The sequence below is a fragment of the Kribbella sp. NPDC048837 genome, assembly GCF_055586945.1.
In genome coordinates, this window is sequence record NZ_JBVJHF010000001.1 from 108,310 (window position 1) to 331,101 (window position 222,792).

The following is a 222,792-nucleotide window of genomic DNA, read 5'->3' on the forward strand; positions in this document are numbered from 1 at the left end:
GTACGGCGAATCGACCGGCAGCACCTTCACCGGCGTCACATCGTCCATGACCAGCCGCCCGCCGATCCGCAGCAGATCCACGAGTACGCCGGGATCGACCTTCCCGCCGTCCGCGAAGAGCAGATCGTACGGCGCTCGCCCCGACAACACCGGGTACGCATCACCGCACACCACCTCGACCCGCGGATCGCCCGCCAGGACCTCACGAGCCGCCGCGGCCCGCCGTTCATCGAGTTCGACCGTGATCAGCCGGCAGTCGGCCGGCATCGCCCCGGCCATCCACGCCGCCCCGACGCCGACGCCAGTACCCAATTCACCGATCGTCCCGCCCACACACCCCGCAGCCAGCACGGCCAGGAACCGCCCGACGCCCGGCAGGCAGGCCGACGGACCATTGCCCTGCCGGCTGAGCGGCATCCCGACCTCAGCCGCCGCCTCCTGCGCGCGCACCACCAACGCCGGCAACTCCACGATCGCCCCCAGGTCTAGTCGATTCTCCGCTCGGCAAGATCCAACCACCTCGTGACGTCGGCGGCCGTGTGGTGGCGGATCGCCCAGTCCACCTGGCGAAGGCTCATGTGTGCCCAGAAGGGACGCAGTACGTCGGCCGGGATCTCGTCGAGTACGGCGTCCAGCCGCTCGACCACCCGCCGGTCGGGCTGGCCCGGGTGTACGCCGAAGCGCAAGGTGACGAGGTCGAACCGGCGGTCGCCCCGGCCGGCACCGTCCCAGTCGATGACGCCGGTGATGATGCCGTCGACCGCGAGGAGGTTGCCGGGGTGGAAGTCGGTGTGGACCGCGTCAAGGCCACGGAGTGGGCCGGGGTTGGCGGCCGCGACGGCGGCGACCCAGGCTGCGAGCCGGGCGGTCCGGCGGTTGTGCGCGCGGAGCGGACCGTGCAGACAGAAGCCCGGACCGTCGGTGTCGAGGTACAGGTCGAGCTCGGGGATGTCCGGACGGTCGGCCAACAGACCTTCCTGCAGCTGATTGAACGTCAGCGCCTGCGTCACACCATGGTCGTCGAGCTCCCGGATAGGTGCTCCGGGCAACAGTTCCTGGACGGTGGCGACCGCCGGGCCGAGTTGGACGGCGAGCTCGGTCGCCGGCGCGGGAAGGCCGGCGAGACGAGCGGCTTCGGTGACCGCGAGCGGACCGGCCTCCATCGCGGCCAGCCGGGTGGAGGGCCGCCACTTGAGAACCGACCGCCGCCCCGAAGGCCACCGGACAAAAGCAGCCCCGACCTCACCACCAGGACACGGCCGCTCGAAGATCAGCTGTACGCCGGTCTGCTCCTCGAGCTGACCCAGAACCCGGCCCGCATCGAGCCGCTCAGCCCGCGCCCAACCATCGGAGCCATCGCTGGCGGGATCAGCAGACATGTAGCTAGTCGCGGAGATACTCGGCGCGCCAGCGGAGGATGGTGGGATCTTGAGGGCTGGGGGACTGGGTGAGCTGGATGAGGCGGAGGTCGGGCGTCGTGAACGCGTCGATGGCAGCGCGGGTGAGCGGCCAGGGTGGGCCTTCGGTAGCGGCGTCCGGCTGGTCGTCCGGGCGGGCGGCGGCGATCACGAGCAGGGTGCCGCCGGGGGCGACCAGCTCGCTGACCTGGTGGATCGCGGAGGGCTGCAGCGGGATCGGGAGCGCCTGGACGGTGTAGATCTCGACGACCAGGTCGAATGCGCGGTGCCACTCGCCCGGCGGCGCGAGCAGGTCGGCGGTCAGGTAGTGGGCCTTCGAGTCCGGGTGGTTCCGGCGCGCGGTCTCGACCGCGGTGGGGGAGATGTCGAAGGCGGTCGTGTCGTACCCGCGGTCAGCGATCCGCTCGGCGTCCCAGCCCGTCCCGGCGCCGACGACCAGCGCGGTCTTGTCCGCCCCGTCGGGCTGCGCTTCGTCGATCCACTCGATCAGCAGCGGGTGCGCCGTACCCCGGTCCCACGGCACGACCGCGGCACCTTCCGAAGCGGCGGAGTAGAGGTCCTCGAACCAGCCGGTCGGGTCGTCGCGGTCCAGCGACTCCCGGGCGATCCGCCGCGACACGACATCGGGGTCCTCAGCCATCCGCTTCATCCTCCTGCTCGCCGCCGGGTCCCGAGTGGATCTCCCGCACGGTTTGCACCGTATCAACGTCGTCAGGTGATTTATCGTCGCGATACCGCAGGACCCGGGCGAACCGCAGCGCCATCCCGGCCGGATACCGCGGCGAGGTCTGCACGCCGTCGAACGCGATCTCGACCACCACCTCCGGCTTCAGATAGACGGTCCAGTCGTCCCGTCGTACGGCGAGCTCCTGGAAGCGCTCGGTCTGCCACCGGAGCAACTCGTCCGTCAGCCCCTTGAACGTCTTCCCGAGCATGACGAACTCGCCGGTCTCCTCGTCCCGCGCTCCGAGGTGCAGGTTGGACAGCCACCCGGTCCGGCGCCCGTGCCCCCACTCGGCCGCGAGAACGAGCAGGTCGAGTGTGTGCGTCTGCTTGACCTTCACCCACCCGGAACCACGCCGACCGGCCTCGTACGGCACGGTCAACGACTTCACCATCACGCCTTCGTGGCCCCGCTTCACCGCATCCAGGAAGAATGTGTGACCGGCATCGGCATCGTCGGTCACCAGTCGTGGGATCCGCCGCTCCTCCGGCACCAGCTTCGACAGCCACTCATGCCGCGCGGCCCCGTCGAGCCCGAGGAGGTCCTGGCCGTCCTGATGCAGGATGTCGAAGAAGTACGGCGTCAACGGCACCGACTCCGGACCGGTCGCCGCGCGTGTCGCCGTCCGCGACCCCGTCACCTGGAACGCCTCGGGCCGCCCGTCCGGCCGCAGCGCGATCAGCTCACCGTCGAGCACCACCTGGCGAGCATCCAGCGACAGCACGGCACTCACCACCTCAGGAACCCGCGTGGTGATGTCGTCCAGAGTCCGCGTGTAGACGACCACGTCGGAGCCGTCCCGGTGCACCTGGATCCGGATCCCGTCCAGCTTCCACTCGAGGGCGGCCGGCGTACCCGTCTTGGTCAGCGCCTCGGCCACGCTGGTCGCGGACTGGGCGAGCATCGGCTGCACCCCGCGCCCGACCTCCAGCCCGAACTGCGCGAGCCCCGCCTCACCCTCGGTCAGTACGGCGACCGCCACCGGAGCCGCCGCGCCCCGCAGCATCGTCGCCGCCCGGATCTTGGGCAACGGGATCCCGGTCGCCCGCGCGACCGCGTCGGCCATCACCCCGTCGAGCGCTCCCTGCCGCAGCTCACCACCCACGAGCTGCCGCAGGAAGTGCTGCTCGTCGGCGGTCGCCCGCCCGAACAACGCGTCGACCGCCGTCCGCCGCCGCGCCTGCACGCCCGCGCCGCCCATCTCCGCCAGCTCCGCGAACGCCCGGTCGACCTCTTCGACCGTCAGCGACGGCTCGGACGCGGGCTCCGGCGCGTCCATCAACGTCCGCCAGCCGACCCCGGTCCGGCGCTGCCGCAGCTCACCGGACAGGTACGTCACCACGATCTCGGTCTCGGCCGGCTCGGTGGCCTTCGACAACAAGTCGGCGATGAACTCGGCCTTCTTCAGCCGGGACCGGGTCCCGGCCAGCGCGGCCGACGTCCGGACCACCTCGGTGAGCAACATGACCCCAGTCTCACCCATCCCACCGACACTTTCGGACCCGCAACTTTCCCCGCCGGAGCCGCATCGAGCAAGCAGGAGAGCGCTCACCGAGGAGGGAAACGATGCCCCGACGTACTGCCGCGGCGGCACTTCTGGTCACCGGTCTGCTGGCGCCGCTACCCGCAGCCGCCCAACCCACCGGCTCGGCCGGCGCTGCGGCCGCCTGCGAGCTGAGTCTGGGGTCGCTGAACGCCGGCGGTGACCACCAGTCCCAAGGCATCGTCGCGACGAACCCGCCGACGGCCTCGGCGAAGCGAGTCGAGGCGGCGGACCGGTTCGCGCCCGGAGTGACGCGGTTGCACAGCACCTGGACGATCGAGCCGGAGGTCCCGCAGGACTGGGCGCACTACGGCGAGGTCGTGCTCGGCTCGACGATGTACGAGGCGAGCTACCGAACCGGCGCGACCACCGATCTGGACGTCCACTTCACCCGGATCGGCGGCGGCTGGGACAAGTTCACGTACTTCGAGGAGTCCGACTACGACGAGGGCGCGCACCCCGGTTCGGTGGCGCACACCCACTACTACGGTCTGCGGAACGACGGCACGCTGTTCCGCTGGCGAGACGGCTGGAAGACGGACGGCTCGTACCCGGGCTTCAGCGCGGTCAAAACCATGACGCTGATCAGCCAGACCCGCACGTACGACACCTTCCTGGCGAACACCCGCGGGGGCGCGCTGTACACGATCCGGATCCCGATCGCCTCGCCGATGAAGCCGATCGTCAAGCAGGTCCGCACCAGGACCTGGCAGGGCTTCGAGCAACTCGTTGCCGAACGCTGCGGGCAATACGGCGTACTCCTGCTCGGCATCGACAAGGACACGAAGTCGGGATACCTGTACGCCGTCGGTCACGCGAACGGCACGTCGACGGTCATCAACAGCCTGGGCAAGGTCCCGACGACCTTCGACGACCCGGTCTACTTCCGCTGGACCGCCGTTTCCTGGGCCGGCCCGCCACTGAACGGCGAGTGAGCGTCAGGGGGCCGGCGGGAGGTCGTCGAGGAAGTCGGCCGACGGGGTGAAGAACAGGGTGCCGGTGACCGCGGTGGAGAAGTCGAGCAGGCGGTCGTGGTTGCCCTCGGGCTCGCCGATGAACATCCGGCGCAGCATCAGCTCCGTCACCGACGGCGTCTTGGCGTACCCGATGAAGTAGGTGCCGAACTCCTGCGACCCGATGGTGCCGAACGGCATGTTGTCGCGCAGGATCTTCAGCTCGTTGCCGTCCTCGTCCTCGATCACGTTCAGCGCGATGTGGGCGTTGCCCGGCTTGACGTCGTCGGCCATCTCGATGTCGTCGAGCTTCGTCCGGCCGACCGCCTGCTCCTGCTGCTCGACGGTGAGCTCGTTCCACGCCTTCAGGTCGTGCAGGTACTTCTGCACGATCACATAGCTGCCGCCCGTGAAGTCCGGGTCCTCGTCGCCGATCAGCACGGCGTTCCGGGCCGTGACGCCGGCCGGGTTCTCGGTGCCGTCGACGAAGCCGAGCAGGTCGCGCATCTCGAAGTACTTGAAGCCGTGCACCTCGTCGACGACCGTGGCGGCGCCGTCGAGGACGTTCATGATCTGGCCGGCGAGCTCGAAGCACTGGTCCAGGTGCGCGGCGCGGATGTGGAAGAGCAGGTCGCCGGGAGTGGACACCGCCCGGTGGGTCGCGCCCTGGAGCTCGACGAACGGGTGCAGCTCGGCCGGGCGCGGTCCGCTGAACAGCCGGTCCCACGCGTCCGACCCGATGCTGGTGACGCAGGACAGGTTCCCGGCCGGGACGCGGAAACCGACCGATCTGATCAGACCGCTGATCCGGTCGAGCAGATCGCGGGCCGCCTCCTCGCCGCCCGGCTCGATCCGGACGATCAGAAAGATCGCCGAACCCGTCAACGGCATCAGCACCGACTGCGGCAGCGCCCGCGTCGCCGCGGCCGGCCCTGGTGTCGGATCAGTTACCACCGTGGTCTCCCTCCACTGAAGCTTGGCCCGATCTTCTAGAGTCCAGTCATGGACCCGCAACAACCCGGGCCGCCCTCGCAACCGGGCCCATACTCGCAGCCGGGGCAGTACCCACCGCCCCCGGCCCACCCCCAAGGCCCGCCACCCGGCGGCTACCCGCCGCCGACCGCCTACCCGCAACCACCCGCGTACCCACCGCCGGGCCCCTACCCGCCACCGGGGACCTACCCTCCGCCCGGCACCTACCCGCCGCCGGGTCCGTATCCGCAGCAGTGGGGCGCGCCGCAGTACCCCGGGCAGTTCGCCTACCGCGAGCCCCGGACCATCCCGGCCCCACCGGGTACGCCGTACCACCGCCTCGCCCGCACCGCGAAGCACGCGTGGTGGCGCCCGATCGCCGGCACCCTGTTCCTCGGCGCCGGCATCCTGTTCATCACCGCGGGGGTCGCGGTCGTGTGGGAGATCGTCCACGGCCTGATCACCGGCGAGTTCACCCAACCGCAGGGCAACGACCTCTTCCCGAGCGCCACCGAGAACCTCGCGGTCACGCTGGTGATGCTCGGTGTGCTGACGCCGTTCGTGGCGTTCACGGCCTGGCTGGTCCAGCGCCGGCCGTTCTGGAGCGTCGCGTCCGTCCTGAACCGGATCCGCTGGCGCTGGTTGCTGATGTGCTGCCTGCCCGGCCTCGGGTACATCGCGCTGTCCTACGGCCTCAGTGTGCTGGTCGACGCGATCTTCCCCACCGCGGACACGGGGGCGACCGACGACGGCGGATCGTGGGTCGGCTTCGGGGCGTTCGTCGTACCTGCGCTGGTGATCATCTTGCTGGTGCCGTTCCAGTCCGCGGCGGAGGAGTTCATGTTCCGCGGCTGGCTGCTCCAGGCGGTCGGTGCCTACGGGCCGGACCAGAAGGACGGTCCCCGGCAGTGGATCCGGACGGTGTTCCGGTCGCCGTGGCCCGGGATCGTGATCGGCGCCGTGGCGTTCGTGTCCGCGCACGGGTACACCGGCTGGGCGATGGCCGACATCTTCCTGTTCGCGGTCATGCTCGGTTGGCTGACGGTACGGACCGGGGGACTGGAGGCGGGGATCGCGCTGCACGCGATGAACAACCTGTTCGCGTTCTTGTTGCCAGCGGCAACCGGGCGGCTGGACGGCTGGGACGAGCAGGGCGGCGCGCCGTGGACGCTGCTGGTCTCGGACATCCCGTGCCTGGTGTTCTACGCGGCGGCCGTGGTCTGGCTGGCCCGGCGTCAGCAGGTCGCGCAGGTCAGCTGAAATCTGTCGGGGGCGACTGGCAGGGTGTTCGCCGTGACGAACGCGAAGATCGAAGCCGTCCTGTTCGACTGGGGCGGCACGCTGGCAACCTGGCACGACATCGACCTGTACGCCGCTTGGCGACCGGTGGCGGCGTTGATCGACGAGACCCGCGCGGACGAGTTGGCGACCCGGCTCGTCACCGCGGAGGGCTCGGTCTGGGCTCGCTGCCGCGACGAGCACCTGAGCAGCACCTTCGAGGAGGTGTGCCTGCTGGCGGACGCGGTGATGACCCAGGCTGCCCTCGCGGAGTACGAGCGGCAGTGGGACCCGCACACCGTGCTCGAGCCGGACGCACTCGACACCCTGCACGCCCTCCGGGCCCAGGGCTTGAAGATCGGCGTCCTGTCGAACACGATCTGGCCGCGCCGGCGGCACGAGGACATCTTCGCGCGCGACGGCGTACTCGACCTACTCGACGGCGCCGTCTACACCAGCGAGATCCCGTACACGAAGCCCCACCCGGAGGCGTTCCTCGCGGCGATGCGAGCGGTCGGGGTCTCGGAGCCGTCGCAGTGCCTGTTCGTCGGCGACCGGCTCTTCGACGACGTGTGGGGCGCCCAGAACGTCGGCATGCGTACGGCGCACGTCCCGCACAGCGCGATTCCCGGGGAGCAGATCGGCCACTCCGAGGGCACGCCGGACGTCACGGTCCAGCGCCTCTCCGACCTCCCGCCCCTGATCGACACCTGGAACGAGGCGGCAGCCTGACGTGCCTCAGAGACGGAAGAACCCCCGGCGTGGTGGCCGGGGGTTCCTCGAGGGGTTTCGGGTGGTGGGTCAGGCTGCCAGGGTCGGGTCTGCCAGCAGTCGGAGCCGGCCGAGCGCCTCGCGTTCGATCTGGCGGACCCGCTCGGCGGAGATGCCGTGGACCGCGCCGATGTCGGCGAGCTTCGCCTGGCGGCCGTCGTGCAGGCCGTAGCGGCGCCGGATCACGTCCGCCGACCGCGGGTCGAGCTGGTCGACCAGGCTGAACAGGCCCGAGCGGTCCGACGCGTCGGCGACCAGCTGGTCCGGGCCCGGCGCGGTCTCGGCCGCGATCAGGTCGCCCAGCGAGGTCTCACCCTCGTCGTCGATCGGGTTGTCCAGGCTGATGTGGTCCCGGCCGATCCGGATCAGTTCGGTGACCCGCTCCACGTCCAGGTCCAGCTCCGCCGCGATCTCGTCGATCTCCGGCTCCCGCCCGAGCTTGCGCTCCAGCGTCCGCCGCGCCGACCCGATCTGGTTCAGCTGCTCCACCACGTGCACCGGCAGCCGGACCACCCGGGCCTGCTGCGCGATACCGCGGGTGATGGCCTGCCGCACCCACCAGGTCGCGTACGTCGAGAACTTGAATCCCTTGCGGTAGTCGAACTTCTCCACCGCCCGGATCAGCCCCGTGTTGCCCTCCTGGACCAGGTCCAGCAGCGGCATCTGGGATCGTCCGTAGCGGCGTGCGATCGACACCACCAACCGGAGGTTCGCGGTCACGAACCGCTGCTGTGCGCGCTGGCCCTCTTCGACCAGCCACTCCAGCTCGTCCTCCGTCGCATATTTGGGCGCGCCACCCTTCTTCCGTCCAACCCGCCCCTCGGCCAGCAGTTGCTCCGCGAGGAGACCTGCCTCGACCGTCTCAGCGAGCTCGACTTCTTCCTCAGCGGTGAGCAGGGGCGTACGCGCGATCTCTTCGAGGTAGAGACCGACGCTGTCCTTGCCGTCGATACCGTCGTCCGCGGTGCGGACCCGAGTCATGCGAGCCACCGAAACTCCCTTCGTCGTTACATGGAGAGCAACGCTCGAGTACGGTTCAAGATTCCAGGACGAGTGTGTAAACACCCTGAACGTTCCCTGAGAGTTCCTGGCAGCGATCCGCGCCGGAAACCGGTGTCCGGGAGCCGGCCGGAACCGCTGCCCGGACGCCTTTGACCGGCCGGCACCGTTTTCCCGTGACAATCAAGGGAATTCGGCGCCGTTGTCCAGCGGCACACCGGCGGGGAAACCTGAGAATCTGTCCAGATCCAGCACCCTTCGGGGCGCTGAATGTGTTGCACGACACACCTGATCGGGCACTCGGAATGCGTTCTGTCTCCAGCTGACAGCAACGCCGCCGGTACCCGCCGTGTTCCCGCCCGAAACGAGCGTGAACCGGCAGGCACCGGCGGCGTCGCCGCGACGTCAGGCCAGGCCGAGGGTGTCGAGCTCCCAGGCCAGTGCGAACGCCAGCTCGCGCCACGCGTCGTACCGGCCGCTGCGGCCGCCGTGACCTGCGTCCATTTCCGTTTTCAGCAGCACGTCGACGTCACCGGTGGCGGTCGTCCGGAGTTTCGCCACCCACTTGGCGGGCTCCACGAACAACACCCGGGTGTCGTTCAGGCTGGTGATCGCCAGGATGCGCGGATAGTCCTGCGCGCTGACATTCTCGTACGGCGAGTAGGACTTCATGTACTCGTACACCGCGGGGTCCTCGAGCGGATTGCCCCATTCCTCCCACTCGATCACCGTCAGCGGCAGGGACGGGTCCAGGATCGTCGTCAGCGGGTCGACGAACGGGACCTCCGCGAGGATCCCGCCGAACGCCTTCGGCGCCAGGTTCGCCACCGCGCCCATCAGCAGACCGCCGGCGCTGCCGCCCTGCGCGACGATCCGCTCCGGCCGGGTCCAGCCCGCCGCGACCAGGTGCTCGGCGCCGGCGATGAAGTCGGTGAACGTGTTCCGCTTGGTCAGCGTCTTGCCGTTGTCGTACCAGTGCCGGCCGAGCTCGCCTCCGCCGCGCACATGCGCGATCGCGAACACCACGCCGCGATCGAGCAGCGACAACCGCGGGATCGAGAACCACGGATCCATCGAGCTCTCGTACGAGCCGTACCCGTAGAGCACGACCGGCGCGTTCCCGTCCTTCGCGACATCCTTGCGCGCGACCATCGAGATCGGCACCTTGGTCCCGTCCGGCGCGGTCGCCCACTCCCGGTACTGCCTGTACGCGCCGAGGTCCACCCCGCCGAGCACCGGCTGCTGCTTGAGCAGCCGTCGCTCCCCGGTCGCGACATCCACGTCGTACGTCGAACCCGGGGTGACCAGCGACGTGTAGCCGAAGCGGTACCGGGTGTCGTGCCACTCGTCGTTGCGACCGGGGGAGACGGTGTAGATCGGCTCGTCGAACTCGAGCACCTCGGGGTCGCCGAAGCCATCCGGTGTACGGCGCATGATCGCGAGCTCGGTGAGCGCGTCGCGGCGGCGGTACAGGATGACGTGGTCGGCGAACGCGTCGGTGCCGAGCAGCCGGCTCGACTCGTCGCCCTGGATCAGCGTGGTCCAGTCGCCGGGCGAGTCCAGCGGCGCGGAGGCCAGCGAGAAGTTCTCCGCGTCGGCGTTGTGCGTGATCAGGAGCCGGTCGCCGGCGTGCTCGACGTCGTACTCGACGCCCTCACGGCGTGCGGCGACCACGACCGGCTGTCCCGCCGGGTCGTTGGCGTCGAGCAGCCAGACCTCGCTGGTGAGCTTGCTGCCGAGGGCGATCTGGATCGCCTGCTCGTTGCGGGTCAGGTCGACGCCGACCCAGAACCGCTCGTCCGGCTCCTCCATCACCAGCACGTCGTCGGACGCGCCGAGCACGTGCCGCCAGACCTGGTGCGGGCGCCAGGCGTCGTCGACCTTGGTGTAGAAGATCGTCGAGCCGTCGGCGGACCAGGCCGAGCCGTAGTGCACCTCGGGCAGCTCGTCCGGCAGCAGCTCGCCGGTGCTCAGATCCTTGATCCGCAGGGTGAACCGCTCGTCGCCCTTGAGGTCGACGGAGTAGGCGAGCAGGCGGCCGTCGGGGGAGACGTCGACGGTGCCGAGCGAGAAGAACTCGGAGTCGCCGGCCACCTCGTTCCCGTCCAGCATCACCTCTTCGCCGGCGATCTCGCCGTCGGTCGCGGGCGGCTGGTCGCCGTCCACCTTCACCCGGCAGTGCAGGCCGTACTGCTTCCCCTCGATCGTGCGCGAGTAGTACCAGTACCCGCCGCGCCGGGCCGGCACGCTCAGGTCGGTCTGCAGCGTGCGGTCCGAGATCTCCTTGAAGATTGCCTCACGCAACGATTCCAGCTGCGCGGTGCGGACCTCGGTGTAGGCGTTCTCGGCCCGCAGGTACCCCAGCACCTCGTCGTCGGTCTTGTCCCGCAACCACTCGTACTCGTCGACGAACACGTCACCGTGATGACGACGCTCCACCGGCTTCCGCGCCGCAACCGGCGGCTCACCAAAAGACTTCAACTCGGACATGCCGCGAGACTACCCGCCCGCGCCCGGCCGCGTCGGCCGGTTTCCACAGGCCCCGGATCACACCTCGTACGTCGCGACGACCGGGGCGTGGTCGCTCCAGCGTTCGGCGTAGGTGGGGGCTCGGTGGACGGTGCAGGTGGTGGCTGTGGTGGCGAGGGTGGGGGAGGCGATCTGGTAGTCGATGCGCCAGCCGGCGTCGTTGTCGAAGGCCTTGCCGCGCCAGGACCACCAGGAGTACGGGCCGGGGCCTTCGCCGCCGAGGTGGCGGCCGAGGTCGACCCAGCCGGACTCGAACAAACGATCCATCCAGGCGCGTTCCTCGGGGAGGAAGCCGCTCTTCTTGCGGTTCGCCTTCCAGGCCTTCAGGTCGACCTCGCGGTGGGCGATGTTGAGGTCGCCGCACATCAGCACATGCCGCCCGTCCGCGCGCAGCTCGGTGAGCCGGGCGGTGATCGCGTCGAGGAACGCGTACTTCTCCTCCTGCCGCGGCGGCGTCTCGAACTCGCCCGTGAACACATACGTGCTCACCGCTGTCAGCGTCGTCCCGTCGTCCAGTACGACGTCCGCCTCGACCCACCGTCCGCACCCGGCGAACCGCTCCGGCCCGATCTCGCCGCGCTCGTCCTTGATCGGCCGCCGGCTCGCCACCGCGACACCCGCGCGCCCCTTGTGCCCGTCGATCGACGGCTCGGCGTGCGCGATGTTCCAGTCCCCGCCGAGGTGCTCCCGCAGTACGTCGTCCGTCGCACGGACCTCCTGCATCAGCAACAGGTCCGGATCGGTCTGCTCCAGCCACGGCCCCATCCCGCGCCGGAACGCGGCCCTGATCCCATTCACGTTCACCGTGGCAACCGTCAGCACTCGAGAACCCTACCGTTCAGACTCCCGTGGTCGACCCGGGACGCACGACCATCAGCACCACGACGACGGCCCAGAGGAGGGCGAAGATGCCGGTGGTCATCGAGAGCGCCCTGGCTTGCGGCAACAACGCAGTACGTACGTCGCCCGTCGCGTCGGCCGCTGCCAGGACGCGATGCAGGGCCGTGCTGACCGGTATCGATGCCGAGCTGGAGACCGCCCTCGGCGCGGCGGAGACCGAGCGGCTGACAGCGAGCACCCTGCAGATCCTGGCCGCGCTCAGCCGGCCGTCGTCGCTCAGCCGGCCGTAGCCGCTCACTCAGTCGACGTCGCTCAATCAGTCGTCGAGAGGATCGCGTCGAGGGACTGCTCGCACAGGTGCTCCAGCGCCTCGGCGGAGATCGACGGCTCGTCGATCCACGTCATCAGCGTCTGCTCGACGTACCCCTGCCAGCCGTGACACGCGAGCTCGACGGTCGGCGTGATCTCGATCCCGCGCTCGGCGACCGCGCTGATCACCCACCGGCTGAAGACCTGGCGGATCTCGGAGTGCAACGCGCGTACGGCGGGATCGCCGGCGGCCGACATCAGCAGAGTGGCCCGGTAGAGCTGCGGCGCTTCCAGAACCGCACGGACGAACGCGCGGATGCCGGACCGGAGTCGTTCGTCCGGGGGGAGCGACGGGTCGGGCGCCGTTCGCAGGATGACCTCCGCGGCGGCCTCCTCGATCACGGCGTACTGGAACTTCTTCTTCGAGCCGAAGTAGTGGAAGAGCAGGGCAGGGGAGACGCCGGCCTCGGCGGCGACCAGCTCGACCGTGAGCTCGCGGTGCGGGTCGGCGAGCAGGACCCGCCGTGCCGCGCCGAGGATCTGCGCGCGCCGTTCGTCGGGGCGCAGCCGGGCGGAGGAGGTCTGGGTCATCGGGCCAGTCTATTGAGTATTCGGTCAATAAGCACTTACTGTTGAGTATCCACTCAACAAGTTGGAGGTCCAGATGCGTCCGTTGGCCGGTCAAGTCGTCCTCATCACCGGTGCGTCCCGGGGGATCGGCGCCGCGGTGGCCCGGAAGCTGGCAAGCGAGGGCGCCAAGCTGGCCCTGGTCGGTCTGGAGCCGGACGAGCTGAAGAAGGTCGCGGAGGACTGTGGCCCGGACGCCGGCTGGTGGGAGGCCGATGTCACCGACACCGAGTCGCTGCGGACCGCGGTCGAGGCGGTAGCCGAGCGGTACGGCCGGATCGACGTGGTGATGGCGAACGCCGGGATCGCGGCGCCGGGCTTCAGCCGGAGCATGGACCCGAAGGTCTGGGAGCGCGTCCTCGATGTCGATCTGTACGGCGTCTGGCGCACGGTCCACCTCACCCTGCCGTACCTGCTCGAGAGCAAGGGCTACCTGCTCCTGGTCTCGTCGCTCGCGGCGATCGTGCACATGCCCGGGCTCGCGTCGTACAACGTGGCCAAGGCCGGCGTGGAGGCGATGGGCGACACGCTGCGGCCCGAGCTGAAGCACCTCGGCGTCCGGGTCGGTGTCGCGCACATGACCTTCGTCGACACCGACATGGTGCGCGGAGTGGACGACCACCCGGTGTTCGGCAAGGTACGCACCGGCATTCCGCTGGCGAGCAAGGTGTACCCGCTCGACTTCGCCGTGGACAAGTTCGTTGCCGGCATCCGGAAGCGCTCACGGACCGTCCACGTGCCCGGATGGATCGGGGCGATGAAGGTGTTCCGCTGGGTGCTGCCGCATGTGATCGAGCTGGGCTCTCGCTTCAGCGTCCCGAAGGCGGATCGGGCCGCGCTCGCTGACATCCAGGCCCGGGGCGCGGCCGAGTCGTCCCGCGCCTCGGGGGCCGGTGGCCGGGCCGACACGGCGAAGGCTGCGAACAAGTGAGCCGCGAGTACGACGTCGTCCTGCTCGGCGCGAGCGGGTTCACCGGAGCCCTGACCGCGGAGTATCTCGCGAAGCACGCCCCGGCCGACCTGAAGTGGGCCGTTGCCGGACGTAACCAACAGAAGCTGGAGGTCTTCGGCAAGGACGTCCTGATCGCGGACGTCACCGACCCGAAGTCGCTCCAGGCGCTGGCCGAGTCGACGAAGGTCGTGGCGACCACGGTCGGGCCCTACATCCAGTACGGCGAACCGCTCGTGGCGGCGTGTGCCGACGCGGGGACGGACTACCTCGACCTCACCGGCGAGTCCGAGTTCGTCGACCGGATGTACGTCCGCTACCACGAGCGCGCTGTCGAGACCGGCGCCCGGATCGTGCACGCGTGCGGCTTCGACTCGATCCCGTACGACCTCGGCGTCCAGTACACGGTCGAGCAGTTGCCGGAGCGGGTCCCGATCCGCGTCGACGGTCTGCTCCGTGCCGGCGGCCGGCCCTCGGGCGGCACGTTCCACACCGCGATCACCGCGTTCTCCCGGCCGAAGCAGAACCTCGACGCCCACCGCGCCCGCCGCCGCGCCGAGCCGCGTCCCGAGGACCGCAAGGCCGGGGCGGTGCCGGGCAGGCTGCACCGCCAGCAGGGCTTCTGGGCGGTCCCGTTGCCGACGATCGACCCGCAGATCGTCGGCTACTCGAGCCGGCTGCTCGACGCCTACGGTCCCGACTTCCGCTACTCGCACTACGCGGCGGTCAGACGTCTCCCAATGGTCGCCGGAGGCATCGGAGCCGTCGGGCTCCTGGTCGCCGCCGCTCAGGTGCCGCCGCTGCGGAACGCCTTGCTCAGCAGGCTGAAGCCGGGCGACGGTCCGAGCCCGGAGCGCCGCGCGCGGTCCTGGTTCAACGTCCGCTTCGTCGGCCGCGGTGGCGGCAAGCAGGTGATCACCGAGGTCGCCGGCGGCGATCCCGGGTACGACGAGACCGCGAAGATGCTCGCGGAGAGTGCGCTCTGCCTCTCGCGCGACGATCTCCCGGTCACGGCCGGCCAGACCACCACGGCCGCGGCCATGGGCCCGGCGCTGCGCGAGCGTCTCGTGAAGGCAGGGATGACCTTTGCGACCCTCAGCACGGACGACTACTAGTCCCGACGGAGTCCGGATCGCGTTCCACAAGTACGGCGATCCAGACGCGCCTGTCCGGTGAAAGTGGTCAGGGGTGGCCACTGGATGCCCCGGAACGATCCCGGACTTGTCGTCCGGCTGGTGCTGGATCACACCCGCCAGGTGGCAGGCTGGGAGATATGAGGACATTGCTCAACCTGATCTGGCTGGTGCTGGCCGGGTTCTGGCTGGCGATCGGGTACGCGGTCGCCGGCATCATCTGCTGCGTGCTGATCGTGACGATCCCGTTCGGCATCGCGGCGTTCCGGATCGCCGGGTTCACGCTGTGGCCGTTCGGCCGGACCATGGTCGACAAGCCGAGCTCCGGCGCGGGAGCGCTGCTCGGCAACATCATCTGGATCATCTTCGCCGGCTGGTGGCTGGCGCTCGGTCACCTCGCGACCGGGATCGCGCTGTGCCTGACGATCATCGGCATCCCGCTCGGCGTGGCGAACTTCAAGCTGATCCCGATCTCGCTGGTCCCGCTCGGCAAGGAGATCGTGCCCAGCGACCGCCCGTTCGCGGCGCGGTGAGAGCGCTCACCGTCCTCGGCTCCTGCGGCGCCTGGCCCGAGGCCGGGCGGGCGTGTGCCGGCTTCCTGCTCGAGTACGACGGCTTCCGAGTGGTGCTCGATCTCGGGTACGCCGCCCTCCCGCGACTGCTCGAACACTGTCCGCGGGGTGAGGTGGACGCGGTCGTGGTGACGCACCAGCACCCGGACCACTGTGTCGACGTGAGCGCTCTCGCCCGCGTGAGGTACTACGAGGCGCCGGACGCGCCGCCCATCCCGCTGCAGTGCGCTCCCGGCGTCCTCGACGTACTGCGTGCGCTCGAGCCGGAGCCGGATCCGGCCACCGTCTTCGCGGTCCACGAGCTGGCGTCGACGACGCAGCTCGGTCCGTTCGCGGTCGAGACGGTCGAGTTGCCGCACTACAAGACCAATCTCGGGGTGCGGCTGACGGCGCCCGGGGTGTCCGTCGCCTACACCGGCGACAGTGGGCCGTCGCCCGAGCTGCGGAAGCTGGCTGATGGGACGGATCTGTTCATCTCCGACGCGACCCTGCAGGGTCCGTCGCCGCAGACGACGCCGCGCTTCATCATGACGGCGACCGAGGCCGCACAGGGTGCGCGTGGGGCGAGACGTCTGCTGCTGACCCACTTCTGGCCCGGGTCGGATCGGGCCGTGTCGGTGGCGGAGGCACAGCAGGTGTTCGACGGCGAGGTCATCGCGGCCGAGGAAGGCCTCGTTCTCAGGCTCTGACCTCAGCGAGCCGGGCGTGGCGGAAGGCAGAGCGGTGCAGGAGGACGGCCTGGACGACCATCCCGCCGACTCCGACCCAGAGCGCCGTACGGGTCCCGAACTGGTCGGCGAGAAGGCCTCCGACGGGGGCGCCGACGACGATCGCGGCGCGGTTGAGCGACCGCATGGTCGCGTTCATCCGGCCGAGCAGCCCGGCCGGCGTGATCGACTGGCGGTAGCCCATCTCGATCGGGCTGTCGATCCCGACCGAGACCCCGAAGACGAACTGACTCGCGCACAGCAGGACCAGCCCGAGCACGTGGTCCGGCGCCAGCGGAGCCAGCAGGAACGCGACCGGCGTGAGCCACCGACCGAGGATGATCGCCGGCCCGACCCCCAGCCGCCGGCCGACCCACCCCGACGCGGTTGCGCCCACGATCGAACCGACCCCGCCGAACGCGTACGTCACCCCGAGCCAGAACACGTTCAGCCCGAGCGTGTTGAGCACGAAGAGCACGTAGACCGTCGTGAACACGCCCTGGAACACGAACCAGAGGTGCGAGGTCAGCGCCAGCGGCCCGAGCGTGCTGTTGCGATAGACCCACCGCAGCCCTTCCCGGATCTCACGTCCCAGGTGCCGGGGCTGATCGGTGCCCTCGGCAACTTCCGGCGTCCGGGTCCGGACGGTGGCGAGCAGGAGACCGGAGATCAGGTAGGACACCGCGTCCACGAGGATCGCTGCCGGGGCGGTGAGCAGCTTGATCAACGCACCGGCGAACACCGGCCCGCCGGTCTGCACGACCGCACTCGTCTGCTCGAGCCGTGCGTACGCCGGGGTCAGCAACTCGGCCGGCACGAGCGACGGCGGGAACGACTGGTGTGCGGCGTCGTACGCCAAGGACAGCGTCCCGAAGACGAGCACGACCGCGATCAGCAGGGGCAGGCTGAGTACGTCGAGCGCCGCGGCGAGCGGGATCACCCCGAGAACGACGGCGCGCGCGAAGTCGGCGCCGACCAGGAGCGGCTGCCGGCGGTAGCGATCGACGATGACACCGGCGATCAGCCCGAACAGCAGGTACGGCAACCATTGCGCCGCCTTGAGGATCCCGAGCTCGGTGCCGCTCGCCCGCAAGGTGACAACGGCAACCACTTGCAAGGCCAGGCCGGTGACCGACGAGCCGACCATCGACACCGCATCGGCGACCCAGAACCGCACATATCCGCGATGGTCGAGCAGGCCTGCCACACCGGAACCCTATGTGGCAGGCCTACGCTCAGTGCGCCTGGGCCACGATCTTGCGGACGTTGGTGATGTCGCCGCAGGCGGAGTCGATCAGCCGGGCGCGTTCCTCGGCGAATGCGTCGCCCAGCTTCCGGCGGACCTCTTCGGACGCGTCGGTCCGCGCCGGATTCAGGACGTCCCGCTCCTCCTCGTCGAGGTGGTGCGAGAGTGCCTCGGCCAGCTCGTGCAGCTTGTCGCCGAACGTCTCGCTGCTGGTGTCCTCGACCTCCATCAGCTCGAGCAGCGCCTCGTTCCCCTCGTCGTGCTCGTGCTCGGAGTGCTCGACCTCCTCGGCGTCGATCGCATCCTTCTTCCGCAGTGCGGGATAGACCTTCGACTCCTCGAACCATCGGTGGTCCGCCAGGATGATCTCGACCACGTCGCCACCCGCTGCGGGCAGGATCTTCGGCATCCGCTTCCTCCAGTCTCAGGGGCCTCCCGGTACCCCCGCTAACCTGCGGGCATGCCCATCGCCCTGGTTCGCCGTCCCAGCCCGCGTCTCGCCGACGGACTCGTCACCCACATCGAACGGACCCCGGTCGACGCCGATCTCGCCGTACGCCAATGGCAGGCGTACGTCGACGCGCTCGGGGCGACCGGGTGGAGGACGGTCGAGGTGCCGCCGATCGACGAGTGCCCGGACGGCGTCTTCATCGAGGACACGATGGTCGTGTACGGCGACCTCGCGGTGATCGCCCACTCCGGCGCCGAGCAACGCCGGCCGGAAGCCGCGGCCGCGGAGCGCACCGTGGCCGCTCAGGGCTTCCGCGTCACGCGAATCACCGAGCCGGGCACGCTCGACGGCGGCGACGTTCTCAAGATCGGATCGACCGTGTACGTCGGTGAGGGCGGACGCACGAACGAGGAAGGCATCCGGCAACTGCGGGACGCGTTCGCTCCGCTCGGAGCCGACGTACGCGCGGTGGCGGTGCGGAAGGTGCTGCACCTGAAGTCGGCCGTGACCGCCTTGCCGGACGGGACCGTGGTCGGGTACGAGCCACTGGTCGACGACCCGGCCGCGTTCGAGCACTTCCTGCCGGTGCCTGAGGAAGCCGGGTCGCACGTGGTCCTGGTCGGGGAGGACCGGCTGCTGATGGCCGCGTCCGCGCCGAAGTCGGCCGAGCTGTTCGAGCAGCTCGGCTACACGCCGGTCGTCGTCGACATCAGTGAGTTCGAGAAGCTCGAGGGCTGTGTCACGTGCTTGTCGGTGCGTCTTCGCCGCTGAGCAACCGCCGCGCGGCCTCGGCCGCCACCAGGTCCCGCTTCTTGCCCCGGGCCTCGGCCACCTCGCACGCCTCCACCAGTGCCGCGCGATAGACCCGGGTGTCGGGGTGGTCGGCGCCGAGGGCAACCGTCGCGGCTCCGACCGCCCGCGCGAGCGTCTCGATCGACACCCCGATCTCGCCGCCCGCGAGGAGCGCACGCCCGAGGGCGGCCCGGTCGCGGATCAGCTGCGGGTCGTGCTCCGGCAGGTCCTGCTCGTCGGCGTTGACGATGTCCGTCAGCAGCGCCGCCTCCGAGCGCGGCCCGCCGACCATCAGCCGGGCCCCGGTCACGGCCTCGGTGGCCGCCCGGGTCAGGTCGTGGTGTGGCCCGAACACGTCCATCAGTTGAGGTGTGACGAGCTCGAACCACGCGATCGCCCGGCCGTAGTTCCCGGTCGCGAGGAGACCCTGCGCCACCCTCAGCCGGACCCGCAGCGTGGCCGGATCGTCGGCCGCCAGCACCTTCTCCCGGTCGGTCAACGCCGACTGGTAGAAGGGCAGCGCCTGCCCGGGCTCGCTCTCGTCCCAGTACGCCTCGGCCTGCTTGTACGCGGGATCGCCGTCGAGCTCCGGGTGACTCGCGAGCGCCGAGACAGGCCGGCGTACCCGTGTGTCGACCGGCTGGTCGATCACCTGCCGGCCGATGTAGGTGCGGCCGCCGGTCGGGATGATCCGGTACTGCCCGACCTTCGCCACCGGGACCCACAGGATCGTGCTGTACAACGTGCGCACCGACGAGCCGCAGTTCTCGCAGACGTCGCGGTGCCCGTAGAAATGGCCCCCCATCGGCCCGGTCGTGTCGGTCGCCCGCCAGGCGACCGACGACGACGTACACGGACCACAGAACGGGTAGACCCCCCGCCGTTCCTCATTCATCTGACCCATTGTGGTCATTTTCGGGTCCGTCGTCTTCCTCGGCGGCCCCGAGGGCGACTTTTGCCAGCGCGGGATCGTCGACGGCGAACGTGCGGACCGGGCCCGGTGGCGTGTCCGCGGTCTCGAAGCGCACCGTGACCCGGCCCCGGCCGGAGCCCCAGACCCAGCCGTGCCCGTAGTCCGGATGAGTGACGTCCTGGCCCGGGTAGAACCCGATCGGGTCGCGGGCGCGCTCGGGCAACTCGATCACCTCGACCGGCGCCTCGGCGTGCTCGCTCTCGGTGAAGAGGTCGTCCTGGATCCAGTCGGCGAGTGAGGACACCCCTACGCCGAGCAACCGGATGCCGCCGCCGATCTCGCTGTCGTCGAGGAGCCGGCGCGCGACCCGGGCGATCACCCGGGCGTCGTCGGTCGGACCGGCCAGCGTGGACGAGCGGGTGTGCGTGGTGAAGTCGTGCATCCGGGTCTTCACCGTGACGGTCCGGCCGGAGAGCTGTGCCTTCTGCAGGCGTTCGGAGACGCGGTGCGCCATCCGGTCGCCGATCGCGGCCAGCAGCGCGCGGTCGATGATGTCGGTCTCGAAGGTGTCCTCGACGCTGACCGACTTGGTCTCCCGGTCGCTCACCACCGGGCGGTCGTCGGCGGCGACCGCGAGCCGGTGCAGGCTGGTCCCGTGGGCCGATCCGACCTGACGGATCAGCTCCTCCTCGTCGAGCTGCTGCAGGTCGGCGACCGTACGAACGCCGGCCATGCTCAGCCGCTGGGCCGTCGCCGGACCGACGCCGGGGATCACGGTGACCTGCATGGGCGCGAGGAACTCGGCCTCGGTGCCGGCCGGCACGACGACCACACCGTCGGGTTTGTCCAGATCGCTGGCGATCTTCGCGATCAGCTTGGAGGTCCCCGCGCCGACCGACGCGGTCAGACCGCCGCTGACCTTCCGGATCGCCGCCTTCAGGTCCTCCGCGATCGCCTGCACGTCGTCGACCGTCAGCCCGGTCAGCCCGGAAGCTGCCAGGTCGATGAACGCCTCGTCCAGCGACAGCGGCTCGACCAGCGGCGAGAGTGCGCGCATCTCCGCCATCACCGCCTGGCTGGCCCGCCGGTAGACCTCGAACCGCGGACCCAGGTACGCCGCGTGCGGACAACGGGATCGCGCTTCCGCGGTCGACATCGCGGAGCGGACGCCGTACTTGCGCGCCTCGTACGACGCCGTCGACACGACGCCGCGGACGCCGACGCCGCCCACGACGACCGGCTTGCCCCGCAGCGACGGCTTGTCGCGCTGCTCGACGGCCGCGAAGAACGCGTCCAGATCGACATGCAGCACCGACGGATCCCCACGCACGTCCCCAGTGTCCCTGGTATGACCGACAATTCCGGGATGACCTTCCCCACGCACTGGGACGACGGCACCGATCCGGCGAGCCCCGAGCACCAGGTTCACTGGTACGACGACCGCACGGCGATCATCCGTCAGTCGCTCCGGACCAACTTCGAGGGCCCGTTCCTCTATCTGCTCCTAGGCACCGAGCGGGCGTTACTCCTTGACACGGGCACCGGGCACGCCAAGCTGCGCGCGCTCGTGGAGAGCCTGCTGACCGGTCAGGAGCTGATCGTCGCGCACACCCACGGCCACGGGGACCACGTCGGCGGGGACGCGGAGTTCGACAGCGTGGTCGGCCGGACGGCCGAGGAGGTCGCCACCTACTTCGGCCTGGACTGGCCGGAAGGTGCCGTCGAGTTCGACCTGGGGGAGCGGGTCGTCGACATCCTTCCCATCCCGGGGCACCAGGGCGCGGACATCGCCGTCTACGACCGGTCGACGCGCTTGCTGCTGACCGGCGACTCGCTCTACCCGGGCCGGCTGTACGTGAAGGACTGGCAGGCCTTCCGCGCCAGCGTCCGCCGGCTCGCCGACTTCGTTGCCGCAGGCAATCCGGTCGACTGGATCCTCGGCGCGCACATCGAGCTCACCGATCGCCCCGGCGTGGACTACGAGATGGGCGCCGACCAGCACCCCGGGGAACACGAGCTCCCGCTCGCTCCCGCCGTACTGACCGAGCTCGCGGACGTCCTCGACCAGGCGGGACCTGAGCCGACCCGGATCGTCCGCGACCATTTCATCGTCTACCCGGTGTAGGTGTGTTGCCGCAGGCGGCTCATGGATGAGGTCGCCAGGGCGAGCGAGAGCAGGATCCGAGCCTTGGAGGAGGGCAGCGAGCCGGCCATCCGGGCGCCGGTGGCGGCGAGGTCGGCGCCACCACCGGCACCGTAGACCGGCGCGGTGGGACCGGCGGGGCAGCGACTGGTGACCAGGACCGGGAGTCCGGCCGCGATGCAGCGACGGACCTCGGTCAGGATGGCGGGTGTCGGGTTGCCGACGCCGAGGGCCTCGAGGACGAGGCCACGGGCACCGGCCGCGCGACAGGCGGCCAGCTGGTCGTCGTCGGCACCGACGTACGACGTGACGATGTCGACCCGCGCGAGTTCGTCCGGCAGCGGGAACCCCGGCGGCCGCGTCGGGGCCGACCAGATCGAGACCTGGCCGCGGCGAACCTCGCCGATCGGGCCACCGGCGTACGAGGTGTAGGCGTCGAGCGCCTGGGTGTGCGCCTTGACCGCCTGACGGGCCGCGTGGATGCGACCGTCCATCACCACCAGCGGACCAAGGCCGCGAACCTGCGGGGACGAGGCGTGCGTCGGCGATGTTGCGTGGGCCGTCCGCGTCCGGCTCGCCGGCATGGCGCTGGGCTCCGGTGAGGACGACGGGAGCCGGCGGATCGAGCAGGTCCAGCAGGTACGCCGTCTCCTCCATCGTGTCGGTGCCGTGCGTTACGACCACCCCGTCACCTCCGGAGGTCACCGCGAGTACCTCACGAGCGATCGCCAGCAGATCCGCCATGGTGAAGGCGAAGCTGTGCTTGCGCAGGACCTCCCGAACGGGTGCGGTGGCGACGAGCTGAGCTCCGCCGACAGCCACGCTGACGCAGCCGTCGGACGCGGGGCGGGAGGCGATCGTCCCGCCGGTGGTCAGGACGCAAACGCTCACCGGCTCTCCAGGGTGAGCAGCGTCGACCGCACGACGACCTTGCGGCCCGCGAGGTAGTACAGCCCGCCGGCGACGACGGCGCCGGCCAGCCAGGAGAGGTCGGTGCCGTTCATAGCGATCGCGATCGGGCCCTGCATCGCGGGCACCAGGCCGTACTGCCAGCTCCAGCCGGCCACCAGACCGAGGGCGAGACTGACCAGAGCCCGGGCGTTCCACCGCCCGTACGGCGAGTCGTCCGCGTACAGCGCCGCGATGTCGAGACGGCCGCGGCGCAGGATCAGGTAATCGACCACGACGATCGCGCTCCACGGGCTGATCCAGACCAGGATGGAGACCATCCAGCTGTCGAAGGCCTGACCGAAGCTGTCCGCGCGGACGAAGACCACCAGGACCGCGGACGCGACCAGACCGGCGGCCAGCGTCACCTTCCAGCGGGCGGCCGTGACACCGATCGACAACGCGGCCAGTGAGCAGGAGTAGAGGTTCAGGATGTTGGTCGCCACCGGGCCGTGCATGATCAGCAGCAGAACGGGCACCGCCATCACTCCGAAGGCGTTGATCACCAGCCCGGACGGGTCGTTGCCGCTGCCCGCGCTGGCCAGGCAGGCGCCGAGTGTCGCGAGCCAGACGGTCGGCACGTACATGCCGAGGGCAGCGGCCCAGAAGACCGAACGGCTGGAGGCCTCGGGCCGGACGAAGCGGCTGTAGTCGGCCGAGTACGGCAGCCAGCTGATCCCCCAGCCGACTCCGATCGCGGTCATCAGCTGCGTCATCGCGGTGAGCTTGTCCGCCGGAGTACTCGCGGTGGCCGCCGTCCACTGCAGTTCGGCGCGGGTCAGTGCGAGAACCGTCATGACGGCCATCACCGCGACGGTCAGGGGCACGGTGTACTTCTCGAAGGTCCGGATCGCGTAGAAGCCGTACAGCGCCAACGCGAGCTGGACGACCATGATGATCGCGGCGACCAGGTAGTGGAGACCGGCTCCGCCGTGGATGCCGAGCTTCGCCAGGACGGCGAGGACCAGGTCGAGCACGACCCAGGTGTTGACGCCGACCCACGCCATCGTCAGCAGGCACTGGATCAGACCGGGCACGACGGCTCCGCGGTGCCCGAACGGCGCGCGGCCGAGGACCATCTGGTTGACGCCCGTCCGGTGCCCGATCACGTTGAGCAGACCGAACAGCGCGCAGCCCAGGACGTTGCCCACAGCAACAACGAGGACGGTCTCCAGCAGGCTGAGGCCCAGCGTGATCCCGAGGGCGCCGAGGACCCAGTTGATCGGGGCCAGGTTCGCGCCGGCCCAGATCCAGAACTGTTCGCGCGGGCTGGAATCGCGGTCCGCGGGCGGGATCGGCGCCACGCCGTGCGCGTCGAACGGGATTGCCTCGGATGGTGCGGATGTCGTCATGACGGCCTCCCAGGGGAACGAGTTGGCCCAGACAACCAGCGGACACCGCGCGATGGCAGTGGGGAGATCTCTAGTGAAATCCGTCTTCGACTGGATATGTTCACATCATGCTGACCCTGGCGGCCCTGATCGGCAATCCCGCACTCGAACTGCGCCTGCTGGTCCCCGGCCCGGACGGCGCGCTCGACCGGGAAGCGTTGTGGGTGCACAACACCGAGCTGCCCGACCCCTCGCCGTACGTGCGGGCGGGCGAGATCGTCCTGACCAACGGACTGTGGCAGCGGGAGACCTCCGCGGCCGCCTTCGCGGCGAGCGTCCGGCGAGCGGGAGCCGCCGGCATCGTCTTCGGTCTGCGCGACGCGACGCCGGAAACACCGGAGGAACTGATCGACGCGTGCGGGCACGAGCAGCTGCCGCTGGCCGAGATCTCGATCGCGGTGCCGTTCACCGCCGTGACCGAGGCCGCTTCGGCGCTCCGGGCCGACGAGCGCCGCGAGGCACTCGTCGGCATGGTCCGGCGGGGCGACGCGCTGGCGTCGGCGATCTCGCACGGCGCGGGAGCCTCCGGCGTCCTGGCGGTCCTGCGGCGCGAGCACGACGTACCGCTGGCTGTCGTGGACCGGATGGCGCGACCGCTGGCGTCCTCGGGGGTGGACCTGTCGGCGGAGCAACGCCGCCGGGTGGCCGAGGGGCTGACCCGGCACCCGCCGCCGCTCGAGATCGACCTGGGCGGGACCGAAGGCCGCGCGACGGTGTTCCTGGTCGGTGCGGTCGGCGACACGGACGCCGCGCTGCTGTGTCTGCGGCCGGTGAACGGACTGACGACGGCGCAGCAGGACGCGCTCGACCAGGCGGCCCGGTTCCTGAGCCTCGAGGTGGCCAAACAGCAGGCGATCCAGGCGATCGAGCTGCGGTTCGCGAGCGAGCTGCTGGACATGATCCTGTCCGGTGCGCAGCGTGCCGCCGAGGTTCCCGATCGGCTCCGATCGTTCGGCGTGGATCCCTCGGGCCGGCTGGCGGTGCTCACGGTCGCGTTCGCCGAAGGCGCCGACTCGACGGTGCCTGGGCTGTCCGAGACGATCGGCGAGTTCTTCCTGACCCACGGTCTGGCGGTCGTCGTCGCGGGCGGCAGCCAGGACGTGGTCGCCGTCCTGCAGCAGCCCCGGCAGGACCTCAAGGAGCTGGCCGAGGCGCTGTGCGCGGTGGTTCGCAAGCGGTTCCCCGACCGGCGGCCCGTCATCGGGCTCGGTGACATCGCACCCTCGGCGGGGGAGTTGCGGCAACCCCTGGTGCAGTCCCGGGAGGCATGCCAGGTCCTTCGTCGCCGGCGCGGTGGGCACGCCGTCGCATCGTTCCGGGAACTGGGCACGCACCGGTTGCTGCTCGGGCTCCAGGACACGGCGACGTTGCGTGGATTCGCGAGCGGCGTGCTCGGCCCGCTGCGCGAGCACGACAGACTGCGCGACAGCGAGCTCGAATCCACACTGCGCGCGTTCCTGACGTACGACGGCCAGTTCGCCGCGACCGCCGCCGCGCTGTACGTGCACGTGAACACCTTGCGGAACCGGCTCGCGAAGATCACCGAGCTCACCGGCCGCGATGTCGCGCGGACGGACGACCGGGTGGACCTCTACCTGGCCCTCGAGGCGGACGACATGACCCGGGGCGGCTAGCCGTCAGCGCAGGACGTCGATGGCGAGATCGGTCGGCCGGGCACTGTTGATGACGGTCAGGTCCTGCGGGCAGGCGGACACCACGACGACACAGTCGAGCTCGGCCCGGAAGGTGATCGAGTCACCCGGAGCCGTGGCCGCGGGCAACCAGTCCAGGGTGCCGTCGGCCCGGACCGGTACCTGCATGAAGACGTTCACGGGCTGCGGTACGACGCCGACCCGGGCACCGAGCGCGTCGCGCAGGTTCCGCGCGCAGGACGGATGATCCGGTGCGCCGAGGCCGGCGTACCGGGCGTCGTCGCAGGCCGCGATGAGCAGGTCGTGCCGGCCGGGCGAGGTGTCCTCGACCAGGGTGAGGATCGGGCGGCGCAGGTCCGTCGTGAAGGCTTCGCCGATGGCCGGGAAGAGCCGGCTCGTCGCGGTCCTGGTGTGCGAGGCGCTCAGGTGCTCGGCGGTGATCCCCGACGCCGAGGCGACGTACGCGAAGAGGTCGCCGACCTGCCCGCCCGCGATGTCGACGACGCGGACGTGATCACCCCGCCGAACCTGGACGGCCCGTCCGGTCCGGGCGGGCACTGGAGTACGAGCGACTGTCTGCATGGCTCCACCCAAGCAGGCGGGGCCGCCGCGTTCAGTGGACGATCGTCCAGCACGGTCCCGTGCATCTTGTGGCTTGGTCCATCGCTACCCGCCGCGATCGTTGATGAAGTTCGGGTATGGAGCTGACCACGACTGATGTCCACCCGGCCCTGCGACCGGCCGCACTTGGTGCTGTCGAACTGGCGAACCGCTTCGCCGTCGCGCCGATGACCCGGGTCTCCGCGGCGCCCGACGGCGTGCCGACGACCGAGATGGCCGACTACTACGCCGGGTTCGCCGAGGGCGGGTTCGGCCTGGTGATCACCGAGGGGACGTACCCCGACTCGTCGTACAGCCAGGGGTACCTGAACCAGCCGGGGCTCAGTACGCCGGCCCACGTGGAGGGCTGGCGGGAGGTGGTTCGCCGGGTCCATGCGGCCGGCCGACCGATCGTCGCCCAGCTGATGCACGCCGGCGCGATCTCGCAGGGGAATCCGCACCGCTCCGAGTTGGTCGGTCCGTCCGCCGTGCAGCCGCTCGGTCAAATGCTGCCCGAGTACGGCGGCCAGGGTCCGTGGCCGATGCCGAGGGCAGTGACCGCTGATGAGATCGACCAGGTGGTCGCCGACTTCGCCGCGGCGGCCGTCCGAGCTCACGAGGCGGGCTTCGACGGTGTGGAGATCCACGGCGCCAACGGCTATCTCCTCGACCAGTTCCTGACGGTCTACACGAACCAGCGCACGGACCTGTACGGCGGACCGGTCGCGAACCGGATCCGGCTGACGGCCGAGGTCGCCGATGCGATCGTCCGCGCCACGCCGGACGGCTTCATCGTCGGCGTGCGGCTGTCGCAGACCAAGGTGAACGATTTCGAGTACCGCTGGCCCGGTGGTCCCTACGATGCGGGGATCATCTTCGAGCGGCTGGCCGCCCAGGGCATCGACTACCTGCACATCGCCAGCGAGGGCCGGGACTGGCTCGAGACCGCGCGGCTGCAGGGCGGGCAGACGATCACCGGTCTGGCCCGCAAGGTCAGCGGTCTGCCGGTGATCGCGAACGGGGGCATGCACGACCCGAACCAGGCCGGCCGGGTCCTCACCGACGGCCACGCCGACCTGGTCTCGATCGCGCGCGGCGCGCTCGCGAACCCCGACCTGCCGCGGCGGCTCGCGAACGACGATCGGCTCGAGCGGTTCGATCACCGGATGCTCCAGCCGGCGGCGACGCTGGCCAACGCGAAGCAGTGGCAGACTGGCCGGTCATGACGAGCCCGACGTGGCACGGCGGGGCGGAGGCCGTCGTCACGCTGACCTTCGACGTCGATGCGGAGACGCCGATCCTGGCCGCCGGCCGGCGCTACGCGGACCACTTGATGACGATGTCGCACCAGGCGTACGGCCCGGACGTCGGCGTACCCCGGATCCTGGAGCTGCTGGCGGATCTCGGCGTACCCGCGACGTTCTTCGTGCCGGGATGGGTGGCCGAACAGCGGCCGGGCCTGGCGGCGACGATCGTCGAGCACGGCCACGAGGTCGCCCATCACTCGTACAGCCACCGCGCTCCGACCACCCTCAGCGCGGCGGAGGAGCGGGCCGACTTCGAACGTGCGCTGGACGTGTTCGTTGCGCAAGGCATCGAGATCCGCGGGCACCGGGCCGCGCTGTGGGAAGCCACCCGGGTCACGCTCGAGCTGATCGCCGAGCACGGCCTGGCCTACGACTCGTCCTTGATGGGCGACGACCGGCCGTACCGCCTCGAGGTCGCGGACCGGTCGATCGTGGAGCTGCCGGTGCACTGGTCACTCGACGACTGGGAGCAGTACGCGTACCTGCCGTCGCCGCAGATCGGGTCCGTCATCGAGTCGCCGCGGAAGGTGCTGGAGATGTGGACGGCGGAGCTGGACGCGATGCGGCACTATCGCTGCCTGTTCAACCTGTGCCTGCACCCGTTCCTGTCGGGGCGCCCGAGCCGGCTGCTCGCGCTGCGGTCGTTGATCGAGTACGCCCAGGCGTCCGGTGGCATCGGGTTCGCGCGGTGCCGCGACCTGGCCGAGGCCGCTCACTCGGACCCCTCGCTGCTCCCGCGCACGCCGCCGGCCGTCTCGGCGGATCCGGCCGTCTACCCCGACTGATCCGGCGGGTCGGGACCCACCACGCGATTGCGCACCCCATCGATGGGCACCTTCAGGCACACTGAGGCCAGGAGCCAGCAGGGGAGGCGCAATGGGTGAGGAAGTCGACCGGGTCGAGTTCACCCGGGCGGACCGGACCGCGTTCCGCAATCAGGTCCATCGCAATCTGGACGCCTTCGCGCGGATGCTGCGCGAGGCCCGGTTCGCCCCCGACCGGCCGATGACGGGGATCGAGATCGAGCTGAACCTCGTCGACGAGCAGTGCGATCCGGCGTTCAAGAACACCGAGGTGCTGAGCGCGATCGAGGACGACGCGTTCCAGACCGAGCTAGGGCAGTTCAACATCGAGATCAACGTGCCGCCCGGGCAGATCGACGGCATCGGGCTGGACACGATGGAGTCGAACATCCGCGACAGCCTGAACGCCGCCGAGGAGAAGGCGTCGCGGACCGGCTCGTCGATGGTGGTGGTCGGCATCCTGCCGACGCTGCTCATCGACCACATCCACCGCGAGGCGCTCAGCACGAACCCGCGCTACGCCTTGCTCAACGACCAGATCTTCGCGGCCCGCGGCGAGGACGTGCAGATCGCGATCGACGGCATCGAGCGGCTGCAGGTCACCGCGGACAGCATCGTGCCCGAGGCCGCGTGCACGTCGACACAGTTCCATCTCCAGGTCACCCCGGAGGCGTTCCCGCGGTACTGGAACGCCGCGCAGGCGATCTCCGGCGTCCAGCTCGCCGTCGGCGCGAACTCGCCGTTCCTGTTCGGCAAGGAACTGCTGCGGGAGACGCGGATCGCGTTGTTCGAGCAGGCCGCCGACACCCGGACCCACGAGCTGAAGACGCAGGGGGTGCGGCCGCGGGTCTGGTTCGGTGAACGCTGGATCACCTCGATCTTCGACCTCTTCGAGGAGAACTCGCGCTACTACCCGGCCCTGCTGCCGGTCACCTCCGACGAGGATCCGATCGCCGTGCTGGACCGCGGCGACACCCCGGCCCTTTCGGAATTGCGGCTGCACAACGGGACGATCTATCGCTGGAACCGGCCCGTGTACGACGTTGTCCGGGAGAAGCCGCATCTGCGGGTGGAGAACCGCGTGCTGCCGGCCGGGCCGACAGTCGTCGACACGATCGCCAACGGCGCCTTCTACTTCGGTCTGGTCCGGGCGCTGGCCGACGACGAACGGCCGATCTGGTCGCAGATGTCGTTCAGTGCCGCGGAAGAGAACTTCCACGAAGCGGCCAAGAACGGGATCGACGCGGAGGTGTTCTGGCCGGGTGTCGGTACGGCGCGCGCGACCGAACTCGTGCTAAGACGCCTTCTGCCGTTGGCTTCCCGGGGTCTGGACGCGTGGGGCGTCGACGCCGCGGTGCGTGACCGGCTGCTCGGGATCATCGAGCAGCGGTGCCTGACGAACCGCAACGGAGCGTCGTGGCAGGCGGATGAGTTTCATCGACTGTATACAAAGGGATCGCACGGACGGCGGGACGCGTTGCGCGGAATGCTGCGCCGGTATCGCGATCACATGCACGAGAACACGCCCGTCCATGAGTGGCCGGTCGACTGAACCGGTTAGTTCTTTTCAGACAACGAAAGACAGGAAGAGCCCGCCTCGCCTCGCTCGGCAGGGGGAATCACGGTGGAACCGAGGTCCCTCCGGTGGAACCTCTGCGACCTTGCCCAGGGCAACTGGGTGGACGAGTTCGATAACGACCCGGACTACAGGGGTGGCGCGTTGGGTGACAGCCCTGCAAAGGTGTGGCCACCGGAAGGTTAGAGAGTGCCGTCGCGGGTAGTACTCGGGCACCGGCGTGGCTGCCACAACGGCGGCCGCGGCGGTGGTGGAGTACTACCCGCGCGACGATCAGCCGACCGTCACCGCCGCGACACAACAGGTGTAAACGCAGCGGATGCCGACCGCGGTCGGGAGCAGTATCGTTCGGAACGGGTCGACACGACACCCGGAGGTGAGGCAGGGCGATGACGACCATCGTCGTGGGTTACGTGCCGAAGGCGGAGGGCCGCGCGGCCCTCCGGCGGGCGGCGGAAGAAGCAACGCTTCGGGACGCCAAGCTGGTGGTGGTGAACTCGCATCGGGGCGGACGCAGCTTCGACAGTGACGAGGCCGCGGCGAGTGACGCCGCACTGACGGAAGTACGGGAGCAGCTCGACTCGACCGGTGTGCCCTACGAGGTGCGGCAGCTGGTGCGTGGACTCGATCCGGCGGAGGACCTGGTGGCCGTCGCCGAGCAGGTGCACGCCGAGTTCATCGTGATCGGCCTGCGGCGCAGGTCCCCGGTCGGAAAGCTCATCCTCGGCAGCAACGCGCAGCGGGTGCTGCTCGATGCCCCGTGTCCCGTGCTGGCTGTGAAAGCCGAAGAAGGGGAGGACTGAGGTGACTTCGACACGCAGCAAGAAGCTGTGCCTCGCACAGCAGCCCGACGCCGACGAGATGCTGAGCAGAGATCCGTTCGCCCTGCTGGTGGGGATGTTGCTGGACCAGCAGATTCCGATGGAGCGGGCGTTCGCGGGCCCGGTCTCGATCGCGAAACGGATGGACGGTCCGTTCGACCCGGCCACGGTCGCGCACTACGACCCGGACGCGTTCGTGGAGGTGGTGGCCGGTCCGCCGGCCGTGCACCGGTTCCCGACCGCGATGGCCGCGCGCATCCAGACCCTGGCCAAGCACCTCGACGAGGAGTACGGCGGTAACGCCTCGGGGCTCTGGTCCGATGTCAAGTCAGGGGACGACCTGCTGGCCAGGCTGTCGGCCCTGCCGGGCTTCGGCGCGCAGAAGGCGAAGATCTTCGTGGCGTTGCTCGGGAAGCAGCTCAAGGTCCGCCCGCGCGGGTGGCGCGAGGCGTCCGAGCCGTACGGCGAGGACGGCGCGTACAAGTCCGTCGCGGACGTGATCGACGTGGCGTCGCTGGTGCGGGTGAGGCAGTTCAAACAAGAACAACAGCTGGTCCGTCAGCGGGTCGTGGCCCGGCCGCTGCGGCAGACCCGGAACGGGTGAGGACGACCGACGGCGCGGGAACCCGCTGACGTGCTCAGGCCTCTACCGGTGCGGGGACGCTCGTCCGGTGGAGGCCTGAGCATGTCGTTCGGGGGGTCGCGCGACGCTTGGGCTTGGTTCGCGGATTACAATGTAGTGTTGCCGCCGCCTGACCAGCGAGCAGCGCACACACAGTCATACCCAGAACATGGCACCACCCGCACCAACACAACGTCGTACCGCCGTACAAACCCTGCGTCAGACGAGAGGTAATTCGTGTCGTCCAGCTCGTCCGAGAATCTTCCCGCCGAGTCAGCCCGGGCCGTGGCCGCCACCGCTCGCAGCACGGCTCCGAGGACCAGCGCCCGAGTGACCGAGCCCGCTGCCAAGAAGGCGGCCGTGAAGAAGGCCGCGGCCAAGTCTGCCGCCAGCACCAAGGAGGACGGTATCCCCGCCGCGAAGAAGGCCGCCGCCAAGAAGGCGCCGGCGAAGAAGGCCGCTGTTTCCGAGGCTGGTCTCGCGATCGACCCGAAGACCGGCAAGCCCCGCGCGCTGGACGAAGTGGACGAGGCGGACTTCAGCCCCGACGCGGTGAAGCCGCTGGAGAAGGAGCTCACCGAGGACGAGGGCTTCGTCGTCTCCGAGGCCGACGAGACCGACGAGCCCGAGCAGCAGGTGATGGTGGCCGGCGCCACCGCGGACCCGGTCAAGGACTACCTGAAGCAGATCGGCAAGGTCCCGCTGCTGAACGCCGAGCAGGAGGTCGAGCTCGCCAAGCGGATCGAGGCCGGCCTGTTCGCGGAGGAGCAGATCGGCGACGAGGCGAACAAGCTGAAGGACAAGGTCCGCGACGAGTACGACTGGATCTCCGAGGACGGCCGCCGCGCCAAGAACCACCTGCTCGAGGCCAACCTGCGCCTGGTGGTGTCGTTGGCCAAGCGCTACACCGGTCGCGGCATGCTGTTCCTGGACCTGATCCAGGAGGGCAACCTCGGTCTGATCCGCGCGGTGGAGAAGTTCGACTACACCAAGGGCTACAAGTTCTCGACGTACGCCACCTGGTGGATCCGGCAGGCGATCACCCGCGCGATGGCCGACCAGGCCCGGACCATCCGGATCCCGGTGCACATGGTCGAGGTCATCAACAAGCTGGCCCGCGTGCAGCGGCAGATGCTGCAGGACCTCGGTCGCGAACCCACTCCGGAAGAGCTCGCCAAGGAGCTCGACATGACCCCGGAGAAGGTCATCGAGGTGCAGAAGTACGGTCGCGAGCCGATCTCACTGCACACTCCGCTCGGTGAGGACGGCGACTCCGAGTTCGGCGACCTGATCGAGGACTCCGAGGCGATCGTGCCGGCCGAGGCGGTCTCCTTCACGCTGCTCCAGGAGCAGCTGCACGCCGTGCTCGACACGCTGTCCGAGCGCGAGGCCGGTGTGGTCTCGATGCGCTTCGGCCTGACCGACGGCCAGCCGAAGACGCTGGACGAGATCGGCAAGGTGTACGGCGTGACCCGCGAGCGGATCCGGCAGATCGAGTCCAAGACGATGTCGAAGCTGCGTCACCCGTCCCGCTCGCAGGTCCTGCGGGACTACCTGGACTGACGACGATGGGTCAGGCGATCGCCGGCGTCCTCGCGCTGGTGATGCCTGCCCTCGACACAGCCTCAGTGGCCGCCGCCGTGTTCACGGCGGCGGCCCTGCTGTTCCTGCTGGTCCTGGTCGCGCGCTCGTCGGCGCCCGCGGCCGCTCCGCTGCTCGCGCGGGCGACATCCGTTCGTGACCGCGCCGAGCAGACCGTGTTCCTGCGGCTGTGCGATCCCGACGCCGCCGGCAGGCCACGTCCACGAGCACCGGGACGGTAGCGCTCCACCTCGCTACCTGTTCCTTCTCACTCGTGGAGTTTCGCTGTGCCTTCCTTCCTGGAGGCACCGGTCGCCGGTGCCTATCACTTGCTCACGTCCCTCGTCGCCGCCATCCAGCCGCTCGCCGGCAGTTATGCCGCCGTGATCGCGATCGTCCTGTGCACGCTCGCCGTACGGCTGTGTCTCGTTCCGCTCAGCCTGCGGGCCCATCGCGGGTTGCGTGACCGCGCCGAACTGATGCCCGAGCTGAAGAAGCTCAGTGATCGTCACCGTGGCGATCCGGAGCGCCTCCAGCGTGAGGTGGCGAAGCTGCAGGCGAACTCGGGCACGACGCTGTTCGCCGGATTCCTGCCGATGCTCGCGCAGCTGCCGTTCTTCTGGCTGATGTATACGCTGTTCTCCCGCGCGGTTGTGGCGGGGGAGTCGAACCAGCTGATCAGCGGCAGCCTCCTCGGCGCACCGCTCGGCCTGCACTGGCCGATCCTCACGGGCACACCGGCATTCCTCGTACTCGCCGTACTGCTGGCAGTCGTTGCCTGGTTCTCCGCGCGTCTCGCAGTTCGCCAACTCGACGAGACAGCGACCCCGCTGTCCCGGCGCCTCGCCCGCGTCCTGCCCTTCGGCACGCTCCTCAGCGCGTCGTTCCTCCCACTCGCGGCCGGGCTCTACCTCCTCATCACCACCGCCTGGACCGTGGCCGAACGCACGATCCTCCAGCGTTAGTTGCCTAAAGCCACGACCTAGCGCTCGGCGCCCTTCGCACCCGAGCCTGGCCGGCCGGAGGCGGGCCGGCGGGCAGCCTCGGCCTCGTACGCCGCAACCTTGGCGGCGTACTTGGCCGCGGCCTGCACCGCCAGAACCGCCGCACCCGACGCCGGCCCGGCGGCTGCGGCTGCACCGCCGGCGGCGGCACCCGCACCACCGCCTCCGGCTCCGGCTCCGGCTTGAGTGGCCGCAGTCGGCGGCCGACCGGTGCTGGCCGCCTTCAGGGCGCGGCGGGTGTCGGCCTCGGCCGCGGACTCTGCTGTCTGCGCGGGGGAGTTGACGGCCTGCGGGCCGGCGGCTTCGGGCGCTTGGGCTTCGAGGGTGCGGACGTGGCGGTAGCGGGCCTCGAGCGAGACTTCGGCGAGCAGGGCCTGGCGGAGATGTTCGCCGCCGAGGTCGGTGGCGGGGATCTGCCGCCAGATCGCCTGCGCCTCCCGCTCGATCGCGCCCTGGAACTCAGCTCCGACAGTGTTGCCCCGGCGCCCGTCCCGGGTGACGAACTCACCGGTCTCGGCGTCCAGGCCGAACTGACGGCTCTCCCGCTCGAGGATGCCGAGGTGCAGCGCCTCGGGCGACTCCAGTGCACCGAACTCCGCCGCCGCGGACCCCTCCCGGCGTTCGTACAGGTCGTCGACCAGCCGGTCGTAGTCCCGCACCGCCGTCCTGAAGTCCGTCCCGGGGTAGGCGATCATCAGCCGCGCGACGTCGTGCGGCCGCCGCCCGTCGAACTCCCGCGGGTACGGCGGACCCATCGGGTCGCTGTAGTTGAAGTACTCCACGCCCCGACCCTAGGCCCCGCACCGGGTCGATCTGCCGAAGTCCATTGCCTCCGGCCGAATCATTCTGTTACGGTCTTTAATAAAGCCGGTTGCAAAAACAGGTGAGGGTCGATGGACGCTGTGCGCGGGGCCGCTCAGGCGGAGCGGTCGGCCAATCAGGTCGCGTGCCTGCGCTTCCTGGCCGGTACGGACGAAGCCCGGACGGTCGGCGCCATCAGCGCGGAGACCGGACTGTCGCGTCCCACCGTGCACGCCGTACTGGACGATCTCCTCGACGCCGGACTGGTGCTGTCCACGAGCCCGGCGACCGTGGGCCCGGGGCGGCCGGCGCGGGCGTTCCGGTTCGCCAGGGAGGCCGGCCTGGTCGCGGGCGTGGACCTCGGCCCGCGCGGGACGCGAGCGATCATCTGCGATCTCTCCGGCCGCCGGCTGGCGTACCGCGAGCAGCCGCTGGACGGCGTCGCCGACGTCTCGATGATCCCGGACGCGATCCGCGCCGCGGCGGACGAGAGCGCGGTCGACCTCGACCATCTTCGCGCGGTCGGCGTGGCCTTGCCCGGTGTGGTCGAGGCGAACGGCGACCTGCGCGCCTGTCTGTCACTTCCCGAGCTGGTCGGTGTGCCGATCGCGGACACCGTGGCGAATGATCTGGGACTTCCCGTCACCGTCGACAACGACATCAAGCTGGCCGCGCTCGCCGAGCAGCGCGGCGGCGCCGGGCGCGGGTACTCCGATGTCGTCTACCTCCAGATCGGTCATCGACTGTCCGTGTCGATCGTCCTGAACGGCGTGATTCGCCAAGGACGCCACCGCCTGGCCGGCGAGCTCGGTGCCCAGCGCGGCATGCGCTGGACCCGCAACGCGGAACGCGGGCACCTGATCTGGTCGTCGCAGCCGACCGGTGCGGCGGTGCTGCGCGCGGCAGCGGCCGGTGACGCCGGCGCGCAGGCGGAGATCGACGACTTCTGCCGGCAGATCGCCGGCCGCGTCGCGACCGTGTTGCTGGTCGTCGATCCCGAGATCGTGGTCGTGCGGGCCGGTCCCGCGCACGAGAGTGACGTGTTGCTGCGTCCGCTCGAGGCCGCGGTCGAGAAGGAGTTGCTTTTCCCCGAGCGTCCACCGTTCGTCGCCTCGGCCCTGGGCCATGAGGCAGTGGTGCTCGGGGCGGTCGGCAGTGCGTTCGACCAGTTCAGTCCCAGCATCTACGGCGTTCACGACTACCCGAGTCCGTGGCGCCGGATCACTCACGACCTGGAGAGGACCAGCAAGTGAAGCTAGGAGTCAGCTCGTACTGCTTCCGCGGACTCATGAATCGCGGCGAGATGGACCTGATCGGAGTCCTGGATTGGGTCGCCGCATCACCCGCCGGCCATCTGGAGATCGCCGCGATGGACGGGGAGTACTACCTGGAGAACGCCGGCGTCGTCGCGGACACGGCCGCGCACGCCGCGGACGTCGGCGTACCGATCGTGAACTACCTGGTCAGCGGCGACCTGCGGACGGCGGAGGACAAGGAGATCGACCGCCTCCGCCGGCAGTTGGATGTCGCGCACCGGTTCGGCGCCCGGATCTTCCGTCACGACGTCGCGCCGTGGTCGTGGCGTGAGCAGGACCCGGGGGAGTTCGAGACCACGTTCGAGAAGGTCGTCGAAGGCTGCCGGGCGGTCGCGGACCATGCCGCGGAGCTGGGCATCGTGTCGACGATCGAGAACCACGGCTTCTTCATGAACGGGAGCGACCGGCTGGCCCGGCTCGTCCACGCCGTGGACCGCCCGAACTTCCGGGTCACGCTCGACCTCGGCAACGGACTCTGCGTCGGCGAGGTGCCCGGCAAGACCGCCGCCGGACTGATCGACCTCGCGGCCTCCGTGGGCGTGAAGGACTTCCACATCCGCCGGCAGGCGGGGGATGGCTGGCTCAAGACGCTGGCCGGGGACTACCTGCTCGGCACGATCTCGGGGCACGGCGACCTGGACCTGGCCGGCCTGCTGGCGCTGGTCGCCACCAAGCCCGACGTACCGGTGAGCCTCGAGTTCGAGGGCCTGGAGTCGACTCCGGACGCCATCGAGCGCTCGCTCAACAACATCCTCAGACTGGCAGGAGCCGCCTGACATGACGACCCGCATTGCTGTAATCGGGGTGGGCGCGATCGCCACCCAGCACCTGATCTCGTACCAGAACAACCCGCAGGCCGAGCTGGTCGCCGTGTGCGACATCGACCGGACGCGGGCCAAGGCGCAGGCCGACAAGTTCGGCGTACCGCGGGCCTTCGACGTCGTGGACGAGGTCCTGGCCGATCCCGGTGTCGACGCCGTGAGCATCTGCGTGCCGAACCTGCTGCACGCCAAGATCGCGGAGGCCGCGCTGCGGGCCGGCAAGGACGTGCTGGTCGAGAAGCCGATGTCCGTGACGGTCGCCGAGGCCGAGGCGCTGGTCCGGGCGACGCAGGAGACCGGCCAGGCTCTGCAGATCGGCTACGTACGACGGTTCGCCCCGAACGCCCTGGTCACCAAGCGTTTCCTGGACGAGGGCGAGTTCGGCGACATCTACGCCGCGCGGGCCACGATCATCCGGGCCGCCGGCAACCCCGGTGGATGGTTCGGCGACGTCGACATCTCCGGTGGCGGCCCGCTGATCGACCTCGGTGTCCACATCATCGACCTGTGCTGGTACCTGATGGGCATGCCGACCCCGGTCTCGGTGTCGGGAGCGACGTTCGCCCCACTCGGTGCCCGGGACAACATCCAGCACCTGACCCGGTACCGGGCCGCGTCCGAGACGCGGGTCAACAACGTCGAGGACTACGCGACCGCGCAGGTCCGGTTCGAGAACGGGGCGGTTCTCGACGTGGACACGTCGTACTCGCTGCACGCGCGGAACTCGACGAGCGTGAAGATCCACGGTGACAAGGGCGGGGCGGAGATCGAGCCCGAGCTGCTGATGATCACCGAGCGGCACGACACCCTGCTGCACATCCAGCCGCAGATCGACTCGCTCGGATTCGACTTCGCCGTCGGGTTCGCCAACCAGATCGACCACTTCCTGCAGATCTGCCGCCGGGAGATCCCGGCCGACGCCACGGCGGAGCAGGGTCTCGAGATGGCCCGGATCCTGACTGCGATCTACGAGTCCGCCCGGACCCGGTCCGAGGTCGCCATCCAGCGCTGACCCGATTCAGTTGCGGGCCAGCCGGGTCTCGAGTCCGTCGAGGATCCGGCTGAGCCCGTAACTGAAGGCGTCCTCGGCGCCGGCTTCGAGGTCGGCGCCGCCGTATGCGGCGTACAGCGCGCGCATGCGCGGGTGGTGATGTCGTTGCTGTCCGCGGATGACGGCTTCGGCGTGGTGGCGCCCGCGCTGGGTGTCTTCGGGATCGGTGCGTGCCTCGCGCAACCGGCCGCGACGGCCGCGCTGATGGGTTTCGTCCTCCTCCGCGACAAGGAGTCCTCGGACACTCCCGAGGCGACTGCGGAAGAGGCTGTCGTCGTCAGCTGATCAGAGCAGCGGTGAGGGAGTCGGCGTTCTCCTTGAGCCAGACCTGGCGACGCTTGATCTGGTCGCCGACTCCCTCGCTCCACATCCGCTGCCAGCCACCGCCGAGGGTCTCCGCCCGGTACTTCATGACGTGCCAGCCCCGCTCGCCCAGCGCGATCGCGAGTCCCATCAGCCGCTTCCGGTCCGCGACGGACAGTCCGTAGGCGTCGGCGATCAGCCGGCCACGCCGATGCCTGTCCAGGCCGCGCATCCTCGGATCGAGGTCGGCGTCCTCCCCGAACGGCATCCACCACAGCATGAGATTGACGAGCTCGCGCGCCCGGCTGGCCGGGCGGGCGAGGTCGAAGTCGATCAGGGCGTACGCGCGACCGTCGCGGAAGATCACGTTCTCCGGAGTGATGTCCTGGTGCCCCACGAGCTCCGGGGTATCGGCAACGTCCGGAAGACCGGGCGGCTCGATCGGCGCCGGCAGATCCGTCGGGATCCCGAAGCTTTCGACGGCGTCGTGGTACGCGCGGACCAGGCGAGCGACCGAGATCAGCCGCTCCTCGCCGGCGATCCAGTCGGGGCGGGGCCGGCCGGCGACCTCGCCCTCGATGTAGGTGAGCGCGTGCCGCCCGGCGGAGTCGACTCCCAGGAACCGCGGCGCACCCTCGAACCCGACCGACTCCAGGTGCCGCAGCACGTCCAGGACGAGCCCGGCCCGCTCACCGGGCGGGCGTCGTACCGTGTCGCCGACGCGGACCAGACCCTCGGTCACGTCCCCGCCGATCAGCGGAATCTCTTCGCCTTCGTCGATCACCATGCCCCATTCCACTGCGCGAACCGTTGTGCGGACCTGATCCTAGGGCTCGCATTCGTCGTACACTCACTGAATTACCAGGATGAGCCGTTCACCTGGATGTCATCGTCGGAGTCGAGTCTTGGGCTCATGAACACCCCTGATCTGGTGCAAGAGCTGGGCTTCCGCGTCCTCGACGAAGAGGACGACGACCCGGTGCTGCTGCGCGCCGACGGTACGCCGGTCGACACCTGGCGCGAGGGCTATCCGTACGGCGAACGCCTGCCGCGGGAGATCTACGACCGGGACAAGCGGCTGCTGCAGATCGAGCTGCTCAAACTGCAGTACTGGGTGAAGCGATCGCAGCAGAAGCTGGTGATCGTCTTCGAAGGACGCGACGCGGCCGGCAAGGGCGGCACGATCAAGCGGTTCATGGAGCACCTCAACCCACGCGGCGCCCGCATCGTCGCGCTCGAGAAGCCGACCAACCGCGAGCAGACCCAATGGTACTTCCAGCGGTACGTCGAGCACCTGCCGGCCGCGGGGGAGATGGTGCTGTTCGACCGGTCCTGGTACAACCGCGCCTGCGTCGAGCAGGTGATGGGGTTCTGCACGCGGGACCAGTACGAGGAGTTCATGCGGCAGGCGCCGGAGTTCGAGCGGATGCTCGTGCGCTCCGGGATCCTGTTGGTGAAGCTGTGGTTCTCGGTGTCGCAAGCCGAGCAGCAGACCCGCTTCACGATCCGCCAGATCGACCCCGTGCGGCAGTGGAAGCTGTCGCCGACCGACCTCGCGTCCTTGGACAAGTGGGCCGACTACACCGAGGCCAAGGAGGCGATGTTCCACTACACCGACACCGCTCACGCGCCGTGGACCGTAGTCAAGAGCAACGACAAGAAACGCGCCCGCCTCGAGGCCATGCGCCACGTCCTCAGCCTCTACGACTACACCGACAAAGACGTCGAGCTGGTCGGCACCCCCGACCCCAAAATCCTCGGCCCCGCAGCCCAAGTCCTAGAACACGGCGAATCAGCCACCCGCACCTTCCCCGCCCTGTAGTCCCTCGCCACGCGGGCAACCCTCCGGAATAAACGTGGGGTCAGGGCTTGGTGCCGCGTGGGTGGAGGACGCAGAAGTCGTTGCCTTCGGGGTCGGCGAGGACCTTCCAGGCGACGTCGCCCTGGCCGAGGTCGACGTCGGTGGCACCCAAGGCCCTCAGTCGGTCCACCTCCGCCGCCAGGTCGTCTCCGGCGTACGGCATGACGTCGAGGTGGATGCGGTTCCACACGGCCGGCTCGCCGGAGGTGCGAATGAACTCGAGATAAGGCCCGACACCCTTCGCCGAACGCATGCTCGCAAAATCATCGGTGACCTCGTGCACGGTCCAGTCGATCGCCGCGTCCCAGAACCGGGCCATCGCCCTCGGATCCGCGCAGTCGACCACCACCGCGGCGATCGGCCCGGTGTCGCGATAGATCTCCCGCGGCTCCAGCACGCAGAACACGTTGCCCTCCGGGTCGGCGAGAACCGTCCACGGTACGTCGCCCTGCCCGACGTCGGCGGGCGTCGCACCCAGCTCCTGCAGCCGCGCGACCAACTCCGCCTGGTGGGCCGCCGAGGTGGTGGCGAGATCGAGGTGCACCCGGTACTTCACCGTTTCGGGATCCGGGACAGCGACGAGATCAATGCAGACAGCGGCGGGATCCGGCCAGTCGAAGCCCACGGGTTCGAGGTTGGTCACGCTGGGACCCTCGCTGTCAAGACCCCAGCCAAGCGCGTCCGCCCAGAACCGCCCGAGCGCCGAGTCATCCCGAGCCTTGATATTGACCTGCACAAGCCGCATCGCCATGCCGGAGATCCTATGCAGACAGTCGTGCCACGACACACACAAATACCGCCGCCGATGGCGGAGGCAAGCTGGAGCCCGCGACAGGGCAGTCGACGGTGGGCCGAGTTCCTGCCCACCGCAGGCAGCAGCCCCGCACACCGGAGGCGGTAGGCCCGCACACCGGAGGCGGTAGGCCGGCAACCCCGGGAGTGAAGCGCCGGAGGGGGTTGGTGATGAGCCGACTGACCGCCGGGCGGTAGCCCCCACAGACGCCGGCTGCGCGGGCGACGCAGGCGCGCTGAGCGCCGCAGTACGCGGGCGGAAGCCCGCAAGCCGAGGGCGACAAGCCCACAGACCGCGGGCGGTAGCCCGCGAACCCGCGGGGCGGCAGCACCGCAGACCGCCGGGCGGCAGCCCGCGAGGATGCTGCGGGTGGGTGGGCAGCGCGCGGAGCGGGCGCGACGAAGGAGCGACTGCGTAGCACGCGTTGGGGAGGACCTAGCTGGGGAGGGGGAGCTGGATGGTGAAGGTGGCGCCGGTGGGGGTGGTGTCGGCGACCGTGACGCGGCCTCGGTGGGCGGCGACGAGGGCGGCGACGATGGAGAGGCCGAGGCCGGAGCCGCCGGTGGAGCGGGTGCGGGCGGAGTCGGCTCGGTAGAAGCGTTCGAAGACGCGGGCTTTCTGTTCGTCGGTCAGGCCGGGGCCGGTGTCGCTGACTTCGAGGATCGCGTCGCGGCCGCGGGTGCCGACCGAGACGGTGATGGGTGCTTCGAGCGGCGTGTGGTGGAGTGCGTTGCTGACCAGGTTGCCGAGCACCTGGCGCAACCGGGCCTCGTCGCCCTCGACGACCGGCGCTTCCGAGTCCGGCAGGATCTTCAGCGAGATGTTGCGGCCGGGTTGCACCGCCTGCGCGTTGTGGAGCGCGTCGGCGGCGATCGGCAGCAGGTCGACCGACTCCATCTTCAGCGGCCGTTGCTGGTCGAGCCGGGCCAGCAGGAGGAGATCGTCGACGAGCAAGCCCATCCGCTTCGCCTCGTCCTCGATCCGCCGCATGGTGTCCGGATCGTTCGCATCACCACGTTGCCGGGCGAGCTCCGCGAAGCCGCGGATCGACGTCAGCGGCGTGCGCAGCTCGTGCGACGCGTCCGCGACGAAGCGCCGCATCCGGTCCTCGGACTGCCGGGCCGCCTCCTCCGAGCGGAGGGCTGTGTCCTCGGACCGGCGGGCCGCAAGCTCCGACGCGGTCCGTTGCGCGAACGCGGTCTCGATCTGCCCGAGCATCTGGTTCAGCGCGAGCGACAACCGCCCGACCTCGGTCCGCGGATCCCGTTGCGGCACACGCCGGCTCAGATCCCCGCCGGCGATCGCGACCGCGGTGTGCTCGACGTCCTCGAGTCCGCGCAGGCTCCGGCGTACGACGTACGTCCCGATGCCGGCCAGCAGCACCAGGAGGATCACCCCGGCGGCCGCCTGGATGCCGACGAGGCGCTGGATCGTGTGGTCCATGTCCTTCAGGCTCTGCGCGACCATCACCGAGCCGTTGCCCTTGTCCGTCGGCACTGCGACCACCCGCCAGGTCGTACCGCCGGAGACGGCGTGGACGTTGAACGACTTCCCGTTCAGCGCCCGGATCTGGTTGAGGTTGAGCGTCGGCAACTTCGGCAGCGGCTCGGCCTCGGCCAGCCGGGCACTTCTCGGCCCGCCGTCACTGGTGCCCTCGGAGTCGCTGAACTGGACGACGAACTCACTCGGCAGTTGCCGGGGACCCGGCTGCTCGTCGGGTTCCTGGGGCTGTGGGCGTCGGTCGAACGGAATGTGCTGGAGCTGCAACGCGGTCTGGTGCAGCTGGTCGTCGACGCGGTCGATCAGGTAGCCGCGCATGATCGTGGTGGCCAGGATTCCGGAGGCGGCAAGCGCGAGCGCCACCAACGTCAGCAGGACGACGACGATGGTGACGCGGAGGGGGTACCGGTCGGCGAAGCGCCGGTGGGTCAGTTGCATCAGTTGGGGCCTCGCGGGGTGCGCAGGACGTAGCCGACCCCGCGGACGGTGTGGAGCAGCTTCTGGTCGCCGGTGTCGACCTTACGGCGCAGGTAGGACATGTACGACTCGACCACTCCGGCGTCGCCGGCGAAATCGTAGTTCCAGACGGCGGACAGGATCTGACCCTTCGACATCACTCGCTCGGCGTTCTCCAGCAGGCAGCGCAGCAGCTTGAACTCGGTGAGCGAAAGCTGGACCGCTTCGCCGCCCTTGAACACCTCGTAGCTGTCCTCGTTCAGTTCCAGATCGGCGTACCGCAGTACGGCGGCCTCGGTGGTGGTCTGCTCCCGGTGACCGGACCGGCGCAGCAGCGCGCGCACCCGGGCGACCAACTCGTCGAGGCTGAAGGGCTTGGTGACGTAGTCGTCGCCACCGGTGTGCAGGCCGAGGACCTTGTCCTCGACCGCGTCGCGAGCGGTGAGGAACAGCACCGGCACATGCCGGTCCTCACCGCGCAGCCTCCGGACCACCTCGAACCCGTCCAGGCCGGGCATCATCACGTCGAGCACGACCAGGTCGGGCTCCACCTCACGGGCCTTGCGCAGCGCCTCGGCGCCATGGGTCGCCGTGGTCACGTCGTACCCGGCGAAACGCAGGCTCGCGGACAGCAGCTCGACGATGTTCGGCTCGTCGTCGACGACCAGCAGGTGCGGACTCATGTCCTCAGTCTGCCGCCGATATCCGTGTGAACCCTGGAAGGTTCCTGGCAATCAGCTGTGAGTCTTCATCGAGGTCCGTGCTTGAACCCCCATTTCTGGCCGGCCGCGTCGCGGGCGGTGCCGTCGTTGATCGACGTCGCGGTCGCGGTGTTGTCCGCCACCACGGCAGTGACCGTCACGGTGCTGCCGGTCTTGATCGACGCGATGCCGTCCCGGGCCGAGTTCACCAAGGTCTCGGCGGCGACCGTGTAGGTGCGGCTGTAGCCGTCCTCGCTCTTCACCGTGATCGAGTCCTTGCTGACCGCGGTCACCTCACCGCGCTGGGTGGCGACGGTCTGGTAGCCGCCGCCGTCCTTCGGTACGACGAACTCGCCGTGCAGCGCTCCGCCCAAGCCGAACTCGCCGCGGTGCCCGAAGCCCTTGCCAGGACCGGGCTGGCCCTGCTGGTTCGGGGCCGACGGCGACGCCGAGGGGGAGGTGGACGGGGACGGCGTCGGGTCGGCGCTGTTCGCCGCCCAGGCCACCCCGCCGGCGGTGGTCGTCACGGCCACCGCTGCCACGGTGCCGAGAAGCCGCCACCGCTTCTCTGAAAGCTTCATCCTGCCTGCCTTCCGTACTGCGTGCCGGGCCGGAAACCTGGCACTGGTTCTTCCCACGCTGCCCCAGATACCTAAGAAAGGGCTCCGATGCGGCTGGGAAGACCCTGGCAAATCAATCCAGGAACAGTACGGCGGCCAGCCACACGGCCGCGGCGAGTGAGGTGCCGATCAGCTCGATCAGGATCGACAGCCCGGTCGCCCGCAGCGCGTGCTTGGTCGACGTCCACGCGTGCGCGTGGGCTCCCAGCCGCTGCCGCTCGGACAGGTACACGCCGACCGGGAAGCCGACGAACATGCCGACCACCGGGATCACGAAGAACCCGACGATCCCGAGCACCACCCCGACGAACATGGACCGCCGCGGCACCCCGGACTCGCGGAGCTTCCGCTCCGGTACGACGTACTTCACCACCTGGCTGGCCCCGATCAGCACGACGGCCGCAGACAGCACGATCCAGCCGGTCGGACTCTGCTCCTCCAGCGCCCAGACCAGGATCGCGGCCAGGCTCAGCAGCGCGCCCGGCAGGATCGGGATGACGATGCCGAGGATGCCGACGAAGATCGCCACTCCGACGAGGATGGTCGCCACGGTGTTCACACCGACACTCTGCCGCAAACCGGGGCCCTTAGGGTGGAGGTATGTCCCAGCTGCACGAACTGGTCACCGCACTCGCTGCTCCCTGGGTGGTTCTCTCGCCGAGGTCCGGTCAGCTCGCCGGCTCCGGCGCGGAGGGGGTGTACGCCCGCGACCGGCGCATCCTGTCCCGGCTGAGCGTCACCGTCGACGGCCGGGAGCCGGTCCCGGTGCACGTCGTCGAAGCCGGCGCGGCGGCCCATCAGTACGTCGCGATGCTCGAAGGTCTCGGCGACACCCGGCACGACCCGACCGTGATGCTGTACCGGACGCGGGAGGTGGACAGCGACGGGCTGACCGAGCGGATCACCCTGGTGAACCGGTCCCGGGTGGCGGTCGAGTGCCGGCTGGATGTTGCCCTGGGCACCGATCTCGCCGGTACGGCGGCCGTCCGCAGCGGTGCCGCCACCAGCCTGCCGCAGTTGCCACCGTTGCCGGACGGACCCAGCCGGGTGCGCTTCGAGAGCGGTGAGACCCGGGTCAGCGTGAACGCCGATCCCGGCATCTCGGCGACGCCCCGGGTCGAGCCGGGGGAGGAGTTCACCCTCACCCTGCGGGTCACCGCCGACTTCCCGAAGTCGACCACCGGCTTCTCGATCGAGCCGCCGGCGGACCGAGCGCCGTACGCCCTCGGCCTGACCTGCGACGACAAGCGGGTCGAGCGGTGGATGAGCCGATCGCTGGAAGACGTGCGGGCACTGCAACTGGCCGTCGCTGACGACCGCTATCTCGGCGCCGGCCCGCCCTGGTACCTCACCCTCTTCGGCCGCGACTCGCTGATCTCCTCGGGCATGCTGATCCCGGTCGACCCGGCACTGGCCGCCGGGACACTCCGGGCGCTCGCCGCCTGGCAAGGCACGAAGGTCGACCAGGAGTCCGCCGAGCAGCCGGGCAAGATCCCGCACGAGCTCCGTGCCGAGGTCGCCGACCACGGCGGCGGACTGGTCCTTCCCGCGGCCTACTACGGCACGCACGACGCGACCCAGCTCTGGATCATCACGCTCCACAAGGCCTGGCGCTGGGGCATGCCCGCCACCGAGGTCAGCGACCTGCTGCCGAACCTCCGTCGCGCGCTGATGTGGATGAAGGAGTACGCCGACCCCGACGACGACGGCTTCCTCGAGTACGTCGACGAGTCCGGTCACGGACTGGCCAACCAGGGCTGGAAGGACTCCGCCGACGCCGTGCAATGGCCGGACGGCACCCTCGCCACCGCACCGATCGCCCTGTGCGAGGTGCAGGGGTACGCCTACTCGGCCGCGATCAAGGGTGCCGAGCTTCTCGAAGCGCATGGCGAGTCCGGCGACGAATGGCGCGAATGGGCGGCCGCGTTGCAGGAGCGGTTCCGCAGCGCGTTCTGGGTCGACGGCTATCCCGCCATCGCGCTCGACGGCGCCAAGAACCCGGTGGTCGGCCGCGCGTCGAACATGGGCCATCTGCTCGGCACCGGCCTGCTCGACGCGGACGAGGAGCAGACGGTCGCCGACGTTCTGGCGGGCGAGGATCTGAACAGCGGTTTCGGGCTGAGAACGTTGTCCACGGCAATGACCCGGTTCAACCCGCTCGGCTATCACACCGGCAGCGTCTGGCCGCACGACACCGCGATGACGATCCAGGGCCTGTACGCAGCCGGTCACGAGGCGGTGGCGTCGTCGTACGTCGACGGTCTGATCCGTGCCGCGGAAGCTTTCGGCTACCGACTTCCGGAGCTGTACGGCGGTCGCGGTACGGGCGAGGAGAGCACGCCGACGCCGTACCCGCTGTCCTGCCGGCCGCAGGCCTGGGCTGCCGCGTCGGCGGTCGCCGTGGTGATCGCGTCGCTCGGCATCGAGCCGGATGTGCCGGGGGAGACGCTGGTGATGAATCCAGCGGAGTCGCCGTGGCGTGCTCTCGAGGTCACGGGGCTGCGGCTCGGAAGCGACGTACTGTCCCTGCGCGTCGACGACGGCGTGCTCACCGTCCTGGAGGCACCTCAGAACGCGCTGATCAGGGCGAACGCCGACAACCCGAGGTAGATCGCGGCGACGACCAGGTTACGGCCGCGGCTGGTCGTACGGACCGTGCGGAAGCGCCGGCCGACCGCGTCCGCGCCGACGGCGTAGCCGAGGTCCAGCACCAGACCGATCAGCATCGCGCCGGCGCCGAGCAGCAGCATCTCGGTGCGGAGCTGGTCCGGTCCGGCGTCGCGGGTGGTGAACTGCGGGAGGAAGGCCAGGAAGAACAGGGCGGCCTTGGGGTTGAGCAGGTTCACCAGTATGCCGTCGCGGAAGACGCGGCCGAGTGGTGCGGCCTGGACTCCGTCGGACTGCTCAGCGGACCGAGTCATGATGAGCCTCAGACCGAGGTAAGCGAGGTACAGCGCGCCCGCGACGGTGATCGCGGTGAACAGCGCGGGGGAGGCCTTCACGAGGGTCGCGAGGCCGAGGGCGGTGACGAGGATGTAGACGACCGTGCCGGTCTCGACGGCCAGCGCCGAGACAACTCCGGCACGCCGTCCCTGGGTGAGGCTGCGCAGCGAGATGTAGAGGTTGTTCGGGCCGGGCATGCCGACCAGCACCACCGTCGCGCCGGCGAACCCCAGCAGTTGCCCGATCCCCATCATTCCGCCTCTCCCTCGAACTGGACTGGTTGTTGGTACTAGTCTGGCGGCGGCAGAAGCAGTCCACCCGAGCCAATCCGAGGAGAAGTGGACCGTTCTGGGGACCCTGCGGCGCTGGCGGACCTGATCGGCCACCGGCTGTCCGGTCGCACCGGCGGCCTGTACCGGCGGCTGGCCGACGAGATCGCCGCTCTGATCGGCTCGGCCGAGCTCCCGGTGGGCGCCCGCCTCCCGGCCGAACGCCGGCTCGCCGAGTCGCTCGCGATCAGCCGTTCCACCGTGGTCGCGGCGTACGACGAACTCCGGGCCCGCGGACTCGTCGAGAGCCGCCGCGGCAGCGGTACGACGGTCGCCCGGTCGGCGGGACGTGGTCGTTCAGGAGCGGACAAACGGATGCCGACCGGGTACGGCGACTCGTTGTTCCACCGGATCGCGGTCGGCCCGGGCGAGGTCATTTCACTCACGTACGCCGTCGACCCTGGACTGCCCGAACTCGCCGAGGAACTGATCGGGCTGGCCTCCGGTGAGCTCCCGGCCCTGCTCGACGATGTCGGGTATCACCCGCGGGGACTGCTCGTGCTGCGGGAGCGGATCGCCGAGCACTTCACGGAGTCCGGTCTGCCGACCTCACCGGACGAGATCGTGGTCACCACGGGCGCGCATCAGGCGATCGCACTGGTGACGCAGATGTACCTGCGGACGGGTGCCGCGGTGGCGATCGAGCAGCCGAGCTGGCCGGGGTGCTTCGACCTGTTCGGTGCGGCCGGCGGACAGGTGGTCGGCGTACCGCTGGACGATGCCGGGATCCGGCCGGACCTGCTGGCGGCCGCGTTCACCGAGCATCAGCCGGCGATGCTGTTCGTGATGCCGACCTTCCACAACCCGACCGGTCGGCTGATGTCGGCCAACCGGCGCCGGCAGGTCGCCGAGCTCGCCGCCCGGCACGGTGTCGTCGTGGTCGAGGACAACGCGTACTCGGCCTGGGACCCGGCCGGTCCGTCGATCCCGCCGCCGCTGGCCGCGTATGCGCCGGACGGTGCCGAGGTCCTGTCGATCGGATCGGTGTCGAAGGCGGTGTGGGGCGGCCTGCGGATCGGGTGGATCCGCGCATCGCGGCCGCTCGCGGAGCGGCTGGCGCGGCACAAGGCGCTGGCCGATCTGGGGAGTCCGGTGATCGATCAGGCGCTCACCGCGCGATTGCTGCCGCGGCTCACCGAGCTGACGGCTGAGCGGGCCCGGGTTGCGACCGTACGGAAGAAGCTGATGGGACAGTTGCTGACGGAACGACTGCCCGAATGGGAATGGTCCGCGCCCGTCGGGGGATCGGCGTTGTGGATCCGGTTGCCGGACACCGACGCCCGCGTCTTCGCCCAGGTCGCGTTGCGGCACGGTGTCGAGGTGGTCGCGGGTCATGCGATGGATCCGACCGGATCCCATGACGACTACTTACGGGTGCCGTTCGCCTACCCGAAGCAAGTGCTTGATGATGCGGTGACCCGGTTGGCGCGGGCGTGGCACGAACTGCGCCGGCACGGCCCGGCGCCCGGCGTACCTGTCGTGTGAACGAAGGGATGGCGGTCACCCTGTCGGGTGACCGCCATCGAAGCCTGTATGACTTTGGCGCCGCCGTTGGCGCGTTTGGAAGCCTGGTCCTTCTTACCGATCTTCGTCCGTTGCGACGCTCGGGGTGGCTTCGAGCCGACCGGTCTCGTCGTGGATCGTGATCGCGATGTGGCGCAGCTTCTCCGAGTGCTCCCGGCTGTGGTGAGCGCAGAAGAGCAGCTCCCCACCACTGGTCAAGGTGACTCGGACGTAGGCCTGCGCACCGCAGCGGTCACAACGATCCGCGGCCGACAGGGCCGAACTCGGGGCGAGTGCTGTAGTCATTGAGGCCTCATCTCATCTAGTTCCGTACTCACCAGATAGCAACATCCTGACATGCGGATCGCTTCCCGGGTGGGGCAACGTGTCCGTATGTGAGACGAACCACCTGTTCCCGTATGACGCATCTTGACGAGGAATCGTTTCGGAAGCGGGCGAATTCTTGTTTCCGGCCGGTGTCGGGCGTGTCTACTCTCACTGTGCGCCATGTCATCGTCACCGTGTGCTGATGTCCGGAGTGTCGTACACCACTCCGGATCGAGTCCGGATCGATACCCGCCGGAACACCTTTCTGGTCGAGCGATCCACTGACAAGCTCAGTACCCGTCCGGAGGCCCGCACAGCCCTGCCTGCAGGGATTTGGGGGTCCCGCCGCATAGGCTGTCATCATGCGTTCGGGACCCGGCCGGTCCCGGATGTGTGGCCTGAGTGTGTGAACCAGTGAAGGAGCCCAGTGGCCGCCCCGACGCCTCGCAGTACCGAGCTCGACCCGACGTACAACGCCCGCAACCTGCTCGTCCTCGAAGGACTCGAGGCGGTCCGGAAGCGTCCCGGCATGTACATCGGGTCCACCGACAGCCGCGGCCTGATGCACTGCCTGTGGGAGATCATCGACAACGCCGTCGACGAGGCCCTGGCCGGGCACGGCGAGCGGATCGACGTCGTGCTCTACCAGGACGGCTCGGTCGAGGTGCGGGACCGCGCCCGCGGCATCCCGGTGGACATCGAGCCGAAGACCAAGCTCAGCGGTGTCGAGGTGGTGTTCACCAAGCTGCACGCCGGCGGCAAGTTCGGCGGCGGGTCGTACAACGCCTCCGGTGGTCTGCACGGTGTCGGCGCCTCGGTGGTGAACGCGCTGTCCGCGCGGCTGGACGTCGAGGTCGACCGCGGCGGCGTGGTCTGGACCACCTCGTTCCGGCGCGGTGTGGCCGGCGAGTTCGACAGCGAGGGCGCGAACGCGGCGTTCACGCCGGCCAAGGGGCTGCGCAAGGCCGGCCGGGCGAAGAAGGGTGTCACCGGCACCCGGATCCGCTACTGGGCCGACCGGCAGATCTTCACCCGCGACGCGAGCTTCAACTACGACGAGCTGGTCACCCGGGCGCGGCAGACGTCGTTCCTGGTGCCGGGGCTCGAGCTGGTGATCCGCGACGAGCGCGGCGACGAGCCGACCGAGGAGCACTTCAAGCACGACGGCGGGATCAGCGAGTTCTGCGAGTTCCTGGCCACCGACCAGAAGGTGACCGAGGTGGTCCGGTTGACCGGGACCGGGCACTTCACCGAGACCGTGCCGATGCTCGACGACGCCGGCCACATGACGCCGACCGACGTCGAGCGCGACCTGGACGTCGACATCGCGGTCCGCTGGGGCGACGGGTACGAGACCGAGGTCCGCTCGTTCGTGAACATCGTGGCCACGCCCAAGGGCGGGACCCACGTGGCCGGCTTCGAGCGGGCCCTGTCGAAGAGCTTCACCAACGCCCTCGACGGGACGCGCCTGCTGAAGAACGGCGAGGAGATCATCAAGGACGACGTCCTCGAGGGCCTGACCTCGGTGGTGACGGTGCGGCTGGCCGAGCCGCAGTTCGACGGTCAGACCAAGGAGGTGCTCGGCACGCCGGCCGCCTCGCGGATCGTGGCGAAGGTCGTGCAGAGCGAGCTGGAGGCGTTCCTCACCTCGAACAAGGCGGCCCAGAAGGCGCAGGCCCGCGCGGTGCTGGAGAAGGTCGTCGCCGCGTCGCGGACGCGGGTAGCGGCTCGTCAGCACCGGGAGCTGCAGCGGCGCAAGACGGCGCTGGAGTCGTCGGCGCTGCCGGCCAAGCTGGCCGACTGCCGCAGCAACGACGTCGACCGGTCCGAGCTGTTCATCGTCGAGGGTGATTCGGCCCTCGGGACGGCGAAGCTCGCGCGCAGCTCCGAGTTCCAGGCGCTGCTGCCGATCCGGGGCAAGATCCTGAACGTGCAGAAGGCGTCCGTCGGCGACATGCTGAAGAACGCCGAGTGCGCCTCGATCATCCAGGTGGTCGGAGCCGGGTCCGGGCGGACGTTCGACCTCGAGCAGGCCCGCTACGGCAAGATCATCTTCATGGCGGACGCCGACTCCGACGGTGCCCACATCCGCTGCCTGCTGGCGACACTCTTCTTCCGGTACATGCGGCCCCTGGTCGACGCCGGCCGCGTCTACACCGCCGTACCGCCGCTGCACCGGTTCGAGCTGACGAACCCGAAGAAGGGCCAGGACAAGTACCTGTACACCTACAGCGACGCGGAGTACCAGCGGAAGACGGCCGAGCTGATGAAGAAGGGCGTCCGCTGGAAGGAGCCCCCGCAGCGCTACAAGGGTCTCGGTGAGATGGACGCCGACCAGCTGGCCGAAACCACCATGGACCCGCGGCACCGCACGCTGCGCCGGATCACCGTCGACGACGGCGAGGACGCGGCCCGCGTCTTCGACCTCCTGATGGGCAACGAGGTAGCTCCCCGCAAGGAATTCATCGTCCAAGGCGCCTACGACCTGGACGAAAACCGCATCGACGTCTGATGTCCGGGCTGGTCTGCTTCGATCTCGACAACACGCTGATCGATCGGGACGGCGCGTTCCTCGCCTGGGCGCGGTGGTGGGTGGACCGGGCCGGGCTCGGTACGGACGCCGTCGACTGGTTGGTTGCCCATGACAACGGTGGGTTCACGCCGCGGCCGGAGCTGTTCGACCGGTTCCGCGAACGCTTCGGCGTCGCCACCTCGGTCGACGAGTACGACCGGGAACACCCGTCGTTCACGTGGGTCGAGCCGGCGGTGCTCGACGGTCTGGCATCGTTGCGTACGGCGGGATGGCGGGTCGCCGTGGTGACGAACGGCGGTGTGGTCCAGCAGACCCGCAAGCTCGAGCACACCGGGATCGCGGCTGCCGTGGACTACTGCTGCATCTCGGAAGCGGCCGGAGTGCGGAAGCCGGATCCGCGGATCTTCGCGATCGCGGCGTCGGGGGCCCGCGCCTCGCCGGCCGGCGGGTGGATGGTCGGCGATCATCCGTCGTACGACGTCGCGGGTGGGATCAACGCGGGTCTGAAGACGATCCGGATCGGTCATCACCACCGGATCGACGAACCGGTCGCCGACCATCACTTCGCCTCGGTGCTGGACGCGTTCCCGGTCATCCTGGCCGGCTCGTCGTCAGGCGCCGCGGTGGACGAGGCCGGCTTCGTAGGCGTAGATGACGGCGTGGACGCGGTCTCGGAGGCCTAGCTTCATCAGGACGCGGCCGACGTGGGTCTTCACCGTCGTCTCGGAGACGAAGAGCTCGGCAGCGATCTCGGCGTTGGTCAGGCCGCGGGCCAGCAGGCTGAGTGTTTCCCGCTCCCGGGCGGTGAGTGCATCGAGCCGGGCACGCGCGGCTGAGTCCACGGCCCGGGGTCTGTCGAGGAACGACTCGATCATCCGGCGCGTCACGGACGGTGCGAGAAGGGACTCGCCTGAATGCACCGCACGAATTCCCGCGACCAGCAGCTCAGGGCGTACGTCCTTGATCAGAAAGCCGCTCGCTCCCGCTTGCAGGGCTTCGAAGACGTACTCGTCCAGGTCGAACGTCGTCAGCATGACCACCCGCGACTGGGTGGCGCCGTCGGCCAGCAGCCGGCGGGTCGCCTCGATGCCGTCCAGCTGGGGCATCCGGACGTCCATCAGTACGACGTCGGGTCGCAGTTGCCCGGCCATCTCGACCGCTTGCACACCGTCCGCCGCCTCACCGACCACCGACATGTCCGGTTCGATCTCGAGGATCATCCGGAATCCCGCGCGGACCAGCGCCTGGTCGTCGACGAGCAGGATGCTGATCGGGCTCATGCCGGCTCCATCGGCAGGGTGGCCACCAGCTCGAACCCGCCTTCCGGCCGTGCCCGCGCCACCAGCGAGCCACCGTAGATGGCGACTCGCTCCCGCATGCCGAGCAGGCCGTTGCTGGGCTTGGCGTTGTGAGACAGCGCCGTCGCAGGTCCGTCGTCCCGAACCGCGAGCCGGAGGCGGTCCTGGCCGTAGTCGATCACCACTTCGGCCCGGCGCGGACTCCGCGCGTGGCGGAAGGTATTGGTCAGTCCCTCTTGGACGACCCGGTACGCCGTGAGGTCCAGGCCGGGCGCCAGATCGCGGACCGTCCCGATCACCGTGAGTTCGACCGGCAGGCCGGCGGTGCGGAACTTCCCGACCAAGCCGTCGAGCTGGGACAGCCCGGGCGGCGGCTGACGATCCTGGCCCGCCGGGCGGTCTCCCTCCTGACGGAGAACCCCCACCATCCGGCGCATCTCGGCGAGCGCTTCCCGGCCGACCGCCTCAACGGATTCCAGCGCCTGGCGCTCGGCCGCCTGCTCGGCGGTGAGCCGGCGTCGCACCGCCGACGCCTGCACAGTCATGACGCTGACGCTGTGGCCGATGACGTCATGGAGTTCGCGTGCGATCCGGTTGCGTTCCTCGGCTACGGCGCGCGACGCCAGCTGTTCGCGGCTCACCCTTCGCTGCTCCCGGTAGAGCAGTGTCGTCCGCACCAGCGCGCCGACCAGCCATCCGATGACCCACGGCGCGAGCCAGACAATGGTGACCAGACCGTCGGCAGTGCTCTGGTTCAGGGGGTCGAAGGCTGCCCAGCCGGTCCACAGGACCACCCCGAGCGCGAGCCCGAGCCATGCCCGCCGCGGCTCGACGTAGCGCCCGACGCTGTAGATCGCGATCAGCGGCGCGAGGGCGACGCCATACCCCTCCGGCGAGCCGAAGATCGCGAACTCCGCGACGTAAACAGCCACCATCGCGGCCAGGACGGCGAGTGGGCGAACCCGGCGGCCCACGAGAAGCACCGCGGCGACGGCGTACAGCAGTGACTGGGCCCACAGCGGTCCCTGCCGGTGCGTGGCGCCGATCCCTGACCACGCCTCCAGCTGACCGAGAACGCCGACCATCGCCGCGAGGGTGATGTCGAACGCCCAGTTCCGTGGGCTCACGAGTGAAACGGTACGCCGCTGCCCACCGCCTCACGTCCTCCTCGAGGAGGACGTGGCTGTCCTGCTGTGGTCCACCCGATGTCCTGCGCGCGCACGACGACCGCGACAGACTCCGATCCCTACGTTCGTCCCAACGGCCGCAGGAGCGGCCCGCTGAGGGAGGACGACCATGGGATCGATCGACATCACGCCGGCCACGGCACGGCGGATCAGTCTGGCCGCCTGGGTGATGGCGGCCTTCGGAACGATCGCCGGCGAGCTGCACGCGCTGGCCCGGATCAACAGTCACCCAGGGGATCTCGCGTCCGGGCTCACCAGTACCTGGGCGGTCCCCGCGATGTCCGCCGTACGGCCACTGCTGGACTGGGGCGACCCGTACTTCGTCTACTGGACCTACGGCAAGATCTGGTTGCCGATCTGCCTTGCGTTCACCGCGGCGGCCTATCTGGTGTACCGGCGCCGCCGGCCGAGCGGCGCCGAGAGATGGGCCTGGCGCGTGCAGCTGACGGCCTACGCGATGCTCACGCTGTCGGTGACAGGCGACTACTACACGCGGTGGACCGAGCAGTTCTTCGTCGTGGGGCTGGGAGCCTTCGCGCTCATCGGGTTCGGCGGCCCGGTCCTGGGGATCATGCTGCTCCGCAAGGGATTCCGGCCGCGCGTCACGGCCTGGCTACTGATCCTGTTCCTGCCGTTCTTCATGGCGATCACGGAGGTCACGTCGATGGGCAACGCGCTGCTGCCACTCATGTGGGGCTGGGCAGTGGCGGCCGCGTCTGTCGCCCGGAGCTACTCCCGTCGTGGTACGGCGCGGACGGTACCGTCCGGAGCGGGGGCGACCGGAGTGCCGTCGACGGACACCTGGTAGCCGTCGGTGGTGATCGTCAGGTCGATCGTTCGGTCGCGGTAGACGAGGCCACGAAGCTCAATGGTGCCTTCGGCAACGGGTTGTGGATGGATGGTCAGCGAGCCATCAGGGTGCGGGCGGATGCCCGCGAGGCCGGTGAGGATGGCCTCGGCGCCTGTGAGGCCGGCGATGACGTTGATGCGGCGGCCGGTGGCGGGGGCGCCGGGCTTGTCGCAGTAGTGGTCCTGGGGGAAGTACGGGTAGTGGTCGCCCATCCAGAAGAGGCGGCGCAGGACGTCCCAGGCGAGGGCCGGTTCACCACGTTCCCAGAGGGTGAGGGCGAGTTGCGGACCTTCGCCGGTGTAGGCGCCGGCGCCGGACCAGTCGATGTCGGCGGTCTCGTAGTGGACCTCGTCCGCCGGGCTGACACTGCTCACGCCGTACTCGCCGAGGAAGGCGCCGACGTTCTTGATCAACGCGGCCGCGACATCGGGGGGGCAGGCGCCGGAACGCAGTACGTCGAAGGCCTGGATCGAGTACGCGAGCTCGGTGTGGCCGTCTGGGTAGCGGCTGCGGAACCAGCCGGCGTCGGCATCCCAGAGCTGCCGGATCACCTCGCCGCGAATCTGCTCCGCGGACGCCCGGAGATCGTCGGCCGGTAGCGCGGCGCCAGTGAGGTCCGAGAGGACGGCGAGGGTGTCGAGTGCCCACGCGCGCTCGGCGTTCGGACTGGCGACCACGTGCTCCCAGCCGGCGCCACGCATCTCGAGCAAGTTGCTCTGGTCGCCGTAGTCGCGCAGTACGCCGCTCTGGTCGTCGGGCTGGAACCGCTTGTCGAGCGCGATCAGTACGTCGTACAACCGGGCGACCACCGTGGGATCGAGCCGGTGTTCGGCTGCCGCCGCGCGGGTGAGCGCGACGAGCGACCAGCCACTGTAGGCGTAGGCGACGCCGAGCCCGGTGCCGTCGGGGGCGATGGCGTAGCGGTCGGTGAGGTCGGCATCCAGCAGCGACTCGATGATGCCGAGGACGCTGTCGCCCAGCATCAGGCTGAGCAGGTTGGGCGCGTAGCCGCCGGTGTCCCAGGCGTAGGCGCACAGCGCGCCGCCGTCGAGGCCGGACGTCGCGATGAACGGCGTCGTGACGAAGTCGGGGTGGTCCCACCAGCACACGAGGCCGCTGGCGAGCGAACGACGGTAGTACTGCTCGAGTCCGGGGATGTCGGACGTGAGAGTGGGAACTCGGCCCAGGGCCCGCGTGAGGCGCGACTCCCACTCGTGCTTGGTGTCGTTGGCCCCGGCGGATTGAACGCTGATGGTGAAGGTGATCTCGCCGTGCGGCCCGACGGTTGTGGACAGGTCGCCGTGGTCCATCGTGACGGCGTCTCCGGTGCCGGCGGCAGGTGGGACCCAGCCCCAGCCGGAGAGCGGTACGTCGCCGACGCGGGTGTCGGCGAGCTCCGGGCGGATCGTCAGCTGGTGGGTGTTACTCGAGCGGTTGCGGATGGTGAGGGTGAGGTCGTAGCCGGGGGAGCCGTGGTGTGGGGTGAGGGTGGACTCGACGGCGAGCGAGGTCAGTCGGCCGGCGTCGTACTGGTGGTAGGTGCCATGACGGACGAGCCTGTCGGGGCGCCAGGTGCCGCCGGCGGGGAGCAGACCGCGGTTGCCGGCACCCGGGCGCGCGGCGTCGAGGATCCGCCGGCCGTCGACCTCGAACGTGATCGTCAGCCGGCTGCCGGGTGCGGCCAGCGGGGGAGCGAACCAGCCACCGACGCCGCACACAGTGCCGGTCAGCTGGTTGACCGTGCCGGTGCCGCTGCCCACCCAGATGTCGGCGGGAGGTACGGCGCGGCGGAGGTCGAAGGCGAAGTCGTCGAGGGCGTAGGGCGGCATGGCGGCCTTCCTCACGGAGCGGACGTGCCGGACCGGTCCCGGCAGGTGATCCCGGCCTGCGTAGGACCGGTCCAACACGATGGGCCGATGCTGGCACGAAGAGGTCGGGTGGCGCAATGCCCCGGTGGGAAACCGTTTGCGATCCGGGTGTTGACGACGTTCCGGCGCACTGTTACGTTCCGGTGCACCAGCTGTTGGACCAGTCCAACGGATCGAGCAAAGGACCTCCGGATGGCGAAGCTGACGATTCGTGACATCGCCGCGCTGTCCGGCGTGTCCAAATCCACGGTGTCGCTGGTGCTGAACAACAGCCCGAAGGTCGACCCCGCGACCCGGCGGCACGTGCTGGCGGTCATGCGCCGGCACCGGTACGTGCCGAGCTTCGCGGCGACCGCGCTGGCCAAGGGGAGCACCCGGCTGATCGGCATGGTCGTGCCCGGCCTGTCCTGGCACATGGTTGCCTCGATCAACATCGGGGTGGCCGCGGTGACCGAGCGGAGCGGGTTCGACATCATCCTCTACACCGCCACCAACGACCGCGACTACGGCTCGCTGATCGACCGGATCCTCACCTCGAGCATGGTGTCCGGTCTGCTCGTGGTCAGCCACGAGCAGCCGCTCGAACCGCTCGTCCAGCTGCACCAGGAGGGCCTGCCGGTCGTCCTGGTGAACACCATCGACGCCGACGTGGAGCTGCCCTCCGTCACCGCCGACAACTACGACGGCGCGGTGACGGCGATGGACCATCTCCTCCAGTTAGGTCACGAGCGCATCGCCTGTGTGCAAGGCCGGATGGTGTACCGCTGCTGCCAGGACCGCTACCGCGGCTACCTGGACGCGCTACGGGGCGCGGGCATCCAGCCCGATCCGGAGCTCACCAAACCCGGTGACTTCCTGCCCGACCAGATCCGGTCCCGATCCCGCGAACTGTTCACCCTCCCACCCGATCAGCGCCCGACCGCGGTGTTCGCCCACTCCGACGTGACGGCGTACGCCGTGATGACCGCGGCGGCCGAAGCCGGGCTCCGCGTTCCCGAGGACGTGTCGGTGATCGGCTTCGACGACATCGAGTCGGCGGCGCAGATCCGCCCGCCGCTGACCACCATCCAGCAACCGTTCGTCGACATGGGCCGCCGGGCTGCCGAGATGCTGCTCGCCGCGATCGGCCCGAACGACAACGAACCAGACGCGGCACCGGACGGCGAGGACGCCGGCGCGGAGCCGGCCGCCGACCTGCCGCGCCTGGTGATGCCCACGAGTTTGATCGTCCGGGCGAGTTGCGGGCCGGTGCCCGTGACCCGGTCCCCGCGCGGACGCTCGCAGACCGCCAAGGCCTGATCCTCCGGATCGAGGTCCCGCCCGACCACCGACACCACACCCAGCAGTCCCCCCACAGCCCCGGGCCCGACGGCCGGCGGGGACGGGCTGCTGCGCGCCCTCTGGAAGGAATCCGGAGTGATCAGAAAACTGGCCACCGGTGCGACCCTGGCCCTGCTTGCCGCGGTGGCGATCCAGCCCACAGCCCGAGCCGACGCGACCTTCGAGGTGCTGCCGGCCGACCCACTCGCCAACTTCACCGAGTTCAAGAGCCTTCCCACCGACGCGACCACACAGGTCCCGATCACCGGGAATCCCAACTTCACCAAGGCCCTCGAGATCACCGTCCCGAACGCACCGCAGAGCCCCGGCCTGGACGGTGAGTACGAGATCACTCTCGGCGTCCCGACGGCCGCGACGGTGACCGAAGGCGATGCCCTGGTCGCCACCGTCTGGGCGCGTTCGATCGAGCCGACCCCGGGCGCCACGACCGGCAATGCCCACCTGGTCTTCGAGACGGACGGATCGCCGTACAAGAAGTCGCTGAACGCCGCGCTGCTCTACGGCCCGCAGTGGCAGAAGTTCGAGTTCCCGTTCCGCGCGGCCGTCACCTACACCGCCGGGACGACCACCGCCGCGCACCTGAACCTCTGGCTCGGGTACGGCGCCCAGAAGTTCCAGATCGCCGGTGTCTCCGTCCAGGACTGGGGACCGGGCAATCCGGCCGGCTACCCGCAGGTGACGTACGACGGCCGCGACGCGAACGCGGCCTGGCGGACGGCGGCCAACGCCCGGATCGACCAGTACCGCAAGGGAAATCTGAATGTCTCGGTCGTCGACCCGGCCGGCAACCCGGTCAGTGGCGCGACGGTGTCCGCCGTCCAGCAGACCAGCGCCTTCAAGTTCGGTGCCGCGTCGGATGGTGCCCGGCTGATCGGCGATCCGTCCGGCGGGATCAGCGGGACCGACCTGCAGCAGTACCAGACGAAGGCCTCGACGCTCTTCAACCAAGGCGCCCTGGGCAACAACCTGAAGTGGAACCACTGGGAGAACCAGACCGAGCGGGACACGATCACGCTGCCCGCACTGCAGTGGATGAAGGAACACGGTCTCCGGATCCGCGGCCACAACCTGATCTGGCCGTCCTGGGGTCTGATGCAACCCGATGTCGTCAACCTGCGGAACGACCCGGCAGCGCTGCGAGCCCGGATCAACACCCACATCACCGACGAGGCGGGCGCCCTGGCCGGGATCGTCGACGAGTGGGACGTCGTGAACGAGCCGTACTCCGAACACAGCGTCCAGGACATCCTCGGTACCGACGAGATCGCCTCGTGGTTCCAGCTCGCGCACCAGGCCGATCCGAACGCGCAGCTCGCCCTGAACGACTACGGGCTGGTCGAGAACAACGGCTGGGAGAAGCGACACCGCGACCACGTCTACGACACCGTCCAGTCGCTGAAGGCGGCTGGTGCACCGATCGACCTGGTCGGCTTCGAGAGCCACTTCAACGGTCTCCAGCTGACGTCGCCGGACGACCTGATGACGATCGTCGACCAGTTCGCCGGCCTCGGCGTGAAGGTCGCGATCACCGAGTTCGACGTGGACACCGACGACCAGCAGTTGCAGGCGGACTACACCCGCGACTTCATGACGGCGATGTTCTCGAACCCGAACGTCAACCAGATCAGCAACTTCGGCATCTGGGCGAGCAACATCTACAACCCACGCGTCGCGCTCTACAACGCGGACTGGTCGCCCAAGCCGAACGCCCTGGTCTGGGAGGACCTGATCAAGCACCAGTGGCACACCAGCGTGGCCGGTCAGACGACAACAGCCGGGACCTTCGGTACGCGCGGCTTCCTCGGTGACTACCTGGTGACAGTCACCGCGAACGGCGTCTCCAAGCAGGTCAAGGTCCCGATGCCGACCACCGCCGGTGCCTCGGTGAAGGTGATCTTCGACGGCATCGCCACCACGGTCCGGGCCGACCAGCCGAACCCGATCGGCGACGGCGACTTCGAGAGCGGCACCCGCGGCTGGACCCCGCTCGGCACCGGGCCGGCGACCGCGGCGAACGCACATAGCGGCCACACCGCACTGTCCCTCAGCCCTGGCTCCGGCGTGACCCAGAACGTCACCGGCCTCACGCCGGGCACCAGCTACCTCCTGTCCGGCTGGGGCCGCCTGAACGGCGGTGGCACCCAGTGCTACGTCGGTGTGCGCGGCGGCGCCACCGCGGGTACGCCGACCTTCCAGTACGTGCTCACGTATGCCGACGAACGCGCGTACACCCAGAAGCTGGCGGCGTTCACTCCACCGACCGGGACGAAGTGGGTCCAGGTGTTCGCCTGGTCCAACCCGAGTGCGAGCTCACCGGAGTGCACACTCGACGACCTGGCCATCACACCCACGGACGGCACGCCCCCACCCGCACAGGGTCCGCCGGCACAGACGCCGTACCTGCCGACGCCCTCGGTGCTCGGCAACGGGACGCTGGAGAACCAGTCGAACACGACCGGCTGGTACTGCCTGGGGACGTGCACGTTGAAGAACGCGTCCAGCACCCCGCACACGGGCAGCGGTGACCTGTCGGTGACCGGTCGAGCCGCGGCGTGGGCCGGTCCCGCGCAGGGAGTGTCGGTGGTGAACGGCGGTCTCTACGATTCGTCGGCCTGGGTACGACTGGCCAGCGGCTCGGACACCGCGATGGTCAGCCTGAAGCTCACCACCTCGACCGGATCCACAACGATCAGGCTCGGCTCCGCACCGGTCAGCAGCACCGGCTGGACACAGATCTCGGCCGCCAACACGAACGTGTCCTGGACGGGCACGCTGACCAAGGCCGAGTGGTGGATCAGCACCACGACCGGCACCGGTGACCTGCTGGTGGACGATGCGTCGTTCGCTCCGATGGCCAAGACCGTCAGTGGTGGCACCGGCCCGGCGGAGACAGTGTTCAACCCGGTGCAGCCGACCGCGGCGTGCGTCGTCCACAACACGGTCGACAACACCTACACGGCGTACTTCGGCTACAACAACGCGAACAACTACTACATCCCGGTCCCGGTCGGCGCTGACAACGCCTTCAGCCCCGGACCGTCGGACCGCGGCCAGACCGTCTCGTTCCTGCCCTTCCAGCGACCGCGTCGCGTCGCGGTGACCTGGGACGGCAGTCCGCTCACCTGGCGGCTGGGAGCCCTGACCCAGACCGCGTCGTCGGCATCGCCGGCCTGCAGCTAGATCACTGGAGGAACTGTCATGTCATCACCCATCTCCCGACGGACACTGCTCCGGGGTGCGGCCGCGGTGGCCGGGGCCGGCGCACTGGCCGGCTGCTCCTCGGGCAACGACACCGAGGGCTCGAAGGCCAAGACCACCATCACCTACTGGGACTGGTACGCCAGCCAGGCCGGCTGGGTGGACAACGAGATCAAGCTGTTCCAGGAAGCCCACCCTGGCATCGCGGTGAAGAAGACCACGCAGGTCAGCGACAAGTACGCCGACCTGGTCTCGCTCGCGTACCGCAGCAACAACCCGCCGGACATCCTGATGGTGCCCAAGAGCCCTCAGCTCAGCCAGCAGGTGTCGGACAGCTGGCTGTTGCCGGTGGACAAGTGGGCGACGACGTCCTGGCAGTCGCGCTTCCCGGAGAACAGCTTCGTCGAGGGAGTCGACGTCTTCGACGGCAAGGTCTACACCGCGCCGTTCGCCGCACCGGCACCGTCGCTGCAGCTGTACATCCACCACGGCGTCTTCAAGGACGCGGGCCTGACCAACGCCGACGGCAGCGTGAAGCTGCCGAAGACCTGGGACGACGTGAGCCGGGCAGCCGACGCGATCGCCTCGAAGAGCGGCGGCAAGGTCGCGCCGTTCGGCTTCGGCAACTCGACGAACACGACCCTGGCCTGGTGGCTGGATCTGTTCGTCCGCGGCGCCGGCTCGCCCGGCGGTGCCGCGGTCGGCGGGATCGACGGAATGGACTACCGGGTCGGCCGGTGGACGTTCGGCACCGACCGGAACTACCTCGACGTGATCAACCTGCTGCTGGAGTGGAAGAACAAGAACTGGTTCTACCCGAACTCGATGAGCATCTCCGACGAGCAGGCCCGCGCGTTCTTCGAGCGGGGGCGCTTCGGGATGACGGTCGGCGGTGTCTGGAACCAGCCGGAGTGGACCAAGCACAAGTTCACCGACTACAGCCTGGTGACGCTGCCCAGCCCGGGCGGTGAGCCGAAGGCGCTGTTCTACGGACCGCCCGGCGGCAAGTTCGTCGCGGTGTCGTCGAAGACCCAGCACGCCGACGAGGCGTGGGCCTGGTTCGACTGGCTCTACAGCCCGGACGCCGGGAAGCGCTGGGTCGAGCAGGGCCAGGGCCTGTCCGTCTACGCGAAGAACAACGACCCGAAGGGCGTGACCTTCGCACCCTTCGCGCAGTACGTCGCCATGTCGGGGACCGCCGTGGTCGGTCCGCAGCCGACCATCCGCAACCCGCAACTGACGAAGCTCCAGCTGCCGGCGGTCAAGCCCGACATCAACGACCTCCTGTCCGGCGTCTACAGCGGACAGGTGAAGGACGTGCAAGGGGCGCTCACATCGCTGACAGACAAGATGAACCAGGCTCTCGACGACGCGGTGAAGAAGGTCGGTGCCGGGGCGAGCGCCAAGGACTTCGCCTTTGCCGACTGGGACCTGACCAAGCCGTACACGACGAAGCCGGGCGCCTGATGGCGATGACCGCCGTGCGGGAGGAGGTCGCGACCTCCGGGCCGCCTCCCGCGGTGGCCCGCCGGAGGGCGCGCCGACGGACCTACCTGTGGTCGTACGTGTACCTGGCACCGATGATGGTGCTGCTCCTGGTGTTCGTGGTCTACCCGATCATCGCGTCGCTCGGCTACACGTTCTACAAGTGGGACGGCATCGGCGACCCGTCGGACTTCGTCGGCCTCGGCAACTTCCGCCAGATCGTCCACGACAGCATCTTCTGGCGGTCACTCGGCCACACCTTCGTGTACGCCGCCTTCGTCGTACCGATCCAGCTCGTGCTGGCGCTGGCGCTCGCCCTGGTACTGAACAACAAGCGGCTGCGGTTCGCGTCGTTCTACCGGACGCTGTTCTTCCTGCCGGTGGTGACGTCGGCCGCGGTGATCGGCGTCGTGATCCAGCTGCTGGTGTCGAACTTCGGTGACTCGATCAACGACCTGTTGCTGAAGCTGCACCTGATCCACCAGCACATCGACTGGCTGGGGGACCCGCACTTCGCGCTGGCGATCATCATCCTGGTCGGGATCTGGCACACCTTCGGCTACAACCTCGTGTACTTCCTGGCCGGTCTGCAGACGATCCCGGACGAGCTGTACGAGGCGGCCCGGCTGGACGGCGCCGGCCGGATCGCGACCTTCCGGTACATCACCATCCCGATGCTGCGGGCGGTCGGCGTGGTGATCGTGATCCTGGCCGTGATCGGGACGTTCCAGATCTTCGACCTGGTCCAGGTGCTGACCAGCGGCGGCCCGTACTTCGCGACCGAGGTCGTGAACACCTACATCTATCACCTGGCCTTCGGCGGCAGTAACGCGAACGCGGTCCAGCCCGACATCGGTCTGGCGTCGGCCGCGTCGTTCATCTACGGCGTCCTGCTGATCGCGTTCTCCGTCGTCCAGGTCGTCGTACTGCGCTCGCTCGCACGGCGGCGGGGGACCGGAGGGCTTGCATGACTCGTCGACGCATGGTCACCGTGATGACCCATGTCGCCTTGCTGGTCAGCGGCCTGGCGTGGCTGTACCCGCTGTTCTGGGCGCTCGGCAGTTCGCTGAAGAGCGACGACGATTTCTTCACCGACGGGCTCAGTCCGTTGCCGTCGCACTTCCTCTGGTCGAACTACCTCGACGCCTGGCAGGAGGCGTCGTTCGGCCGGTACTTCATGAACACAATTCTGATCACCGTAGGCACGGTAGTGATCACTTTAGTAGTCACTTCCTGCGCAGGATATGTACTTGCCCGCACACGCTTCCCGGGCCGGGGTTTCTGTCTCGGGCTGGTGTCGGCGACGCTCTTCCTGCCCCACGGCTACACGATCATTCCGGTGTTCGACCTGATGCAGCGGCTGCATCTGCTGAACAGCCTGTGGTCGGTGATCATCGTGCAGGCCTCCGGTGGTGTCGTGTTCGGGACGTTCCTGTTCATGGGCTACTTCATGGCCATCGACCGTGAGCTCGAGGACGCGGCCCAGGTCGACGGCGCGAACTTCCACCAGACGTTTGCCCGGATCATGCTGCCGTTGTCCGGGCCGATGCTGGCCACGGTCGGTCTGTTCACCGCGATCACGGCCTGGAACAGCTTCTTCATCCCGCTCGTGTTCACGCTCGGACGGCCCGAGCTGCGCACCCTCGCGATCGGCATGTACGCGTTCATCGGCGAGAACTCGACCGAGTGGACGCTGCTGTGCGCGGGCACCGTCATCACGCTCGCGCCGATCATCCTGCTCTTCGTGCTGCTGCAGCGCTTCTTCGTCAACGGCCTGGCCGGCGCGGTCAAGCAATAGGAGGTCCTGAATGCCAACCCCCGTACGGACCGCGATCGTCGGCACCGGCAACCGCGCCCAGCTCTTCACCGAGGGCCTGGCCAAGCGGGACGGGTACGACGTCGTCGCGTTGTGCGACCCGAACTCGGTCCGGATGGCGTTCCACAACCGCATGCTGCTCGCGGCCGGTCGTCGTACGGCGCATCAGTGGCCGCCGGCGCGGTTCGACGAGATGCTGCGGGTCGAGCGGATCGAGCTGCTCGTGGTGACCAGCGTCGACGCGACTCACCACCGCTATATCGAGGCGGCGCTGCGGGCCGGCGTACGGGTGATCAGCGAGAAGCCGATGACGACCGACGCGACCAAGGCACAGAGCATCCTGGACACCGTCCGGGAGACCGGCGGCGAGCTGGCGGTGGCGTACAACTACCGGTTCAATCCCGTGCACCGGCGCGTGCGAGAGCTGTTGGCCGAGGGTGCGATCGGGGATGTGCACTCGGTGCACTTCGAGTGGATGCTCGACGTGTCGCATGGCGCCGACTACTTCCGTCGGTGGCATCGCGACAAGGCGAACTCGGGCGGCCTGATGGTGCACAAGGCCAGCCATCACTTCGACCTGGTGAACTGGTGGCTGGCCGCGGAGCCACGCATCGTCTACGCCCAGGGCCAGTTGGCCTTCTACGGTCCTGACCAGCGGCACGGGTACGCGCGGGACTACGACAGGGTGTACGCGTCCGCGGCCGCTCTGGACGATCCGTTCGCGCTGCACCTTGCCGACAACGCCACCTTGCGCGAGCTCTACCTGGACGCCGAGGCCGAGGACGGTTACCACCGCGATCGCAACGTCTTCGCGCCAGGCGTCTCGATCGAGGACGACATGGCGGTCCTGGTGTCGTACAGCTCCGGGGCGACCATGACCTATCACCTCACGGCCTACTCACCGGCCGAGGGCTATCGGGTCATGTTCAACGGCTCGCGGGGCCGGCTGGAGCTGAATGTCGAAGAGTCGACATGGACGAAGCCGAACCAGCGGGTCGAGTCGGCCAGAGGAGCGGTCCACGGCGACCTCGCCGCGCCGACGGCAGGACGGACGAGCATCACGCTCCGGCCGCTCTGGTCACCTCCGGTCGATCACACCGTCGCCCATGACCACGCCGGCCATGGCGGCGCCGACGCCCGGGTTCTCGCGGCTCTCCTCGACGACGATCCGACCCAGGATGCCGACGTCGCCGACGCCCGCCAGGCCGCGCTGGCATTGGTGACGGGCCTGGCGGCCAATCGGTCCTTCGTCACCGGGCAGCCCGTCCGGACGTCCGACGTACTGGACCTTTGAGTAGCCATCACCACGCTTGGGATGGTCAGTTTTCTGGTCATCCCAAGCGTGGTGATGATTAGTTTTCTGTACTACCCGAGCGCTGCGCGGAGGACCGCGTGGGCGCCTTGGACGATGGCTTCGCGGTTGGCTTCGTAGGTCGGGTCGGTGATGGCGGTCTTGTTGGCGGGGTCGAAGGACAGCACCGGGACGTGCAGGTGGCCGGCCGGCATCGACGGGTCGAGAAGGTCGCGCTGCAAGGTGTTGCGGTAGGCGACCTCGTTGGAGAGATAGCCGCCGCCGGTGCCTTCCGAGGCGATCGACCCCGGGGTTGGCCCGTTCGGCCGGCGGACCGGTTGGGTCTGGCCGGCCGGGATCTCGAGCACCGACGTGTTGACGCGGGTCCGGAACGGCGTGACGTCGGCCTGGGCCATCCGGGCCAACGGGAGACTCGACGTGATCCACTCGGGTCCGGGCGGCATGCTGGGGGAGACGACCGGCGCGGCGACCGTGCCGCCGCCCCAGAGGTTGTTGTTGTCACCGATCGAGCTGACCGACCGACGCCGGCCGTTGAACACCTCGAGGTCGAAGATCCCCACCCGGCCTTGGCTGGCCGTCATGACCAGATCAGCCCGCTGCGGGCCGGGACGGTAGTGCGGGGCGAGCGCGTTCTCGACCATGTTCTCGTCGAAGTCGGTGTAGCGGACCGGGAACATGACGGTCTGGATCTCGTAGGTCTTGCCGTTGATCGTCCAGCGCTGTCCGTCGAGGGTGAGCGCGTTGGCTCCGGACGGGTTGCCGATCCGGATGTCCGCGTCGAGCGTGAACGGATCGAACCCGGTGACCAGGATCTTCCGGACGCCGGGGGGGAACCGGGTGCTGGTGATGCCGCGCGAGGTGTATTCGAGGGACTTGATCAGGTCGGCGCGTTCCGTCGTACCGAGGCCGAAGCGGGGTTGCCATTGTCTGAGGGCGAGGGCCATCGAGAGGCGGGCCCAGTACAGGCCGCGGTCGTCGGTGGCGGGGAGGGCGTCGGCTCCGGTCGGCGTGTGCTGGGCGCGGTGGGTCGCCGTACGCCAGAGGGCTTCGCCTTGGGCGTGGACGAGAGCCGCGGCGGCGTGGGGGTTGGGGACCGAGCAGAGCAGGCGGTTGAAGAGCGCGACCGGACGATCGAAGCCGGAGCGGCGAAGGATCTCGGCCGGCACCGAAGGCCCGCCGGCGACGCCGTTGTCGAGACGTTGTTCCTCAACGGTCCCGGTGGACTCGTCGAGACAGCCGGTGAGGGGAGCCGCTTGGACCGAAGGAGCGCCGGACAGAACCGCGCTGAGGGCGATCGCGCCGACGAGCAATGACCGTGAGAACGAGCTGGGGCGGAGTCTCATAAGGGGTGTCTATCAGATCAGGGCACGGGTTCCGAGAGATTCCGAACAACCGGCCGTATTGCAGACAGTATGCAATCGGCTACTGTCGAAGGGCGGCGATCGCCCACGCCGCCCGGCCGTGAGGAGTACCCGTGAACACCCCAACCCGTCGGCGGTTCCTGTCTGTCGCCGCCCTCGCAGCCCTCGCTGGGTGCGCCGACAGTACGACATCCGCCTCGCAGCCCGCGGCCGGGACGAAACCACCGGAACCTCCGGCGATGACCCCGGCGGATGTGGTTGTCGATGGCAACCAAGCGTTGGCGCGGCTGATGGCGGGCAACGCGCGGTTCGTGGCGGAGCGGGACGTGGAGCTCGACGAGGGCATCGCCCGGCGGGTTGCTGTGAGCAAGGGGCAGCATCCGTTCGCGACGATCCTCGGGTGTGTCGACTCGCGCGTTCCGATCGAGCTCGTGTTCGACCAGGGTCTCGGCGATCTGGTCGTCGTACGCAGTGCCGGTGAGGCCCTCGACCGGTCGGTGACCGGGAGCCTGGAGTTCGCGGTCGCCGAACTGCACACGCCACTCCTGATGGTGCTCGGCCACCAACGCTGCGGCGCCCTGGACGCCACCATCACAGCGCTCGACGCCACCCACCGCACCGCCGAGGCCGGCGCGATCGGCTACCTCGTCGACACCCTCGCCCCGGCCGTCCGCCAGGTCGCCGGCCAACCAGGCGACCTGCTCACCAACGCCATCCACGCCAACGTCGACCTCGTCCTCACCAGACTCCGCGAGTCGCCGGTGATCGGTCCACTGGAGAAGTCCGGCAAACTCAAACTTATCGCCGCCTACTACGAACTCGACACCGGCAAGGTGATCATCTAGGCGACCCTTCGAAGACCGGCAGCAGGTAGGTCGTCCAGACCCAGTACTGGATGAGCGAGGTGCTGATCCACACGGCGACCGGGGTGAGCGCGCGGACCGGCCAGGGGAGCCGGTTGACGAGGAGCGCCATCGCGATCATCAGGAGGCCGGTCAGCACACCCGGTACGACGTACGCCGCGGCCTCCTCGTGTCACCACCACTCCACCGATGCCCTGGGCAACAGCGCCACGGAACGAACCACGGCCCCGCCACAGGGCGCCGGGCGGCAAGCCGGTGACGGCGAGCATGGTCAGCGACGTGATCAGCGCGACAACGATCCACAGCCGGTGTACGCCGTGCCCGTCGTAGGTGATCCCATGCCCGCGCCTCGATCATTCGCAGAGTTGGGTGACGAGGGTCTGGGTCGCCCAGTCGACCCAGCGGTCGTGGGGCCAGGTGCGGTCGCGGGTGAAGAGCAGGTAGAGCTCGGGGCTGAGGATGCCGTAGAGGAGGTCCGCGGCTTCGGCGGTGGTGAGGCCCTTGCGGGCGCCGGGCTTGCTGACGAGGGCGTCGGCGGCTGCGCACTGGACGACGTACCGGAGGTCTTCGTCCTGGGGCCAGAGAGCGGCGACCTCGGGGTCGTTCGCGACGGCGGATTCGAGGACGCGCATGATCGGTGAGATGCGGGCGAGTACGGCGCTGGACCCCGGGACGTACGCGGTGAGCATCTCCTCGGCCGTGGGTTCGGCCACCGCGGCGGTGAACCACGGGCGGTCCATGGTCGCGATCGGCTCGCTGTCGCCGGCGATCGTGACGTCGACCAGCTCCTTCAAGAGGGCGCGTTTGTTGCCGAAGACGAAGTAGATCGTCTGCACGGCGACACCGGCCCGGTCGGCGACGTCCTGCAGGTTGGTCGCGCCGTACCCGTCCGCGACGAACAGGTCGGCCGCGGCCTCGATGATCCGACGCCGGGTCTCCTGGGCCTTCTCCGCCCGGCGATTGGGTCGCTTGACAACAGTCATGGCTAGAGTCTATCTCTAGATACGTTCACTATAAGCCAACTCTAGAGAAAGAGTTTAGTCATGTCGCTGATCGCCATCACCCGCTTCGAAGCCACCACCGACGACGCCACGGACATCCGGAGCCGGCACAACGCGCTCGTGGACGCGGTCCGGGCCACCATCCCGGGCCTGACGGAGGCCCGGCTGGGTCGCCAGGACGACCAGTGGGTCGGCGTCTGGAGGTGGGAGTCGGCCGACGACCTCAAAGCCGCTCGCGAGCTCGCACCGACGCTGGCCGAGACCAAGGCCGCCTTCGCCCTGGTCCGCGAAGGGACGTCGGCCGTGGACGAGATCGAGGTGGTCGACGAGCGCTAGCCGCTGATCCGCGGGAGCTCGGTGACGCGGAGCTTCGTGCAGCCGTAGGGGATGAGGGTCAGGTTCTCGAGGGGGCCGTCCACCAAGGCCGCCGGAGGTGCAGCCGCGGCGCCGTGTTCCAAGGGCCAGGGGATGCGGCGGCCGCGGACCTGCACACCGAGGGGCGCCGAGCCTGGAGTGAAGGGGTTGGTGCTGACGAGAGCCCGGGTGAGATCAGCCTGGTCCGGGTCGATCGCGTAGTTCCAGGCCGTGGTCGGGTGGACTTCCCACGTCGCGTGCGGCTGCTCGCCGCCGACCTGCCGCCAGTCCTCACCGATCGGCAACGAGAAGACGAGCGGGCCGCGTTCGAGCGTGACCGCCTCGTTGAACCGGGGTACCGCCCGGACCTCGGCCGGCAGGCGCAGGCGGATCACGTGGTCGCCGGACCAATCGCGTCGTACCTGATGGATCGTGCCGGCCTGAGCCTTATGGACAACGCCGTCGACGGTCACGGTCGCGTCGGTGGCCCAGGCCGGGATGCGGAGGTGCAGGGGTACGTCGCCGGACCCGGAGACCGTGATCGTGACGTCGTCCTCGAACGGGTACCCGCCGGTGACGTCGACCGTGAGGCCGTCGTACTCGAAGGAGCAGGGCGCATACGACAGGGCGGTGAGGGCGCCGTCCTCGGAGCGCATCCAGAGGTGAGTGGTGAAGCGGGGCCACCCCTGGTGCCGGTTCGCGGTACAGCAGCCGAAGTGCGGTTCGAGGCCGAAGACGTTCGCATCCGGTCCGTTGGTGGTGTAGATGCGGTCCTCGGTGACGTGGCAGACCACCTGATTGGCTTGCTGGTCGTACTGGTGCGTCCACTCGTCGTACGACGCACTCGCGGGGAGGGCGTTGAACGCCAGCCGTTCGACCCGGTCGGCGATGGGCTCGACCGGACCCCAGGACTCGAGTGCGACCTCCAGCGAGGCGAGGTGCTCGACGACGGCGCAGTTCTCGGTGCCTTGGCTGGGGTGACGGCCGGCCAGGTGCTCGTCGCCGCTGAAGAGACCGCTGGCCTGACCGTGGTGCTCGTCCAGGTCGGCCATCAGCCGCAGCAGGCGCGGCTGCTGATCGGGAGACGCGTCGTGACGCCACCAGACCGGCATGGCCTTCAGACCCATCGCGACGTTGACGCCGTGCGACGACAGGTAGTCGTCGTTCATCCAGCTGCCGTCGTGCTGCTCCTGAGCCGCGAGCAAGGTTGCCTGCGGCACCCTTTCGCGGGGCGCCACGTAGCAGAACCAGTCGAAGCCCTGCTCCTTGCACTTGGCCGCCAGCGGCAGCAGGCAGTCCTCGCCGGTGAGATCGTGCACCTGGTTGATCACCCAGACCACGTCGGTCCAGCGCGACCTGGCCCACTCCTGCAGCGGCCACTCGTCGAGCATGCTGTCGAGCAGCCGCAGGAACTTCAGAGCGGCCGGGATCACCCGCTCGTCTCCGGTCGCGTCGAGGTGCTGCAGCAACGCCTTCAGGACGATGACCCGCGGCCACACGTCGTGATCGGCGTACGTCGCCGCACCCGAGCGCGGCCCGAACCAGCCGTCCGGGTGCTGGTGCTCGAGGATGTGATCCACCCACCGCTGGACCTTGGCCTTCAGCCGCTCGTCGTCGAGCAGGTAGCCGACCCCGGTGATGCCGTCGAGCCAGTACGGCCCACGCTCCCAGCCCTCGGCGTCACCACCGATCCAGCCGCTCCGCGCGACGTCCGGCCAGAACTCGTCGAGGTGTCCGGCCATCCCGTCGGCCTGGAGCCGCAGCCGCTCGAGCAACCAGCCGGCTGGTCGCAGCGTGCCCAACGGCAACGTCCGCAGGGCAGGCGTGACCAGCTGACCAACCGTCATCGGCCGGGCTCCTCAGTCGATCTGGGTCAGATGGCCGTTGTCCACGTCGTACATGAAGCCGCCGACGAGGATGTCCTCGCCGATCAGCGGGTGGTCGCGGACCGCGGCGACGTCACGGCGCAGTGCCTCGAGCTGATCCGGGATGACGTGGATCGGCAGGTAGCCGGCCGGCTTGCCCGCGGCCAGCTCGACCTTGGCGCGCAGGTCGTCCTCGGACATCGCGGCCATCGCGCAGCGGGTGTGCGGGATGATCATGACCCGGCGGACACCGAGCAACTGCACACCGAGCACCAGACCGGTCATCGTCACCTCGGTGACCCGGCCGCCCGCGCTGCGCAGCACCTTGGCGTCACCCGGCTTGAGCCCGAGCATCTCCAGGGGTGGGATCCGGGAGTCCATACAGGTGACCACGCCGACCCCGGCGTGCGCGATCCCGTCGAAACCGCCGTAGTGGAAGTCGGCGGCGTACTCCGCGTTGGCGGCCAGCAGGTCCTCGAACCCGGGGGTCATCGGGCCTCACCTGGCACAGGGGTTCCAGCTTGCAGGATCGACATCGCGAACGGCTCCTTTCCGCAGGACTCCGGACGTGGTGGATCGGCAGGGGCGCTGGTCACCGGCACGGTCCAGGACCGGCCGTCGCGATGCCACACCGTCACGGATTCGAGGTCTTCGCCCGCGACGATGAGGGCATCCAGCGCTAGTTCTCCGGTCAGCCGGCGGACGGCGATCTCCGCCGCCTGACCCCGTTTGGTCCAGGTCGACCGGCCGCGCAACCCGGTCAGCACCGTCTCGCCGCGGCCGGCCGCTTCGAGGGCGGCCACGGCGGTCTCGACAGTGAGATGGCCGTGCATCGTGCCTGCAGGCAGGAAGGTCGCGGTCGGCGCGAACCGATGGCCGCCGAGATGGTTGGCCTCCCAGACCCGTCCCGGCGCGATCTCGGCCAGCTCCGAGACCAGCGGTCGGCCGAGCAGTGCGCAGCACTCGTCCCGCCTGCCGTTGGTGCACACGAGCACCACCGGCCCGTCGATCGGCGCGAGGCCCGGCAACGACGCGAGCACGGCGTCCTGATCGCCGCGGCTCACCGCGTCGAGGTCGAGCTGATCCAGCTCGGTGGGATCACCGACACAGCCGCCGAGCAACCACGTCCGTCCTGGCGCGGTCGAGGCAACGAAGACCTGGCGTGCCTGCTCGATCGCGTCCGAGTGGCGACCGGGGGAGCGGATCAGCCCGAAGCGCACGTCGACCTTCTTGCACGCGTCGTCGAAGTCACCACCGAACTCCGCATCCAGGTGGCTCTGCGTCGGCGCCTTCGCGCCCCACGGACCGGGCTGCTCGACGACCACCCATCCCGCGGCGACAACCGCCGTACCAGCCAGCGGCTCCCGCAGGTCCCGGCAGAACGTCGAGCACAAGCCTGGGCGGCCGGTGGCATCGAGACGTCGGGTCACAGCATCACCGTACGCGAGACGAGACGGGTTCCCACATGATGATCATCAACTGTGCACTTCGCCACGTCGGCCGAGGAGGACGAGGGCGAGGATGGCGGCGAGGAAGGCGCTGAGGGCGGCGCCGGTGAAGATCGCGTGAACTTGTGAAACGGCGGCGTCGCGGAGGGCGTCGACGAACGGGCGGCAGTTGCCGGGGGAGGACGGGCACAGGTCGTTCGGGGACGGGATGTCGTCGGCGAGCGCGAAGTACCGCCGGAGTCCGATGGCGGTGAGCGCGGAGACGCCGACCAGCATCCCGACCATGCGCGCGACCACGACCAGTGCGCTGACCAGTCCGTGGCTGTCGGCCGGGGTGGCGCCGAGCATCGCGGTGTTGACCGGGGACAGCGCGAGGCCGAAGCCGAAGCCGCACAGCAGGAGTACGACGGTCGCCGGCCAGTGGTCGAGCGCCGTACGACTCCAGAACGCCATCAGGACGAACATCGCACCCGACAACGCGAGTCCGGCGCCCGTGATCAGACCGAGGCCGTAGCGCCGGGTCAGCCAGCCACCGACGACCGCACCGACCGGGAGCGCGATCAGGAACCGCAGCAGTACGAGCGCAGCAGCCAACTGCCCGCCACCTTGCGTGGTGCGAGCGAACACGGGTACGTCGACCAGTGCGGCGATCAACGCGCATCCGACCAGGAAGCTGACGACCAGCGAGCCCCAAGCCGGCCGCGCGCCCAGGAGTCCGCGCGGCACGATCGCTCGCGGCGTACGCCGTTGCCACACCGCGAAGGCGATCGCGAACCCAGCGGCGGCAACCAGCAGCCACGGACCGGTCGGCGCCATCAGCTCACGCTCGGGGTCCGCCGTCGCGAACGCGAGAACGACGCCCGCGAGAGCGAGAGCCAGCAGCGCAGCCCCGACGAGATCCACCTGCGCCAGCACAGTCCCCAGGCGACCACGACTCCGCCACAGCACGAGGCCGAGCCAGAGGAGCGCCAGGCCGAGCGTGACGACGCCGATCGGTGTGAGCAGCCGGGACGAGCCGGTGAAGGGTACGAACGGCAGCCCGAGCGTCACGCCGGTCGCTAGTCGCTCGGGTGCGGTGAGAGTAAGTCCCAGCGCGATGCACGCCAGCAACCCGACGACTGCGGACCAGGGTGGCAGCCTCCGGCCGCGGAGCAGCACTGCGAGCACGACGGCCACGACGAGGTTCAGCCAGAAGATGTACCGCCAGTCGGCGACCGCGAGCACCAGAGCGCCGAGCAACGGACCAAGCACGGACCCGAGCTCCTGCACCGCGCCGACGACACCCAGCGGCAGCCCGCGCCGATCAGCCGGCCACAGGTCAGCCACCAGCGCAAGCGTCGCCGGCACCAGCCCACCACCGCCGACACCTTGAAGAAACCGACCGGTTACCACCAGCGAAAGGTCGTATGCCCCGGCGGTGATCAACGAGCCCACGGCAAACAGCACCAGCGCACCGACCAGCACCGGCGTCCGCCCGACCACGTCCGCGATCCGCCCGATCAACGGCAGGACGGCGATGTACCCGAGCAGGAACCCCGAGATGATCGGCGCCGCCCGCTGCAGCTCATCGGCCGACAACCCGACCCCGGCCATCATGTCCGGCAGTGCCAGCACGACGACGTACGTGTCCGCGGCCGCGAACGCGACGGCGATCGAGGCGAGCGTGAGCCGGGTCTTCGGGCTGCTCACCGGCACTGCGCGGCCGACGGGCGAGTCCTCGCTCACGGCTTGGTGATCTCGACCTTCTCGCCGTACTTGTCGAGGGTGATGTCGTAGCTGCTGGTGGCGCCGGCGTAGAACGGGCCGGTGATGGTGGCGGAGACCAGTTGCTTGGTCTCCTTGTCGATCTTGAAGGTGCTCGGGAAGTCCTGGTCGGCGGGCGCCTTCGGGAAGATGCCCTGCAGCGACTTGCCCGGGATCGAGCCGGTGATCTCGGTCAGGACCTTCGCGCCCTCGCGGCTCTCACCCTTGACCTTCGGGTCCTTGACCGTCGGCAGCACCGAGGTCAGGCCCTTCGCCGGGTCGAGCAGGACGGCCGGGTCAGGCGCTCCGAGGCCGGCCAGCTGCGACGGCGGCAGCTCGATGAAGCTCGGCGTGAACGGCAGCTTCGCGTAGACCTTGCCCCCGACCGCCACCACCTCGGCGTCGATCGGCGACCCGCCGCTGCGCACGGTCAGCTTGCCCTTGAACGCCGGCGCGTGCGTCGCGACCCCGTCACCACTGGCGAGGGTCTGCGCGTTGTCCGGCAGATCCCGCCCGGTCAGCACGATATGCACGCTGGCCGCGTCGTCGATGGACTTCTTGGCGTCCGTCAGCAGCGCGACCGCGTCGTCGCCCGACTGGCCGCCGTCAGTGCCACCGGAGTCCTTCTTGTCGCTGCAGCCCGCCAGCGCCACCACGAGCACCGCGCCGAGCGCGAGCAGTCTCTTCACGGGGGTCAGCCTGCCAGATCGGGAGCGCATGCGGCGATGGGCTGAGCCACCGGTACGCCGGAACCGTCGCGCCGCGGGTCGATCGGCGGCAACTCGACCGGAGCACCGCTGCTCGCACTCGCCCGAACCGGCGCCGAACCCGCGAACGCCAGCAGCAGCCCGTCCTCACCCTTCAGCAACCGCTGGCACCGGACACCGCCGGTGCCGCGGCCCTTGCCCGGGTACTCGGAGAAGGGCGTCACCTTCACCGCGCCGACCTCGGTCCCCGGCAGCGCCGACGACGAGCCCGCGATCGTGACGACATGCGCCTCGCGACCGGTGTCGACCGCACCGAAGAACACGACCTTCGCCTTCGCGGCCAGCCGGACACCGGCCATGCCGCCCGCGGTCCGGCCCTGCGGGCGCACCGCCGAGGCCGGGAAGTGCAGCAGCTGCGCGTCGGACGTGATGAAGCACAGCTCCTCCTCGCCCGTGGTCAGCTCGACCGCGCCGATCACCTCGTCGCCGTCGTTCAGCCGGATGATCTCCCACGAGTCACGGTTGCTCAGGTGATCCGGCACGACCCGCTTCACCACACCACCGGTCGTCCCCAGCGCGACACCAACGGAGTCGGGATCCATCGTGGTCAGCGCGAGCGCCTTCTCACCGGGCTCCAGCGACACGAACTCCGCCACCGGCGCGCCACCCTGCAGGTTCGGCGCGTTCGCGGTCGTCGGTACGGCGGGAAGGTCGAGGGACTCGAGCCGGATCAAGCGGCCGGTGCTGGTGATCAGGCCGTACTGACCACGCGCCGTGCTCTTCACCGCGGAGACGATCGCGTCGTGCTTCGCGCGGGTGTCGCCGGTGCCGAACGGCTCCACGCCGTTGGTCCTGGCCAGCAGACCCGTCGAGCTCAGCAGGACCCAGCACGGGTCGTCGCTGACCTCGAGCGGCACGGTCGCGGTCTTGGTCGCGCCGGACGACTCCAGCAGCACAGTCCGCCGCGGCGTGCCGTAGGTCTTGGCGATCTCGGCCAGCTCGTCGGAGACCGTCTTCTTCAGCAGCGCCTCGTCCTCGAGGATCGCGGTCAGCCGCTCGATCTCGCGCTCGAGCTCGCCCTTCTCGGTCTCCAGCTCGAGCTTGGAGAACTTGGTCAGCCGGCGCAGCGGCATGTCCAGGATGTAGTTGGTCTGCACCTCGGTCAGGTCGTAGATGTCCATCAACCGGGTCCGGGCGGCGGCCGCGTCGTCGCTGGACCGGATGATCTGGATGACCTCGTCGATGTCCAGGATCGCGATCAGCAGGCCGTCGACGATGTGCAGCCGGTCCTGGGCCTTCTTCCGGCGGAACTCGCTGCGCCGCCGGACCACGTCGTACCGGTGGCCGAGGTAGACCTCGAGGAGCTCCTTCAGGCCGAGGGTGCGCGGCTGGCCGTCGACCAGGCAGACGTTGTTGACGTGGAACGCGTCCTCGAGCGGGGTCAGCTTGTACAGCTGCTCCAGCAGAGCCTCGGGGACGAAGCCGTTCTTGACCTCGATCACCAGCTGGGTGCCGTGCGTCCGGTCGGTCAGGTCCTTGACGTCGGCGATGCCCTGCAGCTTCTTGGCCTGGACCAGGGTCTTGATCTTCTCGATCACCTTCTCCGGGCCGACCGCGTACGGCAGCTCGGTGACCACGATGCCCTTGCGGCGCGGGGTGACGTTCTCGATCCGGGCGGTGGCGCGCATCTTGAAGCTGCCGCGGCCGGCCGCGTAGGCGTCCTTGATGCCTTCCAGGCCGACGATCTTGCCGCCGGTCGGCAGGTCCGGGCCGGGGATGAACCGCATCAGGTCGTCGAGGTCGGCGCCGGGGGTCTTGATCAGGTGCCGCAGCGCCTGGATCACCTCGACCAGGTTGTGCGGGGCCATGTTGGTGGCCATCCCGACCGCGATGCCGGTGGCGCCGTTGACCACCAGGTTCGGGAAGGCGGCCGGCAGCACCGACGGCTCTTCCTCCTGGCCGTCGTAGTTCGGCCGGAAGTCGACGACGTTCTCATCCAGGCCGGTGGTCATCGCCATCGCGGGCGGCGCCATCCGGCACTCGGTGTACCGCATCGCGGCCGGGCCGTCGTCGAGGGAGCCGAAGTTCCCGTGCCCGTCGATCAACGGGACCCGCATCGACCACGGCTGCGCGGTCCGGACCAGGGCGTCGTAGATCGCGCCGTCGCCGTGCGGGTGGTACTTACCCATGACCTCACCGACGACACGGGCCGACTTCACGTGCCCGCGGTCGGGGCGGATGTTGTTCTCCGCCATCGAGAACAGGATCCGCCGCTGGACCGGTTTCAGCCCGTCCCGCGCGTCCGGCAGCGCCCGGGAGTAGATCACCGAGTAGGCGTACTCCAGGTAGCTGGTGCGCATCTCGTCGGAGACATCGACGTCGAGGATGCGCTCCTCGAAGTCCTCGGGCTCGGCGGTGGTGCTGGTACGGCGTGCCATGCGGGTCTACGTACTCCTCGATCAAGCAGGTACGGCGCCGCGACGGTCCGGCGCCGTGCCCATTGTCCCTGGTGAACGGCATTTTCCCCGGCCACGACCCACCCTTGCGACCGTCGATCCGCCCGATACCGGTCTACTCCACCGCGCCGGACGGCTGCGACCGGCGCAGGATGTACGTCGTCGGGGCCAGAGCGGACCCTACCGCCAGCACCAGACAGATTCCCGCGATCCCCAGCAGGATCGCCCACGGCACGGTCATCGGTACGTCGGTCATGCCCGCCGTCAGCGCGTGCCGGATCAGGATCCCGACCGTCACGGTGATCGCCGTACCGAGTGTGAGCGCGACGGCTCCGACCAGCGAGGACTCCCACAGCACCATCCGGCGGATCTGGGCCGGCGTCGCCCCGAGCAACCGCGAGGTGACGAACTCGTGCCGTCGCTGCAGACTGCCCATCAGCAGCGTGTTCGCGATCGCGATCGCGCTGTAGAGCGCGGCCGGGCCGAGCAGCAGGATCAGCCCGAACTGGTTCCCCTTGCGAACGCCTTCGGCCTGCTCGCCCTCCCAGGCCGTCGCCAGCTGCGCCTGCGGCAGCTGACTGACGAGGCTCGCCGGGTCGACGCCGTCCGCGGGCAGGACGAACTGCCGCTCGGGAACGGCCTTCGGAGCGTGCTCCCGGGCGAGGTCGAGCGGGAGGAGGAACGAGGGGCTGACCCCGAACGCGTCCTTGACGATGGCGACCACCCGGAGCTTCGCCGGTGTCCGGTCCACGAACACCACCGGGATCTCGTCGCCGACCCGGTACTGCTCGAACCCGGACAGTTCCTTGCTGATGGCAACGGTATTGCCGGTCAGCCGGCTGAGATCACCGGACAGGGGAGTGAGGTCGCGGGTCCGGGCGGCGATGGCGGGATCGATGCCTTCGGCGTCCTCGAGCTCGGCGTCGTCGCGGTCGATCCGCACCAGCTGTAGCGGGAGCCCGGCGTCGACAGCCGCGACGCCGGGACCGGAGACCTCGGACGAGCCGGTGACCACGACCGGCGCGCGGACGGCCTCGCGGATGGTCACCTCCGCGCTGTCGGCGGCGAAGCTGAGACTCAGCACCATCGCGCCCGCGATCGCCGAGATGGCGAGAATCGGCGCGGCCAGCGACGCGCTCCGCCGAGGAGCCGCGACCACGTTGCTGCGGGCGAGCCGCCCGGACACCTGCGTCCACGCGACCAGGGGTACGGCCCACAGCCGTCCGATCACCGGAACCACCAGCGGCGCGAGCAGGGTCAGCGCGATCACCATCAGCATCGGTGTGAACATCGCGAGCGGTACGGCGCCGTCGCCGGTCGACGGCCGGATCAGCGTCAGCATGACGATCGAGCCGGCCAGGACGAGTACGCCGAACACAATCCGCACCGGCCCGATCCGGGGTGGTTCGAGTGCCGCCTCCCGGAGCGCGTCGACCGGACCGACGCCGCCGGCCCGGCGGGCGGCGGACCGGGCGCCGAGCATCGCGACGACCAGGCCGATCGCGACCGCGATGGACAGCGGCAGCCACGGTGAGGCCGGCTCGAGCTTGACCGGCGCGAGCTCGGTGTACGACGCCTTGCTGAGCAGCAGCGGTGTGGCCAGCTGGGCCAGCAGTGCCCCGGTCAGGGAGGCCGCGAGCGCGACGGCGAGTGCTTCGCCGAGGATCATCCGGCGGACCTGGCGGGGTGTCGCGCCGATCAGGCGGAGCAGCCCGAGCTCCCGGCGCCGCGAGGCGACGGCGAACGCGAAGGTGCTGGCGATGACGAAGATCGTGATGAACCCGCAGATCGTGCCGACCATGCTCAGGACGACCTGGAGACCCGAGACGTCCGCGTCGGTGATCGGCACGCCGATGTCCCGAGGGGCGGCCCCGTCGCCGCCGAGGCTGGTCACGGTGATGCTCGCCGACGCCGGACCGCGATAGGCGATCGTCGCGGCGGTGGCGGTGGCGGCCAGCCCGAGGAGGAACACACCCACAGCGAGTGCCACGAACGAACCGGCGTACAGGGAACGATGACGGCTGACGGTCTGGCGGCTGAGATAGAACATCAGCGTTCCAGCTCGCTCATCGCGGCCGCGATCTGTCCCGGCGTACCGCGGTCGAGGTGACCCGCGATCAGTCCGTCGGACAGGAACAGCACGCGTTCGGCGTACGCGGCGGCGACCGGGTCGTGCGTCACCATGACGACGGTCTGCCCGGCCCGGTCCGTTGCCTCGCGCAACAACGTGAGGATCTGCCGGCTGGTCCCGCTGTCCAGAGCGCCGGTCGGCTCGTCGGCGAAGAAGACCGACGGCTTGGTGATCAGCGCCCGCGCGATCGCGACCCGCTGCTGCTGACCACCGGACAGCTCGGCGGGCCGCCGCTTGGCCTTGCCTTGCAGACCGACCTGGTCCAGGACCTGATGTACGTCGCTCCGGCTCGGGCGGCGCCCGGTGAGCCGCAGTGGGAGTGCCACGTTGTCGTACACGGTCAGCGAGGGCAGCAGGTTGTACGCCTGGAAGACGAAGCCCATCTCCGAGCGGCGGAGCTTGGTGAGAGCGACCTCGTTGAGCCCGCTCAGGTTCACCCCGCCGAGTACGACGCTGCCGTTCGACGGCTGGTCGAGTCCGGCGGCGCACTGGAGCAGCGTGGACTTGCCGGAGCCGGACGGGCCCATCACGGCGGTGAACGAGGCTCTGCCGAAGTGGTAGGTCACTCCGCGCAGCGCGTCGACCGCTCCGGCCTTGGAGCGGTACGTCTTGGTGATGCCGTCCAGCAGCAGGGCCGGCGGCTCGGTGGGCACGACACTCGGGTACGTCGGCGCGGTAGCGGTCATGGTCCAAGCCAACCGCCGTACGGCGCTTCGCACCCTGGCTCACGCGGGAGACCTGGAGTAGCGCGCACGCTACCGTCCCACGGGCTGCTCTCCACCTAGGGTTGGCACGGTGGAGAGACCTACGACGGCCTGGGCCGCGCTGGCGACGCGGCGCTACCTGGTGTCGTCGTGGCCGTGGCGCAGCTACGCGTACCTGTTCACCTCGGTGCCGGTCGGGGTGCTGACCATCGGCGTCCTCGTCGGTGCCGCGGCGGCCGGCGCAGTGCTGAGCCCGATCCTCATCGGCATCCTGCTGCTGACCGCCTTCCCATTGCTGGGCGTCGTGATCGGCCGGGTCGAGCGGTGGCGCGCCGGGCTGGTGCTGGTGGACGGGATCAGCAGTCCGCACGCGACCATGCCGGGCGGCCGGTCGGTGCGGGAGAGGCTGAAGTTCCGGCGCCGCGAGCAGGCGTCGCTGCGGGCGCTCGGGTACGGCTTCGTCCTGGGCGTCTTCGTCTGGCCGCTCAGCGCCGCGGTGGCCGGGCTCAGTGCGACGGTCCTCGGCGTGACCTTGGCCGCGCCGGTCATCGCTGAAGGCGATCAGCTGGGGATGGGGCCCTGGACGCTGGACACGGCGCGGGAAGGGTTCGTCTTCCTGATCGCCTTCGGTCCGCCGTTCTTCGTCGTCAGCTCGTATCTGGTCGGGGTTCTCGCCGGCGCCGAGGCGTCGCTGGCGAAGGCGATGCTCGGGCCGCGGCAGGAGGAGTTGCAGCGGAATCTCGCCGAGCTGCGGCGGTCCCGGCTGGATCTGGTGGATGCGTTCGAGACCGAGCGGGTGCGGATCGAGCGGCATCTGCACGACGGTGTGCAGCAGCGGCTGGTCGGGCTGACGATGACGCTCGGGCTGGCCGAGCTCGACCTGCCCGAGGGAGACGGGCGCCGGCTGGTCGTGAAGGCGCACGCGGAGGCCGAGGCGGCGCTGGCGGATCTGCGCGAGGCGGTCCGTGGGATCCACCCGCGCGTACTCGTCGACCACGGTCTGGAGGCGGCCGTCCGGGAGGTGGCGGATCGGAGTCCGCTGCCGGTGACGGTCCAGCTGGCATTGCCGTCACGGTTCCCGCCGCCGATCGAGGCAGCGGCGTACTTCGTGGTGAGCGAGGCGCTGGCCAACGTCGCGAAGCATGCCGAGGCGAACAGTTGTGAGGTCGCCGGCTGGGTCGAGCGGGACCAGTTGGTCATCTCGATCACCGACGACGGCCAGGGCGGCGCGACGCTGGGCGCGGGGAGCGGACTCACCGGCTTGGTGACCAGGTTGGACGCCTTGGGAGGCACACTCGTCATCGACAGCCCACCGGGTGGGCCGACGCGACTGAGGATGGAGTGCCCGTGCCGACTCGGCGACTGACCATCGTGCTGGCCGAAGACTCGCTGCTGTTGCGGGAAGGGCTGGCCAGCATCCTGGACCGGGCCGGGCACGAGGTGCGTGACACCGTCGGCGATGCGGACACCCTGCTGGCCGTCGTACGCAAGGAGCCGCCGGACGTCGTCATCACCGACGTACGGATGCCGCCCGGGCACAGTGACGAGGGCCTGCGCGCGGCCGCGGCGATCCGGGCCGAGCTGCCGTCGATCGGGATCCTGGTGCTGTCCCAGTACGTCGCCGACGCGTACCTCTCGTCGTTGCTCGAGACAACGACCGGCGGGATCGGGTACCTGCTGAAGGACCGGGTCGGGCACGTCACCGAGTTCCTCGAGTCACTGGACCGGGTCGCGGACGGTGGCACGGTGGTCGATCCCGAGGTGGTCCGGCAGCTGCTCGCCCGGCGGCGGAACGACGGACCGCTCGCGGCACTCACTCCGCGCGAGCTGGAGGTGCTCGCGCTGATGGCCGAGGGGCGGGTGAACGCGTCGATCGCGGAGCAGCTGGTGGTGAGCGAGGCCGCCGTACGCAAGCACGTCGGGAACATCTTCGCGAAGCTGCAGCTGGACGACGGGCTGGATCGCCGGGTTTCCGCGGTACTCACCTATTTGCGTGGTTGAGACAATCGAGTCATGGACGCTGATATCCGCAAGATCCTGGCGGACTGCCAGACCTGGGCCGTGGTCGGCCTGTCGAACAACACCAGCCGCGCGGCGTACGGCGTGGCCCGGTTCCTGCAGGGGCACGGGAAGCGGATCGTGCCGGTGCACCCGTCGGCGGAGACCGTGCACGGCGAGCAGGGGTACGCGACACTCGCGGAGATCCCGTTCCCGGTCGACTGTGTGGACGTGTTCGTCCGGTCCGAGCTGGCCGGCGACATCGCGGACCAGGCGGTGGGAATCAACGCGAAGGCGGTGTGGTTCCAGCTGGGTGTAGTGGACCAGGACGCCTACACCCGGACGACCGCGGCAGGCCTGACCATGGTGATGAACCACTGCCCGGCGATCGAGTGGGGCCGACTGGGTCCGTCCTGAGACCTGAAGGGGCCCGCATGATCACGATCGACACGTCCACCGGCTTCGGCAAGCGGATCGCACGGCAGCTCGACGACGAGCGGGTGGTGTGGCTGACGACCGTCGGCAAGTCCGGTACGCCGGCGCCGAACCCGGTGTGGTTCCTCTGGCACGACGGCGAGATCCTGATCAGCAGCCAGCCGGCCAAGGCCAAGCTGAACAACATCGCCGACCATCCCCAGGTGGCGGTCAACTTCAACGCCACCCACACCGGCGGGGATGTCGGCGTGATCTCCGGTACGGCGGTCGTCGAGGCGGCACCGATCTCCGGTGACGCCCTGGCCGCCTACAACGCCAAGTACGCCGACGACATCACCCGCCTTGGGATGACCACGGACCAGTTCCACGCCGACTACTCGGTCCTGATCCGGATCACCCCGGAGAAACTGCGCGGTTTCTAGTTCAGGTAGCCCTCGACCGTGTCGGCTGAGCGGGGGGCGGCGGTGTCCGGGTTCTCGCCGAACTCCCGCTTGGCGCGGCGCTGGCGGAGCAGGTCCCAGCACTGGTCGAGCTCGACCTCGAGGGCGCGCAGGCGAGCCTGCTCATCGGTGTCGTTGATCTGGCCGGCAGCGTGCTTGGTGCGGAGCTCGTGCTCCTCGGCGACCAGTTCGTCGATCCGGCTGAAGAGGGGCTTGTCATCGGTCATGAGGAAACCGTACGCCCGTCCGGCAGCGGGGCGCGGGCGAGGAGCTCGGTGATGGCCAGGATCGCGATCGCCTCGGCGGCGATCAGCCCGATCAGCACCACGAGCTGCAGCGCGGCCGCCTCGGTCGGCGAGGCCCCGCCGAGCACCATCCCGACAAACGCTCCAGGCAGCGACACCAGCCCCACGGTCCGGGTCTGATCGAGCGCGGGCAGCAGCGCGTCACCGGCGACCGGACCGACCACCAGCTTGAACGCGTCCGGCTGGAGCAACCCGATCGACAGACCCGCCTCGAACTCGCCGAACCGGGTCCCGTACTCGCTCAGCATCCGCCGCCCGGCCAGCGTGGTCGCGGTCATCGTCCCGCCGATGATGATGCCGCCCATCGGCAGGATCGTCGCCGGGTTGCGCGGCACCACGCCGGGGACGATCAGCAGCAGCAGTACGGCGAGCGCCCCGAGGCCGATCGCGGTCGCGCAGTACATCCACTGCCCCGGGATGACCGCGGTGCCGTGCAGCCGACGGCTGCTGGTGAAGGTCGCGACCACGAACATCACCAGCACGAACGCGATCGCCCCGAGCGTGTGCTGGAGCGCGACGCCGACGACCGCACCGACCGCGGCGAGCTGGACGACCGCGCGCAGGGCGGCGGTGACGATCCCCTTGTCGTGCCGGAGACCGGCGTACCGGGACGCTCCGACGCCGATCGCGATCAGCAACGGCAGGACGACAACGGCGGCGAGGCCCAGCCCGGTGTCCAAGGACATCCAGCTATTTGAGCACGCCCCGCGGCGGTCACCCGTCCTTGAAGTCGGCCTCGTCGTAGGCGTGTTGGGCCGGCGAGGCGCTCTCCACCTTCGCCGCCTCGTCCTCGCGCAGCTCGACCCGCCGGATCTTCCCGGAGATCGTCTTCGGCAGCTCGGCGAACTCGATCCGCCGGATCCGCTTGTACGGCGCCAGGTGTTCGCGGCAGTACCGCAGGATCTCGCCGGCCAGCTCGCGGGACGGCTCGTACCCGGCCGCGAGGACGACGTACGCCTTCGGCACCGCGAGCCGGACCGGGTCCGGCGACGGGACGACGGCCGCCTCGGCGACCGCCGGGTGCTCGATGAGCACCGACTCGAGCTCGAACGGCGAGATGCGGTAGTCGCTGGCCTTGAACACGTCGTCCGAGCGTCCGACGTACGTGATGTACCCGTCCGCGTCCCGGCTCGCGACGTCGCCGGTGTGGTAGTGACCGCCGCGCATGACCTCCTCGGTCAGCTCCCGGGCGTCGCGATAGCCGCGCATCAGCGGGACCGGTGCCGGTGCGAGCTCGATGGAGATCTCGCCGTCGTCACCGACCGTGTCGCTGGCCGGGTCGATCAGCGCGATCGTGTACCCCGGCAGCGGGCGACCCATCGAGCCGAGCTTGACCGGCTGACCCGGCGTGTTGCCGATCTGCGCGGTCGTCTCGGTCTGCCCGTACCCGTCCCGGATGGTGATGTCCCAGGCGTTCCGGACCTGCTCGATCACCTCGGGGTTGAGCGGCTCGCCGGCCGAGATGCACTCCCGGATCTGGACCTTCACCGCGGACAGGTCGGCCTGGATCAGCATCCGCCACACCGTCGGCGGCGCGCAGAAGGTGGTCACGCCGTACGTCTGCAGGACCCGCAGCATCTTCTCGGCGTCGAAGCGCGTGTAGTTGTAGAGGAAGACGGTCGCTCCGGCGTTCCAGGGTGCGAAGACGTTGCTCCAGGAGTGCTTGGCCCAGCCGGGGGAGGAGACGTTCAGGTGGACGTCGCCGGGCTGGAGACCGATCCAGTACATCGTCGACAGGTGGCCGACCGGGTAGCTGACCTGGGTGTGCTCGACCAGCTTGGGCTGGCTCGTCGTTCCCGAGGTGAAGTACAGCAGCAGGGAGTCGCCGGCCGCCGTGTCGACCTCCGGCACGGGTCCGTCGTACGACGCCGAGTCGTCGTAGTCCAGCCAGCCTTCCGCCGGTGAACCGACAGCGACCCGGATGCAGTGGTCAGCGATGCCGGCGTACCTCCCGGCGTCGGCGCCGCTCGTGACCACGGTCCGGACGCCACCGCGCGTGATCCGGTCGGCCAGGTCGGCGTCGGTGAGCAGGGTGGTCGCGGGGATCATCACCGCGCCGGCCCGGATGCAGCCGAGCATGGTCTCCCACAGCTCGACCTGGTTGCCGAGCACGATCAGCACCCGGTCGCCCGGTTGCAGCCCGGCCGTGGTCAGCCAGCCGGCGACCTGACGGGACCGCTCGGCCATCTCGGCGTACGTCCGCGAGGTGACCGCACCGTCCTCCTCGACGATCGTCAGCGCGGCGACCTCGGGCTGCTCGACCGCCAGCGCGTCGAACCAGTCCCGCGCCCAGTTGAACCGGTCGAAGGCCGGCCAGCTGAAGTCCCGGTACGCCGTCTCGTAGTCGTCCCGGTGCGCGACCAGGAAGTCCCGCGCCGTCCGGAACTCCCGTGTGACGTCCGAAGTGCTCTGCTCCGTAGCCATGTCCCGCACATTACCCAGTCAGTGCGAGAACCGATCCCGCCACGACGAGCGGCGTCAGGATCAGGCCGCGCCAGAGGAACGACCACCAGGAGATGTCGACGCGGGCGGCGTCACACCGGGCGCGCCAGAGCAGGGTCGCGAGCGATCCCCAGAGGGTGAGCAGGCAGCCGCAGTTCACCCCGATCAGCAGGGCCATCATCCGGTGCGGGTCGCTCGAGGCGACCGGCTCCATCGCCAGGTACGCCGGGAGATTGTCGACCAGGTTCGCACCGGCTGCCGCGGTCGCGCTCAGCCGCAGTTCGGACGTGGTCCCGGCGACCCGCCTCAACAGATCTTCCAGCCCGTGGGCGGTGAGGAAGCCAACCACGGTGAACAGCACCACCACGGTGATCACGAGCTTCGCCGGGATCAGCGACCACCGCAGCGCACTGCGCCGCCGGACCGCGAACAGCACGACCAGCACGACCGCTCCCACGCTGGCCGGCACAGCGACCTCGATCCCCGACACGAAGGCCGGTCCGAGCAGCAGGCAGACAGCGGTGGATCCCCAGAACAGCACCTTGTCCTCCACCGGCGGCGTCGGCGGCACGACGTACGTCCGGCGCAGGTCACGGTGGAACAGCACGGCCAGCACGGCGACCGTGATCAGGATCGCGGCGATCGCCGGTCGCCAGCTGAACGCGAGGAAGCTCGCGTCGAGCCGGCGGAACTGGTGCAGGGCCAGCAGGTTGGTCAGGTTCGACACGGGGAGCAGCAGTGACGCCGTGCCGGCCAGCCAGACGGTCGTGAACGCGAACAGTTTCGGCGGGATGCCGAGCTGCCGTGCCATCGCGAGGACGACCGGGGTCAGCAGCACGGCGCAGGTATCCAGGGACAGGACGATCGTCAGTACGGTCGCGAGCAGGACGACGAGCAGCCAGAGCCGCCAGACCCGGCCCCGGGCCAGGTGCGCGGCCTCGCGGGCCGCGACGTCGAACACCTTGGCCTGGTCGGCCAGTTCGGCGATGACGGTCACCGCGATCAGGAAGACCAGCACGGGTGCGATCCGCGCGACGATGTTCATCACCTCCCGCCGGGCTGTTTGAGTAGGCTGATCGAGTGACCCCGCCGGATGAGGAGCCGCAGCAACCGGCCCAGTATGACCCCCACCACCCGTCCGGCTACCCGGGCGACCTGGAGGCGGACGTCGTACTGCGGGACGGCGCTACCGCGCACCTCCGGCCGATCGCACCCGCCGATGCGGATCTGCTGGTCGCGTTCTACGCCCGGGTGTCCGAGCAGTCGAAGTACTACCGCTTCTTCGCCCCGTACCCACAACTGTCCGATCGGGACGTGGCGAGGTTCACACAGGTCGACTACCACGACCGGCTGGCGCTCATCGTCACCGTCGGTAGCGAGATGATCGGCGTCGGGCGGTACGAGCGGACCGGCACGCACACCGCGGAGGTCGCGTTCCTGATCGAGGACGCCCACCAGGGCCGCGGCCTCGGACAACTGTTCCTCGAGCACCTGGCCCAGGCGGCCCGGGAGAACGGCATCACCCGGTTCGTCGCCGAGGTGCTGCCGGACAATCGCAAGATGATCACGGTCTTCACCGAGGCCGGGTACAAGGTTGCCCGCGAGTTCGAGGACGGCGTGATCGTGGTCGAGTTCGACATCGCGCCGACCGACACGTCGTTCGGGGTGATGCAGGCCCGCGAGCAGCGCTCCGAGGCGCTGTCGATCGCGCGGCTGCTGACACCGTCGAGCGTCGCGGTGATCGGGGCGAGCCGGCGCGAGGGCACGATCGGCAACGCGCTGCTCCGCAACCTGCGCGACGGCGGGTTCCCCGGCCGGTTGTACGCCGTCAACGCCGACACGACGGCCGACGAGCTCGAGGGCGTCCCGGCGTACCCGACGATCCGTGACGTCGACGACACCGTCGATCTGGCGGTGGTCGCGGTCCGGGCCGACCTGGTCGCCGACGTCGTCCTGGACTGCGCGGCCAAGGGCGTGCGCGGGCTGGTCGTGGTGTCGAGCGGGTTCGCCGAGATCGGGGACGAGGGCCGGAAGCGGCAGCGGTACCTGGTCGGCCTCGCCCGGTCCTACGGGATGCGGGTGATCGGGCCGAACGCGCTCGGGCTGATCAACACCGCGCCGGGTGTCTCGCTGAACGCGACGCTCTCGCCGCTGATGCCGAGCCGGGGCCGGGTCGCGTTCTTCTGCCAGTCGGGTGCGCTCGGGGTGCCGATCCTGGCCGACATGGCCGGCCGTGGCCTCGGGCTGTCGAGTTTCGTGTCCGCCGGCAACCGGGCGGACGTCTCGGGCAACGACCTGATGCAGTTCTGGTACTCCGACGAGGCGACCGAGGTCGTCCTGCTGTATCTGGAGTCGCTGGGCAATCCGCGCAAGTTCAGCCGGGTGTCGCGACGGCTGGCCGGGCGCAAGCCGGTGGTCGCGCTGAAGTCGGGCCGGACCACGCAGGGGGTGCCGGTCGGGCAGATGGTCCGCCGCAGTCAGTTGCCCCCGGCATCGATCGAGTCGATGTTCCGGCAGAGCGGGCTGATCAGGGTGGACACCACCGGCGAACTGTTCGACGTCGCCCAGCTGCTCGCGCACCAGCCGCTGCCGAAGGGACGGCGGGTCGCGATCGTCAGCAACTCCGACGCCTTGACGCTGCTCGCCCTGGACACGATGGCCGGCTGCGGCCTGGACGTGGCGGGGGAGCCGCGCAACCTCAGTGCGGACGCGACCGCGGCCGACTTCGGCGCCGCGTTGTCCGAGGTCTTCGCCGACGACCGCGTGCACTCGATCGTGGTGATCTACACGCCACCGGTGCAGTCGAACGGCGCCGAGGTCGCGCAGGTGCTGGCCGCGGCGGCGGCCGGCTCCGACAAGCCGGTCGTGTCGACCTTCCTCGCGTCTCGCAGTGTCCCCGAGGAGTTGCGGGTGCCGGACGAGGACGGCGGTGCGGCCCGCGGATCGATCCCCTCGTTCCTGAACCCGCAGTACGCCGTCGGCGCGCTGGCGAAGGCGACACAGTACGCGGAGTGGCGGCGGCGGTCGGACAGCCGGATCCCTGACCTGCCGGAGGTCGACACCGCCGGGGGAGAGGACTTCGTCGCGGAGTACCTGCAACGGCACCCGCACGGCTCCGATCTGGACGACTCCGACCGGCAACGGCTGCTGAGTTTCTACGGGATCCCGGTGCTGCCGGCGTTCCCGGTGCTCAGTGCGGACGAGGCGGTCGCGCGGGCCGCGGACCTCGGCTTCGAGGTCATCCTGAAGGCGACTGCCGAGCAGTGGCGGATGCGGCCCGACCTGGCCGACATCTGGCGGCACATCCACGACGCGGACGACATGCGCGCGGCCTGGGCGGAGATGACCCAGACATTCGGCGTCGCGTCGGATCCGGCGCGGGCGCAGTTCGTCGTGCAGAAGATGGCGCCGCCCGGCGTGCCGGTGGTGATCTCGGCGCTGGAGGACGTTTCCTTCGGGCCGGTGGTGACGTTCGGCCTGTCGGGTGTCGCGACCGACCTGCTGGGCGATCGCTCGTACCGGATGCCGCCGTTGACGACGCGCGACGCCGCGGAGATGGTCCGCGAGGTGCGCGCGGCGCCCCTGCTGTACGGCTACCGCGGGTCGGATCCGGTCGACATCCCCGCGATCGAGGACCTGCTGCACCGCGTCTCCCGGCTGACCCTCGACCTCGAGGAAGTCGTGCGGCTGGACCTTCGTTCGGTCCTGGTGTCCGCCGAGGGCGCGACGGTACTCGACACCAGCATCCGGATCGCCCCCAACGAGAAGCCCCGCCAGGACGCTCCGGCCCGCCGCCTGACCTAGCGGCGCGTGTAGATGCTGTTGGTGCGTTCGAGGAGCCGGGCGTCCACCAACTGCCGGCGCAGCGCCGCATGGTCGGGGTGCCAGCGGTTGAGGATCTCGTTCACCTCGGACTCCGGGTAGCTGCGCCCGGGCTCGAAGCTCTGCACCAGATACTCCAGAACGATCCGCAGCTTCTCCGGGAACGTCGGGAAGTGCGTGAGCCGCCCGTCGCGGATGAACGACTTCAGCACGTTGTCCCGGGCCGGGTCCGGGTCGAGTGGCACCCGTTCCGGACGGCTCTCGCGCACCGCGTCCCTGAACGCGCCCTCGTCCGCGCTCAACCCACCGGTGCCGGCGTTGACCAGCCCGCCCTTGGTCAGCCGCTGCAGCGCCTTCACGATCACGGGCGCGGGCAGTCCGGTGCTCCCGGCAACCTGCTCGGGGGTGGTGGCGCCGAGGACGACGGCGGAGTACGTCCGCAGCCTCGACGGTTCGGCCAGCAGTCCACAGAGCTGATCGGCGTTCATGACTTTCACGCTAATCCGCGCCGCAAGCGGATTTCAGCGTGCAAGGATCGGACTCATGCAGCCTGGTCCGCACAACTCGATCACCGATGTCCCCGGCGTCCTGGTCGGTCAGGTCGAGCGCCTCGACGCGCCGTACCTGACGGGTACGACGGTCGTCCACGTGCCGGCCACCGCCGTGGCCGGTGTCGATGTCCGCGGTGGTGCGCCCGGCACCCGGGAGACCGACCTCCTCGATCCGGTGAACTCCAACTCCGGGGTCAACGCGATCGTGCTGACCGGCGGGAGCGCGTACGGACTGGACACGGCCGGCAGCGTGATGCGCTGGCTCGAGGAGCGCGGCGAAGGCGTGCGCGTCGGCCAGGACGACCACGACGTGGTTCCGATCGTCCCGACCGCGGTCATCTTCGACCTCGGCCGCGGCGGCGGGTTCAAGGCCCGGCCGGAGCCGTCCTGGGGCGCCGACGCGATCGCGGCCGCCACCGACGGACCGGTTGCCCTGGGCAACCATGGCGCCGGCGCCGGGGCTCGGGCGCGCTCGCTCAAGGGCGGCGTCGGCTCGGCCAGCGTCCGGCTGGACGACGGTACGACGGTCGGCGCGCTGGTGATCGTGAACGCGGCCGGCTCGACGGTCGACGCCGACGGCAACCTGTACGGCGCCCGCTACGGCCTCGGCGACGAGTTCGCCCACCTGAGCACACCGGTCGAGCCACCCCCGCCCGCCGCGCCCGGACGCAATCTGATCCCCGGGCCCGCGATGAACACCGTGATCGCCGTGCTGGCGACCGACGTACCGCTGGACAAGGCGGCGACGAAGCGGATGGCGATGGTCGCGCACGACGGACTGGCCCGGGCCATCGACCCGATCCACACCCTGGTCGACGGTGACAGCATCTTCGCGCTGTCGACCCGGACCGCCGACGACGACCGGCCGCGGTTGAGCGTCACCGATCCGACCGCCATCGGTCAGCTGGAGACCGTGTTCGCGGCCGGCGCCCGGACGCTGTCCCGCGCGATCGTGCACGCGATGCTCAACGCCGACTCGGTGGAGACCCCGGCCGGCGCCATCCCGAGCTACTGCGACGCCTATCCGTCGGCTTTCCGGACCGACTGACCTACGACCCCAGTCGTACGCGCGGTCGCCGAAAGCCGCCGGAAGACGACGGCAAGACCGGTCCGCGGGCCGACGATCGCGGGTGCCGATCGCGACAGGCTCTGCGGTATGAGCTTCCAGAGTCCCCCACCACAGGTCGTCCTCAGCGGTCACGGCCTGGTCAAGTACTACGGCGAGGTCGTCGGCCTGGCCGGTGTCGATGTCGCGGTCCGGTCCGGTGAGGCGCTCGCCGTCATGGGCCCGAGCGGCAACGGCAAGACCACCCTGCTGCACGTCCTGGCCGGCATCCTCACGCCGGACCAGGGCGAGGTGTGGCTGGGCGGCGAACGCGTCGATCAGCTGAACGACGCCGCCCGCACCGTACTGCGACGCCGTCGACTCGGCTTCGTCTTCCAGGACAACCAGCTGCTCGCCGAGCTTCCCGCCGACGAGAACGTGGCCCTGCCGTTGATGGTCGACGGGCTGAACCGGCGCGACGCGATCGGCCGGGCCCGGATGATGCTCGCCCAGGTCGGGCTTGCCGCCGAAGCCGGGCGCCGCCCCGGCGAGCTCTCCGGTGGTCAGGCGCAGCGCGTCGCCATTGCCCGCGCGTTGGTGGGCGAGCCGCAGGCGGTCTTCGCGGACGAGCCCACCGGTGCTCTCGACGCGGCCACTGGTTCCCAAGTGATCGATCTGCTCGTCGGCGCGGCCACGCATCGCGGTGCCGCGGTGGTTGTCGTCACCCACGACAACGCCGTCGCGGCCCGCTGCCACCGCGTCCTGCGCATCGTCGACGGCCGCGTCAGCGAATCCCTGGGAGCTCCGCGATGAATCCGATGACCGATCTCGGCGTGCGGTTCGTCCGCCGACCAGGTCCCGGCGGCCGCGCTGCCAACCTCGCCGCCCTCGGCGCTACCGCGGTCGTCGCGCTGCTCGTCACCTTCCTGATCGCCGGCTCGCTCGGCCTGGCCCATCGGTCCGACCGGATCGGCTGGCGCAGCGCCGACGGTGCCGACCCGGCGACCGCGATCGGTGCCATCGATCAGACCGACGGCAAGGTGGTCGACGGCCTGCCGATGCTCCAGCTCGATCTCGCGGTCCTGCGCGCCAACCAGTCGCCACCACCGCCCGGACTCGACCACACACCGAAGCCGGGCGAGGTCTTCGTCTCGCCGGAGGCCGCCAAGCACTGGCCCAGCCTGTCGAAGCAGTACGGCGTGGAGCGGCCGACCGGTGTGATCACAGCCAAGGGACTGTCCTCGCCGCAGGAGCTCGTCGTCATCCGCGGGGTCGACTCACTCCGGCCCGACGACCATCCGCAGTACGTGAGCAGCTGGAACGAGGACGTCTGGGACAGCCGGATGCTGGGCCTGCTGTTCGCAGTGGCCTTCGGCATCACGCTCGTACTGTTTCCGATCCTGAGTCTGGTCGGTCAGGCCGCCGGTGTGGCCGCGAAGCGTCGTGAGCACCGACTGGCCGCACTCCGACTCGCTGGAGCCACCAGGACACAAGTGCTCTGGCTGAGTGCGGTCGAGCAGGCAGTGCTCGGTCTGGCCGGTGCAGTCATCGGACTGGTCGGCTACACGGTGCTGAGTCCGCTGATCGCACGCATCCCGCTGGGCGGCGGACGCTGGTACGTGCACGACATCACCGTGAGCTGGTGGAACGTGCTCGTCGTAGTCGCTGCCGTGCCGGTCCTGTCGGTCGTCAGCGCGCTCATCGGGCTCGGACGGGTCAGCATCACCCCGCTGGGCGTCGTACGCGGTCAGACCCGGAAGGCGACCAGTGCGTTCCGGCTGGGGTTGTTGGTGATCGGTCCGCTCGTTCTGGCGTACTACGGGATGCAGGCGGCTCTCATCCCGTTGCTGATCGGTGTGGGCTTCGCCGCGCTCGCCGTACGTGTGATCGGGCCGTGGGCGGTCCAGGTGATCGGCAAGACGATGGCGAACCTGGCCAACGGACCGGTGGCGTTGCTGGCCGGCCGACGGCTGGCGGACGACCCGAAGGGCGCGTTCCGTCCGGTGGCGGCGCTGGTGCTGAGTGGATTCGTCACCGGCTTCATCTCGGTGTTCATGCCGTCGGGAGAGGACGACCCGACGTTCCACGATCTGCGCATCGGTGTGGCGTTGCTGATGGCTCTGGTGTTCCTGACCGTTGCCGCGTCGACCGCCGCGGGTGCTGTCGGTACGGCGCTGGACCAGGCGGTTCCGGCCCGGGCGTTGCGGCGGTCCGGTGTGCCGTTGCGGGTCATCGAGCGGTCCGCTCGGCTGGCGGCCGTCGTACCCGTGATCGGGGTCGGGCTGCCGGTGGTCGGATTCGGTGCGCTGTCGGGGCTGGCGCTGAGTGGCGGGAAGATCATCACGCAGGGCAGTTCCGGCGTCCTGCTGCTGATCGGGCAGGTCGTCGTCGGGCTCGTCCTGGTGGCGGCGGCCGGCACCGCGGGTGCGCCGGTGCTGCGGAGGGCCAGTGCCAACTGACCGTGGTTGTCCACAAGGCGGAATCGTCGCGGGCCCCGTCCGTGCAAGGATGTGAGCATGCGTGACCTCAATGCCCCGGAACTCGCGGACGCGTCCGCAGACCTGCGCGAGGCGATCGACCGGTGTGGCTACTACCCCGATGTCGTGACGGATTCGCTCGCGGTCGCGATCGCCGGCGAACCGATCCGCGCGTTCGTCCTGCAGCACGAACCGACCTTCGACCGTGACGAGGTCCGGCGGCACATCACGATCCTGGCGCTGACCCCGTCCCGGCTGATCGTCGGGCACACCGACGAGCACGCCGCCGACGAACTCATCCGCGCGCCGTACGCGTCGACCTCGACCGAGGCGATCCCGCTGCAGCGGGTGAACGCGGTGGTCGTGAACCGCGTGGTTCCCAACCCGGCGGGCTACGCCTCCGGCAAGTCCGACCCGGCGGTGGCCGGCGGTGGCGAGGTCGTGCTGACCATCGGCTGGGGCATGGTGAACCGGATCGACCTCGAGCCGGCCGTCTGCGCCGACCCGAACTGCGAGGCCGACCACGGCTACACCGGCTCGGTCGCCGCCGACGACATCTCGCTGCGGATCAGCGCCGCCGCGGACGGCCCGGCCGGGATCCAGCAGGTGCTCGAGTTCGCGCAGGCCCTGTCGTTCGCGACCAGCAGGTAGTGCCGTGATCGTCCCGGTCTCCCCGCAGTACGGCGGCGGATCGCTCGCCGACGTCCTCCCATCGGTCGCCGGTGCCCTCTCGGTCCCCGGCGAGCAGAACGCCCTCGGACTCCCGCCGGCCCCGCGGTACGCCGTGCTGCTGCTGGACGGACTCGGGTGGAACCTGCTGCGGCGGCACGCGGACGTGGCGCCGTACCTGTCGTCGCTGATGCCGGCCGGTCGCAGTCTGACCGCCGGCGTGCCGTCGACCACCGCAGTGAGCCTTACCAGCCTCGGGACCGGGCTGCCGCCTGGTGCGCACGGAATCGTCGGCTACACGTCGATCGTCCCGGAGAGCGGCGCACTGCTGAACGCACTGTCCTGGGACGCGCCGGTCGACCCGCGCCGCTGGCAGCCGCACAGCACGGTCTTCGACCGGATCGCTGCCGCTGGTGTTGCCACGCGCAACGTCAGCAAGGCGCGGTTCGACTCGTCCGGTCTGACGGCGGCAGCGTTCCGGGGGAGTAAGCACCGGGGCGCGGACACGGTCGAGGATCGGCTGGACGCGACGCGGTTCGCGAGCCGTGAGGGCAGTTCGTCGCTCGTGTACGTCTACGACTCCCAGCTGGACTACATCGGTCATCAGCAGGGCTGCGAGTCGTGGCAGTGGCAGAAGGAGCTGGCCGCGGCCGACGCCTTCGCGTCGCAGGTCCGGTCCGCCTTGCCGCGGGACGCCGTACTGCTCGTCGTGGCGGACCACGGGATGGTCGACATCGCGCCGGAGTACCGGGTGGACCTCGACGCGGAGCCTGAGCTGACCAACGGATTGCGGCTCATCGGCGGCGAGTCACGGTTCCGGCATCTGTACTGCGTCGATGGCGCGGACGCCGACGTGATTGCGACGTACGAGGAGCGGCTGGGGGACAAGGCACTCGTGCTCAGCCGGGAGGACGCGGTCGCACGGGGATGGTTCGGTGCCGTCGAGGAGCGGGTCTCGCCGCGGCTGGGCGATGTCATCGTCGCCGCGCTCGGTCCGCTCGCGATCGTCGCGAGCCGCCGGTATCCGCAGGAGGCCGGGCTGATCGGGCAGCACGGTTCGCTCACCGACGACGAGATGGCGATCCCGCTCCTCGTCGACGCCGGCCGCTAGAAGCTCCAGACGTCCCAGAAGAAGCTGGTGTGCGCCGTCTTGGCCTCGCCGTCCCGCGCGGTCACGGTCACCTTGTAGCGCCCGGAGCCGGGAGTCACGACGCCCGTGATCCAGCCACGCTCGGGATCGATGGTGAGGCCCGGCGGCAGACCGACCGCGGTGTAGCTGATGTCGCCGGTGCCGCCGGTCCCCTTCATCAGCAACGGAATCGCCGGGATCCCGCCGAACGCGAGCTGCTCGCCCGGTTCCGTGATCGAGATCGCGCCCTGCGGCTGCGCGGCCGCCGCACCGACCGCTTCGGCCGCGTCGACCATGCCTTCGCCGTAGAAGGAGTTGTTCCCGGCGGTGCCGATGCACTCGCCGGACGAACCGGAGGGACAGGCCAGATCGTTGGCCTCCTCGGCGAGCTTGGCGCGAACCTGCGCCGGGCTCAGCTTGGGGTCCACACTGCGCAGCAGGGCCGCGACACCGGCGACGTGCGGCGAGGCCATCGACGTCCCCTCGAGCAGCTTGTACCCGCCACCCGGGACGGTCGAGTAGACGTCCTCGCCGGGTGCGGCCAGGTTGATCTTGTTCTCGCCGTAGTTCGAGAACTGCGACTTGACGCCGGTCGGGTCGACCGAGGCCACCACGACCATGCTGGGCAGCTCGGTCGGCAGGCTGATGCAGTCGTCGGTCACGTTCCGCGGGGTCGCGGTCGAGTCGTTGGGGCTGGAGACGTCGTTGGACTTCTCGGCCAGGTTGTAGTCCTCGTTGCCGGCCGCGGCGACGTTCACGACCCCCTTGGTGTCGGAGTAGTTGACCGCGCGCCGGACCGCCTCGGCGATCGCGTCCTGGTCCTGGTCCGACGGGCACAGGAACAGCCACGGGTCGACGTAGTAACTGTTGTTGGTGACCGAGACACCCTTGTCGGCGGCGAACATGAACGCGCAGACCGTGTTCTCCGGGAAGAACAGCTGGCTGCCGGCCTCGGCGACGCGGATCGACGACACCTTCACGCCGGGCGCGACACCGATCATGCCGACACCGTTGCGGGCCGCGGCGATCGTTCCGGCCACGTGCGTACCGTGCTCGCCGACCGGCCGCCACGCACCGGGCCGGGTGTCGGCCTTGCCGTAGGCGCACGACGCCGACTTGGTGGCGTCGAAGTTCGCCTTCAGGTCCGGGTGCTGGTCGTCCACGCCGGTGTCGAGAACGCCGACGGTGACGCTCTTCGAGCCCTGGTTCTTCACCCAGGCCCGGTCCGCACCGATCTGGGTCATGTCGCCGCGGTCCATCTCCGGCGTGGTGGTGGCGGTCTCGGGAACCGCCGGCGGGATCGCCGGGTTGGCCACGTCGGCCGGCAGGTCCGAGGTGCGGGTCGCGCCGGCCTTCTGGACGCCGTCGACGTCGCGCATCCTGGCGGCGAAGTCGGTGGCCGTCGAGTGGGCCACGATCACGCCGATCGCGTCGTACGTGGCGTACACGGTGCCGCCGTTGGAGGTGATCGCGCCGGTGACCTTGCCGGTCTGGTTCGGCTCGGTGATGACGAAGTACGCACGGAGCCCGGCCTCGGCCCCGGCCGGCGTCGCCGCGGCCGGCAGGGTGGTGACGGCGACCGTGAGACAGGCCGCGAGGAGGAGAACCAGAGCTTTGCGCACGATCCATTCAAACCGCCCGCGGCCCCAGAGCCAAGCCGACCCTCTGCGACACACCCCGAGGTGCGGCGTGGACCGCTGACTTGGCAGGATGTGCGCCCGTGGCTGATCTGCTCTACTTCACCGGGACCATGGATTGCGGCAAGTCCACGCTGGCGCTGCAGATGGATCACAACCACAAGGCGCGCGGGCGTCTGGGGCGGATCTTCACCAGCCACGACCGGGCCGGAGACTCGGTGCTGTCGTCCCGGCTCGGGCTCGCCGCCGAGGCGGTCGAGGTGCGCCCGGAGTTCGACTTCTGGGACTACGTCGTCGGTGAACTGACCCGCGGCGGCCGGATCGACTACGTGGTCTGCGACGAGGCGCAGTTCTACAGCCCGCTGCAGATCGAGCAGCTCGCCCGGCTGGTCGACGAGCTGCAGATCGACGTGTTCTGCTTCGGCATCCTGACCGACTTCCGGGCCACGCTGTTCCCCGGTTCGGCCCGGTTGGTCGAGCTCGCGGACCGGATGGAACTGCTCCAGGTCGAGGCGCTGTGCTGGTGCGGTGAACGGGCCACGCACAACGCCCGTACGATCGGTGGGGAGATGGTGACCGAGGGCGAGCAGCTGGTGGTGGGTGACATGGTGACACGGGACCACGAGGTCGCGTACGAGGTGCTCTGCCGCCGCCACCACCGCCGCCGCCTCACCCAGGCCCGCGCCCGCGCCACCCTGTCACCCGAGGTACTGCCCTTCGGAGGAGCCGCGTCATGAGTCCACTGATCACCGTCGAGGAACTGCGCGCGCTGTCCACACCGCCGGTGCTCTTCGACGTCACCTGGAACCTGGCCGGCCCACCCGGCAAGGAGTCGTACGACGCGGGCCACCTCCCCGGAGCCCGTTTCGTCGACCTCGACACGGAGCTGGCCGCCCCACCCGGCCCCGGCCGCCACCCGTTGCCCACCGCAACCACAGTCACCACCACCCTCCGCCGGGCCGGCGTTTCCGAAGACAGTGTTGTGGTTGTGTACGACGCCGCGACCTCGATGGCGGCGGCGCGCGCCTGGTGGACCTTCCGGTACTTCGGGGTCGCCGACGTACGCGTTCTCGACGGTGGGCTGGCGGCGTGGCAGGCCGCTGGGGGAGAGGTCACTACTGAGGTTCCTGCAGATGCCGCGGGAACGTTCACGGCGACTCCGGGCCACATCGCCATGCTCGACGCCGAGGGTGCGGCTGCTGTTGCCGCGTCCGGTGTGCTGCTGGACGCCCGGGCGCCCGAGCGGTTCGCCGGTGAGGTTGAACCGATGGACCCCGTCGCCGGCCACATCCCCGGCGCCACGAACGCCCCGACCACCGCGAACGTCGCGCCCGACGGCCACTTCCTTCCCGCCGCCGATCTGCGCGAGCGCTTCGAGAAGCTCGGCGTCAACCACTCCACCGAGGTCGGCGTCTACTGCGGCTCCGGCGTCACCGCCGCCCACGAAGCCCTGGCCCTGGAAGTCGCCGACCTCCCCGCCACCGTCTACGTCGGCTCCTGGTCCGAATGGATCACCGACCCCACCCGCCCGGTAGCCACCGGCAAGAACTAAGGGATCAGCACCCACACGCTGCCCGAGTGCGGCCGGGGCACTCCAGATGTGAGTGTCCTGGGACAGCGGCACCGGCAGCGGATTGCCGATCTGACCGGTCGGCCGTGTGGCCCTCAGTGGGTCTGGCAGCATGACGGTATGTACGTGGACGCGGGTGGAGTGAGGACGTACTACGAGATGCTCGGGACCGGTGACCCGGTTCTGCTGCTCCACGGTGGGGTGACGAGCGGCGACAGCTGGCGTGGGCAGAGCGCTGAGCTGGCGAAGCACTACTAGGTGATCATCCCCGATCGGCGGGGACACGGCCGGAGCCCGGACGTCGACGGGCCGGTGACGTTCGAGCTGTACGCCGCCGACCTGGTCGCGTTCATCGAGGCACTGAACCTCGGCCCGGCGCATCTGATCGGCTGGAGTGACGGCGGCAAGGTCGCCGTGCGGGCCGCGCTGAGCCGCCCTGACCTGGTCCGCAAGCTGGTCATGATCGGCACCGAACACACCCGAGCCGGTGGTACGCCGGCCAACGACCACCTGATGCTGACACCCGAAGGCCACGACAGCCTCAAGTCGTGGGGCCGGACCGACTACGGGGCGGTGTCCCCGGACGGTCCTGAGCACTTCGACGTCGTCTTCGCCAAGTGGGTCGACCTGTGGAGCACGCTCCCGGACCTCGAGCTCGCCGAACTGAAGCACCTGCCGATGCCGGTCCTGCTCATGCAGGGGGACGACGACTGCGTCCGGATCGAGCACGCCGCGGAGGTCGCCCGGGCGATCCCGGACGCTCAGGTGGCCGTCGTACCGGGCGCCTCGCACGGGCTGCCGCTGGAGAAGCCCGCGCTGGTCAACGGTCTGCTGCTGGACTTCCTGGCCGATCCGCAGGCGCCGAAGTTCATGCCGATGGGTGACCTCACCCCCTGAGCGAAACCGTTGCCGCAATTGACCCCCTGCTAGGCATTGAATTAGTAACACGCTTGGTTTAACTTACTCGGGACCTGGCCGGTGTGTGGCTCAGAGCACATCGGCGGCATCCGGAAACCTGAGGAGTTCCGATGACGAGAGTGAGCAGGTGGGGCGCCGCCCTGGGCGTTGCCGGGCTGGTACTCGCGGCCGCGGGGTGTGCGAAGGACGCGACGCCGTCGTCGTCCGGCGGCGCCGGCGGCGAGATCGACCAGAGCGCGCCGGTCACCATCACGATCGGGGACCGCCCGACCCCCGACAAGCCGAACGACCTGAAGGCGTTCAACCAGAAGATCGCCGACTTCACCGCGAAGAACCCGAACATCACGGTGAAGTCGACCGAGACCAGCTGGCAGGCCCAGACGTTCCAGGCCCAGGTGGCCGGCGGGACGCTGCCGACGGTGATGAACATCAGCTTCACCGAGCCGGCCAACATGATCCCGAACAAGCAGCTGCCGGACATCACCGACGAGCTGAAGCTGGTCGACCTGACCAAGGACCTGAACCCGAACGTCCTGAAGATCGTCCAGGACGCCAACGGCCGCATCTACGGTGTGCCGATCGACGTCTTCTCGGTCGGCATCGCCTACAACCGGGCGCTGTTCACGCAGGCCGGCCTGGACCCGGACAAGCCGCCGACGACCTGGGACGAGGTCCGCCAGTACGCCAAGCAGATCTCCGAGAAGACCGGTAAGGCGGGGTACGCGCAGCTGACCACGAACAACACCGGTGGCTGGATGCTGACCACGATGACGTACAGCATGGGCGGCACGGTCGAGAGCGCGGACGGCAAGAAGAGCACGTTCAACGACGCGCCGACCAAGAAGGCGCTGCAGCTGCTCAAGGACATGCGCTGGACCGACAACTCGATGGGCAGCCGGTTCCTGTACAACCAGGAGGAGGTCCGCCAGGACTTCGCGGCCGGCAAGATCGGCATGGTCCTGCAGGCGCCGGACGCCTACGACATGAGCGTGAAGCAGTTCGGCATGAAGCCCGCCGACTTCGGTGAGGGCGCGCTGCCGCAGGACGGCGGCCCGTACGGCACGCTGACCGGCGGCTCGCTGAAGATGATCAGCCCGAAGGCGACGAAGAACGAGATCGTCGCGGCGCTGAAGTGGATCAAGTTCGACCAGTTCGACAAGTACACCTCCGAGGCGGTCGCGGTCGCCGACGCGAAGACCACGATCGCGGACAAGGGCTTCGTCGGCCGCCCGGGCATCAGTCCGCTGAGCCAGGAGACGTACGACCAGTACAACAAGTGGCGTGAGCCGTACGTGAACGTCCCGGTCAAGCAGTTCCAGGGCTACATCGACTCGACGACGTCGCTGAAGCTGCTGCCCGAGCCGTCGAACAAGGGCCAGGAGGTCTACTCGCTGCTCGACCCGGTGGTCCAGCAGGTGCTCACGAAGAAGGATGCGGACATCGACAAGCTGCTGAGCGACACCGCCTCGAAGATCGACGCACGCCTGGCCCGGTAGCTCCCATGTCCTTGCTACGTGCCCCCAAGTCCAGCCGGAGCGTTGCCACCTGGTACCGCTCCGGCGGGCTGAGCAGCATCTTCTTCGCCCTGCCCCTGGTGCTGATCTTCCTGTACTTCTCCTGGGGCCCGATCGTCCGCGGCCTGGTGCTCAGCTTCCAGAAGAACAACCTGGTCCTGCCCGCCGAGTGGGTCGGGATGTCGAACTTCAGCTACGTGCTGACCGATCCGCAGCTTCCGCAGGCGGCGCTCAACACGCTGTACTTCGCCTTCCTGGCACTCCTCTTCGGGTTCCCGGTGCCGCTGTTCCTGGCCGTGTTCATCAGTGAGCTGCGCAAGACCGGGTGGCTCTACAACGTGTTCTCCTACCTGCCGGCCGTGGTCCCGCCGGTGGCCGCGATCCTGTTGTGGACGTTCTTCTACGACCCGAGTGGTGCGGGCGTCTTCAACTCGATCCTCGGCTGGTTCGGGATCGGGCCGTTCGCCTGGCTGAACTCGCAGACCCTGGCGATGCCGGCCATCGTGCTGGAGGCGACCTGGGCCGGCGCGGGCGCCACCTCGATCATCTACCTGGCGGCGCTGACCGGCGTACGCACGGAGTTGTACGAAGCGGCCGAGCTGGACGGCGCCGGGATCTGGAGCCGGGTCTGGCACGTCACGCTGCCGCAGATCCGCGGAATCATCCTGATCATGATGCTGCTGCAGCTGATCGGGACGTTCCAGGTGTTCACCGAGCCGTTCCTGTTCACCGGCGGCGGCCCGAACAACGCCACCATGACGGTCCTGCTGCTGATCTACCGGTACGCGTTCGTCAACGGGGACTTCGGCGCCGCGACCGCGCTCAGCGTGCTGCTCGCCGGGGTCCTGTGCGCACTGTCGGTCGTCTACCACTTCGTCACTCGCCGCTGGAGTACGACATGAGCCACGAGCGCGGAATCATCTCGACCGCGGACCGGCAGCGTGGCGCGGTCCGCTACGGCCTGCCGGTGATCCAGGTGCTGATCTTCGTCGGTGTCCTGATCGCCGGCGTCGGCCCACTACTCTGGCTGCTCAAGTCCGGCGTCTCCACCAGCCAGGACATCCTGAGCGGCCCGATGCAGCTGTGGCCGTCGGGGATCCAGCTGAAGAACATCCCCGACGCCTGGAACCGGGTCCAGATCGGCGCCTACCTGGGCAACACCGCGTTCATCGCGATCGGCTCGATGATCTCGACGCTTTTCGTGTGTACGACGGGAGCGTTCGTCCTGAGCGTGCTACGGCCGAAGTGGGGACCGGTCATCACCGGAGCCGTCCTGGCGACGCTGTTCCTGCCCGGTGTCATCTCGCTGGTCCCGCTGTACATGACCGTGCTGAAGATGCCGCTGCTCGGGATCAGCCTGCAGAACACCTTCTGGGCGGTCTGGCTGCCGTCGGCGGCGAGCGCGTTCAACGTGCTGGTGATGAAGCGGTACTTCGACTCGATCCCGCGCGAGCTGATCGAGGCCGCCCGGATCGACGGAGCGAGCAACCTGCGGGTCTTCACGGCGCTGATCCTGCCGCTGTCCAAGCCGATCGTCGGCGTCGTCGCTCTGCTCACGGTCATCGGGTCCTGGAAGGACTACCTCTGGCCGCTGCTCGTCCTGCCCGATCCGCGGCTGCAACCGATCTCGGTCGCCCTGCCGCGGGTGCAGAAGACCACGGAGATCTCCCTGCAGATGAGCGCCCTGTTCCTCGCGGTTCTGATCCCTGTCGTGTTGTTCTTGGTGTTCCAGAAACAATTCCTCCGCGGTGTGGGGATGGCAGGGGGTATCAAAGAGTGAGTCCACTCAACGGCCGGCGCGTGCTGGTGACGGGGGCAGCCGGCCGGATCGGGCTGGCGACGGTCGAGCATCTGAACGAGCTCGGGGCCAGGGTGACGGCGTTGACCAACGTCGAGCACCCGGACCTCAAGGCCGACCGGGTGCTGATCGGCGACACCCGGTCCGAGAACGACGTCGCCCGGGCGCTCGACGGCGCCGAGTACGTCGTCCACCTCGCGGCCCTGGCCCACCCGTCGGCGGGTACGCCGTACGACGTGTACTCGATCAACGTGGTGTCGACGTTCAACGTGCTCGCCCAGGCCGGTGCGCTCGGCATCGAGCGGGCCGTGGTCGCGAGCAGCATCAACGCGACCGGGATCCCGTTCAACCCGCACGAGATCCTGCCGGCCTACTTCCCGTGGGACGAGAAGATCCCGGTCGACGTCGGCGACCCGTACTCGCTGTCCAAGCAGAACGACGAGAACACCGCCCGGATGGCCTGGCGCCGGTGGGGGATCGACGTGGTCGCGTTCCGGTTCCCGCACGTGAACACGACCGAGATCCTGCAGCGTCAGGCCGACCATGCCCGCCGCGATCCACTCGATGGACTGCGGGAGGCCTGGAGTTACCTCGATCTGCGAGACTCGGCCCGCGCGATCGAACTGGGACTGACGGCACCGCTGTCCGGCGCCCACGTGTTCTTCGTCGCGGCCGGCACCACGCGCGCGCCGTACGAGACCGAGGCACTGCTGGACAGGTTCGCGCCGGACGTGCCGCGGTTGCGCCGGTTCATCGGCCGCGAGGTGCCGATCGACCTGACCGCCGCCCGGACCGTGCTCGGTTTCCAGGCGCAGTACGAACTCGACCTTCCCACCCTCTCTTTGGAGCTGTGAATGCCCTCGAACTTCGACCAGCCGTGGCCCGTCCGGGATGAGATCCGGATCCGCGAGGTCAAGGCGATCGTCACCGCGCCGCAAGGCATCCCCCTGGTGGTGGTGAAGATCGACACCACCGAGCCGGGCCTGTACGGGCTCGGGTGCGCGACCTTCACCCAGCGGTGGAAGGCGGTCCAGACGTTCGTCGACGAGCACCTGGCCCGGCTGCTCGTCGGCCGGTACCCGGGTGACATCGGCGACCTGACGAGGCTGGCCGGGTTCTCCGGCTACTGGCGCGGCGGGCCGGTGACGAACAACGCGATCTCCGGCATCGACCAGGCGCTGTGGGACATCGCCGGCAAGCGCGCCGGCATGCCGGTGTACGAGCTGCTCGGCGGCAAGGTCCGTGCGGCCGCCGACACCTACATCCACGCCAGCGGGCAGACGATCGAGGACACCATCGACCACGCGCAGAAGCTGATCGCGCAGGGCTGGCGGCACATCCGGCTGCAGATGTCGACGCCGGGCGGCGGCGGGTACGGCGCTCCCCAGGTGCCGACGCTCTACCCGGACGCGCCGTACCACAACGGCTGGTCCGCGCGGGACTACCTGCGCACGACGCCGGAGCTGTTCGCCGAGGCCCGGCACGCCCTCCCGGACAACATCGAGCTGCTGCACGACGTCCACTCGCGGCTGACCCCGAAAGAGGCCGTGCTGCTGGCCCGGTCCCTCGAGCCGCACCGGCTGTTCTTCCTGGAGGACGTGCTCGCGCCGGAGCTGTGGGACCGGCTGCCCGAGGTCCGGGCCGCGTCGCCGGTGCCGCTGGCCGTCGGCGAGCTCACCACGTCGTTCGGTGACGCCGTCCGCCTGATCCGGGACGGTGGTGTGGACTTCATCCGGTCGCACGTGTCCGACATCGGCGGCCTGACGCCGGCCCGGAAGCTGGCCGACCTGGCCGAGATCTGCGGCGTCCGCACGGCCTGGCACGGGCCCGGCGACACCTCGCCGATCGGCGCGGCCGCGAACGTCGCGCTCGACGTCAGTTCGGTTGCCTTCGGCATCCAAGAGGGTCATCTCTACAACGAGGAGACCTACGAGGTCTTCCCCGGCGCGCTGCGGATCGAGGACGGCTGGCTGCGGCCGAACGAGGCGCCCGGCTGGGGCATCGAGATCGACCTGGAGGCGGCCGCCCGTTATCCGGCGCAACTGTCCGGACACGACGAGTGGGCGGCCGGCGTACGACGCATCGACGGGGCCCTCGAAGCACCGTGATTCCTGGTCACGGGCAGTACGATCGCGGCTAATCGGGAACGGACGGGGAGGTGGCGGTGGACGACTCGGGTGAGGGATCGGGGCAGCGGCGCGCGGGCGCGAACCAGTACGACCTGGGTTCGTTCAACGAGGCCGTCATCATCGAGACGATCCGGCTGGCCGGCATCATCAGCCGGACCGAGATCTCCCGCCGGACCGGCCTGACCCAGCAGTCGGTGTCGCGGATCCTGCGCATCCTCCTGCAGCAGGGGCTGCTCGTGGAGGAGGCGCAGGAACGCGCCGAACGGCTCGGCAAGCCGCGCACCCCGGTCCGGCTGCGCTCGAACGCCGCGCACGCGGTCGGCATCCACATCGACCCCGAGCTGCTCACGGTCGCCGTGGTCGATCTCGACGGCACGATCGTGCGCCGGGAGACGGTCGACCTCGCCGACGACCTGGAAGCGAACAAGCTGGTCGATCTGGCCGCGGCGACGGTGACCGCGGCGCTCAGCATCAGCCAGGTCGACCTCGACTCGATGCTCGGCGTCGGCGTCGCCGTACCGGGACCCATCGACGCGGACGGTTCGCTGCTCGCGCTCCCACTGCAGCCCGCCTGGCGCGGCCTGAAGATCCGCCAGCTCCTGCAGCAGAAGCTCAACCATCCGGTCCTGGTCGAGAAGGACGGTACGGCGGCCGCCCTCGGCGAACGCTGGATCGGCCGCTCGGCGCGGGCCCGCGACTTCGCCTACCTGTACCTGGGCACGGGCGTCGGCAGCGGCCTGATCCTGAACGGATCGATCTACCGCGGCGGTACGGCGAACGCCGGCGAGTTCGGCCAGATCGCGGCGCTGCGGATGGGGGAGTGGTCGCCCGTGGACGGTCCACAGATGATTCCCGAGTGCAACCCGACCGCGTCGATGCCGGTGATCGCGGCCGAGTTCGGGTACGTCGAGACCGACCCGGGCGCGACCGACGAGGCGAAGCGGTACAGGGCGGTCTGCAAGGCGGCAGCCGACGGTGACGAGGCGGCGATCAAGGCGGTCACGCAGGTCGCTCGAGTGGTCGGGCAAGGTGCAGTCGGGCTCGTCGATCTGCTCGACATCGACCTGATCGTGCTCGGCGGGCCGGCGTTCGGGAAGGAGATCTCGGAGATCTTCCTGACCGAGATCGGCCGGGCGGTCAACGCACACCCGGTCGCCCGGGAGACGCGTCCGGTCGCGGTCGAGGAGTCGATGCTGCAGACCGACGCGGCCGCGGTCGGTGCGGCGTCGACGATCTTCCACGACGCGTTCACACCTCGGGTCAGTGGATCCTCACAGGCACGTAGGCTGCCCAAGTGATCGAACCACGCCCGTTGACACCTGACGTTCAGCTCCGCCTCGCCTCGCTCGATGACGCCGCCGCTCTGGCCGACGCGTACGTCCGCAGCTGGGACCACCTCGCACCGTGGGAGCCGGCGCGACCGGAGAGCTGGTTCACCCCGGCCGGCCAGCGCGAGAAGCTGACCACGTTGCTCGAGCGCCACAAGAACGGGCTGGTCGTGCCGTTCCTGCTGATCGAGGGCGACCGGGTCGTCGGCGCGATCACCTTGAACGACCTCGTCCCGGGGCCTTTCCGCAACGCCGACCTCGGCTACTGGCTGGCCTCCGACGCGATCGGGCGTGGACTGATGACTCGAGCCGTCGAGGCCGTCGCGGACATCGCCGACACCGAACTCAAGCTGCACCGGATCGCAGCCAGCACGCTGACGAACAACACCGCCTCGCAGCGTGTCCTTCAGCGCACCGGCTTCATTCAGTACGGCTTCGCTCCGACCTACCTGCACATCGCCGGGGTCTGGCAGGACTGCAACCTCTACCAGCGCATCCTGAACGACCGCGCGCCCGGCGCCTAGCGGCGCCGGACGCCTTGGCTGTCAGTTCGGCGGGAGGCCGATGCCGCGGGAGACCTCGACGTCGTCGTAGCGGCCTTCCAGGACGTCGAGGAACTTGACCGGGCGCTGCAGGGTCGACGCGATGTAGACCGCGCGGACCGTGGCCAGCGCGTCGATCGCGTCCTGGACGGTGATGGCCGGCGGCTGGCCGTCGGCGATCGCCGCGAGGATGTCGTCGTACTGCGCCTTGTGACCACCCGGCTCGCCCACGTCGGTCGGGGCCTCGTCCTTCACCCCGTCGACGTTGAGGCGGCTCAGCCGGTCGTCCTCAACCTCCGCACCGCCCTCGGTGCCGTGGACCGACACCCGCGTCCGGCCACCGGGGAAGGCCGCGGTCGTCGCGTGCAGTGTGCCGACGGCACCGGATTCGAACGTGATGGTCGCGACCACGGTGTCCTCGACCTCGATCGCGTGATGCGCGGCCCGCAACGCCTGGGCCTGGATGCTCACCGGCCGGCCCATGAACCACAGCATCAGGTCGACGGTGTGCACGCCCTGGTTCATCAGCGCGCCACCGCCGTCCTGCGCCCAGGTGCCACGCCAGCCCGCGGACGCGTAGTACTCGTCGCTGCGCCACCAGGCCACCGTCGCGACCGAGGACGTGAGCTGACCGAACCGGCCGGCGTCGATCGCCTGCTTGACCACCGCGCTGCCCGCGTCGAACCGGTGCTGGCTGATCACCGACGCGACCACGCCGTGGCTCGCCGCCCGGGTGGCCGCCGCGCCGAGGCGGCGGGCCCGGGTCAGATCGACGTCGAGCGGCTTCTCGATCACGACGTGCTTCTTCTCGTCCAGCGCCTGCTCGGCCAGCGCGGCGTGCGTCCCGCTCGGGGTGCAGATCGCGACCAGGGTGACGTCCGACCCACTCAGCGCCGCGGCCAGGTCGTCGTACACCTTCGGCTCCGGGTGGCCCGCCTCCTTCAGCCGGGCCGCCAGCGCCGCGCGGGCACCGGCGTCCGTGTCGACGAGGGCGGTCACGGTCGCGTCCGGCCGTGCCGCGACGGTGTCCGCGTGGGTGCGGCCGATGATGCCGCAGCCCACGATCGCGACCTGCTGTTGTGTGTCAGCCATCTCGCTCCTACTTCGCCTGGAAGTTCGCGGTCAGAACCTGGTCCGTGGCGACGGTGAAGGAGTACGACGGCTCGGTCGAGATCACCGTCCCGTCGACGGTCCAGTTCTGGAAAACGCTATCCGATGTTGGTGCCGCCGTCACTGTGACCTGCGCGCCGACTTCGTACGTCCCGGGTTCGGACTCGTTCCCGGCGATCTTCACAGTGCCCGGACCGTTGGCCTGGACCTTGATGCTGCGCTGGACGACGTTGATCACCATCACGTTGCGTAGCGTCGCGGGGCCGGCGAGCGTGGCGCCGTTGTAGCGGGCCAGGTTGGTCGCCTCCACGTCACCGCTGACGACCTTGACCGTGTGGCCGTCGGTGCCCAGGTTGTCGGTGCCGAGGTTGAAGGCGCCGACCTGACCGGAGTTCACCACGAGCCCGTCGTGGAATCCGTACGCGAACACGTTGAGCAGCGTGAGTCCGCGGGCGCCGTCGACGGTGACGATCTTCGCGGTCTTGCGCATGTACTTGTCGATGACGAGCTCGAAGATGCTGCCCTCGTTCATCCAGTACGGCTGCTGGTAGCCGACCCGGGTGACCGCGTTCCCGTTGGACAGCACGCCCTCGATCCGGCCGTTCCTCCCCGGGCCGATCGCGATCGCGTGGTCGAAGAACGCGCCGGCGACCTTCCGGACCACGACGTCGTCACCGCTGAGGTCGATCCCGTTCCAGGCGTTCGGGAAGCCGGCGTTGATCACGTAGTTCCCACCGGCGTGACCGCGGACGGCGTACGGGTAGGAGACGACACCCTCGCTCGAACCGGGGTTGTTGTCCGGGTAGAAGACCCGCAGGCCGCGGAGACCGGCGTTCTTTCCGGCCAGCGTGACGAGTGCCGTGGCGGTGTCCGCCGCCCCGCGGCCCTCGAACGCCTGCAGGACGGTGCCGCCACTCGCGCCACCCTGATCCCGGTTCGGTACGGCGGACGCGCCGCGGAGCTCGACCTTCGCCGGGACGGTCAGATGCGAGCCGATCCGGTACCAGCCGGCGGGCAGGTAGACGATGCCGCCGCCGTCCCGGCCGGCCTTGGTCAGCACCTTCTGGACAGCCGATGTCGCGTCGGCGGCCGGGAGGTACCCGACGCCGTGCGGTGCGTTGACGACGTACAGCTTCTGCGCCGGCTTGGGGAGCGCTCTGTGGGTATAGCTCGGCGCGGTGCCGGACATCCGGTGGATGATGCCGTCGAGAGCACCAGCGAGCGTGGTCCCGGTGACCTTCACGTAGCCGCGGGCGTTGTTCTGGATCGCGTGGTCGCTGCCCTCGATCCGGCCGCCGGCCAGCGTCATGCCCCAGCGGTCGTCGATGACGTCCACGAGCACGCCGATGTCGGTACGCCGTACATCCGGTTCGAGGAAGCTGCCGGTGAACTGGGCGCGCTGGCCGGCCACGACGTGGATCCCGACGTGATAGTCGGAGAGCGCGATCTTGTGGAACTGGTCCCACTCGAGGTCGCCGAGCACCAGGCCGGTGCCGTGCGCCCGGGTCCACGCGTCCAGCGCCGCCCGGGCCGGCGGGTGGTAGGCCTGGGGCGCGGACGCCCAGTAGGAGTTGCTGAAGGCAACGTTCTCCCAGGTGCCGACGTCGGCGCCGTTGTACGCGCGGGCGCCCTCGAAGAGTGCCGTGCCCTGGATGTTCCGGATCGTGGTCGACTCGTGCACCTGGCCGGAGCTGGGCGCGTTGCCGTGGTCGTTCGGCATCGTGCTGACGCCGATCCCGCGGTACGAGTTCAGCATGGTGACGTCGGAGACGGTCGCCATCATGTAGTTCTCGTTGCCGATCCAGGCGCCGCCGGGGATCTCGAACGTGTAGTTGTACGGCACCGGGTCGGTCGCGTTCTGGTTCGGGTAGTAGGTGGTGACGCCGAGGACGCCGGCGCTGCCGCCGATCCGGAACAGGCTGGGTCCGTCGTCACCGGACGGGAGATCCGCGATGATCACGGTGCCGTAGTCGGGCGCCTGGCCGTGGTCGCCGCGGACGGTGCAGAACGCGTGCACCTCGATCGTGTCGGTGACCTTGTACTTGCCCGCGGGCAGCCAGATCGTGCCGCCGCCCGCGTCCTGGCAGGCGTAGATCGCCTGCTGGATCGCCTTGGTGGAATCCCGCCGGCCGGTGCGGTCGGCGCCGTACTCGGTGGCGTCGAAATCGGCGACCACGCCGTCCTCGGTCGGGTTGACCGTCTGGATCAACCGCGGCGTCGGTGTCACGACCGGGGACACCCTCAGCTCGAGTTCCTTGACGATGAAGGAGTCGGCGCCGGTCATCGTGACCCGGACATAGCGCGCGGAGGTCGTCGCGAAGCGGGTCTTGCTGACCTGGTTGCCGCCGGGTGAGCCGGTCCGGCCGACAGTGGTGAACTTCGTGCCGTCGTTCGAGACCTGGACGGAGTAGTCGGGGGAGTAGGCCTGGGCCCATTCGACCCGTACGTCGTTGACCGGTCGCGGCTTGCCGAGGTCGAGCTGCAACCACGCCTCGCCGGGTCCGCTGGTCCACGCGGTGTCGTGGTTGCGGTCGTTCACATTCACGGCACTGGTTCCGCTGCTGGCCGTCGCCGTACCGTCGGGTGCGAAGTTGGTGTCGATCGGCGTGAACGCGTCGAGCTTGGCCTGCAGGGTCTGCAGTGCAGCCTTGACCTGTACGTCGGTGACGCCGGGAGTGGCCGCGATCGCGCGAGCGTCGTCGATCGCCTGGCGCAGGGTCGCCCTGCTGCCGGCCAGGTACTGGCCGTCGCGAGTGCCTTCCCGGGCGGCCTGCTCGGTCCGGGCCGCCTGGTCGATCAGGTCGACGAGCCCCTCGGTGACGTCGAGCGTCGTCGCGACCTTGGCGACCCGGACGGCGGCGACCTTGAGGTCGACCGCACCGTTGCCGTTGTGGATGCGGAAGTCGCCACCGTTGGAGCGGTTCGTCATCACCGCGTCCGGCAGGGCGAAGGTGTAGGTCTTCCAGGTCTTGGTGTCGCCGTACTGGACGACCGCGGAGTTCTTGAACTTCTCCGGGATCGTCTCGCCGGGCGAGTCGTAGTGCAGACCGAACTGGCCGTTGCCCTCGTCGAAGTAGTCGATGCTGATCAGCACCAGGCCGCGGTTGTCGTAGAGGTAGGTGTCCGCGACGTTCATGTAGAAGAAGTTCGTGCCCGGCGCCGGGGCGGTGCGGTCGGTCTGCCAGTACGGGCGACCGTCCTGCACCCCGGTGACGAGATGCGCGGCGTCGTCCCCGGCGCGCGGGCTGATGCCGTTCTGGATCGGCGACGCACCGAGTTGCACCGAGGCGCCCGCCGTACTGATCCGCAGGCCGGCGATCGCGATGTCGGCGCTGCCGAAGATCCTGACGTCGGCGTCGCCCAGACGGTTGGTGAACCCGATGTCGGTGAGCTCGAAGACGCCGGTCTTCCACTGACCGCTGTTGGTCAGCCGAACGTCGGTCGTGTCCGCCTGCGGGTCGGTCTTGGCGTCGTACTGGAGTTCGAGCGTGCCGGAGCCGCTGTCGAGATAGGTCACCGTCACCAGGACGTCGTCGGTGCCGATCTCGTCGACGTAGTCGCGGTCGACGTCGAACTCGAGGTAGCCGGTGTCGGCGGCCTGGTTGGTCTGCCAGTAGGTCCGGCCTTGTTCGGTGCCGGTCCGGAGCCCGGCGGGATCGTCGCCGGCCGCGGGCTTCACCCCGAGGGTGGTCGGGGTCGGCCCGAGGTCGGTGCCGACCCCGCTCGGGTACATCGTGGCGGCGTGCGCGGCCGGGACCGCGAGGACGCTGGTCAGGAGGAGGGCGGGGAGGACCCGCGCGAGCAGGCGTCTGGACATGCTGGAAACCTCCAGGTGGCGGGCCGGAGTACATGCGACAGCAGTGCGCGGATAAGTTAAACCAAGCGTGTTACTTATTCAAGAGCCCGGCGCTTCGGCAGGAAAAGGGCCGGGATCGCCGCGATCACGGTGAAGGCGATCGCCCAGGCGAAGCTGTGCGCGTAGGCGGATCCGGTGGTGTGGCCGGTCAGCTGGCTCTGCAGGATCACGGCCAGCGTCGCGGCACCGAACGCGCCGCCGAGCTGCTGCATGATCCGCGTGGTGCTGCTGGCATGGGGGATCTGCTGCGGCTCGAGCTCACGGAACGCGCCGACCATCACGGCCAGGTTGACCGCACTCAGTCCGGCGCCACGGATGACGAGACCGATCGCCAGCAGTGCGTACGACGTACCGCTGAAGGCGAAGGGGATGGTCCCGAGGGTGGTGAGGGCTATGCCTGCCAGGACGACCGGGCGTGGGCCGATCCGGTCGGTGAGGCCGCCGGCCACTCGGGCGAGCAGGCTGCCGATGCCTTGGGGGACGAGGAGGAGGCCGGCGGCCGTGACGGTCTCGCCGCGGGCCTGTTGGTAGAAGAGCGGGAGGAGCAGCATCGCGCCGTACAGGCCGAAGCCGGTGAGGAAGAGCAGTGCGCTCGAGGCACTGAAGGATCTCGTGCGGAACAGGGTGAGGTCGATCAGTGGACTTCTTCTGAGAATGAAGGCGAGCAGGAGGATCAGGCCGGCGCCGATCGGGACCAGTACGGCGGCGTGGCCGAAGCCGCCGTACTCGCCGACCTGGGTGAGGCCGTAGATGATGCCGGCCAGGGCGGGGGAGATGAGGAGCAGGCCGATGACGTCCAGCTTGGCGGCCGCCGGCTCGGGATCGGGCTTGAGGGTGCGGACGGCGAGGATGATCGCCAGGATGCAGATCGGTGCGTTGACGTAGAAGATCCAGCGCCAGCTGAGGTTGCCGACCAGGAGCCCGCCGATCACGGGACCGAGGATCGGGCCGATGAGTGCGGGCAAGGTGACGACGGCCATCAGCCGGCCGATGCGTTCGCGTCCCGCCGCCCGCAGCAGGATGGTCTGGAGGATCGGCAGCATGAGTCCGCCGCCGAGGCCCTGGATCACCCGGAACGCGATCAGCGAACCGATGTTCCAGGCGACGCCGCACAGCATCGATCCGGCGAGGAACAGCGCCAGCGCGACGATCCACATCCGTTTGGCGCCGAAGCGGTTGGCGGACCAGCCGGTGATCGGGATCGCCATCGCCAGCGCGAGCAGGTACGCCGTACTGACCCATTGGACCGTGGACACGGGCGCGCCCAGCTCGGTGCCGAGGGTGTGGATCGCGACCGTGACGATCGTGCTGTCGAGCAGTGGAGCGAGGGCACCGAGGACCAGGACGGCGGCGAGTTTGAGGACCGCGCGGTCCAGGCGGTCGGGAGTGGTGGTGGTCATTCCGAGGTCTCCTTAGAGACGTTGCGTCTCTTACGGATTTCAGAGTAGGCTCGGATCGTTAAGAGACGCAAGGTCTCTTGTTGGGAGTCGGGTGATGGAGCAGACGCAGCGCCGCCGGGGCGCCGAGCTCGAGGCCGTGCTGCTCGACGCCGCGTGGGACGAGTTGATGGAGTCCGGCTACGCGCGGCTGACGATGGAGGCGGTGGCCGCGCGGGCGCACACCGGCAAACAGGTGCTGTACCGGCGGTGGAAGAACCGGGCGGAGCTGGTGGTCGCGGCGATGCGGCACCGGACCGGCTCGATCGTCGAGGACATCCCCGACACCGGGAGCCTGCGCGACGACGTACTCGCGGTGCTGCAGCGGATGGCCGACCGGTTCGCGACGCTCGGGCCCGACATCCTCCACGGCCTGCTGGCCGAGGCGCCGGACCTGGATCCGGAGGTCTACCGCCGGATGACCGGGGTGATGGCGACCATCGTGCAGCGGGCGGCGGACCGCGGCGAGATCCCGACCGCGGATGTTCCCGCCCGGGTCCTCACCGCGCCCACCAACCTCCTCCGCCACGAAATGCTCTTCACCCGCGAGCCCCTCGCCCCCACCACCCTCACGTCCCTCGTCGACGACGTCTTCCTCCCGCTCGTCCGGGCTACTTGAACGCGTGCAGGTTGCGAGTGACCCAGTCCTTGAAGGTGCGTGGCTGACGAGCGAGCACCTTCTCCACGTCGGGGCTCACCTGCTGCTCGGCCGGGGTCGGCGTGCCGAGGGCGCCGAGGGTGGCCTCGACGACAGGCTCGGGCATGTAGGTGAGCATCCGGGTGCGCGCCTCGTCCCGGCTGAGCTCGACGAACTGCACCGGCTCGCCGAGAGCCTGACCGATGACCTCAGCCTGCTGGCGGGGTGAGATCGCCGCCGGGCCGGTCAGTGTGTAGGTGTTGCCGACATGGCTCGGGTCGCGCAGTGCGGCAGCCGCTGCCGCGGCGATGTCGTCGGGATCGACCGCGGGCAGTGCGACGTCGGCGAACGGCGCGGCCATCGTCCGCTCGGTGCGGATCGACTCGGCCCACTGGAAGGCGTTGCTGGCGAAGTTGCCGGGCCGCAGCATCGTCCAGCCGAGCCCGGACCTCGTCACGGCGTCCTCGAGATCCGACGGGTGCCGCTTGGTGCCGACACCCTGGGACGAGAGCAGTACGACCCGCGAGACGCCGGCCGCCTTGACGACCTCCATGACGTCGCCGAGGTTCCCGTCGGCCAGGAAGGCGGCGGCCGTCAGCAGGAACACCGCGTCGGCTCCGTCGAGCGCGGGCTTGAGGCTGCTCGGTTCGGACAGGTCGGCGGCGAAGCGTCGTACGCCGTCCGGCGCCTGGGTAATGCGGCGGGAGACCGCCGTGACTTCTTCGCCTGCTGCGGTCAGGGCTTCGACCAGCGGGCGGCCTACGTTTCCGGTGGCTCCGGTGACCACGATCATGTGTGCTCCTCGTTCGGTTGATCTGCCGAGGACGCTACTTGTCGTGGGATAGTAGGTACCTAGAGGAAAGTATTGGCGAGAGGGACCTTTGTGATCGAGCGCACAGCAGTGGATCCGGTGCAGGCCTGTCCGATCGCGCCGGTCGTGGACCTGGTCTTCAGCCGGTGGACGACGCCGATCCTGTGGACGCTGAACGAGTTCGGCCGTCAGCGGTTCGTGGAGCTCCAGCGGCAGATCGGAGTGATCACACCGAAAGTGCTGACCCAGCGGCTCCGGCAGTTGGAGCGCGACGGACTCGTCGTACGCACGTACTTCCCGGAGGTCCCGCCGCGCGTCGAGTACGAGATCAGCGACCTCGGCCGCAGCCTTGCGCCCCTGTTCCACTCACTCGCCGAATGGTCCCCGAACCTCGCGAAGGTCGAAGAAGCCCGCACCCACTTCGACACCCACGAACCACCCCACCGCCGCCCCTGAGAAGCAGTTCACCTTCCGGGTGTCGAGAAGGCCGTGATGGCTCCGTCTCAGGTACACAGTGGCCACGGCAGGCCACGCGACGGAGAAGGAGCACGACCTTGACGATCCAGCGGATGGACAACGTCGGCATTGTCTTCGACGACCTCGAGGCCGCCGTTGCGTTCTTCGAAGAGCTCGGCATGGAGCTGGAGGGTAGAGCGGAGGTCGAGGGTCCGTCGGTGGACCAGACCGTCGGACTCGACGGCGTCCACTGCGCGATCGCGATGATGCGGACCCCGGACGGCCACGGCCGGCTCGAGCTGGCGAAGTACCTCAGCCCCGCGGCGATCGCCGGGCCGCACAACCCGCCGCACAACACGGTGGGCATGTATCGCGTCATGTTCGCCGTCGACGACATCGCTGACACGGTCGCCCGGCTGCGTACTCACGGCGCCGAGCTCGTCGGCGAGATCGCGCAGTACGGGGACAGGTACCGGCTCTGCTACGTCCGCGGCCCCGAGGGCATCCTCGTCGCCTTGGCCGAGGAACTCAGCTGACTGGGTTGGGCTAGGCGACGCCGACCAGCTCGCGGGTGGGGGCCTGGAGGGTGTCGAGCAGGGTGAAGAAGTGCGTGGCGGCGTCGGGGAGGCGGAGCAGGCCGGCCTCGTGGTGCTGCCAGCCGAAGAGGAGCTCGCCGTCGATGGTGCGCTCTTCGGACGGTACGGCGTACCGGCTCAGTGTGACGCGGGTGGGGCCGGTCCGGGGGTGGTGGTCGCCGCAACCGCACTCGGCCGGGATGGTGATCGCGGTCAGGGCGTCGGGGGAGTAGCGACGCAGGCGGAGCCTGGTGCCCTGGGCGGTGAACCGGGCGATTGTTGCATCAGGCAACTGGACGAGCAGCTCGACCGGGACGGCGTGCGAGCCGGGCAGCAGCCGGAGGCCGCGGGACGCGAGCAGGTCGGCGAAAGCCGGGAGATTCATGGGAAAGATCCTGTGAGTGCTGTGTCGGCGGGCGGGCCACGGAAAGGACAGGGCCTCGTGCGCCGAGAGCGGCGCGCGTCAGCGACAACAGCAACAACACAGCAGGTGCATGCGGAAGATCATGGCAGAGCGCGGTCGCGCTGCCAAACATCGTCCGCTATCTGGGACAGGTGTCCGTGATGCGTCAGGAAGCGCCGGTCAGTCGGCTTTCTTGCCGAACATGATCTCGTCCCAGCTCGGGACGCTGGCGCGCTTGGAATTGCGGCGGGCCGGCTTCTTCTTGGGCTCGGCCGCCTCTTCCTGGGCGGCCGGCTCGGCGGCAGCCGCGGGAGATTCGACCGGCTGCGCTGAGGGCTCCGGCTTGGCAGGCTCAGCCGGGGCGGACCGCTCGGTCTGCCGGCGGGACTCCGGAGCGCGGGCCTCTGGCGCACGCGACTCGGGAGCCTGGCGCACCGGAGCAGCGCCGCGGTCAGGCGTGGCCCGGCGCTCGGTGAACGGGTTCTCGGGAGCGGCGGCGCGCTCCTCGGGAGGCGTGAACGAGGCGGTCTCGGCCGGAGGCTGCGACGCACGCTCGACCGCGCGCACGGCGGGCCGCAGTGCCGGCGGCTGCTCGACCGGTACGTCGATCAGCGTCGGCTCGTCGTCCGGGTTCGGCACCGAGTGCACGCGGCGCGGACCGCGCTCGGTCTCCCGGGCGGCCGGAGCCTCGGGGTCACGGCCGACGCCCGGACGGCCGGTGTCCGGCGGAGTCTCCCGCCCGAAGCCGGGCCGGCCGGAGACCGGGTGGTTTCGGCGCGGCAGGCTGATGGTGTCCTCGAAGCCGGCCTCATAGCTGTCGGCGCCGTGGTCGGGGGCGATGGTCGGGTCGATGTCGGCGACCGCGGACAGGCGGCGTTCGCCGGGCTGGTGCGTGGGCTGGACCGGCGGCGGCATCACCTGGGCCTGCTCGCCGACCAGCCAGCGGGCTTCGTCGTCGTCGGGGACCGCGTACCGCCCGGGGGCGTCGTACGCGAACATGGCGATCTTCTCGTCCTTCTGCTCCGCCTCGTCGTCGGTCGCGACGAAGTAGGAGACACGGACCGCCCAGCGGCCGTCGTCGCGCCGCCACGCGTCCCACTCGGCCGACGCGGGATCGACCTGGCGGGTCTTCAGCCGCTCGGTCACCCAGGCACCGAGGTTGCGGGCCGGGGCGTCGCCTCCACCGCGACGGCGGACGGAAGCACGCTGCGCGAGGCTGGCGATGTGATCGCGCTCGGCGAGGACGGGGCCGGCGAACGCCATCACGCGTTCCATCGGCATCTGGGCGACGGCAGCGACCGCCTCGGGACTTTCGCCGGCGCGGATACGAGCCTGGATGTCTCGTGGGCGCAGCGCGCTCTCCATTTGAATCTCCAGCTGGCCGAGTCGGGCACGGTCGCCGCGCAGGGCCGCACGCAACCGGTCGTCGACCGGAACGGCGAACTCCTCACCCGTCTCTGCCAGCGCCAGGATGAGTTGCTTGCCATCCTGGCTCAGACCGACGAGCCTCGCCTCGCGCATTGCCTTTGTTCTCCTGTGCGGTTCTCGACAGTCTCTCCCGTGACGTGGTGCCTGACCAAGACCGGCGCGCCGTGCCGCGCGGTCATTGTGGAGGTTACGTCACGAAATCACATCTTGCCTGGTCATCAAGGTCCTTCTGATCACACCAGTCACAGTAGTCACAACACGGTGTGACCGCGACTCAGTGGGTCATCCGGCGTACGCCGAACGCACCGCAAGAGCACGCTTCAGGTCGTCGACGCTGTCGCCGACCGACCGCCGGATTCCGGCCGCGACCGATTCGTCCGCGACCAGGTCGGCGGCCCGATCGACGACCCGCTGTTCGACGGCATAGCGAGGGAACGCGAGCTTCGCGCTGGACGCGACGACCCAGCCTGACCGCAGCTTCTCGGTGCCGGCGATCTCGGCGAAGTACCGGTCGACGTACGGCGCGGTGAGCTCGACCTGCGCCGGATGCCAGAAGCCCTCACACGCGGCGTACAGCTCGTAATTCGCCAGCTCGGCGTCGGTCGTGATCTGCGTCCACGCCCGCTCCTTGGCCTCGGCCGTCGGCAGCGCGGCCCGGCACCGGGTCGCGTGCACGATGCCCTCGGACGAGGAGTCCCGCTCGAGCTCGGCGTCGATCTCCGCGTCGCCGACGGCCCCGAGCCGGGCGAGCTGCAGCAGCACCGTCCACCGCAGATCCGCGTCCATCGCCAGACCCTCGGGTACGCCGTCGCCCGCGAGCCAGCCCTTCAACCGGTCGGCGTCGTCGGTGAATCGCGCGAATCCACGAACCACCGCCAACTGCGTGCTGGTCCCCGCCGGCACGGTCTCCACCCGGGCAGCGAGCACCTCGGCCAGCCGGGCACGATTCGGCTCGTAGGGCAGGTAGACCCCGAGCAAGTGCGTGTTGGCCCAGTTCAGCATCGTGCCGACCGCGATGTCGCTGGTCTCGGTCGGCAGCAGCCCGAGCAGTACGTCGAACCCGAGCTTCGGATCGAGCTCGGCATCGGCGACCGCGTCCCGCAGGCTGTTCAGGACGACGGCCCGGGTCACCCCGTCCTCGATCTTCGGCAGCACCGACGGCAGGTTGGCCAGGCTGTCCGCGTCGAGCCGGATCTTGGCCCAGCTGTCGTCACCCGCGTCCGGGATCACCACCGCGACCGAGGGGTCGAGGGCGACGTCCACCTCGTCCGCGTCCAGCAGTACGTCGACCGTCGTACCGCGACCGTCCGCGTCGTACCCGCCGACGGTCAGCTTGTGCGGCCGGGCCGCCGGGTAGGCGACCGGCGCGACCCGGCGCAGCTTGATGCCGGTCTCGGTGCGGACCGCGCTGATCGTGTCCAGGCCCGGTGTCCGCAGCCAGTCGGCGGCCCAGTCGTCCAGGCCGACCGCGCCGGCCTCGGTCCACTTCGCGAGCAGGTCGGCGAAGGTGGCGTTGCCGAACTCGTTGGCGGCGATGTGCGCGTTGACGCCGGCCAGGAAGACGTCGTCACCGAGGTAGGCGGCGAGCTGCTTGAGGACGGCCGCGCCCTTCGCGTACGAGATGCCGTCGAAGTCGTCGAGCGACGCGAGCGCGTCCTTGACCGCGTCGGCGGCGACCGGGTGGGTCGACGAGCGCTGGTCGGCCTGCATGCCCCACCACTTGCGGATGTAGGCGAAGTCGATCCAGTTGTCGGTGTACCGCGTCGCGTCGGTGGAGACCCGGTGGGCCATGTACTCGGCGAACGACTCGTTCAGCCAGAGGTCGTTCCACCACTTCATCGTCACGGTGTCGCCGAACCACTGGTGCGCCATCTCGTGCACGATGGTCCGCGCCCGGCTGCTGCGTTCGCCGTCGGTCACCGCCGACCGGAACACCATCGAGTCGCGGAACGTCACGCAGCCCGGGTTCTCCATCGCGCCGGCGTTGAACTCCGGGACGAACGCCTGGTGGTACTCACCGAACGGGTAGCGGTACCCGAACATCCGGTGGTACTCGTCGAAGGACTGCTTGGTGACCGTGAAGATGTCCTCGGCCTCGCGCTCCAGCGCGTCCTTCAGCGATTGCCGCGACACCACGCTGAGCGGGATGCCGTCGTGGGAGTCGGTGATCTGGTGGTACGGCCCGGCCACCACGGTGACGAAGTACGTCGACAGCGGCTGCGTCTCGGCCAGCTCCCACCGGCCGGGGGAGACCCGGGTCGCGGCGCCGTTGCCGAGCACGAGCCACTCCTCCGGCGCGGTCACCGTCATCCGGTACGGCGCCTTGAGGTCGGGCTGGTCGAAGCACGCGAAGATCCGGGGCGCGGCGTCGAGGAACGACATCGCGTAGGTGTAGACGAGACCGTCGGCGGCGTCGACCGCGCGGTGCAGGCCCTCACCGTCGTGCGAGTACAGCATCGACGCGACCACGGCCAGTTCGTTCTCCGGCTGCAAGCCGGTCAGCTCGAGGCGCCCGTCGTTCAGACCGGCCACGTCGACCGGCGTCCCGTTCAGCGTGACCGAGGTCAGCTCATCGGGTTTCACGTCCAGCCACGTGGCCGGACCGGACGCCTGGAACTTGATCGTGGTGGTGGATCCGAAGGTTCGTTCGCCCTGGGTCAGGTCGAGGTCGACGTCGTACGAGTGGACGGAGAGCGCGGCGGCCCGGGTACGGGCGCCGTCGACGGTGAGACTCGGCATGCCGGCAACTCTATGCCGTCACTAGGCTGAGCCATGAAGGAGCGAAGCGAGTTCATCATTCAACACAGCAGCGAAGGCGCTCAGCCGCGCCTGGAGCGAAGCGGAAGGCGTGGATGAGCGATATGGAGTACCGGCAGCTGGGCGACTCGGGTCTGACCGTGAGTGTGGTCGGACTCGGCTGCAACAACCTCGGGCGGCGGCTGGACGCGGCCCGGACGGACGCGGTGGTGAACGCCGCGGTCGATGCGGGCATCACGCTGTTCGACACCGCGGACGTCTACCACGGCGAGCACGGATTCAGCGAGGAACTGCTCGGCAAGGCCCTCGGCGGCCGCCGTGACGAGGTGGTGATCGCGACCAAGTTCGGCGGTGACATGCAGGGGGTGAACGGGCCGGACTGGGGTGTCCGCGGCTCCCGCCGGTACATCCGGAAGGCGGTCGAGTCCAGCCTGCGGCGGCTCGGCACCGACTGGATCGATCTCTACCAGCTGCACGTCCCGGACCCGGTCACGCCGATCGAGGAGACCCTCGCGGCGCTGACCGAACTCGTTGCCGAGGGCAAAGTCCGGTACATCGGCAGCTCGCAGTTCGCCGGCTGGCAGGTGGTCGACGCCGACTGGACCGCGCGCTCCAACGGCCTGGAGCACTTCGTCAGCGCCCAGAACCGGTACTCGCTGCTCGACCGCGAGATCGAGGACGAGCTGGTGCCGGCCTGCGAGCACCTCGGCCTGGGCATCCTGCCCTTCTTCCCGCTCGCGTCCGGCCTGCTCACCGGCAAGTACAAGCGTGACGCGGACGCGCCCGACGGCAGCCGGCTGGCGACCCAGCCGGAGCGCCTGGCCCGGGCCGACTTCGACAAGATCGAGGCGCTCGACACGTTCGCGGCCGAGCGGGACCTGACCCTGATCGACGTCGCGATCGGCGGCCTGGCCGCGCAGCCCGCGGTCGCGTCGGTGATCGCCGGCGCCACCAGTCCCGAGCAGATCGCGCAGAACGTCGCGGCCGGCACGTGGGACCCGACCGTCGCGGACCTGGCCGCCCTGGACGAGCTCACGTGACCCTGATTCTGTTGCCACCGTCCGAAGGCAAGACCGGACGGTCCCGTGGTCGTGCCGTCGACCATGCGACGCTGTCGTTCCCGGAGCTCAATCCCGTCCGCGAGCAGGTCCTCGAGACGCTGGCGAAGGTCTCCTCGACGCCCGACGCGCACGAGATCCTCGGCGTCGGCGCCTCTCTCCAAGCCGAGGTCGACCGGAACATCCACTGGCGCACCGAGCCGGCAGTGCCGGTCTCGGTGCTGTACTCCGGGGTCCTGTACGACGCCCTCGGCTACGCGACCTTGCCCGCGGGCAGCAAGCGCCGTGCCGGGAACCGCCTCCTCGTCGTCTCCGCCGCGTGGGGCGCATTGCGGATGGCCGACCGCGTCCCGCCGTACCGGCTGTCCATGGGCACGACGCTGCCCGGTCTCGGCCCGCTCGCCTCGGTGTGGCGTGACCCGCTGGCCGCTGCCCTCGCGGATGCCGACGGCGTGATCGTCGACTGCCGGTCGTCCACGTATGTGGCTGCGTGGCGCCCGAGCGGTGACCAAGCGGCCAAGTGGGTCTCGGTGAACGTGGTCCGCGAACGCGACGGTGTCCGCTCGGTCGTGTCGCACAACGCGAAGCACACGCGTGGTCTGGTTGCTCGGCACCTGCTCGAGTCCGGCAAGGATCCGGGGACGCCGAAGGCCCTGCACAAGCTGGTGAGTGAGCGCTGGAACGCCGAGCTCGATCGCGCCGGGGCCGGCTGGACGTTGACCGTGGTGGAACACGACTGACCGTTCACGCGGCCTTCACCGGTCAGTTGTTTCTCACTGCGCGTGAGCGGGGAAGGCTGAGGGCAGCAAGTCAGGGGGGACCCGCCCTACCCTCGGAGGCCTGACTCATGCGACGTTCCATCACGGCTGCCATCACTGCCCTCGCCGCGACCGCGGCATGGTCACTCAGCGCCGGACCGGCGCTCGCCTACCCACCGACCCCGCCATCGGCCAGTACGGCGGCCAGCGAGCTCGCGAGTCTCACCGTCAAGGCGGAAGGCTCGACGAGCGGCTACAGCCGGGATCTGTTCCCGCACTGGATCAACCAGTCCGGCACCTGCGACACCCGTGAACAGGTGCTGAAGCGTGACGGCACCGGCGTCACGGTCAACAGCAGCTGCCAGCCGACGGCCGGCCGCTGGTACAGCGTGTACGACGCCACCTGGATCGAGGAGTCCTCCGGGGTCGACATCGATCACATCGTGCCGCTGGCCGAGGCGTGGAAGTCCGGTGCGAACACCTGGACCACGGCGCGCCGCCAGGAGTTCGCGAACAACCTGACCATCGCGCAGCTGATCGCGGTGTCGGCGTCGAGCAACCGGTCGAAGGGCGACTCGGACCCGGCGTCCTGGAAGCCGACGAACACGTCGGTGCACTGCATCTACGCGCGCGAGTGGATCTGGGTGAAGTACACCTACGGTCTGTCGCTGCAGTCGGCGGAGAAGACCGCGCTGCAGCAGATGCTCGGCACCTGCTGAGTCAGTCCTCGAGGAGCTGACGGCGCTGGGCGTGGATGCCGGCCTGGAACCGGGTCCGCGCTCCCAGCGCCTCCATCAGCTCGGCGACCCGGCGCCCGACCGTGCGGCTGCTCAACCCGAGCTGCCGCGCGATCGCGTCGTCCTTGAACCCGGCGGCGAGCAACGTCATCAGCCGCGCGTCGGTGGGATCGGCCTGGACCGACGGCACGACCGGCACCGCCTGGTCCCACAACAGCGTGAACATCTCGATCAGCGCGTCCAGCAGCGCGCACGGATGAACGACGAGGGCGCTGTCGACCAACTGGTCCACCGACAGCGGCAGCAACGCGATCCGGCGGTCGAACACGGCCAGCTTCATCGGCACCTGCGGATGCACCCGGGACGTCTCACCAGCGTCCGCCGCGCTGAACGCCTCGTCCACACCGCCCGGGACATCGAGGGAATCGGGGGAGTAGATGCCCTGGACAACCACACCCTCGTTGAGCAGTCCACGGACCCGCGGGTCGGACTCACCGGGCTGGGACGCGTACGGCGGCCGGTCCAGCACCAGCAACTGGTCACGCGTCCCACTCAGCAACTGCGCGAACCGGGCGGCGATCGCTTCCTGACCGACGATCACCTCGACCAGGTTCTCCGGCCGGTGCTGCTCCTGGGCCCGCAGCTCCGTCAGCAGTACTCGCGCCTCCGCACGGACCCGGTCGAGTTCGGAGCGCCGTACGGCGACCAGTGCGTCGACGGCGACGTCCGGACGGGTCGGCAGCAGCCGCACCGGGTGATCCGAGGTGGTGGTGAGGAGCCCGAGCGTCTCCAGCCGGCCGACCGACGCGGCGACCTCCCGCTCGTCGCGATCGAGCAACTTCGCCAGCTCGGGGACACCGCATCCGGGCGCGGTGAGCAGGGCGCGGTAGGCCTCCTCATCGGGTCGCTCCACCCCGACCGACTCCAGCATCCTTTCCTCCCGTAGCCCGGATGCCGGACAGGCTATCTCGTCCCCTGGATGCACCGGGAATCCTTTTCCCCGCCTGGCGACTTCGCGCCATGTCCGGGATACGTCAGGCCGTTGTCAGGTGCGGATGCCCCCGGAGTGGGGTAATCCTGTCTCTGCCGGGCGCGCGCGGACCGGACAGGGGACGCCCGGTCAAGCCTCAACGCGCGCGCCCGCCTCTCCGAAATGGCAGCATGTCAGATACGTGACGCGCTGATCCCTGGGAGGCACGATGAGTGAGAGCACCGCCGCGACACCGCAAGCCGGTGAGCGTCCCGAACTCAAAAGGGTCATGGGCCCGGGTCTGTTACTCCTCTTCGTCGTCGGTGACATCCTCGGGACCGGCGTCTACGCGCTGACGGGCAAGGTGGCCGGCGAGGTCGGCGGGGCGGTCTGGCTGCCGTTCCTGTGCGCCTTCGTGGTCGCGCTGCTGACCGCGACCAGCTACCTCGAGCTCGTCACGAAGTACCCGAAGGCCGGCGGCGCGGCGGTCTACACGCACAAGGCGTTCGGGATCCACTTCCTCACCTTCCTGCTCACCTTCGCGGTGATGTGCTCCGGCCTCACCTCGGCCTCGAGCGCGTCGAAGGCGTTCGCCGCGAACTTCTTCACCGCCGCCGACATCGACGCCGGCCGCGGGTCGCTGCTGATGATCACCGCGCTCGGCTTCATGACGCTGATCGCGCTGGTCAACCTGCGCGGCGTCGGCGAGAGCGTGAAGGCGAACGTCGTCCTGACCTGTGTCGAGCTGAGCGGTCTGCTGATCGTGATCGGCATCGGCGCCTGGGCGCTGCTAGGCGGCGACGGCGACACCTCCCGGCTGACCGAGTTCAACGTCCCGGAGAGCGAGTCGGGGTTCGGCGCCGTCACCGCGGCGACCGCGCTGGCGTTCTTCGCGATGGTCGGCTTCGAGGACTCGGTGAACATGGCCGAGGAGACCAAGGACCCGGTGAAGATCTTCCCGAAGGTCATGCTGATCGGACTGAGCATCACCGGCGTCATCTACGTGCTGGTCGCGATCTCCGCGGTCACGCTGGTCTCGCCGGAGGAGCTCAACAAGGGTGCGACGCCGCTGCTGAAGGTCGTCCAGGCCGGCGCGCCGGGCTTCCCGCTCGAGGTGTTCGCCTGGATCACGATGTTCGCGGTCGCCAACTCGGCGCTGATCAACATGCTGATGGCCAGCCGCCTGCTGTACGGCATGTCCCACGAGCGGGTCCTGCCCGGGCCGCTCGGACGCGTGCTGCCCAAGCGGCGGACGCCGTACATCGCGATCCTGTTCACCACGCTGCTCGCGTTCTTCCTGATCGGGTACGCCGATCTCGCGGCGCTCGGTGGGACGACGGCGTTGCTGCTGCTGTGTGTGTTCGCGATCGTGAACGTCGCGGTCCTGGTGCTGCGCCGGGACCCGGTGGAGCACAAGCACTTCCGGGCGCCGACCGCGCTGCCGGTGCTCGGTGCCGTGCTGTGCGTGTACCTGGCGAGCCCGCTGTCCGGGCGGGCCTCGGCCGACTACAAGATCGCCGGCTGGCTGATGGTGGTCGGCGTCGCGCTGTGGGCGATCACCTGGCTGCTGAACAAGTACGTCTTCAAGCGGCACGCCGACTTCGACCCGAGTCACCTCGACCCGAGTGGTCCGGTGAACTGACCGGAACGTACGCCGCGAAGACGACCGTCGCGAGGGCCGCGAGCCCGGTGGCGACCGCGATCCAGCCAAGTGCGGGATAACCCGCGCCGGCGGCGATCACGAGGCCGCCGAGCCACGGCCCGACGGTGATGCCGACGTTGAACGCGGAGAAGTTGGTCGCCGTCGCCAGCGTGGGTGCGTCACCGGCGAGGCTGAAGACCCGCGCGTTCAGGGCCGGGTTGACCGCGAAGCCGAAGCCGCCGAGCAGCACGACCACCGCGATCGTGACCACGGGACTCGTCGCGGTGAGCGCGAGTACGGCGGACAGGACGACCAGCCCGGTGATCCCGGTGAACAGCGTGCGGAACGGCAGCGCGTCCGCGGTCCGCCCGCCGAGCGTGATGCCGATGAACGAGCCGAGGCCGTAGAGCGCGAGTACGCCGGGGACCGCGTCCGGCACCAGCCCGGTCGTGTCGATGAGCAAGGGAGCGAGGTAGCTGAAGACGACCAGGATCGTCGCCGTCACCAGGGCGGTGGTGCAGAACGCGAGCCACAGCCGGGCATTGCCGAGAGTCCGCAACTCGTCCGCCAACCGCGGAACGCTCGCCGGATCCGGTCGTCCGGCGGGCACGGTCGCGAGGACACCGGCCATGGCGAGAACGCACAGTGCGGCGACGGTCCAGAACGCAGCACGCCAGCCGAGGTGCTGGCCCATCACGGTCCCGATCGGGAGGCCGACGATGGTCGCGATGGTGAGGCCGCCGGTGACGATGCTCATCGCGCGAGCACGACTGCCGGCCGGCACCAGCGCCACCACCGTGACCGCGGCGACCGACCAGAACCCGGCGTACACGAAGGCGCCGACGATCCGGGTGATCAGGAGTACGGCGTAGTTCGGGGTGAGCGCGCCCGCGAGGTGGGTCAGCGCGAAGACGCCGAGGAAGAGCAGCAACGCCGTACGCCGGGACCAGGTGAGCGTGAGCACCGCCAGCACCGGCGCGCCGACGAGCATCCCGGCGGCGAACGCGGAGATCAGCAGGCCGGCCGCGGGGATCGACACCCGCAGATCCGCTGACAGCTCCGGCAACAGGCCCGCGAGCATCAACTCCGACGTCCCCTGCGCGAAGATGCTCAGGCCCAGCACATACACAGCGATCGGCATCGCGTCCCCCACCCCACTCGACGGCCACACCGAGTATCCCAGAGATCACTTTCCGCTGTCGCCGCGCCAGTCACAGACTGAGACTTGAGCCGATACGGCATCGTTGGGGTATGAGTTCGCAGACTCCCGCGAAGCGCACCGGGCAGGCGGTGGATACCGCTCGGATCGGGGGTGGGCTCAAGTTGCTTTTCGCGCTGGTCGGGCTGATGTGGCTCAGCGAGGTCATCGACACCGCGATGCACGGCCGGCTCGATCAGTACGGGATCGTCGCGCGCGATCCGGAGGGCCTGGTCGGCGTCATCACGGCGCCGTTCCTGCACCTCGGCTTCGGGCACCTGATCTCGAACACGCTGCCGCTCGTCACCCTCGGCCTGCTGATCGCGGTCAGCGGCGCGAAGCGGTTGTTCGCGGTGACGGCGATCGTCACGGTAATCGGCGGGTTCGGGACCTGGCTGATCTCGCCGCCGAACACGATCACGATCGGCGCCAGCGGCCTGGTCTTCGGGTACGCCTCCTACCTGATCGCGCGCGGCCTGTTCAACCGGCGGCTCGGCCAGGTGCTGCTCGGCATCGTGGTGATCATGGTCTGGGGAAGCGCGCTGCTCGGCGGCCTGCTGCCGCAGGACGGGATCTCCTGGCAGGGCCACCTGTTCGGCGGGATCGCCGGCATCCTGGCCGCCTGGGTCCTCGCCGACGACAAGCCGAAACGCGGCGCCGTCAGGTAAGCGTTGCGGGGTCGGTGTTGGCTCCGCACACCACCACGACCACCCGCTCTCCGCCGGCCGGCCGGTACACACCGGCAGTCAGCGCGGCATACGCCACGGCCGCGCCATGCTCGACGGCCAGGTGGTAGTCGCGCCACAGCTCATTGCGAGCAGCAACGATCGCCTCCTCGTCAACCAGCAAGGACCGTACGTCGTGCGCCTGAGCCGCCGCGAACGCCAGGTCACCCAGCCGGCGCGCCCCGAGTGAGTCGGCCGCGACCCCGCCGACCGGACCGTCGACCGGTTCGCCGGCGACCAGCGCGCGATGGAACGTCTGCGCGAGTTCCGGCTCGACCCCGATGACCTGCGCGTTGTCGCCGATCGCCGTCGCGATGCCCGCGATCAGCCCGCCACCGCCGACCGCGACCAGCACCGTGTCGAACATCCCGGCCTGTTCGAGCAGCTCCAGCCCGAGGGTGCCCTGACCGGCGACGACCTCCGGCTGGTCGTAGGCGTGCAGCAGCAGCGCGCCCGACGCGTCCCGCGCCTCCACGGCCGCCTGGTAGGCCTCGGCGTACTCGTTCCCGACCTGGATCACCTCGGCCTCGAGAGTGCGCAGCTTGGCGACCTTCGGCGCGGGTGCGTTCACCGGGACGAAGATCCGCGCGGGGACGCCGAGCTCGCGGGCCGCGTAGGCCGCCGCGAGTCCCGCGTTGCCGCCGGACGCGGCGACGACGCCCTGCCCGGTGAGCTCGCCGCGTTCCTTCGCGGAGAGCAGCCGGTTGAACGCTCCGCGTGGCTTGAAGGATCCGGTGTGCTGCAGCAGTTCCAGCTTGAACGTGAGCCCGGGCGCAACCTGGATCACCGGAGTACGCCGTACCCGGCCGGCGATCCGCTCCGCCGCCGCCCGCACCTCGTCGAGACTTACCGTCATGCCCCAACCCTGCCACGATGGGACGGAGCCGACTGATCTGGAGGCCTGGGATGGGTGCGTACGACGAGAGCTACCGGCGGAGTCTCGCGGATCCGGAGGGATTCTGGCTCGACGCCGCGGAGGCGATCTCCTGGATCCGGCCACCGACGCGCGCCCTCGACGACTCGGGCGCCCCGCTCTACCGCTGGTTCCCGGACGCCTCGCTGAACACGTCGTACAACGCTCTCGACCGGCACATCGAGGCGGGTCACGGGGATCGGACCGCGCTGATCTACGACTCGCCCGTCACCGGCACGGGCCGGAGCTACACCTACACGGAGCTGCGCGACGAGGTCGCGCGGTTCGCCGGCGGGCTCGCCTCGCTCGGGGTCGGCAAGGGCGACCGGGTCATCGTCTACATGCCGATGGTCCCGGAGGCCGTGGTCGCCATGCTCGCGTGTGCCCGCCTCGGGGCGATCCACTCGGTGGTGTTCGGCGGGTTCGCGGCGAAGGAGCTCGCGGCCCGGATCGACGACGCGGCCCCGCGGGTGATCGTCGCGGCGTCCTGCGGGATCGAGCCGGCCCGCGTGGTCGAGTACAAGCCGATCATCGACGCCGCCCTCGAGATCTCGCAGCACCAACCGGACCACACGATCGTCCTGCAGCGCGAAGCCGCCCTCGCCAAGCTCGGCGACACCGACCTCGACTGGACCGCGGTCGCCACCGCCGGCGAACCGGTCGACCCAGTGGAGGTCGCGGCGACCGACCCGCTCTACATCCTCTACACCTCGGGTACGACGGGGAAGCCGAAGGGCGTGGTCCGCGACAACGGCGGCCACGCGGTCGCGCTGTCCTGGTCGATGCGCGCCATCTACGACATCGGGCCGGGCGACGTGTGGTGGACCGCCTCCGACGTCGGCTGGGTCGTCGGCCACTCGTACATCGTCTACGCACCGCTCCTGGTCGGTGCGACCACCGTTCTGTACGAGGGCAAGCCGGTCGGTACGCCGGACGCGGGTGCGTTCTGGCGGGTCATCTCCGAGCATGGCGCGAAGGCGCTGTTCACCGCGCCGACCGCGATCCGCGCGATCAAGAAGATCGACCCGTCCGCCACCGAGGTGGCGAAGTACCCGCTCGACGCGTTCCGCACGCTGTTCCTCGCGGGGGAGCGGCTCGACCCCGAGACGTACCACTGGTCGCACGAGCATCTCGGCGTACCGGTCGTGGATCACTGGTGGCAGACCGAGACCGGCTGGCCGATCGCGGCCAACCCGCGCGGCCTCGAGCCGCTGCCGACCAAACCCGGGTCGGCGACCGTCCCGATGCCGGGGTGGAACGTGCAGATCCTCGACTCCCAGGGGACGCAGCTGCGGCCGCACGAGGAGGGCGCGATCACAGTGCAGCTCCCGCTGCCACCGGGTGCGTTGCCGACGTTGTGGGGTGACGACCAGCGCTACATCGACAACTACCTGAGCCAGTACGACGGCTACTACCTCACCGGTGACTCCGGCTACCGCGACGACGAGGGCTACCTGTTCGTGATGGGCCGCACCGACGACGTGATCAACGTGGCCGGACACCGCCTGTCCACCGGGAGTATGGAAGCGGTCCTCGCGGCTCACCCTGCTGTGGCGGAGTGTGCGGTGATCGGAGTGCACGACGCGTTGAAGGGGCAGTTGCCGCGCGGTCTCGTCGTACTCAAAGCCGGCGTCGACATCCCGGAAGAGGTCCTGCGGGAGGAGCTGGTGGCCGCGGTGCGGCGGGACATCGGACCGGTGGCGGCGTTCCGGGACGTGTCCGTGGTCGACGGGCTGCCGAAGACCCGGTCGGGGAAGATCCTGCGCAAGACGATGCGCGGGATCGCCGACGGCCGGGACGAACCCGTCCCGTCGACCATCGAGGATGCCACGGTCCTGGACGCGCTACGCCCGATCCTGCGCGGTCAGGAAGCCGAGGACCAACGGACCGGCGACTGAGCGGAACTCGTGGAAGTACGCGTGCCGCGCTCTGTCGATGAGCTCGGCCCGCGCGTGCGGGATGCGGTCGGCGAGCAGTTGCGCGTTGGCGGCCGGGCTGAAGATGTCGTCGGCCCCGTGCAGGACGAGCGTCGGTGCGGTGATGTCCGGCAGGCCGTCCCACGCGTCGTGCTTGTTGCTCGCGACCAGGTGCCGCGCCTTCGCGTACGACGGCATGCTCGTGTCACCGAGGACCGGGTACGGGCCGGGGTTCGCGGCCAGCCACTCCGGGGTGTACATCAGGTCGAGCAGGACGGCGTCCGTGCGCTGCGGGTCGGCGAGAGCGCGGCGGATCTCCCGGCTGCGTTCGTACCCGTGCGCCGCGCCGGGTGACGTGCAGCCGAGAACGAGCGCGCCGACGCGGCCCGGATGGTTGATCGCGAGCCACTGCGCGACCCGGCCGCCCATCGACGTGCCGTAGACGTGGGCCTGGCCGAGTCCCAGGTCGTCGAGCACCGCGACGACGTCGTCGGCGAAGCCGCGTGTGCTGTAGACCTCGTCCGGCTTGTCGCTGTCCCCGGTCCCGCGCCAGTCCAGCGTGATCGTCCGGTACGCCGCCTCGAAGTCGGCGCGGATCGGATCCCACCAGTGGTGGTTGTTCGACTGCCCGGCCAGCAGAACAAGCGGTTGCCCGTCGCCGCGAACCTGGTAGGCGATCCGGGTCCCGTCGGCGGTCGTGGCATGGGGCACGGGAGCAGTCTGCCTGATTCCTTCGAGGGTTAGGCTCGGGGTATGCGAGTCGTGATTGCGGGTGGACACGGGCAGATCGCGTTGCGGTTGACCAAGCTGCTGAGCGCCGGCGGTCACGAGGTGGTCGGGCTGGTGCGGAACCCCGATCACGAGGCCGATCTCGCCGCGGCCGGCGGGCAGGCCGCCGTACTCGATCTCGAGCAGGCCGACGTCGCGGCCGTCGCCGGCGTCCTGGCCGGCGCGGATGTCGCGATCTTCGCGGCCGGCGCCGGGCCGGGCAGCGGGGCTGCGCGCAAGGACACCGTCGACCGGGCAGCCGCCGCGCTGTTCGCGGACGCGGCCGAGCAGGCCGGCGTACGGCGCCACCTCCAGGTCGGATCGATGGGCGCGGACCGGGCCGACGCGCTGGACGACGACGACATCTTCACCATCTATCTCAAGGCGAAGTGGGCCGCCGAGGAAGACCTGCGGTCCCGGGATCTCGACTGGACGATCCTGCGACCGGGCAGCCTGACCAACGACCCCGGCACCGGCGAGGTGCTGCTGGCCGGCAAGACCGGTAACGGCCGGATCAGCCGCGACGACGTGGCGCTGGTGCTGGCCGGTCTCTGCGACACCCCGGCCGCGATCGGCCGGACCCTGGAACTCGTCGCCGGGACCACCCCGGTGAGCGAGGCACTGAAGAATCTCTGACGTTGCCACTGGCAACAGAATGTGACGGCTATGGCTGAGAGTCTGCGGCAGGTGCACTTCGAGCGCGTCGCCAACAGCAGCTACCGGGTGCACAATGCGCGCGGTGGCAGCATCACCGTCGGGTCGGGTGGCGCCGACACCGACTTCACCCCGGTCGAACTGCTGCTGGCCGCGATCGGCACCTGCTCGGCGATCGACGTCGACATCGTCGTCAGCCGCCGGGCCGAGCCGACCGAGTTCACCGCGGTGGTCCGCGGCGACAAGGTCCGCGACGCCGAGGAGGGCAACCGGATGGAGAACCTCGCGGTCGAGTTCACCATCCGCTTCCCCGAGGGCGAGGACGGCGACAAGGCCCGCGAGGCACTCCCGCGGGCGGTGAAGATGTCCCACGACCGGCTCTGCACGGTCAGCCGGACGGTCGAGCTCGGCGCTCCGGTCACCACGACGGTCAACGACGCGGACTGAGGAGCTCCCGGAGGCGCCCGGCGTACGCCCGTGGGTGGGTGAGGTTGCCGTTGTGGCCACCCGGGAAGACCTGCAGCTCCTGCTCGAGGAGCGCGGCCAGCGCCTCGGCGCACTGGTAGTCGAAGACGGTCCGCGGGGTGGTCGTGCCCGCGGCGGGGATGACATGGGTGCTGAGATCGGCCAGGTCGAGGTGATCTTCGATCGCGGCGACGAAGTCGTGGCGGATGAAGTAGTCGAAGTTCGCGATCCGCTGTGCGTTCATCGGGAACTCGGTCCGGCCCGGCTCGGCCGCCGCGGTCGCCGGGTCGATGCCGAGCGTACGGACGATCTCCGGGATCGCGGCCTGGAGTCCGTCGGCGAGATAGCGGTCCCGGACGACGCCGAGTTCCTCGCGGTGCTGCTTGGCGGCGGGGTCCGGGAGCAGCCACGGGGCAATCGGCTCGTGGGCGACGAGCGTACTGAGCTGGTCGGGGTGGCGGACCGCGACGTGCATCCCGATCACGGCGCCGAGACTGCAGCCGAGCATCATCGCCGGCTCGTCGGTGAGGTGGGCGAGCAGCCGGTGTACGTCGTCCGCATGGTCGGCGATGGAGGCGGGTTCGTCGAGCCGGCTGCGGGACAGGCCGCGACGGTCGTAGGTGAGCACGGTGTGGTCCCGGGTGAGGTGGGCGACCAGGTCCGTGCTGCGATCGGCGTCGCCTTCGCCGCTCTGCGAGATCAGCAGCAGCGGGCCGTCGCCGGCGAGTTGGTAGTGCAGGACCGCTCCGGGAACGTCGAGTGTCGGCATGCCGTGGACATTACATCTGATTAGATACATCTATCAAGATGTATCTAGGTTGATGTAGATTGGCGACCGTGAATGGAGTCGACCTGTTCCTGCTCGGCCGCGCCCTGATGAAGATCGGCGAGGAGGCCCTGCCGGAACCGCCCGGCGGATCGGGGAAGTACGCCGGCAGCGCACGGATGGTGCTGATCGTCGCCAGCGACATCGCCGAGCACCCGGAGAGCGCGGTGGGGGAGATCGCCACCCGGACCGGCCTCCCGCAGAGCCAGGTCTCCACGGCCATCGCCCGCCTGAAGGAAGCCGGCTCGGTCATCACCACCCCTGACCCCGCCGACCGCCGCCGAGCCCTGGTCACCCAGGCGCCTGGAGTCTCGGATCGGTTGGCCCAGGTTCGTGCGACCGGCATCGACGATGCTCTGGCCAAGGCCTTGGGCACTGACGACCGGGCGCGAGTGGCCGAGGTGACGCGAGCCCTCGAGGATCTGGCCCGCTCACTCCTGCCGGAGCGCAGCCTGTAGGACGCCGGCCGCGAGGTACTCGCTCGGTGCGCGGAGGCGCGTCTTGAGGATCCGCTCGGCGCGCCGGCTGTCGAGGCGGAGGTCCGACGGGCTTCCCGGGACGAACGCGAGGCTGTCGGGGTCGAGGCCGTCGCGTGCGGCGACCATCCGGCCGAGCTCGAGGCGGTTGATCGCTCGGGGCCCGGCAACGTGGATCACTCCGCTGACGTCGGAGACGAGGAGCTCGAGCAGCGCCGTGGCAACGTCGGTCAGGTGGACCGGGCAGCGGATGTTGCCGGTGAACAGCGCTCCGGGCTCGCCGGCGGCCAGTGCGTGGACCAGGCGTTCGGTCGACGACCGGCCGTCGTACCCGACGATGATCGACGTCCGCGCGATGACGGCGGACGGATCGATCGCCCGGATGGCGGTCTCGGCCGCCGCCTTGGCCGCGCCGTACGGCGTCACCGGGCAGGGCTGTTCGTCCTCGTCGTACGGCGTCGCGCGTCCGCCGAACACCGCGTCGCTCGAGACGAACACCAACCGGGCGCCCTGTGCGGCGGCCGCGATGTTGGCGGCTCCGTCGGCCGTCGTCGCCCAGTCCCACTGGTTGAACGCGGCGTGGATGATGCCGTCCGGCCGGAACCGGCGGATGACGTCTCGCACCTCGGCCGGCCGCAGGATGTCCAGCGGCACCCCGCCCGGCACTGGCTGGGAGTGGTACGTCGGTATCACTTCGTGCTCGGCCAGGTGCAGCAGCTCGCTCCCCAGCAGCCCAGCGGCCCCAGTGACGAGCAACCTCACGCATTCACCTTACGACGATGCAGCCGCCAACCGGCAGTGCGCGTGCTGCGCTTCACCTCGCCGACGGTCCGTACCTTCCGGGGCGTCATCCACGACTGCGACGGCTTGTGCAGCATCCACCCGCCGCCGATCGTGATCGCCGCATGCTGAACTGCGTTCCCGGCACCCCGCCAGACAAACACTGTGCCCGGTTCGTCGTCGCGTCCACCCGCCACCGTGTTGTCCGCCAGCCATTGCTCGAACGGCTCGCGCAGCATCCACACCTGGTCCGCTCCATCGACCCCACACGCCGCCATCACCGTGCCGAAGCAGTTGGGTCCGCTGCCGTCCGGAAACGTCCCGGCCAGCTCGCGAACCCGCGGGAGCTCAGCCGGCCAAATGCGAACCTCCGTTTGCCGACTCGGCCCGAGATTCTCGCTCACGACCCGCGGAAGCACGAGGTCGGCCTTCCCGCGCAGCAGCGACTTCCAGCAGACGAACCGGTGCCCGTCAGCCTGCCCGCGGACGTCCACGACACCCGACCATCGGCGGACCGTCGGGACGGCGGCGCGGCCGTGGCGGACCTGGGCACGGACCAACGCGGCTCGGGTCGCCTTGGGCAAGTCCGAGTACGCCGCCTCGCTCAGCCAGGTGACCCGCACAGCCTCCCGGTCGACGCCGTACGTGCGGTATGTGTCGCGTTGCTCCGCGGTCGGCTCGCGCTCGTCGCCGACCGGGAGGCTCCACTCGGCGGCCTGCTTCCCGGTCAGGAAGAACGGTTGCTCGTCGGGCGCCAGCCAATCGACCCAGCGCTCGAGCAGGCCGGGCGAGACGTCGATGCCCAGGACGGTCAGCACCCGGCAACGCTCCCAGACTCAGCGGTGGTCGGTCACCGGCTTTTCCGGTCCGCGATAGGGCTGTGTCTGGGAGTAGACCAGGTTCGTCGTCGTGCTGCCGAACTCGGTCAGCTCGTTGACGAGCTCCTCGAGGTGCGGCATCGAGGCCGCGGCGACCTTCAGCGTGTAGCAGTCGTCGCCGGTGGTCCGGAGGCACTCGAGGATCTCCCGCCGCTCCGCGAGCAGCCGGTGCAGCGGCGCGTGCTTGTTGCCCGGGTACTTCAGCCGTACGACGGCCAGCACCGGATAGCCCACCTTCGTCAGGTCGACGTCCGCGCGGTAGCCGGTGATCACCCCGGCCGACTCCAGCCGCCGGACCCGCTCGGTGGTCGCGGACGCACTCAGGTTCACCTGGCGGCCGAGCTCGGTCAGCGACATCCGGGCGTCGTTCTGGAGCGCGGCCAGGATGGCCCAGTCGGTCGGATCGAGACTCTCGGTCATGCGGCCAATCTACCGGCGATTCCCCGGCGCGGATCGCCGTACGCCGGGAGGAATCCCTTCAGAACCGGCCGCCCGCCTGGATAGCCTGAATCCCGTGGAACTCGGCGTGAACGTCCCGAACTTCGGCCCCGGCACGAACCCGGCGCGACTGCGCGAATGGGCGCGGGTCGTCGAGGGCCTCGGCTACGACCTGCTGATGGTCTCGGACCATGTCGCGATCACTGACGATGTGGCGAGCCAGTACCCGGCGCCGTTCTTCGAGCCGTTCACCACGTTGAGCTGGCTGGCCGGGCTGACCGAGCGGGTCCGGCTCGGAACGACGGTGCTGATCGCGCCGTACCGGCACCCGTTGCTGGTGGCGAGGATGGCGGCGAACCTCGACCAGCTCAGCGGCGGCCGGCTCGTCCTCGGTGTCGGCGTCGGCTGGGCTCGTCAGGAGTTCGAGGCCCTCGGCGCCGACTTCACCGAGCGCGGCCGTCAGACGGACCACGTGCTGGCCGAGCTGCGGCGCGCGTGGGCGGACGACAAGGACTACGGCGGTGGTGACATCCCGATCTGGGTCGGCGGCCGCAGTACGGCGGGCATGCGCCGGGCGGTGCGCTACGGGGACGCGTGGCACCCGCTCCGCGAACGCGTCGACTGGTTGCGCACGGCAACGGATCGGCTGCGGGCGATCGCCGCCGCGGAGGACCGGCCGGCGCCGGCCTTCGCACCCCGGATCCTGCTCCGGCTCACGCCCGGGCCGCTCGCGGACGACGCCCGCGTCGCGGGTGAAGGGTCGCTCGAGCAGGTGCTGGCGGACCTCGACGTCCTGCGTGTGCTCGGCGCGCAGAGCGTCGTACTGGATCCCTTCATCGGCGATCCGGCCGAGACCGAACGGCCCGAAGTGGCCTGGCAGGCGCTGGCGACGATCGCCGCGCATCGACGACAGGAGACGATGTGACCCCCGAAGCCGAAGGATTCCTCCGCCGCGCGATCGAACTGGCCGCGGAGGCCCGCGAGGCCGGCGACCCGCCGTTCGGCTCGCTGCTGGTGGGACCGGACGGGACCGTCCTGGCCGAGGAGCGGAACACGACCATCACCGACGCGGACATCAGCTTCCATCCCGAGCTCAAGCTCGCGGTCTGGGCAGCGCGAGAGCTCTCGCCGGAGCAGGCCGCCGGCACGACGATGTACACCAGCTGCCAGCCGTGTGGGATGTGCTCGGGCGCGCTCGCCCGCGCGGGACTCGGCCGGGTCGTGTACGCGCTGTCGGGGGAGCAGCTCGACGGACTCAGGTCGACCGGCGGGTTCCCCGACGTACCACTGGAAGGGCCCGCGCTGTACGACGAGGCCCGCGTGCCGGTCGACGGGTACTACGCGTAGACCGGCACGCGGCTGCTCAGACGGGGGACAGGCAGAGTGTGTACTTCGTGGAGCCGCGCTCGTAGACGTACGACGCCTCGGAGCCGGCGAACTGCTCGCACCGGGTGTCGTCGGTCGAGTCGTCCAGCTTGCCGACGATCTTGTACTCGGCGTCGGCCGAGCCGCAGTCGACGACCTTCACGTTCGGGTTGCTGGACGTGCCCTTGTTCTGCACGCACTGCCCGACGTCGGCGTTCGAGGTCGAGTTGAGGTTCGCGAAGACGATCAGCGCGAGCACCGCCACCGGGATCAGCAGACCGAGGATCACCGGGCGCTGGAACAGCGGCTTGCCCGGGTCCATCGGCCGGCCGGGGCCGGGCGCCGGCTCGGGCAGGCTCTTGAACTTCTGCATCGGGCCGATGTTCGTCAGCATGATGATCGGGTTGATGATCACCGAGCCGATACCCCACCAGCCCTGCCACAGGCTCTTCGAGGTCATGTCGCGCACCGAGGCGATTCCGCAGGTGCGGCAGAACCGGCCCTGCAGCTTCAGCCACCGCATCAGGATGATCATGCCCTGGTGCCCACGCACGGTCGCGTCGACCGCCGGGTAGCCACCGCAGAACCGGCACTGCTGCTGACCCTGCGGCGCGAACGCCTGTCCCTGCTGGGGGAACTGCCCCTGCTGCGGGAAGGACTGCCCTTGCTGCGGGTACGCCTGGCCCTGCTGGTACGGCGCCTGCTGCTGGAACGGCTGCTGTCCGTAGGGCGCCTGCCCGTACTGGGGACCACCGTATCCCTGGCCCGGCTGCTGCTGTTCCGGCTGGGTCTGCGGCTGAGCGTACTGCGGGAACTGCTCCGGGGGCGGACCGTACCCGCCCGGCTGACCTGGGTAGGGATTCTGCGGCGGCTGGGGAGGGGATGTGGTCACGGACGCTTCCTGTAGCTCGATGTCGGGACAAGCGGAACCACCGCACCTTACTCACCCCGACGGGCCATTTCGCCTCCCGGTATGGCACTGTGCCGGACATGCTCACCATCGCCCGACTGGACCCTACCGACCGTGACACCTGGCAGACGTTGTTTGCCGGCTACAACGAGTTCTACGGGCGCACGATGACGGACGAGTTCTTCGACGAGGCGTGGGCCAGATTCGAGCGGGACACCGAGATCCACGCCTTAGGTGCCTACCTCGACGGCCGGCTGGTGGGCATCGCGCACTTTCTCGTCCACGCGAGTACGACGGCACCGGACTCCTGTTATCTGCAGGACCTCTTCACCGCGCCCGAGGCCCGCGGTCAGGGTGCGGCGCGCGCGTTGATCGCGGCCGTCACCGACTGGGCGAGGGAACGCGGCTGCGGCCGGGTGTATTGGTCGACGCACGAGAGCAACGCCACCGCCCGACGGCTCTACGACCAGGTCGCCGAGAACCGCGGCTTCATCCTCTACACGATCCCGCTGTAGCGGTCGGCGAGTTCGCGTCCGAGGCGGGCGAGTTCGGCCTGGACCGAGGGTGGGTCGATCACCTCGATCGAGCCACCCCAGCCGGCCAGGTGCTGGGCGATCATCAACGGCGTCGGCGCGGTGACCTTGAGCCGCACCCGGTCGCCGTCCATCCCGTCGACCTCGCAGTTGCGGCCGAGCCGGTCCTGCATCACCCACACGAACCGCTCGTCCATCAGCACGGTCGCGGTCAGCCCGGAGCGCCGTTCCTCCATCCGGTCGACGATCTCGCCCCACGCCACGGACAGGTCGAAATCGGCCGGCCGCTCGAACGACTCCTCGGTCAGCTCGGCCGACACCACCCGCTCGACCCGGAACGTCCGCTGGCCCGTGCCGGTCTGCGCGATCAGGTACCAGATGTCGTCCTTGTCCACGAGCCCGAGCGGATCCACGAGGCGCTCCGACTCGTCCCGGCCGCGCCCTTGATAGACGAGCCGCACTCGGCGTCGCCGTACGACGGCATCCTGCAGACGACGGACGAGTTCGGGGCGTTCCTTCACGTGCTCGCCCCAGCGGGCCGGGTCGATCACGACCGCCTCGGCGGCGGCTTGCGCGTGTTCACGGAAGGTGCTGGGCAGCGCGCGGACGAGCTTGCGGAGCGCGGCCTTCGCGTCCGGAGCGATGGACGCCGCCGGGCCGACCAGGAGGAACAGCGCCTGGGCCTCGGTGGCGCTCAGACCGCTGAGATCGGTCCGCGCGCCACCGATGAGCTGCCAACCGCCGTTGCGCCCGGGCTGTGGATAGACCGGGATGCCGGCGGTCGACAACGCCTCGAGATCGCGGCGCGCGGTGGCGACGGAGATCTCCAGCTCCTCGGCGACCTCGGCGGCAGTCACCCGGCCCCGGGCCTGCATGAGCAGCAGCACCGCCACCAATCGATCCGCTCGCACCCGTTGATCGTCGCAGACAAACCGCTCATCCGGTGCGCACTTTTGCCGCTGGTGCTTACGGTGCGGCGACCTCCTGGGGTGCGTCTTCGCCGACCAGGCCGTCGATCGACTCGCGGATCAGGTCGGCGTGGCCGGTGTGCCGCGCGTACTCCTCGATCATGTCGGCGAGGAGCCGGCGCAGGTTGGGTGAGCGGCCGTCCGGCCAGACCAGGCTGCCGGTCGTGTCGAGACCGCCGTTCGCGATGGCCTCCGCCACCGAGGCGCGCGAGCGGGCGACCATGTCGCGCCAGAGCTCCACCAGTTCTTGGGGGGAGTCGTCGGCGGCGGTGCGCCACTCCCAGTCGGGGTCGGAATCCCAGTCGATCTTGTTCCACGGCGCGCCCGGGTCCCGGCCGTGCAACCGGTGCGAGAACATGTCGGCCTCGACGAGGGCCAGGTGCTTCACGAGACCGCCCAGCGTCATCGTCGAGGGGCCGAGCCGGGTGTTCATCCCGGCCGCGTCCAGCCCGCCGGTCTTCCACGCGAACGTCCGGCGATTACGCTCCAGCACACCCAGCAGCGTCTCGACCTCGTCGCCCGCCGCCGGCAGCTCCATCACAGTGTTGTAGTCCATGGCCGGGACGCTACGCTCGGTTCCGGACAGTTCACTTCCGGAATGGTGAGGACCTGTGGCGTACGACGTGAGTCCGACGGCGCGGACGTTGATGGTGCTGGAACTGATCCAGAACAGCCCGGGCATCACGGCCGAGCACCTGGGGGAGAAGCTCGGGGTCTCCGAACGGGCGGCCCGGCGCTATGTCGCGATCCTGCGCGAGGCCGACATCCCGATCGAGTCGGTCCGCGGTCCGTACGGCGGCTACCGGGTCGGTCGCGGACTGCGGCTGGCCCCACTGATGTTCACCACCACCGAAGCGCTCGGCCTGGTGATGGCGGTGCTGGAAGGACCGCGCGGCGCGGCCGACCCGGTCGAGAACGCGCTCGGCAAGATCATCCGGGTCCTGCCCGAACACATCGCCCGCTCGACCGACGCCATCCGCCGGGTCAGCGCGCGCGGTCCCGATCCCGGCGTCCGCACGCCGGACCCGGAGATCACCGCGGCCCTGGTCTCCCAGAGCACCGCCGGCCGGCGCGTCATCCTTCAGTACCGTCGGCACCACGGCGAGGAATGGCCGATGGACGTCGACCCGTGGGCGGTCGTCGTCCGCCGGGGCCGTTGGTATCTGCTGTGCTGGTCGCACACGAAGAATTCCCGCCGCGTTCTGCGCGTCGACAGGATCGCCAAAGTCGAGCCGCAGGGCGAGGAATTCACCGCACCCGCCGACCTGGACCCACTGGCCGCCGTCGAGGAACATCTGGCGATGGGCTGGAAATACCCCATCGAGGTCATCGTCGACGCCCCGCGCGACGACGTGGCCCACTGGATCTCCCGCAGCATGGGCCGCCTGGAAGCCATCGACGACACCCACACCCGCCTCCTGGCCAGCACCGACGAGCCCTACTGGTACGCCGGCCAGCTCACCTCCCTCCCCGCCCCTTACCACATCCTCCGATCCGCGGAACTCAAAACCGCGGCCCGCAACATCGCCAACCGCTTGCTGGAGGCAAGTAACAGTGAATGAGATCGAGTTCGCCGCCGAGATCTGGTACTGGCGCGGGCCGGCGCCGTGGTATTTCATCACGGTGCCGGAGGAGGACTGTGCGTACCTCGAGGCGGAATCCAATGTCGTGACGTACGGGTGGGGGATGATCCTGGTGCAGGCGCAGATCGGGGACAGCGTGTGGGACAGGTCGATGTTCCCGAAGGACGGGCGGTACATCCTGCCGGTGAAGGTGGCGGTGCGGCGGGCCGAGGAGCTCGACGACGGCGACGTACCGACCGTGCGGTTGCGGCTGCGGAGCTGGAAGGTCTCCTGAAACTGTCGGCGAGTGGGACTAGCGTTCGTCACAGACCCGGGAAGAGGGAGGGAACGGCATGTCCACGCTGTCAGATCGGCCGAACACGGCACTTGTGGTGATCGACGTCCAGAACGGTGTCGTCAGCGAAGCCCACGAGCGCGACCAGGTGGTGTCCAACATCAGCACCCTGGTCGGCAAGGCCCGCGCCGGCGGTGTGCCGGTGGTCTGGGTCCAGCACTCCAGCGAGCACCTCGTGAAGGACAGCGACGAGTGGCAGCTGGTCCCCGAGCTCAAGCGCGACGAGGCGGAGCCGCTCGTGCACAAGACCTTCGCCGACTCCTTCGAGGACACCGACCTCGAGGACGTCCTCGCCGAGGCCGGGATCGGCCACCTCTTCGTCAGCGGCGCCCAGACCGACGAGTGCATCCGCTCCACCATCCACGGCGCCATGGTCCGGGGGTACGACGTCACCCTGGTCGGCGACGCCCACACCACCGAAGACCTCTCGGAGTACGGCGCGCCGACCCCGGACAAGGTCATCGCCCACACCAACCTCTACTGGGAGAACCACACGGCCCCGGGCCGCACCGCCGCCGTCCAGCCCACTGCCGAGGTCACGTTCTCTGGGTAGGGTGGTTCCACACGACTGGCGAGGGTGGGTCACCACCGGGGAGTGACGCGACGGGCATCGACCGCCTGGGTGCCGACGGCAACGACATCCCGGGAGACTCGTCATGCCACATCGTGTTCTGCACCTGTCCGACACCCACATCAGCCGCACCGGCCCGGACGAGGACGGCGTCGACGGTCTCGGCGCGCTCAAAGGACTGTTGTACGACGTACGCGGGGTGCCGGAGCTGGATCTGATCGTCGTCAGCGGGGACATCGCCGACGACGGGTCCGAAGAGGGATGCACTGCGGTGCGCTCGGCCGTGGGCGAGTTCGCCGCTGAGCGAGGTGTCCCGCACGTCTACTGCACCGGCAACCACGACCGTCGCGACGGCTTCACCGCCGCCCTCGGCTGGGGCCACCTCGGTCCGGACGGCTCACCCATCGGCCGCCAGGCCGACATCGCCGGTGCGATCGCCGCGGTGAGCGACGTCGACGGCCTCCGCGTCATCACGCTCGACAGCCTGGTCCCCGGAGAGACACACGGTGTGCTGGGCGACGACCAGCTGGACTGGCTGGCCGCCGAGCTGGCCACACCCGCGCCGGCCGGGTCGATCGTCGTACTCCACTACCCGCCGATCTCCGTCGACGCGATCCCGTATCTGAAGCCCGTGGTCCTGCAAGAGCCCGAGAAACTGGCACGCGTTCTCGCCGGGACCGACGTACAAGCGGTCCTGTGCGGCCACCTGCACCACCAACTGTCCGGCCGGCTCGCGGACAAGCCCGTCTGGGTGACTCCCGGCGTGATCACCCGCATCGACCTCACGGCCCCCAGTCACCTCGCCCGAGGCGTCCTCGGCGCCGGTGCAACCATCGTCGACCTCGGCGGCCCGTTCGCCCCGCTCTGCCACACCCTCCAAGCCCGCAACCCCGACGCCGGCACCGAGGTCTACGTCTACAACCCCCTCACCGGCGCGATCGAGCACTCCTGAAGTGCTTCAGCGCAGCGTCGCGGTCTCGGCGAGGATGGTGAGCAGGGCGGCGATCGCGGGTGGGTCGGGTGGTTCGCCGTACGTCGCGGCGTAGACGTGGCGGCGGGAGCCGGGGAGCTCGGTGGCGATGATGCCCTCGGCGTGGTGGGCACGGAGGGCGAGCCCGGGCATGGTCGTCACCCCGAGGCCGGCCGCGACGAGCGCCTGCATGACCACCATGTCGTCGGACGTGTAGCCGATCCGCGGCTCGTAGCCCTCGGCGGCGCACAGCGAAACCAGGTGACTGCGGCAACGATCGCATCCGGCGATCCAGGTCGCGTCGCGGAGCCCGGCCAACTCGACCGGCTGATCGGCGGACAGCAGGTAGAGCGGATCGTCGAGCAGATGATGCAGTCGTACGCCGGACGGCTCCGGCTCGGTCTCGTCGTACCGGAAGACGATCGCGACGTCGATCGTGCCGGTGCGGAGCAGTTCGAGCGCCTCCGGCGGATGCGCGTCGAGCAGGTTGATCTCGAGGCCCGGGTGCTTGTCGCCCAGGGCCGCCACCGCCCGCGGCACGAGTGACCCGATCGCCGACGAGAAGCCGGCCAGGCGGATCCGGCCGGCGCTCAACCCGACGTGAGCGGCGAGTTCCGCGTCGACGGCGTCGATCCGGCCGATGATCTCCGCGGCCCGAGCGGCCAGCAGCCGGCCGGCCTCGGTCAGCCGGATGCCACGACCGGCCCGCTGCAGCAGCTGCGCGCCGGTCTCGGCCTCCAGGCGGGAGAGGTGGTGAGTGACGGACGGCTGCGAGTAGTGCAGTTCGCGGGCAGCCGCGGTGACCGAACCGTGCCTGGCGACGGCGTCGATGACGCGCAACCTCGTGACATCGAGCATGTATCAAATCTATCTATGAGTGAGCACGAAACTTGGCATTAGACGTTATGGGTTGACCGGCGCACGCTCAAGACATGACCACGACAACGATCTCCACCAGCGAACTGACCGACCTGATCGCCGGCGTCCGTACCGCCATCGACCAGCACGCCGACTGGAACGGCACCGCAGACCTCGTGGCCGAGCAACTGCGCCGGCATCTGCCGACTCCGGACGTCCTGACCGCCGAGCAGCGCCTCGGATCGGCGGACCGCTACCGCAGTCACACGCTGCACGTCGAGCCCGACGGCTCGTTCTCGATCATCGCGCTGGTTTGGCGCCCCGGGCAGGTGACGCGGATCCACGATCACGTGACCTGGTGCGTGTTCGGGGTGATCCAGGGGGTCGAGCACGAGGACCTGTACGACGCCGACCTGCGACTGATCGGCCAGAGCGACAACCACGTTGGTGACGTGAGCGGATTCGCGCCGCCCGGCGACATCCACCGGGTCAACAACACCTCCGACGGTACGGCGATCTCCATCCACATCTACGGCACCGACGTCACCCGGATCGGCTCGAGCGTCCGCCGGTACTACGACTGACCGCCGGGCGGAGGATCCTCCGCCCGGCGCCGGATGTCAGTCGATGAAGGCATCCAGTACGGCGAGTTGCCCGGGGGAGAGGTCGATCGAACCGGCCATCACGTTCTCCTCCAGATGACGCTGACTCGACGTACCGGGAATCGCCAGGACGTGGTCGCCCCGGGTGAGCGTCCACGCCAACCGGATCTGCGCCGGCGTGGCACCGTGATCGTCCGCGATCTCCTGAAGCGCGTCGTTGATGGACACACCACCGGCCTCCCGCGACTCCGCGGTGAGTGCGAAGAACGGCACGAACGCGATCCCATGCTCGCCGCAGTCGCGCAGGATCTCGTCGTTCACGCGGCCGAAACCGACGCCGTACCTGTTCTGCACCGCGACCACCGGCGCGATCTTCTGAGCCTCCGCCAAATGATCGGTGCGGACGTTCGACAACCCCAGATGCCGGATCAGGCCCGTCTCCTGCAGCTCTGCGAGGGCTCCGAAGTGCTCGGCGATCGAGTCGAGCCGGGCCTGACGCAGGTAGACCACGTCCAGCGTCTCCAGCCCGAGCGCCCGCAGATCGGCCTCGACCAACGCGCGCAACTGATCGGGACGAGCCAGCCCGGCCGGCGTCGGACCGACCTTCGTGGCGATCACGAGCTCATCCGCGTACGGCGCCAGCGCGCGGCGGATCACCTCGTTCGCCCAGCCGAGGGACGTGAAGTCCCGGGGCCGGTCGGACGGCGCGTAGCTCGGGTAGAAGCCGGCGGTGTCGAGGTGGTTCACACCGAGCTCGACCGCCCGGCGCAGCAGCGCGATCGCCCGGTCCTGCGCGTCCGGTCCGTCGCCGTCGCTGCCCGCGAGCCGCTTCGTGCCGAACCCGATCCGCCGGATCGTCCGGTCGCCGAGTCGCCAGAATTCCGCCGACTTGCTTTCGCGAATTCCCTCTGATAAGTTTGTTGGTAGAGTGACATTCTTTTGCGAATTCTGCATTCGGCCAGGATAAGCCCTCGAGGGAATTCCGTCCAGTATTTCCCGGCATTCTTCTGCGCTGATGCGCTACTCTCCCGACGTGGATCTCACCGAGCGGCAGCAAGCTCTCCTGCAGGAGTGGCTTCCGGGCGCCGAGGTGGTGACGGATCACAGCTGGGGCTTGGTGGGGACGCTCGTCCTCGAGCTGGACGTCGACGGCGAGCGGTACGTCGCCAAGGCCGGCGACACGTCCGACACCAACATCGCCCGGGAGTTGCGGGCGCACCGGACCTGGCTGACGCCGTGGACGACGCGGGGGAGAGCACCACAACTCGTCCGCGCCGACGACGACGCCAAGCTGATCCTGACGCGCTTCCTGCCGGGGGAGCTGGTCCAAGGTACGCCGGCCGAAGGGGACCCGGACACCTATCGGCAGGCCGGCGAACTACTCGCCGAATTCCACGGGCAATTCGCCGTACCGGACGAAGAGTACGAGCAGCGCGAAAACCGGCGGTCGCTGAACTACCTGAGTAAATCGCACACGATCGACCCGGATCTCGCCGATCGATTGCGTTCAGAGATTGAATCCTGGCCGACGCCACCGGCTTCACTCGTGCCGACGCATGGTGACTGGCAACCTCGCAATTGGCTGATCCACGACGGAATCGTCGGCATCATCGATTTCGGCCGCACCGAACTCCGGCCGGCGTACACGGATTTCGCCCGGCTGGCCGCGCAGCAATTCCTGTCCGCCCCGGGCTTGGAGCCGGCATTCTTCGACGGCTACGGCAGCGACCCCCGCAACGCCGAAACCTGGCACCGCGCCCAGCTCCGCTGGGTGGACCCGACCGAGAACACGGGACGCATCAAAGCGGCCGGCGCGGAAGGGCTGGTGCACCCGATCCAGGCCGACGCCCACAAGCTCCCGTTCTCCCACGGCTTCTTCGACGCGATCGTCAGCATCGGCGCGTACAACTACTTCGGTACTGGCGTCGACTACCTCGGCTACTGCACCGAGTTCCTCCGCCCGAGCGGCTCCATCGGGGTCATCGCCCCGGGCATTCGCAACACGCCGGGTCCGACGATGCCGCCGTACCTGGCTGAACGCTGGGGACCGGACCTGTGCACCTGGCTGCCGCCGGACTGGTGGCGCGGCCACTGGGAACGAACCGGCCTCGTCACCATCGAAACCGCCGACATGGTCCCGCACGGGTGGGAGGATTGGCTGCATTGGTTGGAGACCTGTGCCGAAGTTGACCGCGGCTACGCCCCGGACGAACAATTGCTCCGCGCCGACCAGGGCGCGCATTTGGGCCTCACCAGACTCGTAGCCCACAGAGCAATTCCCCATGAGGTACTTGCCGGAGGAGCGTGTTGAACGTGCGCAAGGTCGTCGTGTACGAGCTGTTGTCCCTCGATGGTGTCGCGGAGCAGCCCGACGGGTTCTTCACCGACTGGGACGACGTGATGGACGGCAACCTCGGCGCCGTCATCGCGGCGCAGGACTCGGTCATCCTCGGCCGGCGCAGCTACGACGAGTGGACCACGTTCTGGCCGGACAGCGACACCGAGCCGTTCGCGTCGTTCATCAACGGGGTCGCGAAGTACGTCGCCACGTCCACGCCGCTCGATCGGCCGTGGGCCAACACGACTGTGGTCGACGGCGACCTGGTCGAGTTCGTGCGGGATCTGAAGAACCGGCCCGGCGCCGACATCGGCGTGCATGCAAGCATCTCGGTCGTCCAGGCACTGCTGGCCGCGGGCGTCGTCGACGAGCTCAGGCTGGTGATCGCACCGACGATCGCGAGCAGCGGGCGGAGGCTCCTCGACGGCTTGCCGGCGATTCGGCTGGAGTCGATCCGAAGCACGACCTCACCGACCGGTTATCTGCTCGTCGACTACCGCGTCGTCGGGTAAGCCTGGACCCAACCCGGCGTCGACATTCGTCAAGAGAGCAACCCAGGATCACTCGCCCAATTGATCGCGGCGGCGGGTCAAATAGGCGGTCTCGGCGGTATTCCCCGCCAATTCGATGGCTTTGTCGTACGCTGCGCGCGACTTCTGACTTTGGCCGAGCCGACGGAGTAGATCGGCGCGGGCCGCGTGGTAGGCGTGATAGCCGGCCAGGTTGTCGTCGAGACGGTCGACGGTCGCCAGCGCGACCTCCGGGCCATCGAGCTCGGCGACCGCGATCGCGCGGTTGAGAACGACGATCGGTGACGGGTCGATGCGGACGAGCTGGTCGTACAGGGCGACGATCTGCGACCAGTCGGTGTCACGGATGTCGCGGGCAGAGGTGTGCACGGCGTTGATCGCGGCGAGGATCTGGTAGCGACCCGGCGGCAGCCCGGTGGCCAGGCGCTCGCGCACCAACTGATGGCCCTCGGCGATCATCGCCGCGTCCCAGGCACCACGGTCTTGCTGATCGAGGGGGACCAGCTCACCACTCGCCGACACCCGCGCAGTACGACGGGCCTCGGTCAGCAACATCAACGCCAGCAGCCCGGCCACCTCACCGTCCTTCGGCATCAGCGCACGAATCAGCCGGGTGAGCCGAATCGCCTCGGCAGTCAGATCATGGCGCACGGGATCGGTGTCGGCGCCGGTCGCCAGGTAGCCCTCGTTGAAAACGACAAAGAGCACCGCGAGTACGCCGGATACCCGCGCTGGGAGGTCCTCCGTGGACGGCACCCGGTAGGGGATCCGAGCAGCCTTGATCTTGGCCTTCGCGCGCGTGATCCGTTGCCCCATCGCGGTTTCCTGCACCAGGAAGGCACGCGCGATCTCCGGCACGGTCAGTCCGCCGACCATGCGCAGCGTCAGCGCCGCGCGAGTCTCCATCGCGAGAGCAGGGTGACAGCAGGTGAAGATCAGCCGGAGCCGTTCGTCGTCGATGGCACCGAGAGGCTCGGGCGCGTCTTCGTACGCCATCTGAGCCTCCTTCTGCTTGTCGTGGCGCTTGTTCTCGCGCCGGAGCCGGTCGATGGCCTTGCGATTGGCGGTGGTGGTCAGCCAGGCGCCGGGGTTCGGGGGTACGCCGTCGGCCGGCCACCGCTCGACGGCGGTCGCGAACGCCTCGGCCGCGGCCTCCTCGGCGATGTCCAGGTCGCCGAACCGCCTGGTCAGAGCGGCGACCACCCGCGCCCACTCGTCGTGATGGGCCCGGGTGATCGCCTCTTCGACGTCGCTCACTGGAACGGCCGCACCTCGATCTTCCGATCGCAGACCTTCGACGCCTCGGTGGCGAGCTTGAGCGCCACGTCGAGATCGGGGGCCTCCCACACCCAGATGCCGGCGAGGTACTCCTTCGACTCCACGAAGGGCCCGTCGGTGAACACCGCCTGCTCGCCCCGGTTGTCGATGACCGTGGCCGCGCTGGTGTCCGCGAGTCCGCCCGCGAAAACCCAGTAGCCGTCGGCGATCAGTCGTTCGTTGAACGCGCTGATGGCAGGCTGCCTGTCCGTGCTGCCGGGATTGCTCTTGTCGTCGATCACGGAAACCAGGTACCGCATGTCAGATCATCTCCTGTGGTTCGGTGCGCCCTCGTGGGCGACCATTCACCCCTGCAACGAACACGTTCGCCCCGATCCGACACCACAGCGCGAACTCCTTTCAAGAACCACCGTGGGGAGGGCCAGGAACCTACTAGTTGACATAATGTCGCTTATCGGCGCTATGACTAGCGCTGTTACTAGAGTCCCTTGGCGGCGACTCCGTGCTTCTCGAAGTGCCCGAGCAGCAGGTCGTGGCCCTGTGTGAAGTCCCATTGCTCGGCGATCATGCCAGCTTCCCGGGCCCCGTCGACGTTGCGTGCGTTGTCGTCGATGAACAGGATCGTCCCGATGTCGGCACCGATCCGGCCGGCGGCCCGGGTGAAGAACGCCGGATCCGGTTTGGCGACGCCGAGGTCGTACGAGTAACAGCTCACGTCGAACAGGTCGTCGTACCCGAGGGCTGTGCGCATGTGGCCGCCTCGGTAGCGTTCCTGGTTCGTTCCCAGGTGGACGCCGTACCCGTTCTGCTTGAGTGATTGCACGATGCCGATCGATTCCTCGATGACCGCGATGTTCTGCCAGACAGCGGAGTACACCTCGGCGACCGGTGTGACGACGCCGTACTCGTGGAGGGTCGCTTCGAGGACCGGCATGTAGTCACCGCGGCCGGCCAGCATCGGCAACTCGTCGACCCAGGTCTTGTGGAGGAACTCACGGGACCTGTCACCGAGATACGGCTCCATCGCCGCGTACCAGCCTCCGGGCAGGTCTTGCAGGACGCCGTCGGCATCCAGGAGCACGTGGTGAACGACCATGGAAGCGATGATGCCGCAGGTGTATTTGCGTTGCGTCGTTCGGGTCGGCGCCCTAGCGTGACGATGCATGACCACTCAGCTGTTCGCGTTGAGTTTCGATGCACATGACCCGGCTCGGCTCGCGGGCTTCTGGGCCGGCGTTCTGGGGTGGGAGCTGGGTGAGGATCCGTTCGACGGCGTGACTCTGCTGCCGAGTGACGACACCGGGTTCCGGCTCCGGTTCCTGGCGAGTCAGAACGAGAAGCTCGGGCCGAACCAGGTGCATTTCGACCTGACCAGCCAGTCGCTGGAGCAACAGCAGGAGACGGTGGCGAGGGCGCTGGAGCTCGGCGGGCAGCACATCGACATCGGTCAAGGGCCGGATGCGGATCACGTCGTACTCGCTGACCCGGAGGGCAACGAGTTCTGTGTGATTGAACCGGGCAACAATTTCCTGGCCGACTGCGGGTTCATCGGTGCGCTGTCGAGCGACGGCACGCAGGAGGTCGGGTACTTCTGGAGCAAGGCGCTGGAGTGGCCGTTGGTCTGGGACCAGGACCAGGAGACCGCGATCCGTTCGCCGCACGGCGGCCCGAAGATCACGTGGGGCGGCCCGCCGGTGAACCCGAAGAAGGGGAAGAACCGGCTGCACTTCGACCTCGCTCCCCCGGCCGGCGGCGATCAGGACGCCGAGGTCGAGCGGTTGATCTCGCTCGGGGCGACCCGGGTGGACATCGGCCAGGGTGAGACCAGCTGGGTCGTCATGGCTGACCCTGATGGCAACGAGTTCTGTGTACTGACGCCTCGGTAGACCTCCCGTGGACCGCGTTTGGCGGATGTCGGCGGACGAGCTTGCGGCCGAGCGACCCGATGGGGCCACGGAGGACGTGCACTTCACGCAGACGTTCGTACGCAGGATCGTGGAGCGGTATTCGGCGGTGGGCGACGTCGTCCTGGATCCGTTTGCCGGGTACGGGACGACGTTGGTAGTGAGCCGGCAGCTCGGCCGGAAGGCGATCGGGGTCGAGTTCCTGCCGGAGCGGGCCGCGCTGATCAGGGAGCGGGTCGGGCCGGATGGCGTGGTCGTCGAAGGGGATGCGCGGGAGCTCGATCGGTTCGGGATCGGGTCGGTGGATCTGTGCGTGACGTCGCCGCCGTACATGAGCTCGGTGGATCATCCGCAGAACCCGCTGACGGGATACACGACGCTCGATGGCGACTATGCGACGTACCTCGACGAGCTTCTCGGCGTTTTCCTCGCCGTCAAGCGTTGCCTGCGCGCCGATGGCTACCTGGTGATCAACGTCGCGACCATCCGAACGGGGGATCTCGTCACTCCGCTCGCGTGGGACCTCGCTCGGGGGCTACTCCCCCATTTCGCCTTTCGCGGCGAGACCTACCTCGAGTGGGATCGTCCCGCGGACTTCATCAGCGGTGACTACTGCCTCGTGTTCCAGCAAGTGCCGCCTCGATGATGCCGGCCCGCGGCTCCAGGGACGGCACCTGATCGAGCGGCACCCACCGGGCGTACGCCGTTGTGCCGTCGACCTCGGTCGTGCCGAGCGATCCGCCCGTGATCGTCGCTGCGAAGACCACTCCGACGCCCTTGTACGGACGCCCGTCGTGATTCGTGCTCGGATGGGTCACGTGGTTCACGGCGACCGGGGCCCCGACGTCGACCGTGTACCCGGTCTCCTCGAACACCTCCCGCGCCACCGCCTCCGGCAGCGACTCCTCGTACTCGACACCGCCGCCCGGCATCGTCCAGCACGCCGCGGCTGTGTCACTTCCGACGAACCAGGTCAGCAGCACGCGCTGATCCTCGTCGACGATCAGCGCGTAGGCGGCCACCCTGGTGTTGTACTCGGTGAAATGCACCGCCCGACAATACAGTGCGTGGCGGTTGCTGACAGCAACCAACTGGCGCGGGGGAGGTCCACTCCCCCGCACCGGATGGTCAGCTGTCCTGGATGAGGCCGAGGACGTTGCCGTCGGGGTCGGTGAAGGTGGCGACCAGGCGGCCGTTGCTGACGTCGCGCGGGGACTGCTTGACGGTGCCGCCGGCGGCGGTGACCTCGGCGAGCTTCGCCTCGATGTCCGCGACGTGCCAGTACGTGACCGGCGAGGTGTCGCCGCTGTTCGGGACCAGGCCGATGTGCTGCCCCTCGGCCTCGAAGCCGACGTAGTACGGCGAGTCCGCCATCGGCTCCACCCCGAGCAGAGCCGCGTACACCGGCTTGGCCTTCTCCAGGTCCGACACCGGGTGCAGAACGGTCTTGATGCCTTGCGTGGTAGTCATTTCGTCACTCCAGAACTGTTGGGCCTTGACTGACACCCACGCTATTCGCCACCCACCACACCCGCTTCTCGATTCCTGACCGGTTCTCAGACGGTCGCGCCTACTTGGCGACGTAGTCCGCGAGGTGCTTGGCGGTGAGGGTGGTGGGTTTGGCGATCAGGGCCGCGGGGGTGCCTTCGAAGACGATCTTGCCGCCGTCGTGGCCGGCGCCCGGGCCGAGGTCGATGATCCAGTCGGCGTGCGCCATCACGGCCTGGTGGTGCTCGATGACGATGACCGACTTGCCGGCGTCGACCAGACGGTCCAGCAGGCCGAGGAGTTGCTCGACGTCGGCGAGGTGGAGGCCCGTGGTCGGCTCGTCGAGGACGTAGATGCCGCCCTTCTCCCCCATGTGCGTGGCCAGCTTGAGCCGCTGGCGCTCTCCCCCGGACAGTGTGGTCAGCGGCTGGCCGAGGCTCAGGTAGCCGAGTCCGACGTCCGCGAGGCGTTCGAGGACCTTGTGGGCGGCCGGCGTACGCGCGTCGCCCTCGGCGAAGTACTCCAGCGCTTCGGACACCGGCATCGCGAGCACCTCGGCGATGTTCTTGCCGCCGAAAGTGTACTCCAGCACCGACGCCTGGAACCGCCGGCCCTCGCACTCCTCGCACGGGGACTCGACCGTCGCCATCACGCCGAGCTCGGTGTAGATCACGCCGGCCCCGTTACAGGCCGGGCACGCGCCCTCGGAGTTCGCGCTGAACAGCGCCGGCTTCACGCCGTTCTCCTTCGCGAAGGCCTTCCGGATCGGATCGAGCAGGCCGGTGTACGTCGCCGGGTTGCTCCGCCGCGAGCCCCGGATCGCGGCCTGGTCGATCGCCACCACGCCTTCGCGGTCGGACACCGACCCGTGGATCAGCGAGCTCTTGCCCGACCCCGCGACCCCGGTCACCACGACGAGAACCCCGAGCGGTACGTCGACATCGACGTTCTGCAGGTTGTTCGTCGAGGCACCACGCACCTCCAGCGCCTCCGAGGACTCCCGCACGGACGGCTTCAAGGTCGCCCGGTCGTCCAGGTGCCGTCCCGTCAGCGTGCCACTCGTCCGCAGCTTGTCGACGGTGCCCTCGAAGACCACCTCGCCACCACCTGAACCGGCACCCGGTCCGAGGTCGATGACATGGTCGCCGATCGCGATCGCCTCCGGCTTGTGCTCCACGACGAGGACCGTGTTGCCCTTGTCGCGCAGCTGCAGGAGCAACTCGTTCATGCGCTGGATGTCATGCGGGTGCAGGCCGATGGTCGGCTCGTCGAACACGTAGGTGACGTCGGTCAGCGAGGATCCGAGGTGGCGGATCATCTTCGTCCGCTGAGCCTCACCACCGGACAGCGTGCCCGCGGGCCGCTCGAGCGACAGGTACCCGAGCCCGATGTCGACGAACGAGTCGAGCGTGTCGCCGATCGCCTCGATCAGCGGAGCCATCTTCGGCTCCTTCAGCTCGCGGATCCAGGCGGCCAGGTCGCTGATCTGCATCGCGCAGAGGTCGGCGATGTTCTTGCCCTTGATCTTCGACGAGAGCGCTTCCTGGCTCAGCCGGGTCCCGCCGCAGTCGGGGCAGGTCGTGAACGTGATGGCCCGCTCCACGAACGCGCGGATGTGCGGCTGCATCGCGTCGACTTCCTTGGACAGGAACGACTTCTGGATCTGCGGGATCAGCCCGGTGTAGGTGAGGTTGATGCCCTCGACCTTGATCTTGGTCGGCTCCCGGTAGAGCAGGTCGTGCAGTTCCTTCTTGGTGTACTTCTTGATCGGCTTGTCCGGGTTGAAGTAGCCGCAGCCGCGGAAGATGCGCCCGTACCAGCCCTCCATGCTGTAGCCGGGGATCGTCAGCGCGCCCTCGTTCAGCGACTTGGTGTCGTCGTACAGCGCGGTCAGGTCGAAGTCGGTGACCGAGCCCATGCCCTCACAGCGCGCGCACATGCCGCCGGCGTAGACCGCCTTGCGCACCACGGTCTTCTCGCCCGCGCCCTTGTCGGCGACCATCGACCCGGTGGCGGTCCGCCGCGGGACGTTGAACGAGTACGCCGTCGGCGGCCCGACGTTCGGCTTCGCGAGCCGGCTGAACAGGATCCGCAGCATCGCGTTCGCGTCGGTGGCGGTGCCGACGGTGGAGCGCGGGTTCGAGCCCATCCGCTCCTGGTCGACGATGATCGCGGTGGTCAGGCCGTCGAGGACGTCGACGTCCGGACGGGCCAGCGACGGCATGAACCCCTGAACGAACGCGCTGTACGTCTCGTTGATCAGCCGCTGCGACTCCGCCGCGATCGTGCCGAACACCAGAGAGCTCTTGCCCGAGCCGGACACCCCGGTGAACACCGTCAGCCGGCGCTTCGGGATCTCGACGCTGACGTCCTTCAGGTTGTTCACCCGCGCGCCGGTGACGCGAATCAGGTCGTGGCTGTCGGCGAGCGGCTGGGCCTTGCTCATCGGTGTCTCCATCTTCTTCGGGACAGCGTCGGGCTGCGGTCGAACAGGGCGGGGCTCAGGAAACCTGGTTGATGCGGATGTGGTTGCCGGCGGGATCGCGGAAGGCGCAGTCGCGGACGCCGTACGGCTGGTCGGTCGGCTCCTGGATGACCTCGGCGTCGGTGGCCTGCAGCCGCTCGAACACGGTGTCGATGTCCTTGGTCGCCAGCACGAGGGTGGCATAGGTGCCCTTGGCCATCATCTCGCTGATGGTCCGGCGCTCGTCCTCGGTGACGCCCGGGTCGGCGCCCGGCGGGTACAGCACCACGGAGGTGTCCGGCTGGTCGGCCGGGCCGACGCTGATCCAGCGCATGCCCTCGTACCCGACGTCGCTGCGGACCTCGAAGCCGAGGATGTCGCGGTAGAACGCGATCGCCGCCTCCGGGTCGTTGTGTGGAAGGAAGCTCGAGTGAATCCTGATGTCCATGGGCGTCACGCTACGTGCTGATCGCCGGGGATGCTTCTCGATTCCTGATCGGTCGGGTCACCTGTTTCGCGACGCACGACGGGATGCCGATGGTCGCGTCGGCCGCGCGCTCCTTGTAGACGCTCGGCGGCATGCCGACCAGTTCGGCGAAGCGGGTGCTGAACGTGCCGAGCGACTGGCAGCCGACCGCGAAGCAGACGTCGGTGACGCCCAGGTCGCCGATCCGCAGCAAGGCCATCGCCCGCTCGATCCGCCGCGTCATCAGATACCCGTACGGCGACTCTCCGTAAGCGCGCTTGAACTCCCGGCTCAGGTGGCCCGACGACATGTGAGCCCCGCGGGCCAGCGCGTCGACGTCCAGCGGTTGCGCGTACTCCCGATCGATCCGGTCCTTGACACGCCGCAGCCGCGCGAGGTCCCCCAAGCGCTGCGCATCCGTCGGACTTCCGGTCATCCCTGAAATCGTGCCACGTCCCGCCAAGGAAGTCATTTACCGCAGCTGCGGCCCGTTGCGGTGGCTAGCGGCCGGTGGTGCCGTCGAGTTGTTCGCGGATGATGTCGGCGTGGCCGGCGTGGCGAGCGGTTTCGCCGATGACCGCGAGGATGGCCCAGCGGAGGTCGTGGGTCCTGCCGTTGCGGGTGACCGGCGCGTCGGGGTCGCCGATGCCGGCGATGATCTCGTCGGACCTGGCGCAGGCGGCGCGGTAGTCGGCGCGCAGGTCCTTCAGAGTGATCCCGGGGTCCACCTGCATCGACCGCTTGCCGCGCTGCGCCTTGCCGCCCGCGACCACCTCCTCGAACCAGAGCGACTCGGCGAAGGTCAGGTGCTGCACGAGTCCGGCGACGTTCGTCCCGGAGTCGACGGTGCTGCGGCGGGCGTCCGCCTCGCTCAGCCCGGCCAGCTTCTTCAGCACCCCCGCGCGCAGCCCGTCGAGGGTCGCCTGCAGCTGGTCGAGCTCCCTGCTCATGACGCGCAGGGACCGACGGTGGAGATGAGTCCGTGGTGGTCCGACACAGGAATCTTGTACCAGCGGCTGTCGTCGGAGCACCAGCCCGGCTTCACGAACAGGTGGTCGATCCGCACGAACAACGCCGCCCACCTCCCGATCTGTGACGGGCGGCCCCAGCCGTCCAGCATCGCGTCGTCGAGGTCCTTGGTGAGCAGCCGGTAGTCGCGACCGCGGTCGGTGGTGTTGAAGTCGCCGGCGACCACGACCGGGCGATCGTCCCGCGCGACCCGCGCCGCGATCTGCTCGATCAGCCGGTGATGCCCCAGGACGGTCGTCTGGTACGGCGCCCCGCTGTCCGCGACCGACCGGTACGACGACCCGCCCGACGTCCACCACGGACGCGGTACGTGGACCGCGATCAGATCGAAGGTTCCCGACGGAGCCTGGACCCGGAGCACGTAGCCGGGCAGCTCCGGCCCCGGCCGCTCGAGCACCGTCAGCGGCCACCGGCTGAAGATCCCGATCGCGGGTCCGTCCCAATCGACCACGTGCACCGGGTAGTCCTGGGACAGCCGCTCGGTCAGCGGCGGGCCGATCTCGGAGACGACCAGCACGTCGGCGCCGAGCCCGACGAGGTTGTCGGCGCCGTCGAGCTCGCCACTGCCGATGTTCGCGGCCGCGACCCGGAAGGCGTGCGCCCGGTCGACGGTCCCGGCTCCGTCGGGCACCCACGGCAGCACTGTCGCGACGATCCCGACGACCAGCGTCGAGACCGCGAAGACCAGCGCGGCCTTGTGCCGCCGACCGACGATCCCGACGATCAGCGCGGTCAGCACCGCAAGGACCGGCAACACGATGGCGACGACGTCGGTCACCACCCCGAGCCGGTCGCGCAGCAGGAACCAGGTCCACGGCAGCAACCCGGCAACCGCGATCCCGGCGTAGCGTCGCACTCGCGACGTTTGATTCCCCACGTGCATGTCGACTCCCCCCACCCCACAGACAGGCTATGTCGGCTTCCCGCAGATCGAAACCGGCTTCGCATGAACAACGGGAGGAGGACAGTTCAGCGGCGGGTTCCCCAATTGAGATAGGCGACGTTCGCCAGCAGCCATCCGAAGCCGATCGCTCGCTGACCGTCACGTTCGGGGGTGGCGTTGGGCGGTGACGTATTGCTGGCTAGACCACATTCTCCCGCGGTCGCGGGCTTACGGCAGGTCGACCTCGAGTGGCAGGTTCTTCAGGAAGTCGGCCGCGTCGAACAGCGCGCCCGCCGAGGCCACGCCGGTCGCGCGGGTTTCGCCGGCGAGGATCCGTTGAACGGCCTCGACCGCGAGCGGTGCCGAGATCGCGTAGATGTCCTGCCCGCGGGCGGTCGCCCGTCGCTCGTCGTCGCCGGTGCGGACCAGGACGTCGACGACGAAGGTCTGGTCGGACCGGCCGAGCGCATCGGCGGCCACGGGCGCCGGCGTGTCCTCGTTCGCCAGGTCCCCGGCGGCCTCGACGGTCATGTAGGTGCGGACCTCGGGTACGGCGAGGTGGCTCGGGACCGTGATGACGTCAGCCATGGTGAACTCGGCGATCACGCGGCGCCGGCCGAGCGGCTCCGGGAAGGTCCAGTCCTGCTGGACCGGCTTGTCGTCGTGGTACTGCAGCTTGCCGTCGCTGAATCGCACGCGGCGGCCCGCGCGGCGGTCGTGCGAGACCTGGCCGGCGGCGCGCGTACCCGGGGTGGGGTGCCAGCTGCTCAGCCCGTACGCGACGTGCACCTCGTCGGCGGTGGAGCGCTCTCCCAGGGCCGCGGTCGTGAGCAGGTCGCCGAGGCCGCCGTAGAAGGCCATCGCCGGGAGGATCAGCGTGTCGCTGTGCCGGGCGAAGGTCAACACGTTGGCCTCGAGTTCCGCGGCGACGTCGACGTACGGGATCCGCGCCCGCCCGGCCGCCTCGATGACCGGGTCGGCGGTCACGGCGAACGGGCCGGCGGTGTTGATCACCGCCGCGGCGTCCTTCAGCGCCCGGTCGAGCGCCGACGGGTCGTCGACCGCGGCCGGGCGGACGTCCACCTCTCCCCAGGCGGACGCCAGGGTCCCGAGGGTCGTCGCGTCGCGGCCCGAGACGATGGTCGGGACGCCGCGCCGCAGCAGCTCCTCGACGACGAATCGGCCTGTGTGTCCGGTTGCTCCGTAAACCACCACTGCGTTCATGTACCGAGTCTTGCCGTCCGGCGCCTCGATCGTGAGAGTCCGGAACGACACCATGCGTACACTTTCGGACATGCACACTGTGGCGCTGGCGGCCGCCGGGAACCTGCTGCACTTCGAGTTCGGGATCGCGTACGAGATCCTCGGCAACCCACCGCTCGACGCGACCGAGGACTGGTACGACGTCGTCCTCTGTGGACCGGGGCCGGTCCAGGTCGGGCCGTTCATGGTGGAGCCCGACGACGGCCTGGAGCGGTTGGCCCGCGCGGACACCGTGATCGTGCCGGCCTGCGCCGACGTCGACGAGCCGCCCCCGGCCGCGTTGGTCGATGCGGTGCGTGCGGCCCACGACGCTGGGGCCCGGATTGCGTCGCTGTGCACGGGCGCGTTCGTACTCGGCGCGGCCGGTCTGCTGGACGGTCGGCGCGCAACCACGCACTGGGGCCACACCGCGGCGTTGAGCGCGCGTTATCCACAGGCCGAGGTCGATCCGGATGTGCTGTACACCGACAACGGGAGCGTGCTCACCTCAGCGGGCAAGGCGGCCGCGGTGGATCTGTGTCTGCACCTCATCCATCTCGACCACGGCGCGACGGTCGCCAACACGGTCGCTCGGCGGCTCGTCGTACCGCCGCACCGGGCCGGCGGGCAGGCGCAGTTCGTCGCCACGCCGGTGCCGGTCAGTGGGGATCACACGCTCGCGAACCTGCTGGCCTGGGCGCAGGCACGCCTCGACCAGCCGCTGACCGTGACCGACCTGGCCCGGCACGCGAACACCAGTCCCCGCCACCTCGGCCGGCTCTTCCGTTCGGTGACCGGCCAGACGCCGCTCCAGTGGCTCCTGACCCAACGGGTCCGCCGCGCCCAGCAGTTGCTCGAGGCCACCGACAACAGCATCGAGTCGGTTGCCGTCGCCACCGGCATGGGCACCGCTACGACCCTCCGCCGCCAGTTCAAACGAGTCGTCGGAGTCCCGCCCGACACCTACAGACGGTCCTTCCACACCACGTAGGCTGCGTCGGTATGACGAGCTACCCGAGGCGGATGCACACCGCGTTGGACACCACGGACGCGCGGGGTTTGGCGGAGTTCTACCGGGAGTTGCTTGGGTTGCGTTATCGCGCCGGCGACGAGCCGCCGGCCGACGGCGCAGTTGACGATGCGGACTGGCTGGTGCTGGTGGACGACGCCGGGAATCGCCAGCTCGCGATCCAGCGGGTCGACGAGCTGCCCGCATCGACGTGGCCCGCTCCCGGCGTACCGAAGCAGCTGCACATCGACTACGCCGTACCGTCCGTGGACGAGTTGCAGCGCCACCGGCAGCGGGCCGAAGACCTCGGCGCTCGGCTCCTCCTCGACCGCACCACCGACGACTCCGAGCCGCTCTACGTTCTGGCCGACCCGGCCGGGCATCCGTTCTGTCTCCTGGTCGGCACGCCGTGAAGGCGGGGTACGCCGACGTCAACGGGCTCCGGATGTACTACGAGATCCACGGCTCGGGCGGGACGCCGTTGCTGCTGTTGCACGGCGGGTTGTTCAACATCGATCTGCAGTTCGGCGCGCTGTTGCCGGGTCTGTCGGAGAAGCGGCAGGTCATCGCGACGGACTTCCAGGCGCATGGGCACACCAATGACATCGACCGGCCCTTGGGCACGGTCGCGCTGGCGTCCGATGTCGTCGGGTTGCTGGAGCATCTCGACGTACCTCGGGTGGATCTGTTCGGGTTCAGCGTCGGGGGTGCGGTCGCGTTGTACCTGGCGATCAAGCATCCGGAGCTGGTCCGGAAGGCGGTCATCTCGTCGGTGTCGTTCCACCCCGACGGCGACCGGCCGGAGAACGCCGCCGTCGGTGAGATGAAGGTGGAGATGATCGCCGGTACGCCGATGGAGGCCGAATACCTGGCGAAGTCGCCGCACCCGGACCTCGAGCACCTGCAGACCCTGCTCGACAAACTAGGCGGCTACGACCGGGGTGTGTCCGGCTGGACCGACGAGGACATCCGCGGCATCGCCGCCCCCACCCTGCTCACCTTCGGCGACTGCGACGCGGTCACCCTCGACCACGCCGTCCGCTTCCTCCAACTCCGCGGCGGCGACGTCAACGGCGACTTCACCGGCGTCCCCACGTCCCAGCTGGCCATCTTCCCCGGCACCACCCACTTCAACGGCCTCACCCGCACCAACCTCGTCCAAGACACCGTCACCACCTTCCTCGACGCGAACTAGCCCGCCGCGGTTAGGCTGCGTCGCGTGATTCGTGAGGCTGGGGCCGGCGACTTTCGTGCGGTGATGGGGCTGTATCGGCAGTTGCATCCTGGGGATCCGGTGGTGGAGGACGGGCGGGCTCGGGAGGTGTTCGGGGAGATTCTCCGGACGCCGGGGTTGCGGGTGTTCGTGCTCGAGGTGGACAGGGTCGTGGTCGCTACGACGTACCTGAACGTCATGCCCAACCTGACTCGTGGGGCGGCGCCGTACGCCGTGGTCGAGAACGTGGTGGTGGATGCGGCGAGGCGCGGGCAGGGGCTGGGGAAGGAGATCATGGCCGGCACGCTGCAGGCGGCGTGGGAGGCGGGCTGCTACAAGGTGATGCTGATGACCGGGTCCCGGACTCCGTCGACGCATGCGTTCTACGAGCGGTGCGGATTCAGCCCGCACGAGAAGACGGGGTACACCGCCCGGCCCGATCGGTGAAGGTCAGCGGCTGAGGCGGAAGACCGGCCAGGCGATCTCGGTGCGCCAGGCGGCCGGGTCCGGGGTGTCTCGGGGGCCCACGGCGTAGGTCTCTTGGACCGGGCCGGCGACGGTCAGGGTGTGTTCGACAGCCCAGGTAGCGAGGCGGCCGTACGTGACGTCGATGTCGTCGTGGGGACCGTGGTGGATCGTGGCGGCGAGGTCGGTGGCGGGGAGTTCAACCGGGTGGATTCGGCCGGTGGTGGGTGGATCGGCGACCGGGTGGTACACGAGGACGGCGCCGCGGCCCTCGGTGAAGAGGGCGTTGTCGTACTGACCGCCGGGTGGGCCGAGACGGCGATCCACGGGTACGGCGGAGTCGAGCTCGGCCATGGCGCCGTCGTACCAGTGCAGTACGCCGGCCAGGTCGACCACATCGGTGATCGCGGCAACCATCCGGGCCGGCTCGGTGCGCAGGTCGACCACGAGATCGCCGGGGTCCGGCCGGAGCAACCGCTGCAGCGACGTCACCGCGGCCCGGGTCCGATCGAGTGAGGCCTGGAGCCGGTCCAGATGCGCGGCGATCAACTCGGCGCGGGCGTCGGGATCGTCGGTACCGAGGATCTTGCCGACCTCGGCCAGCGGTACGTCGAGTTCCCGCAGCCGATGGATCACCTGCGCCGACGGGATCTGCTCGGTCGTGTAGTACCGGTACCCGCTCCCCGGATCGACCGTGGCCGGCTCGAGCAGACCGCTCTCGTGGTACCGCCGTAGCGTGCGCACACTCAGATGCGTCGCCTGCGCGAACTCACCGATCGTCAACCCCCGATACACCCCGCCACTGTGCACCCTCCCCCGGCGAGAGAGTCAACTCCTTGACCCTCGCCCGAGGAGAGCCACCACCGTGGTCAGCATGTTGCCTGAACCGATCACCAAGTACCTGACCGCTCACACAGCCCGCGACCTCGACGAGGCCATGCAGTGGTACGCCGACAACGCCGAAGTCACCGACGACGGCAAGACCTACCGCGGCCACGACGAGATCCGCGCCTGGCTCGGCCGCGCAGCCAGCGAGTACACCTACACCAGCGAACTCATCGGCACCCGGCAGGTCGACGGCACCACCTACGTCGCGACCCATCACCTCGAGGGCGACTTCCCCGGCGGGACTGTCGACCTCGACTTCACCTTCACCCTCGAGGACGACATGATCACCAGGCTCGTCATAGCCTGAGGTCGTGGAGCGAGCACTGGCCGAGCTACGAGCGCTGATCGTCGCGGCGGCCGGTCGCGAGCACACGGTCGACGGCCTGCTGCTGTCGATCGTCGAGGCACCGGCTCCGCCGATGTCCTCGCTGGCGACACCGACGTTCGCGCTCGTCGCGCAGGGCCGAAAGCGGCTCGCGGTCGGCGACCAGGTCTTCGAGTACGGCGCCGGCGACTACCTCGTCGTCTCGGTCGACCTCCCGGTCACCGGCCACTTCGTCGAGGCGTCGAAGCAGAAGCCCTGCCTCGGCGTCGGGCTCGAGCTCCGCCCGGACCGGATCGCCTCGCTCCTCCTGGACTCGGCCGACGACCAGACACCGGGCGCACCGGTGCAAGGGCTCACCGTCAGCCGCGCGCCCGCCGAGCTGGTCGACGCCGTGATCCGCCTGCTGCGCCTGGTCGACGAGCCCGACGACGCGCGCGTACTCGCGCCACTCGTCGAGCGCGAGATCCTCTGGCGGCTGCTGCGGAGTCCGCAGGGTGCCGCCGTACGGGAGATCGGGCTCGCGGACAGCAGCCTGTCGCACGTCGCCCGGGTGATCCGCTGGATCCGCGACCACTACACCGAGCCGTTCCGGGTCGAGGAGCTGGCGACGATGGCGCGGATGAGTACGTCGGCGTTCCACCGGCACTTCCGCACGGTGACCGCGATGACGCCGATCCAGTTCCAGAAGAAGATCCGCCTCCAGGAAGCGCGGCTGCGGCTGCTCGGGCTGGGTGAGGACGTGACGAGCGCCGGGTACGCCGTGGGCTACGACAGCCCGTCCCAGTTCAGCCGCGAGTACCGCCGCGAGTTCGGTACGCCGCCCAGCCGCGACACCGCTCGTCTCCGCGAGGAAGCACCACTGCCGTAAAGCAGGATCGTGCAAGCACCGGCGAGCAATGGTCTACCAACTCGTCAAGCATCACGCGTGTACTGGACAGGTACCTGTTCATCACGTCGTAGGAGAAGAACACGATCATGCAAATAGCTGTGATCACCGGCGGGAGCTCCGGCATCGGGCAGAGCGCGGCCTTCGAGGTCGCGAAGCGCGGTATCGGGGTGATCCTGACCTACCACGGCAACCGCGACGGCGGCCTGGAGACGGCCGCCCGGATCGAGAAGGACGGCGGTACGGCGGTTGCCCTGCCGCTGGACGTCGGCCGCGCCGAGACCTTCGGGGACTTCAAGACCGCGGTGACGGACGTGCTGGCGCAGTGGGGCCGGACCTCGTTCGACTTCCTCGTCAGCAACGCCGGCGTCGGGCAGCAGCCGGTGATGTTCGAGGACACCACCGACGAACTGTTCGACCAGATGCTGCGAGTCCACCTCAAGGGTCCGTACTTCCTCACCCAGACCCTGCTGCCACTGATCGCGGACGGCGGGTCGATCGTCTACACCAGCAGCACCTCGGCCCTGCCGACCACTCGGCCGGAGCCGGGCTACTCGGTGTACGCGAGCATGAAGGGCGCCCAGGTGGTGCTCACCCGCTACCTCGCGAAGGAGCTCAGCGCCCGCGGCATCCGGGTCAACGCCGTCGCTCCTGGCGTGACCCGGACCCGCCTCGGTGATGATGCGTTCGCCCGCTACCCCGAGCTGATCCCACCGATCGCCGACCGCACCGCCCTCGGTCGTATCGGCGAACCGGACGACCTCGGCAAGGTGATCTCCTTCCTGCTCTCCCCCGACAGCGGCTGGATCACCGCCCAGACCCTGGAGACCTCCGGCGGCTACGACCTCTGATCGCCCCAGGGGTCACCCCACCCCGTGGCGCGAGCCGCGCGGTAGTCCTTGGACGACTTCGGCACCACCGTCCGCTCGCGTGAGCCGGCGGTGGTGCAGAGATCGAGAATCACCTGCCCCTTCGGCCGCACCGGCCTGGTGATCACCCGGGCTTGCGCCGGCTGGGCGGGAGCGCGGGTGGCGACCAGGTAGGTGAACTTCTCGTCCTCGAAGTTCCGCGTCCCGTCCTTCAGCACCCGGTGCAGTTCGGTGCGCGGCAGCCGTACGGCGAAGTGACACCAGTCGGCCGGACACTCCAGCTGGTGCGGGCAGGGTGCGGCGATTGTCAGCCCGAGCTCGATCAGCTGGTCGCGGGCTTCGAGCGTACGGCGGTGCCCGCGGGGCGTGCCGGGCTCGACGATCACGACCGTGCGGGCTGTGCGTGCCGCGGTGTCGACGAGCTCGCGGCGGGCGGCGTCCTCGAGCTCGTTGAGAACGTAGGACATGGTGATCAGGTCGACCTGTTGTGATGGCGTCCAGTGGCGGAGGTCGGTGGCCGTCCAGGTGATCTGGTTGCCATCGGCAAGCTGTTGACCGAGCCGGAGCGCGGCCGGCTCGCGTTCGACGATCTCAGTGGTGATGGCCGGCCAGATCACGGCGGCGGCCCAGGCCGCGGATCCGGTGCCGCCACCGAGGTCGAGGTGGGTGGTGACGTCGCCGCGGACATGGCGGTCCGTCGCGACGAGCGCCGCGTGGATCGCCCGGAAGGTGGCCGGCATTCGCACGACGGCGTACGCGAGACAGTCGAGGTCGTCGCGCAGCCCGGGCGTGCTGTCGTCGATCAGTTCAGACCGGTAGCGGTCGGACAGAGCGGTGACACGGCGGCGCAATGCGTCGTACTGGACACCGTCCAGGACGCGTACGAGGGCAGCATGAAGTTGGGTGTCCACGGAGGACATGAAGAATCTCCGGTTCGGTCGGCACGGAGTGCGCACAGGCGCACGAGACCCGCGGCCTGATGCCGCGACGCACCAACCGGTCCGGAAGAGCTGTCAGGAAGCAGCAGTCGAGGAGGGATTGGCGCGGAACCGGATAACCATGCAAGCCATCACGCACCTCCTCGAATCAGAACGATCACGACTCTAACCAACCGCGCCCCGGGTCCGCGCCTGATTTTCAGCGACTCAGGTAGGTGCACAGGCACACCTTGTTGCCCTGCGGGTCGGCCAGGACGGTGAAGGCCGGCGCCTCGTCGTCGTACGCGATCGTTCCACCGGCCGCCAACGCGGCCTCGAGCCGGGCCGGGACCACCTCAGGCGGAAGCCAGAGGTCGAGGTGGAACCGTTGGCGGGGCGTCTCGTGCGGATCCGTGCCCTGGAACCACAGGTTGGCGATGCGATCGCCCGGACCGAAGACGTCGTTGCCCTTGTGCGTGCCGCCGGTGAGTACTGCGGCCCAGAACGGACCGATCGCCTCCCGGTCGGCCGTGTCCAGGGCGACCTCCAGCTGAGCCACGGCCGCCGGGTCGGGCTTCAGGCCGAGCGACTGAGCGATCACACTGATCTGCCGCGAGACGTCCACATCGAGTTGCGTGACGTCCACACCGATCTTCACGTCCACGAACGTCCCGGTCAGGCGGACGTCCGGGTCGAGCCCGACCGCCGCGCAGACCTCGCCGACGGCACCCGCGAACGTGAGCGCGTCCGCGAACGACTCGACCAGGAAGGACGCGTGGAGTCCCTGCGCGAGCCTGCGCCAGTCGTCCAGTCCGGCGTCCTGGATCTCTTTCCCGCTCAGCATGTCCATGGCCAACCCCAAAGAATCGCGTTGTGGATGAGGCTAGGACGCCCCGCCGACAGTTTCCGCACGGAGTACCGCGAGGTCGCGCTCGGCGTACATCCGGTGCTCCCACTCCTCACTCAGGATGCAGCTGAGGCAGTCGCTGACGCGGTAGCTCTGCGACTCCGGATAGCCGGGTTCGGTCACCGGGACCGTCATCTCGGTCAGGCGCTCATCCGTGAGGTCCGCGATGAGCGCGCGTACCGTCTCCATCCGGTCGGCGCGGAGGGCGAGAACCTCGTCGAGCGACGGCCGTACGGCGCGATCGCGGGGGATGGACGGTTCGTCGTACATCTCGTCGTGCGGGAGATCCAGCGGGTCCCACGGAGCCGGGTCGCCGAGGACGGTACGCCGTACCCAGGCATCCGTCGCGAACACCAAATGCCGCTGCGTCTCGATGAACGACCACTCGCCGTCGACCGAGGCATGCAGCAACTCCGGCGGCAGCGCCCGCGCCTTCTCGACCGTCCCGGCCCACAGCTGCTCGAGCAGCTCCCACGCTTCCCGGTACCCGTCGGCGTCGGCCGGGCTCATCTTCTCGCGGCCCGGATAGCGGCGGTTGAGCTCGGCGTTGATCAGAGGTACGACGTCCACGCCCCAGACCCGCAGGTTCCGGATGTCGCCGTCGATCGAGGCGTCGATCATCACCGCGCGGATCGTGGCCCCGTTGAGGTTCACGTTGTCGAACCGGGCGCCGGCCAGGTTGACGTCGTGGAACACCGCCTCCCGCAACGACGAACGCTCGAACCGCACACCCGCCAGGTCCTGGTCGCTGAACTCACTCACCCGGCCAGCCTCGCACGAGCCACTCCGGGGAGAGAATGGCCAGAACCAGGATCACCGCCTTTGATCGAACGGAGCGGCATGTACCGCAGGCTCGTCCTCAAGCTGTCCGGGCAGGCGATCGCCGGCCCGAACGAGTTCGGTTTCGACAGCGACCGGCTCACCCACCTGGCGAACGAGGTGATCGCGCTGCACGCCACCGGGGTCCAGGTCGCGGTCATCGTCGGCGGCGGCAACGTCTTCCGCGGCAACCGGTCCGGCGAGTGGGGCATCGACCGGGTCGAGGCCGACAACATCGGCATGCTCGGCACCGTGATCAACGCGGTCCTGCTCCGTGGCCGGCTGACGGCGCTCGGTGCGGCCGACGTCCACCTGATGACCGCGATCCCGATCAACAACCTCGCCGAGCCGTACATCCGGCTCCGCGCCCTCCGGCACCTGGAGAAGGGCTCGATCGTCCTCCTTGCCTGCGGCAACGGCCAGCCGTTCACCACCACCGACTACCCGGCCGTCCAGCGCGCCGTCGAGCTCGGCGCCGACGCCCTCCTGGTCGCCAAGAACGGCACCGACGGTGTGTACGACGCCGACCCGAACCAGCACCCCGGCGCCCGCCGCTTCGACCACCTGACCTACCAGGAAGTCATCGACCGCGGCCTCGGCGTCATGGACCAGTCCGCCTTCATCCTCGCCCGCGACCACCACCTCCCCCTCCATGTCTTCGACATCGACGGCCCCTCCACCGCCGCCGCCATCACCGCCGGCACCCCCATCGGCACCTTGATCAACTGAGCCGACGGCTGGTGGGGTGGATGTAGGGGTGGGCTAAAAGGTTTTGCTCGTTGTTCCGGGGGCTGCTGTACTCGGTGACGTACCCCAGCAGGTGTCTAGTCAAGGAGTTCTGTCATGCGACCTCGCTTCATGTCTGTCGCGGAAGGAATTGACACCTGTTCAAGGGACATGAAGCTGCGTGAAAGTACTGAACCTCGGGATTCTGGCGCATGTCGACGCCGGTAAGACGAGCCTGACCGAGCGGCTGCTCTTCGCCGCCGGAGTCATCGACGAGGTCGGGAGTGTCGACGACGGCAGCACCCAGACCGATTCGCTCGCGCTGGAACGCCGGCGCGGGATCACCATCAAGTCGGCGGTCGTGTCGTTCGCGATCGGTGACGTGACGGTCAACCTGATCGACACCCCCGGCCACCCGGACTTCATCGCCGAGGTGGAGCGGGCGCTCAGCGTGCTGGACGGCGCGGTGCTGGTCATCTCGGCCGTCGAGGGCGTGCAGGCGCAGACCCGCGTGCTGATGCGGACCCTCCAGCGCCTGAAGATCCCGACCCTGATCTTCGTCAACAAACTCGACCGGTCCGGCGCGCAGTACGACGCCGTGCTCAAATCCATCGCGGACAAGCTGACCCCGGCCATCGTCCCGATGGGTGAGGCGGCCCACCTCGGCACCCGCGACGCGACATTCACCGAGTCGTACGGCGCGCTCCTCGAAGTACTCGCCGAACGCGACGACGACCTCCTCCGGAAGTTCGTGGAAGGCGAGCAACTCTCCCACCGCGCCCTGAAGCGAGCGCTGGGGCGCCAGACGAAGCAGGCGCTCGTGCACCCGGTGTACTTCGGCTCCGCGATCACCGGCGCCGGCACCGAGGCGCTGAGCCGGGGAATCCACGAGCTACTCCCCCGCGCCGACACCAACGACGAGCCGCTCGACGGCGCGGTCTTCAAGGTCGAGCGCGGCCCGGCCGGCGAGAAGATCGCGTACGTCCGGATGTTCTCGGGTACGGCGCGAGTCCGCGAGCGACTGGGGTTCGGGGCCGGCGCCGAGGCGAAGGTGACCGCGCTGCGCGTCTTCGGCCACGGTGGCGCGACCCCGGCCACCGAGGTCAACGCCGGTCAGATCGCCCAGGTCTGGGGCCTCGCCGATGTCCAGATCGGCGACCGACTGAGCGATCTCCGGAACATCACTGCCACTGGGCGACCAGAAGGTTCCGGAAACCCCGGGATCTTCGCCCCGCCGACGTTGGAGACCGTGGTCTTCCCGCAGCAAGCCCGGGACAAAGGCAACCTCCGGGTCGCGCTGACCCAGCTGGCCGAGCAGGACCCGCTGATCAACCTGCGCCAGGACGATCTGCGCCAGGAGATCTCGGTCTCCCTGTACGGCGAGGTGCAGAAGGAGGTCATCCAGACAACGCTGGAGACCGAGTACGGGATCGGCGTCGGCTTCCGCGAGACGACCACGATCTGCATCGAGCGCCTCAACGGCCCTGGCGCGGCGGTCGAGTTCAAGAAGAAGGACCCGAACCCGTTCCTCGCCACCGTCGGACTCCGGGTCGAGCCGGCACCGGTCAACGCCGGTGTCACCTTCGAGCTCGAGGTCGAGCTCGGCTCGATGCCGTACGCGTTCATCAAGGCCGTCGAGGAGACCGTGCACGAGACGCTCGGCCAAGGCATCCACGGCTGGCAGATCCCGGACGCGCGGGTCGTGATGACGCACTCCGGCTACTCGGCGCGGCAGAGTCACGCGCACGCCGTCTTCGACAAGAGCATGTCGAGCACGGCCGGCGACTTCCGCAACCTGACGCCGCTGGTCCTGATGACAGCCCTGCAGCAGGCGGGTACGACGGTCCACGAGCCCATGCACCGCTTCGAGCTGGAGATCCCGACCGACACGACCCGTGCCGTACTCGCGGCTCTCGCCAGGCTGCGCGCGATCCCGCAGGTACCGGCGCTGGCCGCGGAAACCTCAACCCTGGAAGGAGAAATCCCCGCGGCCGCCGTGTACGAGCTCGAACAGCAACTGCCCGCCCTCACCCGGGGCGAGGGCGTGCTGGAGTCGGCGTTCGAGCGCTACCAGCCGGTCACCGGGCCGATCCCGGACCGGCCGCGCACCGACCACGACCCGCTCAACCGCCGCGAGTACCTGCTCCACGTCCAGCGCCGGGTTTGATGCCATGGACAACCGTCGCGCCGAGCTCGTCATCAGCGGTGACCCGAGCAGTCAGGCCCTGCTCCGCCAGTACGGCGGCGGCCAGCGGGGCCTGATACTCGCTCATCTCGACAAAGACATGCCCACCGGAAGCGAGCCACTCCGGCGCCTCGGCCGCCACCCGGCGCAAGGTAGCCAGGCCGTCCGGGCCGCCGTCCAACGTGACGTGCGGTTCGTACAGCCTGGCCTCCGGCGGCAGCAATCGGATCTCGTTGGTGGGCACGTACGGCACATTCGCCAGCAGTACGTCGACCTGCCCGCGCAACTGCTCCGGTAGCGCCGAGAACAGATCCCCTTGATACACGGACCCACGCCACGGGACCAGGTTCCGCCGGGCACACCGAACCGCGGCCAGCTCGATATCGGCGGCGTACAACGACACCTGCCGCTCGGCCGCGATCGCCGCACCCAGGGCACCCGACCCACACCCCAGATCGAGTACGACGGCGCCCGGTGCGGTCACCTGCAACGCCTCGGCGACGAGGAACTCCGTCCGGCGGCGAGGAATGAACACGCCGGGATCGACCGCGATCCGCAGCCCACGGAACGACGCCCAGCCGAGGACGTGTTCGAGCGGCAGCCCGGCGACGCGCTGGTCGACCATGGCGGCCACCTCGGCCGCGTCCCGGGCCGTGTCGACGATCAGCGCCGCCTCGTCCTCGGCGAAGACGCACCCGGACGCACGCAACCGCTCGACCACGTGGCTGAGCTCAACAGGAGAAACAGAAGATACAGACACAGAACCCCTTCGACCTACGAGGCTCCCGCGGTCAGCGTGCGATGCCAACCACTCGAGGCGGGAGCAACCAACCTGCCCTATCGGTGATCGGTCCCACCTCCTCAGTCCGTTGTTCCTGGTGCGAACCACCTTACCCGAACGCGTTCACTCCGGTGAGCTCCGCGGACACCGTCCACAGCCGGGCCGCCGAGACCGGGTCGATCGCGTACGGCCGGACGCCCGGGGTGTCGTCGGTGGACACCTCGGCGATCTCGCAGTCCTCGCAGAAGACGCCGCCCAGGCCGTCGAGCTGTGGTGAGGTCGCGGCCCAGACCTGGGTCGCGGCGCCCTGCTCCGGCGACTTGAAGCCGGGGTTCAGCGGGTTGCCGTCCTCGTCGATCCAGCCGAAGGCGACCATCTCCTCCCGCGGCAGGTGCCGCTGCAGCGGGGTCAGGATCCCACCCGGGTGCAGCGCGAACGCGCGCACGCCGGAATCCTTGCCCAGGGCATCGAGCTGGACGGCGAACAGCACGTTCGCGGTCTTCGCCTGCCCGTACGCCTGCCACTTGTCGTACCCCTGCCGGAACTCCAGGTCGTCCCACCGGATGTCCGAGCGCCGGTGCCCGGTCGACGACACCGACACGACCCGGCCGCCACCGTCCGCGGCGATGGCCGGCCAGAGCCGGTTCACCAGCGCGAAGTGCCCCAGGTGGTTGGTCGCGAACTGCGCCTCCCAGCCCGGGCCGACCCGCGTCTCCGGAGCGGCCATGATGGCCGCGTTGTCGATCTGGATGTCGATCGATCGCCCGGACGCCAGGAAGCGGTCCGCGAACGCCCGCACACTCTCGAGGTCGCCGAGATCCAGCTCGTCGACCTCCGCGCCCGGGACATCGGCCAGCGCCGCGCGCGCGGCGTCGGGTCGCCGGGCCGGTACGACGACGTGCGCACCGGCCTTGGTCAGCGCACGGGTCGTCTCCAGGCCGAGACCGGAGTACCCGCCGGTGACGACCGCCAGCTTGCCGGTCAGGTCGATGCCGGCGAGGACGTCGTCCGCGGTGCTGTCGTGCCCGAACCCCGAACCGATCTTGTGCTGTGCAGTCATGGCTTGGACTCTACGAGTTTGAGCGCACTCTAGGTCAAGGCGCCGGTCACGCGTCCAGGTGCGGGTTCTCGCGCAACGACTCGGCCAGTCGCTGCAGAGCAGGGTTCGGGCTGTCCGGACTCCAGCACGCATGCAGCGTGACCGAGTGTGCGTCGGCCGCGTCGAGCTCGCGGTAGCGCACTCCCTCGACCCCCATCGCCATGATCGACCGCGGGATCAGCGCACAGCCCAGACCGGCCCGGACGAGCGCGAGCATCGTCGGCACTTGCGAGGCCAACTGGCTGACGGCGTACCGGTCCATCCCGATCATCGCGGCGCAGATGTCGTGCAGGTACTGCGAACCCTCGGGGCTGTAGCCGATGTAGTCCTCGGTGGCGTCGGCGAGCGTGACCGGGGTGTCGCCGGTTGCCAGCGAGTGGTCGGCGGGTACGGCGAGGACCAGGTCCTCCGAGTGCACGAGCACCGACTCGAACTGCGATGGGATCGGCGGCCGGACCAGGCCGATGTCGATCTCCAGGTTCGCCAGTGCCTCGAACTGGGCCGGGCTGACCAGCTCGGTGAGTTCCGCGGTCACCGCCGGCGTTCGCTTCCCGACCATGGTGAGGAAGTCCGCGAGGACGGCGTACGCGCCGATGGCGGTGAAGGCGATCCGCAGGGTCCCGGTCTGTCCGTCCGCGGCGCGGCGGGTCGCCTCGGGCGCGACCTCGAGCAGCGCGAGCACCCGGCGGGCGTGTTCGAGGAAGACGTCGCCGGCCGCGGTCAGCCGCACGCCGCGACCGGTCCGGTCGAACAGCCGGACCCCCAGCGATCGCTCCAGCCCCTGGATCTGCCGGGTCAGCGGCGGCTGGGTCAGGTTCAGCCGCTGAGCGGCGCGGCCGTAGTGGAGTTCCTCGGCGACGGCGACGAACCCGCGGAGTTGCTGCAGCGACAAGTCCATACCGGCACGGTATCGGTTCATGCGAAATAGGGCTTGGACCTGCATAACGGAAAGCGCCTACCGTCAAGGTCACGCCCTACCGAAGGAGCCTCCACGGTGCCGAAACTCGCAGCTCTGATGACCCCCGAACGCGCCGCCGACGTGATCGACGCCCCCACGCGCCGGCTGCTCGAGGAGCGGTTCGAGGTCGTCTGGGCCCAGTCCGCCCACGCCGCCGGACCGGCCGCGCCCGGCAGGCCGCCGGCGCTCGACCCGGCCGCCGTCCCCGAACTGGTGTCCGGCGCCGACGTCCTGCTGACCAGCTGGGGTACGCCGCACCTCGGCAAGGAACTGTGGGCCGACGGCAACGGCCCGAAGGTGATCGCGCACGCGGCCGGCACGGTCAAGAGCCTGATCGACCCGGTCATCCTCGACCAGGGTGTCGCGGTCTTCTCGGCCGGCCCGCGGATCGCCTGGTCCGTGGGCGAGTACTGCCTGGCCGCGATGCTCACCCTGGCCCGCCGCCTCCCGCGCTTCGACGACGCTGTCCGCCAGGGCGGTTGGAAGCAGACCGGCTACCGCGGTCATGAGCTGGCCGGCGCGAAGGTCGGCATCGTCGGTGCCAGCAGCACCGCACGCGCGCTCATCACGCTGCTCAAGCCCTTCGGCTGTGACGTCGTCGTCTATGACCCGTACCTGACCGCCGAGCGGGCCGGCCGGCTCGGCGTCCGCACCGCCGACCTGCCGGAAACGGTCGAGAGCGCCTTCTTGACGATCCACGTCCCGAACGTGCCTGAGACCAAGGGCATGATCACCCGCGAGCTGATCGAGCGGGTCCCCGACGGCGCGGTCGTGGTGAACTCGTCCCGGGGCCCGGCGATCGACCAGCAGGCGCTCCTCGACCACGTTCTCGACGGACGTCTGTACGCGGCCCTCGACGTCTACGACCCCGAGCCGCCGTCCTTCGACGCGACCATCCTCCAGGCGTCGAACCTTCTGCTCAGCCCCCACGTCGCCGGTGACACCGAAGAGGGCCACCTCGCCCTCGCCGGGTACGTACTGGCGGACGCGCTCCGATGGCTCGAGGACGGCAGCCGGGGACCGAGTTTCGTCGACCCGGCCCTCTGGTCGATCGCGGCCTGAGAGGACGGCGATCATGTCCCGCATCACGCAGGTCGAGGTCTTCCCGGTCGCGGTCCCGTTCGCCCGCCGCTTCGTCATCGGCAGCGGAGCCGTCGGCGCCCCCGACGACGCACCTGACCAGGCCGCTGCGGTGGTGTTCGTGAAGCTCACCACCGAGGACGGCATCGTCGGCTGGGGAGAGCAGAGAGCGCTGCCCAGCTGGAGCTACGAGACCGCCGAGACCATGGCCGTCGTCATCCGCAGGCACCTCGCGCCGATCCTGCTCGAGCTCACGCCGTTCGACGTCGAGCTGTTCCACCAGCGCGCCGCGAAGCGACTCAGCCCCGCGGTGTCGAACGGCTTCCCGTTCGCCCGCGCCGCCGTCGACGTCGCCATGCACGACGCGGCCGGCAAGCTCGCGGGAGTGCCGGTGCACGCCCTGCTCGGCGGCAAGGTGTACGACGAGATCCCGCTGTGCTCGGCGATCGGGGTCGGCGACCAGGACGCGGTCCGCGAACACGCCCTCCAGTCGTCGGACTATGCGGCGTACAAGGTCAAGATCGGTGGCGATCTCGACGCCGACGCCGCGGCGATCCAGACCGTTGCAGAGGTGGCCGGTGGCAAGCCGCTGTGGCTCGACGCGAACCAGTCCTACCGGCCGAGCGCGCTCAAGCAGCTCCTCGACCGGACGGCGGGCATCCGCACGATCCACTGCGTCGAGCAGCCCGTGCCGAGCACCGACACGCTGGCGATGCAACGGCTGCGCGAACTCATCGACCTGCCGATCGCGATCGACGAGGGCAGCTTCTCCGCCCAGGACCTGGCCCGCGCGATCCGGCTGAACGCGGCCGACCTGGTCGTGATCAAGGTCTGCAAGTCCGGTGGTCTGCGCAACGCCCTGAAGACCGCCCAGACCGCGCTCGCCGGTGGCGTGGAGATCCTCGCCAGCGGCCTGACGGACTGCGGCGTCGCGTTCGCCGCCGCACTGCACGTGTTCAGTCAGCTCGAGCTCGCCTTGCCCGCCGAGCTCAACGGGCCGGAGCTGCTGTCCGATCTGTACGTCGAGGGGCTGAGCATCACCAAGGCCGTCGCAACGGTCCCCACCGCCCCTGGATTGGGCGTTCAGGTCGACGAGGAGCGGATCCGCGCCGAGTCGATCGACCTGCTCTATCGGTGAGGAGAAACATGGCAACGAAGCTGTCCCGCCGCGGCTTCCTCGAGCTGACCGGCCTGGCCGGGCTCGGGCTGGCCGCGGCCGGATCTGTCGCCGGCTGCTCGTCCGGGCCGCCGTCCGGCGCGGCCACCTGGTCGATGTGGTCGAGCAGCGCCGCGGAGAAGAAGGTCTGGGAAGCCTTCAGCAAGTACGTCGAACAGCAGCTCAAGGTGAAGTCCGTCCCGACCCTGACCCCGTCCAACGGCTACCCGACCAAGCTCGACCTGCAACTGGTCAGTGGCACGGCCGGCCTGGTGACCGCGATCAACGGCACCCTGATCCCGACGTACGCCGCCCGCGGCGCGCACCGGCCGCTCGACGACCTGATCGAGGCCGATCCCGACTTCAGTCTGGACGACTTCTACCAGCCGAGCCGCCGGATCTCGAGTTTCAACAACAAGACCTACGCGATCGGGTTCGACGTCGCGCCGACGGTCATGTACTACAACAAGACGCTGCTGCAGAAGCAGGGCGTCGAGCTGCCCTCGAAGACCGTTCCGATGCCGTGGGCAACGTTCCGGGAGCTGGCGATCCAGCTCACCAGGCCCGGTCAGCAGTACGGCTTCACCTGTGCGCCGGCGATCGACGACCTGGTGTCGTGGATCTACTGCGCGGGCGGCAACGTGATGAACGACGACGCGACCCGGAGCACGCTGGGCGCCCCGGAGGCGATGGAGGCTCTGCAGTTCGTCATCGACCTGTTCGTGAAGGACAAGGTCACCCCGCCGATCAAGAACCTGGTCACCGAGAGCTCACTGTCGAACTTCATGGAGGGCAACGTCGCCTTCATGCAGAACGGGCCGTGGCAGGTGGTCAACGTGCGCAAGGCCAAGTTCGACTGGGACGTCATCCCGTTCCCGGCCGGTGCTGTCGGCAGCACGCCGCGGGTGTCCGGATCCAGCTTCTCCATACCATCGGGGGTCCGCGAGGGCGCCGAGCTCGACCTCGCGTGGAAGCTGATCAAGACCCTGACCAGTACCGGGGCGCTCGACATCTACGCACAGGCCGGCCGCAACAACCCGGCCCGGCTCAGCGCCGGCAGCGCGTTCCAGCCACCGCCGGACAACCTCGGCATCGTCCAGCAGATCCTGGCCGGCAAGCTCGCCGGCGGACACGCGTTCGACGTCACCACGAACTGGAACCAGGTCAAGCAGTTGCTCGGCCAGGACCTCCCCCGAACCTTCCTGGGACAGGTCTCGGTGCCGGACGCGATCACCGGCCTGACCCCACGTCTCGACGTCCTGATGCGCCAGCACCAGGACAACATCCGCCAAGCCACCGCCAGGAAGGGGTGACCACGATGGCTGTCGACACCGCACCGGCACCCACCACCGCCGTACCGCGAAGGACCACTTCGAGGCCGACGCCACGCTGGCGCAGCCGGGAGACGCTGACCGCCTGGCTGTTCCTCCTGCCCAGCCTGATCGGCTTCCTGATCTTCACCGCCGGTCCGGTCCTCGCCGCCGGCGTGATCTCGCTGCTGGACTGGAACCTGTTCAGCGCGCCACGGTGGGCCGGGCTGCGCAACTTCGCCCGCCTCGGCCCCGATCCGACGTTCTGGTCCGCGCTCGGCAACACGGCGTACTTCACCTTCGTGAGTGTGCCGCTGACGATCGTCGTGAGTCTCGCGCTGGCCTTGCTGCTGAACCAGGGGCTGCGCCGGGTCGCGGTCTTCCGCTCGCTCCTGCTGTTGCCGTACGCAACGATCACGGTGGCGGTCGCGTTCGTCTGGATCTGGCTCTACATCCCGCACGACGGCCTGGTGAACGCCGTGCTCGGCTGGTTCGGCATCAACGGGCCGGCCTGGCTGATCTCGGACAACTGGGCGATGCCGGCACTGATCCTGATGAGCGTGTGGAAGAGCTTCGGCTTCAGCATGGTGGTGTTCCTCGCCGGGCTGCAGGCGATCCCGCAACAGCTCTACGAGGCCGCCCGGGTGGACGGGACCTCGTCCTGGCAGAGCTTCCGCAACGTCACGCTGCCGATGCTGTCCCCGGCGCTCTTCTTCGTGATCGTCACCTCGGTCATCGGCTCGTTCCAGGTCTTCGACCAAGCGCTGATCATGACCAACGGCGGTCCGGGCACCCGCACCACCACGCTGGTCATGTACATCTACCGGACCGGCTTCGAGAACTACGACCAGGGGTACGCCGCGGCGCAATCGCTGGTGTTGTTCGCCTTCATCGTGGTGATCACCACGGGACAGTTCCTCCTCCAGCGCAGGTTGGTGCACTATGACAACTGACGTCCGCCGCAAGCTGATCGTCTTCGCCTGCTTCCTGGTCACCGCGATCACGCTGGTCCCGGTCGTGATGATGGTGCTGGTCGCGTTCCAGTCCGACGCCGAGTCGATGGCGGCCAAGCCGTCGTTCTGGCCGAGCAGCTGGCACCCGGAGAACCTGACCCGCGCCTTCGACCTGGTGCCGCTGGGCAAGTACCTGCTCAACACCGTGTACTTCGCGGCCGGCACCACCCTGCTCGAGACCGTGACGGCCGCGCTGGCGGCGTACGCGTTCGCCCGGCTGAACTTCCCCGGCCGGAGCTGGCTGTTCGGGATCTACCTGGCCACGCTGATGATCCCGTCGCAGGTCACGCTGATCCCGCAGTTCGTGCTGGTCGCGAAGCTGCACGGCATCGACACCTGGCCCGGGATGATCCTGCCGCACGCCTTCACCGCACTGGGTGTCTTCCTGCTCCGGCAGTTCTTCCTCGGCATCCCGCGGGACTACGAGGAGGCCGCCCGGCTGGACGGCGCGAACCGGTGGCAGGCGTTCGTCCGGGTGATCGTGCCGCTCGCGATCCCGGCCATCGCGACGCTGGCGGTGTTCAAGTTCATCGGCCAGTGGAACAACCTGCTCTGGCCGCTGATCATCTCCAACAGCGACGCCACCCGGACCGCGTCCGTCGGGCTGCAGGTGTTCCAGGACACCAACGGCACCCAGTGGAACCTGTTGCTGATGGCAGCCACCGTCACCACGATCCCGCTGATCATCCTGTTCTTCCTGACCCAACGCTGGTTCGTCCGAGGCATCACCATGAGTGGGCTGGGAGGCCGCTGACCAATGACCTATCTGTGGTCCGTTTTCACGAAACCCTGGGCAGGGCTGCCGGGTGACGAGCTCGGGCGATTGGTGGCCGGGCTCGGGTTCGCCGGTGCCGAGATCCCGGTCCGCGACACCGCGTACGTGACCGCGGCGACGGCCGGGGCCGAGTTGCCGAAGTTCACCGCGCAGTTGCGGGCCGAGGGCATCGAACCGATCAGCGTCGCCAGTGACCTGTCCGAGCGGGTGTTCGCCGCGTGTGCGGAGGCCGGCGTACCGATGATCCGGATCATGGCCGAGCTCGGGCCGGACGGGTACGCCGCCTCGGTCCGGCGCAACCGGGTCATGCTCGAGGAGGCGGCCGCGCTCACCGAGCGGTACGACGTCCAGGTCGGTGTGCAGCCGCATCACGGGCGGTTCGTCGCGTCGACGCTCGGCGTACTGCAACTGCTGGACGGGTTGCCGGAGCGGTTCAAGCTGGTCTGGGACGCGGCGCACGACGCACTCGCCGGCGACCATCCCGCGGTGACCCTCGAGCTCGGCGCGGAACGCCTCGGCATCGTCAACCTGAAGAACGTGCATTACCTCCGCATCGACGGTGTGTGGAAGCCGTACTTCGTGCAGGCCGAGGACGGACTGTCCGACTGGTCCGCGGTCTTCGCGGCGCTGCGGAACATCAACTACACCGGGCCGATCTGTCTGACAGGGCAGTACTCCGATCCCGCCGTACCGGTCGAACAGCGGCTCGCAAAAGATCTCCACGCAGCTGTCACATCCGCCGCGCAGCATCCGTCAAGGGAGTGAAATCAACACCTGACCTCGATGGAGAACCTCCCATGAACGCACGCATGACCAACCCCGCGATGATCCTGCCGGACGCCACCAAGGGCATCCAGAACATCTACAAGGCCATCGGCCAGTCCGGTGCCTCCGGGACGACACTCGAACTGGTGCACCTGCGGGCCAGCCAGATCAACGGCTGCTCGCCGTGCGTGTTCGGCGGGATCAAGTCGGCGCTGAAGAACGGCGAGACCGACGAGCGGCTGCACCAGGTCGCGGCCTGGCGCGACTCCGACCTGTTCACCGACGCCGAACGCGCCGCGCTCGAGATGGCCGAGGCGGCGACCCGGCTGGCGGACCGGCCGAACGCGGTCACGGACGAGATCTGGGACGCGGCCGCCGACCACTTCGACGAGAAGGAACTGTCCGCGATCGTCCTGATGATCGCGCTCACCAACATGTTCAACCGGATCAACACGACGGTTCGCGCACCTGCCGGTGCCACCTGGTAATGGTTAGCTGGGCGCCGGATGTCGAGAAGGCATCCGGCGCTCCGACGTCCCCGGGTGAATGGAGGCACGCGATGAAGTACATGCTGCTGATCTACGGGAACACGCAGACCTGGGACGCCCTGCACGAGGAGGGCATCGACCAGGTGCTCGACCAGCACCGGAAGCTCTCCGAAGAACTGAAGGCGAACGGCGAGTACGTCGACGGACTCGGACTGACCACCAGGGACGCCCGGGTGGTCCGGGTCACCGACGGCATTCCGGCCGTGACCGACGGGCCGTTCACGGAGGCCAAGGAAGTCCTGGCCGGCTACTACCTGGTCGACTGCAGCCTGGAACGGGCGACCGAGATCGCCGCCAGGTTGCCGGAGGCGCGATTCTCGCCGATCGAGATCCGTTCCTTCACGGATCCCATGCCGGAGAACTCCTGAGACTCACTGCCGGGTGCGTCGGCAGGAAACCGGGCTGCTCCAGGGACTTGCCGGCCTCAGCTCGGCGTTGGGACCTGAGACCGGCGAGTCACTGACTCAGCCCATGCGTGTCCGGTGGGGGCTGCCCGACGCGAGGATGACCCCACCTGAGGCAGGCTGATCACCCCTGCCCCGGCCACCCCGGACGAACACGGTGGCACCCCGCTCCGGTGCCTGGGCACCGTCGCCGAGTCGCAGCGTGGTGGTCATTCCGTTGCTCAGTCTGAGCACCGCCACGCGTCGCGGCCGGACCGGCTGGATCGACGAGCTCACCTCGTGGATGCCGGTACACACCGCCGGTTGGATCGCAGCTCGTCCGAGTCCCGCGTTGCCGTGACTCCTCACATCACGGCACTGCTCGGCGAGCCTTGTCATCGCTGACACACTTCCCCCTTCTCATCGTTACTGCCCCCGAGTGACGGTAGACGCGGCCGCCGGTACGACGCGACGACCGCACACTCCCCGTCCTTCCCGCACCCGGAAACGACGCGGAAGTGATCCAGCAACCCTTGCTGAGAGTGACGGCGAATTCAAGGGATCGTGACCGGAATCCCGCGGGCCGGAACCGCTGTCCAGCGTCGTTCAACCGACCACCGAAGCCACTGGTACAACCAACGTTTGCCTGCGGAGCCGACGCGGGAGAACGCACAGCCCGCCGGCGCCGAGACCGCCCGAGCCAGGTTGCGGCCAGGACCGCAAGCACCGGTTATCGGGTGGTGCTGATGCGTTCGATGATCCGGTGCGGGATCATCACTCGGCGGGGCGCCGCGGTTTTTTCGGCCATCCGCTCGCCGAGCAGATCGAGGGCCGCCGCGACGAAGGCGCGCCGGTCGAAGTCGACCGTCGTCAGCGGCGGGATCATGAACTGGCTCTCCAGGATGTTGTCGAACCCCGCCAGCAGCGTCTGCCCGGGGACGGCGACGCCCGCGCTCCACAACGCCGACGACGCCCCGGACGCGAGTGAGTCGGTGAAGCAGAAGAACGCATCCGGCAACTCGTGGTCCGCCAGGTATTTCCCCACCACGGTCGCGGCACCCTCCGGCCGCCACCGGTCCAGCCCGATCTCGAGCGAAGGATCGACCGGTATGCCGGCCTCCTCGAGCGCCTGGCGGTACCCGGCGGTCCGCAACCGGGACGCCGCCGTACCGGGAGCTTGGGCGGAGCCGGCCAGGACTCCTGTGCCACTCGAGCCGCGCGGGACCTCCGGCGTACCGATAGCCGCGATCCGGCGGCAGCCCTTGGCGAGCAGGTGCCTGGTCATGTCACGGGCGGCCGCGACGTTGTCGATCGCGACCTGACTGACCAGATCCTGATCGACGTCACCGATCAGGACGACCGGCGGCAGCGGTCCGGCCGACAGGACCGCGCTGTCGTCGAGGTTCACCGGGTTCAGGATCAGGCCGTCGACCAGGTACGCGCGGGCCTTCGACAACAGCTCGAACTCCCGCTTCGGCTCGGCCGCGGTCTGCTCGATCTGCACACCCCAGCCGCGCTCGTGGGCCAGCTCGACGACCAGGTGGACGATCTCCGCGGAATACGGCCGGAGCAGGTCGGGCAGCGCGAGCGCGATCATGCCGGAGCGGCCGTTGCGCAGGCCGCGAGCGCTCATGTTCGGCACGTAGTCGAGCTCGGCCAGCGCACTCTCGACCCGCGCGCGCGTCTCCGGCCGGACGAACACGACGCCGTTGATCACGTTGGACACCGTCTTCGGGGAGACCCCGGACAGCTTGGCGACATCTTTGACGGTGGCACGCATGTCGCCCATTGTCACACCTGGCGACGTTGTCATGGATTTCACCGAGTCATGAGCGCGCCGCCGTTCACCTGCAGCACCTGGCCGGTCAGGTGCCGGGCGGCCGGGGAGGCGAGGAAGTGGATCGTGGCGGCGATGTCGTCCACCTGCCCCTCCCGCTTCGTCATCGTTGCCGCGAGCAACATCTTGCGCCGCTCCGCGGTCAATCGGCCCTGGAAGAACTCGGTCTCCGCGGTGAAGCCTGGGGCAACGACGTTCGAGGTGATCCCGCGCGGCCCGAGGTCGGCGGCAACGTCCTGGTTCCACAGGGCCAGCGCCGCCTTGGAAGCGCCGTACGAGCCCGGACCGCGAGCGCCCGCGATCGAGCCCAGATGCACCACCGCGGTCGTGAGTCGCGGAGCCAGCGCGGTCGTGGTGAGGACGGCGCTGAGCAGATTGGCTTCCAGGTTGGCCAGCCAGTTCGCCTTCAGTTGCTCCAGGCCACCCTCGGGCCGGCCGAAATCGGTGTTGCCACCGGCGTTGTTGACCAGCACGTCGACCCGGTCCGGGAGTACGTCGAGCATCCGCTCGACCTGCGCCGGGTCGGTCGCATCACACACCACTCCCCTGGCTCCGAGGTCGGCCGCCGTCTTGGCCAGCACGTCCTCCCGGCGGCCGGTGATCACCACCTCGTCGCCGTCCGCGCGGAACCGCTCGGCGGTCGCCCGCCCGATTCCGGTCGCTCCCCCGGTCACCACGATCACCCGCGTCATCGCCAGTTCCTCACGTTTAGGTCTAAATGTTTAGCCCTAAACGTATCATGCTGACTGTGGCAGACACCTATCCCCTCGACGGCCCGAGCCCGTACCCGGCGGCGGAGATCGCCCGCGCCTGGCAACGCGAACGGCCTGGTACGCCGACCGACTCGATCGAGATCGTCACTCCCCTGTGGCGGCTGGCCAAGCTCTTCGCGGACGACCGGCGACGGCTCCTCGCGGATCTCGGCGTGGATCCGGCCACCCTGGATCTGCTCAGTGTGCTGCGCCGGGCGGGAGCGCCGTACGAGTTGAGTACGCGCGAGCTGAGCCGCCGTACTCTCGTCACCGCCGGAGCCATCTCGCAGCGGGTCGCCCGCGCCGAGGAGTCCGGACTCGTCACCCGCCGGTCGGCCGGCGACGGGACCCGCGGGGTGGTCGTGACGCTCACCGAGGCCGGCCACGACCTGATCGAGCGGACCGTCGACCGGGTGCTGACCCGCGAGTCCGAACTGGTGGCCTCGCTGTCCCCCACCGGCCGCGCGCAGCTCGCCGCGCAACTGCAGGAACTCCTCGACGAGGTCGCGGAGCAGGCCCGGAAACCTTCGTCCGTCGTATAAGCTTTTCACCTCCTGCAGGAAGAGGATTCCGGGCAAAGTTCCTACGGATGCTTCAATGTCACAATTGAAGGATGCCTGTTGCCGACAGTCACGATTCCATCCAGGTCCGAGGCGCTCGCGAGAACAACCTGAGCGGCGTCTCCCTCGACATCCCGAAACGCCGGCTGACCGTCTTCACCGGGGTCTCCGGTTCCGGCAAGTCGTCCCTCGTCTTCGACACGATCGCCGCCGAGTCGCAGCGGCTGATCAACGAGACCTACACCGCGTTCGTCCAGAACTTCATGCCGAGCCTCGGCCGGCCGGACGTGGACTCACTGCGGAACCTCTCTGCCGCCATCATCGTCGACCAGGAGCGGATCGGCGCGAACGCCCGGTCCACGGTCGGCACCGCGACCGACGCGCACACCATGCTCCGGGTCCTGTTCAGCCGCGCGGGAACGCCGTACGCCGGGCCGCCGTCCGTCTTCAGCTTCAACCGGGCCGAGGGCATGTGCCCGGAGTGTGAGGGCCTCGGGCGGACGACCGAGCTCGACCTCGACGAGCTGGTCGACCGGGCCAAGAGTCTCAACCAGGGCGCGATCAAGGCGCCCGGCTACGCGATCGACAGCTGGTACTGGCAGCTGATGGCGGGTTCGGGCCTGTTCGATCCCGATCTGCCGCTGAAGGACTACCCGGACGGGAGCTGGCGGCAGTTCCTCTACCAGGAGCCGATGAAGGTCAAGGTCGGGAAGAGCAATCTGACCTTCGAGGGACTGGTCACGAAGATCAAGCGGCAGTACCTCGGCAAGGATCCGCAGTCGATGCAGAGCCATGCCCGGGCGTTCGCGGAGCGTGCGATCCACCAGACGACCTGCCCCGCGTGTGGCGGCGTGCGGCTGAACGAGGCCGCGCGGACCACCACCGTGGACGGGCGCACGATCGGCGAGTGCTCGGCGATGCAGATCAGCGATCTCGCCGAGTTCGTTGCCGGGATCAAACATCCGGGCGTCGGGCCGATGCTCGAGGGGCTCCGGCAGACGCTCGACTCGTTCGTCACGATCGGCCTCGGGTACCTCAGCCTGGACCGCGAGTCGTCCACGCTGTCCGGCGGTGAGGCGCAGCGGGTCAAGCTGGTGCGGCATCTCGGGTCCAGCCTGAGCGACGTCACGTACGTCTTCGACGAGCCCACGGTCGGCCTGCATCCGCACGACATCCGGCAGATGAACGACCTGCTGCTGCAACTGCGGGACAAGGGCAACACCGTCCTGGTCGTCGAGCACAAGCCGGAGACGATCCGGATCGCCGATCACGTCGTCGACCTCGGCCCGGGAGCCGGTCTGGCCGGCGGACGGCTCTGCTACGCCGGCGATCTCGACGGCCTGACCAAGTCCGGCACGCTCACCGGCCGGTACCTGGACCACCGGGTCAGCCTGCGCGACGACGTACGCAGTCCGACCGGCAAGCTCACGATCGAGGACGTGACGCTGCACAACCTGCGCAACGTCAGCGTCGACGTCCCGCTCGGCGTACTCACGGTCGTCACCGGGGTCGCCGGATCCGGCAAGAGCTCACTGATCCACGGATCACTGGCCGGCCGGGACGGCGTGATCATCGCCGGGCAGGAGCCGATCCGCGGGTCCAAGCGCAGCAACCCGGCGACCTACACCGGGCTGCTCGACCCGATCCGCTCCGAGTTCGCGAAGGCGAACAAGGTGAAGCCTGGCCTGTTCAGTGCGAACTCGGTCGGCGCCTGCCCGACCTGCAAGGGCATCGGTCTGGTGTACACGGATCTGGCGATGATGGCCGAGGTCGCGTCGGTGTGCGAGGACTGCAACGGCGCCCGGTTCACCGCGGAGGTGCTCGCCTACCGGTTGCGTGGGAAGAACATCAGCGAGGTGCTGCGGATGACCGTCACGGAGGCGCGGGAGTTCTTCGCCAGGGGGCCGGCGCGAGCGATCCTGGATCGGCTGTCGACGGTCGGACTCGGCTACATCGGGCTCGGCCAGCCGCTGACCACCTTGTCCGGTGGCGAACGGCAGCGCCTCAAGTTGGCGATCAACATGGGCAAGACCGGGTCGATCTACATCCTCGACGAGCCCACCACCGGCCTGCACCTGGCCGATGTCGATCAGCTGCTGAGCATGCTCGACACACTGGTTGACCATGGCAACACCGTGATCGTCATCGAGCACCACCAGGCCGTGATGGCCCACGCCGACTGGCTGATCGACGTCGGCCCTGGTGCCGGTCACGACGGCGGCCGGGTCGTCTTCACCGGCACCCCGGCCGATCTGGTCGAGAGCAGCCCGACGATCACGGCCGAACACCTGCGCGCGTACGTCGGCGCCGGGCAGGCCGTTGCCTAGCGCACCAACTCGGCGGCCAGCGTCTCGATCAGGTCGTGCCAGGTGCTGAGGTAATCCGCGGCGGGGCCGGTCTGGGTGAGGACCAGGCGGGCTCCGCCGTTGCCGTCGCGCAGCGACCACGTCACATCACCCTGCGCCCATGGGTAGCTGAGCCGCTCGGCCGCCACCACCTCCGCGACCGGTCCGGGGTCGATGCCCTTGGCAACGAAACCGGCCGGCGGCGGACTCCCGGCCGCAGGCGTCTCCGCGCCGGTGAGCAACTCCCAGACCGCCTCCTTCGGCTTCACCAGTTGCCGCTCGAACCGTACGCCGCCGTCGTCGGTCACCACGCCCTTGTCCAGCCCGTACACCTTCACGAAGTGCTCGTGCAGCACGGCGTAATCACGCTCGGGCACCGATCCGCCGAGCACACGGACGAGCGCGTCGAAGCACAGCGTCCAGCCGCCGGAGAAGCTCGCGGATCCCGGACGATCGTCGTACGTCGCGGTGAGGTGCAGTGTGCAGCCGTCGGAGGAAGGGACCAGCTCCCAGCGCAGGACCTCGTCGCCCCAGGTGTACTCGAGCAGCTTCGGTGGATCGTACGCACGGATCACGCCACTGTTCTCCACGTCGACCGGCGCGCCCGGGTCGGTCTCGAAGGTGAACGTCACCGGCCCGTCCAGCCGCAGGTCGAACTCGACCGCGGCCGGGAACCAGCCGGCCAGCTGGCCCGGCTCGGTGATCGCCCGCCAGACCTTCTCCACCGGATGCCGCAACTCCCGGCGCATCCGCAGCACGGTCCGCCCGTTCTCGGTCCTCAGCGTCTCGGTCATGGCTCCATATATACCCGACGAGGCATATACGATCAACCGCCGAACCTGGTCAGGTCCGCGAGCTCGCCGGTGAGGTCCGTTCGTGCGCTCGGGTCGAACAGTTCGTACGAGCGGTCGGCGTGCCGCCAGGAGCCGATCACCCGGCCGCCTTCCAGCACGGCCGGCCGGAGCATGCCGCCTCCGGGGTATACGCGCTGCTGGAACTCGGCCGCCAGCGCGTGCCGCCGATCCCGGTAGCCGAGCAGATAGGCGTCGAACTCCCCCACCATCCGCACGTCCCGGCACCCCGGCAGGTCGTCAAGCGCCGCGAACTCATCGCCATCAACCTCGAAAGACACCGTCCCCGCCGCGTGCAGGCCCCGGCGCGCGATCGGCACCGCCAACCCCGACCAGGTCGCGAAGTCCTGCACCGTCGCCGGGCCGTACGCAGTCAGATAGCGCCGGGCCAGTGTCTCGACATCGCCCTCCTGCACGAGCGGCTTGCCCAGCCAGTCGCTGACCGCGACCCAGGTGTCAGTCCCAGGGCCGTAACACAGGCGGCCGAGCAGACCGGTGTGCCGGATGAGGGCGTACACCGCCTGCCCCTTCGGCTCGTCGATCAGCTTGTGCCGCACCAGTACGTCGGCCAACTGGGCCCGCGTCGACGGTCCATGGCTGAGCAGGTGCGTCTCGAGGCGGTCGGCGGCCTCGGCCCGGATCGCCGCGCTCAGACCGAGTTCGCCGTACCGGCGCTCGGTGTCCTTGATCAGCTTCGGTCCGAGCAGCCCGAGCAGGAGGCCGGCGTCCTCGACCGTGACGAGCTGGAGTGTGCCGCGCATGAACCATCCCCGGACGACCGAGCGGTCGATCTCCTGGGCGTGGGTGACGTCGGCGGCGGTGGTCGCGGTGGAGCGGGCCCGGACCGCGTGGGTGGCGCCGCGCCAGGTCTGGGCCTGGAGTCCCCCCGTCCGGCGCACGACGTCGGCCACCCCTCCGGGGCCGGCCTCGTTCACCGGACGCGCAAGGCAGTTGGCCTGCATCCGGGCTGCCAGTAGCCAGTCCACAGACCTCCGCGTCACTCCAGCATGACACCACGAACCGGCCTGGTCCGCACCTCGAAAGCACGAAACCGCCCCGGCCGGTCGGCCGGGGCGGTTTGAGGGGAAGCTATCCGCCGAGCGCGGGCGCGACCAGGTTGGCGTAGTTGGCCTGGCCGGTGACGTTCGGGTGGTAGGACTCGCTGACCGGGTTCGACAGGCCGTTGATCCACTCCGGGCTGCCGCAGACGGAGTGGCCGATGAACGCCGACGTCGGGTTGACGAACGAGAATCCCGCGGCGCTCGCCGCGGCGAGGAGCTTGGAGTTCAGCAGGTCGGCGGTCGTGTTCAGCCGGGTCATCTCGTCCGGGCTGAAGAACGTGCCGGCGTTGCAGTCGGTGCCGTTGAACAGCCGCGGGTACCCGACCACGACCACCCGGGCGGACGCGGCCCGGCTCCTGATCGAGGAGTACAGACCGTTCAGCCGGCCGGGCAGCGTGTTGTTGATGATCGACTGGGCGTTGGCGACCGCCCCGGTGCAGTTGCCGAGCCAGGACGGCTTCGCGCACTCGGTGATGACCGACGAGAACCCGGCGTCGTTGCCACCGACCTGCACCGAGACGATGTTCGTCGCGCTCGTCACCGACGGGAGCTGGTTGGCGGTGACGTCGGCGACGCGGGCTCCGGAGCAGGCCACGAAGGTGAGGGTGGCGCCGATCCGGGCCGCGTCGAGGTACGGGTACGCCTTGACCGAGCGCTGGCAGGACCCGCTGCTGGAGATGTAGGTCCGGGTGCCGACGCCCGAGGCGTAGGAGTCGCCCAGGGCGACGTAGTTCGACGCCGCGTGGGCGACGCCGGGGGTGAGCAGCGTCGCGGCGCCGAGAGCCGCGGCGGAGAGCAAACTGGCGATGGATTTCATGGGCGGACCGCCTTTGCGTGCGAGGGGTGGCGACGAAGGCACTCAAAGTCACCTTCGCCGACTCGCCAGTAACACACAAGGGTCTGGTAAGAAATTCACCGCCAGTTGCCGATTCCGGTTGGCCGCGTTTCGGAACTGCTAGTCGTTCCAGGACGACAGGCCCGGGCCGGGCGGCAGCGGGTAGCAGCCGTCGGTCAGTTGGACCCGCCCGTCCGCGGGCAGCAGACCACTCTCCACATAGATGGTGTTGGGCAGCGCGGCGAGCACGTGGATGTGTGCACCACCGCCGTGCGAGGCGTACGGCACGCCGAACCCGGCAGCCATCAGCCCGATCTCCAGGCAGTCGGTGAGCCCGCCGGCGCGCCGGAGGTCGGGCTGGATGACGCCGACCCCACCGCGAGCGATCAGGTCACGGAAGGCCGCCTGCCCGTACCGGTTCTCACCGGTCGCGATCGGGATGTCCAGCTTCTCCGCCAGCCGGACATGGCCGTCGGTGTCGGCGGCCGGCAGCGGCTCCTCGAACCACCGGCAGTCGAGCTCCTCGTACACACGTCCCCGCCGCAGGGCCTCGGAGTACCCGAAGGCCTGGTTGGCGTCGACCATCAGCGGTGCGTCCGGGCCGATCACCGCGCGTACCGCCTTGATCCGGCGGACGTCCTCGGTGAGCGGTCCGCCCCCGACTTTCATCTTCACACCGCGGAAGCCCTGCTCCATCGCCTTGGCCGCCACGGTCTCCAGGCCCGTGACGTCCAGCTCGAGCCACCCCACCATCGCGTACGTCGGGATCGCGGTCCGCTGCGCCCCGAGCAGCTTCCACACCGGCACGTCCAGCGACTTGCCGAGCAGGTCCCACAACGCCAGATCGATCGCCGAGATCCCGTACGACGACAGCCCGGCCGTGCCCTGGTAGTCGGTCAGGGTCTGCAGCTTCTGCCGGATCCCCCGGATCAGCGCCGGGTCCTCGCCGACGATCACGGGCGCCAGTTGCTCGGTGATGATCTTGGCCAGCACCGCCGGCGAGCTCGCCACCCGGCCGAAGTACGTCGTACTGACCCCGCTCACGCCCTCGTCGGTGTCGATCCGCACGCGGGTCTGCCCGTTGCGATCGAGCAGCTGGATCGCGTCGCGGACCGCGTGCGCCTTCGGCTCCGACACGACCTCGACGCTGATCTCCTTGATCTTCATCGTCACCCCTTGCCCGCGAGGACGTCTTCGACCTTCTGCTTGACGCTGCCCAGCGCCGCTTCGGCGGTCTTCTTGCCGCTCCACACGTCGTCCAGCACCGGACGGTAGATGGTCCGGGCGCGTTCGATGTAGCGGCTGAAGTTCTCGTTCACCGCGTTGTCGAGTGCCTGGGTGACCATCGGCAGGTTGGACGGCGCCTTGTCGTCGGGCTTGAACAGCGCCGCCGAGCTCTTGGCGACCGGCATGAAGCCGCGCGACTCGGCGAGCAGCTTGGCCGCGTCAGCTCCGGCGCAGTACTTCAGGAAGGCCCACGCGGCGTCGGGGTCCTTGGACGCCTTCGGGACTGCCAGCACGGTCAGGGTGTTCACGGTCGTCCGGCTGACCTTCATCGGCGTCGGGAAGATGTCCCACTTCACCTTCGCGTTCTTGCGCAGGTACGGGACGCCGCTGGTCAGTGCCAGCAGCATCGCGGCCTTGCCGGTGCCGAGCTGGGACAGCGCCCAGTTCGGCGTCTGCCGCCCGGCGGTGACGGTGGCGAAGTCCGGGTGGGCCTTGTGGACCAGGGCGAGGTCGGCGACCCACTGGATCGCCTCGGCACCCTGCGGCTCGGCCAGGGCGAAGCGGGTCGCGTCCTTCGAGTAGATCCCGTCGCCACCGTTGCTGGTCGGGAAGACCGTCTCCAGCGACGTGTCGGGGAAGACCAGTGCTCCCCAGCGCTCGCCGTTCGGCTTGGTCAGCTTCTTCGCGGCGTCGACGAAGTCGTCCCAGGTCCAGCCGCTCTTGGCCCAGTCCTTCGGCGGTAGCTCGACACCCGCCTCGGCGAACGCGTCGGTGTTGCAGTACAGGACACCCGGGTTGGTCATGATCGGCCAGGCTCCGTGCCCGCCGTCGGGCTGCTTCGCGAAGTTGTAGGCGACCGGGAAGTAGTCGTCCGGCTTGATCCCGTCCTTCTCCAGGTACGGCCTCAGGTCGAGCAGCGAGCCTTCCGCGTAGTACCCGCGGACGTAGTCGTCGTTGATCCTGATCACCGTCGGCGCCGCGCCGGACGACAGCACCGTGCGCAGCTTGGTGTCGTAGTCGTCGCCCGGGATGGACTGGATGTCGATCGTCTTGCCGGCGCTCTTGGCCCAGTTCTCCGCGACTGTGTAGAGCGGCGTACCGCTGGTGGTGTCCCAGGTCATGAAGGAGGCCGTACCTCCGCCGCCGCCTCCGCCGCCACTGGCACCGTTGCCGCCACAGGCGGCGAGCGGGAACCCGGCGGCGAGTGCGCCGCCGCCGATACCGAGGGCTCTGAGCAGGGATCGGCGGGAGATGTCTGATGCGGTCATGGTCTTTCCTGTTCTGTCAGGGGTTCAGTTGGTGCGCAGTTTGGCGACCGCGTCTTCGTCCAGCTCGATGCCCAGACCGGGCAGTTCCCACGGGGTGATCTCGCCGTTCACCGGGACGAGCGGGTTCTGCCAGATCGGCACGTCGTCGAGGATCGGGTTGTGCTCGATGTTGTATTCCTGCGGGTAGACGCAGGACGGCGTACTGACCCAGAGGTGGGCGTGCGCCGACGTGCCGATCGTCTGCTGGGTGTTGTGCACGGTGATCGGCTTGGTGAAGGTGTCCGCGAGGACGGCGATCTTCTTGAACTCGGTGATGCCGCCGCACTTGATGACGTCGGGCTGCAGGATGTCGACCCGCCCGGTCATGATCAGGTCGCGGAACTGCCAGGTGGTGTACTCCTGCTCCCCCGCCGCGATCGGGATGTCGACCGCGTCGGCCAGCCGTCCGTACGCCGCGTAGTCGTGCGCGGCGAGCGGTTCCTCGAAGTGCCAGACGCCGAGATCCTCCAGCGCGTGGGCCAGTTTGATCGCGGTGTGCTCGTAGTACGCGTTGTTCACGTCGACGAGGATCGGGAAGTCGTCCCCGACCAGGGCCCGGACCGCGGTCACGGTCGCGATGGTCTGGTCGAAGCCGTCGTCGTGCATCCACGGCGTGGACGAGTGGATCTTGTAGCCGTGGAAGCCCTTCTCCTGGAAGGACTGCGCGCGCTCGGCCTCCTGCTGCGGGGTCATCCCGCGGGCCATCGAGCTGGCGTAGACCTTCGCGCTCGGGCGGTACTTGCCGCCGAGCAGTTTGTAGGTGGGCAGCCCGGCGGCCTTGCCGAGCAGGTCCCACAGGGCGATGTCGATGCCGGCGATCGCGTTCAGCTGGGCGCCGCCGGGGCCGAGCTTGTACGGCTTGGTGTACAGCCGGCGCCAGAGCCGCTCGATGTCGGTCGCCTCCTCGCCGACGAGCAGCGGCGCGAGGGCCTGCTCCACGACACTGTGCGAGACGTGGGCGTTCATCGGGCTGACCTCGCCGACGCCCACCAGCCCCTCGTCGGTGTGGACCTTCACGATGTGGAGCTTGTCGAGCAGGATGATCGATTCGATTCGGGTGATCCGCATGGCTATCCCTTCAGGCCGGACATCGTGATGCCTTGGACGAAGTACTTCTGGGCCAGCAGGAACAGCAGCAGCGGCGGCAGGATCGTCAGCGTCGCGGCGGCCATCATCAGGTTGGTCTGGGTGAAGTACTCGCCCTTGAACAGCGCGAGCGCGATCGGCATCGTCTGCAACCGCGTCGAGTTGAGGAAGATCAGCGGCCCGAACAGGTCGTTCCACGAGCCCATGAAGGTCAGCGCGCCGACCGCGGCCAGGGCCGGTTTCACCTGCGGCAGCATGATCCGCCAGAAGGTGCCGAAGGTGGACGCGCCGTCGAGCTTGGCCGCCTCCTCGAGCTCTATCGGAACGCCGCGGAACGCCTGCCGGAGCAGGAACGTGCCGAAGACCGGCGTCAGGACGTTCGGGATCCAGAGCGGGTAGTGGGTGTCGATCCAGCCCATCTCGCGGAACAGCATGTACTGCGGGACCAGGTAGACGATGCCCGGGATCATTGCCGTCGACAACAACAGTGCGAAGGCCAGGTTCTTGAAGGCGAAGTTCAGCCGGGCGAAGCCGTAGCCGGCCAGCGACGCGAACACCAGCAGGAAACCGACGTTCAGCGCGGCCAGCTTGCAGCTGTTCAGGAAGAACGGCAGCAGCCCGTTGCCGGCCTGGGAGTAGTTGGCCCACTGGAAGGTGGACGGGACGAACGTCGGCGGCGACTGCAGTACTTCGTTCTCCGGCTTGAGCGATGCGCTGATCATCCAGAGCAGCGGCATCGCGAACACCACGGCGAAGAACAGCAGGACGACGATCAGCACGACGCGGCGTGGGATGTGCCTCGGTCGGCGGTTCACCGGAATCCGGAGGGCCTCAGTTGTCATAGTGCACCCACCGTTTCTCCATCTTCCACTGGATCGCGGTGACGACACCGACGATGACGAACAGCACCCAGCCCATCGCGGACGCGTAGCCCAGCCGGCCGTGCCCGAAGGCCGCCTCGTAGATCTGGAAGATGAACACCGAGGTGGCGTTGTTCGGCCCGCCGGACGTCATCACGTAGATGATCCCGAACACCTGGAACGAGGTGATGAACTGCGTGATGGTGAGGAAGAACAGGCTCGGCGTCAGCAGCGGGAACACCACCGACCAGAACCGCCGCCAGGCCGACGCCCCGTCCACCGTGGCCGCTTCGATCAGCGACTGGTCGATGCTCTGCAACCCGGCCAGCAGGATCACCATCGGATAGCCGACGCCCTGCCAGAGCGCGACGATGATCACCGCGATCAGGGCGGTCTTGGTGTCGGACAGCCAGGCCGGCCCGTCGATGCCGATCGTCTTCAAGGTGGAGTTGAACAGGCCGTTGTCCGGGTTGTACAGCCAGAACCAGACGAAGCCGATCGCGACGACGTTGGTGACCGCGGGCGAGTAGTACAGCGTCCGGAAGATGCCGATGCCCTTGATCTTCTGGTTGCACAGGACGGCGAGACCGAGCCCGATGAAGATGGTCAGGACGACCACGACCACCGTGAAGATCACCGTGTTCTTCAGTGACGGCCAGAACGTGTCGTCGGCGGTGAACAGCTCCTTGTAGTTCTCCAGGCCGAGGAACTTCGGTGCGTTCAGCCCGGACCAGTTGGTCAGCGACACCACCAGAGAGGCCGCGACCGGTAGGAGCTGGAAGAACAGCACCCCGAAGATGACCGGTCCGACGAACAGCCAGCCGGCCAGATTCTGCCGCTTCGGTTTGACCTTGACCCGTTTCCGGGCCGGTGGCCCGCCCTCGACGTCGGGCGGTTTGACGGAAGGAAGGACTGCGTTGACCATCGGTCACACCTCGATCCCGATGTACTTCTCCTCGAGGAATTCGAGGATGCCTTCGGAGCTGCCTTCGCGACCCAGCCCGGACTGTTTCGTCCCGCCGAACGGGGCCGCGGGATCGCTCAGTACGCCGCGGTTGACCGCGACCATGCCGGCGTCGATCTTCTGCGCGACCGCGAGCGCCTCCGCGGGATCGCCGTACACGTAGGCGATCAGGCCGTAGATGGTGTCGTTCGCCATCGCGATCGCCTCGTCGACGTCGCCGAACGACACGATCGCGGTGACCGGGCCGAAGATCTCGACCTGGTTGATCTCGCTGCCGTGCCGGACGCCGGTGAGCACGGTCGGCGGGTAGAACGCGCCGACCTCGGAGGGCTCGCCGCCCAGGGTCAGCTCGGCGCCGTCCGCGACCGCCTGGTCGACCAGCCGGGCGACCTTGTCCCGTTCTTCCGGTGACACCAGGGCACCGAGGTCGTTCGACCGGTCGGCGCCCGGGCCCATCGCGAGCTCCTTCATCGCCACCGTGATCCGGGTGGTGAACTCCTCGACGAGCGACTCGTGCACGTAGAACCGGTTGGCCGCCGTACAGGCCGAGCCGCCGTTGCGCATCTTCGCGACCATCGCGCCCTCGATCGCGGCGTCCAGGTCGGCACCGGGCAGGACGACGAACGGCGCGTTCCCGCCGAGTTCCATCGACGAGCTGACCACCTGGTCCGCGGCCTCCCGGAGCAGCACCCTGCCGACTTCGGTCGAGCCGGTGAAGGACAGCTTGCGTACGGCGGGATGGTGCAGCATCGCGCTCACCGCCGGACCGGCCGGCACCGGCGTCACCAGGTTGACGACTCCCGCCGGCACACCGACCCGACGGAGTACGTCGACGACGTACGCGGCGGTGAGCGGGGTCTGGCTGGCGGGCTTCAGCACCACCGAGCACCCGGCCGCCAGCGCGGGCGCGATCTTGCGCGTCGCCATCGCGGCCGGGAAGTTCCACGGCGTGATCAGCACCGACACGCCGATCGGTTCGCGCCGCACCACGATCGTCTTGTCGCCCGACGGCGAGAGCCGGTAGTCACCGCCGATCCGGACCGCCTCCTCGGCGAACCAGCGGAAGAACTCGGCCGCGTAGGTGGCCTCGCCCACCGCGTCGGCCCACGCCTTACCGTTCTCGGCCACGATGATGGCGGCGAACTGCTCACGCTCGGCGGTCAGGATGTCGAAACAGGCCCGCAGGAGCTCGGACCGCTCGCGCGGCGGGGTCGCCGCCCAGCCGGCCAGTGCGTCCGCCGCGGCATCCACCGCCGCGAGGCAGTCGGCCTCGGTGGCCGCCGCGAACCTGGCCAGCTCGGAACCGTCGGCCGGATCGTGCACCGCGAAACGCTGACCGTCACTGGCGGGCCGCCACTGACCATCGATGAACAGATCGTGCGGAGAGATCATCTGGTGTACTCCAAACGCCCGGTGAGACTCCGGGTCAGAACGGGTTGCTGCGATCGCCGGCGTACGCGGCCCGAGTGATCTCGGTCAGCGCGTCGACATCGAGCGGACGGGGGTTGTTGTCGACGAGCCGGGCCGACTTCAGGCCCATCGACGCGACGTAGGACAGCTGGTCCTCGGCCAGGCCGAGCTCCTTCAGCGTCGGCGGGATGCCGATCCGGTCGAGCAGGTTGTCGACCGCCTCGATACCGGCGACAGCCCGGGCCTCGGGACTGCCGGAGGCCGCGACGCCGAAGATGGTCGCGATCTCGGCGAACTCCTCGACCCGGGCAGGTGCGTTGTAACGCATCACGTACGGGAGGAGTACGCCGACGCCGAGACCGTGGGCGGTGTGGGTCAGGGCGCCGAGCGGGTACTGCAGCGCGTGCGCGGCCGCGGTCCCGGCGACTCCGAGTGCGTATCCACCGGCGTTGGCCGCGAGCATCACGTCGGCCCGGGCCTGCGCGTCACTCGGGTTCTCGAACGCGGCCGGCAGCGCGTCGGCGAGCAGAGCGAGGCCCCACCGGGCGTAGGAATCGCTGATCACGTTCTTGCCGACGAAGACGCGGTTCTCGCCGGGAGCCGATGGCGGCCGCCGGATCGCGGTGAACGACTCGACCAGGTGCGAGACCGCGTCCGCGCCGGCGCTCGCGGTCAGGCCGGGCGGGCAGGTGTAGGTCAGTTCGGGATCGCAGATGGCGACCATCGGGATCAGGTGCGCGGACGAGATCCCGGTCTTCAGTTCGCGGTGGCTGTCACTGAGCACGCAGACCGGGGTGACCTCCGAGCCGGTTCCACCGGTCGTGGGTACGGCGATGATCGGCATCACCGGCCCGGGTACGGCGTTCTCCCCGTAGTACCGCTCGAGCGGGCCGCCGTGGGTCAGCAGGAGGGCGATCGCCTTGCTCATGTCCAGGCAGCTGCCGCCACCGATGCCGACGATCAGCTCGATGCCTTTGTCCTTCGTCGCGGCGTAGCACGCCTCGATCCCGGCGGCCGGCAACTCGGCCTCGGTGTCGGACCACACGGTGACCTCGAGGCCGTGATCCTTCAGGTCGCTGAGCAGCTCGTCGAACTCGGCCGAGGCCGCCAGCCGCTCGTCCGTGCAGACCAGGGCCTTGCGTCCGTACTCGGCAGCGTAACGGCCGAGCACTGCTCGCTGGCCGGCGCCGAACACGACGGTGCGGGGGGCTCGCTGGACGCCGAAGGAGGCAGGGGTGATCGTCATCGTTGCAGGTCCTTGTCCGGTCGTGGGCGGGTCATTCGGCCAGAACAGCTTCAGGTCGTGCTCCGGTGCGGGCCGCCTCGAGGGCGGTCAGCTCGCGCCACAGGTCGTCGGCGATCTCGATGCCTTCGGCAACCGACTCCTGGTAGCGGGCGCGGGCGCCGTCGCCGGGGACGGCCACCGGCGTGTCCGGGTCGGCGGGCCGGCTGCGGCGTACCTGGTCCAGATACTCGGAGGCGGAGTGCCCGCCGCCGCTCATCAGGATGAACAGGTCGCCCTTGTTGCTCGGGCGGGTGTCGTCCAGCGTCCCGCCGACGGCCGTTCCGTAGGCGGCGCCGGTCAGGAAGGTGACCATCGCGCCCAGACCGAGTCCGAGCCCGTAGCCCTTCGGTCCCCCGAACGGTGCGATCGACCCCGTCTTGGCAGCCACCGGATCGACCGTCGGCTGACCGTCCGCGTCCAGCGCCCAGCCAGGCTCGAGCGGTACGCCGCGGAGCGCGTGGTCGTGCACCTTCCCCATCGAGATCTGCGACGTCGCCATGTCCAGCACCAGCGGATGCGGCTGCGCGGGGACGCCGAGGGCGAGCGGGTTGGTCCCGAGGATCGCCTCGGTCCCACCCCACGGGTGCACCAGCGCCTCGCTGGTCGTCATCCCGAGGCAGACCAGACCGCGTTCGGCGATCCGGCCGGCGTAGAAGCCGAGCATGCCGAGGTGGTTGTTGTTCGTGATCGAGCAGACCGCGACGCCGTGCCGTTCGGCCGCCGGAACGACGGCCGCCAGCGCGCGGTGCGCGACCACCGGACCCAGGCCCTGCTCTCCGTCGACGGACAGGTAGCACGGGCTGAGCCACTCGTGCTTGCCCGTGTTCGTCGGGCTCGCCGTCCCGTTCCCGAGCCGGCGGAGCAGCCTCGGCAGCCGGAGCAGGCCGTGCGACGGCACCCCTTTCGCCTCGGCGACGACCAGGAGCTCTGCTTGCTGAGTTGCGGCGGAGGCCGGCACTCCCGCGGACATCAGGAGGCGCTCGGCCAGGGACTGTGCTGTTGCGAGGTCTGTGCGCATTCGCGGCCATCCCAGGGTTGACCTTGCAGGTTTTTGGAGGCTAGATCAGATCAGATAGGATTTGCAATGGTCTGTGAATACGAATCCACAGATTTCTGCCGATCGGATGGACACCTCATGAGCCCACGCGACACCGAGCGTCCCGGACGCACCCGGATGAGTGACGTCGTCTACGAGCAACTACAGACTTTTCTGCTGGATGGCGTGATCCAGCCGGGCGAGCGGATCCGGGTCGACGAGCTCAGCCGCCGGCTCGGGGTCTCCCAGACGCCGGTCCGCGAGTCGCTGAACCGGCTCGAGGCCGAGGACCTGGTCACCAAAACGCATCTGATCGGATATTCCGCCAGCCCGAAGCTGACCCCGGAGCGGTTCGAGGACCTGTTCGAGGCGCGGTTCCTGATCGAGCCGTACTGCGCGGGCCTGGCGGCCGGCCGGCACCAGCGCGTCGAGGTCGAGCAGATCGCCGGGATCGCCGCCGACCTGCAGGCCCGGTACCAGTCCGGCACGATGTCGTACGGCGCCTTCGCCCGCAAGGACGCCGAGTTCCACCAGGCGATCATCGCCGCCACCGGGAACAGCTACTTCGGCGAGATCTTCGCCAAGCTGCACTGCCACCTGCAGTTGTTCCGGCTGCTGCGCGACTCCCGGGTGACCGAGGAGGCGCTGGAGGAGCACGACCTGATCGTCACCGCGATCCGCCGCCGCGACACCGAGGCCGCCGACCGCGCGATGCACGCGCACCTCAAGGCCTCCCGCGGCCGCCTCAGGTCGGCGTTCGAGACCGCCCCGCAGGCGGAAGCACTCCCCGAGGAGGCCGGCACGAGCTCCTGATCAGCGTGCCGGGCCGGTCAGGGTTCCGGCCCGGTCAGCGTTGCGGCCGGTCAGCGTTCGGGGCCGGGGACGGAGAGGGGGTCGAAGCCGTAGGGCAGCTCGAGGCGGTGGGCGCTCATCAGGCCGGCGTCGCCCAGCAGGTCCCGGGTCTTGCCATCGGCAACGATCCGGCCGCCGTCCATCAGCAGGCTGCGCTCACACAGCTGCAGCGCGTACGGCAGGTCGTGCGTGATCATCAGCAACGTCACGTCCAGCCCGGACAGGATGTCCGCGAGCTCCCGCCGGGCCGCCGGGTCCAGGTTGCTCGACGGCTCGTCGAGCACGAGGACCTCCGGCCGCATCGCGAGTACGGTCGCGACCGCGACGCGCCGTCGCTGGCCGAAGGACAGGTGATGCGGCGCGAGGTCGGCATGATCCTGCATCCCGACCTGGACCAGCGCCTCCTGCACGCGGTCGTCCAGCTCGGAGCCGCGCAGGCCGAGGTTCGCCGGGCCGAAGGCAACGTCGTCGCGGACCGTCGGCATGAAGAGCTGATCATCGGGGTCCTGGAACACCAGGCCGACCTTGCGCCGGACGACGGACAGGTGCTCGCGGTGCAGCCCCGTCCCGCCGATCTCGATCCGTCCGCTCCCGGTGCCGCCGGCCACCGAGCCGAGGATCCCGTTCAGGTGCAGGACGAGCGTGGTCTTCCCCGCGCCGTTCGGCCCGAGCAGCGCGACCCGCTCACCGCGCTGGACGGTGAAGTCGACACCGAACAGCGCCTGCCGCCCATCGGGATAGGCGAAGACCAGACGCTCGACGTGGATCGCAGGGCCGCTCACAAGCCGACCACCCTAGTCGCGACCGCGATCAGCACGGCAGCCAGGGAGATCGTCATGCCCTGTAGCCACTGCGTACGCGACGCACCCGCGACGCTGAGCGGGGGCATGCGTCCGGTGTATCCGCGCGACCGCATCGCCAGATGCACCCGCTCACCCCGCTCGAAGCTGCGCACGAACAATGCCCCCACTCCCCCGGCGACCGCTTTCAGATGACCGACCCGGCCGCCCGCATAGCCGCGCGACTCGCGCGCGATTCGCATCCGGTGCAGGTCGTCCGACACCACGCTCAGATACCGGACCATGAACGACAGGATCGCCACGAGCGTGGCCGGCAGCCGCAACCGCTCCAGGCCGGCGAGCAGGTCACGCGGCGCGGTCGTTGCCGACAGCAGAATCGCCGCGACCACTCCGAGCGTGCCCTTGGCCAGCACGTTCCAAGCACCGAGTACGCCGGACTCCGACAACTGCAGGCCGAGCACAGTCACGGTCGGCCCGGTCGCGACGAACGGCAGCAGCAACGCGAACACGATGAACGGCGTCTCCACGGCCAGCCGCCGGGACACCACCACCGCCGGCACCTTCGCGACGACCACGGCCGCCACGAGCATCACGGCGTACAGGCCGAAGGCCCAGAAGGCGGCCGCGGGCGTGGAGACGACGGCGAGCACGAACACGAACAGAGCGACCAGCTTGACCTGCGCCGGAACTCGATGGACCCGGCTGTCCACCGCTACGAGGAGACCGTCACCAGTCACGATGCCTTGCTCGCTCGTAGCGAGGCGAGCTTGGCGATGGCCAGGCCGACGACGATGGTGACAAGTACGCCGATGATGCCGGCGAGCGCGCCGGAGACCTGGGCGTTGCCGATGCCGCTGATGCCGTAGTCGGCGAGCGGACTGCCCGCGACCGCTGAGTCCTTGGCGGCGCTCTCGAAGCCGAGCTTGGCACCGACGAACTCCAGCCCGTCCGGGTGAGCGCTGGCGAACAGGCTCAGCCCGCCGGCCACCACGAGGCTGACCGCGATACCGACGCTCAGCGACCGTCCGGCGGGCCTGGCCGCGATCGGCTTGTCCGGCGAGACCGTGGAGGTGTTGCCGTCGGCGTCGACGAGGATCAGGTCCCGCTGCAGGTGCCGGGCGGCGTACACAAGGTCGGGCCGGGTCGCCACGACCGCGCTCAGCACGGCGGCGGTGATGACGGCCTCGCCGATGCCGACCAGGATGTGCCAGCCGACCATCGCGGTCGCGAGCTTGCCGATCGGGATGTCGACCGCGCCGCCGATCGCGTACAGCCCGGTGAACGCCAGCGCGGCGACCGGCACCGACACCAGCGCGCCGACGGTGGCGGCGGGTACGACGCTGCCCAGGCGCCGGGGCAGCACCCGTAGGACCGCGCGGGTCAGGCAGTACCCGACGAGCACCGTGATCAGGCCCATCAGCGTGATGTTCGTCCCGAGGGCAGTGAGCCCGCCGTCGGCGAACAGCAACCCCTGGACCAGCAGCACCGTCGACATCACGAGCACGGCGGTCCACGGGCCGACCAGGGCGGCCGCCAGCGCACCACCGAGCAGGTGCCCGCTGGTCCCCGCGCCGACCGGGAAGTTCACCATCTGCACGGCGAACACGAAGGCCGCGGTCAGCCCGGCCAGCGCCGGCCCGGTCTCGCGGATCTCCCGGTTCGCCCGCTGGAGGCTGAAACCGACCGCACCGGCCGCGATCAGGCCGGTGGCGACGGACGTCGGCGCGTCGAAGAAGCCATCAGGAACATGCACGGGCTCATTCTTGATCTAGTTGCGACCCGTTCGCAACAAGCGGTCTCACAACTCGCTCAGCGCCGCCCCGATCGCGCGGTGGAAGGTCGGGTAGGCGTAGATCATCTGTCGCAGAGAGTGCACGGGAACCCGCGCATGCACCGCGACCGCCAGCCCGCTGAGCACCTCGCCACCCATCGGTCCGGCGCTGGTCGCCCCGACCAGGATGCCGCTCTCGTTGTCGGCGACCAGCTTGATGAAACCTTCGTTGCCGGCCTTGTGGATCCAGCCGCGGGTCGACGCCGGGATCGGTGTCACCCCGGTGCGGACGTCCAGCCCCGCGTCCCGGGCCTGCTGCTCGGTCAGCCCGACCGCGCCGATCTCGGGATCGGTGAAGGTCACCCGGGGCATGGCGTGGTAGCTCGCGGTCGGTGCGTCCGGCTCCTGGAGGATGTCGCGGACCGCGATGTCGGCCTGGTACATCGCGTTGTGGGTGAACACCCCGACGCCGGTGACGTCGCCGATCGCCCACACCTTGTCGCCGGCCCGGACGTGCTCGTCGACCTCGATCCGGCGGGCCTTCGGGTCCAGCCCGAGGTGCTCCAGCCCGAGGTCGTCGGTGGCGATCCGGCGACCCGTTGCCACCAGCAACTTCTCCCCGGTGACCGCGGACCCGTCGTCGAGCGTGATCGTGAAGGTGTCCCCGGCGTACCCGATCTGCTGGGCGTGCACGCCGGTCCGGAAGGTGACCCCGTCGCGCTCGAGCGCCTCACGGGCCAGTACGCCGGACTCCGGCTCCTCCATCGACAGCACCTCGGCCGCGCCCTCGACCACGGTCACCTTCGACCCGAACCGGGCGAACACCTGGGCCAGTTCCATCCCGATCGCACCACCGCCGAGAACCACGAGCGAGGCCGGGAGCGTGTCCGCCTCGATCGCTTCCCGGTTCGTCCAGTACGGCGTACCCGCCAGGCCGTCGATCGGCGGGACCGACGGGATCGTGCCGGTCGCGATCACCAGACCGCGGGACGCCTCGTACTCGCGGTCGCCGGCCCGGACCGTGGTCGGACCGGTGATCGTGGCGCGGTCCTTGATGATCGTGGCGCCCTTGTTCACCAGCCGGTCCACCGCGACCTTGTCGTTCCAGGTGTCGGTGGCCTCCTCGCGGATGCGCCGGGCCACCGGAGCCCAGTCCGGCTCGACCGTCGCCTTACCGGCCATGCCGTCGACGCGGCGGGTCTCGGCGAGCAGGTTCGCGGCCCGGATCATCATCTTGCTCGGGATGCAGCCGTAGTAGGGGCACTCGCCTCCCACGAGGCGGGACTCGATCCCCACCACCCGCAGCCCGGCCTGCGCCAGCCGGCCGGCCGTCTCCTCGCCGCCGACACCAACCCCGATCACGACCACATCAACGTTGTCAGCCATGCCGCCCAATCTCGCAGACCGGCCCGGACCGGCCAAGCGCTGAGCCTGCGTGTCATCGCGCGGTAAGGATCCGTTCACCGCGCGGGGCTACGGTCCAGGCTCAGAGAAGTGGGGATCGCAGTTGTTCGATTTCTCGGGTTTCGGCACCATCAACCTCGAAACCGTCATCGCCGCCATCGCCCTGATCGGTACCGCCGTCGCCTGGCTGCTCGACCGCTACGTGCTGCGCCGCAAACGGCTCGTCTACCGGGTCCAGGTGGACGCGCAGATCGGGGTCTACCCGAGCCAGGACAAGACCCAGCGGATGGTCGACGTCGAGGTGCGGCACCAGGGCGCCGTGGTCGAGGACCCGAGCATCGTGCTGCTCCGGCTGGACAACGCCGGCGGGATGGACATCGACCCGCACGACATGCACGAGAAGGTGTCGTTCGCGTTCCCGGACCGCACGATCGTCGGGCTGAAGGTGACCGAGGCGCACCCGAAGTCGCTCGGCGAGATGCTGCAGCGCCGGATGGTCCCGGCCAACTTCGTCGACACCAGCAAGCTGGTGCTGCCCCGGATCGCGATCAACCGCGGCGACCACTTCAAGTTCCTGCTGGTGCTGTCCGGGACCGGCAAGGGTGTGAGCCACTCCGGCTACCTGGCCGGCGGGTCGACCGGTGGCGGGGTCTACCACGAACCGCGGCCGCGCGGGCCGGGGCGACGTACGTTGATGTTCGGTGCGTTGTCCCTGGTGCTCGTCGGCGCGCTGGTCGCCTTCTTCCTCGTCGACGTGCTGCAGCCGCCGGACGACTGCGTGTCGGGTCAGCTGCGGGTCATCGGCTCGACGGCGGTCGAGCCGACCATGCGGGAGCTGCGGACCGCGTACGCGGCCGAGTGCACGCACGCCGACATCACCATCGCCGCGAACGGCAGCCGGAGCGGCGTGCGCAGCCTCGACGAGATGGATGCGAAGGCCGCGGGCAACGTCATCGCGATGTCGGACGGGCCGGCCGAGGACGCACCCAACCTGCGCGGCGAACCCGTCGCGGTCGTGGTCTTCGCCGTGGTGCTGAACCGGTCGGCCGACGTCACCGCGCTGAGTACGACGCAGTTGCGCGAGATCTACAGCGGGAAGCTCACCAACTGGAAGCAGGTCGGCGGCCGGGACCTGCCGATCCGGATGGTGAGCCGGGTCGGGCCGGACTCGGGATCGCGGCGGGTGTTCCGGGAGAAGGTGCTCGGCGGTGATCAGGAGCTCGGGATCTCCTCCGACGACTGCCGCAGCGACGACGACGCCAGGGTGGCGACGTACCACCGCTGCGAGGTCGGGACGACGGAGGAGCTGCTGACCCGGGTGAACGAGATCGACGGCGCGATCGGGTACGCCGAGCTCGGGGGCGCGCGCAAGTTCCCCGAGATCGCGATCGCGACGGTCGACAACGTCGTACCCGATCCGTCGAAGGTCGCGTCGGGGTCGTACAAGTTCTGGGAGGTCGAGCACGCCTACACCTACCAGGCGCCGGAGGCGGGGTCGCTGACCGCGGCCTTCCTGGACTACCTCCGGTCGTCGCCGGCCCGGCCGGTGCTCGAGCGCAGCGGCCTGGTCCCGTGTGGGGATCTGCCGACCGGGTTCTGTGGTTAAGGTGCAGGCATGTACGTGATCGCGCACCTGAGTGACCCGCATCTCGACGGCTCCGAGGAGGCGCGGGACCGGCTGCGGCGGATCACGTCGTACCTGCGCAGGTTCCGGCGCCCGGTGGACGTCGTCCTGGTCACCGGCGATCTGGCCGACCACGGCCTGGAGGCGGAGTACGCCGAACTCGCGGCGGAGCTCAAGTTCGACGTGCCGGTGCTCGTGCTGCCGGGCAACCACGATGTGAGTGCATCGCTGCGAGCCACGCTCACGTCGTTCGTCGACGCGGACGGTGAAGGGCATCCGGTGCACCAGGTCCGGGACGTCGGCGAGGCACGGTTCGTCCTGCTCGACACGACCGTCCCCGGGGAGAACCACGGCTTGCTCCCGGAGGAGTCGCTGGCCTGGCTCGACGGCGTACTGCGGGAGCCCGTGGAGGGACCGCTGTTCGTCGCGTTCCACCAGCCACCGTTCGACCTGCATCACCCCACGATGGATCAGTGGATGCTGCGGACCCGGGAGCCGTTCGCGGCGGTCCTCGACGGTAGGCCCGTGACCGCGCTGTTCGCCGGTCACGTCCACAACGCCATCTCGGCGACGTTCGCGGGGATCCCGCTGCGCGTCGCACCAGGCATTCGCTCCGCAGTGCCACTCCCCTTCGAGCCCGCGAGCGCGGCCGGCACCCTGGTCGACCCCAGCGCCCATCCGGGCTTCGCCCTCCACGTTCATGTGGACGGCGAACCGCTGCAGACCGTCTACCGGTACCCGGTCCGATGAACGACCCCGTCCTTCGAATCATCGGTCGGGTCGAGTCGCCGCTCACCACGCGCGCCGACGCACCACGACAAGGTGACGAGGGAGCCCCCGACGCCTGGGTCGTCTTCGACGAATCCGTCCGGCCCGCCCTCGCCGACCTCGCGGCCGGTGACGAGGTCATCCTGATTACGTGGTTCGACCGCGCCGATCGGGGCGTCCTCACGGTCCGGCCTCGCGGCGACGTGTCGCGGCCGCCGACAGGTGTCTTCAGCACCCGGTCTCCCGACCGCCCGAACCCCCTCGGCCTGCACCGGGTCACGGTCCTCGCCGTGCAGGGCGACCGGGTTCAGGTGAACAATCTCGAGGCCCTCGACACCACCCCGATCGTCGACGTCAAGCCTGTTCTCGGCGACATCACCGACCGCTGACGGGTGACCGGGCCGGGTACGGACCGGTCAGGTAGGTGTTGACCTCCGCGACCGTGCCGTCGGCGTCCCGGATCACGTGCCGCAGCCCGTTCCATCGGGCGACCTCGACGCCGATCGCGATCATCCGCAGCCGGCTCGCCCCGGAGGCGAACGGCTCCGCAGTGTCACACCGCCGCGTGTACCACGTGCCGCCCTGGTGGTAGGTCTCCACATCCGCGTGCAGCTCGTGGGTGTTGTCTGGTTCGTACTGGTCGCACGATGTCACTCCGGCCCCCTACAGCTAGAAATCCCGCCACCGAAGTCCATCACCCCGCACCCACCCGCCACCGCTGCCGAAAGTCCCGGATCCCCGGGACCTCGGTCCTGAACGACGAAGCCCCGGACCGCCTGGTCCGGGGCTTCGCTGACAGCAGCGATCAGAAGTTGATCATGTGGCCTTCGAGGCCGTGGAAGGCTTCTTGGAGAGCCTCGCTCAGGGTGGGGTGGGCGTGGACGTTGCGGGCCAGTTCCTTGGTGGTGAGGTCCCACTTCTGGGCCAGGGTCAGCTCGGGCAGCAGCTCGGTGACCTCGGGGCCGATCAGGTGCGCGCCGAGGAGCTCGCCGTACTTGGCGTCGCTGATCACCTTGACGAAGCCGGTCGGGTCGCCGAGGCCGTGCGCCTTGCCGTTCGCGGTGAACGGGAACTTGGCGACCTTGACGTCGAAGCCCTCCAGCCGGGCCTCCTCCTCGGTCCACCCGAAGCTGGCGATCTGCGGCTGGCAGAAGGTCGCCCGCGGGATCATCTTGTAGTCGAGCTCCATCGTCTCGTGCCCGGCGATGGTCTCGGCCGCGACCACGCCCATCGCCTCGGCCGCGTGCGCGAGCATCAGCTTCGCGGTCACGTCGCCGATCGCGAAGATGTTCGGCATGTTGGTTCGGCAGAAGCCGTCGATGCCGATCGCGCCACGCTCGGTCAGGTTGACGCCGATCTTGTCCAGGCCGTAGCCGTCGACGCGCGGCTGGAAGCCGATCGCCTGCAGCACCTTGTCGGTCTCCAGTGTCTGCTGGCTGCCGTCCTTGCCGGTGACGGTGACCTTGACCTTCTCGCCGGAGTCGTCGATCGAGTCCACCCGGGTGCCGGTCAGCACGTCGACGCCGAGCTTCTTGTAGGCCCGGGCCAGCTCCTTGGACACCTCGGCGTCCTCGAGCGGCATGACCCGCTCCAGGAACTCGACGATGGTGACCTTCACGCCGTAGTTGGCCAGTACATAGGCGAACTCGACGCCGATCGCACCGGCGCCGGCGATCACGATCGAGCCCGGCAGCTCCTCGGTGAGGATCTGCTCCTCGAACGTCACCACCCGGTCGCTCAGCTGGGTGCCCGGCAGCAGCTTGGTGGTCGCGCCGGTGGCCAGGATGCAGTTGTCGAAGGTGACGGTCTCCGAGGAGCCGTCGTTCAGCGTGACATCGAGGGTGTTGGCGTCGGTGAACGAGCCCCAGCCGTCGAACTCGGTGATGTTGTTCTTCTTCATCAGGAAGTGGACGCCCTTGACCCGGCCGTCCGCGACCTTGCGGCTGCGCTGCACCGCGGTCGGGAAGTCGAAGCTGACCTCGCCGCTGATGCCGAAGGTCTTCGCCTCCGCCCGGAAGATGTGCGCCAGCTCGGCGTTGCGCAGCAGCGCCTTGGACGGGATACAGCCCACGTTCAGGCAGACACCGCCCCAGTACTTCTTCTCGATGATGGCGGTCTTGAGGCCGAGCTGGGCAGCGCGGATCGCCGCGACGTACCCACCCGGACCCGCGCCGAGGACAACAACGTCAAAGTGCGAGGCCATGGTGTGAACTTTAGTGGGTCGCACCAGCCGTTCTGACAGCACGGTCGGGCACTGTGGCCTGGCTCATGGTCACGTTCTGTCGACCAGGGTTCCGTCGGCACCGTTAGGCGCCTACGCTGGGCACGCGCGGGGGCCGTCTCCTCCCGCGCGCGTGAGGAGACGACGAGGGGGCCTGATGGTTCTGGGGAGCCGTCGGGGGCTGCGGTTCGCGGCACTCGGCACACTGCTGGCAGCGGTAGCGCTGCCGGCGTACGCCGACGACCCGACACCCCCACCACCCGCGTCCGTCACCGACGTGAACCGCTCTCTCGAGCAGCTCCAGGCCGAGGCCGCCGCGGTCCAGGCCGACTTCGCCAAGGCGACCATCGCCTACACGACGGCGCTCAAGGCCGCGCAGGCCGCGGAGGCCGTCGCGAAGAAGGCGGAGGCCAGCGCGACCGTGTCCAAGGGCAAGGCGGACACGGAGCGTCGCCAGCTCGGGCTGCTGACCGCGCAGGCCTACCAAATGGGAATCCCGACCGTGCTCGGCACCGAGTCGATGCTGTGGTCGCTGGCCCCGATCGCCGAGAACCTGCAGGAGATCGCCGACCGGCAGACCGCCATCACCCAGCTCGGCAGCACCCAGGTCTCGCAGTACCGGGCCGCGATGGAGGCCGAGGCCGAGTCCAACCGGCTGACCGCGGACGCCGCCACCAAGCGCGCCGCCGCGAACGAGGCCGCCGGCAAGGCGAAACAGCTCAGCGAGGAAGTGCAGCAGAAGGCTGCCCAGGCGGCGTCCGCGATGGAAGGCCAGGTCGCCGATCTCGACGGTGCCTCCGAGCTGTCCAAGCAGCTCCAGGTCGCCCGCAACCAGCAGGCACTGATCCGCTGGAAGACGTACCTGACCGAGCTGGCGACCGCGAAGGTCACTCCCCCGGCCGCCGCCGTCCTGAAGAACCCGGCCAAGCTCCCGACCGGGCTGCGGCCGCTCACCCGCCGGGGCGCGCCCGTCGCCGGTGTCGCGTCCGTGGTCGACGGTGGCCGGGCCGTCCGGGTGCTGTCCGCCGAGACCATCCGCGCGGTCAACCAGGCCTTCAGCCTGCTCGGCAAGCCGTACGGCGTGGCCGCGACCGGCCCGGACAAGTACGGCTGCCTCGGTGCGGCGCGGGTCGCGTGGCAGCCCTACACGACGCTCCCCAACCTGGTCGGCAAGGTCTACCCGGACTACCAGGCCGTGCCGACGGCCCTGGTCCAGCCGGGCGACCTGCTCGTGATGGGCAGCAAGTCGCTCGGACTCGTCCACATCGGCGTCGCCCTCGACAACGGCGAGATGATCGCCGCCGACGAGGCGAAGGGCTCGGTCGTCGTCACCGCCGTCCCGGACAACCTGTACGCCGCCCTCCGCCCGACTCTCGGCGCGCCGGCCAAGCCGCAGGTCGCGCCGGTCGCCTCCTCCGGCGCCGTCGCCTTCCGCTGCGGCAACACCGCGACGTCGTACAACGTCGGCTCCGGCGCCTGGACCTGGCCGCTGGCCGACGGGGCCTACGAGATCGGTACGCCGTTCGGTCAGGCCGGGTCGCTGTGGTCGACCGGCTTCCACACCGGCCAGGACTTCCCCGCCGCCGTCGGTACGCCGGTCCGCGCGGTGACGTCCGGTGTCGTCCGGGTCGAGCACCCGGCCTGGGCCGGGAACCTCGTGCGTATCGACCACGGCAACGGCCTGGAGACGCTCTACGCGCACCTCAGCAGGATCGACGTCGCCGACGGCCAGCAGGTGAGCGCCGGCCAGCGGATCGGCGCCGTCGGCACCGAAGGCAACTCGACCGGGCCGCATCTGCACTTCGAAGTCCATCTCGGCGGCGAACCGGTCAACCCGATGCCGTTCCTGGCCACCGGCTCCGCGAGCATCGGCTGGGGTGGCTACAGCAACGGCATGATCCCGGCGAGCAAGCTGTGCACGATCGGGTTCGGCGGCCACCTGCTCCGGTGCGACGCGGCGGCGGCGTACGTGCGCCTGGCGGCCGCCTACCGCGCCCAGTTCGGCAGGACCCTCTGCATCACCGACTCGTACCGCTCGTACTCCTCCCAGGTCGACCTGTACGCACGCAAGCCGTCACTGGCCGCACTCCCGGGGACGTCGAACCACGGCTGGGGTGTCGCGGTCGACCTGTGCGGCGGCATCGATCGGTACGGCACAGCGCAGTACCAGTGGATGAAGTCGCACGCTCCCGCCTTCGGCTGGGTGCACCCGGGCTGGGCGGATCAGGGCGGCAACCGCGAGGAACCGTGGCATTGGGAGTTCGGGAACCCGGCCACCGCGTAGTCTTGGTTCGTGGCCGAGCAAGAGAGTCCCGACCGCACTGATCACAACATCACCCTGGACGCGAAAGACGACCGGTGGGAGTGGCGGCGCCGGATCCGGGAGAACCCGAAGAAGCTCCTGTTCTACCGGATCGGGGTGGGGGTGGTCGGTGGTCTGCTGATCATCGCGGCACCGCTGACCGGCTGGCTGCCGGGCCCGGGCGGAATCCCGTTGTTCATCGCAGGCCTGGCCGTACTGTCCAGTGAGTTCGAGTGGGCCCAGCGCCTGCTCTACCGGGTGAAGGACTGGGTCAAGGCGCTCACCGCCTGGACCGGCAAGCAGCCCGCCTGGCTGAAGGCACTCGGCACGGTCGCGCTCTTCCTCTGTGTGATCGTCGCGCTCTGGCTCTACCTCGCCGTGCTCGGGGTCCCGGGCTGGTTCCCGGACTCCTGGGAGTCATTCCTGGGCAAGCTCCCGCTGCTCGGCTGAGCCATAGTCCGGCAGCTCGATGAGGTTGCTCATCTTCTGGGCCATCTTCAGCATCTGGTTGAGGAAGAACCGGGTGTCGAGCATCCGGTTCCGCGCGGTGATCCCGAAGCGGGTGGCCGGCGCGAGGAACTGACCCGCCCGGCTGCCGTCCTGCGTCGCCGAGACGGCCTTGCGCAGGCGTGCCTCGTACCGCTCGAACGCGACCCGGTGGTCGTTGCCCGCCCGCGCCAGCTCCCCCGCCAGGATGTACGCCCCGACCACCGCCGTCCCGGTGCCGAGTGCTCCGAAGGTGGCGCCGTACCCGGCGTCGCCGAGCAGCACCAGCCGGCCGGACGACCAGCGATCCACGTGCACCCGGCTGATCGAGTCGAAGTACAACTCCGTTGCCGTCGGCAACCCGTCGAGCAGCGTGGGGACGTGCCAGCCGACGTCCGCGAAATGCTCGCGAATCAAGGCCTTCTGCTGGTCCAGGTCGCGCCGGTTGTAGCTCAACTCGGGTGACTTGAAGACGAACAAAGTCTGCGCCAGCGCCGGGTCACGCCGGTCCTCGCCCACACTGGCCAGCTTGCCCGGCACGTTGTAGTTCAGCGAGTCGCCCGTGACGCCGAGCGTGTTCGGCACCTCCCAGCCGGCCACGTAGTACCCGTGATGACGCTCGGTCACCCGCTCCGCCGGCCACGCGAGCCGGCGTACGACCGAGTGGATCCCGTCCGCGCCGATCACCAGGTCGTACGTCTCCTCCCGCCCGCTCTCGAACCGCACGTCCACACCACCGGGGTGCTCACGCAGGCTCGCGATCGAGTCACCGAACCGGTACGCCGCTGTGCCGCGACTGTGCTCGTACAGCACCCGGGACAGGTCGGCCCGGAGCACCTCGAGCTCACCGCCCGCGAACTCGATCGGCAACCGCATCAGTTGCCGTCCGGACTCGTCGACGAACCGCATCGCCGTACCGCCCGTCTGGAGCGCCCGCAGATCCTCGAGCACGCCCATCTTCCGCAGCACCTCCTTGTTCACCTCGCCGCGGAAGTCCACCGCGTATCCGCCCTTCCGCAGCGCCGGCGCGATCTCGACCACGGTCACGTCGTGACCGGCCCGTCCGAGCCACAGCGCCACCGACGGGCCTGCCACGCTCGCACCCGATACCAGAACCTTCATCGCATCCTCCCGATTAATTGTGTCCGCCGGACACAGTAATGTGTATGGTAGACACAGTTCAAGCCGACACGGAAGGACCACCGATGACCGAGCTGCTCTGGGGCACCCAGCCGGCGCCGAGCCGCGGCCCGAAACCGGCGGTCACGCTGGCCGGGATCGCCGGGGCCGCGATCCGGATCGCCGACGCCGAGGGGCTCGACGCGGTCTCGATGCAGCGGATCGCCGGGGAGCTGCCGGTCACCAAGATGGCGCTCTACCGGTACGTGCCGGGCAAGACCGAGCTGATCGCGGTGATGAGCGACCTGGCGATGGGTCCGCCACCGGAGCGCCTGGGCCTACCGTGGCGCGAGGCGCTGTTCACGTGGGCGATGGACCTGTACGAGGGATTCACCCGGCACCCCTGGCTGCTGCAGTCGACCATCGGACGCCGCCTGCTCGGGCCGAACGAGCTGGCCTGGATCGAGCGCGGCGTCGCGGCGCTCGCCGACTCGGGCCTGCGCGGCGGCGAGCAACTCGACTCGATCCTGGTCATCACCAGCCACGTGCGGAACATCGCCCAGCAGTCCACCACCTTCCCCGGTCACAGCGTCGGCCTCACCGAGGAGGAGGTGACCCGGTCGCTGGCCGGGATCCTCAGCACCGAGGCCGAGCGGTTCCCGAACCTCACCGCGGCCATGCGCACCGCGGCCGGCAGCGAGAACCAGGGTCTCGAGTTCGGCCTCGACCGCATTCTCGACGGCCTCGAGCTGCTGATCAGCGGGCGGAAGGACTGAGCTTCTTCGAATTGAAACGTTGCCGATAGGCCGACGCACTGAGCCCGTAGTGGGACTTGAATCGGCGGGCGAAATAGTTCTGGTCCGGCCAGCCGACCGACTCGCCGATCCGGTTGATCGGCAGGTCCGTGTGCAGCAACTGCTCGGCCGCGAGCTCCACGCGATGCCGGGACAGGTAGGCCATCGGCGGCAGTCCGGTGACCGACTTGAACAACCGGACCAGATACCCCGGCGCGAGATGCAGCGCGTCCGTCAGCTCGGTCAGCGTCCACGGCCGGGCCGGATCGGCCTCCATCATCCGCATCGCATCCAGTACGGCGGGATGGGTCTGCTCGCGTCGTTCGTCGCCCTCGCCGACCGTCCGCGCGACACAACTCAGGAACAGCGACAGCCAGCCGATGACCTCTCCGCGATGCCGGCTCAGCGGCTGGTTGCGCAACTGCCGCAGGCCCTCGAGATGGCGGACAGCCTCTTCCAGAGTGGCCGGATCGAGATGCGTGGAGAGGATGCCGCGACGTTGCGCGGAGAACGGCCCGGTCCACAACAGGTAACCCAGTAAGGGATCTTCGCGCGCCCACGCCAGCTCGTGCCGAACAAGATCGGCCGAGAAACAACAGTTGTACACCTCGAGGGCGCGGCACTCCTGGTACTCGTGCCACACCCCGGGCCGCAACAGGATCGCATCGCCGACCCGCAGCCGCTGCCGGCCGGCCAGGCTGTGATGGACGCCTTCGCCACCGATCACCAGGGCCAGCTCGAAGAAGCTGTGCGTATGCAGCGGATGGGAGTCTTCGTGCACGTGAGGACCGGCGTGCACTGCCGTCCCTTCGACGAAGTGCAGCACCGTCCCGCGGGTCCTCACCGGCTCGTCGGCCATGCCTCACGATACGGGCCGAGGTGCATTTTGTGCTACCACGAGTGCACTCCGGGCTAGTGCCGGAGGACTACCGGCCGCAGGATCGGGGAACAGGCGAAACGTCCCCGCCATCAATCCGCAACAGAACGCGATGTTTTGTCAGAGCACCCAATGAATCGTTTCACTCGCCGGTAGGAGTCACATGTCGAACCTCGCCGCACCCACGTCTCTCCGCTTCGAGCATCAGGCCGCCCCCGTCCTGGGTATCGGCACCGCGACACCACGGTTGTCCTGGCAGGTCCCGGCCGCGGACGCCGGCTACGCGCAGACGGCGTACGAGGTGGAGATCACCACGGGCACGACGCAGGCCTACACCGTCCAGTCCCCCGACCAGGTCCTGGTGCCCTGGCCGGGCGACCCGCTCGCCTCCCGCGAGTCCGCGCAGGTCCGGGTGCGCGTCCGCGGCAACGACGACTGGAGTGAGTGGAGTGAGCCCGCGACCGTCGAGGCCGGTCTGCTCGACCCGGCCGACTGGACCGCGCGGTTCGTGAGCCCGCGGGACAACGCCCTCGGCTCCCCCGCCCCGCTGGTCGCCGGTGCCGCCGATCTGCCCGCCGGGATCGTGAAGGCTCGCCTCTACTCGACCGCGCACGGCGTCTACCGCGCCGAGCTCAACGGCGAGCGGGTCGGCGACGAAGAGCTCGCGCCCGGCTGGACGGCCTACCAGTACCGGCTTCGCTACCAGACGTACGACGTGACGAGCCTGGTCCGGGACGGCGCGAACCGGCTGGAGTTCCTCGTCGGCAACGGCTGGTACCGCGGCCGGCTCGGCTTCCAGGACCAGAGCCAGGTGTACGGCACCCGCCTCGCCGTCCTCGCCCAGCTCGAGGTCACCACCGCCGACGGGCAGGTCCACACGTTCGGCACCGACGACAGCTGGACGACCCGCGAGAGCGCGATCACGGCCGACGACCTGTACGACGGCCAGAGCACCGACCTCCGCCGTACGCCGGGAGCGGCCGGACCGGTCGACGTCCTCGACGCCGACCTCGGCCTGCTCGTCGCCCCCGACGGACCGCCGGTCCGGATCACCGAGGTCGTGCCCGCGGTCGAGATCAGTACGTCGCCGTCCGGCAAGACCCTCGTCGACTTCGGCCAGAACGTGGTCGGCCGGGTCCGGCTGACCGTCCGTGGTGGCGCCGAGGGCGACCAGATCGTCCTGCGGCACGCCGAGGTGCTCGAGAACGGCGAGCTCGGCGTCCGCCCGCTGCGGACCGCCAAGGCCACCGACACCTACGTCCTGGCCGGATCCGACGAGGTCACCCTCGACTCGCCGCTCACCTTCCACGGCTTCCGGTACGCCGAGGTCACCGGCGTCGGCGACCTGCGCAAGGAGGACCTCGAGGCGATCGTGGTCGGCAGCGACCTGCCGCGGACCGGCTGGTTCGACTCGTCGCACGACCTGCTGAACCGGTTCCACGAGAACGTCGTCTGGGGTATGCGCGGCAACTTCGTCGACGTCCCCACCGACTGCCCGCAGCGCGACGAGCGGCTCGGCTGGACCGGTGACATCCAGGTCTTCTCCCCCACCGCGAGCTTCCTGTTCGACACCGCCGGCTTCCTCACCAACTGGCTCGCCGACCTGGCCGCCGAGCAGCAGAAGGACGGCTCGGTGCCGTACGTCGTCCCGGATGTCCTGAAGAACAAGGCGCCCGCCACCGCGGCTTGGGGTGACGCGGCAACGATGGTCCCGTGGGTGATCTACGAGCGCACCGGCGACGCCGCCCTGCTGGCCCGGCAGCTGCCGAGCATGCGCGCCTGGGTGGACAAGATGGCCGACCTGGCCGGCGGCGATCTGCTCTGGTCCGGTGGCTTCCAGTTCGGCGACTGGCTCGACCCGACCGCGCCGCCGGAGAACCCGTTCCGCGCCAAGGCGGACCCGGACGTGCTCGCGACCGCGCATCTGGCCCGCTCGGCCGAGGTGGTCGCCAAAGCCGCCGAGGTCGTCGGCGACACCGAACTGGCCCGCGAGTACGCCGACCTGGCCGCCCGCGTCCGGCAGGCGTTCGCCGGCGAGTACACCACCGAGGGCGGCCGGGTATTGAGCGACGCGGCAACCATCTACGCCCTGGCGTTGCAGTGGGCGCTGCTGCCGACCCCGACCCAGCGCGAGCGGGCCGGCGAACGCCTCGCCGACCTGGTCCGGACGTCGGGCTTCCGGATCAGTACCGGATTCGTCGGGACGCCGCTGATGGCCGACGCGTTGGCCGATACCGGACATCCTGACCTCGCTTACCGCCTCCTGCTACAGACAGGCTGCCCCTCTTGGCTGTACGCAGTGACGATGGGCGCGACGACGGTCTGGGAACGCTGGGACAGCATGCTGCCCGACGGCAGCATCAACCCCGGTCAGATGACGTCGTTCAACCACTACGCACTGGGTGCCGTCGCGGACTGGATGCACCGCCGGGTGGCGGGCCTGGCCCCGGGCGACCCCGGCTACCGGACGATCGACGTACGCCCGCTCTTCACCTCGCACCTCACCAAGGCCTCGGCCAAGCACCTCACGCCGTACGGCGAGGCCGCGGTGGAGTGGACGCGGTCCGGCGGCGAGGTCCGGCTCAGCGTGACCGTGCCGGTCGGGTCGACGGCGAAGGTCGCCGTACCCGGTGAGAGCGAGCCGGTCGAGGTCGGGCACGGCACGCACGCATGGACCGCGACGGACCCGTACGGCGAGACTCCCGCACTGCCCGCCGGACCCACCGTCCGGCAGCTGATGGACCACGAGCCCAGCTGGGACACCTTCGTCGCGGCGGCCGTGGAGACCGAGGTCGTCACCGACGACGCCGACCTGGCCGCGCGGCTCGAGCGCTACCTCGACCTGCCGGCCGGCCAGCTCGTCGACGCGATCAGCCGGCGGGACTTCTCCCCCGCGGCCCAAGCCCTGCAGGCGAAACTCGATGCCCTGCTCGACAACTGATCCCTTCCACCGATGTCCGCCCCGCTGCAGATGCCCTGAAGAAACACTCCCTTGGAGGTCAAGATGACGTTCCGCCCTGGCACGAGAGGACTGGCCGTCATTGCCGTCTGCTCGCTCGCCCTGACCGCGTGCAGCGCGGGCAGTCTCGGTTCCAGTGACGACGCGGGCGGGGGCTCGGTCGAGATCACGTACCTGACCACGAACCAGGATCAGGACGTGAAGGAGGCCGAGCAGCTCGCCAAGGACTTCCACGCGAAGAACCCGACCATCACCGTCAAGGTGGAGACCCGTCCCGGTGGCACCGAGGGCGACAACATCATCAAGACCCGGCTGTCCACCGGGGACATGGTCGACGTCTTCAACTACAACACCGGCTCGCTGTTCAACGCGATCGCACCGCAGAAGAACCTGCTGTCGATGAACGACGAGCCGTGGGTCGCCGACCTGGACGACAACTTCAAGAAGACCGTGACAGCCGACAACCAGGTGTACGGCGCACCCGTCGGCGGCTTCATGGGCGGCGCGGTGCTCTACAGCATCCCGGTCTACACCAAGCTCGGGCTGCAGGTGCCGACGACCTGGGCCGAGTTCATGGCCAACAACGCCAAGATCAAGGCCGCCGGCGGCGGTGTCGCACCGGTGATCCAGACCTACGGCGAGACCTGGACGTCGCAGCTGTTCGTCCTCGGCGACTTCCACAACGTGGCCGCCGCCGAGCCGGACTTCGCCGACAAGTACACCGCGAACCAGGCGAAGTACGCGACGTCGCCGGCCGCGCTCAAGGGCTTCGAGCACACCGAGGCCGTCCACGACGCGGGCTACGAGAACAAGGACTTCGCCTCGGCGAAGCTGCCGGACGGCCTCAAGATGCTTGCCACCGGCAAGGGTGCGCACTACCCGATCCTGTCCGGTGTGGTGGCGAACATGATCGCCACCTACCCCGACGCGGCCAAGACCGTCGGCCTGTTCGCGCTCCCTGGTGACGACGCGAGCAAGAACGGTCTGACCCTGTGGACCCCGGGTGGTCTGTACATCCCGAAGACCACCGAGGGCGACAAGCTGGACGCGGCCAAGAAGTTCATGGCCTTCGTCGCCAGCCCCGACGGGTGCAAGTCGCAGTCCGAGGCGGGCGCGCCGACCGGTCCGTACGCCGTCAAGGGCTGCACGCTGCCGGACGACGTACCGCAGGCGATCAAGGACATGCAGCCGTACCTCGACAAGCCGGGCGCGTCCAGCCTGGCGCTGGAGTTCCTCTCGCCGGTGAAGGGCCCCTCGCTGGAGCAGATCACCGTCGAGGTCGGCTCCGGCATCCGGAAGGCGAAGGACGGCGCCGCCCGGTACGACGAGGACGTCAAGAAGCAGGCCCAGCAACTCGGACTGGCGGGTTGGTGAGGTCGGTGACCATCACCTCCTCGGCTCGTCCGCGCGCTGGCGCTGACGCGACCCCGGCCGCTTCGGCGGCCGGGGGGAAGGTCTACTCGCCGTACTCGTTCTGGTTCTACCTGCCGACCGCGGTGATCTACACCGTCCTGTTCCTGGTGCCGACGTTCGCGTCGTTCTACTACAGCCTGACCCGGTGGAGCCTGTTCGAGTCCAAGTTCATCGGGCTGGAGAACTTCGTCACGTTCTTCCAGGAGCCGGCCCTGGTCAAGGGCTTCACCAACACGCTGATCTTCGCCGTCGTGACGTCGGGCTCCAAGGTCGTGCTCGGCCTGCTGCTCGCCGTCCTGCTCACCTCGCAGATCGTCGGCCGCGGGTATCTGCGCTCGGTGGTCTTCTTCCCGGTGCTGGTCAGCACCGTCGGCGTCGGCCTGCTGTTCCAGGTGCTGATGAATCCCGAGCGCGGCATCATCAACGGCGCCCTGGGCGTCCTCGGCATCACCGGGCCCGGGTGGCTGACCGACCCGAAGTGGGCGCTGATGTCGATCGCCGCCGTCGACGTGTGGAAGGGCGTCGGGCTGGCGACCCTGATCTACATCGCCGGGATCGTGTCGATCCCGCGCGAGTACATGGAGGCGGCCCGGGTGGACGGCGCCGGCTCGTGGGAGACGTTCCGCCGGATCGTGCTGCCGCTGTGCAAGCCGGCCACCGTGACCGTCATCATCCTGTCGCTGATCGGCGGCCTGCGGTCGTTCGAGCTGATCTGGGCGATGACGCGTGGCGGCCCGGGCTTCACCTCGGACGTGATCTCGTCGGTGATCTACAAGCAGTACCAGGCCGGGTTCTACGGCCTGTCGACGGCCGGCAACGTGATCCTGTTCCTGGTGGTCACCGCGATCATCCTGCCGCTGTCGTGGTTCCTGAACCGCAAGGAGGTGGACCTGTGAGCACCGCCGAGCTCGTCAACCACAGACCCGGCCGCAAGTACCTGCTCAGCGCGGTCGCGATCGTGTCCTCGATCGTGGTGTTCATCATCCCGTTCGCGTTCATGGTGATGACCGCGGTGAAGGACCGGACGCAGGCCGCGGACCTCGACTTCGCCTGGCCGCACCAGTTCCGGTTCGTGCAGAACTTCGTCGAGGTGGTCCAGGCCCGCGACTACATGCTGGTGATCGCCTTCATCAACAGCACGATCCTGACCGTGGTCAGTGTGGCCGGGATGGTGGTGCTGGCGGCGATGGCCGGGTTCGTGCTGCAACGCCGCAAGAGCAAGTGGAACGGCTTCATCAACTTCCTGGTGCTGTCCGGGCTGATCATCCCGCCGGCCGTCGTACCGACGATCTGGGTGCTGCAGAAGCTGGGGCTGTTCCGGACCATGCCGGGGCTGATCCTGATCGAGATCGCGTTCGGGCTGTCGTTCTGCATCCTGCTGTTCCGGGCGTTCGTCGCGACCATTCCGAAGGAGCTGGACGAGGCCGCGATCATCGACGGGGCCGGGCCGTTGCGGTTGTTCTTCCGGGTCATCTTCCCGCTGCTCAGATCCGTCATCATCACCGTCGTGGTGGTCCAGTCGGTCAACGTGTTCAACGACTTCGTGAACCCGCTGTACTTCCTGCCCGGTGACAAGAACGCGACCGTCCAGCTGACCCTCTACAACTTCTCGGGCCAGTTCAGCACGCAGTACAACCTGCTGTTCATGGACATCCTGCTGATCACGATCCCGCCGCTGATCATGTTCCTGTTCTTCAACCGCCAGATCGTGGCCGGGATGACGTCGGGGGCGATCAAGGGGTGAGCGCGGCGGGCAGGCGCTCGGCGAGTTGCTGGTAGTCCTGCAGTGAGTTGTAGGCGTGGGCGGAGAGGCGGATGTAGCCCCGGCCGCCGAAGCCGGTCAGGGTGATCTCCGCCTTCAGGTCGCGGGACACGCGCTCCTTGATCGCTTCGCCCGCGCCGAGGTCGACGCTCGAGGGCAGCTCGACCAGGCGCATCGTCGGCGCGGGGTGGGCGACCTCCGCCACCCCGGTGCCGAGCGCCTTCGCCACCACCTTGGCGCCCTCGTCGAGCATCGCGCTCAGCTGCGCACGGCGTACCGGCCAGTCGAGCTCGGCCAGCACCCGCAGGGACTCGGGCGCGGCGATCCAGGGCGTGTAGTCGTACGTGCCCTGCATGTCGAAACGCTCCGGCAGGCGCTCGTCGTACTCCGACCAGGACACGATCAGCGGAACCGTTGCCGAGCGCCACTGCTCGGCCACCACCAGCCCGGCGGTCGCGCGCGGCGACGCCGGCCACTTGTGGAAGTTGCCGGTCCAGAAGTCGGCGCCGTCGGCCGCGGGGGCATCGATCAACGCCGGGGCGTGCGCACCATCCACCACGACCGGGACACCCCGGTCGTGACACACCTCGACCAGGGCCGCGATCGGGAACACCGCGGCGGTGCCCGAGCTGATCTGGTCCACGATCAGTACGGCGGCGTCCTGCAGCTCGGCCGCGATCAGCGCCACGACCGTCTCGTCGTCCGCCTCCAGCGGTACGTCGACCACGACCACGTCGGCCCGGTGGATCCGTGCGAACCGCTCGGCGGCGTACCGGACCGCGCCGTACGCGTGGTTGGTCAGCACGATCCGGCTGCCCGCGGGGATCGGCAGCGTGGCGAGCGCGGCCGTGACGCCGGCACTCGCGTTCGGCACCAGCGCGAAGCCCGCCGGATCGGTCCGCAGGTACGACGCCAGCTCGAGGCGGCTCGTGGTCAGCTGGGCCGCGACCGAGCGGAACCACGCCATCGGGTTCACCTCGGTCGCGGTCCGCAGGGCAGCCAGCACGTCCTGGGTCCGCCGCGGCACAGCGCCGTACGAACCGTGGTTGAGGTGCAGGACCTCGGGGTCGAGGGTCCAGAGGTCGGGGCGGGGGGTGAGTAGCGTCACCACCCAAACGGTACATACTTCCTGTCGTGTATCCCTACCTCGACCACGACGGGCCGATCGCGATGGCCCATCGGGGCGGCGCGCTGCACCCGGACAACATCGGCTACGAGAACTCGATGCACGCGTTCCAGAACGCGGTGGACCTCGGGTACCGCTACCTCGAGACCGACCTGCACGCCACCAGCGACGGCGTCGTGATCGCCTTCCACGACAGCAAACTGGACCGCGTCACCGACGGGACCGGGGTGGTCGCCGAACTGCCGTGGTCGGAGGTGAGCAAGGCCCGGATCAACGGCCACGAGCCGATCCCCCGGCTGGACGAGCTGCTCGAGCACTTCCCGGACATCCGGTTCAATCTCGACATCAAGGCGGAGAACGGTCTGCAGCCGGCCGCCGACGTCCTCCGTTCGGCCGGCGCGATCGACCGGGTCTGCGTCTCGTCGTTCTCCCAGTCCCGGGTCCGGCGGATCCGCAAGCTGCTCGGTCCCCGCCTCTGCACCGGGTACGGCGAGTGGGAGATCGTGCTGATCCGGTTCCTCCCCTTCGCGGTGGCGTCGAAGGGTGCGTGCCTGCAGATCCCGCAGGGGTACGGGCCGCTCCGGGTGCTCACGCCCGGGCTGATCAGGCGAGCGCATGCCCGGGGCAAGCAAGTCCACGTCTGGACCGTGGACGATCCGGCCCGGATGCGGCGGATGCTCGACGCCGGGGTGGACGGCATCATCACCGACCGGACCGATCTGCTCCGCGACGTCCTGATCGAGCGGGGCGAGTGGCACTGAAGTGTTATCCGCGGGTACGCCGCGAAGTCCCCGGGACCTGACACACTTCCGCGCATGGGACTTCTCTCCGCCCCGGCTGCGGTGGACAAGCGCGAATACTGGGGTTTCAGTCTCTACGACTGGGCGAACTCCGGCTATGTGACCACAGTCGGCACGGTGCTGTTCGCGCCGTACCTGACCTCGGTCGCCGAGCAGGCGGCCTGCGGGTACGTCGGGACCACGGACAAGCCGTGCCACACCAACCTCGACATCCTCGGGGTGGGGATCTCCCCCGGCTCGCTCGCCTTCTACGTCGTCACGGTGGCGACACTGGTGTCGGCGTTGTTCCTGCCCGTGGTCGGGGCGATCGCGGACCGGCTGACCCGCAAGAAGCTCCTGATGTGCGCGTTCGCCTGGACCGGCGCGCTGGCCGCCTGCTGCATGGTGTTCGTCGGCGGCGGCCGCTGGGCGCTCGGCGCGCTGCTGTTGTTCATCGGCAACCTGTGCCTGGGCTCGTCTCTCGTCGTGTACGACTCGATCCTGATCGACATCGCGCCACCCGACCAACGCGACGCCGTCTCGTCGCGAGCCTGGGCGTTCGGGTACGCCGGCGGGTTCATCCTGCTGCTGGTCAACCTGGGCGTGGTCACCGCGCACGATGCGTTGGGGCTGAGCCAGGGCACCGCGGTTCGCCTCAGCCTGCTGAGCGCCGGGCTGTGGTGGGGGTTGTTCACCTTCTTCCCCTTCGTCCGGCTGCGGGACCGTCCACCGACCAGCGTCGTCCCGGTGCGGAGCGGGAGTCTGGTGCGGCAGAGCTTCGGGCAGCTGTCGGCGACGCTCAAGCACATGCGCAGCTACCGGATGACGCTGCTCTTCCTGGTCGCGTACCTGTTCTTCAACGACGGGATCCAGACGGTCATCTCGGTCTCCTCGACGTACGGCGAGAAGCAGCTCGGGTTCGAGACCCAGATCCTGATCGCGACGATCCTGCTCGTCCAGTTCGTGGCGTTCTTCGGGGCGCTGGCGTTCGGCCGGTTCGCCCAGCGGTACGGCGCGCACCGGACCATCTCCGGCGGCCTGGTGATCTGGATCGTGATCGTGATCGCCGGGTTCCTGCTGCCCGCCCGCCAGATCGTCCCGTTCCTGGCCATGGGCGCCGCGATCGGCATCGTCCTCGGCGGCACCCAGGCGCTGTCCCGGTCGGCCTTCAGCCAGCTGATCCCGAAGGGCCGCGAGGCCGAGTACTTCTCGCTCTACCAGGCCGGCGAACGCGGCACCTCCTGGCTCGGCACCCTGGTCTTCGGCCTGGTCCACCAGATCACCGGCTCCTACCGCCCGGCCATCGTCGCCCTCGGCCTGTTCTTCGTCGTCGGCCTGATCCTGCTGTCCCGCGTCGACATGCGCCGGGGCATCACCGAAGCCGGCAACGCCCAGCCCACGATCGTCTAGCCCACCATCATCTAGCCCGGTACGACGGAGCCGACGAGCTTCCGGACGTCCTCAAAGGTGGGGCGTTCGCCGGTGCGGTCGGCGAACATCATGACACCCCTTCGCGCAGCCCGCCTCGGTGGTCACCGCACGACTCGTCAGCGCCTCCGGCCCGTCCCGGAGCAGGACCCGCTCGGCCGCGTCGAACAGCTGCTCGCGGGCATCCCGCAGCGCCACACCTGTCGAGGCGGTCGTCGCGGGTGTGCCCGGGCGGGACGTCCTGGACGTCGGCTGCGGCACCGGGATCACCTCCCGGCAGTTCCAGGCGGCGGGGTGCCGGGTTCTGGGCGTGGATGTCGACGAGCGGATGGCAGAGTTCGCCCGGGGTACGGGCGTCGACGTCGAGGTGTCGCAGTTCGAGTCGTGGGACGCGGCCGGCCGGACCTTCGACGCGGTCGTCGCCGGCATGACCTGGCACTGGATCGATCCTCGCGCCGGAGCAGCGAAGGCAGCCCGGGTACTCCGGCCGAACGGCAAGCTGGCCGTGTTCTGGTACGTCCTCCAGCCGCCGGGCGAGCTGCGCGAAGCGTTCGCCGCCGCCTTTCGCGACGCGCTCCCCGACCGCGCGGTGAGCCCCCGGGTCGCCGCCTCGCCACTCGGTGCCTACGAGCGGTTCATCGACGGAGCGGCCGAGGGCCTCGCCGCGACCGGTGTGTTCGGCAGCTTGGAGCGGCCGACGTTCCCGTGGAGTCGCACGTACACCCGCGACGAGTGGCTGGACCAGGTCCGGACCGGCGGGAACGCGAGCCAACTCGCGCAGGCAGGCAAGCTCGACGAGATCCTCTCCAGACTCGCAGACGCCATCGACGCCGTCGGTGGCGGCTTCACCATCGACTCGGTCGCCGTCGCGCTCACCGCCACCCGGAACTGACGTGCGCCCGGCCGGGGTGCTGGCCGGGCGCACGGATCGTGGGAACTAGCGGGACGAGGGGGTGGCGCCCGGGTTGCGGAAGCCGCCTCCGAAGGCGCCCTGGCGGACGGTGGTCGCGGTGATCGAGCCATCGGCGCTCTGGCCGCTGACGACGACCTGCTCGCCG

Annotated in this window: 221 protein-coding genes, 1 pseudogene and 1 riboswitch (2 of these 223 cut by a window edge); of the genes and pseudogenes, 115 read left to right on the forward strand and 107 right to left on the reverse strand. The window is 69.3% G+C overall.

Going from position 1 to position 222,792, the window contains the following annotated elements; translation table 11 throughout:
• The 4 genes in view from ACZ6O0_RS00565 to ACZ6O0_RS00580 are tightly spaced (at most 14 nt apart) and all read right to left on the reverse strand, a layout consistent with a single transcriptional unit that may run on beyond the window.
• Window positions 1–471 carry the 5' portion of an O-methyltransferase gene (locus tag ACZ6O0_RS00565; protein WP_465762659.1) on the reverse strand. Its footprint begins 114 nt before the window's first position, so the window shows 471 of its 585 coding nt (coding positions 1–471); the start codon lies at window positions 469–471; its stop codon lies beyond the left edge, outside the window.
• A gap of 14 nt (window positions 472–485) precedes the next feature.
• Complete coding sequence (locus ACZ6O0_RS00570; protein ID WP_465762660.1) at window positions 486–1,379, reverse strand: phosphotransferase; 894 nt, start codon at window positions 1,377–1,379, stop codon at window positions 486–488.
• 4 nt (window positions 1,380–1,383) lie between these two features.
• On the reverse strand, window positions 1,384–2,058 hold the full coding sequence (locus ACZ6O0_RS00575; RefSeq protein ID WP_465762661.1) for a class I SAM-dependent methyltransferase: 675 nt from the start codon (window positions 2,056–2,058) through the stop codon (window positions 1,384–1,386).
• Complete coding sequence (locus ACZ6O0_RS00580; protein WP_465762662.1) at window positions 2,051–3,625, reverse strand: ATP-dependent DNA ligase; 1,575 nt, start codon at window positions 3,623–3,625, stop codon at window positions 2,051–2,053. The genes ACZ6O0_RS00575 and ACZ6O0_RS00580 overlap by 8 nt, the downstream gene beginning before the upstream one ends.
• Before the next feature lie 83 nt (window positions 3,626–3,708).
• On the opposite strand from ACZ6O0_RS00580, the gene ACZ6O0_RS00585 reads away from it, so the two are divergent.
• Entirely contained in the window at window positions 3,709–4,620 is a 912-nt protein-coding gene (locus ACZ6O0_RS00585) for a hypothetical protein (protein WP_465762663.1), read from the forward strand.
• Window positions 4,621–4,623: 3 nt separating this feature from the next.
• On the opposite strand, the gene ACZ6O0_RS00590 is transcribed toward ACZ6O0_RS00585, so the two are convergent.
• Complete coding sequence (locus tag ACZ6O0_RS00590; protein ID WP_465762664.1) at window positions 4,624–5,592, reverse strand: Dyp-type peroxidase; 969 nt, start codon at window positions 5,590–5,592, stop codon at window positions 4,624–4,626.
• A 48-nt stretch (window positions 5,593–5,640) separates the two neighbouring features.
• Between ACZ6O0_RS00590 and ACZ6O0_RS00595 the strand changes: the two genes are divergently transcribed.
• Both ACZ6O0_RS00595 and ACZ6O0_RS00600 read left to right on the forward strand, forming a co-directional pair.
• Window positions 5,641–6,870 (forward strand): lysostaphin resistance A-like protein, encoded by a 1,230-nt coding sequence (locus ACZ6O0_RS00595; RefSeq protein ID WP_465762665.1) that lies wholly within the window; start codon window positions 5,641–5,643, stop codon window positions 6,868–6,870.
• A gap of 33 nt (window positions 6,871–6,903) precedes the next feature.
• Window positions 6,904–7,620 (forward strand): HAD family hydrolase, encoded by a 717-nt coding sequence (locus ACZ6O0_RS00600; RefSeq protein ID WP_465762666.1) that lies wholly within the window; start codon window positions 6,904–6,906, stop codon window positions 7,618–7,620.
• Window positions 7,621–7,689: 69 nt separating this feature from the next.
• Here the strand turns inward: ACZ6O0_RS00600 and ACZ6O0_RS00605 are convergent, their stop codons facing one another.
• From ACZ6O0_RS00605 to xth, 3 genes are all read right to left on the reverse strand, one after another.
• Window positions 7,690–8,649, reverse strand: a complete 960-nt coding sequence (locus ACZ6O0_RS00605) for a sigma-70 family RNA polymerase sigma factor (RefSeq protein ID WP_465762667.1) — start codon at window positions 8,647–8,649, stop codon at window positions 7,690–7,692.
• Window positions 8,650–9,063: 414 nt separating this feature from the next.
• Entirely contained in the window at window positions 9,064–11,148 is a 2,085-nt protein-coding gene (locus ACZ6O0_RS00610) for a S9 family peptidase (protein ID WP_465762668.1), read from the reverse strand.
• Window positions 11,149–11,205: 57 nt separating this feature from the next.
• Window positions 11,206–12,009 carry an exodeoxyribonuclease III gene (gene xth, locus ACZ6O0_RS00615; protein WP_465762669.1) on the reverse strand — a complete coding sequence of 268 codons (804 nt, stop codon included), beginning with the start codon at window positions 12,007–12,009 and terminating at the stop codon, window positions 11,206–11,208.
• Between the two features lie 86 nt (window positions 12,010–12,095).
• Here xth and ACZ6O0_RS00620 point away from each other — a divergent pair, with 86 nt between their 5' ends.
• Window positions 12,096–12,317, forward strand: coding sequence for a hypothetical protein (locus ACZ6O0_RS00620; protein ID WP_465762670.1), 222 nt, complete (start codon window positions 12,096–12,098; stop codon window positions 12,315–12,317).
• 22 nt (window positions 12,318–12,339) lie between these two features.
• On the opposite strand, the gene ACZ6O0_RS00625 is transcribed toward ACZ6O0_RS00620, so the two are convergent.
• On the reverse strand, window positions 12,340–12,927 hold the full coding sequence (locus tag ACZ6O0_RS00625; RefSeq protein WP_465762671.1) for a TetR/AcrR family transcriptional regulator: 588 nt from the start codon (window positions 12,925–12,927) through the stop codon (window positions 12,340–12,342).
• 73 nt (window positions 12,928–13,000) lie between these two features.
• Here ACZ6O0_RS00625 and ACZ6O0_RS00630 point away from each other — a divergent pair, with 73 nt between their 5' ends.
• From ACZ6O0_RS00630 to ACZ6O0_RS00645, 4 genes are all read left to right on the forward strand, one after another.
• Entirely contained in the window at window positions 13,001–13,894 is an 894-nt protein-coding gene (locus ACZ6O0_RS00630) for an SDR family oxidoreductase (protein ID WP_465762672.1), read from the forward strand.
• Window positions 13,891–15,027 carry a saccharopine dehydrogenase family protein gene (locus ACZ6O0_RS00635; protein ID WP_465762673.1) on the forward strand — a complete coding sequence of 379 codons (1,137 nt, stop codon included), beginning with the start codon at window positions 13,891–13,893 and terminating at the stop codon, window positions 15,025–15,027. The genes ACZ6O0_RS00630 and ACZ6O0_RS00635 overlap by 4 nt, the downstream gene beginning before the upstream one ends.
• A gap of 158 nt (window positions 15,028–15,185) precedes the next feature.
• Complete coding sequence (locus ACZ6O0_RS00640; protein WP_465762674.1) at window positions 15,186–15,578, forward strand: YccF domain-containing protein; 393 nt, start codon at window positions 15,186–15,188, stop codon at window positions 15,576–15,578.
• Window positions 15,575–16,306, forward strand: a complete 732-nt coding sequence (locus ACZ6O0_RS00645) for an MBL fold metallo-hydrolase (protein ID WP_465762675.1) — start codon at window positions 15,575–15,577, stop codon at window positions 16,304–16,306. The genes ACZ6O0_RS00640 and ACZ6O0_RS00645 overlap by 4 nt, the downstream gene beginning before the upstream one ends.
• On the opposite strand, the gene ACZ6O0_RS00650 is transcribed toward ACZ6O0_RS00645, so the two are convergent.
• Both ACZ6O0_RS00650 and ACZ6O0_RS00655 read right to left on the reverse strand, forming a co-directional pair.
• Window positions 16,296–17,531 (reverse strand): MFS transporter, encoded by a 1,236-nt coding sequence (locus ACZ6O0_RS00650; RefSeq protein ID WP_465762676.1) that lies wholly within the window; start codon window positions 17,529–17,531, stop codon window positions 16,296–16,298. The two genes, ACZ6O0_RS00645 and ACZ6O0_RS00650, sit on opposite strands and share 11 nt — an antisense overlap.
• A 28-nt stretch (window positions 17,532–17,559) precedes the next feature.
• Complete coding sequence (locus ACZ6O0_RS00655) at window positions 17,560–17,979, reverse strand: hemerythrin domain-containing protein (protein ID WP_465762677.1); 420 nt, start codon at window positions 17,977–17,979, stop codon at window positions 17,560–17,562.
• A 51-nt stretch (window positions 17,980–18,030) separates the two neighbouring features.
• Here ACZ6O0_RS00655 and ddaH point away from each other — a divergent pair, with 51 nt between their 5' ends.
• Window positions 18,031–18,792, forward strand: a complete 762-nt coding sequence (ddaH, locus tag ACZ6O0_RS00660) for a dimethylargininase (RefSeq protein WP_465762678.1) — start codon at window positions 18,031–18,033, stop codon at window positions 18,790–18,792.
• Here the strand turns inward: ddaH and ACZ6O0_RS00665 are convergent.
• Both ACZ6O0_RS00665 and ACZ6O0_RS00670 read right to left on the reverse strand, forming a co-directional pair.
• Window positions 18,761–19,708: a hypothetical protein gene (locus ACZ6O0_RS00665; protein WP_465762679.1), complete on the reverse strand. Its 948-nt coding sequence runs from the start codon at window positions 19,706–19,708 to the stop codon at window positions 18,761–18,763. The genes ddaH and ACZ6O0_RS00665 overlap by 32 nt on opposite strands.
• Window positions 19,701–21,056, reverse strand: coding sequence for a DNA polymerase IV (locus ACZ6O0_RS00670; RefSeq protein ID WP_465762680.1), 1,356 nt, complete (start codon window positions 21,054–21,056; stop codon window positions 19,701–19,703). The genes ACZ6O0_RS00665 and ACZ6O0_RS00670 overlap by 8 nt, the downstream gene beginning before the upstream one ends.
• A gap of 18 nt (window positions 21,057–21,074) precedes the next feature.
• Between ACZ6O0_RS00670 and ACZ6O0_RS00675 the strand changes: the two genes are divergently transcribed.
• Complete coding sequence (locus ACZ6O0_RS00675; protein WP_465762681.1) at window positions 21,075–21,851, forward strand: MBL fold metallo-hydrolase; 777 nt, start codon at window positions 21,075–21,077, stop codon at window positions 21,849–21,851.
• Here ACZ6O0_RS00675 and ACZ6O0_RS00680 read toward each other — a convergent pair.
• From ACZ6O0_RS00680 to ACZ6O0_RS00690, 3 genes and pseudogenes are all read right to left on the reverse strand, one after another.
• Window positions 21,839–22,276 carry an L-asparaginase family protein gene (locus ACZ6O0_RS00680; RefSeq protein ID WP_465764048.1) on the reverse strand — a complete coding sequence of 146 codons (438 nt, stop codon included), beginning with the start codon at window positions 22,274–22,276 and terminating at the stop codon, window positions 21,839–21,841. The two genes, ACZ6O0_RS00675 and ACZ6O0_RS00680, sit on opposite strands and share 13 nt — an antisense overlap.
• An 18-nt stretch (window positions 22,277–22,294) precedes the next feature.
• Window positions 22,295–22,760 (reverse strand): annotated as a pseudogene (locus ACZ6O0_RS00685) (asparaginase); the annotation flags it as partial.
• A complete protein-coding gene (locus ACZ6O0_RS00690; protein WP_465762682.1) occupies window positions 22,757–24,169 on the reverse strand; it encodes a purine-cytosine permease family protein in 1,413 nt (470 codons plus the stop codon). The pseudogene ACZ6O0_RS00685 and the gene ACZ6O0_RS00690, both read right to left, overlap by 4 nt.
• 107 nt (window positions 24,170–24,276) lie before the next feature.
• Between ACZ6O0_RS00690 and ACZ6O0_RS00695 the strand changes: the two genes are divergently transcribed.
• A complete protein-coding gene (locus ACZ6O0_RS00695; RefSeq protein WP_465762683.1) occupies window positions 24,277–25,842 on the forward strand; it encodes a PucR family transcriptional regulator in 1,566 nt (521 codons plus the stop codon).
• Window positions 25,843–25,845: 3 nt separating this feature from the next.
• Here the strand turns inward: ACZ6O0_RS00695 and ACZ6O0_RS00700 are convergent, their stop codons facing one another.
• A complete protein-coding gene (locus tag ACZ6O0_RS00700) occupies window positions 25,846–26,442 on the reverse strand; it encodes a DUF1989 domain-containing protein (protein ID WP_465762684.1) in 597 nt (198 codons plus the stop codon).
• Window positions 26,443–26,558: 116 nt separating this feature from the next.
• Here ACZ6O0_RS00700 and ACZ6O0_RS00705 point away from each other — a divergent pair, with 116 nt between their 5' ends.
• The 8 genes from ACZ6O0_RS00705 to ACZ6O0_RS00740 all read left to right on the forward strand — a co-directional run bounded on the left by ACZ6O0_RS00705 (window position 26,559) and on the right by ACZ6O0_RS00740 (window position 34,135).
• Window positions 26,559–27,686 carry an oxidoreductase gene (locus ACZ6O0_RS00705; RefSeq protein ID WP_465762685.1) on the forward strand — a complete coding sequence of 376 codons (1,128 nt, stop codon included), beginning with the start codon at window positions 26,559–26,561 and terminating at the stop codon, window positions 27,684–27,686.
• Complete coding sequence (locus ACZ6O0_RS00710; protein WP_465762686.1) at window positions 27,683–28,552, forward strand: polysaccharide deacetylase family protein; 870 nt, start codon at window positions 27,683–27,685, stop codon at window positions 28,550–28,552. Before ACZ6O0_RS00705 ends, ACZ6O0_RS00710 begins: the two co-directional genes overlap by 4 nt.
• Window positions 28,553–28,643: 91 nt before the next feature.
• The gene (locus ACZ6O0_RS00715) at window positions 28,644–30,122 is read left to right on the forward strand and encodes a glutamate-cysteine ligase family protein (RefSeq protein WP_465762687.1); all 1,479 of its coding nucleotides are present in this window, start codon (window positions 28,644–28,646) and stop codon (window positions 30,120–30,122) included.
• Window positions 30,123–30,535: 413 nt separating this feature from the next.
• On the forward strand, window positions 30,536–30,949 hold the full coding sequence (locus ACZ6O0_RS00720) for a universal stress protein (protein ID WP_131337975.1): 414 nt from the start codon (window positions 30,536–30,538) through the stop codon (window positions 30,947–30,949).
• 1 nt (window position 30,950) lies between these two features.
• Window positions 30,951–31,571: an HhH-GPD-type base excision DNA repair protein gene (locus ACZ6O0_RS00725; RefSeq protein WP_465762688.1), complete on the forward strand. Its 621-nt coding sequence runs from the start codon at window positions 30,951–30,953 to the stop codon at window positions 31,569–31,571.
• Between the two features lie 255 nt (window positions 31,572–31,826).
• Window positions 31,827–33,152: an RNA polymerase sigma factor gene (locus ACZ6O0_RS00730; RefSeq protein ID WP_465762689.1), complete on the forward strand. Its 1,326-nt coding sequence runs from the start codon at window positions 31,827–31,829 to the stop codon at window positions 33,150–33,152.
• Between the two features lie 5 nt (window positions 33,153–33,157).
• Window positions 33,158–33,412: a DUF6412 domain-containing protein gene (locus ACZ6O0_RS00735; RefSeq protein ID WP_465762690.1), complete on the forward strand. Its 255-nt coding sequence runs from the start codon at window positions 33,158–33,160 to the stop codon at window positions 33,410–33,412.
• A gap of 45 nt (window positions 33,413–33,457) precedes the next feature.
• Window positions 33,458–34,135: a YidC/Oxa1 family membrane protein insertase gene (locus tag ACZ6O0_RS00740; protein WP_465762691.1), complete on the forward strand. Its 678-nt coding sequence runs from the start codon at window positions 33,458–33,460 to the stop codon at window positions 34,133–34,135.
• A 17-nt stretch (window positions 34,136–34,152) separates the two neighbouring features.
• Here ACZ6O0_RS00740 and ACZ6O0_RS00745 read toward each other — a convergent pair whose 3' ends face one another.
• The gene (locus ACZ6O0_RS00745) at window positions 34,153–34,956 is read right to left on the reverse strand and encodes a hypothetical protein (RefSeq protein ID WP_465762692.1); all 804 of its coding nucleotides are present in this window, start codon (window positions 34,954–34,956) and stop codon (window positions 34,153–34,155) included.
• A gap of 111 nt (window positions 34,957–35,067) precedes the next feature.
• On the opposite strand from ACZ6O0_RS00745, the gene ACZ6O0_RS00750 reads away from it, so the two are divergent.
• From ACZ6O0_RS00750 to ACZ6O0_RS00765, 4 genes are all read left to right on the forward strand, one after another.
• Window positions 35,068–36,228, forward strand: a complete 1,161-nt coding sequence (locus tag ACZ6O0_RS00750; RefSeq protein ID WP_465762693.1) for an ROK family transcriptional regulator — start codon at window positions 35,068–35,070, stop codon at window positions 36,226–36,228.
• Window positions 36,225–37,067 carry a sugar phosphate isomerase/epimerase family protein gene (locus tag ACZ6O0_RS00755; RefSeq protein ID WP_465762694.1) on the forward strand — a complete coding sequence of 281 codons (843 nt, stop codon included), beginning with the start codon at window positions 36,225–36,227 and terminating at the stop codon, window positions 37,065–37,067. Before ACZ6O0_RS00750 ends, ACZ6O0_RS00755 begins: the two co-directional genes overlap by 4 nt.
• 1 nt (window position 37,068) lies before the next feature.
• The gene (locus ACZ6O0_RS00760; protein ID WP_465762695.1) at window positions 37,069–38,124 is read left to right on the forward strand and encodes a Gfo/Idh/MocA family protein; all 1,056 of its coding nucleotides are present in this window, start codon (window positions 37,069–37,071) and stop codon (window positions 38,122–38,124) included.
• A gap of 138 nt (window positions 38,125–38,262) precedes the next feature.
• The gene (locus tag ACZ6O0_RS00765; RefSeq protein ID WP_465762696.1) at window positions 38,263–38,448 is read left to right on the forward strand and encodes a hypothetical protein; all 186 of its coding nucleotides are present in this window, start codon (window positions 38,263–38,265) and stop codon (window positions 38,446–38,448) included.
• On the opposite strand, the gene ACZ6O0_RS00770 is transcribed toward ACZ6O0_RS00765, so the two are convergent.
• Window positions 38,441–39,253 carry a phosphotransferase gene (locus ACZ6O0_RS00770; protein WP_465762697.1) on the reverse strand — a complete coding sequence of 271 codons (813 nt, stop codon included), beginning with the start codon at window positions 39,251–39,253 and terminating at the stop codon, window positions 38,441–38,443. The genes ACZ6O0_RS00765 and ACZ6O0_RS00770 overlap by 8 nt on opposite strands.
• A 126-nt stretch (window positions 39,254–39,379) precedes the next feature.
• On the opposite strand from ACZ6O0_RS00770, the gene ppk2 reads away from it, so the two are divergent.
• Window positions 39,380–40,288, forward strand: a complete 909-nt coding sequence (gene ppk2, locus ACZ6O0_RS00775) for a polyphosphate kinase 2 (RefSeq protein ID WP_465762698.1) — start codon at window positions 39,380–39,382, stop codon at window positions 40,286–40,288.
• A 40-nt stretch (window positions 40,289–40,328) separates the two neighbouring features.
• Here ppk2 and ACZ6O0_RS00780 read toward each other — a convergent pair whose 3' ends face one another.
• The 5 genes from ACZ6O0_RS00780 to ACZ6O0_RS00800 all read right to left on the reverse strand — a co-directional run bounded on the left by ACZ6O0_RS00780 (window position 40,329) and on the right by ACZ6O0_RS00800 (window position 44,956).
• Window positions 40,329–41,078 carry a VOC family protein gene (locus tag ACZ6O0_RS00780; protein WP_465762699.1) on the reverse strand — a complete coding sequence of 250 codons (750 nt, stop codon included), beginning with the start codon at window positions 41,076–41,078 and terminating at the stop codon, window positions 40,329–40,331.
• A 477-nt stretch (window positions 41,079–41,555) separates the two neighbouring features.
• Window positions 41,556–43,058 (reverse strand): sensor histidine kinase, encoded by a 1,503-nt coding sequence (locus tag ACZ6O0_RS00785; protein WP_465762700.1) that lies wholly within the window; start codon window positions 43,056–43,058, stop codon window positions 41,556–41,558.
• A complete protein-coding gene (locus tag ACZ6O0_RS00790) occupies window positions 43,058–43,759 on the reverse strand; it encodes a response regulator transcription factor (RefSeq protein WP_465762701.1) in 702 nt (233 codons plus the stop codon). The genes ACZ6O0_RS00785 and ACZ6O0_RS00790 overlap by 1 nt, the downstream gene beginning before the upstream one ends.
• Before the next feature lie 65 nt (window positions 43,760–43,824).
• Window positions 43,825–44,358, reverse strand: a complete 534-nt coding sequence (locus ACZ6O0_RS00795; protein ID WP_465762702.1) for a hypothetical protein — start codon at window positions 44,356–44,358, stop codon at window positions 43,825–43,827.
• A 112-nt stretch (window positions 44,359–44,470) separates the two neighbouring features.
• Window positions 44,471–44,956: a DUF456 domain-containing protein gene (locus ACZ6O0_RS00800; protein ID WP_465762703.1), complete on the reverse strand. Its 486-nt coding sequence runs from the start codon at window positions 44,954–44,956 to the stop codon at window positions 44,471–44,473.
• A gap of 41 nt (window positions 44,957–44,997) precedes the next feature.
• Here ACZ6O0_RS00800 and ACZ6O0_RS00805 point away from each other — a divergent pair, with 41 nt between their 5' ends.
• The gene (locus ACZ6O0_RS00805; RefSeq protein WP_465762704.1) at window positions 44,998–47,007 is read left to right on the forward strand and encodes an amylo-alpha-1,6-glucosidase; all 2,010 of its coding nucleotides are present in this window, start codon (window positions 44,998–45,000) and stop codon (window positions 47,005–47,007) included.
• Here the strand turns inward: ACZ6O0_RS00805 and ACZ6O0_RS00810 are convergent.
• Window positions 46,965–47,594, reverse strand: a complete 630-nt coding sequence (locus tag ACZ6O0_RS00810) for a LysE family translocator (RefSeq protein ID WP_465762705.1) — start codon at window positions 47,592–47,594, stop codon at window positions 46,965–46,967. The two genes, ACZ6O0_RS00805 and ACZ6O0_RS00810, sit on opposite strands and share 43 nt — an antisense overlap.
• Before the next feature lie 84 nt (window positions 47,595–47,678).
• Here ACZ6O0_RS00810 and ACZ6O0_RS00815 point away from each other — a divergent pair, with 84 nt between their 5' ends.
• Entirely contained in the window at window positions 47,679–49,154 is a 1,476-nt protein-coding gene (locus ACZ6O0_RS00815) for an aminotransferase-like domain-containing protein (RefSeq protein WP_465762706.1), read from the forward strand.
• 93 nt (window positions 49,155–49,247) lie between these two features.
• Here ACZ6O0_RS00815 and ACZ6O0_RS00820 read toward each other — a convergent pair whose 3' ends face one another.
• Window positions 49,248–49,478: a DUF7455 domain-containing protein gene (locus tag ACZ6O0_RS00820; RefSeq protein ID WP_465762707.1), complete on the reverse strand. Its 231-nt coding sequence runs from the start codon at window positions 49,476–49,478 to the stop codon at window positions 49,248–49,250.
• A 448-nt stretch (window positions 49,479–49,926) separates the two neighbouring features.
• Between ACZ6O0_RS00820 and ACZ6O0_RS00825 the strand changes: the two genes are divergently transcribed.
• Window positions 49,927–52,011, forward strand: a complete 2,085-nt coding sequence (locus ACZ6O0_RS00825) for a DNA gyrase/topoisomerase IV subunit B (protein ID WP_465762708.1) — start codon at window positions 49,927–49,929, stop codon at window positions 52,009–52,011.
• On the forward strand, window positions 52,011–52,715 hold the full coding sequence (locus ACZ6O0_RS00830) for an HAD family hydrolase (protein WP_465762709.1): 705 nt from the start codon (window positions 52,011–52,013) through the stop codon (window positions 52,713–52,715). The genes ACZ6O0_RS00825 and ACZ6O0_RS00830 overlap by 1 nt, the downstream gene beginning before the upstream one ends.
• On the opposite strand, the gene ACZ6O0_RS00835 is transcribed toward ACZ6O0_RS00830, so the two are convergent.
• A complete protein-coding gene (locus ACZ6O0_RS00835) occupies window positions 52,644–53,312 on the reverse strand; it encodes a response regulator (RefSeq protein ID WP_465762710.1) in 669 nt (222 codons plus the stop codon). The genes ACZ6O0_RS00830 and ACZ6O0_RS00835 overlap by 72 nt on opposite strands.
• Entirely contained in the window at window positions 53,309–54,457 is a 1,149-nt protein-coding gene (locus ACZ6O0_RS00840; RefSeq protein WP_465762711.1) for a sensor histidine kinase, read from the reverse strand. Before ACZ6O0_RS00840 ends, ACZ6O0_RS00835 begins: the two co-directional genes overlap by 4 nt.
• Window positions 54,458–54,626: 169 nt before the next feature.
• Here ACZ6O0_RS00840 and ACZ6O0_RS00845 point away from each other — a divergent pair, with 169 nt between their 5' ends.
• Entirely contained in the window at window positions 54,627–55,325 is a 699-nt protein-coding gene (locus ACZ6O0_RS00845; protein WP_465762712.1) for a hypothetical protein, read from the forward strand.
• On the opposite strand, the gene ACZ6O0_RS00850 is transcribed toward ACZ6O0_RS00845, so the two are convergent.
• Entirely contained in the window at window positions 55,247–57,196 is a 1,950-nt protein-coding gene (locus tag ACZ6O0_RS00850) for an MGH1-like glycoside hydrolase domain-containing protein (protein ID WP_465762713.1), read from the reverse strand. The two genes, ACZ6O0_RS00845 and ACZ6O0_RS00850, sit on opposite strands and share 79 nt — an antisense overlap.
• 231 nt (window positions 57,197–57,427) lie before the next feature.
• Between ACZ6O0_RS00850 and ACZ6O0_RS00855 the strand changes: the two genes are divergently transcribed.
• From ACZ6O0_RS00855 to ACZ6O0_RS00880, 6 genes are all read left to right on the forward strand, one after another.
• Window positions 57,428–58,534 (forward strand): LacI family DNA-binding transcriptional regulator, encoded by a 1,107-nt coding sequence (locus ACZ6O0_RS00855; protein ID WP_465762714.1) that lies wholly within the window; start codon window positions 57,428–57,430, stop codon window positions 58,532–58,534.
• Window positions 58,535–58,651: 117 nt separating this feature from the next.
• Window positions 58,652–61,756 (forward strand): endo-1,4-beta-xylanase, encoded by a 3,105-nt coding sequence (locus tag ACZ6O0_RS00860; protein ID WP_465762715.1) that lies wholly within the window; start codon window positions 58,652–58,654, stop codon window positions 61,754–61,756.
• 18 nt (window positions 61,757–61,774) lie between these two features.
• Window positions 61,775–63,241, forward strand: a complete 1,467-nt coding sequence (locus ACZ6O0_RS00865; protein ID WP_465762716.1) for an ABC transporter substrate-binding protein — start codon at window positions 61,775–61,777, stop codon at window positions 63,239–63,241.
• 5 nt (window positions 63,242–63,246) lie between these two features.
• The gene (locus ACZ6O0_RS00870) at window positions 63,247–64,230 is read left to right on the forward strand and encodes a carbohydrate ABC transporter permease (protein WP_465762717.1); all 984 of its coding nucleotides are present in this window, start codon (window positions 63,247–63,249) and stop codon (window positions 64,228–64,230) included.
• Window positions 64,227–65,057, forward strand: a complete 831-nt coding sequence (locus ACZ6O0_RS00875; RefSeq protein WP_465762718.1) for a carbohydrate ABC transporter permease — start codon at window positions 64,227–64,229, stop codon at window positions 65,055–65,057. Before ACZ6O0_RS00870 ends, ACZ6O0_RS00875 begins: the two co-directional genes overlap by 4 nt.
• Before the next feature lie 10 nt (window positions 65,058–65,067).
• Complete coding sequence (locus ACZ6O0_RS00880; protein ID WP_465762719.1) at window positions 65,068–66,369, forward strand: Gfo/Idh/MocA family oxidoreductase; 1,302 nt, start codon at window positions 65,068–65,070, stop codon at window positions 66,367–66,369.
• A 71-nt stretch (window positions 66,370–66,440) separates the two neighbouring features.
• Here the strand turns inward: ACZ6O0_RS00880 and ACZ6O0_RS00885 are convergent, their stop codons facing one another.
• On the reverse strand, window positions 66,441–67,730 hold the full coding sequence (locus ACZ6O0_RS00885) for a pyroglutamyl-peptidase I (RefSeq protein ID WP_465762720.1): 1,290 nt from the start codon (window positions 67,728–67,730) through the stop codon (window positions 66,441–66,443).
• A 131-nt stretch (window positions 67,731–67,861) separates the two neighbouring features.
• On the opposite strand from ACZ6O0_RS00885, the gene ACZ6O0_RS00890 reads away from it, so the two are divergent.
• The gene (locus ACZ6O0_RS00890; protein ID WP_465762721.1) at window positions 67,862–68,593 is read left to right on the forward strand and encodes a carbonic anhydrase; all 732 of its coding nucleotides are present in this window, start codon (window positions 67,862–67,864) and stop codon (window positions 68,591–68,593) included.
• Here the strand turns inward: ACZ6O0_RS00890 and ACZ6O0_RS00895 are convergent.
• Together ACZ6O0_RS00895 and ACZ6O0_RS00900 are read right to left on the reverse strand one after the other, a co-directional pair.
• A complete protein-coding gene (locus ACZ6O0_RS00895; RefSeq protein ID WP_465762722.1) occupies window positions 68,586–68,750 on the reverse strand; it encodes a hypothetical protein in 165 nt (54 codons plus the stop codon). The two genes, ACZ6O0_RS00890 and ACZ6O0_RS00895, sit on opposite strands and share 8 nt — an antisense overlap.
• 214 nt (window positions 68,751–68,964) lie before the next feature.
• Window positions 68,965–69,594 (reverse strand): TetR/AcrR family transcriptional regulator, encoded by a 630-nt coding sequence (locus tag ACZ6O0_RS00900; RefSeq protein WP_465762723.1) that lies wholly within the window; start codon window positions 69,592–69,594, stop codon window positions 68,965–68,967.
• Between the two features lie 60 nt (window positions 69,595–69,654).
• On the opposite strand from ACZ6O0_RS00900, the gene ACZ6O0_RS00905 reads away from it, so the two are divergent.
• A complete protein-coding gene (locus ACZ6O0_RS00905) occupies window positions 69,655–69,948 on the forward strand; it encodes an antibiotic biosynthesis monooxygenase (protein WP_465762724.1) in 294 nt (97 codons plus the stop codon).
• On the opposite strand, the gene ACZ6O0_RS00910 is transcribed toward ACZ6O0_RS00905, so the two are convergent.
• From ACZ6O0_RS00910 to ACZ6O0_RS00945, 8 genes are all read right to left on the reverse strand, one after another.
• A complete protein-coding gene (locus ACZ6O0_RS00910) occupies window positions 69,945–71,813 on the reverse strand; it encodes a beta-L-arabinofuranosidase domain-containing protein (RefSeq protein ID WP_465762725.1) in 1,869 nt (622 codons plus the stop codon). The two genes, ACZ6O0_RS00905 and ACZ6O0_RS00910, sit on opposite strands and share 4 nt — an antisense overlap.
• Window positions 71,814–71,825: 12 nt before the next feature.
• Window positions 71,826–72,323, reverse strand: coding sequence for a beta-class carbonic anhydrase (locus tag ACZ6O0_RS00915; RefSeq protein WP_465762726.1), 498 nt, complete (start codon window positions 72,321–72,323; stop codon window positions 71,826–71,828).
• Window positions 72,320–73,261, reverse strand: coding sequence for a sucrase ferredoxin (locus ACZ6O0_RS00920; protein WP_465762727.1), 942 nt, complete (start codon window positions 73,259–73,261; stop codon window positions 72,320–72,322). The genes ACZ6O0_RS00915 and ACZ6O0_RS00920 overlap by 4 nt, the downstream gene beginning before the upstream one ends.
• A gap of 45 nt (window positions 73,262–73,306) precedes the next feature.
• Complete coding sequence (locus tag ACZ6O0_RS00925; protein WP_465762728.1) at window positions 73,307–75,004, reverse strand: MFS transporter; 1,698 nt, start codon at window positions 75,002–75,004, stop codon at window positions 73,307–73,309.
• Window positions 75,001–75,711, reverse strand: coding sequence for an LppX_LprAFG lipoprotein (locus ACZ6O0_RS00930; protein WP_465762729.1), 711 nt, complete (start codon window positions 75,709–75,711; stop codon window positions 75,001–75,003). Before ACZ6O0_RS00930 ends, ACZ6O0_RS00925 begins: the two co-directional genes overlap by 4 nt.
• Before the next feature lie 5 nt (window positions 75,712–75,716).
• On the reverse strand, window positions 75,717–78,167 hold the full coding sequence (locus ACZ6O0_RS00935) for a DNA gyrase/topoisomerase IV subunit A (RefSeq protein ID WP_465762730.1): 2,451 nt from the start codon (window positions 78,165–78,167) through the stop codon (window positions 75,717–75,719).
• 133 nt (window positions 78,168–78,300) lie between these two features.
• Window positions 78,301–80,235 carry an FtsX-like permease family protein gene (locus ACZ6O0_RS00940; protein ID WP_465762731.1) on the reverse strand — a complete coding sequence of 645 codons (1,935 nt, stop codon included), beginning with the start codon at window positions 80,233–80,235 and terminating at the stop codon, window positions 78,301–78,303.
• Complete coding sequence (locus ACZ6O0_RS00945) at window positions 80,235–81,002, reverse strand: ABC transporter ATP-binding protein (RefSeq protein ID WP_465762732.1); 768 nt, start codon at window positions 81,000–81,002, stop codon at window positions 80,235–80,237. Before ACZ6O0_RS00945 ends, ACZ6O0_RS00940 begins: the two co-directional genes overlap by 1 nt.
• A gap of 109 nt (window positions 81,003–81,111) precedes the next feature.
• Here ACZ6O0_RS00945 and ACZ6O0_RS00950 point away from each other — a divergent pair, with 109 nt between their 5' ends.
• The 4 genes from ACZ6O0_RS00950 to ACZ6O0_RS00965 are packed head-to-tail and all read left to right on the forward strand — an operon-like array spanning window position 81,112 to window position 83,875.
• Complete coding sequence (locus ACZ6O0_RS00950; RefSeq protein WP_465762733.1) at window positions 81,112–82,386, forward strand: sensor histidine kinase; 1,275 nt, start codon at window positions 81,112–81,114, stop codon at window positions 82,384–82,386.
• Window positions 82,368–83,021, forward strand: a complete 654-nt coding sequence (locus ACZ6O0_RS00955) for a LuxR C-terminal-related transcriptional regulator (protein ID WP_465762734.1) — start codon at window positions 82,368–82,370, stop codon at window positions 83,019–83,021. Before ACZ6O0_RS00950 ends, ACZ6O0_RS00955 begins: the two co-directional genes overlap by 19 nt.
• Window positions 83,022–83,033: 12 nt before the next feature.
• Window positions 83,034–83,435, forward strand: a complete 402-nt coding sequence (locus ACZ6O0_RS00960; RefSeq protein WP_465762735.1) for a CoA-binding protein — start codon at window positions 83,034–83,036, stop codon at window positions 83,433–83,435.
• A 17-nt stretch (window positions 83,436–83,452) separates the two neighbouring features.
• On the forward strand, window positions 83,453–83,875 hold the full coding sequence (locus tag ACZ6O0_RS00965; RefSeq protein WP_465762736.1) for a TIGR03667 family PPOX class F420-dependent oxidoreductase: 423 nt from the start codon (window positions 83,453–83,455) through the stop codon (window positions 83,873–83,875).
• On the opposite strand, the gene ACZ6O0_RS00970 is transcribed toward ACZ6O0_RS00965, so the two are convergent.
• The 4 genes from ACZ6O0_RS00970 to ACZ6O0_RS00985 are packed head-to-tail and all read right to left on the reverse strand — an operon-like array spanning window position 83,872 to window position 87,685.
• A complete protein-coding gene (locus ACZ6O0_RS00970) occupies window positions 83,872–84,120 on the reverse strand; it encodes a DUF2630 family protein (protein WP_465762737.1) in 249 nt (82 codons plus the stop codon). The genes ACZ6O0_RS00965 and ACZ6O0_RS00970 overlap by 4 nt on opposite strands.
• Window positions 84,117–84,884, reverse strand: coding sequence for an ABC transporter permease (locus tag ACZ6O0_RS00975; protein WP_465762738.1), 768 nt, complete (start codon window positions 84,882–84,884; stop codon window positions 84,117–84,119). The genes ACZ6O0_RS00970 and ACZ6O0_RS00975 overlap by 4 nt, the downstream gene beginning before the upstream one ends.
• A 28-nt stretch (window positions 84,885–84,912) precedes the next feature.
• Window positions 84,913–86,622: an AMP-binding protein gene (locus ACZ6O0_RS00980; protein ID WP_465762739.1), complete on the reverse strand. Its 1,710-nt coding sequence runs from the start codon at window positions 86,620–86,622 to the stop codon at window positions 84,913–84,915.
• Window positions 86,623–86,632: 10 nt separating this feature from the next.
• Window positions 86,633–87,685, reverse strand: coding sequence for an ArsB/NhaD family transporter (locus ACZ6O0_RS00985; RefSeq protein ID WP_465762740.1), 1,053 nt, complete (start codon window positions 87,683–87,685; stop codon window positions 86,633–86,635).
• Window positions 87,686–87,720: 35 nt separating this feature from the next.
• Here ACZ6O0_RS00985 and ACZ6O0_RS00990 point away from each other — a divergent pair, with 35 nt between their 5' ends.
• A complete protein-coding gene (locus ACZ6O0_RS00990) occupies window positions 87,721–90,444 on the forward strand; it encodes a bifunctional acetate--CoA ligase family protein/GNAT family N-acetyltransferase (RefSeq protein ID WP_465762741.1) in 2,724 nt (907 codons plus the stop codon).
• Here ACZ6O0_RS00990 and ACZ6O0_RS00995 read toward each other — a convergent pair.
• On the reverse strand, window positions 90,441–90,950 hold the full coding sequence (locus ACZ6O0_RS00995) for a DUF2087 domain-containing protein (RefSeq protein WP_465762742.1): 510 nt from the start codon (window positions 90,948–90,950) through the stop codon (window positions 90,441–90,443). The genes ACZ6O0_RS00990 and ACZ6O0_RS00995 overlap by 4 nt on opposite strands.
• 55 nt (window positions 90,951–91,005) lie before the next feature.
• Here ACZ6O0_RS00995 and ACZ6O0_RS01000 point away from each other — a divergent pair, with 55 nt between their 5' ends.
• The 5 genes from ACZ6O0_RS01000 (at window position 91,006) to ACZ6O0_RS01020 (ending at window position 96,315) form a co-directional block, all read left to right on the forward strand.
• Window positions 91,006–92,061, forward strand: coding sequence for a P1 family peptidase (locus ACZ6O0_RS01000; protein WP_465762743.1), 1,056 nt, complete (start codon window positions 91,006–91,008; stop codon window positions 92,059–92,061).
• Window positions 92,062–92,169: 108 nt separating this feature from the next.
• Window positions 92,170–92,871: an ABC transporter ATP-binding protein gene (locus ACZ6O0_RS01005; RefSeq protein ID WP_465762744.1), complete on the forward strand. Its 702-nt coding sequence runs from the start codon at window positions 92,170–92,172 to the stop codon at window positions 92,869–92,871.
• Window positions 92,868–94,517, forward strand: a complete 1,650-nt coding sequence (locus tag ACZ6O0_RS01010; RefSeq protein ID WP_465762745.1) for an FtsX-like permease family protein — start codon at window positions 92,868–92,870, stop codon at window positions 94,515–94,517. Before ACZ6O0_RS01005 ends, ACZ6O0_RS01010 begins: the two co-directional genes overlap by 4 nt.
• Before the next feature lie 57 nt (window positions 94,518–94,574).
• Window positions 94,575–95,186: a DUF5998 family protein gene (locus ACZ6O0_RS01015; RefSeq protein WP_465762746.1), complete on the forward strand. Its 612-nt coding sequence runs from the start codon at window positions 94,575–94,577 to the stop codon at window positions 95,184–95,186.
• A gap of 4 nt (window positions 95,187–95,190) precedes the next feature.
• A complete protein-coding gene (locus tag ACZ6O0_RS01020; protein WP_465762747.1) occupies window positions 95,191–96,315 on the forward strand; it encodes an alkaline phosphatase family protein in 1,125 nt (374 codons plus the stop codon).
• Here ACZ6O0_RS01020 and ACZ6O0_RS01025 read toward each other — a convergent pair.
• Window positions 96,312–97,955, reverse strand: coding sequence for a S8 family peptidase (locus tag ACZ6O0_RS01025; protein WP_465762748.1), 1,644 nt, complete (start codon window positions 97,953–97,955; stop codon window positions 96,312–96,314). The two genes, ACZ6O0_RS01020 and ACZ6O0_RS01025, sit on opposite strands and share 4 nt — an antisense overlap.
• Before the next feature lie 98 nt (window positions 97,956–98,053).
• Between ACZ6O0_RS01025 and ACZ6O0_RS01030 the strand changes: the two genes are divergently transcribed.
• From ACZ6O0_RS01030 to ACZ6O0_RS01080, 11 genes are all read left to right on the forward strand, one after another.
• Window positions 98,054–98,707 (forward strand): thymidine kinase, encoded by a 654-nt coding sequence (locus ACZ6O0_RS01030; RefSeq protein ID WP_465762749.1) that lies wholly within the window; start codon window positions 98,054–98,056, stop codon window positions 98,705–98,707.
• Window positions 98,704–99,522 carry a sulfurtransferase gene (locus tag ACZ6O0_RS01035; RefSeq protein ID WP_465762750.1) on the forward strand — a complete coding sequence of 273 codons (819 nt, stop codon included), beginning with the start codon at window positions 98,704–98,706 and terminating at the stop codon, window positions 99,520–99,522. Before ACZ6O0_RS01030 ends, ACZ6O0_RS01035 begins: the two co-directional genes overlap by 4 nt.
• Before the next feature lie 138 nt (window positions 99,523–99,660).
• Window positions 99,661–99,798 (forward strand): alpha/beta fold hydrolase, encoded by a 138-nt coding sequence (locus tag ACZ6O0_RS01040; protein ID WP_465762751.1) that lies wholly within the window; start codon window positions 99,661–99,663, stop codon window positions 99,796–99,798.
• A complete protein-coding gene (locus ACZ6O0_RS01045; RefSeq protein WP_465762752.1) occupies window positions 99,799–100,437 on the forward strand; it encodes an alpha/beta fold hydrolase in 639 nt (212 codons plus the stop codon).
• Window positions 100,438–100,568: 131 nt separating this feature from the next.
• On the forward strand, window positions 100,569–101,954 hold the full coding sequence (locus tag ACZ6O0_RS01050) for an ABC transporter substrate-binding protein (protein WP_465762753.1): 1,386 nt from the start codon (window positions 100,569–100,571) through the stop codon (window positions 101,952–101,954).
• A gap of 5 nt (window positions 101,955–101,959) precedes the next feature.
• Window positions 101,960–102,874: a carbohydrate ABC transporter permease gene (locus tag ACZ6O0_RS01055; protein WP_465762754.1), complete on the forward strand. Its 915-nt coding sequence runs from the start codon at window positions 101,960–101,962 to the stop codon at window positions 102,872–102,874.
• Window positions 102,871–103,752, forward strand: coding sequence for a carbohydrate ABC transporter permease (locus tag ACZ6O0_RS01060; RefSeq protein WP_465762755.1), 882 nt, complete (start codon window positions 102,871–102,873; stop codon window positions 103,750–103,752). The genes ACZ6O0_RS01055 and ACZ6O0_RS01060 overlap by 4 nt, the downstream gene beginning before the upstream one ends.
• Window positions 103,749–104,624 (forward strand): NAD-dependent epimerase/dehydratase family protein, encoded by an 876-nt coding sequence (locus tag ACZ6O0_RS01065; protein ID WP_465762756.1) that lies wholly within the window; start codon window positions 103,749–103,751, stop codon window positions 104,622–104,624. The genes ACZ6O0_RS01060 and ACZ6O0_RS01065 overlap by 4 nt, the downstream gene beginning before the upstream one ends.
• Window positions 104,625–105,878, forward strand: coding sequence for an enolase C-terminal domain-like protein (locus ACZ6O0_RS01070; protein WP_465762757.1), 1,254 nt, complete (start codon window positions 104,625–104,627; stop codon window positions 105,876–105,878).
• Window positions 105,879–105,934: 56 nt separating this feature from the next.
• A complete protein-coding gene (locus ACZ6O0_RS01075; RefSeq protein WP_465762758.1) occupies window positions 105,935–107,197 on the forward strand; it encodes an ROK family transcriptional regulator in 1,263 nt (420 codons plus the stop codon).
• Window positions 107,194–107,751, forward strand: a complete 558-nt coding sequence (locus tag ACZ6O0_RS01080; RefSeq protein ID WP_465762759.1) for a GNAT family N-acetyltransferase — start codon at window positions 107,194–107,196, stop codon at window positions 107,749–107,751. The genes ACZ6O0_RS01075 and ACZ6O0_RS01080 overlap by 4 nt, the downstream gene beginning before the upstream one ends.
• 21 nt (window positions 107,752–107,772) lie before the next feature.
• On the opposite strand, the gene ACZ6O0_RS01085 is transcribed toward ACZ6O0_RS01080, so the two are convergent.
• From ACZ6O0_RS01085 to ACZ6O0_RS01095, 3 genes are all read right to left on the reverse strand, one after another.
• Complete coding sequence (locus tag ACZ6O0_RS01085) at window positions 107,773–108,861, reverse strand: Gfo/Idh/MocA family protein (RefSeq protein ID WP_465762760.1); 1,089 nt, start codon at window positions 108,859–108,861, stop codon at window positions 107,773–107,775.
• 7 nt (window positions 108,862–108,868) lie between these two features.
• Window positions 108,869–112,696 carry a discoidin domain-containing protein gene (locus ACZ6O0_RS01090; RefSeq protein ID WP_465762761.1) on the reverse strand — a complete coding sequence of 1,276 codons (3,828 nt, stop codon included), beginning with the start codon at window positions 112,694–112,696 and terminating at the stop codon, window positions 108,869–108,871.
• Between the two features lie 74 nt (window positions 112,697–112,770).
• The gene (locus ACZ6O0_RS01095) at window positions 112,771–114,135 is read right to left on the reverse strand and encodes an MDR family MFS transporter (protein WP_465762762.1); all 1,365 of its coding nucleotides are present in this window, start codon (window positions 114,133–114,135) and stop codon (window positions 112,771–112,773) included.
• A 94-nt stretch (window positions 114,136–114,229) separates the two neighbouring features.
• Here ACZ6O0_RS01095 and ACZ6O0_RS01100 point away from each other — a divergent pair, with 94 nt between their 5' ends.
• Complete coding sequence (locus tag ACZ6O0_RS01100; protein WP_465762763.1) at window positions 114,230–114,790, forward strand: TetR/AcrR family transcriptional regulator; 561 nt, start codon at window positions 114,230–114,232, stop codon at window positions 114,788–114,790.
• Here the strand turns inward: ACZ6O0_RS01100 and ACZ6O0_RS01105 are convergent.
• Window positions 114,783–115,601, reverse strand: coding sequence for an NAD(P)H-binding protein (locus ACZ6O0_RS01105; RefSeq protein ID WP_465762764.1), 819 nt, complete (start codon window positions 115,599–115,601; stop codon window positions 114,783–114,785). The two genes, ACZ6O0_RS01100 and ACZ6O0_RS01105, sit on opposite strands and share 8 nt — an antisense overlap.
• Before the next feature lie 90 nt (window positions 115,602–115,691).
• On the opposite strand from ACZ6O0_RS01105, the gene ACZ6O0_RS01110 reads away from it, so the two are divergent.
• Together ACZ6O0_RS01110 and ACZ6O0_RS01115 are read left to right on the forward strand one after the other, a co-directional pair.
• On the forward strand, window positions 115,692–116,075 hold the full coding sequence (locus tag ACZ6O0_RS01110; RefSeq protein ID WP_465762765.1) for a winged helix-turn-helix transcriptional regulator: 384 nt from the start codon (window positions 115,692–115,694) through the stop codon (window positions 116,073–116,075).
• 98 nt (window positions 116,076–116,173) lie between these two features.
• Window positions 116,174–116,611 (forward strand): VOC family protein, encoded by a 438-nt coding sequence (locus ACZ6O0_RS01115; RefSeq protein WP_465762766.1) that lies wholly within the window; start codon window positions 116,174–116,176, stop codon window positions 116,609–116,611.
• A 10-nt stretch (window positions 116,612–116,621) separates the two neighbouring features.
• Here ACZ6O0_RS01115 and ACZ6O0_RS01120 read toward each other — a convergent pair whose 3' ends face one another.
• The 3 genes from ACZ6O0_RS01120 to pepN all read right to left on the reverse strand — a co-directional run bounded on the left by ACZ6O0_RS01120 (window position 116,622) and on the right by pepN (window position 121,220).
• Window positions 116,622–117,035, reverse strand: coding sequence for a hypothetical protein (locus ACZ6O0_RS01120; RefSeq protein ID WP_465762767.1), 414 nt, complete (start codon window positions 117,033–117,035; stop codon window positions 116,622–116,624).
• 198 nt (window positions 117,036–117,233) lie between these two features.
• Complete coding sequence (gene sepH / locus ACZ6O0_RS01125) at window positions 117,234–118,574, reverse strand: septation protein SepH (RefSeq protein ID WP_465762768.1); 1,341 nt, start codon at window positions 118,572–118,574, stop codon at window positions 117,234–117,236.
• 189 nt (window positions 118,575–118,763) lie between these two features.
• The gene (gene pepN, locus ACZ6O0_RS01130; RefSeq protein ID WP_465762769.1) at window positions 118,764–121,220 is read right to left on the reverse strand and encodes an aminopeptidase N; all 2,457 of its coding nucleotides are present in this window, start codon (window positions 121,218–121,220) and stop codon (window positions 118,764–118,766) included.
• Between the two features lie 113 nt (window positions 121,221–121,333).
• Here pepN and ACZ6O0_RS01135 point away from each other — a divergent pair, with 113 nt between their 5' ends.
• From ACZ6O0_RS01135 to ACZ6O0_RS01145, 3 genes are all read left to right on the forward strand, one after another.
• Complete coding sequence (locus ACZ6O0_RS01135; RefSeq protein ID WP_465762770.1) at window positions 121,334–122,278, forward strand: aldo/keto reductase; 945 nt, start codon at window positions 121,334–121,336, stop codon at window positions 122,276–122,278.
• Window positions 122,275–123,036, forward strand: coding sequence for a YaaA family protein (locus ACZ6O0_RS01140; protein WP_465762771.1), 762 nt, complete (start codon window positions 122,275–122,277; stop codon window positions 123,034–123,036). Before ACZ6O0_RS01135 ends, ACZ6O0_RS01140 begins: the two co-directional genes overlap by 4 nt.
• Before the next feature lie 107 nt (window positions 123,037–123,143).
• Window positions 123,144–123,773 (forward strand): HNH endonuclease family protein, encoded by a 630-nt coding sequence (locus ACZ6O0_RS01145; RefSeq protein WP_465762772.1) that lies wholly within the window; start codon window positions 123,144–123,146, stop codon window positions 123,771–123,773.
• Window position 123,774: 1 nt separating this feature from the next.
• Here ACZ6O0_RS01145 and ACZ6O0_RS01150 read toward each other — a convergent pair whose 3' ends face one another.
• A complete protein-coding gene (locus ACZ6O0_RS01150) occupies window positions 123,775–124,722 on the reverse strand; it encodes a LuxR C-terminal-related transcriptional regulator (RefSeq protein WP_465762773.1) in 948 nt (315 codons plus the stop codon).
• Window positions 124,723–124,990: 268 nt separating this feature from the next.
• Between ACZ6O0_RS01150 and ACZ6O0_RS01155 the strand changes: the two genes are divergently transcribed.
• Window positions 124,991–126,403, forward strand: coding sequence for an APC family permease (locus ACZ6O0_RS01155; protein WP_465762774.1), 1,413 nt, complete (start codon window positions 124,991–124,993; stop codon window positions 126,401–126,403).
• Here the strand turns inward: ACZ6O0_RS01155 and ACZ6O0_RS01160 are convergent.
• The gene (locus tag ACZ6O0_RS01160) at window positions 126,345–127,544 is read right to left on the reverse strand and encodes a Cmx/CmrA family chloramphenicol efflux MFS transporter (protein ID WP_465762775.1); all 1,200 of its coding nucleotides are present in this window, start codon (window positions 127,542–127,544) and stop codon (window positions 126,345–126,347) included. The two genes, ACZ6O0_RS01155 and ACZ6O0_RS01160, sit on opposite strands and share 59 nt — an antisense overlap.
• A gap of 110 nt (window positions 127,545–127,654) precedes the next feature.
• On the opposite strand from ACZ6O0_RS01160, the gene ACZ6O0_RS01165 reads away from it, so the two are divergent.
• A complete protein-coding gene (locus ACZ6O0_RS01165) occupies window positions 127,655–128,269 on the forward strand; it encodes a rhomboid family intramembrane serine protease (RefSeq protein ID WP_465762776.1) in 615 nt (204 codons plus the stop codon).
• Here ACZ6O0_RS01165 and ACZ6O0_RS01170 read toward each other — a convergent pair.
• Window positions 128,262–129,182: a threonine/serine dehydratase gene (locus tag ACZ6O0_RS01170; protein ID WP_465762777.1), complete on the reverse strand. Its 921-nt coding sequence runs from the start codon at window positions 129,180–129,182 to the stop codon at window positions 128,262–128,264. The two genes, ACZ6O0_RS01165 and ACZ6O0_RS01170, sit on opposite strands and share 8 nt — an antisense overlap.
• Window positions 129,183–129,199: 17 nt before the next feature.
• On the opposite strand from ACZ6O0_RS01170, the gene ACZ6O0_RS01175 reads away from it, so the two are divergent.
• On the forward strand, window positions 129,200–131,137 hold the full coding sequence (locus ACZ6O0_RS01175; RefSeq protein ID WP_465762778.1) for a propionyl-CoA synthetase: 1,938 nt from the start codon (window positions 129,200–129,202) through the stop codon (window positions 131,135–131,137).
• On the opposite strand, the gene ACZ6O0_RS01180 is transcribed toward ACZ6O0_RS01175, so the two are convergent.
• Window positions 131,084–131,866, reverse strand: a complete 783-nt coding sequence (locus ACZ6O0_RS01180) for an alpha/beta fold hydrolase (RefSeq protein ID WP_465762779.1) — start codon at window positions 131,864–131,866, stop codon at window positions 131,084–131,086. The two genes, ACZ6O0_RS01175 and ACZ6O0_RS01180, sit on opposite strands and share 54 nt — an antisense overlap.
• Window positions 131,867–131,908: 42 nt before the next feature.
• Here ACZ6O0_RS01180 and ACZ6O0_RS01185 point away from each other — a divergent pair, with 42 nt between their 5' ends.
• A complete protein-coding gene (locus tag ACZ6O0_RS01185) occupies window positions 131,909–132,559 on the forward strand; it encodes an NAD(P)H-binding protein (RefSeq protein WP_465762780.1) in 651 nt (216 codons plus the stop codon).
• 30 nt (window positions 132,560–132,589) lie between these two features.
• Window positions 132,590–133,024, forward strand: coding sequence for an OsmC family protein (locus ACZ6O0_RS01190; RefSeq protein ID WP_465762781.1), 435 nt, complete (start codon window positions 132,590–132,592; stop codon window positions 133,022–133,024).
• Here ACZ6O0_RS01190 and ACZ6O0_RS01195 read toward each other — a convergent pair.
• Window positions 133,008–133,811 carry an alpha/beta fold hydrolase gene (locus ACZ6O0_RS01195; RefSeq protein ID WP_465762782.1) on the reverse strand — a complete coding sequence of 268 codons (804 nt, stop codon included), beginning with the start codon at window positions 133,809–133,811 and terminating at the stop codon, window positions 133,008–133,010. The two genes, ACZ6O0_RS01190 and ACZ6O0_RS01195, sit on opposite strands and share 17 nt — an antisense overlap.
• A 68-nt stretch (window positions 133,812–133,879) precedes the next feature.
• On the opposite strand from ACZ6O0_RS01195, the gene ACZ6O0_RS01200 reads away from it, so the two are divergent.
• A complete protein-coding gene (locus ACZ6O0_RS01200) occupies window positions 133,880–134,326 on the forward strand; it encodes a MarR family transcriptional regulator (RefSeq protein WP_465762783.1) in 447 nt (148 codons plus the stop codon).
• Here ACZ6O0_RS01200 and ACZ6O0_RS01205 read toward each other — a convergent pair.
• From ACZ6O0_RS01205 to ACZ6O0_RS01215, 3 genes are read right to left on the reverse strand one after another with little or no spacing between them, the layout of a single operon-like run.
• Window positions 134,300–135,106, reverse strand: coding sequence for an SDR family oxidoreductase (locus tag ACZ6O0_RS01205; protein ID WP_465762784.1), 807 nt, complete (start codon window positions 135,104–135,106; stop codon window positions 134,300–134,302). The two genes, ACZ6O0_RS01200 and ACZ6O0_RS01205, sit on opposite strands and share 27 nt — an antisense overlap.
• On the reverse strand, window positions 135,103–135,942 hold the full coding sequence (locus ACZ6O0_RS01210; protein WP_465762785.1) for a C40 family peptidase: 840 nt from the start codon (window positions 135,940–135,942) through the stop codon (window positions 135,103–135,105). Before ACZ6O0_RS01210 ends, ACZ6O0_RS01205 begins: the two co-directional genes overlap by 4 nt.
• Before the next feature lie 18 nt (window positions 135,943–135,960).
• A complete protein-coding gene (locus tag ACZ6O0_RS01215; protein ID WP_465762786.1) occupies window positions 135,961–136,422 on the reverse strand; it encodes an Lrp/AsnC family transcriptional regulator in 462 nt (153 codons plus the stop codon).
• A gap of 94 nt (window positions 136,423–136,516) precedes the next feature.
• On the opposite strand from ACZ6O0_RS01215, the gene ACZ6O0_RS01220 reads away from it, so the two are divergent.
• Both ACZ6O0_RS01220 and ACZ6O0_RS01225 read left to right on the forward strand, forming a co-directional pair.
• Window positions 136,517–137,365: a TIGR03619 family F420-dependent LLM class oxidoreductase gene (locus ACZ6O0_RS01220; protein WP_465762787.1), complete on the forward strand. Its 849-nt coding sequence runs from the start codon at window positions 136,517–136,519 to the stop codon at window positions 137,363–137,365.
• On the forward strand, window positions 137,362–137,787 hold the full coding sequence (locus ACZ6O0_RS01225; RefSeq protein WP_465762788.1) for a nucleoside deaminase: 426 nt from the start codon (window positions 137,362–137,364) through the stop codon (window positions 137,785–137,787). Before ACZ6O0_RS01220 ends, ACZ6O0_RS01225 begins: the two co-directional genes overlap by 4 nt.
• A 16-nt stretch (window positions 137,788–137,803) precedes the next feature.
• Here ACZ6O0_RS01225 and ACZ6O0_RS01230 read toward each other — a convergent pair whose 3' ends face one another.
• Complete coding sequence (locus ACZ6O0_RS01230) at window positions 137,804–138,697, reverse strand: LppU/SCO3897 family protein (protein WP_465762789.1); 894 nt, start codon at window positions 138,695–138,697, stop codon at window positions 137,804–137,806.
• A gap of 98 nt (window positions 138,698–138,795) precedes the next feature.
• On the opposite strand from ACZ6O0_RS01230, the gene ACZ6O0_RS01235 reads away from it, so the two are divergent.
• Window positions 138,796–139,230 (forward strand): GNAT family N-acetyltransferase, encoded by a 435-nt coding sequence (locus ACZ6O0_RS01235; protein ID WP_465762790.1) that lies wholly within the window; start codon window positions 138,796–138,798, stop codon window positions 139,228–139,230.
• On the opposite strand, the gene ACZ6O0_RS01240 is transcribed toward ACZ6O0_RS01235, so the two are convergent.
• Both ACZ6O0_RS01240 and ACZ6O0_RS01245 read right to left on the reverse strand, forming a co-directional pair.
• The gene (locus tag ACZ6O0_RS01240; protein WP_465762791.1) at window positions 139,212–140,159 is read right to left on the reverse strand and encodes a helix-turn-helix transcriptional regulator; all 948 of its coding nucleotides are present in this window, start codon (window positions 140,157–140,159) and stop codon (window positions 139,212–139,214) included. The two genes, ACZ6O0_RS01235 and ACZ6O0_RS01240, sit on opposite strands and share 19 nt — an antisense overlap.
• Window positions 140,160–140,214: 55 nt before the next feature.
• On the reverse strand, window positions 140,215–140,772 hold the full coding sequence (locus ACZ6O0_RS01245; RefSeq protein WP_465762792.1) for a DinB family protein: 558 nt from the start codon (window positions 140,770–140,772) through the stop codon (window positions 140,215–140,217).
• 55 nt (window positions 140,773–140,827) lie between these two features.
• Here ACZ6O0_RS01245 and ACZ6O0_RS01250 point away from each other — a divergent pair, with 55 nt between their 5' ends.
• From ACZ6O0_RS01250 to ACZ6O0_RS01265, 4 genes are all read left to right on the forward strand, one after another.
• The gene (locus ACZ6O0_RS01250; protein WP_465762793.1) at window positions 140,828–141,778 is read left to right on the forward strand and encodes a helix-turn-helix transcriptional regulator; all 951 of its coding nucleotides are present in this window, start codon (window positions 140,828–140,830) and stop codon (window positions 141,776–141,778) included.
• Window positions 141,771–142,073 (forward strand): DUF1905 domain-containing protein, encoded by a 303-nt coding sequence (locus ACZ6O0_RS01255; protein WP_465762794.1) that lies wholly within the window; start codon window positions 141,771–141,773, stop codon window positions 142,071–142,073. The genes ACZ6O0_RS01250 and ACZ6O0_RS01255 overlap by 8 nt, the downstream gene beginning before the upstream one ends.
• A 58-nt stretch (window positions 142,074–142,131) precedes the next feature.
• On the forward strand, window positions 142,132–142,686 hold the full coding sequence (locus ACZ6O0_RS01260) for a cysteine hydrolase family protein (RefSeq protein ID WP_465762795.1): 555 nt from the start codon (window positions 142,132–142,134) through the stop codon (window positions 142,684–142,686).
• Between the two features lies 1 nt (window position 142,687).
• Window positions 142,688–142,764, forward strand: a riboswitch (ZMP/ZTP riboswitch).
• 25 nt (window positions 142,765–142,789) lie between these two features.
• The gene (locus ACZ6O0_RS01265) at window positions 142,790–143,656 is read left to right on the forward strand and encodes a metallophosphoesterase (RefSeq protein WP_465762796.1); all 867 of its coding nucleotides are present in this window, start codon (window positions 142,790–142,792) and stop codon (window positions 143,654–143,656) included.
• 6 nt (window positions 143,657–143,662) lie between these two features.
• On the opposite strand, the gene ACZ6O0_RS01270 is transcribed toward ACZ6O0_RS01265, so the two are convergent.
• Complete coding sequence (locus ACZ6O0_RS01270) at window positions 143,663–144,532, reverse strand: LysR family transcriptional regulator (RefSeq protein ID WP_465762797.1); 870 nt, start codon at window positions 144,530–144,532, stop codon at window positions 143,663–143,665.
• 74 nt (window positions 144,533–144,606) lie between these two features.
• Between ACZ6O0_RS01270 and ACZ6O0_RS01275 the strand changes: the two genes are divergently transcribed.
• Window positions 144,607–145,116, forward strand: a complete 510-nt coding sequence (locus ACZ6O0_RS01275) for a cysteine dioxygenase family protein (protein WP_465762798.1) — start codon at window positions 144,607–144,609, stop codon at window positions 145,114–145,116.
• A gap of 36 nt (window positions 145,117–145,152) precedes the next feature.
• Here ACZ6O0_RS01275 and ACZ6O0_RS01280 read toward each other — a convergent pair whose 3' ends face one another.
• The gene (locus ACZ6O0_RS01280) at window positions 145,153–146,088 is read right to left on the reverse strand and encodes an aldo/keto reductase (protein WP_465762799.1); all 936 of its coding nucleotides are present in this window, start codon (window positions 146,086–146,088) and stop codon (window positions 145,153–145,155) included.
• Window positions 146,089–146,167: 79 nt separating this feature from the next.
• On the opposite strand from ACZ6O0_RS01280, the gene ACZ6O0_RS01285 reads away from it, so the two are divergent.
• Together ACZ6O0_RS01285 and ACZ6O0_RS01290 are read left to right on the forward strand one after the other, a co-directional pair.
• Window positions 146,168–147,445 carry a phosphotransferase gene (locus ACZ6O0_RS01285; RefSeq protein ID WP_465762800.1) on the forward strand — a complete coding sequence of 426 codons (1,278 nt, stop codon included), beginning with the start codon at window positions 146,168–146,170 and terminating at the stop codon, window positions 147,443–147,445.
• 2 nt (window positions 147,446–147,447) lie between these two features.
• Window positions 147,448–147,984, forward strand: coding sequence for a dihydrofolate reductase family protein (locus ACZ6O0_RS01290; protein ID WP_465764049.1), 537 nt, complete (start codon window positions 147,448–147,450; stop codon window positions 147,982–147,984).
• A 48-nt stretch (window positions 147,985–148,032) separates the two neighbouring features.
• Here the strand turns inward: ACZ6O0_RS01290 and ACZ6O0_RS01295 are convergent, their stop codons facing one another.
• From ACZ6O0_RS01295 to ACZ6O0_RS01305, 3 genes are all read right to left on the reverse strand, one after another.
• Window positions 148,033–149,259 carry an RNA polymerase sigma factor gene (locus tag ACZ6O0_RS01295; RefSeq protein WP_465762801.1) on the reverse strand — a complete coding sequence of 409 codons (1,227 nt, stop codon included), beginning with the start codon at window positions 149,257–149,259 and terminating at the stop codon, window positions 148,033–148,035.
• Window positions 149,256–149,579 carry a YciI family protein gene (locus ACZ6O0_RS01300; RefSeq protein WP_465762802.1) on the reverse strand — a complete coding sequence of 108 codons (324 nt, stop codon included), beginning with the start codon at window positions 149,577–149,579 and terminating at the stop codon, window positions 149,256–149,258. The genes ACZ6O0_RS01295 and ACZ6O0_RS01300 overlap by 4 nt, the downstream gene beginning before the upstream one ends.
• A gap of 179 nt (window positions 149,580–149,758) precedes the next feature.
• Window positions 149,759–150,376 (reverse strand): HAD family hydrolase, encoded by a 618-nt coding sequence (locus ACZ6O0_RS01305; RefSeq protein WP_465762803.1) that lies wholly within the window; start codon window positions 150,374–150,376, stop codon window positions 149,759–149,761.
• Window positions 150,377–150,443: 67 nt separating this feature from the next.
• Between ACZ6O0_RS01305 and ACZ6O0_RS01310 the strand changes: the two genes are divergently transcribed.
• Both ACZ6O0_RS01310 and ACZ6O0_RS01315 read left to right on the forward strand, forming a co-directional pair.
• Window positions 150,444–151,166, forward strand: coding sequence for a VOC family protein (locus ACZ6O0_RS01310; protein WP_465762804.1), 723 nt, complete (start codon window positions 150,444–150,446; stop codon window positions 151,164–151,166).
• A 7-nt stretch (window positions 151,167–151,173) separates the two neighbouring features.
• On the forward strand, window positions 151,174–151,830 hold the full coding sequence (locus ACZ6O0_RS01315; protein ID WP_465762805.1) for a TRM11 family SAM-dependent methyltransferase: 657 nt from the start codon (window positions 151,174–151,176) through the stop codon (window positions 151,828–151,830).
• Here the strand turns inward: ACZ6O0_RS01315 and ACZ6O0_RS01320 are convergent.
• The 8 genes from ACZ6O0_RS01320 to ACZ6O0_RS01355 all read right to left on the reverse strand — a co-directional run bounded on the left by ACZ6O0_RS01320 (window position 151,784) and on the right by ACZ6O0_RS01355 (window position 158,738).
• Entirely contained in the window at window positions 151,784–152,233 is a 450-nt protein-coding gene (locus ACZ6O0_RS01320; RefSeq protein WP_465762806.1) for an NUDIX domain-containing protein, read from the reverse strand. The two genes, ACZ6O0_RS01315 and ACZ6O0_RS01320, sit on opposite strands and share 47 nt — an antisense overlap.
• A 79-nt stretch (window positions 152,234–152,312) precedes the next feature.
• Window positions 152,313–152,654, reverse strand: coding sequence for a VOC family protein (locus ACZ6O0_RS01325; RefSeq protein WP_465762807.1), 342 nt, complete (start codon window positions 152,652–152,654; stop codon window positions 152,313–152,315).
• A 100-nt stretch (window positions 152,655–152,754) separates the two neighbouring features.
• The gene (locus ACZ6O0_RS01330; RefSeq protein WP_465762808.1) at window positions 152,755–155,118 is read right to left on the reverse strand and encodes an ATP-binding cassette domain-containing protein; all 2,364 of its coding nucleotides are present in this window, start codon (window positions 155,116–155,118) and stop codon (window positions 152,755–152,757) included.
• A gap of 55 nt (window positions 155,119–155,173) precedes the next feature.
• Complete coding sequence (locus tag ACZ6O0_RS01335; RefSeq protein ID WP_465762809.1) at window positions 155,174–155,584, reverse strand: VOC family protein; 411 nt, start codon at window positions 155,582–155,584, stop codon at window positions 155,174–155,176.
• A 10-nt stretch (window positions 155,585–155,594) separates the two neighbouring features.
• Window positions 155,595–156,038 (reverse strand): helix-turn-helix transcriptional regulator, encoded by a 444-nt coding sequence (locus tag ACZ6O0_RS01340; protein ID WP_465762810.1) that lies wholly within the window; start codon window positions 156,036–156,038, stop codon window positions 155,595–155,597.
• Window positions 156,039–156,102: 64 nt separating this feature from the next.
• Entirely contained in the window at window positions 156,103–156,552 is a 450-nt protein-coding gene (locus ACZ6O0_RS01345; RefSeq protein ID WP_465762811.1) for a DinB family protein, read from the reverse strand.
• The gene (locus ACZ6O0_RS01350; RefSeq protein WP_465762812.1) at window positions 156,549–157,514 is read right to left on the reverse strand and encodes an endonuclease/exonuclease/phosphatase family protein; all 966 of its coding nucleotides are present in this window, start codon (window positions 157,512–157,514) and stop codon (window positions 156,549–156,551) included. The genes ACZ6O0_RS01345 and ACZ6O0_RS01350 overlap by 4 nt, the downstream gene beginning before the upstream one ends.
• Window positions 157,515–157,742: 228 nt before the next feature.
• Window positions 157,743–158,738, reverse strand: a complete 996-nt coding sequence (locus ACZ6O0_RS01355) for an NAD(P)H-binding protein (RefSeq protein ID WP_465762813.1) — start codon at window positions 158,736–158,738, stop codon at window positions 157,743–157,745.
• 70 nt (window positions 158,739–158,808) lie between these two features.
• Between ACZ6O0_RS01355 and ACZ6O0_RS01360 the strand changes: the two genes are divergently transcribed.
• From ACZ6O0_RS01360 to ACZ6O0_RS01375, 4 genes are read left to right on the forward strand one after another with little or no spacing between them, the layout of a single operon-like run.
• Entirely contained in the window at window positions 158,809–159,747 is a 939-nt protein-coding gene (locus ACZ6O0_RS01360) for a helix-turn-helix domain-containing protein (protein WP_465762814.1), read from the forward strand.
• 11 nt (window positions 159,748–159,758) lie between these two features.
• Window positions 159,759–160,178 carry a VOC family protein gene (locus ACZ6O0_RS01365; RefSeq protein ID WP_465762815.1) on the forward strand — a complete coding sequence of 140 codons (420 nt, stop codon included), beginning with the start codon at window positions 159,759–159,761 and terminating at the stop codon, window positions 160,176–160,178.
• Window positions 160,175–160,960, forward strand: coding sequence for an alpha/beta fold hydrolase (locus ACZ6O0_RS01370; RefSeq protein WP_465762816.1), 786 nt, complete (start codon window positions 160,175–160,177; stop codon window positions 160,958–160,960). Before ACZ6O0_RS01365 ends, ACZ6O0_RS01370 begins: the two co-directional genes overlap by 4 nt.
• A gap of 24 nt (window positions 160,961–160,984) precedes the next feature.
• On the forward strand, window positions 160,985–161,425 hold the full coding sequence (locus tag ACZ6O0_RS01375; protein ID WP_465762817.1) for a GNAT family N-acetyltransferase: 441 nt from the start codon (window positions 160,985–160,987) through the stop codon (window positions 161,423–161,425).
• 3 nt (window positions 161,426–161,428) lie between these two features.
• On the opposite strand, the gene ACZ6O0_RS01380 is transcribed toward ACZ6O0_RS01375, so the two are convergent.
• Window positions 161,429–162,238, reverse strand: coding sequence for a MerR family transcriptional regulator (locus ACZ6O0_RS01380; RefSeq protein WP_465762818.1), 810 nt, complete (start codon window positions 162,236–162,238; stop codon window positions 161,429–161,431).
• Window positions 162,239–162,317: 79 nt separating this feature from the next.
• Between ACZ6O0_RS01380 and ACZ6O0_RS01385 the strand changes: the two genes are divergently transcribed.
• The 3 genes from ACZ6O0_RS01385 (at window position 162,318) to ACZ6O0_RS01395 (ending at window position 164,393) form a co-directional block, all read left to right on the forward strand.
• On the forward strand, window positions 162,318–162,638 hold the full coding sequence (locus ACZ6O0_RS01385) for a nuclear transport factor 2 family protein (RefSeq protein WP_465762819.1): 321 nt from the start codon (window positions 162,318–162,320) through the stop codon (window positions 162,636–162,638).
• 4 nt (window positions 162,639–162,642) lie between these two features.
• Complete coding sequence (locus tag ACZ6O0_RS01390; protein ID WP_465762820.1) at window positions 162,643–163,524, forward strand: AraC family transcriptional regulator; 882 nt, start codon at window positions 162,643–162,645, stop codon at window positions 163,522–163,524.
• A 107-nt stretch (window positions 163,525–163,631) separates the two neighbouring features.
• Entirely contained in the window at window positions 163,632–164,393 is a 762-nt protein-coding gene (locus ACZ6O0_RS01395) for an SDR family NAD(P)-dependent oxidoreductase (RefSeq protein ID WP_465762821.1), read from the forward strand.
• On the opposite strand, the gene ACZ6O0_RS01400 is transcribed toward ACZ6O0_RS01395, so the two are convergent.
• The 3 genes from ACZ6O0_RS01400 to ACZ6O0_RS01410 all read right to left on the reverse strand — a co-directional run bounded on the left by ACZ6O0_RS01400 (window position 164,381) and on the right by ACZ6O0_RS01410 (window position 166,997).
• Complete coding sequence (locus ACZ6O0_RS01400; RefSeq protein WP_465762822.1) at window positions 164,381–165,331, reverse strand: small ribosomal subunit Rsm22 family protein; 951 nt, start codon at window positions 165,329–165,331, stop codon at window positions 164,381–164,383. The two genes, ACZ6O0_RS01395 and ACZ6O0_RS01400, sit on opposite strands and share 13 nt — an antisense overlap.
• 217 nt (window positions 165,332–165,548) lie before the next feature.
• The gene (locus tag ACZ6O0_RS01405) at window positions 165,549–166,178 is read right to left on the reverse strand and encodes a VOC family protein (protein ID WP_465762823.1); all 630 of its coding nucleotides are present in this window, start codon (window positions 166,176–166,178) and stop codon (window positions 165,549–165,551) included.
• A gap of 33 nt (window positions 166,179–166,211) precedes the next feature.
• The gene (locus ACZ6O0_RS01410; protein ID WP_465762824.1) at window positions 166,212–166,997 is read right to left on the reverse strand and encodes a DinB family protein; all 786 of its coding nucleotides are present in this window, start codon (window positions 166,995–166,997) and stop codon (window positions 166,212–166,214) included.
• A 78-nt stretch (window positions 166,998–167,075) separates the two neighbouring features.
• On the opposite strand from ACZ6O0_RS01410, the gene pyrH reads away from it, so the two are divergent.
• Window positions 167,076–167,783 carry a UMP kinase gene (pyrH, locus tag ACZ6O0_RS01415; RefSeq protein ID WP_465762825.1) on the forward strand — a complete coding sequence of 236 codons (708 nt, stop codon included), beginning with the start codon at window positions 167,076–167,078 and terminating at the stop codon, window positions 167,781–167,783.
• A 178-nt stretch (window positions 167,784–167,961) separates the two neighbouring features.
• On the forward strand, window positions 167,962–169,947 hold the full coding sequence (locus tag ACZ6O0_RS01420) for a GTP-binding protein (protein ID WP_465762826.1): 1,986 nt from the start codon (window positions 167,962–167,964) through the stop codon (window positions 169,945–169,947).
• Here the strand turns inward: ACZ6O0_RS01420 and ACZ6O0_RS01425 are convergent.
• The 3 genes from ACZ6O0_RS01425 to ACZ6O0_RS01435 form a co-directional block, all read right to left on the reverse strand.
• Window positions 169,904–170,686, reverse strand: coding sequence for a putative protein N(5)-glutamine methyltransferase (locus ACZ6O0_RS01425; RefSeq protein WP_465762827.1), 783 nt, complete (start codon window positions 170,684–170,686; stop codon window positions 169,904–169,906). The two genes, ACZ6O0_RS01420 and ACZ6O0_RS01425, sit on opposite strands and share 44 nt — an antisense overlap.
• Before the next feature lie 169 nt (window positions 170,687–170,855).
• A complete protein-coding gene (locus tag ACZ6O0_RS01430; protein WP_465762828.1) occupies window positions 170,856–171,806 on the reverse strand; it encodes an SDR family NAD(P)-dependent oxidoreductase in 951 nt (316 codons plus the stop codon).
• A 46-nt stretch (window positions 171,807–171,852) separates the two neighbouring features.
• Window positions 171,853–172,743 carry a LysR family transcriptional regulator gene (locus tag ACZ6O0_RS01435; RefSeq protein WP_465762829.1) on the reverse strand — a complete coding sequence of 297 codons (891 nt, stop codon included), beginning with the start codon at window positions 172,741–172,743 and terminating at the stop codon, window positions 171,853–171,855.
• A gap of 96 nt (window positions 172,744–172,839) precedes the next feature.
• Between ACZ6O0_RS01435 and ACZ6O0_RS01440 the strand changes: the two genes are divergently transcribed.
• The 8 genes from ACZ6O0_RS01440 to ACZ6O0_RS01475 all read left to right on the forward strand — a co-directional run bounded on the left by ACZ6O0_RS01440 (window position 172,840) and on the right by ACZ6O0_RS01475 (window position 179,818).
• Window positions 172,840–173,865: a hydroxyacid dehydrogenase gene (locus tag ACZ6O0_RS01440; protein ID WP_465762830.1), complete on the forward strand. Its 1,026-nt coding sequence runs from the start codon at window positions 172,840–172,842 to the stop codon at window positions 173,863–173,865.
• A 13-nt stretch (window positions 173,866–173,878) separates the two neighbouring features.
• Window positions 173,879–175,021 carry a mandelate racemase/muconate lactonizing enzyme family protein gene (locus ACZ6O0_RS01445; RefSeq protein ID WP_465762831.1) on the forward strand — a complete coding sequence of 381 codons (1,143 nt, stop codon included), beginning with the start codon at window positions 173,879–173,881 and terminating at the stop codon, window positions 175,019–175,021.
• Window positions 175,022–175,029: 8 nt separating this feature from the next.
• Complete coding sequence (locus ACZ6O0_RS01450) at window positions 175,030–176,352, forward strand: ABC transporter substrate-binding protein (RefSeq protein ID WP_465762832.1); 1,323 nt, start codon at window positions 175,030–175,032, stop codon at window positions 176,350–176,352.
• 5 nt (window positions 176,353–176,357) lie between these two features.
• Window positions 176,358–177,302: a carbohydrate ABC transporter permease gene (locus ACZ6O0_RS01455; RefSeq protein ID WP_465762833.1), complete on the forward strand. Its 945-nt coding sequence runs from the start codon at window positions 176,358–176,360 to the stop codon at window positions 177,300–177,302.
• Window positions 177,292–178,116: a carbohydrate ABC transporter permease gene (locus tag ACZ6O0_RS01460; RefSeq protein ID WP_465762834.1), complete on the forward strand. Its 825-nt coding sequence runs from the start codon at window positions 177,292–177,294 to the stop codon at window positions 178,114–178,116. The genes ACZ6O0_RS01455 and ACZ6O0_RS01460 overlap by 11 nt, the downstream gene beginning before the upstream one ends.
• 3 nt (window positions 178,117–178,119) lie before the next feature.
• Window positions 178,120–178,902, forward strand: a complete 783-nt coding sequence (locus ACZ6O0_RS01465; RefSeq protein ID WP_465762835.1) for a sugar phosphate isomerase/epimerase family protein — start codon at window positions 178,120–178,122, stop codon at window positions 178,900–178,902.
• 32 nt (window positions 178,903–178,934) lie between these two features.
• Window positions 178,935–179,390 carry a carboxymuconolactone decarboxylase family protein gene (locus ACZ6O0_RS01470; protein ID WP_465762836.1) on the forward strand — a complete coding sequence of 152 codons (456 nt, stop codon included), beginning with the start codon at window positions 178,935–178,937 and terminating at the stop codon, window positions 179,388–179,390.
• A 71-nt stretch (window positions 179,391–179,461) separates the two neighbouring features.
• Window positions 179,462–179,818: a YciI family protein gene (locus ACZ6O0_RS01475; RefSeq protein ID WP_465762837.1), complete on the forward strand. Its 357-nt coding sequence runs from the start codon at window positions 179,462–179,464 to the stop codon at window positions 179,816–179,818.
• 745 nt (window positions 179,819–180,563) lie between these two features.
• Here ACZ6O0_RS01475 and ACZ6O0_RS01480 read toward each other — a convergent pair.
• Both ACZ6O0_RS01480 and ACZ6O0_RS01485 read right to left on the reverse strand, forming a co-directional pair.
• Window positions 180,564–181,613 carry a LacI family DNA-binding transcriptional regulator gene (locus ACZ6O0_RS01480; RefSeq protein WP_465762838.1) on the reverse strand — a complete coding sequence of 350 codons (1,050 nt, stop codon included), beginning with the start codon at window positions 181,611–181,613 and terminating at the stop codon, window positions 180,564–180,566.
• 38 nt (window positions 181,614–181,651) lie between these two features.
• Window positions 181,652–182,362: an SDR family NAD(P)-dependent oxidoreductase gene (locus ACZ6O0_RS01485; RefSeq protein ID WP_465762839.1), complete on the reverse strand. Its 711-nt coding sequence runs from the start codon at window positions 182,360–182,362 to the stop codon at window positions 181,652–181,654.
• A 56-nt stretch (window positions 182,363–182,418) separates the two neighbouring features.
• Here ACZ6O0_RS01485 and ACZ6O0_RS01490 point away from each other — a divergent pair, with 56 nt between their 5' ends.
• The gene (locus ACZ6O0_RS01490) at window positions 182,419–182,964 is read left to right on the forward strand and encodes a MarR family winged helix-turn-helix transcriptional regulator (RefSeq protein WP_465762840.1); all 546 of its coding nucleotides are present in this window, start codon (window positions 182,419–182,421) and stop codon (window positions 182,962–182,964) included.
• A 71-nt stretch (window positions 182,965–183,035) separates the two neighbouring features.
• Entirely contained in the window at window positions 183,036–185,309 is a 2,274-nt protein-coding gene (locus ACZ6O0_RS01495; protein ID WP_465762841.1) for an ATP-binding cassette domain-containing protein, read from the forward strand.
• Here the strand turns inward: ACZ6O0_RS01495 and ACZ6O0_RS01500 are convergent.
• From ACZ6O0_RS01500 to ACZ6O0_RS01550, 11 genes are all read right to left on the reverse strand, one after another.
• Window positions 185,306–186,121 carry an SRPBCC family protein gene (locus ACZ6O0_RS01500; protein WP_465762842.1) on the reverse strand — a complete coding sequence of 272 codons (816 nt, stop codon included), beginning with the start codon at window positions 186,119–186,121 and terminating at the stop codon, window positions 185,306–185,308. The genes ACZ6O0_RS01495 and ACZ6O0_RS01500 overlap by 4 nt on opposite strands.
• Before the next feature lie 32 nt (window positions 186,122–186,153).
• Window positions 186,154–187,164 (reverse strand): winged helix DNA-binding domain-containing protein, encoded by a 1,011-nt coding sequence (locus tag ACZ6O0_RS01505; protein ID WP_465762843.1) that lies wholly within the window; start codon window positions 187,162–187,164, stop codon window positions 186,154–186,156.
• A 103-nt stretch (window positions 187,165–187,267) separates the two neighbouring features.
• Window positions 187,268–188,056, reverse strand: coding sequence for an SGNH/GDSL hydrolase family protein (locus tag ACZ6O0_RS01510; RefSeq protein ID WP_465762844.1), 789 nt, complete (start codon window positions 188,054–188,056; stop codon window positions 187,268–187,270).
• A gap of 138 nt (window positions 188,057–188,194) precedes the next feature.
• Entirely contained in the window at window positions 188,195–189,241 is a 1,047-nt protein-coding gene (locus ACZ6O0_RS01515) for a mandelate racemase/muconate lactonizing enzyme family protein (RefSeq protein ID WP_465762845.1), read from the reverse strand.
• A 2-nt stretch (window positions 189,242–189,243) separates the two neighbouring features.
• The gene (locus tag ACZ6O0_RS01520; RefSeq protein WP_465762846.1) at window positions 189,244–190,569 is read right to left on the reverse strand and encodes an ABC transporter substrate-binding protein; all 1,326 of its coding nucleotides are present in this window, start codon (window positions 190,567–190,569) and stop codon (window positions 189,244–189,246) included.
• 24 nt (window positions 190,570–190,593) lie between these two features.
• Window positions 190,594–191,676, reverse strand: a complete 1,083-nt coding sequence (locus ACZ6O0_RS01525) for a mandelate racemase/muconate lactonizing enzyme family protein (RefSeq protein ID WP_465762847.1) — start codon at window positions 191,674–191,676, stop codon at window positions 190,594–190,596.
• A gap of 2 nt (window positions 191,677–191,678) precedes the next feature.
• On the reverse strand, window positions 191,679–192,536 hold the full coding sequence (locus ACZ6O0_RS01530; protein ID WP_465762848.1) for a carbohydrate ABC transporter permease: 858 nt from the start codon (window positions 192,534–192,536) through the stop codon (window positions 191,679–191,681).
• Window positions 192,526–193,479 carry a carbohydrate ABC transporter permease gene (locus tag ACZ6O0_RS01535; RefSeq protein WP_465762849.1) on the reverse strand — a complete coding sequence of 318 codons (954 nt, stop codon included), beginning with the start codon at window positions 193,477–193,479 and terminating at the stop codon, window positions 192,526–192,528. Before ACZ6O0_RS01535 ends, ACZ6O0_RS01530 begins: the two co-directional genes overlap by 11 nt.
• Before the next feature lie 3 nt (window positions 193,480–193,482).
• On the reverse strand, window positions 193,483–194,910 hold the full coding sequence (locus ACZ6O0_RS01540) for an NAD-dependent succinate-semialdehyde dehydrogenase (RefSeq protein WP_465762850.1): 1,428 nt from the start codon (window positions 194,908–194,910) through the stop codon (window positions 193,483–193,485).
• A gap of 34 nt (window positions 194,911–194,944) precedes the next feature.
• Window positions 194,945–196,174 (reverse strand): iron-containing alcohol dehydrogenase, encoded by a 1,230-nt coding sequence (locus ACZ6O0_RS01545; protein WP_465762851.1) that lies wholly within the window; start codon window positions 196,172–196,174, stop codon window positions 194,945–194,947.
• 31 nt (window positions 196,175–196,205) lie between these two features.
• Complete coding sequence (locus ACZ6O0_RS01550; RefSeq protein ID WP_465762852.1) at window positions 196,206–197,231, reverse strand: Ldh family oxidoreductase; 1,026 nt, start codon at window positions 197,229–197,231, stop codon at window positions 196,206–196,208.
• Window positions 197,232–197,348: 117 nt separating this feature from the next.
• Between ACZ6O0_RS01550 and ACZ6O0_RS01555 the strand changes: the two genes are divergently transcribed.
• The gene (locus ACZ6O0_RS01555; protein WP_465762853.1) at window positions 197,349–198,062 is read left to right on the forward strand and encodes a GntR family transcriptional regulator; all 714 of its coding nucleotides are present in this window, start codon (window positions 197,349–197,351) and stop codon (window positions 198,060–198,062) included.
• Between the two features lie 50 nt (window positions 198,063–198,112).
• On the opposite strand, the gene ACZ6O0_RS01560 is transcribed toward ACZ6O0_RS01555, so the two are convergent.
• The 4 genes from ACZ6O0_RS01560 to ACZ6O0_RS01575 are packed head-to-tail and all read right to left on the reverse strand — an operon-like array spanning window position 198,113 to window position 202,058.
• Window positions 198,113–198,883 carry an energy-coupling factor ABC transporter ATP-binding protein gene (locus tag ACZ6O0_RS01560; protein WP_465762854.1) on the reverse strand — a complete coding sequence of 257 codons (771 nt, stop codon included), beginning with the start codon at window positions 198,881–198,883 and terminating at the stop codon, window positions 198,113–198,115.
• Window positions 198,880–199,611, reverse strand: coding sequence for a cobalt ECF transporter T component CbiQ (gene cbiQ, locus ACZ6O0_RS01565; protein ID WP_465762855.1), 732 nt, complete (start codon window positions 199,609–199,611; stop codon window positions 198,880–198,882). Before cbiQ ends, ACZ6O0_RS01560 begins: the two co-directional genes overlap by 4 nt.
• Window positions 199,612–199,634: 23 nt before the next feature.
• Complete coding sequence (locus tag ACZ6O0_RS01570) at window positions 199,635–200,654, reverse strand: energy-coupling factor ABC transporter permease (RefSeq protein WP_465762856.1); 1,020 nt, start codon at window positions 200,652–200,654, stop codon at window positions 199,635–199,637.
• 45 nt (window positions 200,655–200,699) lie between these two features.
• Window positions 200,700–202,058 (reverse strand): dihydrolipoyl dehydrogenase family protein, encoded by a 1,359-nt coding sequence (locus tag ACZ6O0_RS01575; RefSeq protein ID WP_465762857.1) that lies wholly within the window; start codon window positions 202,056–202,058, stop codon window positions 200,700–200,702.
• A gap of 121 nt (window positions 202,059–202,179) precedes the next feature.
• On the opposite strand from ACZ6O0_RS01575, the gene ACZ6O0_RS01580 reads away from it, so the two are divergent.
• From ACZ6O0_RS01580 to tsaA, 3 genes are read left to right on the forward strand one after another with little or no spacing between them, the layout of a single operon-like run.
• Window positions 202,180–203,682 (forward strand): PstS family phosphate ABC transporter substrate-binding protein, encoded by a 1,503-nt coding sequence (locus ACZ6O0_RS01580; RefSeq protein ID WP_465762858.1) that lies wholly within the window; start codon window positions 202,180–202,182, stop codon window positions 203,680–203,682.
• Between the two features lie 9 nt (window positions 203,683–203,691).
• The gene (locus tag ACZ6O0_RS01585; protein WP_465762859.1) at window positions 203,692–204,450 is read left to right on the forward strand and encodes a metallophosphoesterase; all 759 of its coding nucleotides are present in this window, start codon (window positions 203,692–203,694) and stop codon (window positions 204,448–204,450) included.
• On the forward strand, window positions 204,447–204,857 hold the full coding sequence (tsaA, locus tag ACZ6O0_RS01590; protein ID WP_465762860.1) for a tRNA (N6-threonylcarbamoyladenosine(37)-N6)-methyltransferase TrmO: 411 nt from the start codon (window positions 204,447–204,449) through the stop codon (window positions 204,855–204,857). The genes ACZ6O0_RS01585 and tsaA overlap by 4 nt, the downstream gene beginning before the upstream one ends.
• Here tsaA and ACZ6O0_RS01595 read toward each other — a convergent pair.
• Window positions 204,844–205,122, reverse strand: a complete 279-nt coding sequence (locus ACZ6O0_RS01595) for a hypothetical protein (protein ID WP_465762861.1) — start codon at window positions 205,120–205,122, stop codon at window positions 204,844–204,846. The two genes, tsaA and ACZ6O0_RS01595, sit on opposite strands and share 14 nt — an antisense overlap.
• Before the next feature lie 151 nt (window positions 205,123–205,273).
• The gene (gene lpdA, locus ACZ6O0_RS01600; protein WP_465762862.1) at window positions 205,274–206,671 is read right to left on the reverse strand and encodes a dihydrolipoyl dehydrogenase; all 1,398 of its coding nucleotides are present in this window, start codon (window positions 206,669–206,671) and stop codon (window positions 205,274–205,276) included.
• A 175-nt stretch (window positions 206,672–206,846) separates the two neighbouring features.
• On the opposite strand from lpdA, the gene ACZ6O0_RS01605 reads away from it, so the two are divergent.
• Together ACZ6O0_RS01605 and ACZ6O0_RS01610 are read left to right on the forward strand one after the other, a co-directional pair.
• Window positions 206,847–208,973, forward strand: a complete 2,127-nt coding sequence (locus tag ACZ6O0_RS01605) for a peptidoglycan DD-metalloendopeptidase family protein (protein WP_465762863.1) — start codon at window positions 206,847–206,849, stop codon at window positions 208,971–208,973.
• A gap of 9 nt (window positions 208,974–208,982) precedes the next feature.
• Window positions 208,983–209,441 carry a PGPGW domain-containing protein gene (locus tag ACZ6O0_RS01610; RefSeq protein WP_465762864.1) on the forward strand — a complete coding sequence of 153 codons (459 nt, stop codon included), beginning with the start codon at window positions 208,983–208,985 and terminating at the stop codon, window positions 209,439–209,441.
• Here ACZ6O0_RS01610 and ACZ6O0_RS01615 read toward each other — a convergent pair.
• Window positions 209,409–210,599 (reverse strand): FAD-dependent monooxygenase, encoded by a 1,191-nt coding sequence (locus ACZ6O0_RS01615; protein ID WP_465762865.1) that lies wholly within the window; start codon window positions 210,597–210,599, stop codon window positions 209,409–209,411. The two genes, ACZ6O0_RS01610 and ACZ6O0_RS01615, sit on opposite strands and share 33 nt — an antisense overlap.
• An 83-nt stretch (window positions 210,600–210,682) precedes the next feature.
• On the opposite strand from ACZ6O0_RS01615, the gene ACZ6O0_RS01620 reads away from it, so the two are divergent.
• Window positions 210,683–211,372: a TetR/AcrR family transcriptional regulator gene (locus ACZ6O0_RS01620; protein ID WP_465762866.1), complete on the forward strand. Its 690-nt coding sequence runs from the start codon at window positions 210,683–210,685 to the stop codon at window positions 211,370–211,372.
• On the opposite strand, the gene ACZ6O0_RS01625 is transcribed toward ACZ6O0_RS01620, so the two are convergent.
• On the reverse strand, window positions 211,353–212,249 hold the full coding sequence (locus tag ACZ6O0_RS01625; RefSeq protein WP_465762867.1) for an AraC family transcriptional regulator: 897 nt from the start codon (window positions 212,247–212,249) through the stop codon (window positions 211,353–211,355). The two genes, ACZ6O0_RS01620 and ACZ6O0_RS01625, sit on opposite strands and share 20 nt — an antisense overlap.
• 181 nt (window positions 212,250–212,430) lie before the next feature.
• Here ACZ6O0_RS01625 and ACZ6O0_RS01630 point away from each other — a divergent pair, with 181 nt between their 5' ends.
• The 4 genes from ACZ6O0_RS01630 (at window position 212,431) to ACZ6O0_RS01645 (ending at window position 218,383) form a co-directional block, all read left to right on the forward strand.
• Window positions 212,431–215,208 carry a family 78 glycoside hydrolase catalytic domain gene (locus ACZ6O0_RS01630; protein ID WP_465762868.1) on the forward strand — a complete coding sequence of 926 codons (2,778 nt, stop codon included), beginning with the start codon at window positions 212,431–212,433 and terminating at the stop codon, window positions 215,206–215,208.
• A gap of 63 nt (window positions 215,209–215,271) precedes the next feature.
• Complete coding sequence (locus ACZ6O0_RS01635) at window positions 215,272–216,600, forward strand: ABC transporter substrate-binding protein (RefSeq protein ID WP_465762869.1); 1,329 nt, start codon at window positions 215,272–215,274, stop codon at window positions 216,598–216,600.
• Between the two features lie 5 nt (window positions 216,601–216,605).
• On the forward strand, window positions 216,606–217,535 hold the full coding sequence (locus ACZ6O0_RS01640; RefSeq protein WP_465762870.1) for a carbohydrate ABC transporter permease: 930 nt from the start codon (window positions 216,606–216,608) through the stop codon (window positions 217,533–217,535).
• Entirely contained in the window at window positions 217,532–218,383 is an 852-nt protein-coding gene (locus tag ACZ6O0_RS01645) for a carbohydrate ABC transporter permease (protein WP_465762871.1), read from the forward strand. Before ACZ6O0_RS01640 ends, ACZ6O0_RS01645 begins: the two co-directional genes overlap by 4 nt.
• Here ACZ6O0_RS01645 and ACZ6O0_RS01650 read toward each other — a convergent pair.
• Window positions 218,373–219,509 (reverse strand): aminotransferase class V-fold PLP-dependent enzyme, encoded by a 1,137-nt coding sequence (locus ACZ6O0_RS01650; protein ID WP_465762872.1) that lies wholly within the window; start codon window positions 219,507–219,509, stop codon window positions 218,373–218,375. The genes ACZ6O0_RS01645 and ACZ6O0_RS01650 overlap by 11 nt on opposite strands.
• A 26-nt stretch (window positions 219,510–219,535) precedes the next feature.
• On the opposite strand from ACZ6O0_RS01650, the gene ACZ6O0_RS01655 reads away from it, so the two are divergent.
• From ACZ6O0_RS01655 to ACZ6O0_RS01665, 3 genes are all read left to right on the forward strand, one after another.
• Window positions 219,536–220,288, forward strand: coding sequence for a glycerophosphodiester phosphodiesterase (locus ACZ6O0_RS01655; protein ID WP_465762873.1), 753 nt, complete (start codon window positions 219,536–219,538; stop codon window positions 220,286–220,288).
• Between the two features lie 54 nt (window positions 220,289–220,342).
• Window positions 220,343–221,716, forward strand: a complete 1,374-nt coding sequence (locus ACZ6O0_RS01660; protein ID WP_465762874.1) for an MFS transporter — start codon at window positions 220,343–220,345, stop codon at window positions 221,714–221,716.
• Between the two features lie 118 nt (window positions 221,717–221,834).
• Window positions 221,835–222,626, forward strand: a complete 792-nt coding sequence (locus ACZ6O0_RS01665) for a class I SAM-dependent methyltransferase (protein WP_465762875.1) — start codon at window positions 221,835–221,837, stop codon at window positions 222,624–222,626.
• A 45-nt stretch (window positions 222,627–222,671) separates the two neighbouring features.
• Here the strand turns inward: ACZ6O0_RS01665 and ACZ6O0_RS01670 are convergent, their stop codons facing one another.
• On the reverse strand, window positions 222,672–222,792 hold the final stretch of the coding sequence (locus ACZ6O0_RS01670) for a hypothetical protein (protein ID WP_465762876.1). Its footprint extends 437 nt past the window's final position; only the last 121 of its 558 coding nucleotides appear in the window; its start codon lies beyond the right edge, outside the window; it ends in the stop codon at window positions 222,672–222,674.

Excerpts from the sequence above, each read along its gene's own strand:
- ACZ6O0_RS00570 (WP_465762660.1), bottom strand. The coding sequence starts at position 1,379 with ATGTCTGCTGATCCCGCCAGCGATGGCTCCGATGGTTGGGCGCGGGCT.
- ACZ6O0_RS00575 (WP_465762661.1), bottom strand. The coding sequence starts at position 2,058 with ATGGCTGAGGACCCCGATGTCGTGTCGCGGCGGATCGCCCGGGAGTCG.
- ACZ6O0_RS00580 (WP_465762662.1), bottom strand. The coding sequence starts at position 3,625 with ATGGGTGAGACTGGGGTCATGTTGCTCACCGAGGTGGTCCGGACGTCG.
- ACZ6O0_RS00585 (WP_465762663.1), top strand. The coding sequence starts at position 3,709 with ATGCCCCGACGTACTGCCGCGGCGGCACTTCTGGTCACCGGTCTGCTG.
- ACZ6O0_RS00595 (WP_465762665.1), top strand. The coding sequence starts at position 5,641 with ATGGACCCGCAACAACCCGGGCCGCCCTCGCAACCGGGCCCATACTCG.
- ACZ6O0_RS00610 (WP_465762668.1), bottom strand. The coding sequence starts at position 11,148 with ATGTCCGAGTTGAAGTCTTTTGGTGAGCCGCCGGTTGCGGCGCGGAAG.
- ACZ6O0_RS00620 (WP_465762670.1), top strand. The coding sequence starts at position 12,096 with ATGCCGGTGGTCATCGAGAGCGCCCTGGCTTGCGGCAACAACGCAGTA.
- ACZ6O0_RS00625 (WP_465762671.1), bottom strand. The coding sequence starts at position 12,927 with ATGACCCAGACCTCCTCCGCCCGGCTGCGCCCCGACGAACGGCGCGCG.
- ACZ6O0_RS00630 (WP_465762672.1), top strand. The coding sequence starts at position 13,001 with ATGCGTCCGTTGGCCGGTCAAGTCGTCCTCATCACCGGTGCGTCCCGG.
- ACZ6O0_RS00640 (WP_465762674.1), top strand. The coding sequence starts at position 15,186 with ATGAGGACATTGCTCAACCTGATCTGGCTGGTGCTGGCCGGGTTCTGG.
- ACZ6O0_RS00655 (WP_465762677.1), bottom strand. The coding sequence starts at position 17,979 with ATGCCGAAGATCCTGCCCGCAGCGGGTGGCGACGTGGTCGAGATCATC.
- ddaH (WP_465762678.1), top strand. The coding sequence starts at position 18,031 with ATGCCCATCGCCCTGGTTCGCCGTCCCAGCCCGCGTCTCGCCGACGGA.
- ACZ6O0_RS00665 (WP_465762679.1), bottom strand. The coding sequence starts at position 19,708 with ATGAATGAGGAACGGCGGGGGGTCTACCCGTTCTGTGGTCCGTGTACG.
- ACZ6O0_RS00675 (WP_465762681.1), top strand. The coding sequence starts at position 21,075 with ATGACCGACAATTCCGGGATGACCTTCCCCACGCACTGGGACGACGGC.
- ACZ6O0_RS00690 (WP_465762682.1), bottom strand. The coding sequence starts at position 24,169 with ATGACGACATCCGCACCATCCGAGGCAATCCCGTTCGACGCGCACGGC.
- ACZ6O0_RS00695 (WP_465762683.1), top strand. The coding sequence starts at position 24,277 with ATGCTGACCCTGGCGGCCCTGATCGGCAATCCCGCACTCGAACTGCGC.
- ACZ6O0_RS00700 (WP_465762684.1), bottom strand. The coding sequence starts at position 26,442 with ATGCAGACAGTCGCTCGTACTCCAGTGCCCGCCCGGACCGGACGGGCC.
- ACZ6O0_RS00705 (WP_465762685.1), top strand. The coding sequence starts at position 26,559 with ATGGAGCTGACCACGACTGATGTCCACCCGGCCCTGCGACCGGCCGCA.
- ACZ6O0_RS00710 (WP_465762686.1), top strand. The coding sequence starts at position 27,683 with ATGACGAGCCCGACGTGGCACGGCGGGGCGGAGGCCGTCGTCACGCTG.
- ACZ6O0_RS00715 (WP_465762687.1), top strand. The coding sequence starts at position 28,644 with ATGGGTGAGGAAGTCGACCGGGTCGAGTTCACCCGGGCGGACCGGACC.
- ACZ6O0_RS00720 (WP_131337975.1), top strand. The coding sequence starts at position 30,536 with ATGACGACCATCGTCGTGGGTTACGTGCCGAAGGCGGAGGGCCGCGCG.
- ACZ6O0_RS00735 (WP_465762690.1), top strand. The coding sequence starts at position 33,158 with ATGGGTCAGGCGATCGCCGGCGTCCTCGCGCTGGTGATGCCTGCCCTC.
- ACZ6O0_RS00750 (WP_465762693.1), top strand. The coding sequence starts at position 35,068 with ATGGACGCTGTGCGCGGGGCCGCTCAGGCGGAGCGGTCGGCCAATCAG.
- ACZ6O0_RS00760 (WP_465762695.1), top strand. The coding sequence starts at position 37,069 with ATGACGACCCGCATTGCTGTAATCGGGGTGGGCGCGATCGCCACCCAG.
- ACZ6O0_RS00765 (WP_465762696.1), top strand. The coding sequence starts at position 38,263 with ATGTCGTTGCTGTCCGCGGATGACGGCTTCGGCGTGGTGGCGCCCGCG.
- ACZ6O0_RS00770 (WP_465762697.1), bottom strand. The coding sequence starts at position 39,253 with ATGGTGATCGACGAAGGCGAAGAGATTCCGCTGATCGGCGGGGACGTG.
- ppk2 (WP_465762698.1), top strand. The coding sequence starts at position 39,380 with ATGAACACCCCTGATCTGGTGCAAGAGCTGGGCTTCCGCGTCCTCGAC.
- ACZ6O0_RS00780 (WP_465762699.1), bottom strand. The coding sequence starts at position 41,078 with ATGGCGATGCGGCTTGTGCAGGTCAATATCAAGGCTCGGGATGACTCG.
- ACZ6O0_RS00785 (WP_465762700.1), bottom strand. The coding sequence starts at position 43,058 with ATGCAACTGACCCACCGGCGCTTCGCCGACCGGTACCCCCTCCGCGTC.
- ACZ6O0_RS00790 (WP_465762701.1), bottom strand. The coding sequence starts at position 43,759 with ATGAGTCCGCACCTGCTGGTCGTCGACGACGAGCCGAACATCGTCGAG.
- ACZ6O0_RS00795 (WP_465762702.1), bottom strand. The coding sequence starts at position 44,358 with ATGAAGCTTTCAGAGAAGCGGTGGCGGCTTCTCGGCACCGTGGCAGCG.
- ACZ6O0_RS00805 (WP_465762704.1), top strand. The coding sequence starts at position 44,998 with ATGTCCCAGCTGCACGAACTGGTCACCGCACTCGCTGCTCCCTGGGTG.
- ACZ6O0_RS00810 (WP_465762705.1), bottom strand. The coding sequence starts at position 47,594 with ATGATGGGGATCGGGCAACTGCTGGGGTTCGCCGGCGCGACGGTGGTG.
- ACZ6O0_RS00820 (WP_465762707.1), bottom strand. The coding sequence starts at position 49,478 with ATGACTACAGCACTCGCCCCGAGTTCGGCCCTGTCGGCCGCGGATCGT.
- ACZ6O0_RS00830 (WP_465762709.1), top strand. The coding sequence starts at position 52,011 with ATGTCCGGGCTGGTCTGCTTCGATCTCGACAACACGCTGATCGATCGG.
- ACZ6O0_RS00835 (WP_465762710.1), bottom strand. The coding sequence starts at position 53,312 with ATGAGCCCGATCAGCATCCTGCTCGTCGACGACCAGGCGCTGGTCCGC.
- ACZ6O0_RS00845 (WP_465762712.1), top strand. The coding sequence starts at position 54,627 with ATGGGATCGATCGACATCACGCCGGCCACGGCACGGCGGATCAGTCTG.
- ACZ6O0_RS00850 (WP_465762713.1), bottom strand. The coding sequence starts at position 57,196 with ATGCCGCCCTACGCCCTCGACGACTTCGCCTTCGACCTCCGCCGCGCC.
- ACZ6O0_RS00855 (WP_465762714.1), top strand. The coding sequence starts at position 57,428 with ATGGCGAAGCTGACGATTCGTGACATCGCCGCGCTGTCCGGCGTGTCC.
- ACZ6O0_RS00865 (WP_465762716.1), top strand. The coding sequence starts at position 61,775 with ATGTCATCACCCATCTCCCGACGGACACTGCTCCGGGGTGCGGCCGCG.
- ACZ6O0_RS00870 (WP_465762717.1), top strand. The coding sequence starts at position 63,247 with ATGACCGCCGTGCGGGAGGAGGTCGCGACCTCCGGGCCGCCTCCCGCG.
- ACZ6O0_RS00875 (WP_465762718.1), top strand. The coding sequence starts at position 64,227 with ATGACTCGTCGACGCATGGTCACCGTGATGACCCATGTCGCCTTGCTG.
- ACZ6O0_RS00880 (WP_465762719.1), top strand. The coding sequence starts at position 65,068 with ATGCCAACCCCCGTACGGACCGCGATCGTCGGCACCGGCAACCGCGCC.
- ACZ6O0_RS00885 (WP_465762720.1), bottom strand. The coding sequence starts at position 67,730 with ATGAGACTCCGCCCCAGCTCGTTCTCACGGTCATTGCTCGTCGGCGCG.
- ACZ6O0_RS00900 (WP_465762723.1), bottom strand. The coding sequence starts at position 69,594 with ATGACTGTTGTCAAGCGACCCAATCGCCGGGCGGAGAAGGCCCAGGAG.
- ACZ6O0_RS00905 (WP_465762724.1), top strand. The coding sequence starts at position 69,655 with ATGTCGCTGATCGCCATCACCCGCTTCGAAGCCACCACCGACGACGCC.
- ACZ6O0_RS00910 (WP_465762725.1), bottom strand. The coding sequence starts at position 71,813 with ATGACGGTTGGTCAGCTGGTCACGCCTGCCCTGCGGACGTTGCCGTTG.
- ACZ6O0_RS00915 (WP_465762726.1), bottom strand. The coding sequence starts at position 72,323 with ATGACCCCCGGGTTCGAGGACCTGCTGGCCGCCAACGCGGAGTACGCC.
- ACZ6O0_RS00935 (WP_465762730.1), bottom strand. The coding sequence starts at position 78,167 with ATGGCACGCCGTACCAGCACCACCGCCGAGCCCGAGGACTTCGAGGAG.
- ACZ6O0_RS00940 (WP_465762731.1), bottom strand. The coding sequence starts at position 80,235 with ATGTTCTATCTCAGCCGCCAGACCGTCAGCCGTCATCGTTCCCTGTAC.
- ACZ6O0_RS00945 (WP_465762732.1), bottom strand. The coding sequence starts at position 81,002 with ATGACCGCTACCGCGCCGACGTACCCGAGTGTCGTGCCCACCGAGCCG.
- ACZ6O0_RS00960 (WP_465762735.1), top strand. The coding sequence starts at position 83,034 with ATGGACGCTGATATCCGCAAGATCCTGGCGGACTGCCAGACCTGGGCC.
- ACZ6O0_RS00965 (WP_465762736.1), top strand. The coding sequence starts at position 83,453 with ATGATCACGATCGACACGTCCACCGGCTTCGGCAAGCGGATCGCACGG.
- ACZ6O0_RS00970 (WP_465762737.1), bottom strand. The coding sequence starts at position 84,120 with ATGACCGATGACAAGCCCCTCTTCAGCCGGATCGACGAACTGGTCGCC.
- ACZ6O0_RS00975 (WP_465762738.1), bottom strand. The coding sequence starts at position 84,884 with ATGTCCTTGGACACCGGGCTGGGCCTCGCCGCCGTTGTCGTCCTGCCG.
- ACZ6O0_RS00980 (WP_465762739.1), bottom strand. The coding sequence starts at position 86,622 with ATGGCTACGGAGCAGAGCACTTCGGACGTCACACGGGAGTTCCGGACG.
- ACZ6O0_RS00985 (WP_465762740.1), bottom strand. The coding sequence starts at position 87,685 with ATGAACATCGTCGCGCGGATCGCACCCGTGCTGGTCTTCCTGATCGCG.
- ACZ6O0_RS00995 (WP_465762742.1), bottom strand. The coding sequence starts at position 90,950 with ATGAACGCCGATCAGCTCTGTGGACTGCTGGCCGAACCGTCGAGGCTG.
- ACZ6O0_RS01000 (WP_465762743.1), top strand. The coding sequence starts at position 91,006 with ATGCAGCCTGGTCCGCACAACTCGATCACCGATGTCCCCGGCGTCCTG.
- ACZ6O0_RS01005 (WP_465762744.1), top strand. The coding sequence starts at position 92,170 with ATGAGCTTCCAGAGTCCCCCACCACAGGTCGTCCTCAGCGGTCACGGC.
- ACZ6O0_RS01010 (WP_465762745.1), top strand. The coding sequence starts at position 92,868 with ATGAATCCGATGACCGATCTCGGCGTGCGGTTCGTCCGCCGACCAGGT.
- ACZ6O0_RS01015 (WP_465762746.1), top strand. The coding sequence starts at position 94,575 with ATGCGTGACCTCAATGCCCCGGAACTCGCGGACGCGTCCGCAGACCTG.
- ACZ6O0_RS01035 (WP_465762750.1), top strand. The coding sequence starts at position 98,704 with ATGAGTCCACTGATCACCGTCGAGGAACTGCGCGCGCTGTCCACACCG.
- ACZ6O0_RS01040 (WP_465762751.1), top strand. The coding sequence starts at position 99,661 with ATGTACGTGGACGCGGGTGGAGTGAGGACGTACTACGAGATGCTCGGG.
- ACZ6O0_RS01050 (WP_465762753.1), top strand. The coding sequence starts at position 100,569 with ATGACGAGAGTGAGCAGGTGGGGCGCCGCCCTGGGCGTTGCCGGGCTG.
- ACZ6O0_RS01055 (WP_465762754.1), top strand. The coding sequence starts at position 101,960 with ATGTCCTTGCTACGTGCCCCCAAGTCCAGCCGGAGCGTTGCCACCTGG.
- ACZ6O0_RS01060 (WP_465762755.1), top strand. The coding sequence starts at position 102,871 with ATGAGCCACGAGCGCGGAATCATCTCGACCGCGGACCGGCAGCGTGGC.
- ACZ6O0_RS01070 (WP_465762757.1), top strand. The coding sequence starts at position 104,625 with ATGCCCTCGAACTTCGACCAGCCGTGGCCCGTCCGGGATGAGATCCGG.
- ACZ6O0_RS01085 (WP_465762760.1), bottom strand. The coding sequence starts at position 108,861 with ATGGCTGACACACAACAGCAGGTCGCGATCGTGGGCTGCGGCATCATC.
- ACZ6O0_RS01090 (WP_465762761.1), bottom strand. The coding sequence starts at position 112,696 with ATGTCCAGACGCCTGCTCGCGCGGGTCCTCCCCGCCCTCCTCCTGACC.
- ACZ6O0_RS01095 (WP_465762762.1), bottom strand. The coding sequence starts at position 114,135 with ATGACCACCACCACTCCCGACCGCCTGGACCGCGCGGTCCTCAAACTC.
- ACZ6O0_RS01100 (WP_465762763.1), top strand. The coding sequence starts at position 114,230 with ATGGAGCAGACGCAGCGCCGCCGGGGCGCCGAGCTCGAGGCCGTGCTG.
- ACZ6O0_RS01105 (WP_465762764.1), bottom strand. The coding sequence starts at position 115,601 with ATGATCGTGGTCACCGGAGCCACCGGAAACGTAGGCCGCCCGCTGGTC.
- ACZ6O0_RS01120 (WP_465762767.1), bottom strand. The coding sequence starts at position 117,035 with ATGAATCTCCCGGCTTTCGCCGACCTGCTCGCGTCCCGCGGCCTCCGG.
- sepH (WP_465762768.1), bottom strand. The coding sequence starts at position 118,574 with ATGCGCGAGGCGAGGCTCGTCGGTCTGAGCCAGGATGGCAAGCAACTC.
- pepN (WP_465762769.1), bottom strand. The coding sequence starts at position 121,220 with ATGCCGAGTCTCACCGTCGACGGCGCCCGTACCCGGGCCGCCGCGCTC.
- ACZ6O0_RS01135 (WP_465762770.1), top strand. The coding sequence starts at position 121,334 with ATGAGCGATATGGAGTACCGGCAGCTGGGCGACTCGGGTCTGACCGTG.
- ACZ6O0_RS01145 (WP_465762772.1), top strand. The coding sequence starts at position 123,144 with ATGCGACGTTCCATCACGGCTGCCATCACTGCCCTCGCCGCGACCGCG.
- ACZ6O0_RS01150 (WP_465762773.1), bottom strand. The coding sequence starts at position 124,722 with ATGCTGGAGTCGGTCGGGGTGGAGCGACCCGATGAGGAGGCCTACCGC.
- ACZ6O0_RS01155 (WP_465762774.1), top strand. The coding sequence starts at position 124,991 with ATGAGTGAGAGCACCGCCGCGACACCGCAAGCCGGTGAGCGTCCCGAA.
- ACZ6O0_RS01160 (WP_465762775.1), bottom strand. The coding sequence starts at position 127,544 with ATGCCGATCGCTGTGTATGTGCTGGGCCTGAGCATCTTCGCGCAGGGG.
- ACZ6O0_RS01165 (WP_465762776.1), top strand. The coding sequence starts at position 127,655 with ATGAGTTCGCAGACTCCCGCGAAGCGCACCGGGCAGGCGGTGGATACC.
- ACZ6O0_RS01170 (WP_465762777.1), bottom strand. The coding sequence starts at position 129,182 with ATGACGGTAAGTCTCGACGAGGTGCGGGCGGCGGCGGAGCGGATCGCC.
- ACZ6O0_RS01175 (WP_465762778.1), top strand. The coding sequence starts at position 129,200 with ATGGGACGGAGCCGACTGATCTGGAGGCCTGGGATGGGTGCGTACGAC.
- ACZ6O0_RS01185 (WP_465762780.1), top strand. The coding sequence starts at position 131,909 with ATGCGAGTCGTGATTGCGGGTGGACACGGGCAGATCGCGTTGCGGTTG.
- ACZ6O0_RS01190 (WP_465762781.1), top strand. The coding sequence starts at position 132,590 with ATGGCTGAGAGTCTGCGGCAGGTGCACTTCGAGCGCGTCGCCAACAGC.
- ACZ6O0_RS01195 (WP_465762782.1), bottom strand. The coding sequence starts at position 133,811 with ATGCCGACACTCGACGTTCCCGGAGCGGTCCTGCACTACCAACTCGCC.
- ACZ6O0_RS01215 (WP_465762786.1), bottom strand. The coding sequence starts at position 136,422 with ATGACCGAGAGTCTCGATCCGACCGACTGGGCCATCCTGGCCGCGCTC.
- ACZ6O0_RS01235 (WP_465762790.1), top strand. The coding sequence starts at position 138,796 with ATGCTCACCATCGCCCGACTGGACCCTACCGACCGTGACACCTGGCAG.
- ACZ6O0_RS01245 (WP_465762792.1), bottom strand. The coding sequence starts at position 140,772 with ATGGACTACAACACTGTGATGGAGCTGCCGGCGGCGGGCGACGAGGTC.
- ACZ6O0_RS01260 (WP_465762795.1), top strand. The coding sequence starts at position 142,132 with ATGTCCACGCTGTCAGATCGGCCGAACACGGCACTTGTGGTGATCGAC.
- ACZ6O0_RS01265 (WP_465762796.1), top strand. The coding sequence starts at position 142,790 with ATGCCACATCGTGTTCTGCACCTGTCCGACACCCACATCAGCCGCACC.
- ACZ6O0_RS01270 (WP_465762797.1), bottom strand. The coding sequence starts at position 144,532 with ATGCTCGATGTCACGAGGTTGCGCGTCATCGACGCCGTCGCCAGGCAC.
- ACZ6O0_RS01275 (WP_465762798.1), top strand. The coding sequence starts at position 144,607 with ATGACCACGACAACGATCTCCACCAGCGAACTGACCGACCTGATCGCC.
- ACZ6O0_RS01280 (WP_465762799.1), bottom strand. The coding sequence starts at position 146,088 with ATGCAGAATTCGCAAAAGAATGTCACTCTACCAACAAACTTATCAGAG.
- ACZ6O0_RS01300 (WP_465762802.1), bottom strand. The coding sequence starts at position 149,579 with ATGCGGTACCTGGTTTCCGTGATCGACGACAAGAGCAATCCCGGCAGC.
- ACZ6O0_RS01305 (WP_465762803.1), bottom strand. The coding sequence starts at position 150,376 with ATGGTCGTTCACCACGTGCTCCTGGATGCCGACGGCGTCCTGCAAGAC.
- ACZ6O0_RS01310 (WP_465762804.1), top strand. The coding sequence starts at position 150,444 with ATGACCACTCAGCTGTTCGCGTTGAGTTTCGATGCACATGACCCGGCT.
- ACZ6O0_RS01325 (WP_465762807.1), bottom strand. The coding sequence starts at position 152,654 with ATGACTACCACGCAAGGCATCAAGACCGTTCTGCACCCGGTGTCGGAC.
- ACZ6O0_RS01330 (WP_465762808.1), bottom strand. The coding sequence starts at position 155,118 with ATGAGCAAGGCCCAGCCGCTCGCCGACAGCCACGACCTGATTCGCGTC.
- ACZ6O0_RS01335 (WP_465762809.1), bottom strand. The coding sequence starts at position 155,584 with ATGGACATCAGGATTCACTCGAGCTTCCTTCCACACAACGACCCGGAG.
- ACZ6O0_RS01340 (WP_465762810.1), bottom strand. The coding sequence starts at position 156,038 with ATGACCGGAAGTCCGACGGATGCGCAGCGCTTGGGGGACCTCGCGCGG.
- ACZ6O0_RS01345 (WP_465762811.1), bottom strand. The coding sequence starts at position 156,552 with ATGAGCAGGGAGCTCGACCAGCTGCAGGCGACCCTCGACGGGCTGCGC.
- ACZ6O0_RS01350 (WP_465762812.1), bottom strand. The coding sequence starts at position 157,514 with ATGCACGTGGGGAATCAAACGTCGCGAGTGCGACGCTACGCCGGGATC.
- ACZ6O0_RS01355 (WP_465762813.1), bottom strand. The coding sequence starts at position 158,738 with ATGAACGCAGTGGTGGTTTACGGAGCAACCGGACACACAGGCCGATTC.
- ACZ6O0_RS01360 (WP_465762814.1), top strand. The coding sequence starts at position 158,809 with ATGCACACTGTGGCGCTGGCGGCCGCCGGGAACCTGCTGCACTTCGAG.
- ACZ6O0_RS01365 (WP_465762815.1), top strand. The coding sequence starts at position 159,759 with ATGACGAGCTACCCGAGGCGGATGCACACCGCGTTGGACACCACGGAC.
- ACZ6O0_RS01385 (WP_465762819.1), top strand. The coding sequence starts at position 162,318 with ATGTTGCCTGAACCGATCACCAAGTACCTGACCGCTCACACAGCCCGC.
- ACZ6O0_RS01395 (WP_465762821.1), top strand. The coding sequence starts at position 163,632 with ATGCAAATAGCTGTGATCACCGGCGGGAGCTCCGGCATCGGGCAGAGC.
- ACZ6O0_RS01400 (WP_465762822.1), bottom strand. The coding sequence starts at position 165,331 with ATGTCCTCCGTGGACACCCAACTTCATGCTGCCCTCGTACGCGTCCTG.
- ACZ6O0_RS01405 (WP_465762823.1), bottom strand. The coding sequence starts at position 166,178 with ATGGACATGCTGAGCGGGAAAGAGATCCAGGACGCCGGACTGGACGAC.
- pyrH (WP_465762825.1), top strand. The coding sequence starts at position 167,076 with ATGTACCGCAGGCTCGTCCTCAAGCTGTCCGGGCAGGCGATCGCCGGC.
- ACZ6O0_RS01430 (WP_465762828.1), bottom strand. The coding sequence starts at position 171,806 with ATGACTGCACAGCACAAGATCGGTTCGGGGTTCGGGCACGACAGCACC.
- ACZ6O0_RS01435 (WP_465762829.1), bottom strand. The coding sequence starts at position 172,743 with ATGGACTTGTCGCTGCAGCAACTCCGCGGGTTCGTCGCCGTCGCCGAG.
- ACZ6O0_RS01445 (WP_465762831.1), top strand. The coding sequence starts at position 173,879 with ATGTCCCGCATCACGCAGGTCGAGGTCTTCCCGGTCGCGGTCCCGTTC.
- ACZ6O0_RS01450 (WP_465762832.1), top strand. The coding sequence starts at position 175,030 with ATGGCAACGAAGCTGTCCCGCCGCGGCTTCCTCGAGCTGACCGGCCTG.
- ACZ6O0_RS01455 (WP_465762833.1), top strand. The coding sequence starts at position 176,358 with ATGGCTGTCGACACCGCACCGGCACCCACCACCGCCGTACCGCGAAGG.
- ACZ6O0_RS01460 (WP_465762834.1), top strand. The coding sequence starts at position 177,292 with ATGACAACTGACGTCCGCCGCAAGCTGATCGTCTTCGCCTGCTTCCTG.
- ACZ6O0_RS01465 (WP_465762835.1), top strand. The coding sequence starts at position 178,120 with ATGACCTATCTGTGGTCCGTTTTCACGAAACCCTGGGCAGGGCTGCCG.
- ACZ6O0_RS01470 (WP_465762836.1), top strand. The coding sequence starts at position 178,935 with ATGAACGCACGCATGACCAACCCCGCGATGATCCTGCCGGACGCCACC.
- ACZ6O0_RS01475 (WP_465762837.1), top strand. The coding sequence starts at position 179,462 with ATGAAGTACATGCTGCTGATCTACGGGAACACGCAGACCTGGGACGCC.
- ACZ6O0_RS01480 (WP_465762838.1), bottom strand. The coding sequence starts at position 181,613 with ATGCGTGCCACCGTCAAAGATGTCGCCAAGCTGTCCGGGGTCTCCCCG.
- ACZ6O0_RS01485 (WP_465762839.1), bottom strand. The coding sequence starts at position 182,362 with ATGACGCGGGTGATCGTGGTGACCGGGGGAGCGACCGGAATCGGGCGG.
- ACZ6O0_RS01495 (WP_465762841.1), top strand. The coding sequence starts at position 183,036 with ATGCCTGTTGCCGACAGTCACGATTCCATCCAGGTCCGAGGCGCTCGC.
- ACZ6O0_RS01500 (WP_465762842.1), bottom strand. The coding sequence starts at position 186,121 with ATGACCGAGACGCTGAGGACCGAGAACGGGCGGACCGTGCTGCGGATG.
- ACZ6O0_RS01510 (WP_465762844.1), bottom strand. The coding sequence starts at position 188,056 with ATGAAATCCATCGCCAGTTTGCTCTCCGCCGCGGCTCTCGGCGCCGCG.
- ACZ6O0_RS01515 (WP_465762845.1), bottom strand. The coding sequence starts at position 189,241 with ATGAAGATCAAGGAGATCAGCGTCGAGGTCGTGTCGGAGCCGAAGGCG.
- ACZ6O0_RS01520 (WP_465762846.1), bottom strand. The coding sequence starts at position 190,569 with ATGACCGCATCAGACATCTCCCGCCGATCCCTGCTCAGAGCCCTCGGT.
- ACZ6O0_RS01525 (WP_465762847.1), bottom strand. The coding sequence starts at position 191,676 with ATGCGGATCACCCGAATCGAATCGATCATCCTGCTCGACAAGCTCCAC.
- ACZ6O0_RS01530 (WP_465762848.1), bottom strand. The coding sequence starts at position 192,536 with ATGACAACTGAGGCCCTCCGGATTCCGGTGAACCGCCGACCGAGGCAC.
- ACZ6O0_RS01535 (WP_465762849.1), bottom strand. The coding sequence starts at position 193,479 with ATGGTCAACGCAGTCCTTCCTTCCGTCAAACCGCCCGACGTCGAGGGC.
- ACZ6O0_RS01540 (WP_465762850.1), bottom strand. The coding sequence starts at position 194,910 with ATGATCTCTCCGCACGATCTGTTCATCGATGGTCAGTGGCGGCCCGCC.
- ACZ6O0_RS01545 (WP_465762851.1), bottom strand. The coding sequence starts at position 196,174 with ATGACGATCACCCCTGCCTCCTTCGGCGTCCAGCGAGCCCCCCGCACC.
- ACZ6O0_RS01550 (WP_465762852.1), bottom strand. The coding sequence starts at position 197,231 with ATGCGCACAGACCTCGCAACAGCACAGTCCCTGGCCGAGCGCCTCCTG.
- ACZ6O0_RS01555 (WP_465762853.1), top strand. The coding sequence starts at position 197,349 with ATGAGCCCACGCGACACCGAGCGTCCCGGACGCACCCGGATGAGTGAC.
- ACZ6O0_RS01575 (WP_465762857.1), bottom strand. The coding sequence starts at position 202,058 with ATGGCTGACAACGTTGATGTGGTCGTGATCGGGGTTGGTGTCGGCGGC.
- ACZ6O0_RS01585 (WP_465762859.1), top strand. The coding sequence starts at position 203,692 with ATGTACGTGATCGCGCACCTGAGTGACCCGCATCTCGACGGCTCCGAG.
- tsaA (WP_465762860.1), top strand. The coding sequence starts at position 204,447 with ATGAACGACCCCGTCCTTCGAATCATCGGTCGGGTCGAGTCGCCGCTC.
- lpdA (WP_465762862.1), bottom strand. The coding sequence starts at position 206,671 with ATGGCCTCGCACTTTGACGTTGTTGTCCTCGGCGCGGGTCCGGGTGGG.
- ACZ6O0_RS01605 (WP_465762863.1), top strand. The coding sequence starts at position 206,847 with ATGGTTCTGGGGAGCCGTCGGGGGCTGCGGTTCGCGGCACTCGGCACA.
- ACZ6O0_RS01615 (WP_465762865.1), bottom strand. The coding sequence starts at position 210,599 with ATGAAGGTTCTGGTATCGGGTGCGAGCGTGGCAGGCCCGTCGGTGGCG.
- ACZ6O0_RS01620 (WP_465762866.1), top strand. The coding sequence starts at position 210,683 with ATGACCGAGCTGCTCTGGGGCACCCAGCCGGCGCCGAGCCGCGGCCCG.
- ACZ6O0_RS01625 (WP_465762867.1), bottom strand. The coding sequence starts at position 212,249 with ATGGCCGACGAGCCGGTGAGGACCCGCGGGACGGTGCTGCACTTCGTC.
- ACZ6O0_RS01630 (WP_465762868.1), top strand. The coding sequence starts at position 212,431 with ATGTCGAACCTCGCCGCACCCACGTCTCTCCGCTTCGAGCATCAGGCC.
- ACZ6O0_RS01635 (WP_465762869.1), top strand. The coding sequence starts at position 215,272 with ATGACGTTCCGCCCTGGCACGAGAGGACTGGCCGTCATTGCCGTCTGC.
- ACZ6O0_RS01660 (WP_465762874.1), top strand. The coding sequence starts at position 220,343 with ATGGGACTTCTCTCCGCCCCGGCTGCGGTGGACAAGCGCGAATACTGG.